Annotated in this window: 207 protein-coding genes, 2 pseudogenes and 1 riboswitch (1 of these 210 running past the window's edge); of the genes and pseudogenes, 105 read left to right on the top strand and 104 right to left on the bottom strand. The window is 67.8% G+C overall.

Going from position 1 to position 196233, the window contains the following annotated elements:
- Positions 1-1142, bottom strand: a 1142-nt coding sequence (locus AB0L70_RS23400) for a DUF222 domain-containing protein (protein ID WP_363687425.1), incomplete at its 3' end; no start/stop codon positions are given.
- A gap of 298 nt (positions 1143-1440) precedes the next feature.
- On the opposite strand from AB0L70_RS23400, the gene AB0L70_RS23395 reads away from it, so the two are divergent.
- Positions 1441-1785 carry a YciI family protein gene (locus tag AB0L70_RS23395; RefSeq protein ID WP_363687423.1) on the top strand — a complete coding sequence of 115 codons (345 nt, stop codon included), beginning with the start codon at positions 1441-1443 and terminating at the stop codon, positions 1783-1785.
- Between the two features lie 13 nt (positions 1786-1798).
- Here the strand turns inward: AB0L70_RS23395 and AB0L70_RS23390 are convergent, their stop codons facing one another.
- The gene (locus AB0L70_RS23390) at positions 1799-2659 is read right to left on the bottom strand and encodes a helix-turn-helix transcriptional regulator (protein ID WP_363687421.1); all 861 of its coding nucleotides are present in this window, start codon (positions 2657-2659) and stop codon (positions 1799-1801) included.
- 103 nt (positions 2660-2762) lie between these two features.
- On the opposite strand from AB0L70_RS23390, the gene AB0L70_RS23385 reads away from it, so the two are divergent.
- The 3 genes from AB0L70_RS23385 to AB0L70_RS23375 all read left to right on the top strand — a co-directional run bounded on the left by AB0L70_RS23385 (position 2763) and on the right by AB0L70_RS23375 (position 5113).
- Entirely contained in the window at positions 2763-3623 is an 861-nt protein-coding gene (locus AB0L70_RS23385) for an aldo/keto reductase (protein ID WP_363687419.1), read from the top strand.
- A gap of 93 nt (positions 3624-3716) precedes the next feature.
- Positions 3717-4262 carry a flavodoxin gene (locus AB0L70_RS23380; RefSeq protein ID WP_363687417.1) on the top strand — a complete coding sequence of 182 codons (546 nt, stop codon included), beginning with the start codon at positions 3717-3719 and terminating at the stop codon, positions 4260-4262.
- A 20-nt stretch (positions 4263-4282) separates the two neighbouring features.
- Positions 4283-5113, top strand: coding sequence for an oxidoreductase (locus tag AB0L70_RS23375; protein WP_363687415.1), 831 nt, complete (start codon positions 4283-4285; stop codon positions 5111-5113).
- Between the two features lie 24 nt (positions 5114-5137).
- Here AB0L70_RS23375 and AB0L70_RS23370 read toward each other — a convergent pair whose 3' ends face one another.
- The gene (locus tag AB0L70_RS23370; RefSeq protein ID WP_363687413.1) at positions 5138-6346 is read right to left on the bottom strand and encodes a TerC family protein; all 1209 of its coding nucleotides are present in this window, start codon (positions 6344-6346) and stop codon (positions 5138-5140) included.
- Positions 6347-6446: 100 nt separating this feature from the next.
- Here AB0L70_RS23370 and AB0L70_RS23365 point away from each other — a divergent pair, with 100 nt between their 5' ends.
- Positions 6447-7061, top strand: coding sequence for a TetR family transcriptional regulator (locus AB0L70_RS23365; protein WP_363687411.1), 615 nt, complete (start codon positions 6447-6449; stop codon positions 7059-7061).
- Positions 7062-7138: 77 nt separating this feature from the next.
- Positions 7139-8668, top strand: coding sequence for an FAD-dependent monooxygenase (locus AB0L70_RS23360; RefSeq protein ID WP_363687409.1), 1530 nt, complete (start codon positions 7139-7141; stop codon positions 8666-8668).
- Here the strand turns inward: AB0L70_RS23360 and AB0L70_RS23355 are convergent.
- On the bottom strand, positions 8635-9198 hold the full coding sequence (locus tag AB0L70_RS23355) for an XRE family transcriptional regulator (RefSeq protein ID WP_363687407.1): 564 nt from the start codon (positions 9196-9198) through the stop codon (positions 8635-8637). The two genes, AB0L70_RS23360 and AB0L70_RS23355, sit on opposite strands and share 34 nt — an antisense overlap.
- Positions 9199-9237: 39 nt before the next feature.
- Here AB0L70_RS23355 and AB0L70_RS23350 point away from each other — a divergent pair, with 39 nt between their 5' ends.
- Positions 9238-9759 carry an N-acetyltransferase family protein gene (locus AB0L70_RS23350; protein ID WP_363687405.1) on the top strand — a complete coding sequence of 174 codons (522 nt, stop codon included), beginning with the start codon at positions 9238-9240 and terminating at the stop codon, positions 9757-9759.
- On the opposite strand, the gene AB0L70_RS23345 is transcribed toward AB0L70_RS23350, so the two are convergent.
- Positions 9756-10310: a M15 family metallopeptidase gene (locus tag AB0L70_RS23345; RefSeq protein ID WP_363687403.1), complete on the bottom strand. Its 555-nt coding sequence runs from the start codon at positions 10308-10310 to the stop codon at positions 9756-9758. The two genes, AB0L70_RS23350 and AB0L70_RS23345, sit on opposite strands and share 4 nt — an antisense overlap.
- An 87-nt stretch (positions 10311-10397) precedes the next feature.
- Here AB0L70_RS23345 and AB0L70_RS23340 point away from each other — a divergent pair, with 87 nt between their 5' ends.
- From AB0L70_RS23340 to AB0L70_RS23330, 3 genes are read left to right on the top strand one after another with little or no spacing between them, the layout of a single operon-like run.
- Positions 10398-11060: a response regulator transcription factor gene (locus AB0L70_RS23340; protein ID WP_363687401.1), complete on the top strand. Its 663-nt coding sequence runs from the start codon at positions 10398-10400 to the stop codon at positions 11058-11060.
- The gene (locus AB0L70_RS23335) at positions 11057-12139 is read left to right on the top strand and encodes a HAMP domain-containing sensor histidine kinase (protein WP_363687399.1); all 1083 of its coding nucleotides are present in this window, start codon (positions 11057-11059) and stop codon (positions 12137-12139) included. Before AB0L70_RS23340 ends, AB0L70_RS23335 begins: the two co-directional genes overlap by 4 nt.
- A 10-nt stretch (positions 12140-12149) precedes the next feature.
- Positions 12150-12641 (top strand): GNAT family N-acetyltransferase, encoded by a 492-nt coding sequence (locus tag AB0L70_RS23330; RefSeq protein ID WP_363687397.1) that lies wholly within the window; start codon positions 12150-12152, stop codon positions 12639-12641.
- Positions 12642-12644: 3 nt separating this feature from the next.
- On the opposite strand, the gene AB0L70_RS23325 is transcribed toward AB0L70_RS23330, so the two are convergent.
- Positions 12645-13481 (bottom strand): M23 family metallopeptidase, encoded by an 837-nt coding sequence (locus AB0L70_RS23325; protein WP_363687394.1) that lies wholly within the window; start codon positions 13479-13481, stop codon positions 12645-12647.
- Positions 13482-13888: 407 nt separating this feature from the next.
- Here AB0L70_RS23325 and AB0L70_RS23320 point away from each other — a divergent pair, with 407 nt between their 5' ends.
- From AB0L70_RS23320 to dgoD, 6 genes and pseudogenes are all read left to right on the top strand, one after another.
- Entirely contained in the window at positions 13889-13963 is a 75-nt protein-coding gene (locus AB0L70_RS23320) for a putative leader peptide (RefSeq protein ID WP_363687437.1), read from the top strand.
- A 97-nt stretch (positions 13964-14060) separates the two neighbouring features.
- The gene (locus AB0L70_RS23315; protein ID WP_363687392.1) at positions 14061-14954 is read left to right on the top strand and encodes an amino acid ABC transporter permease; all 894 of its coding nucleotides are present in this window, start codon (positions 14061-14063) and stop codon (positions 14952-14954) included.
- Positions 14951-15109, top strand: a pseudogene (locus AB0L70_RS23310) (ATP-binding cassette domain-containing protein); the annotation flags it as partial. The gene AB0L70_RS23315 and the pseudogene AB0L70_RS23310, both read left to right, overlap by 4 nt.
- A complete protein-coding gene (locus AB0L70_RS23305) occupies positions 15096-15320 on the top strand; it encodes a DUF4032 domain-containing protein (protein WP_363687435.1) in 225 nt (74 codons plus the stop codon). The pseudogene AB0L70_RS23310 and the gene AB0L70_RS23305, both read left to right, overlap by 14 nt.
- A gap of 51 nt (positions 15321-15371) precedes the next feature.
- Positions 15372-15545, top strand: coding sequence for a hypothetical protein (locus AB0L70_RS23300; RefSeq protein WP_363687390.1), 174 nt, complete (start codon positions 15372-15374; stop codon positions 15543-15545).
- Positions 15542-16687, top strand: a complete 1146-nt coding sequence (gene dgoD, locus AB0L70_RS23295; protein ID WP_363687388.1) for a galactonate dehydratase — start codon at positions 15542-15544, stop codon at positions 16685-16687. Before AB0L70_RS23300 ends, dgoD begins: the two co-directional genes overlap by 4 nt.
- Positions 16688-16732: 45 nt before the next feature.
- Here the strand turns inward: dgoD and AB0L70_RS23290 are convergent, their stop codons facing one another.
- Both AB0L70_RS23290 and AB0L70_RS23285 read right to left on the bottom strand, forming a co-directional pair.
- A complete protein-coding gene (locus tag AB0L70_RS23290; protein ID WP_363687386.1) occupies positions 16733-17500 on the bottom strand; it encodes an SDR family NAD(P)-dependent oxidoreductase in 768 nt (255 codons plus the stop codon).
- On the bottom strand, positions 17497-18648 hold the full coding sequence (locus tag AB0L70_RS23285) for an acyl-CoA dehydrogenase family protein (protein WP_363687384.1): 1152 nt from the start codon (positions 18646-18648) through the stop codon (positions 17497-17499). Before AB0L70_RS23285 ends, AB0L70_RS23290 begins: the two co-directional genes overlap by 4 nt.
- Before the next feature lie 85 nt (positions 18649-18733).
- Here AB0L70_RS23285 and AB0L70_RS23280 point away from each other — a divergent pair, with 85 nt between their 5' ends.
- The 4 genes from AB0L70_RS23280 (at position 18734) to AB0L70_RS23265 (ending at position 22952) form a co-directional block, all read left to right on the top strand.
- Positions 18734-19318 carry a TetR/AcrR family transcriptional regulator gene (locus AB0L70_RS23280; RefSeq protein ID WP_363687382.1) on the top strand — a complete coding sequence of 195 codons (585 nt, stop codon included), beginning with the start codon at positions 18734-18736 and terminating at the stop codon, positions 19316-19318.
- Positions 19319-19526: 208 nt separating this feature from the next.
- Positions 19527-21005 carry an alkaline phosphatase D family protein gene (locus AB0L70_RS23275; protein ID WP_363687380.1) on the top strand — a complete coding sequence of 493 codons (1479 nt, stop codon included), beginning with the start codon at positions 19527-19529 and terminating at the stop codon, positions 21003-21005.
- 49 nt (positions 21006-21054) lie between these two features.
- Complete coding sequence (locus AB0L70_RS23270) at positions 21055-21942, top strand: S1 family peptidase (protein WP_363687378.1); 888 nt, start codon at positions 21055-21057, stop codon at positions 21940-21942.
- 125 nt (positions 21943-22067) lie between these two features.
- The gene (locus tag AB0L70_RS23265; protein WP_363687376.1) at positions 22068-22952 is read left to right on the top strand and encodes a S1 family peptidase; all 885 of its coding nucleotides are present in this window, start codon (positions 22068-22070) and stop codon (positions 22950-22952) included.
- Between the two features lie 55 nt (positions 22953-23007).
- Here the strand turns inward: AB0L70_RS23265 and rlmB are convergent, their stop codons facing one another.
- Both rlmB and cysS read right to left on the bottom strand, forming a co-directional pair.
- Entirely contained in the window at positions 23008-23967 is a 960-nt protein-coding gene (gene rlmB, locus AB0L70_RS23260; protein WP_363687375.1) for a 23S rRNA (guanosine(2251)-2'-O)-methyltransferase RlmB, read from the bottom strand.
- A 1-nt stretch (position 23968) separates the two neighbouring features.
- A complete protein-coding gene (gene cysS, locus AB0L70_RS23255; protein ID WP_363687373.1) occupies positions 23969-25402 on the bottom strand; it encodes a cysteine--tRNA ligase in 1434 nt (477 codons plus the stop codon).
- A gap of 106 nt (positions 25403-25508) precedes the next feature.
- Between cysS and AB0L70_RS23250 the strand changes: the two genes are divergently transcribed.
- From AB0L70_RS23250 to AB0L70_RS23235, 4 genes are all read left to right on the top strand, one after another.
- The gene (locus AB0L70_RS23250; RefSeq protein WP_363687371.1) at positions 25509-26675 is read left to right on the top strand and encodes a neutral zinc metallopeptidase; all 1167 of its coding nucleotides are present in this window, start codon (positions 25509-25511) and stop codon (positions 26673-26675) included.
- A 107-nt stretch (positions 26676-26782) separates the two neighbouring features.
- Positions 26783-27628, top strand: a complete 846-nt coding sequence (locus AB0L70_RS23245) for a lysozyme (RefSeq protein WP_363687369.1) — start codon at positions 26783-26785, stop codon at positions 27626-27628.
- 35 nt (positions 27629-27663) lie between these two features.
- Positions 27664-28242 (top strand): GNAT family protein, encoded by a 579-nt coding sequence (locus tag AB0L70_RS23240; protein ID WP_363687367.1) that lies wholly within the window; start codon positions 27664-27666, stop codon positions 28240-28242.
- Between the two features lie 76 nt (positions 28243-28318).
- A complete protein-coding gene (locus AB0L70_RS23235; protein ID WP_363687365.1) occupies positions 28319-29608 on the top strand; it encodes a peptidase C39 family protein in 1290 nt (429 codons plus the stop codon).
- Between the two features lie 12 nt (positions 29609-29620).
- On the opposite strand, the gene AB0L70_RS23230 is transcribed toward AB0L70_RS23235, so the two are convergent.
- Positions 29621-31303 carry a DUF2207 domain-containing protein gene (locus AB0L70_RS23230; RefSeq protein ID WP_363687363.1) on the bottom strand — a complete coding sequence of 561 codons (1683 nt, stop codon included), beginning with the start codon at positions 31301-31303 and terminating at the stop codon, positions 29621-29623.
- Between the two features lie 163 nt (positions 31304-31466).
- Here AB0L70_RS23230 and AB0L70_RS23225 point away from each other — a divergent pair, with 163 nt between their 5' ends.
- A complete protein-coding gene (locus AB0L70_RS23225) occupies positions 31467-32666 on the top strand; it encodes a neutral zinc metallopeptidase (protein WP_363687361.1) in 1200 nt (399 codons plus the stop codon).
- 1318 nt (positions 32667-33984) lie between these two features.
- Positions 33985-34986 (top strand): neutral zinc metallopeptidase, encoded by a 1002-nt coding sequence (locus tag AB0L70_RS23220; RefSeq protein WP_363687359.1) that lies wholly within the window; start codon positions 33985-33987, stop codon positions 34984-34986.
- Here AB0L70_RS23220 and AB0L70_RS23215 read toward each other — a convergent pair.
- Positions 34983-36668, bottom strand: coding sequence for a DUF2207 domain-containing protein (locus AB0L70_RS23215; RefSeq protein ID WP_363687357.1), 1686 nt, complete (start codon positions 36666-36668; stop codon positions 34983-34985). The two genes, AB0L70_RS23220 and AB0L70_RS23215, sit on opposite strands and share 4 nt — an antisense overlap.
- Before the next feature lie 64 nt (positions 36669-36732).
- Here AB0L70_RS23215 and AB0L70_RS23210 point away from each other — a divergent pair, with 64 nt between their 5' ends.
- Positions 36733-37866, top strand: a complete 1134-nt coding sequence (locus AB0L70_RS23210) for a neutral zinc metallopeptidase (protein WP_363687355.1) — start codon at positions 36733-36735, stop codon at positions 37864-37866.
- Here the strand turns inward: AB0L70_RS23210 and AB0L70_RS23205 are convergent, their stop codons facing one another.
- Positions 37867-38244, bottom strand: a complete 378-nt coding sequence (locus AB0L70_RS23205) for a hypothetical protein (RefSeq protein WP_363687353.1) — start codon at positions 38242-38244, stop codon at positions 37867-37869.
- Positions 38245-38369: 125 nt separating this feature from the next.
- Here AB0L70_RS23205 and AB0L70_RS23200 point away from each other — a divergent pair, with 125 nt between their 5' ends.
- Positions 38370-39191 (top strand): MerR family transcriptional regulator, encoded by an 822-nt coding sequence (locus AB0L70_RS23200; RefSeq protein ID WP_363687351.1) that lies wholly within the window; start codon positions 38370-38372, stop codon positions 39189-39191.
- On the opposite strand, the gene AB0L70_RS23195 is transcribed toward AB0L70_RS23200, so the two are convergent.
- Together AB0L70_RS23195 and AB0L70_RS23190 are read right to left on the bottom strand one after the other, a co-directional pair.
- On the bottom strand, positions 39184-40695 hold the full coding sequence (locus AB0L70_RS23195) for an FAD-dependent monooxygenase (RefSeq protein WP_363687349.1): 1512 nt from the start codon (positions 40693-40695) through the stop codon (positions 39184-39186). The genes AB0L70_RS23200 and AB0L70_RS23195 overlap by 8 nt on opposite strands.
- A gap of 162 nt (positions 40696-40857) precedes the next feature.
- The gene (locus tag AB0L70_RS23190; protein WP_363687347.1) at positions 40858-41523 is read right to left on the bottom strand and encodes an alpha/beta fold hydrolase; all 666 of its coding nucleotides are present in this window, start codon (positions 41521-41523) and stop codon (positions 40858-40860) included.
- A 218-nt stretch (positions 41524-41741) separates the two neighbouring features.
- Here AB0L70_RS23190 and AB0L70_RS23185 point away from each other — a divergent pair, with 218 nt between their 5' ends.
- Genes AB0L70_RS23185 through AB0L70_RS23175 form a run of 3 tightly spaced genes read left to right on the top strand, consistent with a single transcriptional unit; the run spans position 41742 to position 47645 of the window.
- Positions 41742-45674 carry a Pls/PosA family non-ribosomal peptide synthetase gene (locus tag AB0L70_RS23185; RefSeq protein WP_363687345.1) on the top strand — a complete coding sequence of 1311 codons (3933 nt, stop codon included), beginning with the start codon at positions 41742-41744 and terminating at the stop codon, positions 45672-45674.
- On the top strand, positions 45674-46972 hold the full coding sequence (locus AB0L70_RS23180; RefSeq protein WP_363687343.1) for a M1 family metallopeptidase: 1299 nt from the start codon (positions 45674-45676) through the stop codon (positions 46970-46972). Before AB0L70_RS23185 ends, AB0L70_RS23180 begins: the two co-directional genes overlap by 1 nt.
- A 4-nt stretch (positions 46973-46976) precedes the next feature.
- Positions 46977-47645 (top strand): hypothetical protein, encoded by a 669-nt coding sequence (locus AB0L70_RS23175; protein ID WP_363687341.1) that lies wholly within the window; start codon positions 46977-46979, stop codon positions 47643-47645.
- On the opposite strand, the gene AB0L70_RS23170 is transcribed toward AB0L70_RS23175, so the two are convergent.
- The gene (locus AB0L70_RS23170) at positions 47642-48508 is read right to left on the bottom strand and encodes a LysR substrate-binding domain-containing protein (protein ID WP_363687339.1); all 867 of its coding nucleotides are present in this window, start codon (positions 48506-48508) and stop codon (positions 47642-47644) included. The genes AB0L70_RS23175 and AB0L70_RS23170 overlap by 4 nt on opposite strands.
- 70 nt (positions 48509-48578) lie before the next feature.
- On the opposite strand from AB0L70_RS23170, the gene AB0L70_RS23165 reads away from it, so the two are divergent.
- Positions 48579-49544: a nitrilase family protein gene (locus tag AB0L70_RS23165; RefSeq protein ID WP_363687337.1), complete on the top strand. Its 966-nt coding sequence runs from the start codon at positions 48579-48581 to the stop codon at positions 49542-49544.
- Here AB0L70_RS23165 and ispF read toward each other — a convergent pair.
- From ispF to AB0L70_RS23150, 3 genes are read right to left on the bottom strand one after another with little or no spacing between them, the layout of a single operon-like run.
- Entirely contained in the window at positions 49534-49944 is a 411-nt protein-coding gene (gene ispF, locus AB0L70_RS23160; protein WP_363687433.1) for a 2-C-methyl-D-erythritol 2,4-cyclodiphosphate synthase, read from the bottom strand. The two genes, AB0L70_RS23165 and ispF, sit on opposite strands and share 11 nt — an antisense overlap.
- Positions 49945-50000: 56 nt before the next feature.
- Entirely contained in the window at positions 50001-50696 is a 696-nt protein-coding gene (gene ispD, locus AB0L70_RS23155) for a 2-C-methyl-D-erythritol 4-phosphate cytidylyltransferase (RefSeq protein ID WP_363687335.1), read from the bottom strand.
- A gap of 13 nt (positions 50697-50709) precedes the next feature.
- Positions 50710-51195 carry a CarD family transcriptional regulator gene (locus AB0L70_RS23150; protein WP_012918679.1) on the bottom strand — a complete coding sequence of 162 codons (486 nt, stop codon included), beginning with the start codon at positions 51193-51195 and terminating at the stop codon, positions 50710-50712.
- Positions 51196-51447: 252 nt separating this feature from the next.
- Here AB0L70_RS23150 and AB0L70_RS23145 point away from each other — a divergent pair, with 252 nt between their 5' ends.
- Positions 51448-52029 (top strand): hypothetical protein, encoded by a 582-nt coding sequence (locus AB0L70_RS23145; RefSeq protein ID WP_363687333.1) that lies wholly within the window; start codon positions 51448-51450, stop codon positions 52027-52029.
- 1 nt (position 52030) lies between these two features.
- On the opposite strand, the gene AB0L70_RS23140 is transcribed toward AB0L70_RS23145, so the two are convergent.
- The 3 genes from AB0L70_RS23140 to AB0L70_RS23130 all read right to left on the bottom strand — a co-directional run bounded on the left by AB0L70_RS23140 (position 52031) and on the right by AB0L70_RS23130 (position 55060).
- The gene (locus tag AB0L70_RS23140) at positions 52031-53047 is read right to left on the bottom strand and encodes an iron-siderophore ABC transporter substrate-binding protein (RefSeq protein WP_363687331.1); all 1017 of its coding nucleotides are present in this window, start codon (positions 53045-53047) and stop codon (positions 52031-52033) included.
- A gap of 124 nt (positions 53048-53171) precedes the next feature.
- The gene (locus tag AB0L70_RS23135) at positions 53172-53849 is read right to left on the bottom strand and encodes a response regulator transcription factor (RefSeq protein ID WP_360145511.1); all 678 of its coding nucleotides are present in this window, start codon (positions 53847-53849) and stop codon (positions 53172-53174) included.
- A complete protein-coding gene (locus AB0L70_RS23130) occupies positions 53846-55060 on the bottom strand; it encodes an ATP-binding protein (protein ID WP_363687329.1) in 1215 nt (404 codons plus the stop codon). The genes AB0L70_RS23135 and AB0L70_RS23130 overlap by 4 nt, the downstream gene beginning before the upstream one ends.
- A gap of 206 nt (positions 55061-55266) precedes the next feature.
- On the opposite strand from AB0L70_RS23130, the gene phoU reads away from it, so the two are divergent.
- Entirely contained in the window at positions 55267-55974 is a 708-nt protein-coding gene (gene phoU, locus AB0L70_RS23125; RefSeq protein WP_363687327.1) for a phosphate signaling complex protein PhoU, read from the top strand.
- Between the two features lie 419 nt (positions 55975-56393).
- Here the strand turns inward: phoU and AB0L70_RS23120 are convergent, their stop codons facing one another.
- From AB0L70_RS23120 to AB0L70_RS23100, 5 genes are all read right to left on the bottom strand, one after another.
- Positions 56394-56636, bottom strand: coding sequence for a hypothetical protein (locus AB0L70_RS23120; RefSeq protein ID WP_363687325.1), 243 nt, complete (start codon positions 56634-56636; stop codon positions 56394-56396).
- 389 nt (positions 56637-57025) lie between these two features.
- The gene (locus AB0L70_RS23115; protein ID WP_363687323.1) at positions 57026-57772 is read right to left on the bottom strand and encodes a phosphoglyceromutase; all 747 of its coding nucleotides are present in this window, start codon (positions 57770-57772) and stop codon (positions 57026-57028) included.
- 10 nt (positions 57773-57782) lie between these two features.
- Positions 57783-58271 carry a YbjN domain-containing protein gene (locus tag AB0L70_RS23110; protein WP_363687321.1) on the bottom strand — a complete coding sequence of 163 codons (489 nt, stop codon included), beginning with the start codon at positions 58269-58271 and terminating at the stop codon, positions 57783-57785.
- Complete coding sequence (gene mshA, locus AB0L70_RS23105; RefSeq protein WP_363687319.1) at positions 58268-59560, bottom strand: D-inositol-3-phosphate glycosyltransferase; 1293 nt, start codon at positions 59558-59560, stop codon at positions 58268-58270. Before mshA ends, AB0L70_RS23110 begins: the two co-directional genes overlap by 4 nt.
- Before the next feature lie 4 nt (positions 59561-59564).
- Positions 59565-60488 carry a helix-turn-helix transcriptional regulator gene (locus tag AB0L70_RS23100; RefSeq protein WP_363687316.1) on the bottom strand — a complete coding sequence of 308 codons (924 nt, stop codon included), beginning with the start codon at positions 60486-60488 and terminating at the stop codon, positions 59565-59567.
- Positions 60489-60621: 133 nt separating this feature from the next.
- Here AB0L70_RS23100 and AB0L70_RS23095 point away from each other — a divergent pair, with 133 nt between their 5' ends.
- Positions 60622-61371 (top strand): SDR family oxidoreductase, encoded by a 750-nt coding sequence (locus tag AB0L70_RS23095; protein ID WP_363687314.1) that lies wholly within the window; start codon positions 60622-60624, stop codon positions 61369-61371.
- On the opposite strand, the gene AB0L70_RS23090 is transcribed toward AB0L70_RS23095, so the two are convergent.
- Positions 61362-62297: a hypothetical protein gene (locus AB0L70_RS23090; RefSeq protein ID WP_363687312.1), complete on the bottom strand. Its 936-nt coding sequence runs from the start codon at positions 62295-62297 to the stop codon at positions 61362-61364. The genes AB0L70_RS23095 and AB0L70_RS23090 overlap by 10 nt on opposite strands.
- 97 nt (positions 62298-62394) lie before the next feature.
- On the opposite strand from AB0L70_RS23090, the gene AB0L70_RS23085 reads away from it, so the two are divergent.
- The gene (locus AB0L70_RS23085; RefSeq protein WP_363687310.1) at positions 62395-63141 is read left to right on the top strand and encodes an SDR family NAD(P)-dependent oxidoreductase; all 747 of its coding nucleotides are present in this window, start codon (positions 62395-62397) and stop codon (positions 63139-63141) included.
- Here the strand turns inward: AB0L70_RS23085 and AB0L70_RS23080 are convergent.
- Positions 63135-64094 carry a YafY family protein gene (locus AB0L70_RS23080; RefSeq protein WP_363687308.1) on the bottom strand — a complete coding sequence of 320 codons (960 nt, stop codon included), beginning with the start codon at positions 64092-64094 and terminating at the stop codon, positions 63135-63137. The two genes, AB0L70_RS23085 and AB0L70_RS23080, sit on opposite strands and share 7 nt — an antisense overlap.
- A gap of 94 nt (positions 64095-64188) precedes the next feature.
- Here AB0L70_RS23080 and AB0L70_RS23075 point away from each other — a divergent pair, with 94 nt between their 5' ends.
- Positions 64189-64590 (top strand): VOC family protein, encoded by a 402-nt coding sequence (locus AB0L70_RS23075; RefSeq protein WP_363687306.1) that lies wholly within the window; start codon positions 64189-64191, stop codon positions 64588-64590.
- On the opposite strand, the gene AB0L70_RS23070 is transcribed toward AB0L70_RS23075, so the two are convergent.
- Complete coding sequence (locus AB0L70_RS23070) at positions 64587-65867, bottom strand: erythromycin esterase family protein (protein WP_363687304.1); 1281 nt, start codon at positions 65865-65867, stop codon at positions 64587-64589. The two genes, AB0L70_RS23075 and AB0L70_RS23070, sit on opposite strands and share 4 nt — an antisense overlap.
- Positions 65868-65979: 112 nt before the next feature.
- Here AB0L70_RS23070 and AB0L70_RS23065 point away from each other — a divergent pair, with 112 nt between their 5' ends.
- Positions 65980-67131 carry an FAD-dependent monooxygenase gene (locus tag AB0L70_RS23065; RefSeq protein ID WP_363687302.1) on the top strand — a complete coding sequence of 384 codons (1152 nt, stop codon included), beginning with the start codon at positions 65980-65982 and terminating at the stop codon, positions 67129-67131.
- Here the strand turns inward: AB0L70_RS23065 and AB0L70_RS23060 are convergent.
- Positions 67099-67734 carry a helix-turn-helix domain-containing protein gene (locus tag AB0L70_RS23060; RefSeq protein WP_363687299.1) on the bottom strand — a complete coding sequence of 212 codons (636 nt, stop codon included), beginning with the start codon at positions 67732-67734 and terminating at the stop codon, positions 67099-67101. The two genes, AB0L70_RS23065 and AB0L70_RS23060, sit on opposite strands and share 33 nt — an antisense overlap.
- A 281-nt stretch (positions 67735-68015) precedes the next feature.
- Here AB0L70_RS23060 and typA point away from each other — a divergent pair, with 281 nt between their 5' ends.
- The gene (gene typA / locus AB0L70_RS23055) at positions 68016-69878 is read left to right on the top strand and encodes a translational GTPase TypA (protein ID WP_363687297.1); all 1863 of its coding nucleotides are present in this window, start codon (positions 68016-68018) and stop codon (positions 69876-69878) included.
- Between the two features lie 305 nt (positions 69879-70183).
- Positions 70184-70741, top strand: coding sequence for a L,D-transpeptidase (locus tag AB0L70_RS23050; RefSeq protein ID WP_363687295.1), 558 nt, complete (start codon positions 70184-70186; stop codon positions 70739-70741).
- On the opposite strand, the gene AB0L70_RS23045 is transcribed toward AB0L70_RS23050, so the two are convergent.
- Together AB0L70_RS23045 and AB0L70_RS23040 are read right to left on the bottom strand one after the other, a co-directional pair.
- A complete protein-coding gene (locus AB0L70_RS23045; RefSeq protein WP_363687293.1) occupies positions 70742-71245 on the bottom strand; it encodes a macro domain-containing protein in 504 nt (167 codons plus the stop codon).
- Complete coding sequence (locus tag AB0L70_RS23040; protein ID WP_363687291.1) at positions 71245-72078, bottom strand: haloalkane dehalogenase; 834 nt, start codon at positions 72076-72078, stop codon at positions 71245-71247. The genes AB0L70_RS23045 and AB0L70_RS23040 overlap by 1 nt, the downstream gene beginning before the upstream one ends.
- A gap of 138 nt (positions 72079-72216) precedes the next feature.
- On the opposite strand from AB0L70_RS23040, the gene AB0L70_RS23035 reads away from it, so the two are divergent.
- Complete coding sequence (locus tag AB0L70_RS23035; protein WP_363687289.1) at positions 72217-73017, top strand: L,D-transpeptidase family protein; 801 nt, start codon at positions 72217-72219, stop codon at positions 73015-73017.
- A 3-nt stretch (positions 73018-73020) separates the two neighbouring features.
- Here the strand turns inward: AB0L70_RS23035 and AB0L70_RS23030 are convergent, their stop codons facing one another.
- The 5 genes from AB0L70_RS23030 to AB0L70_RS23010 all read right to left on the bottom strand — a co-directional run bounded on the left by AB0L70_RS23030 (position 73021) and on the right by AB0L70_RS23010 (position 76650).
- A complete protein-coding gene (locus AB0L70_RS23030) occupies positions 73021-73371 on the bottom strand; it encodes a DUF2516 family protein (RefSeq protein ID WP_363687287.1) in 351 nt (116 codons plus the stop codon).
- Positions 73372-73473: 102 nt separating this feature from the next.
- Positions 73474-73995, bottom strand: coding sequence for a hypothetical protein (locus AB0L70_RS23025; protein ID WP_363687285.1), 522 nt, complete (start codon positions 73993-73995; stop codon positions 73474-73476).
- Between the two features lie 52 nt (positions 73996-74047).
- Positions 74048-74536: a helix-turn-helix transcriptional regulator gene (locus AB0L70_RS23020; protein ID WP_363687283.1), complete on the bottom strand. Its 489-nt coding sequence runs from the start codon at positions 74534-74536 to the stop codon at positions 74048-74050.
- Between the two features lie 88 nt (positions 74537-74624).
- Positions 74625-75581, bottom strand: coding sequence for an asparaginase (locus AB0L70_RS23015; RefSeq protein ID WP_363687281.1), 957 nt, complete (start codon positions 75579-75581; stop codon positions 74625-74627).
- Between the two features lie 46 nt (positions 75582-75627).
- Positions 75628-76650 (bottom strand): glycine cleavage T C-terminal barrel domain-containing protein, encoded by a 1023-nt coding sequence (locus tag AB0L70_RS23010; RefSeq protein ID WP_363687279.1) that lies wholly within the window; start codon positions 76648-76650, stop codon positions 75628-75630.
- A 131-nt stretch (positions 76651-76781) separates the two neighbouring features.
- Here AB0L70_RS23010 and AB0L70_RS23005 point away from each other — a divergent pair, with 131 nt between their 5' ends.
- Positions 76782-77603, top strand: coding sequence for an LLM class flavin-dependent oxidoreductase (locus AB0L70_RS23005; protein WP_363687277.1), 822 nt, complete (start codon positions 76782-76784; stop codon positions 77601-77603).
- 59 nt (positions 77604-77662) lie between these two features.
- Here the strand turns inward: AB0L70_RS23005 and AB0L70_RS23000 are convergent, their stop codons facing one another.
- Complete coding sequence (locus AB0L70_RS23000) at positions 77663-79045, bottom strand: cation:dicarboxylase symporter family transporter (RefSeq protein ID WP_363687275.1); 1383 nt, start codon at positions 79043-79045, stop codon at positions 77663-77665.
- Between the two features lie 122 nt (positions 79046-79167).
- On the opposite strand from AB0L70_RS23000, the gene AB0L70_RS22995 reads away from it, so the two are divergent.
- Positions 79168-80424, top strand: a complete 1257-nt coding sequence (locus AB0L70_RS22995) for an ATP-binding protein (protein WP_363687273.1) — start codon at positions 79168-79170, stop codon at positions 80422-80424.
- Complete coding sequence (locus AB0L70_RS22990; RefSeq protein ID WP_363687271.1) at positions 80417-81094, top strand: response regulator; 678 nt, start codon at positions 80417-80419, stop codon at positions 81092-81094. The genes AB0L70_RS22995 and AB0L70_RS22990 overlap by 8 nt, the downstream gene beginning before the upstream one ends.
- Here AB0L70_RS22990 and AB0L70_RS22985 read toward each other — a convergent pair.
- On the bottom strand, positions 81091-81585 hold the full coding sequence (locus AB0L70_RS22985; protein WP_363687269.1) for an FABP family protein: 495 nt from the start codon (positions 81583-81585) through the stop codon (positions 81091-81093). The genes AB0L70_RS22990 and AB0L70_RS22985 overlap by 4 nt on opposite strands.
- Positions 81586-81751: 166 nt before the next feature.
- Here AB0L70_RS22985 and AB0L70_RS22980 point away from each other — a divergent pair, with 166 nt between their 5' ends.
- A complete protein-coding gene (locus AB0L70_RS22980; protein WP_363687267.1) occupies positions 81752-82114 on the top strand; it encodes a DsrE family protein in 363 nt (120 codons plus the stop codon).
- Between the two features lie 17 nt (positions 82115-82131).
- Here the strand turns inward: AB0L70_RS22980 and AB0L70_RS22975 are convergent, their stop codons facing one another.
- Both AB0L70_RS22975 and AB0L70_RS22970 read right to left on the bottom strand, forming a co-directional pair.
- Positions 82132-83802, bottom strand: a complete 1671-nt coding sequence (locus tag AB0L70_RS22975; protein WP_363687265.1) for a hypothetical protein — start codon at positions 83800-83802, stop codon at positions 82132-82134.
- Positions 83802-84359, bottom strand: coding sequence for a hypothetical protein (locus AB0L70_RS22970; RefSeq protein ID WP_363687263.1), 558 nt, complete (start codon positions 84357-84359; stop codon positions 83802-83804). The genes AB0L70_RS22975 and AB0L70_RS22970 overlap by 1 nt, the downstream gene beginning before the upstream one ends.
- Before the next feature lie 163 nt (positions 84360-84522).
- On the opposite strand from AB0L70_RS22970, the gene AB0L70_RS22965 reads away from it, so the two are divergent.
- Both AB0L70_RS22965 and AB0L70_RS22960 read left to right on the top strand, forming a co-directional pair.
- Positions 84523-85701 (top strand): molybdopterin-dependent oxidoreductase, encoded by a 1179-nt coding sequence (locus AB0L70_RS22965; RefSeq protein ID WP_363687261.1) that lies wholly within the window; start codon positions 84523-84525, stop codon positions 85699-85701.
- A complete protein-coding gene (locus tag AB0L70_RS22960) occupies positions 85698-86153 on the top strand; it encodes a hypothetical protein (RefSeq protein ID WP_363687259.1) in 456 nt (151 codons plus the stop codon). Before AB0L70_RS22965 ends, AB0L70_RS22960 begins: the two co-directional genes overlap by 4 nt.
- On the opposite strand, the gene AB0L70_RS22955 is transcribed toward AB0L70_RS22960, so the two are convergent.
- On the bottom strand, positions 86090-86920 hold the full coding sequence (locus AB0L70_RS22955; RefSeq protein ID WP_363687257.1) for a 3-keto-5-aminohexanoate cleavage protein: 831 nt from the start codon (positions 86918-86920) through the stop codon (positions 86090-86092). The genes AB0L70_RS22960 and AB0L70_RS22955 overlap by 64 nt on opposite strands.
- Positions 86921-87013: 93 nt before the next feature.
- On the opposite strand from AB0L70_RS22955, the gene dtd reads away from it, so the two are divergent.
- Entirely contained in the window at positions 87014-87439 is a 426-nt protein-coding gene (gene dtd, locus AB0L70_RS22950; RefSeq protein WP_363687255.1) for a D-aminoacyl-tRNA deacylase, read from the top strand.
- Between the two features lie 211 nt (positions 87440-87650).
- On the opposite strand, the gene AB0L70_RS22945 is transcribed toward dtd, so the two are convergent.
- From AB0L70_RS22945 to AB0L70_RS22920, 6 genes are all read right to left on the bottom strand, one after another.
- Positions 87651-88877: a choice-of-anchor P family protein gene (locus tag AB0L70_RS22945; protein ID WP_363687253.1), complete on the bottom strand. Its 1227-nt coding sequence runs from the start codon at positions 88875-88877 to the stop codon at positions 87651-87653.
- 301 nt (positions 88878-89178) lie between these two features.
- Entirely contained in the window at positions 89179-89475 is a 297-nt protein-coding gene (locus tag AB0L70_RS22940) for a DUF1416 domain-containing protein (protein WP_131294190.1), read from the bottom strand.
- Positions 89476-89478: 3 nt separating this feature from the next.
- Positions 89479-90327 (bottom strand): sulfurtransferase, encoded by an 849-nt coding sequence (locus tag AB0L70_RS22935; RefSeq protein ID WP_363687250.1) that lies wholly within the window; start codon positions 90325-90327, stop codon positions 89479-89481.
- Between the two features lie 12 nt (positions 90328-90339).
- On the bottom strand, positions 90340-90798 hold the full coding sequence (locus tag AB0L70_RS22930; protein WP_363687248.1) for a DUF4395 domain-containing protein: 459 nt from the start codon (positions 90796-90798) through the stop codon (positions 90340-90342).
- Positions 90799-91070: 272 nt separating this feature from the next.
- Entirely contained in the window at positions 91071-91928 is an 858-nt protein-coding gene (locus AB0L70_RS22925) for an RDD family protein (protein WP_363687246.1), read from the bottom strand.
- 61 nt (positions 91929-91989) lie between these two features.
- On the bottom strand, positions 91990-92418 hold the full coding sequence (locus tag AB0L70_RS22920) for a thioredoxin family protein (protein WP_363687244.1): 429 nt from the start codon (positions 92416-92418) through the stop codon (positions 91990-91992).
- Positions 92419-92482: 64 nt separating this feature from the next.
- Between AB0L70_RS22920 and arfB the strand changes: the two genes are divergently transcribed.
- Genes arfB through AB0L70_RS22900 form a run of 4 tightly spaced genes read left to right on the top strand, consistent with a single transcriptional unit; the run spans position 92483 to position 94725 of the window.
- A complete protein-coding gene (gene arfB / locus AB0L70_RS22915; RefSeq protein WP_363687242.1) occupies positions 92483-92917 on the top strand; it encodes an alternative ribosome rescue aminoacyl-tRNA hydrolase ArfB in 435 nt (144 codons plus the stop codon).
- A 31-nt stretch (positions 92918-92948) separates the two neighbouring features.
- Positions 92949-93572 carry a hypothetical protein gene (locus tag AB0L70_RS22910; RefSeq protein WP_363687240.1) on the top strand — a complete coding sequence of 208 codons (624 nt, stop codon included), beginning with the start codon at positions 92949-92951 and terminating at the stop codon, positions 93570-93572.
- A complete protein-coding gene (locus tag AB0L70_RS22905) occupies positions 93569-94135 on the top strand; it encodes a hypothetical protein (protein ID WP_363687238.1) in 567 nt (188 codons plus the stop codon). Before AB0L70_RS22910 ends, AB0L70_RS22905 begins: the two co-directional genes overlap by 4 nt.
- On the top strand, positions 94132-94725 hold the full coding sequence (locus AB0L70_RS22900; protein WP_363687236.1) for a hypothetical protein: 594 nt from the start codon (positions 94132-94134) through the stop codon (positions 94723-94725). The genes AB0L70_RS22905 and AB0L70_RS22900 overlap by 4 nt, the downstream gene beginning before the upstream one ends.
- Here AB0L70_RS22900 and AB0L70_RS22895 read toward each other — a convergent pair.
- Entirely contained in the window at positions 94679-96052 is a 1374-nt protein-coding gene (locus AB0L70_RS22895) for a hypothetical protein (protein WP_363687431.1), read from the bottom strand. The two genes, AB0L70_RS22900 and AB0L70_RS22895, sit on opposite strands and share 47 nt — an antisense overlap.
- Before the next feature lie 157 nt (positions 96053-96209).
- Positions 96210-96920 (bottom strand): response regulator transcription factor, encoded by a 711-nt coding sequence (locus AB0L70_RS22890; RefSeq protein ID WP_363687234.1) that lies wholly within the window; start codon positions 96918-96920, stop codon positions 96210-96212.
- 163 nt (positions 96921-97083) lie between these two features.
- Here AB0L70_RS22890 and AB0L70_RS22885 point away from each other — a divergent pair, with 163 nt between their 5' ends.
- Entirely contained in the window at positions 97084-97323 is a 240-nt protein-coding gene (locus AB0L70_RS22885) for a MoaD/ThiS family protein (RefSeq protein WP_363687232.1), read from the top strand.
- Positions 97324-97375: 52 nt separating this feature from the next.
- Here AB0L70_RS22885 and AB0L70_RS22880 read toward each other — a convergent pair whose 3' ends face one another.
- The 3 genes from AB0L70_RS22880 to AB0L70_RS22870 form a co-directional block, all read right to left on the bottom strand.
- On the bottom strand, positions 97376-97684 hold the full coding sequence (locus AB0L70_RS22880; protein ID WP_363687230.1) for a hypothetical protein: 309 nt from the start codon (positions 97682-97684) through the stop codon (positions 97376-97378).
- 66 nt (positions 97685-97750) lie between these two features.
- Entirely contained in the window at positions 97751-98413 is a 663-nt protein-coding gene (locus AB0L70_RS22875) for a phosphotransferase (protein WP_363687228.1), read from the bottom strand.
- Positions 98414-98803: 390 nt separating this feature from the next.
- Positions 98804-100582, bottom strand: coding sequence for a bifunctional metallophosphatase/5'-nucleotidase (locus AB0L70_RS22870; RefSeq protein ID WP_363687226.1), 1779 nt, complete (start codon positions 100580-100582; stop codon positions 98804-98806).
- Between the two features lie 138 nt (positions 100583-100720).
- On the opposite strand from AB0L70_RS22870, the gene mshD reads away from it, so the two are divergent.
- The 3 genes from mshD to AB0L70_RS22855 all read left to right on the top strand — a co-directional run bounded on the left by mshD (position 100721) and on the right by AB0L70_RS22855 (position 103365).
- Positions 100721-101668 (top strand): mycothiol synthase, encoded by a 948-nt coding sequence (gene mshD / locus AB0L70_RS22865; protein ID WP_363687223.1) that lies wholly within the window; start codon positions 100721-100723, stop codon positions 101666-101668.
- A 168-nt stretch (positions 101669-101836) separates the two neighbouring features.
- Positions 101837-102448, top strand: coding sequence for a DUF6318 family protein (locus tag AB0L70_RS22860; RefSeq protein ID WP_363687221.1), 612 nt, complete (start codon positions 101837-101839; stop codon positions 102446-102448).
- A gap of 350 nt (positions 102449-102798) precedes the next feature.
- Complete coding sequence (locus tag AB0L70_RS22855) at positions 102799-103365, top strand: hypothetical protein (protein WP_363687219.1); 567 nt, start codon at positions 102799-102801, stop codon at positions 103363-103365.
- Here AB0L70_RS22855 and AB0L70_RS22850 read toward each other — a convergent pair.
- On the bottom strand, positions 103362-104417 hold the full coding sequence (locus AB0L70_RS22850; RefSeq protein ID WP_363687217.1) for an alpha/beta hydrolase: 1056 nt from the start codon (positions 104415-104417) through the stop codon (positions 103362-103364). The genes AB0L70_RS22855 and AB0L70_RS22850 overlap by 4 nt on opposite strands.
- Positions 104418-104523: 106 nt before the next feature.
- Between AB0L70_RS22850 and AB0L70_RS22845 the strand changes: the two genes are divergently transcribed.
- From AB0L70_RS22845 to pstB, 7 genes are all read left to right on the top strand, one after another.
- Positions 104524-106683 carry an RNA degradosome polyphosphate kinase gene (locus AB0L70_RS22845; RefSeq protein ID WP_363687215.1) on the top strand — a complete coding sequence of 720 codons (2160 nt, stop codon included), beginning with the start codon at positions 104524-104526 and terminating at the stop codon, positions 106681-106683.
- Between the two features lie 9 nt (positions 106684-106692).
- Entirely contained in the window at positions 106693-107571 is an 879-nt protein-coding gene (locus AB0L70_RS22840) for an NUDIX domain-containing protein (RefSeq protein ID WP_363687213.1), read from the top strand.
- A 151-nt stretch (positions 107572-107722) separates the two neighbouring features.
- A complete protein-coding gene (locus AB0L70_RS22835) occupies positions 107723-108187 on the top strand; it encodes a bifunctional nuclease family protein (protein WP_363687211.1) in 465 nt (154 codons plus the stop codon).
- A gap of 256 nt (positions 108188-108443) precedes the next feature.
- Complete coding sequence (gene pstS, locus AB0L70_RS22830) at positions 108444-109556, top strand: phosphate ABC transporter substrate-binding protein PstS (protein WP_363687209.1); 1113 nt, start codon at positions 108444-108446, stop codon at positions 109554-109556.
- 373 nt (positions 109557-109929) lie between these two features.
- A complete protein-coding gene (gene pstC / locus AB0L70_RS22825) occupies positions 109930-110979 on the top strand; it encodes a phosphate ABC transporter permease subunit PstC (protein ID WP_363687429.1) in 1050 nt (349 codons plus the stop codon).
- Positions 110976-111896 (top strand): phosphate ABC transporter permease PstA, encoded by a 921-nt coding sequence (gene pstA, locus AB0L70_RS22820; protein WP_363687207.1) that lies wholly within the window; start codon positions 110976-110978, stop codon positions 111894-111896. The genes pstC and pstA overlap by 4 nt, the downstream gene beginning before the upstream one ends.
- Positions 111897-111916: 20 nt before the next feature.
- Positions 111917-112693: a phosphate ABC transporter ATP-binding protein PstB gene (gene pstB, locus AB0L70_RS22815; protein WP_363687205.1), complete on the top strand. Its 777-nt coding sequence runs from the start codon at positions 111917-111919 to the stop codon at positions 112691-112693.
- 78 nt (positions 112694-112771) lie between these two features.
- Here the strand turns inward: pstB and AB0L70_RS22810 are convergent, their stop codons facing one another.
- Entirely contained in the window at positions 112772-113344 is a 573-nt protein-coding gene (locus AB0L70_RS22810) for a hypothetical protein (RefSeq protein WP_363687203.1), read from the bottom strand.
- A 107-nt stretch (positions 113345-113451) separates the two neighbouring features.
- On the opposite strand from AB0L70_RS22810, the gene AB0L70_RS22805 reads away from it, so the two are divergent.
- Positions 113452-114060, top strand: a complete 609-nt coding sequence (locus tag AB0L70_RS22805; RefSeq protein ID WP_363687201.1) for a DUF4190 domain-containing protein — start codon at positions 113452-113454, stop codon at positions 114058-114060.
- A gap of 39 nt (positions 114061-114099) precedes the next feature.
- Here AB0L70_RS22805 and AB0L70_RS22800 read toward each other — a convergent pair whose 3' ends face one another.
- Positions 114100-114540, bottom strand: coding sequence for a DUF2752 domain-containing protein (locus AB0L70_RS22800; protein WP_363687199.1), 441 nt, complete (start codon positions 114538-114540; stop codon positions 114100-114102).
- A gap of 105 nt (positions 114541-114645) precedes the next feature.
- On the opposite strand from AB0L70_RS22800, the gene AB0L70_RS22795 reads away from it, so the two are divergent.
- Complete coding sequence (locus AB0L70_RS22795; protein ID WP_363687197.1) at positions 114646-115392, top strand: RDD family protein; 747 nt, start codon at positions 114646-114648, stop codon at positions 115390-115392.
- A gap of 84 nt (positions 115393-115476) precedes the next feature.
- Positions 115477-116070 carry an RDD family protein gene (locus AB0L70_RS22790; RefSeq protein WP_363687195.1) on the top strand — a complete coding sequence of 198 codons (594 nt, stop codon included), beginning with the start codon at positions 115477-115479 and terminating at the stop codon, positions 116068-116070.
- A gap of 40 nt (positions 116071-116110) precedes the next feature.
- On the opposite strand, the gene AB0L70_RS22785 is transcribed toward AB0L70_RS22790, so the two are convergent.
- The 3 genes and pseudogenes from AB0L70_RS22785 to thiC form a co-directional block, all read right to left on the bottom strand.
- Positions 116111-116665 carry a hypothetical protein gene (locus AB0L70_RS22785; RefSeq protein ID WP_363687193.1) on the bottom strand — a complete coding sequence of 185 codons (555 nt, stop codon included), beginning with the start codon at positions 116663-116665 and terminating at the stop codon, positions 116111-116113.
- Positions 116662-117216, bottom strand: a complete 555-nt coding sequence (locus AB0L70_RS22780) for a transposase (protein WP_363687191.1) — start codon at positions 117214-117216, stop codon at positions 116662-116664. The genes AB0L70_RS22785 and AB0L70_RS22780 overlap by 4 nt, the downstream gene beginning before the upstream one ends.
- 272 nt (positions 117217-117488) lie before the next feature.
- A pseudogene (gene thiC, locus AB0L70_RS22775) lies at positions 117489-119002 on the bottom strand (phosphomethylpyrimidine synthase ThiC).
- Between the two features lie 12 nt (positions 119003-119014).
- Positions 119015-119134, bottom strand: a riboswitch (TPP riboswitch).
- Between the two features lie 39 nt (positions 119135-119173).
- Between thiC and AB0L70_RS22770 the strand changes: the two are divergent.
- Together AB0L70_RS22770 and AB0L70_RS22765 are read left to right on the top strand one after the other, a co-directional pair.
- Complete coding sequence (locus AB0L70_RS22770) at positions 119174-119911, top strand: lysophospholipid acyltransferase family protein (RefSeq protein ID WP_363687189.1); 738 nt, start codon at positions 119174-119176, stop codon at positions 119909-119911.
- Between the two features lie 150 nt (positions 119912-120061).
- Positions 120062-120586, top strand: coding sequence for a hypothetical protein (locus AB0L70_RS22765; RefSeq protein ID WP_363687187.1), 525 nt, complete (start codon positions 120062-120064; stop codon positions 120584-120586).
- Positions 120587-120588: 2 nt separating this feature from the next.
- Here AB0L70_RS22765 and AB0L70_RS22760 read toward each other — a convergent pair whose 3' ends face one another.
- The 9 genes from AB0L70_RS22760 to AB0L70_RS22720 form a co-directional block, all read right to left on the bottom strand.
- The gene (locus AB0L70_RS22760) at positions 120589-120822 is read right to left on the bottom strand and encodes a hypothetical protein (protein WP_363687185.1); all 234 of its coding nucleotides are present in this window, start codon (positions 120820-120822) and stop codon (positions 120589-120591) included.
- Positions 120823-120835: 13 nt separating this feature from the next.
- The gene (locus AB0L70_RS22755) at positions 120836-121969 is read right to left on the bottom strand and encodes an inorganic phosphate transporter (protein WP_363687183.1); all 1134 of its coding nucleotides are present in this window, start codon (positions 121967-121969) and stop codon (positions 120836-120838) included.
- An 87-nt stretch (positions 121970-122056) separates the two neighbouring features.
- Complete coding sequence (locus AB0L70_RS22750) at positions 122057-123055, bottom strand: inorganic phosphate transporter (RefSeq protein WP_363687181.1); 999 nt, start codon at positions 123053-123055, stop codon at positions 122057-122059.
- Positions 123056-123057: 2 nt separating this feature from the next.
- Positions 123058-123690: a DUF47 family protein gene (locus tag AB0L70_RS22745; RefSeq protein ID WP_363687179.1), complete on the bottom strand. Its 633-nt coding sequence runs from the start codon at positions 123688-123690 to the stop codon at positions 123058-123060.
- A gap of 138 nt (positions 123691-123828) precedes the next feature.
- Positions 123829-124149, bottom strand: a complete 321-nt coding sequence (locus AB0L70_RS22740) for a DUF202 domain-containing protein (RefSeq protein ID WP_363687177.1) — start codon at positions 124147-124149, stop codon at positions 123829-123831.
- 10 nt (positions 124150-124159) lie between these two features.
- Positions 124160-124495, bottom strand: coding sequence for a DUF202 domain-containing protein (locus tag AB0L70_RS22735; RefSeq protein WP_363687175.1), 336 nt, complete (start codon positions 124493-124495; stop codon positions 124160-124162).
- Positions 124492-125736, bottom strand: a complete 1245-nt coding sequence (locus AB0L70_RS22730) for a glycoside hydrolase family 3 N-terminal domain-containing protein (protein WP_363687173.1) — start codon at positions 125734-125736, stop codon at positions 124492-124494. Before AB0L70_RS22730 ends, AB0L70_RS22735 begins: the two co-directional genes overlap by 4 nt.
- Position 125737: 1 nt before the next feature.
- The gene (locus AB0L70_RS22725; RefSeq protein WP_363687171.1) at positions 125738-126223 is read right to left on the bottom strand and encodes a MarR family transcriptional regulator; all 486 of its coding nucleotides are present in this window, start codon (positions 126221-126223) and stop codon (positions 125738-125740) included.
- Positions 126151-127143, bottom strand: a complete 993-nt coding sequence (locus AB0L70_RS22720) for a DMT family transporter (RefSeq protein ID WP_363687168.1) — start codon at positions 127141-127143, stop codon at positions 126151-126153. Before AB0L70_RS22720 ends, AB0L70_RS22725 begins: the two co-directional genes overlap by 73 nt.
- Before the next feature lie 53 nt (positions 127144-127196).
- Here AB0L70_RS22720 and AB0L70_RS22715 point away from each other — a divergent pair, with 53 nt between their 5' ends.
- Positions 127197-127802: a helix-turn-helix domain-containing protein gene (locus tag AB0L70_RS22715; RefSeq protein WP_363687166.1), complete on the top strand. Its 606-nt coding sequence runs from the start codon at positions 127197-127199 to the stop codon at positions 127800-127802.
- On the opposite strand, the gene AB0L70_RS22710 is transcribed toward AB0L70_RS22715, so the two are convergent.
- Positions 127799-128461, bottom strand: a complete 663-nt coding sequence (locus AB0L70_RS22710; RefSeq protein ID WP_363687164.1) for a potassium channel family protein — start codon at positions 128459-128461, stop codon at positions 127799-127801. The genes AB0L70_RS22715 and AB0L70_RS22710 overlap by 4 nt on opposite strands.
- A complete protein-coding gene (locus AB0L70_RS22705) occupies positions 128458-129054 on the bottom strand; it encodes an acyl-CoA thioesterase (protein WP_363687162.1) in 597 nt (198 codons plus the stop codon). Before AB0L70_RS22705 ends, AB0L70_RS22710 begins: the two co-directional genes overlap by 4 nt.
- A gap of 151 nt (positions 129055-129205) precedes the next feature.
- On the opposite strand from AB0L70_RS22705, the gene AB0L70_RS22700 reads away from it, so the two are divergent.
- Positions 129206-130180, top strand: a complete 975-nt coding sequence (locus AB0L70_RS22700) for a hypothetical protein (protein ID WP_363687160.1) — start codon at positions 129206-129208, stop codon at positions 130178-130180.
- On the opposite strand, the gene AB0L70_RS22695 is transcribed toward AB0L70_RS22700, so the two are convergent.
- A complete protein-coding gene (locus AB0L70_RS22695; protein ID WP_363687158.1) occupies positions 130127-130747 on the bottom strand; it encodes a flavin reductase family protein in 621 nt (206 codons plus the stop codon). The genes AB0L70_RS22700 and AB0L70_RS22695 overlap by 54 nt on opposite strands.
- 81 nt (positions 130748-130828) lie before the next feature.
- Here AB0L70_RS22695 and AB0L70_RS22690 point away from each other — a divergent pair, with 81 nt between their 5' ends.
- Complete coding sequence (locus AB0L70_RS22690; protein ID WP_363687156.1) at positions 130829-131716, top strand: aminoglycoside phosphotransferase family protein; 888 nt, start codon at positions 130829-130831, stop codon at positions 131714-131716.
- A 94-nt stretch (positions 131717-131810) separates the two neighbouring features.
- Positions 131811-132845 carry an L-glyceraldehyde 3-phosphate reductase gene (gene mgrA / locus AB0L70_RS22685; RefSeq protein WP_363687154.1) on the top strand — a complete coding sequence of 345 codons (1035 nt, stop codon included), beginning with the start codon at positions 131811-131813 and terminating at the stop codon, positions 132843-132845.
- Here mgrA and AB0L70_RS22680 read toward each other — a convergent pair.
- The 3 genes from AB0L70_RS22680 to AB0L70_RS22670 all read right to left on the bottom strand — a co-directional run bounded on the left by AB0L70_RS22680 (position 132814) and on the right by AB0L70_RS22670 (position 136796).
- Positions 132814-133449, bottom strand: a complete 636-nt coding sequence (locus AB0L70_RS22680; RefSeq protein ID WP_363687152.1) for an isochorismatase family cysteine hydrolase — start codon at positions 133447-133449, stop codon at positions 132814-132816. The two genes, mgrA and AB0L70_RS22680, sit on opposite strands and share 32 nt — an antisense overlap.
- 261 nt (positions 133450-133710) lie before the next feature.
- The gene (locus tag AB0L70_RS22675) at positions 133711-134688 is read right to left on the bottom strand and encodes a TAXI family TRAP transporter solute-binding subunit (RefSeq protein WP_363687150.1); all 978 of its coding nucleotides are present in this window, start codon (positions 134686-134688) and stop codon (positions 133711-133713) included.
- A 32-nt stretch (positions 134689-134720) separates the two neighbouring features.
- Positions 134721-136796, bottom strand: a complete 2076-nt coding sequence (locus AB0L70_RS22670) for a TRAP transporter fused permease subunit (protein WP_363687148.1) — start codon at positions 136794-136796, stop codon at positions 134721-134723.
- 117 nt (positions 136797-136913) lie between these two features.
- On the opposite strand from AB0L70_RS22670, the gene AB0L70_RS22665 reads away from it, so the two are divergent.
- On the top strand, positions 136914-137579 hold the full coding sequence (locus AB0L70_RS22665; protein WP_012918592.1) for a response regulator transcription factor: 666 nt from the start codon (positions 136914-136916) through the stop codon (positions 137577-137579).
- Positions 137580-137582: 3 nt separating this feature from the next.
- On the top strand, positions 137583-138956 hold the full coding sequence (locus AB0L70_RS22660; protein ID WP_363687146.1) for a HAMP domain-containing sensor histidine kinase: 1374 nt from the start codon (positions 137583-137585) through the stop codon (positions 138954-138956).
- A gap of 33 nt (positions 138957-138989) precedes the next feature.
- On the opposite strand, the gene AB0L70_RS22655 is transcribed toward AB0L70_RS22660, so the two are convergent.
- Positions 138990-140048 (bottom strand): TAXI family TRAP transporter solute-binding subunit, encoded by a 1059-nt coding sequence (locus tag AB0L70_RS22655; protein WP_363687144.1) that lies wholly within the window; start codon positions 140046-140048, stop codon positions 138990-138992.
- A 179-nt stretch (positions 140049-140227) separates the two neighbouring features.
- Here AB0L70_RS22655 and AB0L70_RS22650 point away from each other — a divergent pair, with 179 nt between their 5' ends.
- Together AB0L70_RS22650 and AB0L70_RS22645 are read left to right on the top strand one after the other, a co-directional pair.
- On the top strand, positions 140228-143242 hold the full coding sequence (locus tag AB0L70_RS22650; RefSeq protein WP_363687142.1) for a glycoside hydrolase family 38 C-terminal domain-containing protein: 3015 nt from the start codon (positions 140228-140230) through the stop codon (positions 143240-143242).
- A gap of 141 nt (positions 143243-143383) precedes the next feature.
- Entirely contained in the window at positions 143384-144709 is a 1326-nt protein-coding gene (locus AB0L70_RS22645; RefSeq protein ID WP_363687140.1) for a cytochrome P450, read from the top strand.
- 58 nt (positions 144710-144767) lie between these two features.
- On the opposite strand, the gene AB0L70_RS22640 is transcribed toward AB0L70_RS22645, so the two are convergent.
- Entirely contained in the window at positions 144768-145271 is a 504-nt protein-coding gene (locus AB0L70_RS22640) for a DUF5709 domain-containing protein (RefSeq protein WP_363687138.1), read from the bottom strand.
- A 65-nt stretch (positions 145272-145336) separates the two neighbouring features.
- Here AB0L70_RS22640 and AB0L70_RS22635 point away from each other — a divergent pair, with 65 nt between their 5' ends.
- A complete protein-coding gene (locus tag AB0L70_RS22635; protein ID WP_363687136.1) occupies positions 145337-146491 on the top strand; it encodes an FUSC family protein in 1155 nt (384 codons plus the stop codon).
- A 61-nt stretch (positions 146492-146552) separates the two neighbouring features.
- Positions 146553-146678, top strand: a complete 126-nt coding sequence (locus tag AB0L70_RS22630; RefSeq protein WP_363687134.1) for a hypothetical protein — start codon at positions 146553-146555, stop codon at positions 146676-146678.
- A gap of 377 nt (positions 146679-147055) precedes the next feature.
- On the opposite strand, the gene AB0L70_RS22625 is transcribed toward AB0L70_RS22630, so the two are convergent.
- Positions 147056-147505: an OsmC family protein gene (locus AB0L70_RS22625; protein ID WP_363687132.1), complete on the bottom strand. Its 450-nt coding sequence runs from the start codon at positions 147503-147505 to the stop codon at positions 147056-147058.
- A 7-nt stretch (positions 147506-147512) separates the two neighbouring features.
- Entirely contained in the window at positions 147513-148661 is a 1149-nt protein-coding gene (locus tag AB0L70_RS22620; protein ID WP_363687130.1) for a phosphatidylinositol-specific phospholipase C1-like protein, read from the bottom strand.
- A gap of 175 nt (positions 148662-148836) precedes the next feature.
- On the opposite strand from AB0L70_RS22620, the gene AB0L70_RS22615 reads away from it, so the two are divergent.
- On the top strand, positions 148837-149454 hold the full coding sequence (locus AB0L70_RS22615) for a TetR/AcrR family transcriptional regulator (protein ID WP_363687128.1): 618 nt from the start codon (positions 148837-148839) through the stop codon (positions 149452-149454).
- A 4-nt stretch (positions 149455-149458) separates the two neighbouring features.
- Here the strand turns inward: AB0L70_RS22615 and AB0L70_RS22610 are convergent, their stop codons facing one another.
- The gene (locus AB0L70_RS22610) at positions 149459-149875 is read right to left on the bottom strand and encodes a DUF3592 domain-containing protein (RefSeq protein ID WP_363687126.1); all 417 of its coding nucleotides are present in this window, start codon (positions 149873-149875) and stop codon (positions 149459-149461) included.
- A gap of 136 nt (positions 149876-150011) precedes the next feature.
- Positions 150012-151913 (bottom strand): DUF5107 domain-containing protein, encoded by a 1902-nt coding sequence (locus AB0L70_RS22605; RefSeq protein WP_363687124.1) that lies wholly within the window; start codon positions 151911-151913, stop codon positions 150012-150014.
- Positions 151914-151950: 37 nt separating this feature from the next.
- Here AB0L70_RS22605 and AB0L70_RS22600 point away from each other — a divergent pair, with 37 nt between their 5' ends.
- A complete protein-coding gene (locus tag AB0L70_RS22600; protein ID WP_363687122.1) occupies positions 151951-153606 on the top strand; it encodes an FAD-binding dehydrogenase in 1656 nt (551 codons plus the stop codon).
- A complete protein-coding gene (locus tag AB0L70_RS22595; protein WP_363687120.1) occupies positions 153603-154688 on the top strand; it encodes an alpha/beta hydrolase in 1086 nt (361 codons plus the stop codon). Before AB0L70_RS22600 ends, AB0L70_RS22595 begins: the two co-directional genes overlap by 4 nt.
- Here AB0L70_RS22595 and AB0L70_RS22590 read toward each other — a convergent pair.
- Entirely contained in the window at positions 154672-155607 is a 936-nt protein-coding gene (locus tag AB0L70_RS22590; protein ID WP_363687118.1) for an RIO1 family regulatory kinase/ATPase, read from the bottom strand. The two genes, AB0L70_RS22595 and AB0L70_RS22590, sit on opposite strands and share 17 nt — an antisense overlap.
- Before the next feature lie 152 nt (positions 155608-155759).
- Positions 155760-156482 (bottom strand): NIPSNAP family protein, encoded by a 723-nt coding sequence (locus tag AB0L70_RS22585; RefSeq protein WP_363687116.1) that lies wholly within the window; start codon positions 156480-156482, stop codon positions 155760-155762.
- A gap of 185 nt (positions 156483-156667) precedes the next feature.
- Between AB0L70_RS22585 and AB0L70_RS22580 the strand changes: the two genes are divergently transcribed.
- The 3 genes from AB0L70_RS22580 to AB0L70_RS22570 are packed head-to-tail and all read left to right on the top strand — an operon-like array spanning position 156668 to position 159298.
- Positions 156668-157456 carry a sigma-70 family RNA polymerase sigma factor gene (locus tag AB0L70_RS22580; RefSeq protein ID WP_363687114.1) on the top strand — a complete coding sequence of 263 codons (789 nt, stop codon included), beginning with the start codon at positions 156668-156670 and terminating at the stop codon, positions 157454-157456.
- Between the two features lie 30 nt (positions 157457-157486).
- Positions 157487-158353: a hypothetical protein gene (locus AB0L70_RS22575; RefSeq protein WP_363687112.1), complete on the top strand. Its 867-nt coding sequence runs from the start codon at positions 157487-157489 to the stop codon at positions 158351-158353.
- A 36-nt stretch (positions 158354-158389) separates the two neighbouring features.
- Positions 158390-159298 carry a Ku protein gene (locus AB0L70_RS22570; protein ID WP_363687110.1) on the top strand — a complete coding sequence of 303 codons (909 nt, stop codon included), beginning with the start codon at positions 158390-158392 and terminating at the stop codon, positions 159296-159298.
- Here the strand turns inward: AB0L70_RS22570 and AB0L70_RS22565 are convergent.
- The gene (locus tag AB0L70_RS22565; protein ID WP_363687108.1) at positions 159295-159963 is read right to left on the bottom strand and encodes a hypothetical protein; all 669 of its coding nucleotides are present in this window, start codon (positions 159961-159963) and stop codon (positions 159295-159297) included. The genes AB0L70_RS22570 and AB0L70_RS22565 overlap by 4 nt on opposite strands.
- Before the next feature lie 146 nt (positions 159964-160109).
- On the opposite strand from AB0L70_RS22565, the gene AB0L70_RS22560 reads away from it, so the two are divergent.
- Entirely contained in the window at positions 160110-162212 is a 2103-nt protein-coding gene (locus AB0L70_RS22560) for a thiamine pyrophosphate-dependent enzyme (RefSeq protein ID WP_363687106.1), read from the top strand.
- On the opposite strand, the gene AB0L70_RS22555 is transcribed toward AB0L70_RS22560, so the two are convergent.
- Complete coding sequence (locus AB0L70_RS22555) at positions 162205-162687, bottom strand: DUF1992 domain-containing protein (protein ID WP_363687104.1); 483 nt, start codon at positions 162685-162687, stop codon at positions 162205-162207. The two genes, AB0L70_RS22560 and AB0L70_RS22555, sit on opposite strands and share 8 nt — an antisense overlap.
- Before the next feature lie 87 nt (positions 162688-162774).
- Between AB0L70_RS22555 and AB0L70_RS22550 the strand changes: the two genes are divergently transcribed.
- Genes AB0L70_RS22550 through AB0L70_RS22540 form a run of 3 tightly spaced genes read left to right on the top strand, consistent with a single transcriptional unit; the run spans position 162775 to position 166078 of the window.
- The gene (locus tag AB0L70_RS22550; RefSeq protein ID WP_363687102.1) at positions 162775-163365 is read left to right on the top strand and encodes a hypothetical protein; all 591 of its coding nucleotides are present in this window, start codon (positions 162775-162777) and stop codon (positions 163363-163365) included.
- Positions 163366-163376: 11 nt separating this feature from the next.
- Positions 163377-164921, top strand: a complete 1545-nt coding sequence (locus tag AB0L70_RS22545) for an aldehyde dehydrogenase family protein (protein ID WP_363687100.1) — start codon at positions 163377-163379, stop codon at positions 164919-164921.
- A complete protein-coding gene (locus AB0L70_RS22540; RefSeq protein ID WP_363687098.1) occupies positions 164921-166078 on the top strand; it encodes an FAD-binding oxidoreductase in 1158 nt (385 codons plus the stop codon). Before AB0L70_RS22545 ends, AB0L70_RS22540 begins: the two co-directional genes overlap by 1 nt.
- Here the strand turns inward: AB0L70_RS22540 and AB0L70_RS22535 are convergent.
- The 4 genes from AB0L70_RS22535 to AB0L70_RS22520 are packed head-to-tail and all read right to left on the bottom strand — an operon-like array spanning position 166075 to position 168368.
- A complete protein-coding gene (locus tag AB0L70_RS22535) occupies positions 166075-166818 on the bottom strand; it encodes an SDR family oxidoreductase (RefSeq protein WP_363687096.1) in 744 nt (247 codons plus the stop codon). The two genes, AB0L70_RS22540 and AB0L70_RS22535, sit on opposite strands and share 4 nt — an antisense overlap.
- A complete protein-coding gene (locus AB0L70_RS22530; protein WP_363687094.1) occupies positions 166815-167294 on the bottom strand; it encodes an SRPBCC family protein in 480 nt (159 codons plus the stop codon). Before AB0L70_RS22530 ends, AB0L70_RS22535 begins: the two co-directional genes overlap by 4 nt.
- Positions 167291-167638 (bottom strand): metalloregulator ArsR/SmtB family transcription factor, encoded by a 348-nt coding sequence (locus tag AB0L70_RS22525; protein ID WP_363687092.1) that lies wholly within the window; start codon positions 167636-167638, stop codon positions 167291-167293. Before AB0L70_RS22525 ends, AB0L70_RS22530 begins: the two co-directional genes overlap by 4 nt.
- 52 nt (positions 167639-167690) lie before the next feature.
- Positions 167691-168368, bottom strand: a complete 678-nt coding sequence (locus AB0L70_RS22520; protein WP_363687090.1) for a hypothetical protein — start codon at positions 168366-168368, stop codon at positions 167691-167693.
- A 192-nt stretch (positions 168369-168560) separates the two neighbouring features.
- Here AB0L70_RS22520 and AB0L70_RS22515 point away from each other — a divergent pair, with 192 nt between their 5' ends.
- Entirely contained in the window at positions 168561-169604 is a 1044-nt protein-coding gene (locus AB0L70_RS22515) for an iron-siderophore ABC transporter substrate-binding protein (protein WP_363687088.1), read from the top strand.
- Here AB0L70_RS22515 and AB0L70_RS22510 read toward each other — a convergent pair.
- On the bottom strand, positions 169601-170935 hold the full coding sequence (locus AB0L70_RS22510; protein ID WP_363687086.1) for an aromatic amino acid lyase: 1335 nt from the start codon (positions 170933-170935) through the stop codon (positions 169601-169603). The two genes, AB0L70_RS22515 and AB0L70_RS22510, sit on opposite strands and share 4 nt — an antisense overlap.
- Complete coding sequence (locus tag AB0L70_RS22505) at positions 170935-171948, bottom strand: ornithine cyclodeaminase family protein (protein ID WP_363687084.1); 1014 nt, start codon at positions 171946-171948, stop codon at positions 170935-170937. Before AB0L70_RS22505 ends, AB0L70_RS22510 begins: the two co-directional genes overlap by 1 nt.
- A 64-nt stretch (positions 171949-172012) precedes the next feature.
- On the opposite strand from AB0L70_RS22505, the gene AB0L70_RS22500 reads away from it, so the two are divergent.
- Entirely contained in the window at positions 172013-172729 is a 717-nt protein-coding gene (locus AB0L70_RS22500) for a hypothetical protein (RefSeq protein WP_363687082.1), read from the top strand.
- A 65-nt stretch (positions 172730-172794) separates the two neighbouring features.
- Entirely contained in the window at positions 172795-173739 is a 945-nt protein-coding gene (locus AB0L70_RS22495; protein ID WP_363687080.1) for a redoxin family protein, read from the top strand.
- Here the strand turns inward: AB0L70_RS22495 and AB0L70_RS22490 are convergent.
- From AB0L70_RS22490 to AB0L70_RS22480, 3 genes are read right to left on the bottom strand one after another with little or no spacing between them, the layout of a single operon-like run.
- Entirely contained in the window at positions 173736-174122 is a 387-nt protein-coding gene (locus AB0L70_RS22490) for a pilus assembly protein CpaE (protein WP_363687078.1), read from the bottom strand. The genes AB0L70_RS22495 and AB0L70_RS22490 overlap by 4 nt on opposite strands.
- A 54-nt stretch (positions 174123-174176) precedes the next feature.
- Positions 174177-174560 carry a hypothetical protein gene (locus tag AB0L70_RS22485; protein ID WP_363687076.1) on the bottom strand — a complete coding sequence of 128 codons (384 nt, stop codon included), beginning with the start codon at positions 174558-174560 and terminating at the stop codon, positions 174177-174179.
- Positions 174561-174587: 27 nt separating this feature from the next.
- Positions 174588-175277, bottom strand: coding sequence for a M15 family metallopeptidase (locus AB0L70_RS22480; RefSeq protein ID WP_363687074.1), 690 nt, complete (start codon positions 175275-175277; stop codon positions 174588-174590).
- A 176-nt stretch (positions 175278-175453) separates the two neighbouring features.
- On the opposite strand from AB0L70_RS22480, the gene AB0L70_RS22475 reads away from it, so the two are divergent.
- A complete protein-coding gene (locus AB0L70_RS22475) occupies positions 175454-176815 on the top strand; it encodes a histidine kinase (RefSeq protein WP_363687072.1) in 1362 nt (453 codons plus the stop codon).
- Positions 176794-177567 carry a response regulator transcription factor gene (locus AB0L70_RS22470; RefSeq protein WP_363687070.1) on the top strand — a complete coding sequence of 258 codons (774 nt, stop codon included), beginning with the start codon at positions 176794-176796 and terminating at the stop codon, positions 177565-177567. Before AB0L70_RS22475 ends, AB0L70_RS22470 begins: the two co-directional genes overlap by 22 nt.
- Before the next feature lie 208 nt (positions 177568-177775).
- On the opposite strand, the gene AB0L70_RS22465 is transcribed toward AB0L70_RS22470, so the two are convergent.
- A complete protein-coding gene (locus tag AB0L70_RS22465; RefSeq protein WP_363687068.1) occupies positions 177776-178120 on the bottom strand; it encodes an MmcQ/YjbR family DNA-binding protein in 345 nt (114 codons plus the stop codon).
- Positions 178121-178184: 64 nt separating this feature from the next.
- Here AB0L70_RS22465 and AB0L70_RS22460 point away from each other — a divergent pair, with 64 nt between their 5' ends.
- Genes AB0L70_RS22460 through AB0L70_RS22445 form a run of 4 tightly spaced genes read left to right on the top strand, consistent with a single transcriptional unit; the run spans position 178185 to position 182126 of the window.
- Positions 178185-179261 carry an alpha/beta hydrolase-fold protein gene (locus AB0L70_RS22460; protein WP_363687066.1) on the top strand — a complete coding sequence of 359 codons (1077 nt, stop codon included), beginning with the start codon at positions 178185-178187 and terminating at the stop codon, positions 179259-179261.
- Positions 179221-179967, top strand: a complete 747-nt coding sequence (locus tag AB0L70_RS22455; protein WP_363687064.1) for an alpha/beta hydrolase-fold protein — start codon at positions 179221-179223, stop codon at positions 179965-179967. Before AB0L70_RS22460 ends, AB0L70_RS22455 begins: the two co-directional genes overlap by 41 nt.
- Positions 179968-180015: 48 nt before the next feature.
- Complete coding sequence (locus tag AB0L70_RS22450) at positions 180016-181251, top strand: hypothetical protein (protein ID WP_363687062.1); 1236 nt, start codon at positions 180016-180018, stop codon at positions 181249-181251.
- Between the two features lie 5 nt (positions 181252-181256).
- Positions 181257-182126, top strand: coding sequence for an amidohydrolase family protein (locus AB0L70_RS22445; protein WP_363687060.1), 870 nt, complete (start codon positions 181257-181259; stop codon positions 182124-182126).
- Here AB0L70_RS22445 and AB0L70_RS22440 read toward each other — a convergent pair.
- From AB0L70_RS22440 to AB0L70_RS22430, 3 genes are all read right to left on the bottom strand, one after another.
- On the bottom strand, positions 182123-184483 hold the full coding sequence (locus AB0L70_RS22440; protein ID WP_363687058.1) for a hypothetical protein: 2361 nt from the start codon (positions 184481-184483) through the stop codon (positions 182123-182125). The genes AB0L70_RS22445 and AB0L70_RS22440 overlap by 4 nt on opposite strands.
- Before the next feature lie 26 nt (positions 184484-184509).
- Entirely contained in the window at positions 184510-185025 is a 516-nt protein-coding gene (locus AB0L70_RS22435; RefSeq protein ID WP_363687056.1) for a methyltransferase domain-containing protein, read from the bottom strand.
- 156 nt (positions 185026-185181) lie between these two features.
- On the bottom strand, positions 185182-185736 hold the full coding sequence (locus AB0L70_RS22430; protein ID WP_363687054.1) for a dihydrofolate reductase family protein: 555 nt from the start codon (positions 185734-185736) through the stop codon (positions 185182-185184).
- Positions 185737-185895: 159 nt separating this feature from the next.
- Here AB0L70_RS22430 and AB0L70_RS22425 point away from each other — a divergent pair, with 159 nt between their 5' ends.
- Positions 185896-187704, top strand: coding sequence for a sugar-binding domain-containing protein (locus AB0L70_RS22425; RefSeq protein WP_363687052.1), 1809 nt, complete (start codon positions 185896-185898; stop codon positions 187702-187704).
- Here the strand turns inward: AB0L70_RS22425 and AB0L70_RS22420 are convergent.
- Positions 187689-188807 (bottom strand): putative sulfate exporter family transporter, encoded by a 1119-nt coding sequence (locus AB0L70_RS22420; RefSeq protein WP_363687050.1) that lies wholly within the window; start codon positions 188805-188807, stop codon positions 187689-187691. The two genes, AB0L70_RS22425 and AB0L70_RS22420, sit on opposite strands and share 16 nt — an antisense overlap.
- Positions 188808-188884: 77 nt before the next feature.
- Between AB0L70_RS22420 and AB0L70_RS22415 the strand changes: the two genes are divergently transcribed.
- Positions 188885-189670, top strand: a complete 786-nt coding sequence (locus tag AB0L70_RS22415; RefSeq protein WP_363687048.1) for a GntR family transcriptional regulator — start codon at positions 188885-188887, stop codon at positions 189668-189670.
- On the opposite strand, the gene AB0L70_RS22410 is transcribed toward AB0L70_RS22415, so the two are convergent.
- Entirely contained in the window at positions 189658-190581 is a 924-nt protein-coding gene (locus AB0L70_RS22410) for a LysR family transcriptional regulator (protein ID WP_363687046.1), read from the bottom strand. The two genes, AB0L70_RS22415 and AB0L70_RS22410, sit on opposite strands and share 13 nt — an antisense overlap.
- Before the next feature lie 112 nt (positions 190582-190693).
- On the opposite strand from AB0L70_RS22410, the gene AB0L70_RS22405 reads away from it, so the two are divergent.
- From AB0L70_RS22405 to AB0L70_RS22390, 4 genes are read left to right on the top strand one after another with little or no spacing between them, the layout of a single operon-like run.
- Positions 190694-191401 (top strand): SDR family oxidoreductase, encoded by a 708-nt coding sequence (locus AB0L70_RS22405; RefSeq protein WP_363687043.1) that lies wholly within the window; start codon positions 190694-190696, stop codon positions 191399-191401.
- Positions 191401-191748 (top strand): nuclear transport factor 2 family protein, encoded by a 348-nt coding sequence (locus tag AB0L70_RS22400; protein ID WP_363687041.1) that lies wholly within the window; start codon positions 191401-191403, stop codon positions 191746-191748. The genes AB0L70_RS22405 and AB0L70_RS22400 overlap by 1 nt, the downstream gene beginning before the upstream one ends.
- A 16-nt stretch (positions 191749-191764) precedes the next feature.
- Positions 191765-192160, top strand: a complete 396-nt coding sequence (locus AB0L70_RS22395; RefSeq protein ID WP_363687039.1) for a VOC family protein — start codon at positions 191765-191767, stop codon at positions 192158-192160.
- A 24-nt stretch (positions 192161-192184) separates the two neighbouring features.
- Positions 192185-192970 carry an arylamine N-acetyltransferase gene (locus AB0L70_RS22390; protein WP_363687037.1) on the top strand — a complete coding sequence of 262 codons (786 nt, stop codon included), beginning with the start codon at positions 192185-192187 and terminating at the stop codon, positions 192968-192970.
- On the opposite strand, the gene AB0L70_RS22385 is transcribed toward AB0L70_RS22390, so the two are convergent.
- On the bottom strand, positions 192933-193565 hold the full coding sequence (locus tag AB0L70_RS22385; protein ID WP_363687035.1) for a flavin reductase family protein: 633 nt from the start codon (positions 193563-193565) through the stop codon (positions 192933-192935). The genes AB0L70_RS22390 and AB0L70_RS22385 overlap by 38 nt on opposite strands.
- A gap of 66 nt (positions 193566-193631) precedes the next feature.
- Here AB0L70_RS22385 and AB0L70_RS22380 point away from each other — a divergent pair, with 66 nt between their 5' ends.
- Both AB0L70_RS22380 and AB0L70_RS22375 read left to right on the top strand, forming a co-directional pair.
- A complete protein-coding gene (locus AB0L70_RS22380) occupies positions 193632-194333 on the top strand; it encodes a helix-turn-helix domain-containing protein (RefSeq protein ID WP_363687033.1) in 702 nt (233 codons plus the stop codon).
- Between the two features lie 81 nt (positions 194334-194414).
- Entirely contained in the window at positions 194415-194654 is a 240-nt protein-coding gene (locus AB0L70_RS22375) for a hypothetical protein (protein WP_363687031.1), read from the top strand.
- A gap of 217 nt (positions 194655-194871) precedes the next feature.
- Here AB0L70_RS22375 and AB0L70_RS22370 read toward each other — a convergent pair whose 3' ends face one another.
- The 3 genes from AB0L70_RS22370 to AB0L70_RS22360 form a co-directional block, all read right to left on the bottom strand.
- Positions 194872-195534 carry a zf-HC2 domain-containing protein gene (locus AB0L70_RS22370; RefSeq protein WP_363687029.1) on the bottom strand — a complete coding sequence of 221 codons (663 nt, stop codon included), beginning with the start codon at positions 195532-195534 and terminating at the stop codon, positions 194872-194874.
- Positions 195531-196040, bottom strand: coding sequence for a sigma-70 family RNA polymerase sigma factor (locus AB0L70_RS22365; RefSeq protein WP_363687027.1), 510 nt, complete (start codon positions 196038-196040; stop codon positions 195531-195533). Before AB0L70_RS22365 ends, AB0L70_RS22370 begins: the two co-directional genes overlap by 4 nt.
- 80 nt (positions 196041-196120) lie before the next feature.
- Positions 196121-196233 carry the 3' portion of a hypothetical protein gene (locus AB0L70_RS22360; RefSeq protein ID WP_363687025.1) on the bottom strand. 784 nt of this gene lie beyond the right edge of the window, so only the last 113 of its 897 coding nucleotides appear in the window; its start codon lies beyond the right edge, outside the window; it ends in the stop codon at positions 196121-196123.

Raw genomic sequence — 196233 nt, 5'->3', positions numbered from 1 at the left:
TTGGTGATGGTGATGGTCCAGTGGCCGGCGTGGAGGGCGGTGTGGTGGCGGCGGCAGATGAGGGCGAGGTTGTTGATGGCGGTTTGGCCGCCGTCTATCCAGGAAATCAGGTGGTGGGCGTCGCAGCTGATGGGTGGAGCACCGCAGATGACACAGCCTTTGTCCCGGGCGTTCAGGGCACGGCGCATCGCGGGGGTGACGAGTCGTTCGGCGCGGCCGACGTCGAGGGGTTCGGAGTTGGAGCCGAGGACTAGGGGGATGATTTTGGCGTCGCAGGCTAGGCGTCGGATGGTGGCGGCGGAGAGGGCGTCGCCGTGGATGACGTGGCCGATCGCGTCGGGGGTGGCGGTTTTGAGGTCGTGGAGGTCGATGGTGACGGTGATGTTGGCTTTCGCGCCTGCGCCGGGTACGGCGCCGGACTCGGTGGCTGTGGCGGCGGTGGTCAGGGTGGTGGTGAGGGCGTCGGCTTGGCGCTTTTCGCGAGACCTCGGGTCGAGTTCACCATCAGCCGTTTTGTGGGGGCGGGCGTGGGCGTGGATCAGTGAGCGGAGGAGTTCGGCGTTTTCGTTGGCGAGGAATCCGCGGAAGGTGATGCCGTGGTCGGCGTCGGTGAGGGTGAGGGATTCTCGTTCGTAGGCTTTGTGTTCGGCGGGTTCGGGGCCGTCGGTGTCGAGGAGGTCGCGGATTTCTTTGCCGACTTTGCGGAGTTCGCCGGGGCTCAGGTGCTGGGCCAGGTTCACCAGTTGTTGTTCGGCCACCACGATGTTCTCCACCGGGACCCGGTCGGGGACGGTCTCGAGGGCGAGCACGATGGCCTGGGCTTGTGCCGGTCTCAGGACCGGGGTCTCCAGCGGACCTGCCGGGTTGGGGAGAGCAGACGAGACGGTGGTGTAGCGGGGGAGGGTGCGGGCGAGTTTGACTTCGCGGTGGGCGTCTCGGCGGTCGAGGCGGTACCGCATCGCCAGCAGCTCGGCGGTGGTGGTGGCGCCGAGGTGTTGGGCGTGGCCTATTTCGTCGAGGCGGGCGATCATGCGGATCCGGTCGGCTTGGAGGCGGGCGATGGCGGCTTCGTTCGTGTCGAGAGCAGACAGGAGTTCGCTGCCGCTCATCGACCAGATCGGCCGCTCGTCCGGAATCTCCATGCCCATAACGATAGACACCGCCACCGACAGTTTTCAAAACCCAGAACCCCTTATTTCCAAGGGATCTGCTTATCCACAGCAGGCCGCCAAATGATCCACAATCATCCACGCCTGTGGACAACCTACCTTTACATGCCGGAGGCAACATCTCCCGCAAGGAGCCGGTCACGCCCCGATGGCGTCTCCGTGGCCGCGCCGATCGGCCAACCAACTCGTCGCAGACCCTCGGTCCGCTCGAGACCCAGTTCTCTGCCGACTGAGCCCCGATCAGTCACACTGACCGTAGGAGGTGACGTGCGTGAAGTATGTACTGATGTTCGTCGACACCGAGGACTATGCCAAAGAGGTCGACGCGATGTCGCCGGTCGAGCTGCAGCAGGTGTACGAGCGGGTGAATCAATGGTTCATCGACCACGCCGCGGTGATCCGCAGCAGCACGAGCAAGCTCCAGGGCGGCGCGAACGCCACGACTGTGCGGTTCGGCCGAGAAGGTCCGATCGTCACTGACGGACCGTTCATGGAGGGCAAAGAGGTCATCTCGGGATTCACCGAGATCGAGGTCGCCGATCTGGACGAAGCACTTCGGATGGTGAAGACCTGGCCCGCCTGCCCGGTGATCGAGATCCGCCCCGTCGAATCCTGACAGCAAGCTCCGCCTAGCTGTCTCGCTGGGCTTCCTGGTGGAGTTGGGTGTTCGCCCAGCTGGAGAGGAAGCGGAGGGCTTCGGCGGCCGGGCTGTCGGGCTCGGCGGTGTAGGTGATGATCACGAGCCCGTCGCCAGTCAGCTCCATCGCCTCGCCGGTGAGCTCGAGGTCTCCGACCAACGAGCTGTGGACCCGCTTGGTGGCACTCCGGTGGTACTTCACGTTGTGGCGGGCCCACCGCGTGCCGAACGCGTCGCTTCTCGTGGCCAGCTCTCCGACGAGGTCGGTGAGGGACTTGTCGTGGGGGTTGCGACCCGCTTCGGCGCGCAGCGCGGCGACCGAGTCGTCGGCGACGGTTTCCCAGTCGAGGAAGAAGTCCGGTGCGCGCTGGTCGAGGAAGAGGAACCTCGCGAGGTTCAGCGGGAGCCGGTCGAGGATCCCGCCGTACAGGGCGATGGCGAGGTCGTTGGCGGCGAGGATGTCAGTACGCGCGTTGCGCACGTACGCCGGAGTTGTCAGCGACTCGAGGATCCGCAGTACGCCGGGTCGCACCTTGGAGACCGCCGTACGGCGTGAACCGCGGACCGGGCCGGTCGACGCGCGGGCGAGGTCGAACAGATGGGCGCGCTCCGCGTCGTCGAGGCGCAACGCCCGGGCGAGTGCGTCGAGGACCTGCTCGGAGACTCCGGCGAGGTTGCCGCGCTCCAAGCGGGTGTAGTAGTCGGCGCTGACGCCGGCGAGCAGGGCGACTTCCTCGCGGCGCAGCCCGGTCACGCGGCGTTTGTCGCCGAAGGTGGGCAGACCGGCCTGCTCCGGCGTGACCTTCGCCCGCCGGCTGGTGAGGAACTCCCGTACGTCGTCCTTGGTGGCCACAACCTCCACCGTACGGGCGGCTTTGTCTCGGCTGGGAGGTTCTGCTGGTACCTGTTACAGCGGGGACTCCCACCTGTGACACTGACGGGTGTTCCCTGAAGGCATGAGCCAGACCGTCACGTTGAACAACGGCGTCAGCATGCCCATCATCGGCTTCGGTGTCTTCCAGATCCCGGCCGACGACACCCAGGCCGCGGTCGAGGCCGCCCTCGCGGCGGGCTACCGCCACCTCGACACCGCCGCTGCGTACGGCAACGAGGAGGCCGTCGGCGCCGCGATCACCGCCAGCGGCCTGCCTCGGGCGGACCTGTTCGTCACCACGAAGCTGTGGATCCAGCACGCGCCGACCGGCAGCGTGGAGAACGACACGTTGCGCGCGTTCGACACCTCGCTGCGCCGCCTCGGCCTCGACTACCTCGACCTCTATCTGATCCACCAGCCGCTCGGCGACTACTACAGCGAGTGGCGGGCCATGCAGAAGGTCAACCAGGACGGTCGGGCCCGGGCGATCGGGGTCTCCAACTTCCACCCGGACCGGCTCGTCGACCTGATCGAGCACAACGAGATCACCCCGGCGGTCAACCAGATCGAGACGCATCCCTTCCACCAGCGCGTCGCTGACCACGAGCAGATGCGCGAACGCGGCGTACAGCTCGAGTCCTGGGGTCCGTTCGCCGAAGGTCGCAACAACCTGTTCACCGACCCCGTGCTGACCGCGATCGCCGAGGCCCACGGGAAGTCGGTCGCGCAGGTAGTGCTGCGCTGGCTCGTACAGCGAGAGGTCGTCGTCATCCCCAAGTCCGTCCGCCCGGACCGGATGGCTGAGAACCTCGATGTCTTCGACTTCGCCCTTACCGAGGATCAGCTGAAGCAGATCGCCTCCCTCGACGCCGGCGCCAGCCTCTTCTTCGACCACCGCGACCCCGCCATGGTCACCGCCCTCGGCACCCGCCGGATCGACTGACGACCGATGCGTCCCCGGCTGCGCAGCGGTTGCAGCCAAGGAGCCGGTCCCGTCGCGCACGGCACAGGTACGGAAGAAGGAGGATCGCCCGCGGTGCAGTCGTCGAGAAAGCCCACTGCGGGGAAAATGCTGGTCGCCTACTACTCCCGCCCCGGCGAGAACTACGACAACGGCGGTCGTACCTGGCTGACAGTCGGCAACACCGAAGTTGTCGCCACCATGATCGCCGACCTCGTCCCGTGCGACGTCTACCGGATCGAGGCTGCCGAGCCCTACTCCGACGAGTACGACGACACCGTCGTCCGTAACGTCCGCGAGCAGAACGCCGACGCGCGCCCCGCCATCGCCGGCCCGCTCCCCGGCATCGGCCAGTACGACGTGGTGCTGCTGGGCAGCCCGATCTGGAACGTCCGGGCCCCGATGATCATGTCCACGTTCACCGAGCAGCTGGACTTCACCGGCACGACTGTCCATCCGTTCACCACGTACGCCATGAGCGGCCTCGGCACGACAGAACGCGACTACGCGCGATCCTGCGCCGGCGCCACCTTCGCCGAAGGTCTCGCCGTCCGCGGCGAAGAAGTCCAGCAAGCCCAGCCCCAAGTCACCGACTGGCTGCAGCGCATCGGGCTGCGCTGACAACCTCAGAAAGGAATTACATGACTACCTGGTTCATCACCGGCTGCTCTACCGGGCTCGGCCGTGCGTTTGCTGAGGCTGTGCTTGAGCGCGGGCACAATTTTGTTGCTACCGCGCGCGATGTCGCGAAGGTGCAGGATCTGGCTGACAAGTATCCCGACACCGCGCTGGCGCTGCCGCTCGATGTGACCAGCGATGAGCAGGTGAGTGCGGCGGTTGGGGCGGCCGAGGAGCGGTTCGGCGGGGTCGACGTACTGGTCAACAATGCCGGCTACGGGTATCGGGCTGCTGTTGAAGAGGGCGAGGACGATGCCGTCCAGCAGTTGTTCGATACTCACGTCTTCGGCACTGTGCGCACGATCAAGGCTGTCCTGCCTGGCATGCGTGCCCGCCGATCCGGCACGATCGTGAACCTGTCGTCCATCGGTGCGCGGATCTGTCCCGAAGGATCTGGGTACTACTCGGCCGTCAAGGCCGCGATCGAGGCGCTCACGCTGTCGCTGCGCAAGGAGGTCGCGCCGCTCGGCATCACCGCGATGGTCGTGGAGCCAGGTGGGTTCCGTACCGACTTCGCCGGCCGATCGTTGACCCAGGCCGCCGTACCGATCGCCGACTACGCGGACACCGCCGGGAAGCGTCGGAAAGACCACGACACCGGGCATGGGAAGCAGCCGGGTGATCCGGCCAAGGCCGCGGCAGCTCTCGTCCAGGCGGTCGAGTCCGACTCCCCGCCGTACATGCTGCTGCTCGGCAACGACACCTCCGACGGCTTCCGCGCCGCCCTCGACGCCCTCCGCACCGAGGTAGACGTCTGGGAAGACCTCAGCCGCAGCACCGACTTCGACGCCTGAAAGGTCAGCCCGCCCGAACAGGTCCTACAAGCTGGGGCGGATCACGTGGTCGGGGTGGGCGTTGGTGTGGGCTTCGGCCACTTGGCGGCAGAGGTCCATCAGTTCGGTTTCGTTGATTACCTGTTGTTTGGCCTGGGGGCCCAGGGCGGTGATGTGGTCGCGGGCGCGGAGGAGGCGCTGGAAGATGCGTTCGCGTTCGCCGGGGTCGCCGGTGTATTCGGCGTCCAGGTAGGCGTTCGCGTCGCGGCGGATGTGGGCCATCGCGGTCTGGGTGCGGCCGCGGGTGCTGAACAGGGACGCGAAGATCGTGATCAGCAGGACGACCAGGATCACCACCAGCGAGAGGCCGGTGCTGATCTCGATGACCTCGACGTGGTCGCCGCCGTTCACGAAGGGGAGGTTGTTCTCGTGCAGGGCGTGCAGGATGAGTTTGGCGCCGATGAAGGCGAGGATCGCGGCCAGCCCGAAGGACAGGTAGATCAGCCGGTCCAGCAGACCGTCGAGCAGGAAGTACAGCTGGCGTAGCCCGAGCAGGCTGAACGCGGTCGCGGTGAACACGATGAACACGTTCTGCGTCAGGCCGAAGATGGCCGGGATCGAGTCCAGCGCGAACATCAGGTCGGTGCCGCCGATCGCGAGCATGACCAGCAGCATCGGCGTCATCATCCGGCGCCCGTCGACCGTGGTGGTGAGCCGGTCGCCGTCGTACTCCTCACTGGTGCGGAACAGCCGCCGGCTCAGCCGTACGACGATGTTCTGCGCCGAGTGGGATTCCTCGGTCTCCGGTTTGAGCATGTTGCCGGCGGTCAGCAGCAGCGCGATCCCGAACAGGTAGAACACCCAGGCGAACGTGTTCAGCAGCGCCGAGCCGATGAAGATGAACGCGGCCCGGGCGATCAGCGAGACCACGATGCCGACCAGCAGCACCTTCTGCTGGTTCTCGCGTGGCACCCGGAAGCTCGTCATGATGATCAGGAACACGAACAGGTTGTCCACCGAGAGCGCCTTCTCGGTGATGTACCCGGCGAAGTACTCCGAGCCCATCGCGGCCCCGCCGAGCACGAGCGTCCCGAGCCCGAACAGGATCGCGATCCCGACGTACACCGACGACCAGACCGCGGCCTCCCGCAGCGTCGGCACGTGCGCGGAGCGGACATGGAAGAAGTAATCGAACAGCAGCAGCCCGGCGATGCCGAGCAGCGTGAGGATCCAGACCAAGGGGGACACGGCCATGGCCCAACCCAACCATGGCGACCAGCCGCGGCACGAGCACTGATGAAATTTGCCTAAAAGACATCTTTGCCTAATCGGCAAAGTTTGCTACGGTCAAGTCATGGCCGATGGGTTGCGAGAGCGGAAGAAGCAGGAGACGCGGATCGCGTTGAGCTGGGCAGCGGTCCGGCTGACGGTCGAGCACGGTCTGGCGAACGTGCGGATCGAGGACATCGCCGCCGAAGCGGGCGTCTCGCTGCGGACGTTCCGGAACTACTTCTCCAGCAAGGCCGAGGCGATCGCCGCCCGGGAGGTCGACCGCAGCCTGCGGATCGCCGAAGAGCTGCGCGCGCGGCCGGCCGACGAGCCGTTGTGGACCGCGATCCGGATGTCGGCCGAGTCGCAGTTCGCACTCGGTGTGGAGGGCCACGGCGGTGAGCAGCCGCCGGACGAGCGGTGGCTGGCCGGCATCCGGCTGATGATGACCGAGCCTTCGCTGCAGGGCGAGATGGCGCGGGCTCACGCGGCGGCGAGTGAGGAGTACGCCGCTGCGATCGCGGACCGGACCGGTACGCAAGGGCTGTACCCGCGGCTCGTCGCCGAGGTCGTCGGCGCTGCCCGGACGGCGGCGTCGGCGGAGTGGCTGCGGGCCGACCCGCCGCGGCCGATCGCCGAAATCCTGAGGGAGGTCCTCGACCTCATCAGCGCAGGACTTCCCGAACCCGGCCACAACTAGAAACCCCTCGAACAAGCACCCCGGCGCCGCCGCCGGGGCGATCAGTCACGCCTACTTCCCGGAAGGGACACCCTGTCATGGACACTGACGTCATCATCGCCGGAGCCGGCCCGAACGGCCTCATGCTCGCCGCCGAACTACGCCTGGCCGGAGTCCAGCCGATCGTGCTGGAACGCCTGCCCGCCGCCAGTGAGGAGCCGCGCGCAAACGGCCTGGTCGGCCAGGTCGTGCGCATGCTCGACCGCCGCGGCCTGTACGAACCACTCGCCGGCAGGCCCGGTCCGCCGGAGCCCGCGCCGGGCTACATGTACGGAGCCTTCCCGCTCGACCTCACCACGATCGAACAGAACCCGGTGTACATCCTGAACGTGCCGCAGCTCCGGATCGAGGGTGTGCTCCAGGAGCGGGCGCTCGAGCTCGGCGCCGAGATCCGCCGCGGTCACGAACTGATCGGGTTCACCCAGGACGCCGACTCGGTCACCGTCGAGATCTCCGGCCCGGACGGCCCCTACCACTTGACGGCCCGCTACCTCGTCGGCGCCGACGGCGGCCGCAGCGTCACCCGGAGGCTGGCCGGCATCGACTTCCCCGGCATCACCAACGACACGATGGTCTCGCGTACGGCGAACGCCCACGTGCCGGCCGAGTACATCGATCCGGCCACCGGAGCCCTGTCGGTTCCGGGGTACGGCGTGATCCCCGGCCGCATGCATCACCGGACCGAGCGCGGGCTGTTCATCTATGCCCAGTTGCCCGGCCGCCCACCGGTGGTGAGCACGGGCGAGTTCGACGTACCGCCGGACGGCCCGATGACGCTGGCGGAGTTGCAGGACAGTGTCGACCGGGTGCTCGGCGTACATCTCCCGATCGCTCCGCCGGAGGGCGACGGGCCGCACCTGCTGCGCAGACTTGTCGGCGGCAACAGCCGGCTGGCCGACCGGTTCCGGTCCGGGCGGGTGCTGCTCGTCGGCGATGCCGCCCACGTGCACTCCGCGATCGGCGGGCCCGGGCTGAATCTGGGTCTGCAGGACGCGATCAACCTGGGCTGGAAGCTGGCCGCCGAGGTGCAGGGCCGGGCGCCGGCCGGCCTGCTCGACAGCTACGAGCTGGAACGCCGTCCGGTCGGTCAGCGGGTGGTGATGCAGACGCAGGCCCAGTCGGCGCTGATTGCTCCGGGCAACGATGTGACCAAGCTGCGGGAACTGTTCGGTGAGCTCCTGACCGAACCGCGGAACGTGCGCCGGATCGCCGACCTGATCACCGGCGCTGACGTCCGGTACCACGACGGTCCGCATCCGCTGATCGGTCGCTGGGCTCCGGATCTCGTTGTCGATGGCAAGCGACTGGCCGAGCTGACGCGCACCGGTCGCCCGCTCCTGCTCGACCTGACGCCGGACGCGCCGTTCGCCGCGACCGTGATTACGGATCGGGTCGACGTCGTTGCAGGTCAGGGAGACTTCTCGATCGCCTTGCTGATAAGGCCGGACGGGTACGTCGCCTGGGCCGCAGAGCAGGACGGGATTGCGGAACGGGAGGGCTTGCGGACTGCATTGGCCGACTGGTTCGGCGTACCTCAGGACCGGCCCTTGACCAGCGCGACCAGGTAGCGGCAGGGCGTCGTACCGGGGTTGTGGAACGTGGTGGCCGACGGCGGGCCGAGCTGGAGGCAGTCGCCGGTGTGTAGGTCGTGGATGACGGGGCCTTCGTGGAAGCGGAGGTGTCCGTCGAGGATCCAGAGCTGCTGGTATTTGAAGATGTAGGCGTCGGCCGGGTACGAGACGGAGGCGCCGGCCGGCAGCTCGACCTCGACCAGCTCGAGCGGGCCGTCGGTCACCGGCGAGACGGCCCGCCGTCGGTAGCCGGTGACCGGGTCGGTCCAGACGGGCTGTTCGTCGGCACGGCGCAAGAGCTCACCGGTGTTCTCGGCGCGGGCGACCAGCTCGGACAGCGTCATGCCGAGCGCACCGGAGAGCCGGCCGAGCAGGACCGCGGTCGGCTGAGCTTCACCACGTTCGATCTTGCCGATCATCGCGCGGGATACCCCGGAACGCTCGGCGAGCGCGTTCACGGACAGGTCCTGCGCGACCCGGGCGGCCTGCACGGTGGCGGCGAGTGAGACGGAGAGCTCATCCAACATGCTTGCCACTATAGCGGCAGGTGTGACTACTATCGTGACATGCCAAAGATCAGAGACGCGTCGGAACTCGACGCTGAGGCTTGCGCGGCGATCTACGCGCCCTACGTCACCGGTACGGCGATCACCTTCGAGATCGACCCGCCGACGGTCGAGGAGATGGCGGCGCGGATCGCGACGACGCAGGAGACCCACGCCTGGCTGGTCCTCGAGGACGACGGTCGCGTGGTCGGTTATGCGTACGGCGGTCCGATGAAACCGCGAGCGGCGTACCGGTGGTCCTGTGAGGTGAGCGTCTACCTCGAACTCGGCCGGCGTCGGACCGGTGGTGGAAGAGCGCTGTACGAGGCGTTGTTCGAGCGGCTCACCGAGCGTGGCTTCCGGACCGCGGTCGCCGGGATGACGCTGCCGAACGATGCGAGCGTGGGTCTGCACAAGGCGCTGGGGTTCGAGGAGATCGGCACCTATCGTCGGATCGGGTGGAAGCTCGATGCCTGGCATGACGTGCACTGGCGTCAGCGTCCGCTCGCCGTACTCCCGGATCCGCCAGAGGAAACCCGCTAGCTCGTCGGGTCGGTCATCGGCGGACACGTGCCGCCGGGAGTGGTGACCAGCTCGAAGTGCCAGATCTCGTTGGACAGCGTCTGGCAGAGGCCGAAGCGCTTGCCCTTGCGGTTCAGCCAGTCGTCCGCGTCGGTCGGCCCGATGTCGACCGCGTGGCCGGTGACGTGGTGCGACTCGTTCGGATCGGCCACGTACTCGAGGGCCTTCTTCCGGCTGCCGTACTCGCGGATCGCCTTGGTCAGCAGCTCTTCCTGGTATTTCTTGCTCCGCCACCCGGTGGTCACCTGCATCGTGATGCCGTCATCCTTCATCGCTTGTTCGGCTTGTTGAACCGCCTTCCGCAGGGCCGGGTCGAGTTTCGCGACGCCGGGCAGGCTGGTGTCGAAGGCTGAGGTGTGGTCGGGCAGTACGCCGTCCGCCGCGCCAGGCGACCCGCTGTTGGTCGAGCTCGGGCCCGCCGCAGAGACCGTCGAGCAAGCCGTCAGTGCCAAACAGGTGACTGCGGCAACGATCGTCAGTCCGGGCCGGCGCGCACGTTCATCGGTGAGCATGCCCCCAGTCCACCTGGGTGGATGTTGCCAGAGCGTCTGCTGTTCGGCTTACGTTTTCGATACACCCGGCCTGGTTCAATGGTTGTCATGCGAGTGCTGGTCGTCGAGGACGAGGTCTATCTCGCCGAGGCGATCCAGGCAGGCCTGCGATTGGAGGCGATCGCGGCCGACCTGGCCTTCGACGGTGACGCCGCGCTGCAGGCGGTGACGACCAACGCGTACGACGTCGTCGTACTGGACCGGGACATCCCCGGCCCCAGCGGTGACGAGGTGTGCCGGGAGATCGTTGCGCAAGGCATCGGCTGCCGGGTCTTGATGCTGACTGCGGCCGGTGATCTCGACGACAAGGTGACCGGGTTCGAGCTCGGCGCCGACGACTACCTGACCAAGCCGTTCGAGCTGCGTGAACTCGTCGTTCGCCTCCGTGCGCTGGTACGCCGTCCCGCTGCCGCCATCCCGACCGTGATCGAGTACGCCGGGGTGCGGCTGGATCCGTACCGCCGGGAGGTGTACCGGTTCGGGCGATACGTGCAGCTCCAGCGGAAACAGTTCGCCGTACTGGAGGTGCTGATGGCCGCGCGGGGTGGCGTGATCAGTGCCGAGACACTGCTCGAGAAGGCGTGGGACGAGAACGTGGATCCGTTCAGCAACGCGGTCCGGATCACGATCTCGGCGCTGCGGAAACGGCTCGGCGATCCGTGGGTCATCCACACCGTGCCGGGAGTCGGGTATCGGATTGGTGAGTCATGAGTCAGCCGTTGGTCAGCCGGCGGCCGCGGCTGACGGTGCGGTTGCGGTTGACGCTGAGCTATGCGGGGCTGCTTGTCGTCGCGGGCGTCGTACTGTCCGCCATTCTCTGGCTGGTCTTCCGGATCGTGCCGAACTATCCGCTGATGGCGGCGAACCCCCGGGATCAAGGCCCGGTGCCCACGCGGGGTGAGATTCTCGACCTGATCGTGACGTTGTCGGCGTACGCGCTGGTCTTCCTGGCGATCGTCGGGCTGCTCGGCGGGTGGTTCCTGGCCGGGCGGATGTTGAAGCCGTTGCAGGAGATCACGGCGGCGGCGCAGCGGGCGGCGAGTGGTTCGCTCGATCACCGGATCGGGCTGACCGGGATCCGGGACGAGTTCACCGATCTGTCCGACACGTTCGACGCGATGCTGGAGCGGTTGCAGCGGTCGTTCGAGCAGTACCGGCGGTTCGCGTCGAACGCGTCGCACGAGCTGCGGACTCCGCATGCGGTGATGAAGACGATGCTCGACGTGGCGGCGGCCGATCCGGATCATCAGGACGTGCCCGAGCTGGTCAAACGACTGGCTGAGACGAACCAGCGGGGGATCGACATCGTCGAGGCGTTGCTCAGTCTGACTGCGTTGAACAATCGCTCGGTCGAGCTGGATGCGATGGATCTGGCGGCGGTGGTGCGGTCGGCGTTGCCGGTGTTGTCGTCGGAGGCTGCCGAGGCCGGCGTGGTGCTGACGTGTGATCTAGCCGAGACGGTTGTCGAGGGCAACGAGGTGTTGTTGCACCAGGTGGTGACGAATCTGGTGCAGAACGGGATCCGGCACGGCGGTGGGTCGGTCGGGATCACGGTTGGTGGCGGGCGGCTCGTCGTACGCAACGATGGGGTTGTGCTGGATCCGGCGCAGGTGCGGACGTTCGTGGAGCCGTTCGCGAAGAACCGGTACGGGACCGGGCACGGGTTGGGGTTGGCGCTGGTGAGCCGGATCGTCGAGACGCATCACGGACGCCTCGAGTTGGTTGCCGATCCGGCCGGTGGACTCACCGCGACTGTGACCTTGCCGGAGGCTGACCTCGTCGGCGGGTGAGGATGGTGCGGTGACCGACCCTCACCTGACTATCCGGCGTGCCGTCGAATCCGACGATGCCGCCTTGCTGGAGATCGACCAGACCTCCTGGGACGCCTCGTCCGGATTCCCGTCCTACCAGGACGTCATCCGGGACAGCTTCTTCGCGCGCAGCGGCCCGGAGGCGCACCTGGTCGCCGAGTACGACGGGGAGGTGGTCGGCTATCTCCGGTTGCAGGACAAGTACACGTTCCCCGAAGGTGCCGGCGTCCTCACGATCAACGGCCTGGCCGTCGCCCGGCACGCCCGCGGTCAGGGCATCGCCGGCGCGCTCCTCGAAGCCGCCGCCGACGAAGGCCGCCGCCGCGGCGCCCGCAAGATCAGCCTGCACGTCCACGGCACCAACACCGCAGCCCGCCGCCTCTACGAACGCCACGGCTACACCACCGAAGGCACCCACCCCAACGAATACCTAATAGAAGGCACCTACACAGACAGCCTCGACATGGCCATAACCCTCTAGCTCTTACGGGTTGAGGCCGTGGTCTTGGAGCCAGGGCTCGGGGTTGATGGGGGAGCCGCCGTCGGGGAGGACTTCGAAGTGGACGTGGGGGCCGGTGGTGTTGCCGGTCATGCCGATGGCGCCTACCTGGGTGCCGGCTTCGACGGTGTCGCCGACTGAGACGTCGAACTCGGACATGTGGCTGTACGACGTGACTGTGCCGTCGGCGTGACGGACCTTCACCTGACGACCGTAAGCACCTTCGAAGTCGGCCTGGATGACCTCACCGGCCATGACCGAACGGACCGGCGTACCCATCGGCGCCGCGAAGTCCAGGCCGGTGTGGTTGTGGGCCCAGCGGCCGCCGGCCTGGTTGAAGCGGGCGGTCAGGTGGTAGCCCGTGGTCGGCAGGACGATCTTCGGCGCGGACTTGGCCTTCTCGATCTCGGCAGCCTTCGCCGCGGCGAGCGCACGAGCCTGTACGGCGGCCTTCTTCGCGGCAGCCGCCTTCGCCGCGCTGAGGGCGAGCGCCCGGCGCTGAGTCTGCGTCGCGGTGGCGGCGAGCTTCGCGGCCCGCTGCTTGGCGACCAGATCGGCCCGCGCCTTGCGGGTCGCCGCCAGGTCCAGGTCGATCCGGGACGCGTCGCGGGAGCCGAGGTCGCGCCGATCGATCCGGGCCGCGGTCAGGGCGCTGGCCTGTGAGGGGCTCAGTCCAGTGCCGGTGCTGGGTCCGGAGGATCCGATCGCGGACGACGAGACTCCGACGGCGGTGGTGCCGGCGGCTGCGGCGAGCGCGGCGGTCAGGCCGATCAGCTGCGCCCGGCGGCCGGTGCCGCGACGAGAGGAACGATGCTTTGCCACCCGGCGCGGTGCAGCCGGTCGACGGGGTGCCGGCCGTTCTGCTTCCGGCACGTCATGGTGAGTGGGCACGAGAACCTTCCAGGGAGGGGTAGCCGTCGGTGAGGGGGTACGACGGCTCATCGACCATAACGAGAAGATCACGGGCGCCTCAAACACGGATTGCGAACAGATCAACGAATTCGCACACGCTCGGTGAAGGTTCCTTGCCCCCATGTATCCGCTCAGGCGTGAATCGGACCGCCGGGTAGTTGAATCCACCCGTGACGCGGATCACGCGCCGAATGGCCCCAACCACCCCCTGGAACCCGCTATAGGGCGTCCACATAATGAGAGCTTTGTCTACCTACTTACTAAACTTTCACAGTCATCTCATACTGGGATGACACCAGCTAGGAGAGGAGACGGACATGACGCGCAAGCCGCCGTACTACCGCCTCCACATCGATCTCCAGCGGGTCTCCAGCGCGCTCTGTCCGCGCTGAGCTGAGCTCGAGCCATCCCCTCGCACCGTTGACGGCGTCCGTACGGACGTCTGCCGCGCCGTGCCCGCGAAGCCTGCCCACCGCCAGGGAGATCACCGTGTCGACCAGTTCAGTCACGTCCGCACCGGACACCACCGGACCACCGCAGTACGCCGTACCGCCCGAAGCCGACCTGCCCGTCGTCGCCCGACGGCATCCGTGGCGCTGGGTCGGGGTCGCGATCGTCCTTGTTCTGTTGGCGATGTTCGTGCACGGGCTCGTCACGAACCCGGGCTGGGACTGGCCGACGTTCTTCCAGTTCTTCGCGACCCGGACGATCTTCTCCGCGTTGTGGGTGACCGTGCAGCTCACGGTCTACGGCACCGTGCTCGGGTTCGTCCTCGGTGCGGTGCTGGCGACGATGCGCCTGTCCAGCAGCCCGTTCCTGCAGGTCGTTGCCTGGGGCTACATCTGGGCGTTCCGCTCGATCCCGCTGATCGTGCAGCTGCTGTTCTGGTTCAACATCGCGTATCTGTACCAGGAGCTGAGCCTCGGCATCCCGTTCGGCCCGGAGTTCGTGCACTTCAGTACGAACAACCTGTTCGGCCCACTCGGTGCGGCCGTGCTCGGGCTCGCGTTGCATCAGGCCGCGTACGCCGCTGAGATCATCCGCGGCGGGATCATCTCGGTCGATGCCGGACAGCTGGAAGCCGCGGCTGCGTTGGGGATTCCGCGCGTACGGCAGTTCTTCCGGATCGTGCTCCCGCAGGCGATGCGGTCGATCCTGCCGAACGGTGCGAACGAGGTGATCAGCCTGTTCAAGGGCACCTCGATCGTCTCGGTGATGGCGATCCCGGAGCTCTTCTACCAGGTGCAGGTGATCTACGGCCGCAACAGTCGCGTCGTACCGCTGCTGATGGTCGCGACGGTCTGGTACATCGTGCTGACCACGTTGCTCTCGATCGTGCAGTACTACGTCGAGCGCCGGTTCGCCCGTGGGACGACGCGATGATCGACGTCAAGGGTGTGCACAAGAGCTTCGGGGACCTCGACGTCCTCAAGGGCATCGACCTCGAGATCGCGGCCGGTACGGTCACCGTGATCCTGGGGCCGTCCGGTTCGGGCAAGTCGACGTTGCTGCGGTCGATCAACCATCTGGAGAAGGTGGATCGCGGGCTTCCCCCGCGACCTGAAGCGCAAGCTCGAGCCCGCCGAGGTCTTCCACGAGGTGCTCGAGCACCGCTGGTTCCTGTCCGAGCAGGCCGGCCACGAGGTCGACACCATGGAAGCCGCCCGCTCGTACGTCGACAACGTCCTCAGCGCCAAACCCGACGAAAAGCTGGCCCTCCCCACCCCCGGCACCCCCGACCTCGACTAACCATGCAACATCCACCCCCACCCCAACGTGCCTAAGGGTGGGAGGTACCGGATGGACAAGCCTTGCGTCAGGCGGGAGCTGGACGCATTCGAGCAGCTGATCGTCACGAGTCTGGCGGACCACGCGACCGACGCGCCGTCAGCCGAACGGCTGCTGGCTGCTGTCCACCAACGCCTCCTCGGTCGCCCGGCCCCGGACGAGAACCCCGTATGGTTTGAAACGTGAAAATTGTGGGGTTCGAGACGTTCTTGGTGGCGCCGCGGTGGCAGTTCTTGCGGGTTGATACCGATGAGGGGATCAGCGGGTGGGGCGAGCCGATTGTTGAGGGGCGGGCGGAGGCTGTGCAGGGGGCGGTCTCGGCGTTGATGGAGTATCTGGTCGGGACGGATCCGCTCCGGATCGAGGAGCACTGGCAGGTGATGGCCAAGGGTGGCTTCTACCGGGGCGGTCCGGTGCTCTCGAGTGCGTTGGCCGGGATCGACCAAGCCCTCTGGGACATCAAGGGTCGCTACCACGAGACGCCCATCCACGAACTGCTCGGCGGACCGGTGCGTGAGCGTGCCCGCATCTACACCTGGGTCCACGGGCGCGACAACGCCGAGCTCGTCGACCAGGCGCAAACCAAGGTGGGCAAGGGATTCACGGCCCTCAAGCTCAACCTCTCCGAAGCCCTGCCGCCGATCCCGTCCGCCGCTCAACTCCGGGCGTCGGTGAGTCGTGTCGAGGCTTTACGCGACGCGCTCGGCGACGGCGTCGACATCGCACTCGATTTCCACGGCCGGTTCAGTACGGCGGCCACCCGCCAGATCCTGCCCATGCTCGAGCCGCTGCTGCCGATGTTCATCGAGGAACCGGTTCTCCCCGAGTACTCCCGGGACCTGCGCCGCATCACCGAGTCGACCAGCATCCCGATCGCGACCGGCGAGCGGCTCTTCTCCCGCTGGGACTTCCGCGACGTCATCCCGACCGGCATCGCCGTCGCCCAGCCCGACATCTCCCACGCCGGCGGCATCTCCGAGGTACGCCGCATCGCCGCCATGGCCGAGACCTACGACGTAGCCGTCGCCCCCCACTGCCCGCTCGGCCCGATCACCCTCGCCGCCAGCCTGCAGATCGACTTCGCCATCCCGAACTTCCTCATCCAGGAACAAAGCCTCGGCATCGAGTACGGCGGCGGCAACGCCCTGCTCGACTACCTCGTCGACCCAAACGTCTTCTCCTTCGTCGACGGCCACATCGAACGCCCCACCGCCCCCGGCCTGGGCATCGAAGTCAACGAGGACGTAGTCCGCGCCGCCGCCGAGAACCCGCACCGCTGGCGCTCACCGGTCTTCCGCCATGAGGACGGCTCCTTCGCGGAGTGGTGATCAGGGGGGTGGTGATCAGGGGGGTGGTGATCAGGGGGGTGGTGATCAGCGGGGTGGCATGCGGAGGGCGCCGTCGAGGCGGATGACCTCTCCGTTCAGCAGTTGGTTGTCGAGGATGTGACGGACCAGGGCGGCGTACTCGGACGGGTTGCCCAGGCGGGAGGGGTGCGGGACCTGCTGTTCCAGAACGGTGCGGGTTTCTTCGGGGAGACCGGCGAGCATGGGAGTTTCCATGGTGCCGGGCGCGATGGTCACTACCCGGATCCCCTTGTCCGCAAGGTCTCTCGCGGCGGTGAGCGTGAGGGCGACGATGCCACCCTTGCTCGACGCGTACGCCGCCTGCCCGACCTGACCGTCGTACGCCGCGATCGACGCGGTCATGACCACCACGCCGCGGTCGCCGTCCGCGCTGGGCTCCTGGGCGATCATCCGTTCGGCGGCGAGGCGGACGACGTTGAAGGTGCCGATCAGGTTGACCTCGATCACCTGCCGGAAGGTTGCCAGCGGCAACGGACCCTTGCGGCCGACCACGCGACCCGGGGTCGCGATGCCGGCGCAGGTGACGACCACGCGCAGCGTTCCGAGACCGGCGGCCGCATCCAGGGCCGCCGCAACAGCGGCCTCGTCGGTGACGTCGGCCGGGGCGAACACGACCCGGTCACCCAGTTCGTCCGCGACCGCCTTGCCCGCGGACGACGGGAGGTCGACGATGACGACACCCAGTCCGTCGGCGGCGAGCCGTCGTACTGTCGCCTCCCCGAGCCCGGATCCACCACCGGTGACCAGCGCGACGTCGGACGGGCCAAACTTCATCCCACACTCCTCAAGAGGTCGCGGCTGATCACCAGCCGCTGGATCTGGTTGGTGCCTTCGAAGATCTGGGTCACCTTGGCCTCGCGCATGTAGCGCTCGGCCGGGAAGTCGCGGGTGTAACCGTACCCACCGAGGACCTGGACCGCGTCGGTGGTGACCTTCATCGCCGCGTCCGTGCAGACCAGCTTCGCGATCGCCGCCTGCTGGGTGAACGACCGGCCGAGGTCCCGCCGCCGCGCTGCCTGCAGGTAGATCGACCGCGCGGACTCGACCGCCGCCGCCATGTCCGCCAGCAGGAACTGAACACCCTGGAAGTCCGCGATCGGATGCCCGAACTGCTCCCGGCCCTTCGCGTACGACGCGGCCACCTCGAGCGCGGCCTGGGCGAGACCGGTCGCGCACGCAGCGATCCCGAGCCGGCCGGAGTCCAGCGCGGACAGGGCGATCCGCATCCCGTCGCCCTCCGCACCGATCAGATTGTCGACGGGGATCCGGACGTTGTCGTAGTTCACCAGCGTGGTGGTCGACCCGGTCAGGCCCATCTTCCGCTCCGGCGCACCGAAGCTCAGGCCCTCCGCCGTCGCCGGGACGTGGAAGGCGGAGATCCCGCGCTTCGGGTCGTCCGACGTACGGGCGAACGTCGTGTAGAAGTCGGCGTGCGAGCCGTGACTGATCCACGCCTTGGTGCCGCGCAGGACGTACTGGTCCGCATCCCGAACCGCCCACGTACTCAGTGCGCTGATGTCGGAGCCGGCCTGCGGCTCGGACAGCGCGTACGCACCCAGCAGTTCACCGCCGACCATGTCCGGGAGCAGCCGCGACCGCTGCTCCTCGGTGCCGAAGGTGGCGACCGCGTAGCTGGTCATCGTGTGCACCGAGATGCCGACACCGACCGACATCCAGGCGGCGGCGATCTCCTCGAGCATCTGCAGGTACACCTCGTACGGCTGCTCGGCGCCGCCGTACTGCTCCGGGTAGGGCAGGCCGAGCAGGCCGGCCTTGCCGAGCGTGCGGAACGTGTCCCGCGGGAACGTCTCGCTCTCCTCGGCCTGCGCGGCGTGCGGTGCGAGCTCGTGCGCGCACAGCTCACGGACCAGCGCGAGCAGCTCGGTGGATTCTTCGGTCGGCAGCAGACGATCGACAGCCATCAGGCACCCCTCTCAACGGCTGACGAAATGATACTCGTAACGATACTGAAGCACATAACCCAGTATCGTTCTATGCTGTCTCGATATGACAACAGTCGTTCCGGGGCGACGTACCCGCAGGCAGTCCGAGCTGCTCGACCGGCTCCTGGTCCTGTTCCTCGAACAGGGCTTCAGCCGGTTCACCCTGGACGATCTGGCCGCGGAGCTGCGCTGCAGCAAGACGACCCTGTACGCACTCGCGCCGAGCAAGGAACAGCTCGCCGTCGAGGTGGTCAAGCACTACTTCAAGAATGCCACCGCCCAGGTAGAGTCGGCCGTCGCCCGGCAGACCCGGCACGACCGACGGATCGCGGCATACCTGAACGCGGTCGCGGATGCGCTCCGGCCGGCCAGCCGGACGTTCCTGGACGATGTCGCCACGTTCGCTCCGGCCCGATCGGTGTACGAGCGGAATACCCGGATCGCGGCCGAGCGGGTCCGGACACTGATCGAGGACGGCATCAACAACAAGATGTTCCGGCAGGTCGACATCGCGTTCGCGGCCGAGATGATCGCGCACACCATGCAGGCGATCCAGCGCGGCGACATCGCCCGCCGTACCGGCCTGAACGACGCCGAGGCCTACCGCGAACTCGCGTCCTTCGTCCTGCATTCACTCCGATTGGACTGAGCTTGTAGCGTTCTCCGGATGGAGCTCAGGCTGGGGCCGCTGCTGCGGTACGTCGACGAGACCCCGGGCGACCGTCTGGGTCGAGACGAGCGGCCCGGCCGAGGTCGAGATCCTCGGCCACACCGCCCGGACCTGGTCCGTTCACGGCCACCACTACGCGCTGATCCGGATCGAGGGCCTCGAGCCCGACAGCGTCACGCCGTACGACGTGCGACTGGACGGCGACCTGGTCTGGCCGATGGACAACACCTACGGCCCGAGCGTGATCCGCACGCCGCGCGCGGACGGGACGTTCCGGCTGGTCTTCGGATCGTGCCGCCGGTCCGCACCCTTCGACGAGCAGGGCTTCAAGGAGTTCGGGCCGGATGCCCTGGTCGCGCTGGCCGAGCGGATGACGGCCGGCGCGGACGAGTTCCCCGACGCACTCCTGCTCCTCGGCGACCAGGTGTACGCCGACGACCCGTCGGACGCCGTCCTCGCGAAGCTCCGGGAAGCCCACGGTGAACGGCAGGACTCCGAGGTGGCCGACGAGATCGGCAACTACGAGGAGTACACCTGGCTGTACGACGACTCCTGGACGACGCCCGCCGTCCGGTGGCTGTTCTCCACCGTCCCGTTGTGCATGCTGCTCGACGACCACGACCTGCGCGACGACTGGAACACCTCGCTCACCTGGCGGCGCTGGGTCACCGAACAACCCTGGTGGCGGGACCGGGTCGTCGGCGCCTACGCGTCGTACTGGGTCTATCAGCACCTCGGAAACCTCTCCCCCGAGCAACTTGACCAGGATGCGGTCTACCGCGCGATGCGATCGATCGAGGACGACGAGGAACGGACGGCGTACCTCGACAGCTTCGCGTGGACCGCGGACGAGGACCCGGCGTCGTGCCGGTGGAGTTTCTACCGCGACTTCGGCGACGAGTCCCGCGGTGTCCGGCTGGTCGCGGTCGACTCGCGCTGCTCGCGACGCCTCGAGCCGGACGCGCGAGCGATGGTCGACGCGCACGAGTGGGAGTGGGTACGGCGGCACACGGTCGGCGCGACGCGGTCGATCCAGCACCTGATGCTCGGGTCGACCCTGCCGTTCCTGCTGGCTCCCGGGCTGCATCATCTGGAGGGGTGGGACGAGGCGATCTCGTCCGGTGCGTGGGGACCGCGCGGTGCCCGGGTCGGCGAGAAGATCCGGCAGGGGATGGATCTCGAGCACTGGGCGTCGTTCCGGAGGTCGTTCGACGACGTGACGACGTTGCTCGCCGAGTTGGTGTCCGGCGAGGATCCGCCGGCGTCGATCCTGATGCTGTCCGGGGATGTGCACTGTAGTTATCTGGCCGAGGCGCGACTGACCGCCGTACGGCATCCGGGGACGGCGATCCGGCAGTTGACGATGTCGCCGTTCCGCAACCCGGTACCGCAGTACGTCCGGTGGGCGAACCGCCTGCTCGGCGCGCGGTGGATGACCACGCTGCTGCACAAGCTGGCGCGGTCGGCCAAGGTCCGCGACGTGGCCGCCGAGTGGCAGCTCGCGCACGGTCCGTGGTTCGAGAACGGCGCGATGACGGTGACGCTGTCGGGTGCGGACTGGACGGTCGACGTCGACCATGCCGACCTGCAGGACGGGCACCAGCTGCTCCGAAGGACCGGGACCTACGGACGCTTAGACTCTGCGGGCAATCGCTTGATGTCCTGAAGTTGCCACGGCTGGTCCGCCCGCGGCTTGTCACGGAAGGCTGTTCGATATGAAAGCTCTCACCCTCCGCCGCACCGCCGCGGCTCTGGCCGCCGCCGCGCTGACCCTGGCCGCCGCCGTACCGGCCAAGGCCGACCCGGTGAAGCCGCCCCGGCTGTCCGCCGCCGCGATCACCTCTGCCCTGAACGACAAGATCCAGACGCCGGGAACGGCCTGGATGACCAAGCCGGACGGCACCGTGCTGGTGTCGTACGACTCGACCGTGACCGGCACCAAGCTGACCCAGCTGACCACCGAGACCAAGAAGCTCGGCGCCGGCATCACACTGGAGAAGCTGCCCGGCAAGCTGACGAAGTACATCAGCGGCGGGATGGCGACGTACGGCGGAAACGTGAAGTGCTCGGTCGGCTTCAACGTTCAGCGGCGCGGGAAGTACTACTTCCTCACTGCCGGTCACTGTGGCGTCGAGGGCGCCCGGTGGTACCAGGACGCCAACCACAAGATCTTCACCGGAGCCGTGCATCACGCCAGCTACCCGTGGAACGACTACTCGCTGATCGTGTACCGCACCGACGTCGGCGCACCCCCGCCGCCCGGTGGCAGTGTGTACCTCTACAACGGCCACTCGCAGGACATCACCACCGCGATGAACCCGGGCCTCAACCAGCTCGTCTACCGCTCCGGCTCCACCAGCGGACTGCACAGCGGCCGCGTGACCGGCCTGAACGCGACCGTGAACTACGGCGACGGCCGCGTAGCCGGGCTGATCCGCACCAGCGTGTGCGCGGAGCCGGGCGACTCGGGCGGTCCGCTGTTCTACCGGCAGTGGGCCTTCGGTCTGACGTCCGGTGGGTCCGGTGACTGCAGCTCGGGCGGCATCACGTACTTCCAGCCGGTCGTCGAGGCCCTCAACGCGTACGGGGTGTCCGTCTACTAGGCGCAGGTTTCCCCTACTCTCCGAGTTCGCCTGAATACTCAGGGAGAGAGTGGGTAGGAGGTGTCTCGGTTGAAGTCAAGGACGCCCCGCCCCGAAGGCGTCCTCATCGTGAGGAGGCTGAAACCGTGACATTTTCGCCTATCCGCCGTACCGCTGCGATCCTGGCCGCCGCCGGGCTCGCTGCCGCCGGACTGCTGGCCACCCAGGCTTCGGCAGCGCCGATCGCTCCATCGACGCTGTCGGCCTCGGCCATCACCGCGACCCTGAACAAGGACGCGGCCATCCCCGGCACCGCCTGGCAGACGAACCCGGACGGCCGGATCATCGTGTCGTACGACGACACTGTCTCCGGTGCGAAGCTCTCGGCCCTGACCGGCGTCACCAAGCAGTTCGGTGACCGGGTCACGCTCGAGAAGATCTCCGGCAAGCTGACCAAGTACATCGCCGGCGGCGACGCCATCTACGGCGGGCAGTACCGCTGCTCGCTCGGCTTCAACGTCCGCAGTGGCAGCACGTACTACTTCCTGACCGCCGGTCACTGCGGCAACATCGCGTCCAGCTGGTACGCGAACTCCGCCAAGACCACGTTGCTCGGCACCGTCACCGGATCGAGCTTCCCGGGCAACGACTACGCGATCGTCAAGTACAGCACGTCGTACACGAACCACCCCGGCACGGTCGATCTCTACAACGGCTCGTCCCAGGACATCACGTCCGCGGGCAACGCCAGCGTCGGCCAGGCCGTCAAGCGCAGCGGTAGCACCACCGGTGTGCACAGCGGCTCGGTCACCGCGACCAACGCCACGGTGAACTACGCCGAGGGTCAGGTCTCTGGCCTGATCCGCACCAACGTTTGCGCCGAGGGTGGCGACTCCGGCGGTGCCCTGTTCGCGGGCAGTGTGGCTCTCGGCCTCACCTCCGGCGGCTCCGGCAACTGCTCGTCCGGCGGCACGACCTACTTCCAGCCGGTCACCGAAGCGCTCTCCCGTTACGGCGTGAGCGTCTACTAACCCCCGCAAACAACAGCGCCCCCGGATCACCTGATCCGGGGGCGCTGTCACGCGTTCAGCCGGCGCGACGCCGCGAGATCTCGTACAGCGTGACGCCGGTCGCGATGCCCGCATTGAGGGACTCGGTCGCCGTCGTCATCGGGATCGAGACGATCAGGTCGCAGTTCTCCCGGACCAGCCGGGCCAGGCCCTTGCCTTCCGAGCCGACGACCAGGACCAGCGGTTCGGTAGCCGCGTCGAGGTCAGGAAGCTCGACCGCGCCGTCCATGTCCAGGCCGATGACCATCAGGCCCGCGTCCTTGTAGGACTTGAGGGCCCGGTTGAGGTTGGTGGCCCGGGCGACCGGGATCCGCGCGGCCGCACCGGCCGACGTCTTCCACGCCGACGCGGACATGGACGCCGTACGACGCTCCGGGACGAGCACGCCGTGCGCACCGAAAGCCGCCGCGGAGCGGGTGATCGCACCGAGGTTGCGCGGATCGGTCACGCCGTCGAGCGCGACGATCAGCGGCACCTCACCGGCCGCGTAGGCCCGGTCGAGCAGGTCGTCCGGATGCGCATACTCGTACGGCGGGATCTGCACCGCGACGCCCTGGTGGGCGCCACCGGCGGTGACCCGGTCGAGCTCGGTCCGCGGCACCTCGAGCACCGAGATGCCGTGCTCGACCGCGATCAGCGTTGCCTCGCGCAGCCGGGCGTCCCGTTCGGTGCCTTCGGCAACATGGAGCGCGGCGACCGGTACGCCGGCCCGCAGCGCCTCGACCACCGGGTTGCGCCCGTACACCCACTCGGTGCCGGAGTCGTTGGACTTGCGGTCCGGACGGCTGCGCTGGCGCTCCTGGGCGCGCTCCTTCGCCTTCGCCCGCTTGTGCGCGGGGTGCTTGACCCGGTCCTCCGCCTTCGGCGTCGGGCCCCGGCCCTCCAGACCGCGGCGGACCCGGCCACCGGATCCGGCGGTCGGGTTCCCCTTCGGCTTCTTGCGGATGGCACCCTTGCGCTGGCTACTGCCTGGCACTTCAGCTTCCTTCGGTAGTAATCGGAGCGGCGATCGACCACCGCGGCCCTTGCGGGGTGTCCTCGACGACGACGCCGAGCGCCTTCAACCGGTCCCGGATCGCATCCGAGGCGGCGTAGTCCTTGCGCTCCCGGGCGGCCGCGCGCTGCTCGAGCAGTGCGTGCACCAGCCCGTCCACCACCTCGGTCAGCTCGTCACCGGCGCCCGACCGCGAGATCCACGGCTCGGCCAGCGGATCCAGCCCCAGCACGCCGAGCATCCCGCGCACGGACGCCAGCGCCTCCCGTAGCGCGGGCGAATCCCCGTCGGCGACCAGCTTGTTCCCGTCCCGCACAGTGTTGTGCAGTACGGCGAACGCCGCCGGCGTGCCCAGGTCGTCGTCCATCGCGGCGACGAAGTCGGCCGGGAACTCGGGCGACGGGTCGACCCCGCCGGTCACCTCGATAGCCCTGGTGACGAAGCCCTCGATCCGCCGGAAACTCGTCGCGGCCTCGTCCAGCGCCTCGAACGAGAACTCCACCACGGACCGGTAGTGCGACTGAACCAAGTAGTACCGTAGCTCGATCGGGCGCACCCGCTCGACCACGTTGCGCACGATCGCGCCGTTGCCCATCGACTTGGACATCTTCTCGCCGGCCGTGGTGACCAGCGCGCTGTGCATCCAGGTCCGGGCGAACTTCTGCCCGATCGCGGTCGACTGGGCCAACTCGTTCTCGTGGTGCGGGAAGCGCAGGTCCAGCCCGCCGCCGTGGATGTCGAACTCGTCACCCAGGTACTTGCCCGCCATCGCGGAGCACTCCAGGTGCCAGCCCGGGCGACCGCGGCCCCACGGCGTCGGCCAGGAGGCCGTCCGCGGGGTGTCCGCGGTGAAGCCCTTCCACAGCGCGAAGTCACGGGGATCCCGCTTGCCGCGCGGGTCCGCGTCCTCCGCGGCCTCCATGTCCTCGATCTTCTGGTGGGACAGGGCGCCGTACGCCGGCCAGGACTTCACGTCGAAGTAGACGTCGCCGGAACCGTCCGGAGCGACGTACGCATGCCCGCGCTGGATCAGGTCCTCGATCATCTCCAGCATCTCGGGGATATGACCGGTGGCGCGGGGCTCGTACGTCGGCGGACGGCAGCCGAGCACCTCGTAGGCCCAGTGCAGCTCGCGCTCGAACTCGTAGGCGTGCGCCCACCACGGCGTGCCGCGCTCGGCCGACTTGGCCAGGATCTTGTCGTCGATGTCGGTCACGTTGGCGATCACGGTGACCTGGTAGCCGGAGCGCTCCAGCCAGCTCCGGAGAACGTCGAAGACGACTTCCTTGTAGATGTGCCCGACGTGCGGGGCAGCCTGCACCGTCAGCCCACAGTGGTAGATCCCGACCTGGCCCGGATGGACCGGTACGAAATCCCTCACTGTTGCTGTCGCGGTGTCATACAAGCGAAGTGTCACCGCTCAAGAGTAACGGTGTTTAATACCTCCCCCGCCCCACCGCCCCAGTCGATGGCACTCCCTCTTGACAAGATATCCACTGCCCACCCCATCCAGGAGGACTTCGTTGTCGAACCAGGGACCGTACGGACCGCCGCCCGGCCAATATCAGGGTCAGTACCAGGGGCCGCCGCCCCAGCAGTACGGTCCGCCGCCGGGTGGTCAGCCGTACTGGGGTCCTCCGCAGGGCCCGCCGCCGGGTCCTGGGTTCGGCTGGGGATCGAACGGCTTCCCGCCGCCGCCTAAGAAAAAGAGCAAGGCCGCCTGGATCATCATCCCGATCGCCGTCGTCGGCCTGGCGCTGGCCGGAGCCGTCGTACTCAGCTCGATCCTGAAGCACAACGGCTCGGACTACGCGCAGCCGGAGCCGACCAGCACCGAGGAACCGACGTTCCTCCCCACGACGGAGGAACCGACCACCGTTCCGACCAAGCCGACCGCGCCGGCCACGAGCCGGAGCACGCAGCCCCAGCCGACGAAGACCACGCCGCCCAAGCCGTCGGACACCGACGTCGTCGCGAAGAACCGGATCTACAAGACCGGCGTGCAGAAGTCGGTGAACTGCAAGGAGTCGGGCGCCCGCGCCAACGGCGCCACCAACGCGCGCAAGTACTACAACGCCGTACTGGCGTGTCTGATCAAGGCGTGGCCGAAGCAGGTCGCGCTGGCCGGCGGGCGGTTCAGCGCACCACACCTGGTCGCCTTCAGTGGGACCGCCGTGTCACCCTGCGGCGGGAACTCTCCGAGCTCCTTCTACTGTTCGTCGAACCGGACCATCTACATGGACGTCAACAGCGACCTGAAGTGGTACAGCGTGTATCTGAGGTACCCCAACAAGACCCAGGCGATGGCCTGGTTGCGGGCGGAGATGACCGACACGGTCGCGCACGAGTTCGGCCATCACGTTCAGTACATGACCGGCATCCTGTCGGCCACGGACAATCTGGAGTACCAGTTCAGCGGTGACAAATCGCTCGAGATGAGCCGCCGGCTGGAGATCCAGGCGACCTGCCTCGGCAACGTCTTCATGGGTGCGAACAAGAGCAGTTACGGGATGACCGGTCTGCTGAAGTCGCAGCTGGACTACCTGCATTCGCACGAGGGCGACGAGTACGGGACCCGGCGGGACCACGGCAGCCGGGCGATCCTCCCGCGCTGGGCGAACGCCGGATTCGTCACTCGCAGCCCCTCCGCCTGCAACACGTACACCGCCTCGCCGAAGTACGTGCGGTAATTATTCACCATTCGATAGAGATTGAATGGTTGATTCTTACTGGCCAGGGGTAAATGCTGGACCGAGCGCTCTGTTCCGCCCCGCATCGCTCTCTCTGGAGGTTTACCGTGAAGTCCGCCCTTTTCACGGGTGCCGCCGTGACCCTTGGCCTGCTGTTGGCCTCGGTCGGCTCCGCCCAAGCCAGCACTCCCACCGCGCCCGCGTCGACCGCGGCCGCCCCGACACCCACCCCCACGGCACGTGCGCACGGCATCACCAAGGCCGGCGACGCGTACTCCGGCTGGCTGTCGAACACCACGACCAAAACTGCCGCCCCGGCAGTGATGGCCCCCGCCGCCACGGTCGAAGGCATCGACGTCTCCAGCCACCAGGGCAACGTCAACTGGGCCTCGTACTGGAGTGCCGGCAAGCGGTTCGCCTACGTGAAGGCGACCGAAGGCACGTCGTACAAGAACCCGTACTTCGCCCAGCAGTACAACGGCTCCTACAACGTCGGCATGATTCGCGGCGCGTACCACTTCGCCCTCCCGAACAACTCCAGCGGCGCCACCCAGGCGAACTACTTCGCCAGCAACGGCGGCGGCTGGTCCCGGGACGGCAAGACCTTGCCGGGCACACTCGACATCGAGTACAACCCGTACGGCGCGACCTGTTACGGACTGAGCCAGGCCGCGATGGTCAACTGGGTCCGCGACTTCCTCAACACCTACAAGTCCCGGACCGGCCGCGACGCGGTCATCTACACCAACCTGGACTGGTGGAGCACCTGCACCGGTAACAGCGGCGCGTTCAACGCCACCAACCCGCTCTGGGTGGCGCGGTACGCCTCGGCGCCCGGCACACTGCCCGGCGGCTGGCCGTTCCACACCTTCTGGCAGTACAGCTCGAGCCCGATCGACCAGGACCGGTTCAACGGTGACCAGTCCCGATTGGTTGCCCTCGCCAACGGATAGTTAATTGGGTTGCGGCGGTCGCATAGTCTCGATCGGTGAGCCCTTCACCGATCCAACCCTCCTTGCCGATCGAGACTGACCGCCTGACCCTGCGCCAGTACGTCGAATCCGACTACGACGACCTCTTGAAACTGCAGGCCAACGTCGATGTGGCGCGTTTCCTGCTGCACGACGCCCGTACGCCGGAGCAGGTGCGCGACGAATCTCTGCCCAAACGAGTCGCCGACCTCCCACCGATGGACGTCGCCAACCAGGCCTTCACGCTCGCGGTGTTGCTGCGTGAGACGGGTCAGCACCTCGGCGAGGTCACGCTGTTCGCGCAGAACACCGAGCAACGGACCGGTGAGATCGGGTACGTGTTCCACCCCGAGGCCGGTGGCCACGGGTACGCCACGGAGGCCGCGACCGAGCTGCTCCGGTTGGGTTTCGAGCAGTTCGGCATGCACCGGATCATCGCCCGGCTGGACTTCCGCAACACCGCGTCGGCGCAGCTGCTGCAGCGGCTCGGCATGCGCCAGGAAGCCCACTTCGTCAGGAACGAGTTCCTGAAGGGCGAATGGACCGACGAACTGGTCTTCGCGATGCTCGCCGACGAGTGGGTCAAACGCTCGTAACTATTTGACCTAACAAGACACGACAACGGCACGCGTTCACCGCGACAGCGGCGGAACCCGGGTCTACGGTCGAAAGATGATCACCGCCCGTTCTGTTGCCGCCCTGATTCTTGGTGTGGTTGTGCTGAGCGCCGGCACGCTGCCGACCGAAGCCGTCAAAGTTGCCCCACCGCGGCAGATCGCCTATCGCACGTGGACGTCGACCAACGACTTCCTCACCGGCACCCCGGCCGGCACCACCGTCACCGACGGAGCCCTCACCTTCGGTACACCGACCGGCACCACGTCGTACGTCGACCCGTTCGGGGACGGCACCGCCAAGAGTTACGAGCAGACCAGTTGGACCTCGCCCCATGTGAGCACCGGCTTCGGGCTGACCGAGCTCGTCGCCTCCTGGAACGCGACCACGCCACCCGGCACCTGGGTCGAGGTCTCCATGGCCGGTACGACGGACCTCGGCAGCACCACCAAGTGGTACGTGCTCGGCCGCTGGTCCGGCGGCGACAACACGGCCGCCGGGGACATCCACCGCACGTCGGTCCCGGAGCAGGGCGACGCGAACGGATCCGTTGCCGTCGACACCTTTGTCGCGGCGTCCGGTCACTGGCTGGACCGCTGGCAGCTCAAGGTCACGCTGTACCGGCTCAGCGGTACGACGCAGTCGCCGGTGGTCCGTTCGATCGGCGCGATGGCGTCCCGGCTGCCCTCCGACGCAAAGGTTGCCGTGAGCCCCCTTGGTGGAGCGGAGGGCACCGTCCTCGACGTACCGACGTACTCGCAGGAGACGCACCTCGGGCACTATCCGCAGTGGGACGGCGGCGGCGAGGCGTGGTGCTCGGCGACCTCGACCGCGATGGTGCTCGACTACTACGGCGCCGGTCCGACCCCCGCCGAGACCGCGTGGGTCGATCCGACCGACGCGGATCCGCAGGTCGACAACTCGGCGCGGTCCGTCTTCGACTACTCCTACGACGGAGCCGGGAACTGGCCGTTCAACACGGCGTACGCCGGAAGTCGCGGTGTGGACGGGTTCATCACCCGGCTGCGGTCGCTGACCGAGGCGGAGCAGTTCATCAAGGCCGGCATCCCGCTGGTTGCTTCGCTGTCGTTCAAGAAGGGCGACCTGCCCGGTGCGGGCTACGGAACCAACGGACACCTGATGGTGATCGTCGGCTTCGACCAGGCCGGCAACGTGGTCGTCAACGACCCGGCGTCACACCTGATCCCGAACAACGACCAGGTGCGGACGACGTACGACCGGGCCGCCTTCGAGAACGCCTGGGTGCCGCATTCCGGCGGACTCGTCTACGTCATTCACCCAAGCGGCCTGCAGCTCCCACCGCGGGGGCCACAGGCCAACTGGTAGAACCTTCGGACCTCAGCGGGCGAACAGTGCGCCCGTGAGGTTCGTGGTGAGGTTGCGGAGGGAATCCGGCAGGTACTGGAGGTGCCAGCCGCGCGGGCCGCGGTACCAGGTGAAGCCCTCGTCCTCCTCGTCCGGCGTGGCGTCGGTCGCGACCAGTGCGTCGATCCAGCGCTCCGAGCCGCCGAGTACGACGGCGTACGGGAGAGCGCGGGAGCACAGCTCGGCGTGCTGGTCGGTCGGCAGCTCGCTGACGTCCATCTCGAGCAGCTCACCGCGGATCGCGGCGACCTGACCGAGGACGCGGCCGGCGGCAGGCGCCTTGGCCGGCATGTAGCGGCCGACCACGATCAGGCCGATGCCGACCAAGGTGACCGCGAGGCCGAGCAGACCCCACGTGGACAGCAGTGCGAGGACGACGGTGAGGATCACGCCGATCACGGTGGTGGCGATGCCGATCGTCGCCCACAGCGAGCGGGTGCGGTCCGGGCGCTCGTTGAACCAGCCGCGCTTGACGACTCCGTCGTACAGGGCGTCCTGGACCTGGCTGAGGCTCGCCCGGACCTGACGGCCGAGCTCGGAGACCAGGACGGAGTCGGAGTCGCCGAAGATCGCGCGGATCAGGACGTTCTCGTAGCGGTGCAGCTCCTCGGACGGGGCGTTCGCGACCCGGCGCAGCTCCCAGTCCGGCCGTGCGTACTCGGACTGGTGCTCGAGCTCGATGATCGTGATGTGCCCGCGGACGGCCAGGTCGATGATCGTCGCGGTCACGTCGACCGGGTCGATCCGCTCGTCGATCAGCGTGCCCACCTCGCCGGGCCGCAGGTCGGACGGCGGGGTGAAGTCGATCCGGGTGTCGTTGCCGAGGCTGAACAGCGACGCCGGTACGACGCGACGCGGGTCGACGCGGTCCCGGCCGCGCAGCCGGTAGAGCACGAGCAGCGCGATCACGCCGAGCAGCAGGACAGCGAGCGCGGTCAGCAGCTGGGCGGTGTCGGTGGAGAACGCCCGGCTGAACGTCTTGCGGTACTCGACGATCGAGTTCGCGGCGATCTCGCCCTCGGCGAAGCCGATCGTCATCCGGACCGTGTTACCCGGCGGCAGGCCTTCCTGCTTGAACGTCGGCCCGGAGGTCTCACCGATCTGCGCCAGCGTGCACGGGGTGTTGCTGTCGATCGCGCCGGCGAAGCAGGAGACGTGCGAGACCTCAGGCGTGCTGTAGAGGATGCTCGCGTGCTCGACGGTCAGATTGATACCGGTCAGCGGCGCGAACCGGACCTCGGTGCCGTTCAGCGTCTTCGCGACCGCGCCCTTGACGGTGTAGGTGAAGTTCAGCTCGGTGCTGCCGCTGACATCCTCGACCGCCACCGAGGTGACGTCGCCGTCGGTCTTCACCTCGGTCTTCTTGTCCTGGCCGCCGGCCTTGACCTGCAGGTCCTCGATCTCCTGCACGTGGTCGACGTCGTCGGGCAGGTGGTCGCGCGTGACGACGAACCGGGTGAACGTCCCGGTCACGTTGCTCAGCTTCCAGGTCTCGGAGACCTTGAGCAGGCCGTCGCGTTCGACCCGGATCTGACTGTCGTAGTTGGTCACCACCGGGTCGGCGGCAGCACCGGCACCGGCCGCGCCGGCCGGGACAGCGGTCAGGCCGAGCAGGCCGAGGGCACACAGGGGAAGCCCGAGCAGACGTAAACGCATCGCCCAATCACATCTTAAGGAGAGGGTCAGAGAGTGTCAGAGTTCCCAGACACCCTCATAGAGGGACACCGGGCACGATAGCGGCTGGCGGGTGTCAGGCAACCATCGGGACCGGCCCGGCGGGGGGCTAAGTTGAGCCAGGGCTCCGATACCGTCACCGTTTGTGTCAGGCAACCAATGGGGTCCACCACCCGGACAGCAATGGGGTCCACCGCCAGGACCGCAGTACCCCCAGCAGCCGCCGTACCCGCAGCAGCCGCAGTACGCCCCGCCGCCGCCGTACCACCCGGGTCAGGCTCAGTTCGGCTGGGGCGCGCCACCTGGTGGACCGCGGCCGCCGAAGAAGAGCCGTGGCGGGCTGATCGCGCTGTTCGTCGTACTGGGTGTGCTGATCGTCGGTGTGATCACGCTGAAGGTGATCAGTGGGGTGCTGAAGCACAACGGTGACGACTCCTACAGCGCACCGGTGCCGACGTCGACGTACAGCCCGACGTACGAGCCGTCCGAGACTCCGTCGGCGGGGACGACCACGGAGCCGACCACGACGGCACCGACCACCACGCGTACGACGACCAGGCCGACAGCACCCCGTACGACGACTCGGCCGACCAGCCGGCCGACGAGCAACCCGGGGCCGTCCGACAGCGACCTCGTCCTGCGGAGCAAGCTCTACAAGGCCGGGGCGATGAGCTCGGTGAACTGCCGGGAGTCCAAGTCCCGGCCGGCCACCGCGGCGGGTGCGCGGGCCAACTACAAGAACCTGCTGGCCTGTCTGAACCGGGCCTGGGCTCCGCTGGTGACGAAGGCCGGCGGGCGGTTCAAGGGGCCGAACGTGGTGACGTTCAGCGGCAACTTCACCTCGCCCTGCGGGATCGGCGGGAGCGCCAACGGTCCGCCGTTCTACTGCGGCGGCACCCGGACCATCTATATGAACCTGAACGAGGACCTGGGTAACTACAACCGGTATCCCCAGGCGTATCAGAAGGTCTGGGCGCGGATGTGGATGCTGCACCAGTTCGCGCACGAGTACGGCCACCACGTCCAGGCGCTGACCGGGATCCTGCAGGCCAGCGCCAACCTCCAGTACGAGGCGCCGACGCAGGCGGCCGAGCTGGACGTGACCCGGCGCAAGGAACTGCAGGCGTCCTGCTTCTCGGACATCTTCATCGGGTCCAACCGGCGTACCTACCCGATCACCGGTGAGGCGCTGTTCCAGTGGAAGTGGCTGATCGGGCATGTGACCGACTACAACAACGACCACGGGGACGCTGTGAACCATCAGTACTGGGCGACCCGCGGGTACAACGGCCGGAACCCGAGTGTCTGCAATACGTACGCCTCCTCGGCGGCGCGGACGCAGTAGGGCAGGATACTGGTCTACTGCGAGCCGACTGGCCGAACTGGCTAGCCTGGTGGGTCCGGATCACGCAAAGTATGTCCGGAGGGTGCGGAAGGCTGCATCCAGATTGGTTGTGTGAGGAGACTTGATGTCGGACAACTGGAACCCTTCCCCGGGGAGCGATCCGGCTGACGGTGATGAGCCGGTCGGCCCGCCGGAGCCCGCGGACGAGGATGGCCAGTCGCCCAGATGGTGGACCGGTGACACCGAGGCCAAGCGCGAGTTCCAGGACCCGGCCTCCGGCGACCGCCCCGAAAACAACTGGTTCGGCGAAGGCTGGGCAAACCGCCCCCCGGTAAACCCCGACGAACCCTCCACCTGGCAAACCTCCCCAACCCAATCCCGCCCCCCGCAGTCCGGCCCACCGCAGCCAGGCCCCACCCAGCCCGGTACGCCGCAGTCCGGGACACCGCAGTCAGGTCCCGCCCAGCCCAGTACGCCGCAGTCCGGCTCGCCGCAGACTGATCCGCCCCAGTCCGGTCCGGCGAAACCCGCTCAGACCCAGTCCGATGCGGCAGAGTCCGGCTCAGCGCAACCCAGCCCAGCAGACTCCGGTCCCATGCGCTCCGGCCCGACTGGGTCCGGTCCGGTGCAGTCCGGCCCTGCCCGCCCCGGTCCGACCCGGTCCGATGCGACAGAGTCCGGCTCGGCTCAACCCGGCCCAGCAGACTCCGGCCCCACGCACTCGGGCCCGACGCGGTCCGGTCCCGCTCAGTCCGGTCCGGCTCGGTCCGGTCCCGGTCGTCATGGGCCGGCGCAGCCGCCGTCGCAGCAGCAGACTGGTCCGACGCGGCAGCCCACCCCACCGCAGCAGTCCGGTCCGGGGCAGAGGTCCGGTCCGGCGCAGCAGGGTGGTCCGCGACAGCCGAGTGGTCCGGGGCAGCAGGCCGGGCGTGGGCAGCAGGTTGGTCCGGCGCCGTGGCCTGGTGGTGCTCAGCAGGGCTGGGCGCCGACAGGACCCGGTCCGCAGGCTGGGCCTCCGCCTCAGTCAGGTCCGCCTCAGTCAGGTCCGCCTCAGTCAGGTCCGCCTCAGGGTGGGCCGCCGCGGCAGGGGCAGCCTCGGCAGGGGAATTGGGATCAATCGAGTGCTTGGCAGGCTGGGCCGGCGGGGCCGCCGCCTCAGCAGACGGGCCCGCGGTCCGAGAGCTCTTACCTCTGGGGTTCCCCGGAGCAGCAGCAACCACAGCCCAACTCCCCGTGGAGCAACGCCCTCCCCCCGCAGCAGCCCCAGCAGAATCAGCGCGGCCCGCGCCACGCCGCAGGCGGCAACCAGCTCGGCCCGATGGGCCAACCGGTCCAACAGGCCCCCACCTGGCAGTACCCACCGATCCCCATCCCCCAGCCCCCGGGCGGCGGCCGCCGCCGCAAACCCCGCAAGACCTCCCGCGGCCTACTCATCGGCCTGGTAGTCCTCGCCGTACTCGTCGTCGGCTCCGGCATCACCCTGCTCGTCCGCAACACCGGCAACGACGACCCGCAGGCAAAGGACACCCCCACCACCCAAGCCTCCGAGAGCCCCTCGGAGACACCTTCCGAGTCCCCCTCACCGACCAGGCCGCCCGGCCCGACGGTCGACGAGGTCGTGAAGGCCAGCAAGCTCTACACCATCGGCCCGGTAGCGGCCTCGAAATGCGCCGAGCCGAAGACAGCCCCGGTCAACTTCACCTCCGCACAGGCCTACTACAACGCCCTCCTGCCCTGCCTGAACCGCACCTGGTGGCTCGCGCTGAAGAGCGTCAACCTCCCGTTCCGCAACCCCAAAGCGATTGTGTACGCCGGCAAACTGGCCTCACCGTGTGGCGTCCAGCGAAGTGCACGAGCGGCCTACTGCGCGGCGAACGAGACCATCTACCTCCCGTTCGCAGTGGACAACGCCTACTACAGGTCCAACCCCGTGTACGCCCGCGCGATCATGCTGAACACGTTCGCGCACGAGTACGGCCACCACGTGCAGAAGCTGACCGGCATCCTCCCCGCCTCGATGGCCCGGGCACAGACGATGAACCCGAACCAGAAGCTGCAGGAGAGCCGGCGCCGCGAACTGCAGGCGACCTGCCTGGGCGCGGTCTACCTGGGCGCGAACGCCGCCTTCACCCCGATGCGTAACCCGCTGCTGGCGAACTGGCGGTTCCTGATCCTGCACAGCGGCGACGACTACTCCCGGCCCCGGATACACGATCACGGCAACCGGGTCAGCAACTACCAGTGGTCGCTCGCCGGGTACAACAACAAGAAGCCGGACTCCTGCAACACCTTCACCGCAACCGACGTACGAGTGAACTAGAACAGCCGGCGGGCGTTGGTGAGCGTCCCGCCGAACGCGATCACGAAGTTGCTGAGCGACTCCCCGATGTCGGACAGGTGCCAGTTCTCCGGTCCGGAGTACCAGCCGATGCCGGCGTCGGGGTCGTCGTCGTCATCGGTGGCGGCGATCTCGAGCGCCCACTTCTCGGTCAGTCCGAGCACAGCGGCGTACGGAAGGCAGCGGGACGCGAACTCGAGCCGGTGACTCTGCGGCAGGTTGGCGGACGTCTCGTCGACCAGGTACCGCTGCAGCCCGGCCACACGACCCAGTACGGCGGCTCCTCGCGCAGTGCGAGCCGGTGCGGCCTGCCCGACGAGTGCGAGCACCAGTCCGGCCGCCATCACCGCAAGACCGACCAGACCGAACTTGCTGACGATCGCAAGCACGATGGTCAGTACGACGCCAGCACCCAGCAACACCACGCCCGCAGTGGTCCAGCGGTTCCGCACGGCGTCCGGGCGGCTGTTGAACCACCCCTGCGTGACGACATCGGCGTACAGCTGCTCGCGGACCAGGTTGAGCCGCGGCCGCAGCGACGGGCCGAGGGTCGACACGACGACCGAGTCGCCGTCCGCGAACACCGCGTCCAGCAGCGCCTTCTCGTACGGCAGCAGTTCGGGACCGCCCTGGTGCAGCCGGCGCAGTTCCCAGTCCAGCTTGCCGAAGTGGGTCTCGCGCGGCAGCTCGACGATGGTCAAGTAGTTGCGGACGGCAAGGTCCAGCAGGGTGGCGGTGATGTCGACGACATCGGCCGTCTCGTCTACCACGGTGCCCACCTGGCCCGGCCGGATCCCGTCCGGCGCAGCGAACTGCGGTCCGTCCGTGCCGTCGAGCACCGGACGCTCCGGAGCGCCCTCGCCGACCTTGGCCGCGTCACGGCCGCGGAAGAACCACAAAGCCACCGCACCGAGCAGTCCGATGCCGAACACGATCACTGCGAGCCCGATCGTGCCGGAGTCCACAGTGAACGCACGTCCGAGGGACCAGCGGGTCGCGAACTTCGCGTTCGGTTGCACCGTCGCCTGATCGCTCAGCCCGGTCAGGAAGGTCAGGCGGCCGCCCGCCGGTACGCCGTTCTGCTCGATCTGCAACGCGGCCGCCTCAGCCAGCTGCGACGACGTACACGGCATGCTCGAGCCGATCCGTCCGGCGAAGCAGGTTACCCAGGTCGCGAACGGGACGCTGACGGTCAGCTCGGCCTTCGGAATCGACACCCCGAAGCCCTGCACGACCGGCCAGCTCACCTCGCGGCCTTCGGTGGAGTCGGCCACCACGTTGTCGACGGTGTAGCTGTAGACGATCTTCGACTGACCGGTCACGTTCAGCGTGAGCTTGCGTCCGTCGTCGGTGCTGTCGTTCTTGAAGCCCGCCGCGGGCTGACCGTTCACCGTGGCCGACACGTCACTCAGCCCGTAGACGCGGTCGCGCTCCTGGTCGGACCGGACCCGGGTGGCCAGCGTCCGGCTGAACGTCGTACCCCCGGCGGTCAGGTCGACCGTTTCCTTGACCTGCAGGGTCCCGTCCTTGGTCAGCGTCGCTTGCGCCGAGTACGCCGTGATCTGGTCGTCGGCCGCCTGCGCGGGCAACGTGCTCAAGGCAACGATCGGGGCGGTCAAGGACATCAGCAGGGCCGCCGGGAGGAGTCGGCGCTTCAGTGACATGGGTCGAGAGTAGTCTCGTGCCGGTTCGTGCAGCCAACTCAAGGTGACCAGGGAGGCCAGACCTGTGAGCAACCCGTACGGGTACAGCGGTCCACCCCGCGGTGGTCCTCCCGGTCCGCCGCCCGGTGTCCTGCCTCCGCCGCAGGCCGCACCCTGGCCACCACAAGCGCCACCACAGGGCCCGCCGCAGGGCCAGTACGGTCAGCCGGGCCAGTACGGTCCGCCGCCGCAGCAGTACCCGGGCCAGTGGGCGCAGCCGTACTACGGCGGCCCCGGCCAGTTCAACGGGTTCCAGCCGCCGAAGCGCCGGGGCGGTGGACTCCGGATCTTCATGCTCGCGTTCGTGCTGCTGATCTTCATCGCCGTGTCGGTGGCTGTCCTGGGCAGCCTGCTGACCCGGGGCGACGACAACACCGCGCAGCCCGGGGTGACCGGCCCGTCGATCGTGCCGACCCCGAGCAGCAACCCGCAGAAGGGTACGGCGGAAGACTTCCTGCTCAACGCCGACATCTACAAGACCGGTCCGCTGGCCGAGCAGAACTGCCCGGCAGCGACCCTCGGCGACGCCAGCCTCGCCGCGCAGAAGGTCTACTACCAGAAGCTGTTCACCTGCCTGAACGACGCGTGGCGGCCGATCTTCAAGGAGCTCGGCCAGAACAAGCCGGACCCCGGTCTGGTCGTGTTCGACAAGCCGGTCGTAACGCCGTGCGGCCGGTTCGAGCCGCTCTCCGGCCGGGTACTCGCGTTCTACTGCTACGGCAACCAGGTGATGTACACCGACGTCAAGCAGATGAACCGGGCGTTCGGGCCGACACACGACCTGGCCTACCTGCTGACGATCGCGCACGAGTACGGCCACCACGTGCAGGGTGTCAGTGGGTTGTTCTACGCCCGTGCCGTCTATCTGCAGGACCATCCGGACCAGGAGCTGGAAAGCTCACGTCGCAACGAGTTGCAGGCGTCCTGCTTCGCCGGCGTCTTCAGCAAGGCAGTGGAGAACTCCTATCCGCTCACGAGCCGGCTGGACGAGTTCAAGGAGCAGTCGTCCAACAGCTTCGGTGAATCGGCCGACACCCCGGAAGACGAACGTACGCACGGATTGGCGACCAGCCAGGGCTTCTGGATCCAGAACGGCTTCAACATCGGCGCCAACAAGGCGTGCAACACCTTCGCGGTGTCGGCCAACCTGGTGAAGTAGCTACAGCGGCTTCACCGTCAGCTGGTAGTCCTCCTGGACGAGACCGCCCTCGTCCAGGAGCAGGAAGACCCGAGCGGCCCAGGCGAGGTCGCCGTCGGTAGTGATCAGCTGGATGGTGAACGTGACGATGTCGTCATGGGTGGTCGCGTCGTTCGCATTGCCGACGGTGTACTTGCCGCTCCCGACGAACTGCTCGTACGCCTCCGTGACCCTGGCCTCGAGCTCGTCATAGCCCCGGAACTGCGCCCCGTCGACGAACTCCACCCCATCCGGCGTCCAGATCGCGGTCAGCAGCTGCCGACGCACTGCGGCGTCGGGCTCGCTCCAAACGGCCAGGTAGCGGCTGGTGATCGCCTCGAGCTCGGTTGTGCTGGTCATGGTCATCTGTCCCTTTCTCCATCGGTACTGCGTTCGGGACGACACTCGCGACTGCCGCGACGGCAGGGTCAAGCCGGATGACCGGGGCAGACTCTCCCCCTGTGGGAGACCGCAGAATGAACCGTGTGACCGCATACCTGTCCATCGGCGACTTCTCCCGGGCCACGCACATGACCGTCAAGATGCTGCGGCACTACCACCAGGTCGGTCTGCTCGAACCGGCCGATGTGAACGTCCACACCGGCTATCGCCGCTACACCGATGACCAGATCCCGACCGCCCAGGTGATCCGCCGGCTGCGCGAACTGGACATGCCACTCGAGCAGATCCAGGCGGTACTCACGGCACCCGACGTCCATGCCCGCCAGGAACGGATCGCGGCGCATCTGCGCCGGTCCGAGGAGGAGCTGGCCCGCCGGCAGCGCACTGTCGGCTCGCTGCGCGATCTGCTCGCGGCCGGATCGGCCGACCTCGATGCGGGCATCGAGCTTCGCAGTGTGCCGGCCACACCGGCGGCTGCGATCACCGAGACCGTCGACGCGGAAGACTCGGTGGCGTGGCTGCGGGGAGCACTCGGGGAGTTGCACGCGACGCTTGCCGCGCAGAGCCTCACCCCTGACGGCCCCGCGGGCGGTATCTACGCGGACGACATCTTCACCCACCACCGCGGGCAGGCAACGGTTTTCGTGCCCTGCGTCGGTCCGGTCCGGCCGATCGGCCGGGTCGCACCCGTGATCACGCCACCGGCCGAGCTCGCGATCATTACGCACACAGGACCGTCGGACGAGGCGGACCGCGCGTACGGCACACTCGCCGCGTACGTGGCTCGCCATGCGCTCGCTGTCGACGGCCCGATGCGTGAGTACTACGTGATCGGCCAGACCGACACGGCGGACACCACCCGGTGGCGCACCGAGATCGGCTGGCCGATCTTCCAGGTCAACTGAGCTGGGTAGTGCCGAACCACCGAGCGAGGGACTCTCGGAGGCCGGCGTCATCGGTCGCGGTGGCCCACGCGACCACACCGTCCGGACGGATGAGTACGGCGTCAGCCGGCCGGTCATCCGTCTTCGCGGTGTGGACGGCCACGGCGTACTCCTGAGCGATCTCGCTGAGCTCCGCCCGACCGGCTAGGTCGAGGAAGACAGGTCGCGCGGTCCGCATGAGCTCGGCGACCGACGTACTGCCCTGGTCGGTCAGCAGGTCCAGGTTCGGCGCGAAGGTGCCGGCCAGCGGGTGCTCACCGACGGTTGGGTAGCGAATGTCCGCGCCCGCGATCATCGCCCCGATGCGGCGAGCCGGCTGCTCGTCCGCGAGTACCTCCTGAAAGACCGACCGCAGGGCTTCGGCCGCCGGGTCCAGCCCGCGCCTCAGCGCCACCTGCGCCTGCGTGTGCAGAAGCGTCCGTTCACCCGCGTGCCGCCGCTCGACGTCGTACGAGTCCAGCAGTCCGTCCGGCGCCCAGCCGTCAACCGCGCCGGCCAGCTTCCACGCCAGGTTGGCCGCGTCCATCATCCCGGCGTTGATCGCAATGCCGGTCGCGGGGAACAGATGGGCCGCGTCGCCGGCCACGAGGACCCGTCCGGCCCGGTACTGCGCGGCCTGGCGGGCGTGGAAGGTGAACCGGGACAGCCGCCGCGGTTCGCCCAACGGCAGGTCCGTGCCGAGCACGCGCCGGATGCTGGCCTTGAACTCGTCCACGGTCATCGGCACGTTGTCGTCGTACTCGGTGTACTCGTCCTCGTTGGTGAACAGGGACAGCTCACCGCCGGAGAGCATCCCGAACGCGAACACACCGGTGTCCGTCCGGGTGAATCCGGCCGCGATCCGGCCGACCCCGGCGACCTCCAGGTCACCGTTGTCGAGCATCGTCACCTCATCCGGCAGGGTCGCCATCGCCAGCCGGTTCACCTCCGGGTAGGAGATGCCGGGGAACTCGATACCGGCCAGCTCACGCACCCGGCTACGCGGCCCGTCGCACCCGACGAGGTAGCGGGCAGACACCTGGTACGTCCCGTCCGGACCGCGCACCTCCGCCGTCACCGCGTCCTGGTCCTGTTCCACCGCGAGCACCTCGTGTTCACGGCGTACGTCGGCACCGAGCTCGCGGGCACGTTCGTCCAGCAACTGCTCGAGCCGGGCCTGCGGCAGCGGGATTGCGTGCAGCGGCGGGTCCGGAAGCCGGGTGAGGTCCACGTGCACACCGCCGAACGGGAAGCGCGGAGCCGGGATGGGATCCGTGCAGGCCGCGGTGACCTTCTCCAGCATGCCGCGGTAGTTCAGCAGCTCCAGGACCTGCCCACCGAGGCCGCTGGCCTTGGGCGTCTCCTGCCGCTGCGGTCGTCGTTCCAGCACGACCGGCCGGATCCCGGCCAGTCGCAGTTCGCCCGCCAGCATCAGTCCGGTCGGGCCGGCGCCCACGATGATTACGTCGGCATCCAGTGTTCGCACTGCTCAAACCCCCATGTTTTCAACGGTTTTCGGCATCCAGACCAGATTGTCCAGCACGAACCGGGGCTTGCGGCAAGTCCCCCCATGCGCTATAAGTTGAGCATGGCAAGGAGTTCGTCTCCTTGCCATTAGCTTTGCCTCAACCGGGTCGAGCGGTGCGGTTCATTCGTCGAGCAGTAGTGCGGCGACCGCCTCCGGGGCCTCGTTCATCGCGTTGTGTGCGGTGGGGAGATCATGGACCTGCCACTCGGGATCGGCCTGGAGTCGGGTGCGGAGTTCGGCGAACGGCGTCCGGTCTTCCCATCCCGAGCAGTAGACGAACTCCCGCCGTGGGACCTGGGCGGCTGCGCCGGTCAGCCGGATCGTCTGCAGGAACGCGGCGAGCGGATGCGGCCGGCGGCGGGGATCGCCACCGTCCGGCGGCCGGACACCGTAGCCCGTGTCCGCAGCGCCGGCCACGAACACTTGCCGGAAGTGCTCGTTGGTCGCCGACCAGCACGACTCCCCATCGCGCGGCACGTAGGCGTCTAAATGCACCAGCCGCGAGATCCGCCCGCCAGCCCGATCAGCAGCAGCCGCGATCACCATCCCCGCGTAGCTGTGCCCAACCAGCGTCGCCCCGGTGATGCGATGACGATCAAGCTCCCGCAGTACGTCATCCGCATGCGTGTCGAGATTGGCCGTCGCAACCGCCGCATCGTCGTCCGGCCCCAGTCCGGTCAGTGTCAGCGCATGAACGCTGTGACCGGCCTCCTCCAACAACGGAACCACCGCTTCGAACGCCCAAGCTCCCTTCCAAGCACCCGGCACCAACACGAACGTCGCCATGCGTTTCCCCTTCTGTCTCAATCCGAACGAGCCAATCCCACCGGATCTCCACATGGCGTGCCACCGCTTCACTGCCAACCAATACCCTTTCCCCGCCAACCTCGCCGGTTCGCCACAAGATCACCTCCAGATCGCCGTAGTTGTTGGGTTTTCACGACGTGTTCGTGGGTGTTGCTCGGCGTTATCCGATTTGTTACCGGGCGGCGTATTATCCGGCCGTGACGTTGCGACGCGGGGACCTGGCACCACCCGCGCGGACGCTGGTGGACGTGCTGCAGGAAACAGCGACGGCGTACGCCGATGAGCCCGCGCTCGACGACGGCCACGTCAGTCTCAGTTATCGCGAACTCCTCATCCAGACAACGAAGTTCGCCAACCGCCTGATCGAGGCCGGCATCGGCCCGGGCGATCGAGTCGGCGTCCGGATCTCCTCCGGCCACAACGACTTGTACGTCGCCATCCTCGGCACCCTCCAAGCCGGCGCGGCCTACGTCCCCGTCGATGCCGACGACCCGGAAGAACGCGCCGAACTCGTCTTCGGCGAAGCGGACGTCGCAGCCACAGTCCGCGACGACCTCGAACTCACCGTCACCCGCCCGCTCGCCACGCCCGTCCGGGACAACGACAACGCGGACGGCTACTTCGACTACCCGTACAGCGCCCGGATGGACGCCCCGGGTACGACGACCACCCGCCGAGAAACCGACGGTCCCGAACCGACCGACGACGCGTGGATCATCTTCACGTCGGGCTCGACCGGCGTACCGAAAGGTGTCGCGGTCACGCACCGATCAGCCGCCGCGTTCGTGGATGCGGAGGCGCGACTGTTCCTCCAGCAGGAGCCGATCGGCCCGGACGACCGCGTCCTCGCCGGCCTCTCCGTCGCCTTCGACGCGTCCTGTGAGGAGATGTGGCTGGCCTGGCGACACGGCGCTTGCCTCGTCCCGGCACCACGATCGCTCGTCCGTACCGGCATGGACCTCGGGCCTTGGTTAGTTGCCCAAGGCATCACCATCGTCTCGACCGTCCCGACCCTGGCCGCGCTCTGGCCGGCCGACGCCCTCGACCAGGTCAGGTTGCTGATCTTCGGCGGTGAGGCCTGCCCGCCCGAGCTGGCCGAACGGCTGGCAATCGAAGGCCGCGAGGTCTGGAACACCTACGGCCCGACCGAGGCCACAGTCGTCGCCTGCGGCGCCGAGCTCACCGGCCAAGGACCAGTCCGCATCGGCCTCCCGCTGGACGGCTGGGATCTCGCCGTCGTAGATGCCGAAGGCAACGAAGTCGGCGAGGGTGAGATCGGCGAGCTCATCATCGGCGGCGTCGGTCTCGCGCGATATCTCGACCCGGCCAAGGACGCCGAGAAGTTCGCACCGATGCCCACCCTCGGCTGGGACCGCGCGTACCGCAGCGGCGACCTCGTCCGCAACGAAGCCGAAGGCATCCTCTTCCAGGGCCGCGCCGACGAGCAGGTCAAACTCGGCGGCCGCCGGATCGAACTCGGCGAGGTCGACGCGGCACTCCAGGCGCTCCCCCAGATCTCCGGTGCCGCGGCCGCGGTCCGCAGCAGCGCCGCAGGCAATCAGTTGCTGGTCGGGTACGTCGTACCCGAAGACCCGGCCGCCTTCGACCAGGCGAAAGCGACCGCGCGACTACGGGAAGAACTGCCCGCTGCGCTCGTACCGCTCCTGGCTGTCGTCGACACCCTGCCGACCAGGACGTCCGGCAAGGTCGACCGCAATGCACTGCCCTGGCCGCTGCCCGGGATGGACACCGACGGCCCGGCGGCCGAGCTGAGTGGGACCGCCGGCTGGCTCGCCGACCGCTGGACGAAGGTCCTCGGCGCGAAGGTCACCGGCGAGGACAACGACTTCTTCCTGCACGGCGGCGGCAGCCTGGCCGCCGCTCAACTCGTCTCGTCCTTGCGGGAGCGCTACCCAGAGGTCACCGTCGGCGACATCTACGAGTACCCGCGCCTCGGTGCCCTCGCAGAGCGCCTCGACGAATCACAACCACTGCCGATGCAGCCGGTCGAGATCCGTGAGATCCGCCCGACCCCCAAGAGCACGCAACTCCTGCAGACGGCGCTCACCCTCATCCTCCAGACCGTCGTCGGCGTCCGCTGGCTGGTCTACCTGTTCACCCTCAACAACCTGCTGAACGAGCTGGCCGGACCACTCCCGTGGGCCAGGACCGTCTCGTGGTGGTGGATCCTGGCCGGCTGGCTGATCCTCATCACCCCAGCAGGCCGGATGGGTATCGCCGTCGTCGGTGCCCGCATCCTGCTCCGCGGCCTGAGACCCGGCACCTACCCCCGCGGCGGCAACGTGCACGTCCGGCTGTGGGCGGCCGAGAACCTCTCCGACGCAGCCGGCGCCGCCAACCTGGCCGGCGCACCCTGGATCGCGTACTACGCCCGAGCCCTCGGCGCCAAGGTCGGCCGCGGCGTCGACCTGCACACGCTCCCGCCGGTCACCGGCATGCTCACGATGGGCCGCGGTGCATCGATCGAGCCCGAGGTCGACCTGGCCGGGTACTGGATCGACGGCGACCAACTCCACGTCGGCCCGGTCACCGTCGGCGCCGATGCCGTCGTCGGCTCGCGCAGCACACTCCTGCCCGGCGCCGAGATCGGCCGGAGCGCCGAGATCGCGGCCGGCTCGGCCGTCTCCGGCAAGGTCCCGCCGAACGAGCGCTGGTCCGGCTCCCCGGCAACCCGCGTCGGCCGCGCCCGGCACCCCTGGCCCGACCACCGCCCGGCCCGCGCGCCCTGGTGGGTTCTCGCGTACGGCGTTCAGTCCGCGGTGATGTCGTTGATCCCGGTAGCCGCAGCCGCCGCCGCGCTCTTCGTCCTCGGCCGCGCCCTCCGCGGCACCCAGACCCTCCAGGACGCCGCCCTCAAGGCGCTGACCGCGATCCCGCTGATGACGCTCGTGGGCTTCGCGACCGTGGCGATCCTGACGTTGATCGGCGTACGACTGCTTGGCCTCGGGATCAAGCCCGGCCACTATCCGGTGCGCAGCCGGATCGGGTGGCAGGTGTGGGCGACCGAGCGGCTGCTCGATTCGGCCCGGACGCTCCTGTTCCCGCTGTACGCGAGCCTCGCGACGCCGTGGTGGCTGCGGGCGCTCGGCGCGAAGATCGGCCGGGACGTCGAGGCGTCGACGGTGCTCCTGCTGCCGAAGATGACCACGGTCGGTGAGGGCGCGTTCCTGGCCGACGACACGATGATCGCGTCGTACGAACTGGGCGGCGGCTGGCTGCACGTGGCCGGCGCGAAGGTCGGCAAGCGCGCCTTCCTCGGCAACTCCGGTATGACCGCGCCCGGCCGCAGCGTCCCGAAGAACGGCCTGGTCGCGGTGCTCTCCGCTGCGCCGAAGAAGTCCAAGGCGGGTACGTCGTGGCTCGGTTCGCCACCGGTGAAGCTCCGGCGGCAGGCGGTCGAGGGTGACCAGAGCCGCACGTTCAACCCGCCGTACACGCTGAAGGTCGCCCGGGCGCTCGTCGAGCTGTGCCGGTTCGTGCCGATGATGTGCACGGTCCTGATCGCGCTCGGTGTGCTGTTCGCGCTGCAGGCGCTCGACATCTGGCTCGGACCGCTGGCGACGCTGCTGCTGTCCGGCGCGGTGATCCTGGCCGCCGGCGCGGTCGCGGGCGGGATGGCGACGGTCGCCAAGTGGGTGATCGTCGGCCGCACCCGCGCGGTCGAGTACCCGCTGTGGAGTTCGTTTGTCTGGCGCAACGAAGTCGTGGACAGCTTCGTCGAGCTCGTCGCCGCGCCCTGGTTCGCGAACGCCGCCGCCGGTACGCCGGTACTCGCGCTCTGGCTGCGGTCACTCGGGGCCAAGATCGGCAAAGGAGTCTGGTGCGAAACGTACTGGTTGCCCGAGGCCGATCTGATCACGCTCGGCGACGGTGCCACGGTGAATCGCGGTTGTGTGCTGCAGACGCACCTTTTTCATGATCGAGTTCTCTCCATGAGCACAGTCACCTTCGGACCAGGAGCAACCCTCGGGCCCCATGGCATCGTCCTACCTGCCGCCAGCGTCGGCGCGGGAGCTACCATCGGCCCGGTGTCTCTCGTGATGCGTGGTGAAGGTGTGCCCGCCGGGACGCGCTGGGCCGGGAACCCCATCGCTCCCTGGCAGGGCTGATGGTTGACCGCTATGTGCCCACCCATGGAAACGCCGGCTACAAGGTCGAGTCGTACGACGTGGAGCTCGACTACCGGGTCAACAGCAACCGGCTGAGCGGCAAGGCAACGATCACAGCGTTCGCCACCCAGGCGCTGTCCCGGTTCAGCTTCGACCTGTCGGGGCTGCGGGTGTCGAAGGTCTCGGTGAACGGCCGCCGCCCGCAGCGCTACACCCAGCGTTCGGGCAAGCTCTACGTCACGGCGAACATCGTGGACGGCGCCGAGTTCACCGTCGAGATCCAGTACGGCGGCAACCCGAAGCCCGAGGACAGTCCGTGGGGCGAGCTCGGCTGGGAGGAACTCACCGAGGGCGTGATCGTCGCGAGCCAACCAAGTGGCGCGGCCACCTGGTTCCCGTGCAACGACCACCCCGGTGACAAGGCGCACTACCGGATCACGATCACCACTGACTCGCCGTACGAGGTGGTCGCGAACGGGCGACTCGTCTCCCGCCGGGTGAAGGCCAGTCGGACCACCTGGGTCTTCGACCAGGCCGCACCGATGGCGACGTACCTGGCGACCGTCCAGATCGGCCGGTACGACGCGGTCGACGTGGCCACCTCGCCCGTGACGATCCGTGGGGTGCTGCCGGCCGGCCAGCTCCGCGAGTTCAAGGCGGACTTCGGGCGGCAGCAGGACATGATGAAGCTGTTCAGCCGGTTGTTCGGGCCCTACCCGTTCGGCGGCTACACCGTCGTGGTGACCGACGACGACCTGGAGATTCCCCTGGAGGCACAGGGCATCTCGGTGTTCGGCAGCAACCATCTGGACGGCCGTCGTACGTCGGAACGCCTGGTCGCGCACGAACTCGCGCATCAATGGTTCGGCAACAGCCTGACGCCGTCGAACTGGCAGCACATCTGGCTGAACGAGGGTTTCGCCTGCTACGCCGAGTGGTTGTGGTCGGAGGAGTCCCGCGGGCTGACCGCCGACCAACAGGTGTCCAAGGCGCACAGCCGGCTGAAGAGCCTCCCGCAGGATCTGCTGCTGTCGGATCCCGGGCCGGAACTGATGTTCGACGACCGGCTCTACAAGCGCGGCGCGATCACCCTGCATGTGCTGCGCAAGCACTTGGGCGACGACGCGTTCTTCGACCTGCTGCGGACCTGGACCAAGAACCACCGGCACGGCTCGGTGACCACGGCCGAGTTCACCGCGCTCGCGACCACGTTCAGTCCGGACGAGGAAGCGTTGCGGCACCTGTTCGCCGCCTGGCTGGATTCCTACGAGCTACCGCCACTACCCCGGAAGCGCTGACCGGATGAAGTACCTTCCGCTCGAGTTCTTCGGTGGCGTGTCGCTGATCATCGTGATCATGATCGTCGCGGGCCGCGCGGTCCGACGCCCGGGCTCGCCGAAGGGCCCGATGTGGCAGTACATCGCGGGCGGATTCTCGCTGTTCGTCCTGGCGGGGGTGCTGTACACCTTCCCGCCGCACAGCGTCGTACTCCCCGGCCTGATCATGGTGCTCGGCGCCGGCCTCTTCACGCTGGGTATCGCGATACTGGGCGGCGGCTACTTCAGCTTCTTCGGTGCGGCGGCCAGCGGGATGGCGGCCGTCCCGTTCCTGATGACGCCGACACCACTCGCACTCGTCCACGTCGGAAAGACGATCACCTGCCACATCCGCGGCTACCGCGGGCACGAGGTGTCCGAGTTCACCGCGGACTGCCCGGACGGACACAGCTACGACTTCACCAAACATGGCTTCCACGACTTCCCCGGCGGCGAGGTACCGGTGATCATCGATCCGCACGGTGTGTTCAAGGCCGAGTTCGTCGGCGAGGAGAACGTCACGGTCGACACCGTCGGTGGGGTCCTCGGCCTGATCGGTGCCGGCGGCGTCATCGCCGCCGCGGTCGCGTCCCGTCGCCGTCAGCACGGGCAGGTCAAGCACGTCGTCAAGCCCCCGTTCAGCACCGGGGCCTAGCTCGCGCGGGCGACCTCGGCGGCGGCTTTCACGAAGCGCTCGGTGAGCGGCGACCGGGTCGCCCAGGCCGCCCCGGTCCACCACGTGGCGGCGCGACCCGGGAGCGGGATCAACCGAACCTCCGGCGGCGCGATCCGCTCGGCCGACAGAGGTACGACGGCCGGCCCGGCACCGGCCGCGGTCAGCGCCAGGACCGTCTGCAGGTCCCCGGACTCCTGAAGTACTTGCGGGTGGCAACCGAGTTCGGCGTACAGGCTGTTGATCTGGGCGGTCAGGCCGGGACCACGGGTCGGGGTGAGGCGAACCAGCGGCCGGGAGTCGATCCAGCTGACCAGGTCACGTGGGACATCCTGGCCGGCCTGGACCGCCAGGCTGAGACGGTCGCGTCGTAACCGAAGGTGTTCGATCCCGGCCGGGACGGGCAGCCGGACGAACCCGATCTGCAGGCTTCCGGCCAGCAATCGCTCGCACTGAACCACCGACGACATGTCCTCGAGCGAGATCGCGACACCCGGCCACCGGCTCCGGAACAGCGCGACCGCCTTGGGCGCGAGCTCGATCCCGGACAGCCCGAATCCGATCGCCAGCGACCCCTCGGCCCCCGCCGCGACCTGGGCCGCGCGACGGTCGAACGCCTCGGATCGGTCCAACAGTTCTTGTGCGTCCGGCAGCAGCAGTTCACCCGCTGCAGTCAGCCGGGCGCCGTGTCGGCCGCGGCTGAACAGCACCGAACCGACCCGACGCTCCAGCACCTGGATCTGCTTGGTCAGCGCCGGCTGACTGGTCGACAACTCCTCGGCCGCGGCCCCGAAATTCCGCAGTCTGGCGACCGTGACGAACGCCCGGAGCAAACGTAGATCCATAACCCCAGGATATGGAATCGGATCCAACAGCTATTGGACGTCATAGATGCTCCGGCGTTTCGATGGTGTCATGACAGCCTTCCGCGCCACCGTCGTCCAGTTCGAGCCGGTCCCCGACCAGCCCGCCACCAACCTCGCCACGGTCGAACGGCTGGCCCGGGCCGCGGTCGCCGACGGAGCCCGGCTGGTCGTGTTCCCGGAACAGTGCCTGCTCGGCTACTGGCACCTCCGCCGTCACTCCGCCGAGCGACTGCGGGAGCTGGCCGAGCCGGCCGACGGACCGCTGGTCAGCCAGGTCGTTGCCCTGGCCGCGGAACTCGACGCCGGCCTCGGGGTCGGTTTCCTGGAAGATGCTGACGGCAAGTTGTTCAACTCTTACGCTGTGTGCCTGCCGACCGGCCAGGTCCACGTTCACCGGAAGCTGCATGCCTTCGAACACGAGGCGATCGCGAGCGGATCGTCGTACACGGTGTTCGACACACCCTGGGGATTCCGGGCCGGCGTGCTGATCTGCTACGACAACAACCTGGTCGAGAACGTCCGGATCACCGCGTTGCTCGGAGCAACCGTCCTGCTCGCGCCGCACCAGACCGGCGGGACGAACTCCCGCAGCCCGCACGGGATGAAGCCGGTTCCGCAGCAGGTCTGGGATCGTCGGCGCGAGGATCCGGAAGCCGTCCGGGCCGCCTTCGACGGGCCGAGCGGACGCGGCTGGCTGATGCGATGGCTGCCGGCCCGGGCCCACGACAACGGGATGTTTGTGCTGTTCAGCAACGGTGTCGGCCGGGACGACGACGAGCTCCGCACCGGGAACGCGATGATCCTCGATCCGTACGGCCGGATCGTGGCCGAGACCCCGGTCCCGGACGAGGCCGTCGTGACGGCCGGTCTGGATCTCGACCTGGTGCCGCTGGCAACAGGTCGTCGCTGGCTCCGCGCCCGCAGGCCGGAGCTGTACGGCGTACTGACGGAACGGACCGGAGATGAGCTGGATCCGCGGGCCGCGCGGTTCTCGTCGGATCCGGTCAGTAGATAAGGGCGGTGGCGATCGCGGCGATACCTTCGCCGCGGCCGGTGAAGCCCAGACCGTCGGTGGTTGCCGCGCTCACCGAGACCTCGGCGTCGCAGGCTGCGCTCAGCACCTTCTCCGCCTCTTGCCGACGGCCCCCGATCCGGGGCCGGTTGCAAACGATCTGGACCGTCACGTTGCCGATCTCGAACCCGGCCGCCCGAACCCGCCGAGCCGCCTCGGTGATCAGCGCGACCCCGGCGGCACCGGCCCACTCGGGCTCCGACGTACCGAAGTTCGACCCCAGGTCGCCCAGCCGCGCTGCGCTCAGCAACGCGGTGCAGATCGCGTGTGCGGCCGCGTCCCCGTCCGAGTGACCGGCGAGTCCAGACGTTTCATCCGGCCAGTGCAGGCCGGCCAGCCACATCGGGCGGCCTTCCTCGAGCGGATGTACGTCGATACCGTTGCCTACTCGCGGGATCTTCACGCGAGCCGCCTCTCCGCCAGCAATGCCTCGGCCAGCAACAAGTCCTGCGGCCGCGTCACCTTGAACGCGTCGGCAGACCCCTCGACCGTCATCACGGTGATTCCGAGCCGCTCACACAACATCGCGTCATCCGTTGCCCCGAGCACCTCTACAGCATGCGCCCGCCGCAACGCCTCCGGGCTGAACCCCTGCGGTGTCTGCACGGCGACAAGCGTCGATCGGGCGGGCGTGTCGACCACTTCACCCGACGGCGCGACCCGCTTGATCGTGTCCGTCACCGGCACCACCGGTACGACGGCCTGGGCGCCAGCACGCACCGCGTCGACGACCCGCTCGATCACCTCAACCGGGACGAAGGCCCGCGCCGCGTCGTGGACCAGGATGCAGTCGATCCCGTCGACCGGGACCACCTCGAGGGCAGCCCGGACCGAATCGGGCCGCTCGGCGCCGCCCGGGACCACGAGCAGCTGGACGTCACCGACGTACGGCTCTAGTTCCTTGCCGACCGCCTCCTCGGTGCCTGGCGGAACGGCGATCACAAAGCAGACGAGGTCGGCGGCGGTCGCTGCCTTCAGTCCACGGACTGCGTGGACCAGCAGCGATTCGCCACCGACCTCTCGAAATGCCTTCGGTGTCTCTCCACCCAACCGCAAGCCCAGCCCGGCCGCGGGTATCACGACCGCGCTACTCATGCAGATGCTGCGCTCAGGAAGCGAGAACCTCGTCGAGGATGGCTTCCGCCTTGTCCTCGTTGGTGTGCTCGGCCAGGGCCAGCTCGGAGACCAGGATCTGGCGTGCCTTCGCCAGCATCCGCTTCTCACCGGCGGACAGACCACGGTCACGCTCACGGCGCCACAGGTCGCGGACGACCTCTGCCACCTTCATCACGTCACCCGAGTGCAGCTTCTCCAGGTTCGCCTTGTAGCGTCGCGACCAGTTGGTCGGCTCCTCCGTGTGCGGTGCACGCAGCACGTCGAAGACGCGCTCCAAGCCAGCCTGATCCACGACGTCACGCACGCCGACAAGATCGAGGTTGCACGCGGGGACCCGGACGACCAGGTCGTTCTGAGCGACGATCCTCAAGACCAGATAGGTCTTGTCCTCACCTTTGATCTGACGGGTCTCGATGTCCTCGATGACGGCCGCTCCGTGATTGGGGTAAACAACCGTCTCGCCGACTGTGAAAGTCATATGTCACGTGCCCCTTTCCGAGATCTATCCTACCACGCGCTGGGTGGTCCGGTCGGGGCGTTTGCGCTGGTCAGAGGCCACTTCGCGCCTTGACAAACGCTCTCACCCGTGCCTCGTACGCGCGCGAACCGTTGCCTGCGACATCACTTCGGCACCTCCCGCCGTCAGGTCCGCCCGGGGCCAGGGCTACGCTTTGGTGCGCCGGAGGCGGCTGCCTGGCGGCGTCGAACAGCTTGCACGAGAGGGATCCCAGTGCCGATCACGTTGTCCTCGCGGTCCGTCCGGCGTACCGCGCTGGCGGGTGCCGCCGCCACTCTCAGTATCGCGCTGGCGGCGTGCAGCGCGAGCTTCAGTGCCCCGACCTCGCAGCCGTACCAGGCGGCCGAGGGCACCAACGCGGACTCGGGCTCGATCCACGTCCGCAACATGCTGGTGCTGGCCGACGCCGACGGCAAGGGCGAGCTCCACACCGTCATCGTGAACGACGGCACCGAGGACGACACCCTGGTCAAGCTGGCGCAGGCCCCGGCCGGCACGGCGGACGGCACCGACGGCGGCTGGCAGCCCGGTACGGTCACGTTCAGCGAGCCCAAGCAGCCGCTGGAGCTGAAGGCCGGATCGTCGATCCTGCTGCCGCCCTCGAGCAGCAGCCAGGTGGCCAGCAGCGAGAACGACCCGAACGCCGCGCAGGTCGAGCCGATCTCGGTGACCGGTGCCAAGCCGGGGCAGATGGTCAACGTGACCATCACCTTCGGCAAGGCCGCCCCGATCAGCGCGTACGTCCCGGTGCTGACCGACGACCACTACTCGCCGACGCCCGCGTCCGGGGAGTAGGTCAGCCCTTACCTGCCTGGGCGGCCTTGGTCAGCCCGGGCAGGATCTTGTCCAGCACCCAGGGGACGCTCAGCACGCTGACCGCGCTCATCCCGGAGATGACCTGCTGGTCCTGCATCGCGTACGCGGCGCCGCCCTTGACCGCACCGAGGGACGAGTAGACCGGGTCGGCCAGGAACTTCTGGGTCCCGATGCCGTCGACGTACGCGACCAGTACGTCGGCGTCGACGTCGGACACCTTCTCCTTGCTGATGGTGAGAGCGAACTCCTTCTTGGTGTTCGTCTTCTCCAGCGCGTCCACGCCCGGCGCGTTCTTGAAGCCCATCTCGTTCAGGATCTGCACCCGCGGGTCACCCGGCATGTAGACGTAGTTGTCCGCACCGAACGAGCCGACCGTGATGGTCTTGTCCTTGAACTCGGGGTGGTCGGCGGCGACCTGCTTGATCTTGTCGCCGATCCCGGCGATCAGCTTCTCGGCGTCGGCCTTCTTGCCGAGCGCCTCACCGACGAGCAGGGTCTGGTCCTGCCAGGTGGTCTGCCACGGCGCCCCCGGGTACGCGACGGTCGGCGCGATCCCGCTCAGGGTCTTGTACGTCGCCTCGTCGAACCCCTCGTACGGGGCCAGGATGACGTCCGGCTTCAGCGCCGCGATCTTCTCGAACGGGTACTTGTCGCCGGTGTCCAGCAACGTCGTCTTCGCCGCGTCGAACTTGTCCGCGTCCCACGCGGTGACGCCGGCGGCGGTCTGGCCGTAGGTGACCTTCGGCATCCCGACCGGGGTCTCACCGAGGGCGTAGACCACGTCCTGTGCGTTCCAGCCGAGCGTGACGATCCGCTCCGGCTTCTTCGGGATGGTGGTGTCGCCGAACGTGTTCTTCAACGTGACGGGGAACCCGTCGGACGCCGTACTCGCGGCACTGTCGGCTTTGCCGGCGTCACTGCCACACGCAGCCAACGAGGTCGCGACCAGTACGGCGCTGACCGCCGTGCCGATCAGGCGGGTACGGGACCAGAACATGGTGACTCTCCTTAGACCAATTGCCTCAACTAAGGAGAGCCTAAGCTAACTCCAGCGGACCTCGCGACCCGCAGAGGTGTGAATCAGGACTCGGACCGGGCGGCGAGTGCCCGGACGGCCCTGCTCAGGACTCGAACTTGTAACCCAGGCCGCGAACCGTGACCAGATGCGCCGGGTTCGACGGGTCCTTCTCCAGCTTGGACCGCAACCGCTTGACGTGGACGTCAAGGGTCTTGGTGTCACCCACGTAGTCGGCGCCCCAGATCCGGTCGATCAGCTGCCCCCGGGTGAGCACCCGGCCGGTGTTGCGCAGCAGCATCTCGAGCAGCTCGAACTCCTTCAGCGGGAGCCGGATCTCTGTCCCGGACACGGTCACCACGTGCCGCTCCACGTCCATCCGGACCGGACCGGCCTCGAGGGTGTCGGGCAGCAGCTCGACATCCTGGCCCCGGCGCAGCACGGCGCGGATGCGGGCCAGCAGCTCCCGCGGGGAGTAGGGCTTGGTCACGTAGTCGTCCGCACCCAACTCGAGACCGACGACCTTGTCGACCTCGGTGTCCTTGGCGCTGACGATGATCACCGGCACGTTGCCCCGGCTGCGCAGTGCCCGGCAGACCTCCGTGCCGGACAGACCCGGCAGCATCAGGTCGAGCAGGACGATGTCCGCACCGGCCCGGTCGTACTCGTCCAGCGCATCCGGCCCGGTCTCCGCGACGGCGACCTCGAAGCCTTCCTTGCGCAGCACGTACGACAACGCGTCGCTGTAGCTCTCTTCGTCTTCGACGACCAGCACTCGGGTCACGAAGCTGCCTCCTTGGTTCTGTCTGACGGGGTAGGCGTCAGGTAGATGGCCGGCTCCTCCTGGCTGGTGGAGTCGGTCTGGCCCGCCGCGGGTTCGAGCCGCAGCGGAAGTCTCACGGTGAAGGTGGAACCCTGGCCCTCGACACTCCAGACCCGTACGTCGCCGCCGTGGATGGAGGCGATGTGCTTGACGATCGAGAGGCCCAGGCCGGTCCCACCGGTTTCCCGGCTGCGGGCCCGGTCGACCCGGTAGAAACGCTCGAAGATGCGTTCCAGGTCGCTGCTCGGGATGCCCACACCCTGGTCGCTGACGGTGATTTCGACCAGGTCCCCGATCGGGTGCGCGGCGACCGCGACCCGGGTCCCGTCGGGGCTGTAGTTGACCGCGTTCTCGACCAAGTTGCCGATGGCAATGGATAGCTGATCCTCACTGCCCATCACCTCCAGATCCGGCTCGGTCTTCACGACGATCTTGATGTCACGGTCCTCGGCGTCGACCCGGCAGCGATCCACCGCCGCGTCGATGACCCCGTTGATGTCGACCGGGCCTGGGTTCTCCAGCGGGTCGTCACCCTGCAGCCGGGACAGCTCGATGATCTCCTTGACCAGCCGGCTGAGCCGGGAGGCCTCGATCCGCATCCGGTCCGAGAACCGCTGTACGGCCTCGGGATCGTCGGACGCTTCCGAGACCGCGTCGGCCAGCAGGATCAGCGCACCGACCGGGGTCTTGAGCTCGTGGCTGACGTTGACGGTGAAGTCGCGCCGGATCGCTTCCAGCCGGCGTTCGCGGGTCCGGTCCTCGACCAGGACCAGCACGAGCTGGCTGCCCAGCGGCGCGACCCGGGCACTGACGTACTGCGTCGCACCCAGGCGACCGCGGACGATCTCCAGGTCCTGCTGGCGGATCTCGCCGTCGCGGCGGACCGCGCGGACCATGGTCAGGATGTCGTCGACGACCAGTCGCTCACCCCGGACGATGCCGAGCACGTGCGCCGGGGCGCTGGCCTGCAGGACCTGGTCCTCGGGACCCATCACCACCGCGGACGACCGCAGTACCGACAGAACCGTGGCAACGCCGGCCGGGACGATCGGCTCCGGAGACTCCGGGATCTTGCGTTGCGCCCGCTCCGAAAGCATCATCGCGCCGAGTGAAAGCAGGGCCAGGGCCGCGCCGATGACGCCGCCCAGCACCGCAGCCAGCGTGGGGTCCACGGCAACGATGCTACGCGGGCAACCAGCAGGGAAAGACCGAATGAGCACCGGATGACCGGGACACGACCTAACTGTTCATCGGTCGTTCACCACTCGTCGCCGTCCGGCAACCTCGACGGCATACGGTCACCGGTGGGCGGGTACGGGTATGTTCCTGCCACCTCGCCCGCCGTGGCACCGGACACCACAGATCGGAAACGAACACAATGCGTGACAGCTATCACGAGCAGCTCGACGACATTCTCGCCGAACTGGAGCGGATGACGCGGACGGTGTCCACTGCCGTGCGCCGGTCGACCGCCGCGCTGCTGGAGGCGGACATCCGCCAGGCCGAGGAAGTCATCGCGGCCGACATCCAGCTGGACGCCGCCGGCGAGGGCGTGGAAGAAAAGGTCTTCGAGCTGATGGCGCGGCAGTCGCCGGTCGCCAACGAGCTGCGGATGCTGGTCGCGGCGCTGCGGATGGTGGCCGACCTGGAGCGGATGGGCGACCTGGCCGCGCACGTGTCGAAGATCGCCCGGATGCGCTACCCGGCCCCGGCGATCCCGACCGAGCTGCACGACGTGATCCAGGAGATGGGCACCGTTGCGGGCAAGATGGTCGACGCCGCCGGTGACGTGATCAAGTCCCGCGACGTCGAGGCGGCCGGCAAGCTCGAGGCCACCGACGACCTGATGGACAAGCTGCGCACCAACCAGTTCCGCCTGATGATGGACGACGAATGGCCGCACGGCGTCGAGGTCGCCGTCGACATCGCCCTCCTCGGCCGCTACTACGAGCGCATCTCCGACCACGCCGTCTCCATGGCCCGCCGAGTCGTCTACCTCGTCACCGGCGAACTCCCCGTAGCCATCGGCGGCACCGCCGCCGGCTCGGGCGCCGGCGCCTCCACCCCCAACCCCAACGGCAACTAACCCCCAAAGGGCCCCCAGCAACCACTTGGTTGCCGGGGGCCCTTTGTTCGTCCAGGACCGGCCGCAGATCGGCACCGGGTGACGATGAGCCGCACCTAAAGAACACGCATACGGGCGCGACTGCCTGTCGCCGGCTCCGCGGGGGCCGCGGGTCGTACTTACAGACCGGAGCACTCGGCAGGAGCTCTCCGGATTCCGGGTGCGGTGGTCAGGCGCCGGGCACTTCCGCTGGCGGGAAGCGGACGTGTGACACTCACCAACTGCGGATGCGCGAGTTGGATCAGGCTCAGGTCCTGACTGCGCCAAGGCTGATCGCGCGGTTGGTGAGTGTCCCAGGCCCGCCCCGGGATCGCGTGCGGTGGTCAGATGCCGGGCAGCCTATGCGCCCTGCGCCGTTCTTTTGCGTCCGGCGGGCGTTCTTATGCGCCTGGCGGGGTGACGGGGTTGACGTCGTCCAGGTTCAGGGTGCGGAGGTGGTCGCGGAGGCCTTGTAGTTCCGGGCTTTGGGCCACCAACTCAGGGTTGTCCTCCAGGAGAGCGAGTTTGGCTTTCTGGAGGTCCCTCATGTGCTGTTCGACCGCATCCAGGTGTGCGAGCACCTCAGGGCCGTCCATGGCTGACACGTCGGTGTTGACCAGCCGGTCCGTGACGGATTCGTCCATGGCAGGAAGGTATCGGAAGAACCCCGGCCCGGTGCCCGCGCGACCCTCCCAGGCCCCTGCCGCCGAGTACATCACCCCGTGAGTGCACCCGCGCCCCGGCGAAGCCGGCAACAGACAGCCGCGCCGAAGGCGTGTCCTTTTGCGTGCGGCTCACCATCTCCGGGTCCTGCCGCCGAGTACATAAGCCTGCAAGCACAACCCGCGTCCCGGCGAAGCCGGCAGTAGACGGCCGCGCCGGAGGCGTGTCCTTTACGCGCGGCCCCCATCCCCTGGTCCTCCCGCCGAGTACGCCGGCCCGTAAACAGGATCCGCGCCCCGGCGAAGCCGGCAACAGACAGCCGCGCCGGAGGCGTGTCCTTTACGCGCGCCTCCGGCGGAGCTGGAGGGGGTTAGCGGCCCTGGTTTTTTACGGCTTCGATGGCTTCTTTGGCTGCGGTTGGGTCGAGGTATTCGCCGCCCGGGGTGACGGGGTGGAAGTCCTCGTCCAGTTCGTAGTACAGCGGGATACCCGTCGGAATGTTGAGCCCGACGATCGTCTTCTCGTCGATGTTGTCGAGGTGCTTCACGAGGGCACGCAGTGAGTTGCCGTGGGCGGTGACGAGGACGGTCTTCCCGGCGCGCAGGTCCGGGACGATCGCGTCGTACCAGTAGGGCAGCATTCGCTCGACGACGTCCTTGAGGCACTCGGTCGCGGGCAGGAGCTCGGACGGGAGGCCGGCGTACCGCGGGTCGCCGGCCTGGTCGTACTCGGAGCCGCGCTCGATCGCCGGCGGCGGGGTGTCGTAGGAGCGGCGGAACAGCATGAACTGCTCCTCGCCGAGCTCCTCCAGGGTCTGCTTCTTGTCCTTGCCCTGCAGACCGCCGTAGTGCCGCTCGTTCAGGCGCCAGGACCGGCGTACGTCGATCCACTGGCGGTCGGCCACCTCGAGCGCGATGTTCGCGGTGCGGATCGCCCGGCGCAGCACCGAGGTGTGTAGTACGTCGGGGAGCAGGTCGCGGTCACGGATCAGCTCGCCGCCCCGGTGCGCCTCCTCGACACCCTGGGCGTTCAGGTCGACATCGACCCAGCCGGTGAAGAGGTTCTTGGCGTTCCAGTCGCTGTGGCCGTGGCGGAGCAGGATCAGGCGATAGGTCATGACTGCGAGTCTATCGAGGCTCCAGCCAGCCCTTGAAGGCGTCCAGGTTCCGGGTGGATTCACCCCGGGAGACGCGCCACTCGTACTCCTTGCGGATCGAGGTCGCGAACCCCAGTTCGAGGATGGTGTTGAACGAGGAATCGGCGTACTCCAGCACCGCACCCAGCAACCGATCGACCTCAACAGGTGTGATCGCGTGCAGCGGAACCCGACCGTCCAGGTGGATGTCACCCATGTGATCGACGGCGAACGCGACGCCGTACATCTTCAGGTTCCGCTCCAGCAGCCAGCGGTAGACGGCCTCCTGGTTCTCGTCCGGGTGTCGCGCCACGAACGCGTGCACCTGCACCGCCTGCGCTCCGACCGTCAACGACACGGTCGTCTTGAGCTTCCGCTCCCCCGGCAGGTCCGCGCTGAACGCACCCGGCGTCGGCTCGGTGAACTCGATCCCGTTCTCGGTCAGCACCTGGCGGATCACGTCCGCCGCTGCAACTCTCACCCGGCCACCTCCGCGGCCAGTTCAGCCGCCATTGTCTGTGCGGCGGTTCGGTACGCCGCCAGTGTTCTGCGGGCGGTCAGCTCCCAGCCGAATCCTTGCGCGTGCTTGACCGCCGCCTGGCTCATGCTCTCGCGGGTGAGCGGATCCGTCGCGATCCGGCCCAGCGCGTCGGCGAAGTCGTCGACGCTATGTCCGCGTACGAGCAACCCGGTCTGCCCGTCGACCACCGCCGTACTCAGACCGCCCACAGCCGCCGCGACCACCGGCGTACCGCAGGCCTGCGCCTCCAACGCGACCAACCCAAAGGACTCCGAGTACGACGGAACGCACACGACCGACGCGGCCCGGTACCACTCCGCGAGCCCCGGCCGCTCCATCGGCTTCACGAATCGCGTCACGTCGTCGACCCCGAGCGCCCGCGCCAGCTCGGCATGCGCCTCGGGGTGCTCCATCCCGTTACCCGACGGCCCGCCGATGATCGCGACCACCAACCGTTCCCGCAGCCCGGGCTCCCGCTCGAGCAACCGCGCAGCCGCCCGGATCAGCAGATCCGGCGCCTTCAACGGCTGGATCCGCCCGACGAACGCCAGTACGACGGCATCCACCGGCAACCCGAGTGCCCGTCGGGTTGCGGCCTGGTCGCCCGGACTGAACACGTCCAGATCCACGCCAGGGTTGACCACACCGACCTTCGCGGGCTGAGCGCCGTACAGCGTGATCAGTTCGTCGGCCTCGTCCGAAGTGTTGGCCAGCAGCCGGTCCGCGGCCTCGACGACCTGCTCCTCGCCGATCAGCCGTGCAGGCGGTTCGGGTACGTCGTCCTCCGCGAGGCTGGCGTTCTTCACCTTGGCCATCGTGTGCATGGTGTGGACGAGCGGGACGGCCCACCGGTCGCGGGCGAGCAGTCCGACCTGGCCGGACAACCAGTAGTGCGAGTGGATCACGTCGTACCAGCCGGGCTCGTGGATCGCCTCGGCCCGCAGCACCGCGCGGGCGAACGTGCACAGCTGGGCAGGTAGTTCGTTCTTGGTCAGGCCTTCGTACGGCCCGGCCGCGACGTTGCGGACCATCACCCCGGGCATCAGCTCGACCCGGGCGGGCGTGGCTGACGCGGTCGCGCGGGTGAAGATGTCGACCTCGATCCCGAGGCCGGCGAGCTGCTTGGACAGCTCCACCACGTAGACGTTCATCCCGCCGGCGTCCCCCGTGCCCGGCTGGTCGAGCGGCGAGGTGTGCAGGCTGATCATCGCGACCCGCCGGAGTGGACGGTCGGCGGAGGGTTCGGTCACGTGGTCAGCGTAACTCCGGGTCCTCCGCCGCGAATCGGGACTTCTCCCTATCAACCGGCTCCCTATCAGCCGGCTCCCTGTCGGCCGGCTCGTCGGACGCCGCCCAGCTCGCCAGCAGCCGCAGGTTCTCCTCGGAGGTCGATCCGGGCTCCACGGTGTACGTGACCATCAGCTGATCCGGCTCGCCGGGCGGCTGCAGCGTCTCGTACCGCACGGTGATTTCCCCGACCACCTGATGGAGCTGCGTCTTCGTCCCGAACGTCTTGTCCTTCACGTCGTGCCGGGCCCAGTGCTGCCGGAACTCGGGGCTGTGGATGGACAACTCCCCGATCAGCTCGGCGAGTTCCGGGTCGTCCGGGTAGCGACCGGCGTACATCCGCAGGTAGCCCACGGTCTCCTCCGCGACCGCCTCCCAGTCCGGGTAGAAATCGCGCGTCGCCGGGTCGAGGAAGACGAGCCGCGGGATGTTCCGCTGCTTGGGCTCGAGGTTGCCGAAGTCCGCGATCAAGGCCGCGGCCAGCCGGTTCCACCCGATCACGTCCATCCGGCGGCCGAGCACGAACGCAGGAACGTCGTCCATCGAGTCCAACAGCCGCTGCAGCCCCGGCCTGATGCGTTCGACCGGGGTACGACGTTTCGCCGTACGCCGGACCGGTTTCGCCAGCCGGGCCAGATGCTCGCGCTCGTCCGCGCTCAGGCTGAGTACGCCGGCGACCGCGTCGAGGATCTCCTGCGACACGTTGTCGGCGCGGCCCTGTTCGAGGCGGATGTAGTAGTCGGCGCTGACGCCGGCCGCCTGCGCGAGCTCCTCCCGCCGGAGGCCGGGGACGCGGCGACGACCGCCGAACACCTTCAGTCCGAGGTCCTCGGGCTGCACCCGGGCCCTGCGTGACTTCAGGAATTCGGTCAGCTCCTCACGTCGGTCCATGCCTTCCAGTATCCAGATCGGCCGGATCCGGAGCCTGGTCCTGCCAGAACCAGGTTCAGCAGACGACTGGGTAGCCGCTCGCCGCCGCCACAGGATCGGTGTCATCAACCGAACATTTCCTGGGAGAAACACGATGACGAACCTTCCGCTGACCGGCCGCAACGCAGTCGTGACGGGTGCCGCGAGTGGAATCGGTGCCGCGATCGCCGAACGGCTCGCGGCCGACGGCGCCGCGGTCGCGCTGGTGTCGCGGCGACAGGACCGGCTGGACGACCTGGCAGGCAAGCTCGGTCCGCAGGCTTTCGGGGTCGCGATGGATGTGACCTCGCCGGACTCCGTCGACGCCGGGGTCGCGCAGATCCACGACCGGCTGGGACGTGCCGACCTGGTCGTGAACGCGGCCGGCGTGATGCTCGCCGCACCGATCGAGGCGGGTCGGCTGGACGACTGGACCCGGATGATCGACACGAACCTGACCGGCGTACTGCGAGTGGTCCAGGCCTTCACGCCCGACCTGATCGAGGCGGCCGGTGCGGGCCAGACCGCCGATCTCGTGAACATCTCGTCGATCGGAGCCCACGCGGTCTTCCCGGGCTACGCCGTGTACGGCGCAACCAAGGCGGCCCTCACGCACCTGTCCACGTCACTGCGGGCGGACCTTTCGCCGTACGACGTCCGCGTGACCAACCTCGAGCCGGGTCTGACCGACACCGAGCTGGCCACGCACCTCGACGCCACCGGACAGGACCTGATCGCGTCGATGAACGACCAGATCGGACCGCTGCACGCCACGGACCTCGCCGATATCGTCGGCTTCGTGGTGTCCCGGCGGCGTGAACTCAACCTCCGCCAGATCATCGCCCTGCCGACTCGTCAGGCGTGATCGTCAGGGAGGGCGAGGGTCTGGCCGGTCTCCAGGGCGGCGGTGATGCTGCGGTTCAGGACGGCCCGGAGGTCCGCGGTCTCCTTGCTCAGTTCGTCGATCAGGTCGCTGTGGCCGGCGATCTCGGTGCTGGACAGGAGCTCGACGTATCGGTCCCGATCCTCCAGGGCACTCGCCAGGATGGACTCGGCCCTGAGTACGGCGTCGGCCTCGCGGACCTGTTCGGCGTACTGCTCGAGCTTGGCGACCTTCGCCTCCATCGCGGTCGCGGACAACTCGATCGCTTGGCGTTGCGGAGCGAGCACGGCCTCGAGCTGGGCGCCGGGCAGTTGCTCGGCGAGCTCGGTCTGGCGGACGCGCAGGGCGGATTGCTGCTGGAGCACGCGGCCGAGGTCCCACAGGTTCTCGGGGAGGACGATCTCGTTCTTCACTGCGTCCAGCAGGCCCCGCTGGTTCACATCGGACTCCTGGACCGAGCGGACCGCCTGCTGGGCACGCAGCATCAACGCAGTGGCGTCGGCGTCCCAGTCCGCCGGCAGCAGGTACTCACCGTGGTGCACCCGGGCGGCCGTTCGCTCCTTGGACTCGATCGACATCCCGATCAGCATGGCGACCAGCAGCAACAGACCGAGGATCCCGGCCCCACCGCTGATCCACGGGGCCACGGCATCGGGGAACAGGCCATAAGCCAGCCAGCGCACGAACAGCCAGACGCCGTACTCCATCGCGGCGAAGAATCCGAGGCCGGCGATCGACGTACCGGTCGCATCCCGCAGGTCGATGTGCCGCTTCGGCGCCGGCGCGGAGGCCGGAACGAGGATCTTCTGATTGGCGGCGAGCAGGGTGCGGACGTCGGGCGCGAGCTCGGGCGAGAAGAGGGGCTCGGCCTTCTGCTTTTTCTTCTTCTTGGGCTTCTCGTTCGCCATCCCGCCCCCTGATCATCGCGCGGCCCGCACAAGTAACGACGTTCTACTGTGCGGACATGTTCCGCGCTCTGGCAACCGGGCTGCGAGACTGGGAACCATGACTACCGAACGTCCTCTGGCTGTGGTGACCGGTGCGAGCAGTGGGATCGGGGCCGCCTCGGCGCGGTACCTGGCCCGCGCGGGTTTCGAGGTGATCTGTGCCGCCCGCCGGCTCGACCGGATCGAGGCGCTGGCCAAGGAGATCGACGGCCGCGCGGTCCAGTGCGACGTGACGTCCGCCGACGACGTCGCTGCCCTGACAGCAGCCGTCGGTGACCGGCTCGCTGTACTGGTGAACAACGCCGGCGGCGCGTTCGGGTTCGAGCCGGTCGCCGAGGCGGACCTGGACGCCTGGCGCCGGATGTACGACGTGAACGTGATCGCCGTCGCGGCCGTCACGAAGTCGTTGCTCCCGGCCCTCATCGCCGGGACCGGAACGATCATCGTGATGGGCTCGACGGCCGGTCAGGTCGCGTACGAGGGCGGAGGCGGATACGCCGCCGCGAAGCACGCAGCCAAGGCCGTCGTCGACACTCTCCGTCTGGAGCTGTTCGACCAGCCGGTGCGGGTGTGCGAGATCGCGCCGGGGATGGTCCGCAGCGAAGGGTTCGCGCTGACCCGCTTCGATGGCGACCAGGCCAAGGCCGACGCCGTGTACGCCGGTGTCGCCGAGCCGCTCACCGCCGACGACATCGCGGACATGGTCACGTGGGTCGCGACCCGGCCGTCCCACGTCAACATCGATCGCCTCACCGTCCGCCCCCGCGCCCAAGCCGCCCAGCACAAGGTCCACCGCGTTCAGTAGCCGGACTCGGCGTACGACGTAAGCCGGGCGGCGAACGCGGTAACCAGGTCACGGAGCTCGTCCGGCCGCTCGACCACGAACGGCAGGTCGAGCGCGGCGAGCAGCGGCGGTAACCAGTCCAGCCGCTCCGCCCGGATCTCCGCGCGTACCCACCCCGAGTCCTCGGTCAGCGTCGCGACGCTGACCGGAAGCCTGGCTCGAACCCGGTCGACCGTGCCCTGGATCCGCACCGTCACCTCGTACCGGTAGTCGGCCGTGGCGAACCCGGTCAGCATCCGGTCCGCCACGCCAGACCCGACAGGTGCTTCGAACGAACCGGGCTGAGTCCTCGCGTCCGTGATCCGATCGAGCCGCAACGTCCGCTCTTCGCCGATCTCCGGGTCGATCCCGGCGAGATACCACCGGCCCGCGTGAGCGACGACCCCGTGCGGGTGCAGCGTCCGCTCGCTTCGCTTCCCATGCCGGTCTGCGTATCTCAGCCGAACCGGCCGCCGATTCCGGACCGCATCAGCGACAGCCAGCAAGATCCCGGCGTCCGGCGTCGCCACCGCAAGCGGGTCATCGGTGAACTCGAGCGATTCCAGCAACGCGTCGAGTCGCCCGGCGAGATGCGCAGGCAGGACCCGCCGGATCTTGGCCGACGCTGTCTCACTCGCCGTACGGTCCGTGGTCAACCCCAACCGCTCGCCCGCGACCAGCCCGAGCAACACGGCCAGCGCCTCTTCGTCGCCGAGCATCAACGGCGGCAGCCGATACCCGCGTCCGAGCCGATATCCGCCGTACCGGCCGCGCACCGACTCCACCGGTACGTCGAGCTCCACCAACTGATCCACATACCGGCGGATCGTCCGGCCGTCGACGCCGAGCCGGTCCGCGAGTTCGGCGATCGTCCGCGTTCCGCCCGACTGCAGCAACTCCAGCAGCGTCAGCACACGAGCGGTCGGTCGGGCCATACCGCAAATCTAGCGCCAATAGTGGACCGAAGCTGTCCAGTATTCGTCCTAGCCTGCGGGAGACAAGCCATTCCGTGTGCCAAGGAGAAGACCCATGAACTTCGTTTCGATCCGCATCATCACCGGCGACGTCGCCGGCCTGGTTGCGTTCTACGAGCGCGTCACCGGAGTGCAGGCGACCTGGGCGAACGAGGACTTCGCCGAGGTCGTCACACCGGGCGCCACCCTCGCGATCGGTAGCACCCGCACCGTCCCGTTGTTCGCCGAGGGATCGGCCCGGCCCGCGGACAACCACACCGTCATCACCGAGTTCCTGGTCGACGACGTGGACCGCGCGTACGCCGAACTGACCGGCTACATCACCACCTTCGTCAACGAGCCGACCACGATGCCGTGGGGCAACCGATCGCTGCTCTTCCGCGACCCCGACGGGAACCTGGTCAACCTGTTCACGCCGGTCACCCCAGCCGCCCGGGAGAAGTTCGCGCTCGCCTAGAGCGGGGTCGCCGGCGTCACCTCACGGGTGTGGACGAGTACGTCGAACCACTCCGCCAGGCTGTTGCCGGTCATCGCCGACGACGGGCCGGCGTCCGGGAAGCCGCGCGTCTTCGCGACCGCCTGCAACCAGCTACGGACAGCTGTGGACTGTGGGCGCTGGCGGAGATCGAGAGTGAACTGGTCGCGACCAGCCGCGGCGAGCCGGTGCTCGAACCAGTCCGCCGCCGCGGGCGGCAACGTCGTCGGACCGGCCGCCGTACCGTGGTCGAAGGTGAAGCCGACGGGGCGGTAGCGGGCGCCGTACCAGCTGTGCAGGTAGGAACCGACGCTCGGGAACACCGTGTCTGGGCCGGGTGGAGCGGTGACGCGAAGATCCGGTGCGTTGGCGACGTGAGCGCTCGCGGCCCAGTAGATGACCTTGCTCCGGGTGAAGCTCTGCCACCAGCGCACGTTCTCGGCGGCGCGAGCGTCGCGGTAGGCCGGGATCTCGTCCTCCGGCAGGCTGAACGCCTTGTAGAACGAGCGAATCTGCCGCGCGTGCTGCAAGGTGATCGCGTAGTCCCGGTCGTTCGGCCGATGCGGCAGGCTCTCGACCAACTCGAGCACCGCCTGAGCATTGGCGACGTACGGCGCTTTGTTGTCGAGCTGCCAGTACCACCCGAGATACGCACCGATGTCGTCGAGATTCGGCCGGATCGGGTCCAGGCTCCGACGCAACTCGGCGAGCCGGCTCGGCGTACGCCGTGCGACGTACTCGTCGACCGCGTCGTACGAGAGTTGGCGGGTCGCGAAGTACTCGGCGCCGGCGAACCGGACCTTGTCCTGGTGGGTGGAGTTGTAGGCGCGGAGGTACTCGAAGAGCGCGGCGTTCTCCTGCGTCCGCGCCTCCCGGCTCAACTGGCCGACCAACGCCTTCAAATCACCACGTCCGGTCAGCACGTATTCGTTCAGCTGCGTGCCCAGCGACCAGTCGTCCTCGAACGCGATCGCCCGATAACCAAGGTGCTCGACCAGGTAGCGCGTCACGCCAAGCTTCAGCCGGGTGAGGTCCGCAGTCGAATGCACGGCCTCCCCGAGCCCGACGATCTGCGCGCCACTCATCGACCACCGCAATTGTGAGAGATCACCGATCGGCTCGGCATTGCGGGCGATCCAGCGATCGACCGCGTCGTCCAGTGCGTAACTGCGCGTCCCCAAGCCGGCCACCGACGCCACCCCGAGCGCCGAGCCGGCCAGCAATGTCCTGCGAGAAACCTTCAAATCAGTGAGTTCCATGCTGCACAACCCTGGCGCCCGGGAGTGGTCGCGGGCATCCTCCGGCGGAGGGCTTCGCAGATACGCCGTCCGGCGTACGCATCCCGCGCGAAGCACTCGTATCGTCGACACCATGACCGAGCAGAAGGCGATCGTGATCGGGGCCGGCATCGCGGGACTCTCCGCGGCCGCAGCGCTGATCCGATCCGGCTGGCGCGTCCAGATCCTCGAGAGCGCACCGGAACTAGGCGAGGTCGGCGCCGGCCTCGCCGTCACCGTCAACGGCGCCCGAGCCCTCGACACCATCGGCGCCCTCGACCAGGTACGACGAGCTGGGTACGCCGTCCGCCCGGCCGGGACTCGTCGCGCCGACGGCAAATGGTTGCTCAAGGCCCCTGATGGCGGCGAGCTCAGCCAGATGATCGGCATCCACCGCCGCCGGCTCCACCAAGCCCTCGCCGAGGCAGCCGGCAACGCCGAGCTCATCACCGGCGCCCGCGTCACCGCCGTCGAACCAGGTACGCCGGGAGCCGAACCGGCCCGTGTCACCTGGGAATCCGGCGAAGCCACCGCGGACCTCGTGGTCGCCGCCGACGGCATCCGCAGCGTCACGCGCAGCATCCTCTTCCCGGACAGCAGCCTTACCTACAGCGGATACTCCAGTTGGCGCGCGGTCGTCGCGGACACCTCCACCAACGATCGGTTCGCCATGGTCTGGGGTCCGCACGCCGAATTCGGAGCCCTCCGGATCAGCCCCGACGAGGTCTACTGGTACGGGTACGTCGCTCTCCCAGCCGGGCACCGATTCTCGAACGAAGTCGACGCAGCCCGGGACTACTTCGGGAAGTGGGCACCCGACGTACGCGCACTGACCGAAGCCACCGACACCGTGATCCGGCACGACGTGTGGACCCTCGCCAAGCCCCTACCTCGTTACACGCAAGGCCGGACGGTACTTGTCGGCGACGCCGCTCACCCGATGCTCCCGACTCTCGGCCAGGGCGCCAACTCGGCGCTCGAGGACGGGATCTCAGTTGGTGCACTGATCCGGGGCGATGTCGCGGCAGGTCTCCGGGACTACGAGACGCAGCGTTATCGGCGTACGCAGCAACTCGTTGCCAAATCGGCCCAGATGGCCCGGGTCGGCGCTCATCTCGGTCGCGGACAGTGGTTGCGGAACGGGCTCCTCCGCATCACGCCACCAGCGACCGCACAGCGGTCCGGCACCCGGATCATGGACTGGACACCACCGTCATTTGGCGCGGAGACGATCCACCGGGGGTGAGCTGATCGGAAGCGGTCCGGCCGGCGCCGGCAGATCGTACGTCGCGTAGACCCTGCGGCGAACGGCTTCCAGCGGGAACGTCTCGCGGTAGATCGCGAGCTTCACCGTCACGCCCTCCAAGGTTGCCCGGAGCAACATCTCCTCGACGGCCGGATCGGCCGCACCGCGGGCGGTGAAGACGTCGCGGATCGCATCCTCGACCAGCGCCAGCCGGGCCGACTTCGCGTCCTCGACCCGGGCGAACACATCATGCGTGGTCGGCTGCATCATCAGGCTGATCGCGAGCCGCTGGATCGGAAGCGTGGTCGCCGCGGCCATCAACGCACCGTCGATGATCCCGGCCAGACGTTCATCCGGAGTTCCCTGGATGGACAGGATCGCGGCGATGCCGTCCAGCCAGCGATCCAGCAACTCCGCCGCGAGGTCTTCCTTGGTGGCGAAGTAGTACGAGACCAGGCCGCGGGAGACGCCGGCGGTCGCGGTCACATCAGAGATGGAAGCGGCCTCAAAGCCCTTGGCCGCGAAGACTTCGAGCGCCGCGGCCAGGATGCGTTCCCTGGAGCGAGCCCGCATCTCCTGGTTGGCGGTGGCCGATCTCGGCACGGTCCCTTTCCCTGGTCGAAGCCCCGAAGCGCCGGACAACCCCCCATTGGTATGCCCGGCGCTCCCGGGCTGACCCCCCGTTGTTTCAGGCCCCTCCCCAGGCGCCGTCTATAGACTGGATGTCCAGTCAATAAAAGTCAACGCGACGCCCGTTTCGTGGACACGAACGGTGACGGGTAGGATGAAGGGGCTGCGCCCTGCGTCGAGTGGCCTTCTCGAGCGACACAACACGCCGTAGCCACCGCCTGACACCCAGTCCTCTCTGCTTGGAGCGCTTCCTCATGCCTGTCCGTAACGACCTGCGCAACGTCGCGATCGTGGCCCACGTCGACCACGGGAAGACCACCCTGGTCGACGCGATGCTGTGGCAGTCCGGCGCTTTCGGCGCGCACCAGCACGTGGACGAGCGAGCGATGGACTCCGGCGACCTGGAACGTGAGAAGGGCATCACGATCCTGGCCAAGAACACCGCCGTACGGCACAAGATGGCCAACGGCGAGCAGATGACGCTGAACATCATCGACACCCCCGGCCACGCCGACTTCGGTGGTGAGGTCGAGCGCGGCCTGTCGATGGTGGACGCGATCGTGCTGCTGGTGGACGCCTCCGAGGGCCCGCTGCCGCAGACCCGGTTCGTGCTGCGCAAGGCGCTGGCGCGGCAGATGCCGGTCATCCTGGTGGTCAACAAGGTGGACCGTCCCGACGCCCGGATCTCCGAGGTCGTCGACGAGACATACGAGCTGTTCCTCGACCTGCTCGACCACGACGCCGACCAGAGCGCGCTGGACTTCCCGGTCGTGTACGCCTCGGCCCGCGCGGGCCGTGCGTCGCTGACCCAGCCGGCCGACGGCGGGATGCCCGACTCCGACGACCTCGAGCCCTTGTTCGAGACGATCCTGGCGAACGTGCCGGCCCCGGAGTACACCGAGGGCGCGCCGCTGCAGGCCCACGTCACCAACCTGGACGCCTCGCCGTTCCTCGGCCGGCTCGCTCTGGTCCGGGTGCACGAAGGCACGCTGAAGAAGGGCGCCCAGGTCGCCTGGTGCCGCCACGACGGCTCGATCCAGAAGGTCAAGATCACCGAATTGCTGGTCACCGAGGCGCTCGAGCGAGTGCCCGGCGATTCGGCCGGTCCGGGCGACATCGTCGCGATCGCGGGCATCCCGGAGATCATGATCGGCGACACCCTGACCGACCCGGACAACCCCAAGCCGCTGCCGCTGATCACCGTGGACGAGCCGGCCATCTCGATGACGATCGGCACCAACACCTCACCGCTGGCCGGACGGACCAAGGGCACCAAGGTGACCGCGCGGCTGGTCAAGGACCGGCTCGACCGCGAGCTCGTCGGCAACGTCTCGCTGAAGGTGCTGCCGACCGAGCGCCCGGACGCGTGGGAGGTGCAGGGTCGTGGTGAGCTGGCCCTGGCCATCCTGGTCGAGCAGATGCGCCGCGAGGGCTACGAGCTGACCGTCGGCAAGCCGCAGGTGGTCACCCGTGAGATCGACGGCAAGCGGCACGAGCCGGTCGAGCGACTGACCATCGATTGCCCCGAGGAGTACCTCGGCACCGTCACGCAGCTGCTCGCGGTCCGCAAGGGCCGGATGGAGCAGATGACGAACCACGGCACCGGCTGGGTCCGGATGGAGTTCCTGGTCCCGGCGCGCGGGCTGATCGGCTTCCGCACCGAGTTCCTCACCGACACCCGCGGCACCGGCATCGCGCACCACGTGTTCGAGGGGTACGAGCCGTGGTTCGGCGAGCTGCGCACGCGGCCGAGCGGTTCCCTGGTCTCGGACCGGACCGGCGCGGCCACGTCGTACGCGATGATCAACCTGCAGGAGCGCGGCACGATGTTCGTCGAGCCGACCACCGAGGTGTACGAGGGCATGATCGTCGGCGAGAACTCGCGCTCCGACGACATGGACGTCAACATCACCAAGGAAAAGAAGATGACCAACGTCCGCTCCAACGCGGACGAGTTCGAGAAGCTGGTCCCGGCCCGCAAGCTGTCGCTCGAGCAGTCGCTGGAGTTCTGCCGCGAGGACGAGTGCGTCGAGGTCACCCCGGACGCGATCCGCATGCGCAAGGTCGCGCTGACCCAGATCGAGCGCTCCAAGCTGGGCCGCAAGAACAAGAACTGAACCAACCGGAAGCGCCCGCGGAGTCCGCGGGCGCTTTCGTTCGCAGCGGTGTGACTCCTGGGGTGGGAGTGGTTGCTGGTTCGTGCGTCAAGGGCGCTCGAGAGTTTCTAGGGCACGAAGTGGAAACGGTCGCTTGCGGGGTGCGACCTGAACTACATCGGTGTGATAAATAATTCTTCGGCCGGTCGCGGGGGTAGGAGCGATCGACCCCGGGGGCAAGAAGTTCCGGATCGTTACCAACCAGACGTCAGTCGATGACGTCTGTCTTTGTGCAAGCAACTCTGTTGGGGGAAGGACAAGGAAACATGGGCATTCTGCGTAAGCTCGGCGCTACTCTGACGGCCGCCGCGTTCGTGGGCGTCGGCGCATTCTCCGCCACCACGACGGCCGATGCCGTCGTGGCACCGAAGGTTGCGCCCCAGGCCGTGGTCGTGCCGCAGAAGGCGGCCGCGGCGACGACGTCCAGCGCGGTCGTCGGCAAGTACCGGCTCGACAAGCGGTGTCTCAGCAAGGGCCGCGTGCTCTGCATCAACAAGAAGACCCGCAAGCTGGTGTACGTCGTGAACGGCAAGGCGGTCCAGGTCGCCGACGCCCGGTTCGGTGCGCGCAAGACGCCGACCCGCAACGGCGTCTTCAAGGTCTACCGCAAGGACAAGAACCACGTGTCGTCGCTGTACCACTCGGCGATGCCGTACTCGATGTTCTTCAGCGGCGGCCAGGCGGTGCACTACTCCTCGGACTTCAAGGCCCGTGGGTACAACGGCGCGTCGCACGGCTGCGTGAACATCCGCGACAAGAAGAAGATCGCCTGGATCTTCGCCCGCATCAAGGTCGGCGACAAGGTCGTCGTCTACAGCGGCTGATTATCGGGGCTGGTCCAGCACCCGGCTGAACGCCTTGTAGAGCCGAGGTTCCACGAGGCAGAAGGTCGCACGCTCGACGGAGGTCGTCGTACGGAGCAACGTCCGTACGGCGACCTCTGCTGCTGACTGGGCCGGCCACCCGTAGATCCCGGCCGACACCGCGGGGAGGGTGAGCGTCTTGACCGCGAGCTCGTCCGCGATCCGCAATGCGTTGCGATAGCAGGACTCGAGCAGGGCCGGATCCCGTTGGCCCGCAAGGTAGTTCGGCCCGACCACGTGAATCACGTAGTCCGCCGGAAGCGCACCGGCCGTGGTCCAGACCGCCGTACCTGTTGGCGTTCCGTCCGGATAGCGCTCGATCAGCTCCCTGAGGATGTCCGGGCCACCGGCCCGATGGATCGCCCCATCCACCCCGCCACCGCCACGCAAGGCGTGATGCGCCGCGTTGACGATCGCTCCGGCCGGGACCGTGGTGATATCCGCGGTGCTCAAGATGATTTCCATCAGCTGGGGATCCAGTCCACGAGTGCGGCCGCGATCCCGGCCGCCGAATCCTCCGGCAGGAAGTGCGTACCGGCCACCGTCACCTCGCGTTGATTGGGCCAGGTCCGGCAGAGCTCGCGGAGCGGGCCGGTGAGCAGCGCACCTGGTTCGGCGTTGATGAAGAGCTTCGGGACGGGCGTGGTCGCCATCCAGGCGGCGTTCGCGGTCACGATGTCGTGCACGTCTGCCGGGGTCCCGTCGATGGGGATCTCACGCGCCCAGGTCAGCATCGGCCGCCTGGACTCGCCAGGCTTGGCGAAGGGTTCTCGGTAGGCGGCCAGCTCGTCGTCCGTGAGCTTGCGTTGGATACCGGAGGGCAGGACCGTCTCGACGAAGACGTTCTCGTCGAGCACCAACCGCTCGCCCTCGGGTCCACGGAGTTTGCGGAACAGTTCCGGCGCGGGCGCGTTCGGGCTGTCCCACGTCACCGGCGCGACCAGCGTCTCCAGGTAGGCGATCCCCCGGACGGACTCCGGATGCCTGCGAGCCCAGTCGATCGCGAGTACTCCGCCCCAGTCGTGGCCGACCAGGACGACATCACTGGTTAGTTCGAGCGCTTCGAAGAACGCGTCGACGTACCGCCGATGGTCGACGAACCGGTACCGCTCTGCCTCGCCTGCGGTCGACGGCCCGGAACGGCCCATCCCCACCAGGTCCGGCGCGATACACCTCGCGATTCGCGAGACCGGCTCGAGAACGTTGCGCCAGAGGTACGACGAGGTCGGATTGCCGTGCAGGAAGACCACCGGCGTACCGGTGCCGAGCTGGCGGCAGGCGAGCGGGGTGGTGGCCACGGGAGTCAGTATCCATCACGACTTGCTCACAAAGGGTGCACTGTGCGCTGTTGGCAACCTACGCTGAGGCGCCAACCAAAAGGCCAGTGAGGACGTCCTACGGGTGTACGGACGGGGTCTATCAGAAGGGTGTGTCCGATGCGTGGGTTGATCATTCGCAACCTGGTGACTGGATTGATCGCGAGCGCTGGAATTGTGGCACTCCTGGGTTCTGGAATGACCGCGACCGCGGCTCCGAGCAGTTCGTCGGATCTGAAGACGGTGCCGTTCGAGGTGAGCGGTGAGCTGCCGATCTACCCGAAGGCCCTGTGGAAGAACGGTTCCACCGGTGTGAACGTCCGCAAGGTCGAGGCTCGCCTGGTCCAGCTCAAGCTGCTGGAGAAGCGCTACCTGGACAACGAGTTCGGCACGATGACCCGGACCGCGGTGAAGAAGTTCCAGCAGTCCAAGGGCATTCCACAGCTCGGGTACGTCGACCAGAACACTCTGACCAAGCTCGCCGCGGTCACCCACGAGCCCACCCAGACCGAGCTCTACCCGCCGGCACCGGTGGTGGACGGCAAGAAGCTCGACCCGCGGTGCGCGACCGGCGTGGCGATGTGCATCGACAAGAGCACCCGCAAGCTGCGGTACGTCGTCGACGGCGTGGTGAAGATGCAGTTCGACGTACGGTTCGGCGCGGTGAAGACCGCGACCCGTGAGGGCAGCTTCACGGTCGGCTGGAAGAGCCGGAACCACGTCTCGAAGCTGTACGACTCGGCCATGCCGTACGCGATGTTCTTCAGCGGCGGCCAGGCGGTGCACTACTCGTCCGACTTCGCGGCGCGCGGTTACAACGGCGCCTCGCACGGCTGCGTGAACGTGCGGGACCTGTCGAAGATCAAGGTGCTCTTCGATCAGGTCAAGGTCGGCGACAAGGTGATCGTCTACCGCTCGTAGCTTCTACAGCGGGCGTGGACCCCGGCGGCGACGGATCCCCCAGCCGCCGCGGCCACGGCCGGATGCGGCGCGCAGAGCGGGACGAGCGTCGACCAAGTAGACGGCCGCGGCGACGATGCCGATCAGGCCGAAGAAGCTCAACCAGCCTTGGAAGAGCTGACTCAACGTGAAGACGACCAGGATCAGCACCCAGCCGGGCTTGGTCAGCTTGTCCGCCGCGACGAACACCGCGCGGGGCCGGAAGGCCGCGTCGAGCAGTGCGACCAGCTTGAGTCCGAGCAGCGCCCACCAGATGATCTCGAGCGGACCTGCGAACCCTGGGAAGAGGGTCGGGAAGGTGGCGAGTGGGAGCATGCCTTAGAGCCTAACCGACAGCCGGGCGGCCCACCTCTGCTCAGCCGCAGATGAGGGCCGCCCAGCCACAGGATTCAACCGGAAGTCGGACTGTCGTTACCGTCAGTCGCCGACCTTGTTGGCGGCCGTGCTCGCGGCCTTGCTCGCCGTCTTCGCGGTCTTGCGGGCGCTGGTAGCGGTCGCCTTGACGTTGCGGGTCGCGGTGTCGGCGGTCTTCTTCGCGGTGGTACGGGTCGCCTTCGCCTTGCTCACCGTGGTCTTGGCCTGGGCGACCAGGTCCTCGGTGGCCTTCTGGTGGCGGATCCGCTCGACCAGGTCCTTGCCGCGGCCGGCCAGGTCCTCGTAGGTCTCCTCGGCCTGACCGAGTACGACGGTGAAACCGGCCTGCGCGGTCTTCGGCAGCTCACGGAGCTTGGCCGGGGCGGTCATCGCGTCGGCGACGATCGCGTCGAAACGCTTGGTGAGCTCGGACTGGGCCTTGGTCAGCTCGGTCTGCAGCGTCTTCTGGTCCAGCTTGGCGAACCGGGCGGTGACGTCCTCGCTGACCGCGCGGAACTTCTCCACCGCGAGGTCGCCGGCGCCGGCGATCGCGTAGAACGGGGTGACAGGCGTACGGGTAGCCATCAGGCTTCTCCTCGGGATTTTCAGCAGGAAATACTTACGTGGTGCGATTGCATTACTTGGTCGTGCGTTTGCTTGCAGGGGTTTTCTTGGCCGCGGCCGCCGTCTTCTTCGACGTAGCGGTCTTCGGGGCCGGTCTGGCAGGAGCCGGCTCCTCGGCCTCGTCAGGGGACGTGTTCTCACGGACGAAGGACGAGTAAACGTCCAGCAGCACACGCTTCTGCCGCTCGTTCAGCGCGGGGTCGAGCAGGACGGCGTCGACCACGCCCGGGGCCTTCCGGCCGTCCGAGCTGTCATCCGGATCGAGGATGCCGGCCCGTATGTACAGAGTCTCCGCGGAGATCCGCAACGCCTTCGCGAGCTGCTGCAGCACATCGGCCGACGGTTTCCGCAGGCCACGCTCGATCTGGCTCAAATACGGGTTGGACACCCCGGCCAGGTCCGACAGTTGCCGCAACGACAACTGCGCCGTACGCCGCTGCTCGGCAAGGTACTCCCCAACGGAGCCCACCGCCCCAGCCGCACGATCACTCAACCTGGCCATACCCCAATACTGCTAGCAACCCGCTTGCAATTGCAAGCAAACCCACCGTGAGCCGCCTCACCCACTTAGTTGAGGGATGAAGGGAGTGCTAGCTGAAGGTGGTGGGGTGGGGTTGTACGGCGCCTACTTCGAGGCCTCCGCCGAGGAGGGGGAAGTGGAGGTGGTTCTCGATGGTTTCGTTGGTGATGCCGAGGTTTTGCAGGACCGCGGCCATGATCACCTTGCGAGGGCGGGCGGCGCCGTCTTCTAGCTTGAGAGCGATGCCGCGGCCGTCGGCCAGGCCCACGGCGTAGACCCCTTCGGCTCCGGCCTTGCAGAACAGACCCTCGGTGGCGCGCATCAGCTCGGCCTCGTCGCGCGTACTCCCGCTGGCGTACTCGGGGTACTCACGGAACGCACCAACGACCCGCGCTTCCAGCGACCCGGGGGCCGCGGCGGCGAAGAGGCCGAAGGAGCGGGCCAGGCCGGAGAGCGTGAGCGAGAAGATCGGCGCACCACAACCGTCCACAGCGATGTGGGAGACCTTCTCGCCGGCCGAGTCCTCGATCGCGGACCGGATCTGCTTCTGCAGTGGGTGATCCGGCGTCCGGTAGTCGTCGAGCGGCCAGTCGTTCAGCGTGCTGGTGAGGATCATCGCCGCATGCTTGCCGGAGCAGTTCATCGTGATCGGCTCCGGCCCGTGCCCCGCGCGTACCCACGAATCCCGCGCCTCGTCCATCAGCGGGTACTGCGCCGGAGTCCGCAGTACCGACTCCTCCAGACCAGCGAGCGCGAGGATCTCGCGCACACCGTCGAGGTGGATCTGCTCACCCGAATGCGACGCACCCGCCAGCGCGAGCAGCTTGCCGTCGAGGGCCAGCCCGTTGCGGAGCATGCCGAGGGCCTGCATCGGCTTGTTCGACGAGCGCGGGAACATCGGCTGGTCGACGACACCCGCCGACCACGCCACGCTGCCGTCGGGGTTCGTCACCACGACCGAGCCGCGGTGGTGGCCCTCGACGAAGCCGCTGCGGACGACGTCAGCCAGGATCACAGGTTCAGTCACGCCTGAACTGTACAGGTGCAAAAAGCAGTGTTACCAATGATCCGGCTCACAGCCGCGAGCGCACGTGCAGCCCCACCTCAGGGTCGACCAGCAGCTCCTGCGTCGCAGTCACCGTGGGCTGATCCTCGGCCACGACCTCGAGGCCGGCGTCCGCATCCACGTTCCGCTTCACCAGCGCCAACGCGATCGGACCGAGCTCGTGATGCCGCGCCGCCGACCCGATGAACCCGACCTGCTTCTCCCCCAGGCGTACGGCGTACCCGTGCGCCGGCAGGTGATCCACCGAACCGTCCAGAAGCAGCCGCACCAGCCGCCGCGGCGGACGGCCGAGGTTGTGCACCCGCGCGACCGTCTCCTGCCCGCGGTAGCAACCCTTGTCCAGATGTACGCCGACGCCCAGCCAGCCCACCTCGTTCGGGATCGCCCGCTCGTCCGTGTCCAGACCGAACCGCGGCGCTCCCGCCTCGATCCGCAGCGCCTCATACGCCCAGATCCCAGCGGCGGCACCTTCCAGCCCAGCCAGCTCCGCGCGCGGCAGGAAAACCTCATGCCCACCGAGCGAATCAGCACCGCTGCGAGTCAGATGCTCGTCGGTCGAGGCAGCGCCCGGCCGCCAGACGATCGCGTACTCGTCCGTCACCTCCGCGATCTCGACCCGCGACATGAACACCATCTTCTGCAGCCACTCGACCAGCGCCGCCGCCGCGCCCGGCTCGGTGTGCAGCCAGAACGTCACGCCGTCGTCGATGCCGTACATCACGTGCTCGATGTGCCCGGTCGGTGACAGCAGCAGCGCGGTCGTGGACGTGCCCGGCTTGAGGCCCTCGAAGTACTGCGAGGTGATCGCATGCAGCCAGGTCAGCCGGTCGGGGCCGGTGATCGTGACGACGTCGCGGTGCGACAGGTCGACGAACGCCTTACCCGCGACCAGGGCCCGTTGCTCGCGCAGATCCGACCCGTAGTGGGCGGCGACGCCGGCGTCGAGTCCGACCTCATTAGACAGCTCATCGCGTCCGGCGGCCTCGACCGCACCGGGCCGGTCCAGCAAGGGGCTACGCATCCGTGACATGTCACCAGAGTACGTCGAGTGGCGTACAGCGAACGCCTCCCGGTGTGGGATGTGGACACACCCCTTCCACGGCGACGCTGGAGCCATCACAAACCAGACGCTTCTCATAGCGGAAGGAAGGGGTACAGGCGATGAGCGACAAGCGATTCCGGTTCGGCGTGGTGGGCAGCCCGGCGAGCGGCGAGGCGTGGATCAAGACTGTCCGCCAGGCGGCGGACCTCGGGTACTCGACCGTACTGATGCCCGACGGGCTCCAGTTGCCGTCGCCGTTCCCCTCACTGGCGATGGCCGCCGCGGTCGCGGACATCCGGGTCGGCACGTTCGTGGCGGCGGCTCCGCTGCGGACCCCGCGGGCGACGGCGTGGGAGGCGCACACGCTGACTTTGCTGACTGATGGCCGGTTCGAGTTCGGTCTCGGCACTGGGCGGCCCGCGGTGGAGGAGCAGGTGAACGAGATCGGGCTGCACTTCGGGACTGCCAAGGAACGGCGTGACCAGGTGCGTGAGACGTTGGATCACCTGGTGAAGCTCGACGGAGAGCGTCGTACGCCGATCATGTTGGCGGCGGGTGGACCGCGGGCGCTGGCACTGGCTGCGGCCCGGGCCGACATCGTGTCGCTGGCCAAGGACGCGATGACGCCGCGCGCCGAGATCGCTCAGCTGGTCAAGGACCTGCGCGAGCTGGCTGGATCGCGGGCGGACGACATCGAGTTGGCGATGAACCTGTTCGCGGCTGGGACGCGCGAACTGCCGCCGTTCACCCAGCGCGCGGCCGGAGTGACGCCCGAGGAGCTCGAGGCGAGCGACTCCCTGATGCTGCTCCGCGGCACCACGCAGGAGATGGCCGACGAACTCCAACGCCGCCGCGACGACTTCGGCGTCTCCTACATCAGCGTCAACGCCCTCTTCCTCGAAGACCTCGCACCGGTCGTGGAGATGCTGAACGGGAAATAACACGGCACTGCCCGCCGGCTGTGGCTCGGCGGGCAGTGCTTGGAGGGCGGGAAGGTGGCTCAGTGGTCGGACGGGCGGCTCTCGACTGCCTGTGGCACGCCTGCTTCTGGTACGTCGCCGGCGTGGGTGTCGCCCGCGGCGAAGGCGGCCTCGTCAAAGGGATCCTCACCGGCGAAGACCTGATCGGCCTGTTCCTTGTTGAACTCGCCGACCCAGTGACCGACCAGGACGGTGGCAACCGCGTTACCGGCGAAGTTCGTCAGCGCCCGGGCCTCGGACATGAACCGGTCGATGCCGACGATCAGGCCGACGCCGTCGACCAGGTCCGGTCGGTGCGACTGGAGACCACCGGCCAGCGTGGCCAGGCCCGCGCCGGTGACCCCGGCGGCGCCCTTCGAGGCCACGATCATGAACAGCAGCAGGGAGATCTGCTGACCGATCGAGAACGGCTGATCCATCGCCTCGGCGATGAACAGTGACGCCATGGTCAGGTAGATAGCCGTCCCGTCCAGATTGAACGAGTAGCCGGTCGGGACGGTGATACCGACCACGGACTTGCCGACGCCGAGGTGTTCCATCTTCCCGATCAGCCGGGGCAGGGCGGTCTCCGACGACGAGCTGGACACGATCAGCAGGAACTCCCGGCCGAGATAGCGCAGCAGCTGGAAGATCGACATCCCGGTGACCACGCGAAGAATGGTGCCGAGGACAACTATCACGAAGATCAGGCAGGTGATGTAGAAGGCGAGCATGATCTTGCCGAGGCTGACCAGCGCGTCCCAGCCGGTCGCTCCGACCACGGTGGCGATCGCACCGAACGCACCGACCGGCGCCACCCACATCACCATCGACAGGATCTTGAAGACCAGCCGCTGGATGTGACCGATGCCGACCAGGACCGGCTGACCCTTCGAACCCATCGCCTGCAAGGCGAACCCGACCAGCAGCGCGACCAGGACGGTCTGCAACACCTCACCCTCGGTCAGCGAGGACAGCAGCGACTTCGGGATGATGCCGAGGATGAAGTCCGTCGTACTCTCGTGCGCACCCTCGGCCTGCTTCTGGCCGGCGTCGCGGAGCTTGTCGGTCAGGTTCAGGCCCGCGCCGGGCTGGACCAGGTTGCCGACCACCAGGCCGATCGCGAGGGCGACCGTCGACATCACCAGGAAGTAGACGAGCGCCAGACCGCCGACCTTGCCGACACTGGCGGCTTGGCGGACCGAGCCGATGCCGAGCACCAGGGTGCAGAAGATGATCGGGCTGATCAGCATCTTGATCAGGTTCACGAACCCGGTACCGAGCGGTTTCAGCTCGACCGCGAAGTCCGGGAACAGGAACCCGACACCGATGCCGAGCAGTACGGCGACGATGACGGCGATGTAGAGGAAGTGGGTCCGGTCGTTGCGGACCGGGGTCGGTCGGGGTTCGGTTGTGCTCGACATGGTGGGACTCCCTGTCAGCCGGGCGGGCGGCTCCGTTCGGGGGTGGGCCTTGGGTAACTGTGACGTGACGCACAGGAGAAGTGCGCATTTCGTTCATATCGTTCTCGGTGCAGACTGTGCGCATGACGCACCGGCCATGGGAGCTGCGCCGCCAGGTCCTCTGGCTGCAGACGATCACGGTCTCGGTGCTGATCCTGATGGTCTGTACCACTCTGGTCAGCCGGTCCCGGGCCCAGGCCGAGCGGGACGCCGCTGCCACCGGACTTCCGGTGCCTGGGTGGTGGGAGCTGATCCGGCTCGACCTCCGCTCGATGCTCGGCATCGCCAGCCTGATGCTCGGCGTCGCGATCGCCGGTAACGCGCTCGTCTCCTGGCGGGTCCGGCAGGCCACCCGCGGGATGGGTACCCAGTCGTTGGCCCGGATGCTCGACTTCTACGAAGGTGTCCTGCACGCCGCGCGGGAAGGCCTGATCCTGTTGGACGCGGACGGCCGCGTGCAGCTCGCGAACGACGAGGCACTGCAGTTGCTCGGTCTGCGTGAGGTGGTCCCCGGGACACCGATCGACGAGCTGCACCTCGGGTCGACGCTTGCGGAGTTGTTGCAGGCAGGGAGAACGGCGTACGACGAACTGCATCTCGGCGCGCAGGGGGTTGTGGTCGTGAACCAGCAGCCGGCGCGGTCCGGGTGGATCGTGACGCTGCGGGACCACACCCAGCTGCAGCGGTTGCTTGGCGAACTGGACGCCGTACGTAGTCTGGCCGAGTCGCTGCAGGCGCAGAACCATGAGGCGTCCAATCGCCTGCACACGGTTGTGAGTCTGATCGAGATCGGTCGGCCGGAGCGGGCGCGGGAGTTCGCGGTGTCGGAGTTGCAGTTCGCGCAGGCGATGACCGATCGAGTGGTCGGGACGGTCGGGGATCCAGTACTCGCATCGTTGCTGTTGGCAAAGCTTTCGCAGGCGCAGGAGCGGGGCGTCGTGCTGACACTGGAGCTTGGCCAGGAGGCCTTGAATACAAGGCTTTCGGCGCAGGACGTCGTGACGGTTGTCGGCAACCTGCTCGACAATGCGATCGAGGCGGCGCGGGGCGGATCGGCACCCCGGCGGGTTGAGCTGCGGGCTGCTACTACGCCGGATGCGATTGATCTGATCGTGACGAACACGGGTGCTGAGCTGGGAGCGGCTGAGTTGGCGCACATGTTCGACCGCGGCTGGAGTACGAAGGCTGAGCCGGGGCATGGACTTGGGCTCGTGCTCGTGCGGAGCACGGTTGAGCGGTGGCAAGGGACGTTGATGGTCGATCCGGATTCCGAGCTGGACGACGTACCGGCGTTGACCGTCCGGGTCCGGCTGCCGCGAGCGGTGAGCGCCAGTGCCTGATCTGCGCGTGCTCGTCGTCGAGGACGACCCAGTCGCCGCGGAGGCGCATCGCACGTACGTCGAACGTTTGCCAGGCTTCACGTGTCTCGGTGTGGCGGGTACGGCGGCTCGCGCGTTGCAGGTGCTCGCCCGCGGGGAGGTGGACGTCGTACTGCTGGATATGCATCTGCCGGATGGGCACGGGCTTGATGTGGTGCGACGGATGCGGGCCTTGGGCAACCAGACTGATGTGGTCGCGGTGACGTCGGCCCGGGAGGTCGCGGCGGTGCAGGCAGCGGCGCGGATTGGGGTTGTCCAGTATGTCCTGAAACCCTTCGCGTTCGAGACGTTGCGGGACCGATTGACGGCGTACGCACGGCAACGGCGGGCAGCCTCGTTGGGTGAGGTCGTTGCGGATCAGGACGAGGTCGATCGATTGTTGCATCCGGCAACCGTCTCGTCGGTGCCCAAGGGATTGGCCGGATCCGTCCTCGACCGCGTCGTACAACTCCTCGGCGACCGCGAGGGCTGGACGGCCGAAGAGGTCGCTACGTCGTTGGGCACATCGCGGATCACAGCGCGCCGTTACCTGGAACATCTGGCCGACCAAGGCCAAGCCCTACGCACCCAGCGCTACGACGGCCGCAGCGGCCGCCCGAAAGTCGAGTACTCCTGGGTTGCGGAGAGTTAGGCCCGCACGAGCGTTGCCCACAGGTGGGGCTGGAGCGGCTGGCCCTCGGCGGCCATGTCGTAGGCCCAGAGGAGCTCGCCGTTGACGAGGCCGTAGAGGCGGTGGCCGGCGGTGACTTCCTTGGCGCTGACGGTGCGGGCGACCACGTCGGTCTGGAGCTCGATCTTCGCGCCGTCGATCTCGCCGTACCAGATCTCGGCGAAGCCGGTCGGGTGGGCGAGGATGACCTCGACCTTGTTGTCGGGCCGCGGGCGCCAGAAGCCGGTCTCGACCGCGAGCGGGCGCTCCTTCGTGCCGTCCTCGCCGACCACGAAGGTCTGGCTGACGTAGTGCAGGTACGGCTTGCCGTTGTGGCTGAAGTCGATCTGCTGACCGAACTCGAACTTCTCGATCGTCGGGTAGTCCCCGTGACCGCGGCCCTCCCAACGACCGAGCAGCCACGCGAGCGGCATCAGGTCGGGGTGCAGGTCCTGCGGGATCTCGAACGCCATCTCGATCACTCAGCTCGCACTGCGGCCGCGGTACAGCCGGTAGACGACGAACGCCGAGAACCAGCCCATGAACACACAGACCAGGACCAGCAGCGTGGTGAAGATGACGTGCAGCACGCTCGTCAGTCTAGAGGACGGTCGCAGGGGTTTCGGCTACCGTGGCGTGATGTCCCGCACGCTGGTGATCAAACTGACCGCAGGCGCCGACGAACCCGAGCGCGCCAACCAGGCTTTCACCGTCGCCGCCACCGCGGTCGCCGCGGGTGCTTCGGTCTCCCTCTGGCTGACCGGTGAGGCAGTGTGGTTCGCCGTACCCGGTCGGGCCGAGGCCTTCGAACTGCCGCATGCGGCGCCGCTTGCAGACCTCGTGGGCGCGATCCTGGAGGGTGGTCAGCTGACGGTCTGCACGCAGTGCGCCAAGCGCCGCGACCTGGCCGAGGCCGACATCCTGCCTGGCACCCGCATCGCGGGCGCGCCTGCGTTCACCGAGGAGATCCTGGCCGACAACGCCCAGGCGATCGTGTACTGACCGCCTGGGCGCCCCGGCTACTTCTCCCGGCTCATCCCGGGGCCGCCGCTTTCCTGGCCACCCCTGCCACCCGGCGTCTGCTGCTGTTGCTGGCGTTGCAGGTGGGTGCGCGACCCGTCCTGTGCGGCGCCGCCGCTGCCCACTCCTGCGGGCTCCGGCGCCCGGACCGAGTTCATCGGTTCAACTCCGGCGCCGACTTGGTGCTGCAGGTGCTCCGCGGCCTCGGGCGAGATCTCCTTGGGCTGCCCGCTGGTCCGGTTCTGACCTTGCTGGCCGTTGGCCTGCGCGCTCCTCGCCTCGGCAATCGCCGAATCCTCCGCCGGCGGACCCACCGTCACGGCCTGCAGTTGACCATCCCGACTCCCGGCCGCCTCAGCAGCCGGCTCCTCGCGCGGCGCTTCCGGGCCGTCCGGCTGAATCACGCCGTCGGTCATCGTCGCGCCCTGCTCGAACTCCTGCCCCTGCAAGTCCGCCCCAACAGCCGGCAGGTCCTGCCCCTGCGCGTCAGCTTCAGCAGCCGGCGAGTCCAGATCCGCGGAATCCGCCTCCGGCGAGTCCAGATCCTGGGAGTCCGCCTCCGCCGGGTCCTGACCCAACGCATCGGCCTCAGCCGCCGCCGACTCCTGCTGAAGGTCTCCACCGGGTCCATCCACCTCAGCCGCCGGTGAATCCTGCTGGAGGTCTGCACCGGGTGCATCCGCCTCAGCGGCCGGTGAATCCAGCGCCGGATCACGCGGAGCCTCCGCGCCAACAGGCTCGATGACGCCGTTCTCGTTCATGGCGGACTCTTGCTGGAAGTCCTGCTCAGGCTCGGCGGCACCCGCTTCGGCGACCGGCGACTCCTGCTGGACGTCCCCACCAAGCGCATCGGCTTCGGCGGCCGGCGAATCCAGCGCCGGATCACGCGGAGCCTCAGCGCCAACAGGCTCGATGACGCCGTTCTCGTTCATTGCGGACTCCTGCTGGAAGTCCTCACCCCGCGCGTCCACCTCAGCAGCCGCCGGATCCTGACCCAGCGCATCCGCCTCAGCAGCCGTCTCCTGGTCGCGAAGGGCGTCAGCCTGCTGGTCTTCGGCGATCTCGTCGGCTACCTCATCGGCGACAATTGCGGTCCCGGCTGCGGCCGCCACCTCCGGACCGACGCCTTGCCCCTGCTGCTCGGCGCGCTGGGCATCCTCGCGCTCCTTCTGCTTGCGATTCGCCTCCGCCTGGAGCTCGGCCTCAGCCTGCCGTTCGCGAGCCTCGACCGCGTCGTCCTGGCCGTCGTTGTCCAGATCGTGCGCGTCTGCGTTCTCGGCGGCGACCCGATCACGTTCCTCGATCGAGTCGTCGCGGTTGTTGTGATTGACATCGTTGGGGTCCACGCCGAGCTCGTCCCGGAGGCGGGCGTTCTCCGCCTGCCGGTCCGCGACTTCCTGACGCAGCTGTTCGATCCGCTGCTGAGCGGCGCGCTCGATCTGGGCGGACCGCTCACGTGGATCCGGCTCCGCCTCCCGCATCCGTCGGTCGAGCTCCGGGTCTGCCTGCTGGATGTTGTTGAACTCCTCGAGCATCCGGCGGACGAGCTGCGCGTTACTGACCGCCGCATTGCCGTTCCTCGCGCCACGCTGCATCAGACGTCGCGACACGTTGATCAGCCAACGTGCTTTGCTGAACAGCTCTTCCAGCAACTCGTCTTCGAGTGCCATCAAGCCACCTCGCTCGCATAGACGGAATACCCGAAGCCGGCCTGTTCGATCTCCGGCCCGGGTTGAGTCGCATACAGGTGATACTCGGCGCCCGGCCGTAGCCAGACAGCCAGGTGACGCCGGCGCCCGCGCCATTCCAGCGGAACCCGCGGATCCGAGCCCGGACCGACGAAGACCGGCGCACCCCAGAACTTCCGGGCCAGCTGCAACTGCTCCGGCCAGTGCTCGTCCAGGCCCTCTTCAGCCTGGGCCACCTCGGACGGCGCGATCTCGTACGCCGACCACCCACTGCGCGGGCTCTCCGGCAGCACGGCGTCCGGCAGCACCAGCATCACGGTCTCGCGCGGGGTGACGAGGCCCCAGGTATAGCGGCTGGGATCGATGTTGCCGGGCGCCCACGGCTGCCATCCGGTCACGGTCGTGACCCGGGACACCAGCGCCCGGATCGCTTCCAGCCCGGTCGCCGGCGGTCCCCAGATCGAGGTCCAGTCGGAGACGTCGGCCAGGTCCGCCATCGCGCGCTCGTCATCGTCGGACGACCGCTCCTGCGTTTTCACCCGGCACGCTCCTCTCCTCAGTCCGCCCAGCCTAATCCCCCACCGGTTCCACCACCGCTGGAATGACGCGCGCCTGTGGATAACGGATCCCTCCGGTACGCCGTTCGCGAGCAGTAACCGGTGAACGGCGTACCAACGGCGCCAGCTGGGTTGTAGTGGAAACATGCTGCGTTCGATTGCACAGCGGGTCCCGCCGCCGCCGACCGAGAAGTCGTTCCGGTCGCCGCTGCACCATCCGCGGGTCGCGACGGTGATCGGACGCTGGCTCGCTCTCGCAGTGGTGATCTGCTTCCTGACCGGCCTGTTCAGCCACCTCCAGCAGGCCACCCCGGGCTGGCTGGTCATCCCGAGCCGGCCGGCTTCGCTGTACCGCGTGACTCAGGGGCTGCACGTGCTCAGCGGCACGATCGCCGTACCGTTGCTGCTGGCAAAATTGTGGACGGTCTATCCCAAGCTGTTCGCCAAGCCACCGTGGCCGCCGAGCCGGGAGGCGCTCGCCACCATCCTCGAGCGGCTCTCGATCCTCGTGCTCGTCTCGGCGATGGCGCTCGAGCTGTTCACCGGGTTCCTCAACACCGTGCAGTGGTATCCGTGGCCGTTCCCGTTCAAGCAGACCCACTACGCGCTGGCCTGGATCATCATCGGCGCACTGTGCGTCCACCTCGCGGTCAAACTCCCGCTGATCCTGGCCCACTGGCGACGTACGCCGTCCGACCGCTCGCAGGCCGCCGGCTCATTGCCGCCGGCAATCACTGGACTCACCCGGCGCGGCCTGTTCAGGACGGTGGCCGGCGCCGCGACCCTGGTCGGGATCACGTCGGTCGGCCAGTCGGTGCCCGCACTCGGCCCGGTCGCCGTCCTCGCGCCGCGGAAGCCGAACGTCGGCCCGCAAGGCCTGCCGATCAACCGTACGGCGAAAGACGCCGGCGTCACCGGGATAGACGCGGACTGGCGCTTCACGATCAAGGGCCCACAGCAACTGTCGTACTCACTGGACGAGCTGCGGCAACTTCCGCAGAGCCGCTCCGAACTGCCGATCGCCTGCGTCGAGGGGTGGAGTCAGGGCGCTCGGTGGGAAGGCGTCCGGATCCGCGACCTGCTGCGGCTCTGTGGTGCGACGAAGGACTCCAGCGTGCGGGTCGTCTCGATGGAGAAGGGTGGTTTCTACGCCACGAGTGAGCTTCCGCCGGAGTTCGCCCATGATCCGCTCACGCTGCTGGCTCTGCGGCTGAACGGCGACGAACTGGCCCTCGACCACGGCTTCCCGGCCCGCATCATCGCGCCCAACCGGCCCGGCGTACTGCAGACCAAATGGGTCCATCGGCTGGAGGTCATCTCGTGAAGGCACGGATTGCCCTCGGCGCGGTCGGCGTAGGCCTCGGACTCTGGGGATTGTGGCTGCTGGTCGACGCCCTGGAGGTGCCGGCGTTGATCCGGTTGCCGATCTGGCTCGGTGGTGCGGTGCTGGCGGACGACTTCTTCCTCGTCCCGCTGACGGTCAGCATCGGGTGGCTGGTCACGCGCTGGTCGATCGGTCCCGACCGGCACCGGACGGTCGGCGCCGTACGGACGACCTTGTTGTACGTCGGTCTCACCACGCTGATCGCGATCCCGCTGCTCCTGCGGCAGGGCAAGGGGGTCAACCCGACCGTCCTGCCGCGGGACTACCTCCACGACTGGTTATTGCTTGAGGCAACGATCGTCGTGGTCGGTGCGGTGGTGTTCTTCGTTCAGCGGTCGCGTTTCACGTTCAGGAGGTCGCGGGCCTCGTCCGGGGACATCGGCGGGCGCTGAACCAGCGTCGCGAGGGTGGCGGCGCGCTCGACCAGTTCGGCGTTGTGGGTGACCGGGTGACCCTTCGCGAGGGTGAGCGTGTCCTCCATCCCGACGCGCAGATTTCCGCCCTTGGAGAGTGCGGCCAGCGCGACCGGGAGCGCCGTACGCCCGATGCCTGTTGCGGACCACGAGGTCACGGCGTCGGGCAGGGCGTTGACGGCTGCGACGAGGGCGTCCGCCGTACCGGGCATGCCGCCGGGGACGCCCATGACCAGGTCACAGTGGACGCGTCCGCCGTACGGGAGGCCGAACTTGTCGAGCAGGCGGTGCAGCGCCGCCACGTGGCCGAGGTCGAACAGCTCGAACTCCGGCACGATCTCGCGCTCCTGCGTGAGCTGGTAGAGCTGAGTGACGAACGGCCACGGGTTCATGAAGACGTCGTCGCCGAAGTTGACCGTGCCCATCGTGAGTGAGCAGGAGTCGGGGGCGGCGTCGAGGACGCGGAGGCGGTGGTCGTACGGGTCGGTCACGGCGCCGCCGGTGGACAGCTGCACGATCAGCGCGGTGTTGGACCGGATCGCGGCGACCGTGTCGGTCAGGCGACCGAGGTCGAGCGTCGGCTGGTGCTCGCCGTCGCGGATGTGGATGTGGATCATCGCGGCCCCCGCGGCCTCGCAGCGCTTCGCGGTCTCGACCAGCTCCTCGAGCGTGGTCGGCAGCGCCGGACAGTCCGCCTTCGCGGTCTCGGCACCGGTGGGGGCAACAGTGATCAGAGTCGACGCCATGGACGAATCCTGCCAGATCATGGTCCCGGACGAGATATTTGCCGGTCGCCGGGTCCGATCACCGGACGATCTCCGGCGCGGCAGGATGTCACCATGAGAGCCGTCGTACAGCGAGTCAGCCAGGCATCGGTCACCGTCGAGGGCGAGGTGGTCGGTGCGATCGACGGTCCCGGCCTGCTCGTCCTCCTCGGCGTGACCCACGACGACACCCCCGAGAAGGCCGCCGCCCTCGCCGCGAAGATCTGGACCCTGCGCATCCTCCACGACGAACGCTCCGCCGCCGACGAACAGGCCCCGATCCTCGCGATCAGCCAGTTCACCCTGTACGCCGACACCCGCAAAGGCCGCCGCCCCTCCTGGAACGCCGCCGCCCCCGCCCCCATCTCCGAACCCCTCTACAACTCTTTCTGCACCGCCCTGGAATCCCAAGGCGCCAAGGTCGCCCGAGGCATCTTCGGCGCCCACATGAACGTCACCCTCACCAACGACGGCCCAGTCACCCTGATCCTCGACGCCTGACCGGGGGTGCGGACCTCCCGCACTCACCAAGCCGGCTCAGCAGGCCCGCCACCCGCCTGGACTGCGCCCTGGACGGCAGCCGCCGGGCACTTACTGAGTGCGGCACGTCCACCCCCAACAAGAACCAGCCCCCGGATCCGCTTGGGATCCGGGGGCTGGGGTGTTTCAGATCTGGGTCGGTGAGGTTCGACTCAGAGGGGTGTTGCTGGTGTCAGCTGACGACGCCGGCGGCCGAGTGGCCGACGATGACCTTGGTGTTCAGGCTGTAGACGTCGATCACGAGCGCGTTCACCGAGATGTAGCGCTTCTGCCGCAGGACCTGGTTGAAGGTCAGACGGGCGATGCCCGGGATCTCGAGCGTCTTGTTCTCGCCGACCGCGACCGGGTAGGTCTTGTTGCCGACCTTGATCGAGGCGATGCTCGAGGACGAGCTCACGCCGCCCTTGCCGTCCTTGGTCTTCCACGCGGAAGCGGAGGACTCGATGGCGCCGATGGACAGGTTGCCCACCTTCACGCCCGCGACGTGCGAGGTGAAGTTGATGTAGGACTTGTTCGCGCCGATGGCGCCGTTCTTGGTGGTGTAGACACCGCCGACGTACGCGACCTTCGGGATGTTCACCTCGCCGACCGCAACCCGGACCGTCTTGCCCTCAGTACCCTGGCAGGTGGTCTGAAGCGACGTCGGGCCGGAGACGACCAGCTTGTCGGCGTTGGCCTTGGTGCCGTACGCGTCACCGATCACCAGCGCGGTGGCCGGCTTGGAGATCTCCGCGCGGGTCTTCAGCACCGCGACGTCGACGCCCTCGGGAATGTAGGCGTTCTTCACGTTGGCGTGAATCACGACCGCCTGCGCGTACGAGTAGATGCCGGAGCTGGTCTTCACGCCACCGACACGGTTCAGCACGATGTAGCCGAGGCCCGGAACGGCGACCTTGGTGTTCCACTTCGGCTTGATCAGCGACGGCACCGAGATGGCGCCGATCTTGACGCCGGCGAACGTGGTGTTGCCGGTGTAGGACAGCTTGCCCTTGTAGTACTTCGCCGTGGTGGTGGTCTTCACACCGGTCAGCGTGAGCAGGTTGCCGACCTTGATGTCGACGGCGGACGCGTTGCTGGTGACGCCGGTGCCGCTCTTGTTGTTGAACGCATGCGTGTCGGTCCGCACGGTGCGGGCGATCGCCTGGTTGTTCACGTTCGCGGTTGCGACGTCGTTCTTGTCGGCCTTGGTCGAGTCCGTGGTGCAGCCGAACTTGCTCATGACCTGCGGGCCGCTGTTCGCCAGGCCCGTCTCAACGTCGGTTCCGTACGAGTAACCGCTGTAGCCGAAGACCGGCGAGGCGGACGCAGAACCCGAAGTCAGCGCGATCGTAGAAGCCACGCCGACAACCGCCGCAACTCCGACGGCAGCGAGCTTCTTGTATCCGATGCGGGGTCGCATTGACCCCTCCTCCCTGAGTGATGACGTGACCCGCGTCGCGGGTCAGGACACAGACACAACTCAGGCGGTTGCGGTAGGTAACGAGAAGAATGCACTCCGAGACAGAACCGTTACATTGTTGCTCGATCCCCGGGATTCCGGCGTACACCCGTAACTCGGATGCGATGACCCGAAAACCCTGCCCGGTCAGCGATTCCGGGCATGCCAAAGGGCCCGGACGCGCAAGGTCCGGGCCCCTGGGGTCTTGCTTCAGGGTGGGCCGCCCCGGGTAGGGACGACACCATCAGTAACGAACGACGAGTCAGACGGTGACGGCCACTTCGGCAACTTCGCCGTACTGGGCAACGACCTGACGGTCGACCGGGTCGGCCTTCGGCGCCAGCGTGCGCAGCGTCCAGCTGCCCGGCGCCGCGAAGAACCGGAAGTGCCCGGTCGCCGACGTCGGCACCTCGGCGGTGAACTCACCGGTCGAGTCCAGCAGCCGCACGTACGCGCCGCCGACCGGCTCCTCGCCGCGCAGCACCTGGCCCTGGATCACGGCTTCCTTGTCGACGTCGACACCCTTGAGGTCGAGGCCGCCCTGCTTGGCTCCGCACATGGTTCAGGCCTTCCCGGGCTCGTCGCCGAGGGCAACGGGTACGCCGACCAGCGAACCCCACTCGGTCCACGATCCGTCGTAGTTCTTCACGTTCGCCTGGCCGAGGATCTCGTGCAGCACGAACCAGCTGTGCGCCGAGCGCTCGCCGATCCGGCAGTACGCGATGGTGTCCTTGCCGAAGTCCACGCCGGCGTCGGCGTACAGCGTCTTCAGTTCGTCGTCGGCGCGGAAGGTGCCGTCGTCGTTGGCCGCCTTGCTCCACGGGATGCTGACGGCGGTCGGGATGTGACCCGCACGCTGCGCCTGCTCCTGCGGGAGGTGGGCCGGGGCGAGCAGCCGGCCGGCGTACTCGTCGGGGCTGCGTACGTCGACCAGGTTCTTCACGCCGATGGCCTCGTTGACCTCGTCGCGGAAGGCGCGGATCTCCAGGTTCGGCTCCTTCGCCTGGTACTCGGTCGCCTCGCGCTTGACCACCTCGTCGGTGAGCTCGCGGCTGTCCAGCTCCCAGCGCTTGCGGCCGCCGTCGAGCAGGCGGACGTCACCGTGGCCGTAGAGCTTGAAGTACCAGTACGCGTACGCCGCGAACCAGTTGTTGTTGCCGCCGTACAGCACGACCGTGTCGTCGTTCTTCACGCCACGCTCGGACAGCAGCGCACTGAACTGCTCCTGGTTGACGAAGTCGCGCCGGACCGCGTCCTGCAGGTCGTCCTTCCAGTCCAGCTTGATCGCACCGGCGATGTGGCCGGCGTCGTACGCCGAGACGTCTTCGTCGACCTCGATCAGGACGACACCGGCGTCGTTCTTGTGCTCCTCGACCCAGTCGGCCGAGACGAGCGCGGATTCCCTGCTCATGTGTGCTGCCTCTCAGTTGGTAGCTGCGTGGGTGTCACGCGATGGCGTACGGATGCGGTGGATCAGCAGATAGGCCTCGCAACCGAGGCAGAGCCCGACGGCCGCGTTCACGAATGCCGCGACCAGGGCGAATCCGGTGGCGACCACGCCCAGGACGGTCGCGTCGGCCAGGTACCCGATCAGGCCGATGACTGCGAAGACCAGGCCGACCAGCTGCGCGAACCGCGGTGGGGCCGCGTCCTCGAGCTCCTTGGGCGGACCCAGCCGGGGCCGGATCAGCCGCTTGAACAACTGCCCGTACGGCGATGCCTGGACGCCGAACGCGACCGAGATCGCGAACACCACGGCTTGCACCGCGAGCGGCCAGGGATTGTTCAGTACGAGCGTCAACGCCAGGACGACCGTGGTAACCGCGGCGGCGAATCGAAGTCCGCGCGGATCGACCTTCTTCGCCGTCTGTTGTTCGGACATGACGACTCCCGGAGGAGAGGAGTTCGAGCCGGACCCGCCCGGGTCTGCGGGGAGACGACGTACGCGAAACCGTGCTCAGCGACCGGTTTCGCAGCGCTCGGGACGCCGCCTGGTCAGCGGCGTCGACACAGCGACGAGCGCATCCGGCAGTTGTCCACTGCCCTGCGCTTGGTCAGCCACGTCGTGTAAGCCACGCATCGAGAGTACGGAAACCCGGCCCCGCTGCCAGCCGTGGTCCCATTTACTGAGACAACTGATCAGATTGCGGACAGTTAGGAGACCCGGACCACGTTCGTGCCGGCCACCTTGTCGTGCAGGGCCTGCTTCTTGTCGTCCCAGAGCGGCCAGAGGTAGTTGATCAGAGCAAGGAAGCCGAAGAGCGTCCCGACCAGTGGGATCGACCCCAGCAGGCCGAGCGCGATCTCGAAGCCGTACCGCTTGGCCACCGCCGACCCGGGCGGGTTGCCCGGCACGTCCCGCAGCCGGACCTTGATCCCGAGCGCCATCTTCCCCAGGGTCGCGCCCTTCTTGGTCAGGAAGAGGTACTCGTACACGAACGACACCAGCATCCCGAGCAGGATGGCCGGGATCATCCACTTGTAGGCCTCGGACGGCAGCTCGAACGTGCTCGGCGGCTGCTCACCGGCACTCGCGCGGTCCATCGTGTCCCGCATGTAGTCCCAGATCACCTGGAAGTACTGGTAGTAGAAGTAGCCGGTGAGCGGCAGGCCGATGATGCCCACGATGATCGAGTCGAGCACGCGGGCCCAGACCCGGCGCCACCAGCCCGACAGCGGCTGGCCGTCCGGGGTGGTGTGCACCTTCTGGCCGGGATAGCCGTACCCCTGCGGGGGGTACCCCTGCTGCCCGTGCGGCGGGTAGCCCTGCTGGCTTGGCTGCTGCTGGTAGGGAGCCTGCTGCTGCGGCTGGCCGGTGTATTGGCCGTACTGCGTCGGTCCGGCCCGGCCACCGCCGTACACCTGACCGTGCTGCGCGGTCTGGCCGAACTGGCCCTGGTGCGGCGGTGGGCCCTGCTGGGGGCGGCGCTGATCCGTCCAGGTGCTCCCGTCCCAGTAGCGCTGCTGGGTCCGGTCCTGGGGGTCGTCGTACCAACCAGCTGGAAAGCTCACTGGGAGAGTCTCGCTTACGCACCGGTGCATTCGCCATCCGGTGGCACGTACCGGACGCGTGTCAGTTGGGCTGGCGCTCGATCGCAGTGGCGAGAGCGGCGATCACATCGGGCTTGCGCGGCGCACCGCTGGCCCGCTTCACGATCGCACCGGTGCTGTCGAGCACCAGCGTCGTCGGCGTCCGCAGAATGTCGAGGCGCCGGACCAGCTCCAGATGCGACTCCGCATCGAGCTCCACATGCCGTACGCCGTCAACCATGCCCTCGACCTCGGCCAGCGTCCGCCGAGTGGCACGGCAGGGGGCGCAGAACGCCGACGAGAACTGCAGCAAGGTGGCCCGCTCTCCGAGCTCCGCACCGACCTCGGCCGCCGACACCCGCTCCACGTTCTCGACCTTCCCCCGGAATCGCCCGTCGACCCACGCTTTGAGCGCACTGAGCACCACACCGGCGACTACCGCGCCGATCAGGACCCAGATGCCCAAGCTCACAGTTATCCACAGTACGACCGGGAGTTGACTATTCAACTGCGTGTTTCAGTCCTCGGACGGGAGAATGGGTCCCGTGGAGAGCGGATTGACGGTCCGGACGGGCGTAGTGGTCCCCGAGGCGGAGCTGACCTGGCGGTTCTCGCGGTCCAGCGGGCCGGGCGGGCAGTCCGTCAACACCACGGACAGCCGGGTCGAGCTGAGTTTCGATGTCGCGGGTACGACGGCGTTGAGCGACGTACTGAAGTCCCGGGCGCTCGATCGGCTGCAGTCCAGGCTCGTCGACGGCGTCGTGACGATCGCGGCCTCGGAGTACAAGTCGCAGTGGCGCAATCGGGAGGCGGCCCGGGAGCGGCTGGCCGTACTGCTGCGGGAGGCGATCGCCCCGCCACCCAGGCCGCGCCGGCCGACCAAGCCGAGCAAGGCCTCGGTCCGACGCCGGCTCGACAGCAAGAAGCGCAGGGGCCAGACGAAGCGGCTCCGCGGTCGCCCGGACGACTGAGACGGCCCTCTGGCTGGTTACGCTGACCGGCGTGCAGGAAACGGGGAGTGGGGAGGCTCCGGAGGAACTTCCGGAGTTGCAGCACATCACCGTCCGGGGACGATCCGTTCGCACGTGGGTCATCAGCGCCGCGGCGGTGCTGCTGGCGATCTCGGCCGCGTTCGGCGGGTTGAAGAAGGCTGACGGCGGGACGGCACACGTCGACGCGGGGACGGCGATCGACGCCGGACAGTTCGAGGTCACGGTCCAGCGAGTGATCACGGTGAAGGACCTCAAGCCTTTGTTCACCCCGGATGCCGGCGGCGCGCTGATCGCGGTCGTGACGAAGCTGAAGGTGACCGATGACACCGGTACGACGCCACCGGCGGACCTGATCCGGTTGATCGGCGTACCGGGGATCAAGGACGACGACGCTCCCCTGGGCACCACGAACCTGCGCGACCAGACGATGAGCCCGGTGCTGACACCGGACGCGGGCGAGGACGTCGCGTACGTGTGGAAGTTGCCGAAGGCCACTGACCTGCCGACCGAGGTCAAGCTGACCGTGCAGGGCTACGAGCACCAGGACGAGTCGCTGCTGGACCACCACGAGAAGTGGCTGCCGGACAAGCTCGTCGCCGAGAGCACGGTCAAGGTCAAGGACAACACGAAGTGACCAGGCGCAAGCTGCTGAACATCGCGCTGACACTGGCCGTCCTGGTCGCGATCGTGGGGCTCTACCGGCTCACCCCGACCCAGAAGGACATCCAGGAACCCGTTGCGGTGAAGGGGATTGTCGGTCGCGCGGTGCAGACACCGCGGTTCGATCTGACCATCGAGGGCGTTCGGGTCGGCAAGAAGCTGCGGATTCCGGAGTCGACGCCGGATCGGGACAGCCTGACGGACTTCGTCGTACTCGACGCTGTGGTGAGCGCGACGCGGGAGCCGATCCATCTGGCGAGTGTCCAGATCCGGGCCGCGGACGGCACGACGTACCTGGGTGCCAACCGCAACGGTCTCGACCAGATCGACCTGACCGGGATCCAGCTCTCGCCCGGTATCCCTGTGCACGGGTCCTTCGTGGTCGAGATGCCGGCGGACAAGTTGCCGGGGGCAATCGTGCAGGTGATGGAGAAGGCGGTCCTTAACGATCTCGAACCGCAGGCCACCGTTCCGCTCGGATCTGGTCGTCCTGACGTCCAGGACGTAGTGGCCCTGACTCCGGCGAGTGACTCATGACCGGCGCTCGGCGGGCTCGGCGGGGATGGTTCGGGAAGAACGCGGCGGCGTTCGCGGTCCTGGTCATCGCGATCCCGTTGGCCGGGTGGTGGACGACGCGCAGCGACTACAAGTCCTGGTACGACGCTGAGCCGCGTGATCCGGTGGTCGTGGCCGCGGGCGAGACGTCGTACGCGGGAGCCACTTGGTATGCGGCGAGCGTCGAGGTGAACCCGACCGGGCCGGCTGACCCACTGCCCAAGGGGACCACGCGGATCCGGGTGTACTTCCGGCTGCAGGTCGACAAGCTGTCTGCGCTCGAGGCCCTGGGCGGGTGCGCGATCCACCTCCGCGCACCGAATGGGCGTACGTGGAACGAGACCGTGGTGGCCGACGACTACCAGGACCGGCCGACCGGCTGCACCGGCGGGTACGACGACAAGCTCTCGTCGTGGCGGGGCGCTACGGCGCAGTACTTCCTGAAGCCGGTCGCCGGGAAGCCGTTCGAGACCGTCGCAATCTTCGTCGTACCGTCGTCGGTCGCATCGACCGTGCAGCCGACGATCACGTGGGCGACGAAGCTCCCTGCGTATCTGGCATTCCCGAGGTAGCGGCGCTCAGGTCGGTGATGCCCTGGTCGCCGGCCGGCTGCTCGTGCAGCGCGCGGGTCGTCGGGGTGAGGTACCCGGCCAGGCCGCCGACCATCCGGTCGTACGCGGCGGCGAGCAGGCTCACCTGGAGCATGATCTTGAGGCCGTCGGTGAGCAGGTCCAGCGGCTCGTCGACGACCAGCCAGAACTGCAGCGAGTGCGGGCCGAGGACCCACAGCTTGAGCGCGATCCACACCCCGCTGGCGGCGAACGTGACGACCGCCCAGGCCAGGAAATAGCCGAGCATCGGCCGCAGCCCGGACCGGACCACCAGTCGGAACGCGTCCACCACCGGCGTCCAGCGGTCCTTCCAGTCCGAGACCACCGAGTTCCCGGCCGCGCGGACGATCCGGGGCGTCTGCTCCCAGCGGCGGGTGATCCGGTCGAACCGCCAGCGTGGCTTCTCGAGTTTCTGGACGGCGCGGCCGTAGATGACCGCGGTCATCGTGATCCACATCAGCGGCAGGACGGCGGCACTCCAGAGATCACCGATGCCGGCGGCAACGAATCCGGTGACTGTGTCCCAGATCTCCCGGACCTGGTTCACGCCGAGCACGTGGTCGAGCACCCAGACGTAGCCGTCGTTCAGCCACAGCCACACCTGCCGTTCCTTCAGCCAGGTCTTCGGCGACGGGACGAACGAGGTCGCCTGGTACGCGACCACGAAGATCCACAGGGCTTCCAGGTAGGTGACGAAGAGCTTGCGGACCGGGCCTTCTTTGTCCTTCTTCCACTTCTTGAAGGCGAGCCGGAGCAGGTACGCCGTGACGCCGAGGCCGATGAACAACCAGGTGGAGAGTGACTGCAGTCCCCCGGACTGTTGCGGCACCGTGCCGCCGGTCAGGATCGTCGCCGCGGTGTCGTTCACCTTGTGGACGGCTAGTTGGTACTCGTAGTCGAGGGCCTCGTTCTGGAGGAACTTGTAGGCGGCGTAGAACGCCAGGAACGGCAGCAGCGCGGCGGCGAGCGCGTCCAGCGGGCGGTGTTCCTTACCGGGCTCCATGCCGCCCGGGGCGAGCATGCCTTCGGTGACTGCGCGCCGGTGGAACGGGAGCTCGCCTCTGAGGACCAGGAACATCGTCACGTACATAGCCAGCGAAACCACCACGAGCAGCGCCAGTACGGCGATCCCGGCCGCCTCAGCCTTGGCCCCCGCCTGCACCGCTACCCACTGCAGCCCCCGATGCGCCAACTGCGCAACCAAGAACACCGCCAACAACCGCGGCCAGGCCCGCCCGAACAATCCCCCCGCACGCCCCACCGTAGTGAGCAACGTCCCCGATTCCATCCCCACCCCGCGAATCTACCCCGCCCCCGGTCCGTCCCCACCCAAACCAACCCCTACCCCCACCCACCTCCCACCCCGCAACCACAGCTCGTCTTTGTAGGCGGTGCACGCGAAACAACCGCTGGGCCGGGGGCTCAGCGGTTGTTGTTCGGGTGAATCAGGCTTTTGCTTCTGCGGGTTCTCGGGTTGGGGTTGGGGGGATGACGAAGCGGTAGCCGACGTTGCGGACTGTGCCGATCAGGGACTCGTGCTCGGGACCGAGCTTCGCGCGCAATCGTCGTACGTGCACATCGACCGTCCGGGTCCCACCGAAGTAGTCGTACCCCCACACCTCCTGCAGCAACTGCTCCCGGGTGAACACCCGCCCCGGATGCTGCGCGAGGAACTTGAACAGCTCGAACTCCTTGTAGGTCAGATCGAGCGCCCGCCCATTGAGCTTCGCCGTGTACGACGCCTCATCGATCACGACATCACCACTGCGGATCAGCGAGGAGTCGGGCTCCTCGTTCCGCACCGCGGCAAGCCGGCCGATGACCAACCGCAGCCGCGCCTCGATCTCCGCCGGCCCAGCCGTGTCGAGCAGTACGTCGTCCGCACCCCAGTCGGCGTTCACCGCGGTCAGACCACCCTCGGTGACGACCAGGATCAGCGGTACGTCGATCCCCGTCGTACGGATCAGGCGGGACACGCCACGCACCGCGACCAGGTCACGACGGGCGTCCAGGAGGACAGCGTCCGCATCAGGAGCGTCGACCAGAGCAGCGACCTCGGCGGGCAGGATCCGGATCTGGTGCGGCAGCAGGGCGAGCGACGGCAGCACCTCGGTGGAGGCCTGCAGCGCATTCGTCAGCAGAAGCAACGTGCTCACGCTGTCTCCTTATGCTGATCATCGGACCCCTGGTCAGCGATCCGGTCCTTGTGCACGTCAGGCCCCGACGGCGTCATTGCCGGGGGCCCGAGAGACACTGGATAGCAACAGCAAGCTGACATAATAGCGGAAGACTTAACCGATTAGTGAGGCCTCCGACCACATGCCGGAAGTGACGATCAGGTACTTCGCCGCCGCGCGCTCGGCCGCCGGACAGTCCAGCGCGACCGCCGAAGCGACCTCGATCCGCGAGCTGGTGGGCGTCGTCTCGGCCGACCGGCCGGAGCTGGCCCGGGTCCTCTCGATCTGCACATTCCTGCTGAACGGCGAGCGCGCGGACCCCGCGACAGTGCTCCACTCCGGCGCCCAGGTCGACGCCCTACCCCCGTTCGCCGGCGGCTGATCTCCCGCTAATACAGCGGCTGATCTCCGCTTACGCGTCGGCTGATCTCCCATTAGAGGAAGAACTTCAGCAGCACGAAGGCGAGCGCCGCGGCCGTGGTCAGCGCGGCCGGCCCGGACCCGAACCCGCGCCGGAACGCCGTGACGAACACCGCCACCGTCAGCGGCACCAGCATCACCAGCAGCGTGACTCCGGCCGCGTGGACACCGACATGGGCCTGCGCCGTCAGGACCAGCCCGACGATGAAAGCAAACGTCAGCCCGAGCCAGGTGCTGAGCTGGAGAGGTCCGTCATCACTGCGATGCCCGCGATGCGACCTACGAGCCGCTCGGCGATGCGAAGTCGGAGCAACGTGCGCCATCGGTCACCTTCCGTGAAAGACCGAACACGCAAGGTACCACCTTGTTCCCGGAACACGAAAGCCCACTCAGCCAAGCAATGCGACGACCGCCGGGCTGTTGAACAACGGCCCGACGAGCAGCACGCCGGAGTCCCGCTCGTACGGGTCCTCGTCATGCGCATTGCCGATCAAAAGCGAGTGAATACACCGGTACAGCGCCAACTGTTCGGCGTCGTACCCGAGCCGACTGACCATCGCTTCGTCGAACGCCGCCTCGACCTCTCGGACCCGAGGTGACCAGAGCTCGTTCAGGCTGCCCGCCGCGGCAGCGTCGAACGCCGGATCACCAGGCATGGTGAGCATCCCGAAGTCGAGCAGTGTGACCGGTCGAAGCTCTTCGTCGACCAGGATGTTGCCCGCGGTCACGTCACCGTGCACCAGCCGATCGTCGGGCTCCTTGATCGCCGACAACAGGACCAGAAGCTTGGCGATCTTCGCGTCGAAGTCGTCAACCACGCGGCGGAGCCCATCACCGAACCGCTCGACCCTGCGATTCACCAGGCCCGTCAGGGCATAGGTCCACGACACCCCGGCGGGTCTGAACGGCCGCTCCTCGTCCAGAACAGTCATCTGCCGCAGCACCGCCGGCACCTTGACCTGCGCCAGCTCACCGAGGACCTCGACGACGCAGTCGCGCGTACGACCCCACTCCTGCGATCCAAAGGCCGGAGCCGCCGAGTACAGCGGCATCCCGGCAGGTCGGCCTCGACAGTCACCCAGAACTGCCCCGGCCGCCGGAGCTCGAGGATCAACGGAGTGCGATACGGCAACTGGCCATCGATCGCGGCGAACAGTTCACCGAGGCGTCGGAGGTTCTCCTCGCCCGCATGGAACCAGACCTTCGCGATCTTCTCGCCACCTACCCGGAACACGGCGCCCTGCATCCCGAGACCGATCCGCTCGGCATCCGGATAACCCAGCAGCCGGAGGTGTTCGTGCACGACGTCGTCCAACAGCGGCACGGTTCGGAGTCCCATCGACGAGCGGGCAGTCCGGCAACCCTAGACAGTCACGATCGATGGAGCATCACGGTTTCCTGGGGAGCCGGTACGCCGCCGGATGACGGCGTACCGGCTTTGCTCAGGAACCGATGGAGATGCGGTCCGTTGGGACTGGGCTGTAGGGGTCGTGAGCGGTCAGGTACTTGGCGAAAGCGTCGATGTCGAGCCCGCCGAAGAACTTGTTCGTCGCCGTGGTGAAGGCCGGGAAGCCGTCACCACCATCGGAGAGGAAGTTGTTCGTGACGATGCGGTATGACGTCGCGTCCACCAGCGGCTGCCCGCCGATCTTGATCGACCCCGCCACCACCTTCGAACCCGCCGCGGCGGCCGGGTTCCAGGTGTAGGTGATGCCGGCGACCTGGAGCACCTTGTACTTCGCGGCTTCCGGACCGTTCACCCCGGAGAACTGCTGCTCCAGCAGGGCCTTGATCTGCGTCCCGGTCATGTCCATCGAGACCAGGAAGTTGTTGAACGGCTGCACGGTGAACGCCTGCCCGAAGGTGACCTCACCGTTGTTCGACGCGAGGTCGGCCCGGATACCGCCCGGGTTCATGAACGCTGCGACCGGTGTCTTCCCGTCCGTCACGGCAGACGGATCAGCCAGCTGCGCGTCCGCGATCAGGTTGCCCAGCGGCGACTCGAGGGAGTCGTCGTTGGTGCGCACGATCGACGGTGTGGTGATGTGACCGATCACCTTGTTCTCGATCGGGGCCACCAACTGCTTGTACTTGGCGACCAGTTCGCTGGTCTTGCGGTCCTGCGGCACGTCCTGGGTGATGATCTGGTTGTTCGCGATCGTGTTCACCCGGTCGACGTCGTTGGTCGCGTTGTTGATGCTCAACCGAACCTCGGTGACCAGCCGGCCGAACGACGACGCGCTGGTGACGAGCCGCGGCTGCTTGGCGCTGTCCAGCAGGGAGCAGTTGTACGCCTGGTGGGTGTGGCCGGAGATGATCGCGTCGATGTCCGGGGACAGGCCCGCGTTGATGTCGACGACCGGACCGGAGATGCCCGGGCAGCTGTTGTACGCCTTCGGGTCGGCCGGGAAGCCGCCTTCGTGCAGCAGCACGACGATCGAGTTCACGCCCTTCTTCTTCAGGACCGGGACCAGCGCGTTGGCCGTCTCGACCTCGTCCTTGAAGGTCAACCCTTCGACCCCGGACTTGGTCACGATGTTCGGCGTGTTCTCCAGCGTCATGCCGATGAACCCGACCTTGCGGCCGTCGTCGAAGGTCTTGATCGTGTACGGCGCGAACAGCGTCTTCTGCGTGTTCTCGAAGAACACGTTCGCGGAGAGGTACTTGAACTTGGCGCCCTTGAACGGGTGCTTCGCGTCCGGGCAGGAGTTCTGGTTGTTCTGCCCGTCGCCGTCCGGCAGGCAGCCACCGGTCTGCATGCGGAGCAGCTCGTGCCACCCTTCGTCGAACTCGTGGTTGCCCACGGAGGCGGCCTCCAGGCCCATGCCGCTCAGCGCCTCGATCGTCGGCTCGTCGTGGAACGCGGCCGACAGCAGCGGCGAGGCACCGATCAGGTCACCCGCGGCGACCGTGACGGAGTCCTGCCCCTTGGCCGCGGCGGCCGCACGCATGTCCTTCAGGTGGGTCGCGAGGTACGCCGCGCCGCCCGCCGGGATGCCGTTGATGTTGCCGCCCGAACCCGTCGCCGGCTCCAGGTTTCCGTGGAAGTCGTTGATGGCGAGCAACTGGATCTGTGTGTGCGTCGGCTTGGGCTTCGCCGGCGCTGCCTGGGTCACGGTTCCCCCCGTGGCCATGGCGAGCACGGCGGCCGTCCCGGCTGCGACCAGGCCGAGGGCCCGCCGTCCCCCCAACCGCGTCTTCTCTCGTCCTGTCAGGGCCATGTCTACTCCGTCGTCGTGGCGGTCACCGCGGGTAGCGGTCCCGCGAAAAGATCCGCGGTGCCGCGAAAATTACCCGACCCGGCGCGACCTGCAGAAGGACCTGAGCATGAACTGACCCCGACCTTTTACGGTATTCATGTGACTCTCGAAGCCGTACCCTCACCGTTGCCCTCGGCCACCGCCGCCGCCGTCACGGAACTCGCCCGCACCGCAGCACACAGCGACGGCGTGAATCCCCTCTCCGAGCGAACCCTGCTCCACCTCGACGGCGAACACCCCGGCTACGTCCACGTCCTCGCGTACGACGGCGAACCGGGCACGATCGAGCCCTCCGGCCTCCAGAGCGCCCGAAACCTGATCGGGTACGGCGCTCTCGCGCCAGACGGCTCGGCCGAGTTGGTGGTCGCACCGTCGGCCAGACGGCAAGGCACGGGTACGGCGCTCCTCCGCATGCTGCTGGATCACGGTGAGAGCCGGACGCGGGTGTGGGCCCACGGACGGCTACCTGGCTCCGACGAACTGGCTCAGCGACTGGGGCTTGAGGTCACACGGGAGCTTTACTTCCTCCGGCGTACCAGGGCTGCACTTCCGGAGGCGGTGTGGCCCGAGGGGATCGACGTACGGGCGTTTGTGCCTGGGCAGGACGATGCGGCCTGGCTGGAGGTCAACGGGCAGGCGTTTGCTGACCACCCTGAGCAGGGCAACTGGACGGCGGCTGATCTGGCGGAACGGTTGCAGCAGGAGTGGTTCGACCCGAATGGGTTCTTCCTGGCTGTGGATTCGAGCAGCGGAGCAGTGGCCGGGTTCCACTGGACGAAGGTCGAGGACGGTGTCGGGGAGGTCTATGTGGTGGGTGTGTCACCCAAGTACCAGGGCAGCGGATTGGGCAAGGCGCTGACCCTGCAGGGCCTCCATCACCTCCAGGACGAGCGCGACCTGGACACAGTCGTCCTTTATGTGGACGGCACCAACACGGCAGCCCGCCACCTGTACACGACCCTCGGCTTCACCACGGCGGCTCTGGACGTCCAGTACGCACCTGTGAATGACATCACAACGAAATCGTCCGCTCACCCCGCGTCATAATCCCGCTCCCCACCCGTCCCATCATCAACCAGGAGCCGACCGAGCAATCAAACCCCCCAGCCGGCCGGCTCCTGGCCCCAACCACTTATCCACAGCCCGCACATCTGCCCTCCCCGCCCGCTCCCTCCCCCAACTACGATCTGTGTCGACTACGGAGAGGTGACACAGGTGACTAACCGCAACAGGCCAGCCGCCGCCCTACTGACCTGCCTAACCATCACCACAGCCCTAACCGCCTGCACCTCACCCAGCCCCGAGGCCGGCCACCCCAACACCGCACCTCCACCGGCTTCGTCGAGCGCACCTACCAATGCGCCCGCCACCAGCACGCCTACATCGAATTCGATCCCATCGGCACCACCCACCCGGCCTGTCGAAGCAACGGGAGTGACCCTCGCAGCAGCGGAGAAGTTCGTTGCGTACTACGTCTCTCTGCAGAACTACGCCTACGCGACAGGCGACGCGCAGAACTTCATGGCCGAAAGCGACAAGGGCTGTATCGGCTGCAAGGCGATCAGCGACTTTGTGAAGTTCTCCAACGGATCAAACGGTGGCCTCAGTGGCGACTATCTGGACAAGCTGACCTCTGTCAGCCAGATCGCCCTCGGAAATGGCGGCAAGGCCTCCGGTTCAGCCGAGCTTCAAACCGGGACGTACGTGGAAATACCGACGCCCTCCGCCAAGCCTGTTACCCGGCCGAAGGCCTCCGCGGTTATGAACTTCACCTTGTCGACGCAAGACAACAACTGGGTCATGTACGAGTTGGAAATCAACGAATGACCCGCAATGGCTGGCTGATCCCACCGCTTGCAGCCACGATGCTCGCTGGTGCAACTGTCGTTGGGACCAGCTACGCGGTCGGTGTGGCTGTCGTGACCCGCACAGCACCTGCCGCGGTTGCCACAGCACCGCCTGTGGTCGGCGGCAGGTCAGGAAAGCATGGGGTGACTCTGACGGCAGCTCAGCGTCGGCTCCAGAAAGCACGTGAGCACACGGATCCGCCGCCGGAACGCGGATCGAGTTACGGGAAGACCAATCGCCGACCGCGTACAGGTAAGACGGTCGCGGACCCGCAGACCGACGCGCGGCGGCCCTTCCGCCTCCACGCGGCTGGTTGTAAGCCGACGGAGATGGAAGGCAAGGTACTCGGGCCCAATACCTGCGAGCCGGATCCACCAGACATTCCCGAGAAGACCCAACTGACGCGGCGGACGTTGCCTCCGCGGGTGGTTCTGCCTCGACCGCAGGACGTGACGTGGGAGCAGGTCTTGGCGGAGACGAAGAGTGTGGTTTTTCCGGGATTGCGCGTGAAAGTGCAGCCTGATGGGCGGACGTTGGTCAACTACGAGACCATCGCCTACACGGACGACAGCAAGATTTCGACGACCACCGTTACGTTGCTGGGGTTTCCGGTGGTGGTCGAGGCTACGCCGATCAGTTACAGCTGGAGGTTCGGGGACGGGACTCCAGCAGTGACTACCAGCACGCCAGGTCGGCCGTACCCCGCAAAGGACATCACCCACAAGTACATGAAGCGCGGTGCCGTCAAGCTCACCGTGACTACCAACTATGCAGCTCGGTTCAACGTCGCCAATACCGGCTGGCAGTACGTGAACGGGACTGTCCCGATTACAGGTCCGGCTACTGCGTTGTTGGTTCGGGAGGCTGTGGCGGTGTTGGTGGATCCGCCTCGCTAATGGAGCACCGAGTGTAGGTGGTTGGTTAGGTGGGTTTGGGCTTCTTTTACGGCGCCGGGGAGGGTTAGTAGGTTGGCGTGGCCGTGGGGGAGGGTGGGGTGGTGGGCGTGGGTCAGGGGGTTGCCGGCGGCGCGTAGGGCCTCGGCGTATTCGTGGCCTTCGTCTCGGAGGGGGTCGAAGCCGGCGGTGGACAGGTACGTCGGCGGGAGGCCGGTCAGGTCGTCCGCGCGGAGTGGGGAGACGATCGGGTCGGGGCGGAGTTCGGGGTCGGGGGTGTAGTGGTCCCGGTACCAGATGATGTCGGCCTCGGTGATGATGAAGCCCTCGGAGAACAGGTCCCGGCTGGGCCGGCGAGCGACCAGGTCGAGGCCCGGGTAGAGCAGGACCTGCAGAGCAGGTAGCGGAAGACCCCGGCGTACGCACTGCTGAGCGACGACCGCGGCCAGGTTCCCACCGGCGCTGTCGCCGCCGACCGCGACGAGCGCGGGGTCGACCCCAAGGTCCTCAGCATGCTCGACCGCCCAACTGAAGGCAGCGATCGCATCCTCGGCCGCAGTGGGCGCGGGTGCCTCGGGAGCGAGACGGTAGTCGACCGACAGCACCCGAATGCCCGCATCCGCGGCCAGAGCCCGGCAGAGGCAGTCGTGGGTATCGAGATCCCCCACAACCCATCCACCGCCGTGGAAGAAGACCAGCAGACCACGCCCGGCATCCCGCGGGACGTACAGCCGGGCTCCCAGCTGACCATCAGCGCCGCGCACGGTGAGTTCGGTCACGCGCTGTAGCTCGGTCGGCGACCCAGCGACCAGCCGGCACAACGTCCGCAGGTGCGCCCGAGCCGTCTCCACGTCGGACTTTATTGCGCTCGGCAACAACCCTTCCGCCCGGAGCAGCAGTTGCACCTCGGGGTCGAGCGTGTTGCCGTCGATCGTGATCGGCGTACCGGCCAACCGGCGCCGGACGGCAACGGGCAAGGCGTACAGCGGGGTCAGGGCGTTCGCCTGTACGGCGGTCACCGCGCCTCGGAGCACCGAGTCCAGTCGTGGGTTCACAAGGAGTGACGCTAGCAACAGGGCGGACAGATACCACTGCCGAGGCAACGGATACGTCACATTCGTCAACGCGCGGACGGCTACCTCCCGTTCACCAAAGGATGGGATGCTGGACAACGTGGCTGGAGACTTGCTGGCGTCCCACAACCGGGAGTACGACGTCGAACCGCCGTACGACATCGCGGCGGCCGGCGACCTTCCGGCGGACCGATTCTCGGACCGCGAGCTGAGCTGGCTCGCGTTCAACCAGCGTGTCCTCGAACTGGCCGAGAACGACCGGATCCCGCTGTTGGAGCGGGCCAAATTCCTCGCCATCTTCGCCAGCAACCTGGACGAGTTCTACATGGTCCGGGTCGCCGGCCTGAAGCGACGGATCGCGGCCGGCGTCGCCGTCCGGGCGGCCAGCGGCCTGCTCCCCCGCGAGGTGCTCGACCGCAGCCTGGCCCGCAGCCGCGAGTTGATGGACCGGCAGGCGGAGACCTGGCGGAAGGTGGTCCAGCCGGCCCTCACCGAGCAGGGCATCGACATCCTGCGCTGGGACGAGCTCGAGCACTCCGAGCGCGAAGAGATGACGCGGTTCTTCCGCGAGCGGGTCTTCCCGGTGCTGACCCCGCTTGCCGTCGACCCGTCCCACCCGTTCCCCTATATCTCCGGCCTGAGCCTCAACCTGGCCGTCGTGGTCCGCAACCCCGACACCGGCGGCGAGCACTTCGCCCGGGTCAAGGTGCCGCCGCTGCTGCCCCGGTTCGTCAAGGTGGCCGACGGCCGCTTCGTCCCGCTCGAGGACGTCATCGCCACCCATCTCGGCCAGCTCTTCCCCGGCATGGAGGTGACCCAGCACCACACCTTCCGAGTCACCCGTAACGAGGACCTCGAGGTCGAAGAGGACGACGCCGAGAACCTGCTGGCCGCGCTCGAGAAGGAGCTGCTGCGCCGCCGGTTCGGTCCACCGGTCCGGCTCGAGGTCGAGGAGTCGATCGACCCGCAGGTGAAGGCCCTGCTGCTGTCCGAGCTGGGCGTCACCGAGTCCGAGGTGTTCGAGCTGCCCGGCCCGCTGGACCTCCGTGGCCTGTTCACGATCGCCAGCCTGGACCGCGCCGAGCTGAAGTACCCGGCGTTCGTGCCGTCGACGCACCCGCACCTGTCCGAGGTCGAGACGGCCAATCCCGCGGACATGTTCTATGCGCTCAAGCAGCGCGACGTCCTGGTCCACCACCCGTACGACTCGTTCTCGACGAGCGTGCAGCGGTTCATCGACCAGGCCGCGGCCGATCCGCACGTGCTGGCGATCAAGCAGACGCTGTACCGGACGTCCGGTGACTCACCGATCGTGGACGCGCTGATCGACGCCGCCGAGGCCGGCAAGCAGGTGCTGGTCCTGGTCGAGATCCAGGCCCGCTTCGACGAGCAGGCCAACATCAAGTGGGCCCGCCAACTCGAGCACGCCGGTTGCCACGTCGTATACGGCGTGATCGGCCTCAAGACGCACAGCAAGTTGTCGATGGTCGTCCGTGACGAACCCGACGGCCTTCGCCGCTACGCACACATCGGCACCGGCAACTACCACCCCAAGACCGCCCGCCTGTACGAGGACCTCGGCCTGCTCACCAGCGACAAGGTGGTCACCGAGGACGTCGCCCTGCTGTTCAACCACCTTTCCGGATTCGGCCGCAGCGCCGGCTACCGGCGGATCCTGGTCGCACCCCAGTCCGTACGGCGAGGTCTTGTCGAGCGGATCGACCGTGAGGTCGAGCACCACCTCGCCGGCCGCCCGGCCCGGGTCCAGATCAAGGTGAACAGCCTGGTCGACGAGGCCCTGTGTGACGCGCTCTACCGGGCCTCACAGGCCGGCGTACCCGTGGACCTGTGGATCCGTGGCATCTGCACCCTCCGCCCGGGTGTCCCGGGCCTGTCCGAGAACATCCGGGTCCGCAGCATCCTGGGCCGGTTCCTCGAGCACAGCCGGGTGTTCTGGTTCGAGAACGGCGGTGAGCCGGAGGTGTGGATCGGTTCGGCCGACCTGATGCACCGGAACCTGGACCGCCGGGTCGAGGTGCTGGTGCAGTTGAAGGAGCCGGATCACGTCACTGAGCTGAGCGATCTGTTCGCCCAGGCCATGGACGACGGCACGGGCTCGTGGTGGCTGCAGGCCGACGACACCTGGCAGCCGATGCTGACCGGACCGGACGGAGAGCCGCTGCGCGACCTGCAGGAAAGACTCATCGCAACGCTGGGTCGACGTAGGACAGCGGACCCCATTACGTAGGGTGATTCCATGAGCAACCCGGCGACCGTCATCGCCGCGGGTGGTGTCGTGTGGCGCGAGCGCCGCGGGACACGGCAGGTGCTGTTGGTGCACCGGCCCCGGTACGACGACTGGTCCCTGCCCAAAGGCAAGCTGACCGCGCACGAGCACATCCTGCTCGCCGCGCGCCGCGAGATCGAGGAAGAGACCGGGCAGCACGTCCTCCTCGGCCCGCCGCTCGGTGTGCAGCGCTATCCGGTCCGCCGGAACGGCAGCACCGCGCAGAAGCTCGTGCACTACTGGTCCGCGACGCCGACCGACGACAGCGGCTTCGAACCTAACGACGAGGTCGACGAGATCGCCTGGTTGTCAGTGGACAAGGCGCGCTCGAGGCTGAGCTATCCACGCGATGTAGACATCCTGGACGCCTTGGAGCCGGCTGTCTCGGTCAGCTCGACGCTCGTGCTGGTGCGGCACGCTGAGGCGATCAAGCGGAAGGACTGGGACGGCAAGGACACGGTCCGCCCGCTCAACAACGCAGGTACGGCGGTCTCCGAGCGACTGACCGGCGTACTGGCTGCACTTGGCGCGAACCGGCTGATCAGCAGCGACGCAGAGCGGTGCGTGGCAACAATCACGCCGTACGCCTCCTCCATCAACCGGCACATCCACCTCTGGCCGGAGATCTCCGAGCGTGGGTATGACGCGGATCCGGACGGCCTGCGTGGTCTGTCCGAGCGGGCCTGGGCACCGGGCAGGGTGACAGTGGTGTGCTCGCACCGGCCGGTGCTGCCCGCGCTGGCGCGAGAGCTGGGGCTCAAGGTGGGCAAGTTCTCGACCGGTTCGTTCCTGGTCGCGCATCGACTGGGTGACGGCCGTCTCGTCCACGAGCGTTTCGGCGCCTCTTAGGACGCGTAACAAGCACGGGTCGGTGACGATCCAGGCACAGCCAGTGGGGTGTCCGGGTGACACTGGAGGTGGCGGGTATGTTCCTACCCGAGGAACCCGGCGTCCCACCGGGCGCGGGTCTGAGGAGAGGTTCGGGCGCACCATGACGATGATGCGAGAACTGACACTGATCGGGATCCGGATGGAATCGCCCAACCGGGCCCCGGTGATGATGCTGCGCGAGACCGAGGGCTACCGCTACCTGCCGATCTCGATCGGCTCGGTCGAGGCGACCGCGATCGCGTACGAGGAGCAGGGCCTACGGCCGTCGCGACCGCTCACCCATGACCTGATGCGCGATCTGATCCAGGCCTTCGACGTCCATATCGAGGCCGTCGAGATCGTCGAACTGCGCGACGCCGTCTTCTACGCCGAACTCGTGCTCGCCAACGGTGTCCGGGTCTCGGCCCGCCCGAGCGACTCGGTCGCCCTGGCAGTCCGCCTCGGTACGCCGATCCGCTGCACCGAACAGGTCCTCCTCGAGGCCGGCATCGCCACCCCTGAAGAAGAACAGGCCGAGCTGGAACGCTTCCGCAAGTTCCTCGACGGAGTAGCCCCCGAAGACTTCTCCAGCTGACGTCACGGCGCCTGGTGTTCACCTCAACTATGCGCTGAGCGTCACCGGAATGTGAGTGAATACACAGTTGTGAACACCGAGAGTCACGCCTCTTAACTGAGTTCACCTGTTGGCCGCCTGGCGGCACGCCAGTCGTCGCACACGCTATTGGAACCGTTCACCGGTCGTTCACCGGCGACGGACCGGTCGGTCACCTGCTCTCCCTACCGTCTGTGGAAGTTCAGAAGTCTGATTCCCGCAGAAGGGCAACACTCTCGTGTCCGTCAATCGCCTGCTCCGCGTCGGCTCTGTCGCCGTGGCATCCCTCGGCGTCCTCGCTCTGAGCGCCTGTGGCAGTGACCCGGAGCCGTCCGGTTCATCGAGCCCCGGCACCTCGGAGTCGTCCGCCGGTGCCGAGTGCCCGCAGGGCACCCTGAACGCCGAGGGTTCCTCGGCGCAGAAGAACGCCATCGACGAAGTCATCAGCAAGTACAACGAGAAGTGCGCCGACGTCACGGTGAACTACAACCCGACCGGATCCGGTGCGGGTATCAAGCAGTTCAACGCGGCCCAGGTCGACTTCGCCGGCTCCGACTCGGCGCTGAAGCCCGACGAGATGACCGCGGCCACGAAGCGCTGCGCGAACAACGCGGCGATCGACCTGCCGATGGTGATCGGCCCGATCGCGATCGCCTACAACGTCGACGGCGTGGACAAGCTGGTCCTCGACGGCCCGACCGCGGCGAAGATCTTCCAGGGCACCATCAAGACCTGGAACGACCCGGCGATCGCCAAGCTGAACTCCGGCGTGAGCCTGCCGTCGGCCCCGATCTCGGTGTTCTTCCGCTCCGACGAGTCCGGCACCACGGAGAACTTCGCCAAGTACCTGAAGGCCTCCGGCGGTGGCGCGTGGACCGGTGAGCCGGCCAAGAAGTGGACCGGCACCGGCGCCGGCAAGGAGAAGTCCGCGGGTGTCGCCGAGGGCGTGAAGAGCAGCAAGAACTCGATCACCTACGTCGAGTGGTCCTACGCGGTCGACAACAAGCTCGGCATCGCGCAGATCGACAACGGCTCGGGCACCCCGATCGACCTATCCGCGGAGTCCGCGGGCAAGGCGCTCGCCGCCGCGCAGCCGGCCGGTAGCGGTAGCGACCTGGCGCTGAAGCTGGACTACGCGACCAAGGCTGCGGGTGCGTACCCGATCATCCTGGTCACCTACGAGGTCGCCTGCACCAAGGGCCTCCCGGCCGAGAAGACCGCGCTGGTGAAGTCGTTCCTGAGCTACATGGCGAGCAAGGACGGCCAGGCGTCGCTGACCGACCTGAACTACGCGCCGCTCCCGGAGGAGATCCGGACCAAGGTCGACGCGGCGATCCAGACGATCAGCTGATCCAGACGTCCAGCTGACGACGAAGCGGTACTGATGCGAGCCCCGGCCGGTCCCCCGAGTCATCGGAGGACGGCCGGGGCTTCGCCTCGTCAGACCCAGACGTGACACCACGACCCAGGCGCTTGGAGCACCATCGATGAGTAGTCCAGACGGCACGGAACCGCCCGACCGGCCGGACGGCACTGCCGCCGACCCGGCCGAGGACCGGACGGCGGATCCGGCCGCCACGGAAGGCAGCAACGCAACACCCCGGATCGAAGACCTCGTCGACGAGTCCTCCGAGCCCGCGGTGCGGTTCGGGGACCTGACCGAGGAGCACGCCCAGCACAGCCCCACCGAAACCATGACCGAGTCCGGCGTCACGACCGAGCTCATCGCCGAGACGGCGTCGCAGGCCGAAGAGGCCGATGGGAAGAAGCTCGACCTCGGCCCGGTCGGTCACCTCGGCGACCGGCTGTTCGGCGGCCTGGCCCGTGGGTCCGGCGGCCTGGTGGTCCTGATCGTCGCGTTCGTCGGCATCTTCCTGCTGGCGCTGGCGATTCCCTCGCTGGCCGACGACAAGAGCAGCTTCCTCTTCTCCCGGATCTGGGAGCCCGGCGGCGACAACCCCCGGTTCGGTATCGCGGCGCTCTTCTACACCACTGTGATCAGCTCGATCATCGCGATGGTGATCGCGGTCCCGATCGCCATCGGGGTCGCGCTGTTCGTCACGTACTACTCGCCGCGTCGACTGGCCCAGCCGGTCGCGTACGCCGTCGACCTGCTGGCTGCCGTCCCGTCGATCATCTACGGCCTCTGGGGCATCCTGTTCTTCGCGCCGATCCTGCGCCCGGTGATCAACGGCCTGTCCACCGCACTCGGCTGGATCCCGTTGTTCGAGAAGCCGCCGGGCGACAACGTCGGCGTGGTCTTCACCGCCTCGGTGGTGCTGGCGATCATGATCCTGCCGGTCGTCACCGCGATCAGCCGCGAGATCTTCGCGCAGACGCCGGTCACGCACCGCGAGGGCGCACTGGCGCTCGGCGCGACCCGCTGGGAGATGATCCGGCTGGCGGTCCTGCCGTACGGGCGTTCCGGGGTGGTGAGCGCGTCGATGCTCGGCCTCGGTCGTGCCCTCGGTGAGACCGTCGCAGTCCTGATCATCCTGTCGGTGCCGAACGGCAACGACCCGTGGAACTCCTCGATCTTCGCCGGTGGCGAGACGTTCGCGTCGAAGATCGCCAACAACGCCGCCGAGTTCGACTCGCCGGAGAAGACCGGCGCCTACATCGCGGCCGGCCTGGTGCTGTTCGTGGTCACGTTCCTGGTCAACTCCGCGGCCCGGATCATCGTCGACCGCAGCGCCCCGGGCGGCCGGAATCCGCGCCGGAAGCGCACTGCGAGCACGTCCGCCGCGGCACCTGAAGGGGGAGCGACGTCATGACCACCATCGCCGCCAACAAACCGGCGTACGACGGTCAGGCTCTGGATCTGACCGGGAAGTCCGGCAGCCGGGCCTTCAAGAACACGCTGGCCACCGTGCTGATCGTGCTGGCGTTCCTGATCGCGATGATCCCGCTGCTGTGGATCCTGATCACCGTCATCGGCAAGGGTTACCACCTGCTGCTGAGTGCGGACTGGTGGAGCCAGTCGCAGCGCGGTATCACCGTCCGCCGTGCGGGTGGTGGCGCGTACCACGCGATCATGGGCACGCTGATCATGTCCTTGATCACCACCGTGATCGCGGTGCCGATCGCCATCCTCGGTGCGGTCTACCTGGTCGAGTACGGCAAGGGCACCCGGGCCGCCCGGGTGGTCAGCTTCATGATCGACATCCTCACCGGTGTCCCCTCGATCGTCGCCGCTCTGTTCATCTACGCGGTCTGGATCACGATCCTCGGGCTGAACCGGGTCGGCTTCGCCGTCTCGCTGGCGCTCGTGCTGCTGATGCTTCCCGTCGTACTGCGGTCGACGGAGGAGATGCTGAAACTGGTGCCCGACGAGTTACGGGAAGCGTCGTACGCGCTCGGGGTGCCGAAGTGGAAGACGATCCTGAAGGTGGTCGTGCCGACCGCGTTCGGCGGCATCATCACCGGCGTGATGCTCGGCCTGGCCCGGGTGATGGGTGAGACCGCTCCGCTGCTGATCCTGGTCGGCTACTCGAAGAACATCAACCTGAACCCGTTCTCCGGATTCCAGGGCGCGTTGCCGACGATGATCAACCAGGACCGGACCGAGCTGGCGCTGCCCAACGCCGCCGACCGGGTCTGGGCGGCGGCACTGACGCTGATCCTGCTGGTCCTTGTCCTCAATGTGCTGGCCAGGCTGATCGCCCGGTTCAGCACGATCAAGTCGAAATAGTCGAGAGGTTCTGAGTCGATATGGCTAAGCGCATCGAGGTCAGCGGCCTCAACGTCTACTACGGCGATTTCAAGGCGGTCGAGGATGTGTCGATGACGATCGAGCCCCGCTCGGTCACCGCGTTCATCGGCCCGTCCGGCTGCGGCAAGTCCACCTACCTGCGCACCCTGAACCGGATGCACGAGGTGATCCCCGGCGCCCGGGTCGAGGGCAAGGTGCTGCTGGACCAGCAGGACCTGTACGCGTCCGGGATCGACCCGGTCGCGGTCCGCCGGGTGGTCGGCATGGTGTTCCAGCGGCCGAACCCGTTCCCGACCATGTCGATCTTCGACAACGTCGCGTCCGGGCTGAAGCTGAACGGCGTGAAGGACAAGAAGAAGCTCACCGAGGTGGTCGAGCAGTCCCTGCACGGCGCGAACCTGTGGAACGAGGTCAAGGACCGCCTCGACCGGCCGGGCGCGGGTCTGTCCGGTGGTCAGCAGCAGCGGCTCTGCATCGCCCGCGCGATCGCGGTCGAGCCCGAGGTGATCCTGATGGACGAGCCGTGCTCGGCCCTCGACCCGATCTCGACGCTGGCGATCGAGGACCTGATCGAGAAGCTGAAGGACAAGTTCACCGTCGTCATCGTCACGCACAACATGCAGCAGGCGGCCCGCGTCTCGGACCAGACCGCCTTCTTCAACCTGGCCGCGACCGGCAAGCCCGGCCGGCTGATCGAGATGGCGCCGACCAAGCAGATCTTCTCGAACCCGGGCGAGAAGGCGACCGAGGACTACATCACCGGCCGCTTCGGCTGATCCGCCGTACGCCGATACGCACCGGCCGCCGTGACCCGACAGGGGCGCGGCGGCCGGTGCGTAGGTGCCGGAAGCCGTTCAGACGCAGAGGGTACGGGCGAAGTTGACCCGGGCAAGTGTGTCGGCGACGTCGCGCGGTGAGCTCACCCCGACGTGGGTGTTGTGGGTGCGGTTGCCGTTCTGCACGGTGATCTGGACGAAGCCGGTCGTCTTGCGCTCCTTGCAGAGCAGGAACAGCAGACCGAGCAGGCAGGCCAGCGCGAAGATAATGGCCAGCACGATCGCCCAGCCGGGGATCTTCTCCTCGGTCCGCGACATGTCCATCGCCGACCAGTTCGTCCCGTGGGTCGGCAGCACGCCGGCCGGGGTGACGATCCGGTGCTGCTCGACCGAGATGTCCCCGACGGTGACCAGGACCGGTCCGGTCGGCAATGCCTGCATGGGCAGGGATTGCGGCTGGTGGGCCGGTCCGCCGACCGGCGGCTGGTACGGCCCGGGCGGCGGCGCGTACTGCCCCGGAGCGGCGTACCCGGGTGGGGGGACATAGGGCCCGGGCTGAGGCACGGGAGCCGCCTCGTACGTCGGAGTCGCCGGCGGCTCGTACTGCGCCGGGAGGTGCTGGGTCGGCTCAGGCTGAGGGGTTTCGGTCACGGGCGTCAGCCTAGAGTGTTCCGGGGACCCGGCGCGGACGCGTGACCTGCAACTTGTGGAAAAGATAGCCTGCCGGGGATTCTCGACGTTCTCAGAAGGGAACCGTGGTGAGTACTCCGACGCCCCCAGGCGACGACCAGAGCGACCAGGACCGGCCGCAGGACACCCCGGGGCAGCAGCCGCCCAGCCAGTACGGGCAGCCGAGCCAGCCCAACCCGTACGACCAGCCGAGCCAGCCCGACTACGGGCAGCAGCAGCCTGGTCAATACGGTCAGGGCGGATATCCCGGTCAGCAGCCGGGCCAGCCGGGCCAGCCGGGCCAGTACGGGCAACAGCCCGGCTATGGGCAGCAGCAGCCGGGGCAGTACGGGCAACAGCCGGGTTACGGGCAGCAGCCCGGCTACGGTTCCTACGGCCAGCAGCCTGGCCAGTACGGGCAGCAGCCCGGTGCCTACGGGCAGTACGGCGGCGGCCAGGCCGGCTACGGGTACGGCGCCGTCCCGCAGAGCAATACCCCACAGGTGCTGTCGATCATCGGCATCGTCTGCTGGGTCTGCTGCAGCCCGGCCTCGATCGTGCTCGGCCTGATTGCCCAGGGCAAGTTCCGCGAGCAGGGCCGGCCGGACACGTTGGCGAAGGTGGCCTGGATCGGCGGCATCGTTGCCCTGGGCCTCGGCCTGCTCGGCTACCTCACCGGGGCGATCGGCAACTACTGACCTCGAGCTGAGTCGTCGCCGGGCACGCCCCGCGGCGACTCAGTTCAGGTTGCGGGCGACGCCGTACACGATCAGTAAGGCGATCACGCCCTTGATCAGCCAGTCGTAGGCACGCGGGCTGATCCGCAGCCGGGGCAGCCGGATCCATCGCAGCGATTCGAGCGCCCAGGCAAGCATTTGGTAGCCGACGGCAACACCGACGAGCGGGCCGAGGACCAGGATCACCGGGTTGTAGTGCCAGGCCGCGTCCAGATCGCCGCGCAGCAACGCGGCCGCCATCCGGGTCGATCCACAGAGTGGACAGTTCAGCCCGGTGGTCGCGTGCAGGATGCACGGTATGCCGATCTGCCCACCGGACAGCTGGTAGACGGCCGCCAGCCCGAATCCACCCACCCCCACCGCGGCCAGACCCAGCACCGCCCGGTCCAGCGGCTGGACCGGTCCGGTCGGCCGGAGTACGACGCTCAGCGAAAGGCTCACCGCACCACGGTAACTCTCATCACGTGGGATCCGTTGCCGGGTCTGAGCCGTCGGACCACTAGCCTGCAACTCACTCCTCAATGCAATTCACTAGAAGGGATCGTCGTGAGCACTCCGACGCCACCGCCGGGTTACGGCCCGCAAGACCCCCAACAGCCGGGTCAGTACGGCCAGCCTGGCCAGTACGGACAGCCCGGCCAGCCGGGGCAGCAGCCGGGTTACGGCCAACAGCCCGGCTATGGCGGCCAGCAGCAACAGCCTGGTTACGGTCAACAGCCGGGTTATGGCCAGCAGCCCGGTCAGCCGGGGCAGTACGGCCAGCAGCCGGGCCAGTACGGGCAGCAGCCCGGTTACGGCCAGCAGCCCGGTCAGTACGGGCAGCCGGGCTACGGGCAGCAGTACGGCCAGCCTGGCTACGGCCAGCCGGGTGGGTACGGCGCTGTCCCGGGCAACCTGGCAGCCTGGCCGAACCGCGTCGGCGCCACGCTCATCGACGGCGTGATCGTCGGTGTGCCGTTCGGAATCGGGTCCGGACTGTCCAGCGGCGGCGACAACTCGGTCCTTGGCATCCTGTCGCTGCTCTTCATCCTGGCCGGTATCGGTCTCTCGATCTGGAACATCGTGATCCGCCAGGGCAGCACCGGCCAGAGCGTCGGCAAGCAGGTCCTCGGCCTGAAGCTGGTCGGCGCGGACACCGGTCAGCCGGTCGGCGCGGGCAAGGCGTTCGTGCGCCAGCTCACCCACATCCTCGACAGCGCAGCCTGCTACGTGGGCTATCTGTGGCCGCTGTGGGACGAGAAGCGCCAGACCTTCGCGGACAAGATCAACAACACCTACGTCATCAAGCTCTGACGACTCCCTGCGATCTCCGGACGCCGTGGCCTGAACAGGCCGCGGCGTTCCGCATATCCGGGTAGTTCCGCGATACTCGTCCAGGTGACCACGCCTCCCTACGACAACCAGCCGCCGTACCCGCCTGGTCAGCCGGGGCAGTACCAGCCGCAGCTGCCACCAGGGCAGCCCGGTCAGTACCACCCGCAGGGCTACAACCCCTATGGGCAAGTCGGTCCCGGGTCAGGTGGCTACGGCTTCGGATACGCGCCACCGGGACAGCTGGCCGGCTGGCCGATCCGCGTCGGCGCCTCGATCCTCGACTCGCTGATCGTCTCGATCCCGATGATCGTCGGTGTGATCGTGTCGCTCGTCGTCAACGGTGACCGCGAAGAACTAGGCACCGCCGGCGGGATCGCGATGGGCGCCGGGTTCTTGGTCGGCTTCCTGGTCTGGATCTGGAACCGGTTGATCCAGCAGGGCCGCACCGGCCAGTCCTTCGGCAAGAAACTCACCGGCCTGCGGATCGTGCACGCGGAGACCGGTCAGTTGATCGGAGTCGGCTCGAACCTGGGCCGGGAGATCCTGGCTCAGATCTTCAACCAGCTCTGCATCCTCAACGTGCTCTGGCCGCTGTGGGACGACAAACAACAGACCTGGCACGACAAGGTCGTGAACGACATAGTCATCAAGCTCTAGTCGGGAGAGAAAGAAAGAAGGGGGGAGGAGGGGGAGGTGCTCAGTGCGACAGCATGAAGGCCGCACAAGTCACTGACCACAGCACGCTGGTGAAAGTACCGATGATGAACCGTTCAGCTACGGCCTGAGGCGTGACCGAGGCCGGCTGGTCCGGACTGCGCAACTCGGGGTACCGAGCCAAACCCTTGATCGCCAGCACAACTGCAATGCCCTCAGGCCAGCCCGCCACCAGCGCGGCGAAGATGGCCGCACGCTCGAGCGATCCGATCAGCGCACCACCACGCAGCACCTCACCGGCCTTCTGCGTCGACTGGGCCCGGGTGTTCCCCCGGTCCACCAGAGCCAGTACGGACGTCGTCAGCGGCCCTCCACCGGTCAGCGCGAGCCCTCCGGACAGCAACAGCAGAACGTTCCACCACCGCTCCGGCCAGCCCTCCACGCCGTCGCCTGACAGCAGGAGCAGCCCGACCGCGACCAGACAGGCCAGCATGAACCCGCTGAGCACGATCTCGAGAGTGGAGCCGGCCCTCGGCACCCACGCCAGTACGGCGAGGATCAGTCCGGCCGCGGTCAACGACAGGATGAGTGCCGTCACGCAGCGACCCCGGCGAGCAACTCGGTCGCCAGCACCCGTCCCCGCTGCTCCTCGGCGAACCCAGCGGCCTGGGCCCGTTGCGTCACGGCCGACTGGCTGATCCCCAGCTTCACGCCGATCTCCCGTCTGGTGAGTCCTTCGGCCAGCAGATCGGCCACGGCCCAACCACGGTCGCTACGACGCCGCAGTACGGACGCCATCAGCCAGAGCACGGTCTCCACCTGCTCGACCCGCTGGATGTCGGCACCGACCACGTTGACGTGGTGAGGGCTCGACTTGGCCCGGTTGACCGCCTCCCGTGCGAACACGAACGCGTCGCCGCTGCCCGCCCTGGTGCTGCGTGGCAGGGGTTGCGTGACCTCACCGATGCCGAGCCCGACGTACCAGGTGTCGAGGCGGAGCAACTCGACGATCACGTCGATCGTGGCGCGCGCCTCGGAGAGCACGCCCTGCACCTCGTCGCCGGCCGTCCGCTCGAACTTCCGAAGTAGGCCGGTCCGCCGCGGCCGGCGGTTCAGGAAGTTCAGTACCTCGGGTACGAGATCGGTCATGCTGCGACTGCCACGTTGATCTACCGTGAGAACGAAGACCATCGCCCTGCACCTCCTTCCGAACGTGTTAAGGCTACAGTCTTATTCACGTAGAGTGAAGGAAAAAACCTGAATCGGTTCACCCGATCACTCGCGGTGATCGCCCCGAAAGTCTCCGATCCCCCCATTCTCCGCTGGATTCCGGCTCTCCGGCAGCTCGACGCGAGTGCGCCCTTCACACGGAGTCAACACCTGAGGCCCGGAGTACGGCGTACTCCGGGCCTCGGCGCACCTCAGTCGACCAGCGGGAGGAAGCGTTCCCTGATGTCGGCGGTGATCCGCATCGAGCAGAACTTCGGGCCGCACATCGAGCAGAAGTGGGCCGTCTTGGCCGGCTCGGCCGGCAGCGTCTCGTCGTGGAAGGCCCGCGCGGTGTCGGGTCCAGCGAGAGGTTGAACTGATCCTCCCAGCGGAACTCGAACCTTGCCTTGGACAACGTGTCGTCCCAGGCCTGTGCACCCGGATGCCCCTTGGCCAGATCGGCCGCGTGGGCAGCGATCTTGTACGTGATCACGCCGGTCTTCACGTCGTCGCGATCAGGGAGCCCGAGGTGTTCCTTCGGCGTGACGTAGCAGAGCATCGCCGTACCCAGCCAGCCGATCTGGGCCGCACCGATCGCCGACGTGATGTGGTCGTAGGCCGGCGCCACATCGGTTGCCAACGGCCCCAATGTGTAGAACGGCGCTTCACCACAGAGCTCTTCCTCGAGCCGGACGTTCTCGGCGATCTTGTGCATAGGCACGTGTCCGGGCCCTTCGATCATCACCTGTACGTCGTGCTCCCAGGCGATCCGCGTCAGCTCCCCGAGCGTCCGCAGCTCCGCGAACTGGGCCTCATCGTTGGCGTCCGCGATACATCCCGGCCGCAACCCGTCCCCCAGCGAGAACGTCACGTCGTACGACCGGAGGATCTCGCACAGCTCGGCGAAATGCGTGTAGAGGAAGGACTCCTGATGATGCGCCAGGCACCACGCGGCCATGATCGAACCACCCCGGGACACGATCCCGGTGATCCGTCGCGCGGTCAGCGGCACATACCGCAGCAGCACGCCGGCGTGCACGGTCATGTAGTCGACACCCTGCTCGCACTGCTCGATCACCGTGTCGCGGTAGATCTCCCACGTCAGCGCGGTCGGATCACCGTTCACCTTCTCGAGCGCCTGGTACAGCGGCACGGTCCCGATCGGCACCGGCGAGTTCCGCAGGATCCATTCGCGGGTCGCGTGGATGTTCTTGCCGGTGGACAGGTCCATCACCGTATCCGCGCCCCATCTGGTCGCCCAGACGAGTTTCTCGACCTCCTCCTCGATCGAGCTGGTGACGGCCGAGTTGCCGATGTTCGCGTTCACCTTCACCAGGAACTTCTTCCCGATGATCATCGGTTCGCTCTCCGGGTGCTGCCGGTTCGCCGGGATCACGGCCCGGCCCCGGGCCACCTCGGCCCGGACGAACTCGGGATCGACGCCCTCCCGGGTGGCGACGTACCTCATCTCCTCGGTGATGGTCCCGGCTCGCGCATGCGCCAGCTGGGTACGTGGCCCGCGCCCGGCGATCCAGTCCCGCCGCAGTGCGGGGAGACCGGCCTGTACGTCGATCTGCGCCGACGCATCCGTGTACGGGCCGGAGGTGTCGTACAGGTCGAAGTGTTCGCCGTTGGTGAGGTGGACACGGCGGACCGGGACGCCCAGTTCGCCGCGATGGATCTTCTCGGAGCCGGAGATCGGCCCGGTGGTGACAGTCGGGCGAATGCCGTTGCCGGTGGTTGTCACAGTTGCGCTCCCTACGCCGGAATTACCCGGACAGGTTCGGCGGTCGGCGGCGCCGGATGATCCCAGCCGCCCTCTCAGCCCACTTCGGTGCGAGCTCCCGCGATTTCCAGTTGTGACGGTCACCATAGACCAAGCCTGTAGCGTCGAGGAATGCGAGACCTCGTGTACCCGCCCGTGATCGGCTTCGCGAAGACGGCGTTCAAGGTGCTGGACGTGAACTTCCAGCTGACCGGGACGGAGAACGTGCCGCGGACCGGTGGCGCGGTCATCGCCTTGAACCACATCAGCTACGTCGACTTCGTGCTCGGCGGTTTCGGTGCGCTGCCGAGCAAGCGACTGGTGCGATTCATGGCGAAAGAGGTCCTGTTCCGCAACCGGTACGCCGGTCCCTTGATGCGGGGCATGCACCACATCCCGGTGGACCGCAGTGCCGGCGCCGCGTCGTACCAGCAGGCGATCAGCTACCTGGCCGCCGGCGAGGTGGTCGGCGTGTTCCCGGAGGCGACGATCAGCCGGTCGTTCGAGCTGAAGGAGTTCAAGTCCGGCACGGTCCGGATGGCCGCGGAGGCCGCCGTACCGATCATTCCGATGATCCTGTGGGGCACGCAGCGGGTGCTGACCAAGGACCATCCCCGCGACTTCTCCCGGCACCGCACGATCGCGATCAGCGTCGGTACGCCGATCACCGTGACGGCCGGCGACGACGCCACCGAGGCGACCGCACAGCTGCGATCGACGATGGCCGGCATGCTCGACCGGACCATCCGCGCATACCCGGAGCAACCGGCTGGTGCCTGGTGGTTGCCGGCGTCGTACGGCGGTTCCGCGCCGACGCCGGCCGAGGCCGAACGGCTCGACCAGGAAGAGCTCGCACGCCGCGCAAAGTAAAGGCCAATAGAGCGGACAGCGCCTTGACCCTCGGCCGGGAACGAGGGTACGAAGGGCGTCGTTGATGCAAGAACAGGAACCTGGGGGGTCCCTGTGCGGTGGCCGGGCAGTGGTTCGCGCGGTCGCCTACTCAGGCGGGCGGGGAAGGTTTTGTTCGAATCACCGGAAGAGCTCCATCTGTTCGAGCCGGGGACGTTGGCGGTGGCGCCACACGTGGCGGAGCACATCCCGGACGCAGGCACCTACTTCGTCGAATGGGCGATCAGGGGCCTGTCCATGGACCGGGCTCGCGAGATCGAGTCCGCGGTGAACGGGCGCCGCTGCCAGAACGGCTGGTTCCCGTTGGAGAGCCTGGACAACATCGGCAGCCGTGGCTTCTGGCGTGGCCCGTTGACCTACCTGGCCCGGATGACGGCCGACGACACGGCGATCCTGCAGCGCTGGTCCACCGACGGCCTCGGCGGCGAGAACCAGAGCCGGATCGAGGCGACCGTCGACCACCTGCTGCACCAGCAGGGCCACGCGGCCGCCGCCACGTGGGCGGTGGCCGTGCGGCCGAGGACCTACCTGGACTCGGCGGTCCTCGGCGGCAAGCTCGCCTCCGCCTGGGAGTACAACCTCGGCTCGATCCGCGCCAAGGACGTCGCCAAGTCCGTACGCCGCTGGAACCGCTAGCGTCAGTGGAACTGCGGGATGATCAGGTACAGCCCGTAGAGCACCGCGGCCAGGCAGGCCGCGAAGCACAGCGCGGCCACACCGGTGTCGACCATCGACGGCGGCTTCTTGTCGTCGATCGCCGCCGTCCGGCGCGACATCGCGGTGACGCCGAACGCGAACAGGACCGCCAGCCCGACCCCGAAGATCAGGCTGACCACTGCCACCTCACCGAGTGAACCCCAGTCGATGTGCATCGCCGTACTCCTCTCAGGCGGCCGCGGCCGTGGTGGCGGCCGGGGTGCTCGGGTACTCGTTGACGTTGTCCGACGTCACCGGACGACGCCGGGACGCGAGGTAGATGGCGCCACCGGCCGCGACCGCGAGGATCGCGATGATGACGACGCCGAGGTTGCCGGAGTCGGCCACCCGGCCGGACAGGGCGCCGACGAGCGCGGCGGCCGGCAGCGTGAACAGCCAGGCCAGCGCCATCCGGCCGGCCACGGTCCAGCGCACCTCGGCCAGCCGCTTGCCGAGGCCGGCACCGAGGATGCTGCCGGAGCAGACCTGGGTGGTGGACAGCGGGAAGCCCAGGTGCGACGAGGCCAGCAGCACCGCGGTCGAGCTGGTCTCCGCGGAGAAGCCCTGTGGCGACTCGATCTCGGTCAGGCCCTTGCCCATCGTCCGGATGATCCGCCAGCCGCCCAGGTAGGTGCCCAGCGCGATCGCCAGGCCGGCCGCGAAGATCACCCACAGCGGCGGCTTCGAGCCCTGCGCGAGGCTGCCCGACGTGATCAGCACCAGCGTGATGACGCCCATCGTCTTCTGCGCGTCACCGGTGCCGTGCGCGAGCGAGACCAGCGAGGCGGAGGCGATCTGACCGACCCGGAACCCGTCCTCGACCGGCTTCTTCTTCGCCCGCGCGGTGATCTTGTAGGCCAGGTAGGTGCCCAGCAGTGCCACGATGCCGGCCACGATCGGCGCGGCGACGGCCGGGATGATCACCTTCTGTACGACGGTGCCGAAGTGCACCGCACTACTGCCTGCGGCGATCCAGGTGGCGCCGATCAGGCCGCCGAACAGCGCGTGCGACGAAGAGCTCGGCAGGCCGACGTACCAGGTCAGCAGGTTCCACAGGATCGCGCCGACCAGACCACCGAAGATGACTGGCACAGTGACCTTGGCGTCGTCGACGAGCCCGCTGGAGATCGTCTTGGCCACCTCGGTGGAGACGAACGCGCCGACCAGGTTCAGGACCGCGGAGATCGCCACCGCGACCTTGGGTTTCAGTGCGCCGGTGGCGATCGAGGTCGCCATCGCATTGGCTGTGTCGTGGAAACCGTTGGTGAAGTCGAACACCAAAGCGGTGATGATCACCACGACGACGAGGAACGACAGATCCATCCCGATCACTTCCCTAGGCGGACGATCAGCAGCGTCGATCGACCGTAGGCCCGGTGGATGAATTCGAAATGAATGGAACCGGGGAATTTACTCCAAGATCAGATGGGCCAGTCCGTAACACAACGCCGCCACCAGGCCGGCCGCCGGAATCGTCAGGACCCAGGCGGTCACGATGCCCTTCGCGACGCCCCAGCGGACCGCTGACAGCCGCTTCGTGGCGCCCGCGCCCATCACCGCCGAGGTGATCGTGTGGGTGGTGGAGACCGGCGCGTGCAGGCCGATTGCCATCACGTACAGGACCGCCGCGGCGATCGCCTCGGAGGCGAATCCGCGGGCCGGGTCGAGGTGGATGATCCGGCGGCCGAGCGTACGCATGATCCGCCAGCCGCCGGAGTAGGTGCCGAGCGAGATCGCGGTCGCGGCGGAGATCTTCACCCAGATCGGGATGCCGTCGCTCGCGTTCGCGTGTCCGGTGGTGAGCAGGGCGAGGAAGATCACGCCCATCGTCTTCTGCGCGTCCTGCAGGCCGTGCCCGAGCGCCATCGCGGCCGCCGACAGCGACTGGGCCATCCGGAAGCCGCGGGTGACCTTGCCGGGATTGCTGCGCCGGAACAGCCAGAGGATCGCGGTCATCAGCACGAACGCGCCGACGAAGCCGATCGCCGGCGACAGCACCATCGGGATGACGACCTTGTCCACGATGCCGGACCACAGCACGACACTCGTCGACGCGAGGCCGGCGCCCACCAGCCCGCCGATCAGCGCGTGTGACGAGGAGCTGGGCAGGCCGAAGTACCAGGTGATCAGGTTCCAGGTGATCGCGCCGATCAGGGCCGCGATCACGACCACCAGACCGTGTTTCCCGGTCGGCGCGGTGATGATGCCCTTGCCGACGGTCTCGGCCACCTCGGTGCCGGCCAGCGCGCCGAGGAAGTTGCACACCGCGGCCATCGCCAGCGCCACCCGCGGCGTGAGCGCCCGGGTGGAGATCGAGGTCGCGATCGCGTTGGCGGCGTCGTGGAAGCCGTTGGTGTAGTCGAAGGCCAGCGCGATGACGACGACGGCGATGACGAGCGCGAGCTCCACGCTCAGCTCTCCTTGACGGCGATCTGCTCGACGGTGTTGGCGACGTGCTCGAAGGCGTCGACCGCCTCCTCCAGCAGGTCGACCACGGTCTTGAACTTCATCACCGTCAGCGCGTCGAACTCGCCACTGAACAGCTTCGCGATGATCCGGCGGTGGACCGCGTCCCCGGTGTTCTCCAGCCGGTTGATCTCGATCCAGTACTCCGCCAGGTCCTTCATCGTGCGCAATTTCGGCATGTTCTCCGCCGTCAGCTGCGCGGCCCGCTGCAGCACCTCGATCTGCTCGGCGACCTCCGCCGGCAGCTGATCGAGGTTGAACAGGTGGACGGTGTCGACCGCCTCCTCCATGAAATCCATCACGTCGTCGAGATCGGAGGCCAGCCGGTAGATGTCCTCGCGGTCGAACGGGGTGACGAAGGTCGAGTTGACCCGGCGGATGATCGAGTGCGTGGTCTCGTCGGCCGCGTGCTCGGCATCCTTCATCTGGGCGGCGATCTGGTGACTCGAGGAGAGTCCGGTCCCCGCCGTACTGCCGAGAAGCTCGGCCAGGATCCGGGCTCCGTCCACGAGGTGGTTGGCGGACTCGGTGAAAAGGTCGTAGAACGTCGGGTCGTTCGGACGCAGACGTAACGGCACTTCAAGCTCCGGATGAACGAGGGACAAACCGTGAACATGCTAGAGGGGACAAGCGGTTGACGTGGCATCCGCCTGGTCAACGTATCGCGTCGCGATGAACTCCCCCGCCCAGCGCCAACGATGCGTAACCAGTCGGTTTCACCGGGTGATCACGGCGTACAGGTCGAAGAGGCCGACGATCAAGACCAGCCCGGCCGCGACCCTGAGCACGGACTCGTGGCCGAGCGCGTGCACTTTCGAGCCGTTCGTACGGCGGTAGACGGCGCTCACCGCGGCCCAGCAGGCCAGCGACAGCACCAGAACGACGATGCCGAGGCCGGTCCGGACATCGGACGAGCCGTGGCCGGAGGCAAGCAGGAGGATGCCGTTGGCAATCAGGCCCAGCGCCGTACGGCGCCACGCCAGCAGGGTCCGCTCGGGCTGGAGACCGGGATCGGGCGGGTTCGTCGGGGCGTTCACCGGGGTGTGTTCATCGCCACAGCGAGAAGAGCAGGCCGATCAGGCCCACCGTGGCGATTGTTGCCCCGAGCATCAAGGGCAGCCTGGTCACCGGGAGTGGGCCGCCCTGGCGCATCGCGGCCAGGTTCTGCTGCCAGCGGCGGAAGGCACCGGCCGTGATGACGATTCCGGCGGTGACCAGGACCACGCCGATGATCCTGGCCGGCCAGCGGTCCGGACCGAGGTCGAGGAACTGCACCGCGGACAGACCGCCCGCGTAACAGGCCAGCGCGGTCCGCAGGTAGGCCAGATAGGTCCTCTCGTTTGCCAGGGTGAAGCGGTAGTCGGGTTCTTGCTCCTCGATCATCCGCAGCTCACCAGGCCGTGTTCCTGCTTCAGGGTCAGCACCCGCTTCACGCTACTGGCCAGCTTGGCGGCGAACGCCTTGTCCTGCTGGGCTTTGGTCACGAGTGCGGTCACCATGGTGCTGGTCAGCGCCGCTGTGGCGTTGATGACGATGTCGCCACCCGCCGCGACGAAACGCGTCGCCCGCTGCCCCGCCGGCACCGATGCGACCTCGGCGGCCGCGCCGACATCATCGGTGATCACGACGCCGTTCCAGCCGAGATCACCCCGCACCATGCCCTGGATGACGGTCGGCGAGAACACAGCGCGGTTCTTGGCGTCGATCTTGGTGTACGTGACGGTGGAGATCATCACCATCGCGGTGCCCGCCTTGATCCCGTCGGCGTACGGCTGCAGGTCCGCATCACGCCGTACGGTCACGGTGTCGACCACGCCGGAGGAGAAGTCGGTGTTGCCCCGCACCCGGCCCAGGCCGGGGAAGTGCTTCACCGAGGTCATCACACCGGCCTGCTTCATCCCCTGGACGAACGCCTGCACCGGTGGGCCGACCTCTCCGGGCGTGTTGCCGTACTCACGGTCCAGACTGCCGATCGGCGCGTTCTGCGACTTCAGAGAGCTCGGTACGACGTCAGCCACCGGCGCGAGATCGACGTTGACCCCAGCCTGCTTGAGCTGCTGGCCCCAGACCTTGGCGCGGGCGGTGAGCTTGTCAGCCGACCAGGTGCCTTGCGTGGTTGCCGCGGGGATGCGGTCGAAGCCGGAGCCCTTCAGGCGCTGGATCTGCCCGCCCTCCTGATCTGCGGCGACCAGTGGGCGGACGCCCTTGACCGTGGCCGCAGTGCTCGCGGCGGCCGTCGCCGTACGCGTGTGAGCGAGGCTGCCGCCGGTGCCGAGCAGGAGGATGCTGCCAGGCTTCTGCTGCTGCACGATGGGCCGTTGCGCCGAGGTCATGCCGTTGGCGCTGATGCCGGTCATGATCAGCTGGGCCGCCTGCTCGCGCAGCGTGAGGGTCTGGAGCTTCTGATCGACGCAGCTCGGCGGGTTCGGCGTCGCGGTCGGTGTAGGTGTTGGCGTTGGGGTCTGACTCGGCGTGTCGGTGGGCGTCGCGGGCTGCTCGGACGTCGACACGGGGACCGAGGAGGACGGCACCGTACTGGGGCCTGCGGTCGGTGGGGACTGGTCGTCGCTGCAGCCGGCGACCAGGAGTGCGGTCAGCGCGACCACTGCGACCCGACGACTCATGTCAGCGACGCTCCCAGGCGGCGTTGTCGACCGTGTCGCCGGAGTGCCGGGCCAGGGTCGCGCAGACGTCGTACAGGTGCTCGACCTGCTCCTCGGTGAGGGCGTCGAAGATCGACTTGCGGACCTCCTCGACATGACCGGGCGCCGTCTCGACGAGCTTCTGCCGACCCAGATCGGTCAGGATCGCCACCTGACCACGCCGGTCGGACTCGATGCCCTCGCGCCTGACCCAGCCGTTCTGCTCGAGCCGGTTCACCGCGTGCGACAGCCGGCTGCGTGAGCCAAGGGTCGCGACCGCGAGCTCACTCATCCGCAGCCGGCCGCCCGATGCCTCGGACAGCCGGACCAGGATTTCGTAGTAGGTGTGCGGGATTCCCGCGTCGCGTTGCAGCTGTTGTTCGATCCGGCTGTTGACTACGCGCTGCGCCGCGATCCACGCGCGCCAGGCCTGTGCTTCGCTCTGCTCCAGCCACCGGGGTTCCGCCATCCCCGCAGCGTAGCCAGATCAGACCCGTTGCGCTCGTTGGACCTGATCAGCAGTACGGCGATCGCACACACCAGCATCCCGATCACGGCCAGTACGCCGATGGTCTCGCCGAACAGGAGGAACGCGAAGACCATGGTGGTCGGCGGGACGAGATAGAGCAGCGCACTGATGCGGGTCGCGCCGGAGAGCTTCAGGTTGACCAGGTACAGACCCCAGCCACCGCCCGTTGCCAGCAGCACCAACCAGAAGACAGCGCCGTAGAAGCCCGGCTGCCGCGGCACGGTGAGCTGGTGCGTAGAAGCCGCCAGTGCTGTGAACAGAACAGCTGACACGAGGCTTTGCACGGCCAAGGCGTCGAGGGAGTTGGTGCTGGGTTTCCGGCGCCGGTCCAGGCACGTGCCGGCAACCAGGCCGAGCAGACCGCCTAGAGGCACCAGGAAGAGCAATGCGGAGCCATGACCGGCGTGGAGATCGTCGGCAACAACCAGGCCCACTCCGGCAACGCCCAAGACCAGTCCGATCCACTGTCGTGCGCTCACGCGTTCATCGAGCAGCGGGCCGGCCACTGTGGCGATCAGAACTGGTTGGAGCGACCCGATGAGGGCAGTGACGCCGGCCGTGATGCCACGGTCGATGCCGGTGAAGATGAGACCCAGGTAGACGAACTGGGTGAGGATCGCCATCCACACCTGCGTCAGCAGGTCCCTGCGCGAGATCCGCGGCCGCCTGATCAGCAGGACCGCGACCGCGAGCGCACCGGCGACCAGGAAGCGCCAGGCGAGCAGGTCGAACGCCGACGTGTACTGCGTGCCCCACCGAGCGCCGATGAACCCGCAGCTCCAGAAGACCACGAATCCGGCTCCGGCCCCGACCACGCGCAGGCCGGGAGGGCGTCGTACCGGCAGCGTCAGTGTGGTCATGAAAGACAAGTAACCACACCGGTCGGTATACTGTCAGTGTGCTTGATCAGCAGATGAGATTGCTGGTGGACCGCGACGTCTCCGCGGCCGCCCCGCTGACGCCTGCCGGTGAGCGCATCCTGACGGCGGCCTCCACGCTGTTCTACGAGCGCGGGATCCGGGTTGTCGGGGTGGATGCCATCGCTGCCGCGGCCGAGGTGACGAAGAAGACGCTGTACGACCGGTTCGGTTCGAAGGACCGGCTGATCGCGGCGTATCTGGATCGGCGCAACCGGGTCTGGCACGCGTTCCTCGACGAGCAGCTCGCCGAGCGGCAGCCGAGGACGCCGGAAGAGGTGATCCTGGCGCTGTTCGCCGCGCTGACGGACTGGCTCGCCGGCTCGCGGAACGGGTGTGGCTTCATCAACGCGAGCGTGGAGCTCGCGGCCCCGGACCATCCGGCGATGCCGGTGATCGTGGGCCAGAAGCAGTGGATTCGGTCCGAGTTCGAGGCTCAGGCGACGCTGGCCGGGTTGGCTGATCCTGGGGAGCTCGCTGATCGGTTGCTGTTGCTCCACGAGGGCGCACTGGTGAGCTTTCGCGTCGCCGCCATGGACCGCGCACCTGAGGTGGCGGCGCGGGCCGCCGCGGACCTGCTGGCTGGTTGGCCGCGGGCTTAGTTGCTGGTCCGGCGGGTGATGGTCAAGCCGACCAGGCGAGACACGACCATGGCGACGTACCCGAGTCCGGCCAACTGCTCCAGCATCACCACTGACCGGCCCCATGAGGTGATCGGGACGATGTCGCTCAGGCCGGTGCTGGAGAGCGTGGTGAAGCTGAGGAAGAGCAGTTCCATCCAGGTGCGATCGTTGCTCGGGTCAACGGCTGCGGTGAAGCTGCCGGGGACCAGCGCCTGCACGAAGACGTACAGGTAGGCGAAACCCCAAGCCACCAAGGTGAAAGTCGCACCGGTCGCGAAGAGTTCGTCAGCACTGACGTCGTGGTCGGAGAGCATGTAGCGGAGCAGGCTGTACGCCGCGTAGAAATAGAACGCGGCGTGGAGGAAGCCGGAGATCGCGACGATCGGCTCGGTCGGGTTGAACGCGTCGACCAGGGACAGCACCACTGCCGGGATGCCGAGGCCGATGCTGACCCAGGTGAGGCCCGGGGTGGATCGAACCGAGAAGACGGCGAGCACCAGGACGAAGATGCCGAGGATCTCGAACGCGACGCGGCCGCCACGGGAGCCTTCCATCGCCGGATAGATCAGCACGCCCAGCAACTGCACCACGAGCAGGATCGCGGAGGGGTGCCGCCGCGCACTCCCGAACACGTTCACCGGGTCTCCTCGCCGGCTGCATGAGCCGCGCCTTCTCGGGTCGCGCCTTCGCGCGCGGCTTCTTCGCGGGCGGCCTCTTCGCGGGCGGCTTCTTCGCGGGAGGCGATGATGGCGGCGCGGCGGGCCAGGCGGTGACTCCTGCGGATCTCAGCCTCGCGCAACCGCCGCCGCTCCTCGTCCGTCTCCGGCACCACCTGCGGCACCGCCCGCGGCGCGCCGTCCGAATCCACCGCGACGAACACCAGGTACGCCGATGCCACGTGCACCTGCGGTCCGACCGCATCCCACCGATCAGCGGTGATGCGTACGCCGACCTCCATCGAACTGCGCCCGGTCCAGTTCACCTGTCCACTGAAATGCACGACGTCGCCGACGCGCACGGGGACCAGGAAGGTCATCTCGTCCATCGACGCCGTGACCGCCGGCCCACCCGAGTGCCGCGCCGCGACCACGCCGGCGACCGAGTCGACCAGCGTCATGATCACGCCACCGTGGACCGTGCCCAGCAGGTTGGTCTCGTTCTGCGCGGTGATGTGCGACAGCGACAGCTGAGTCTCGGAGGTCGGCCGCGACGACGGGCTGCTGCTGGACATGCTGGCTCCTTCGGGCTCACCTGGTGGGGTTTGCGCAGACTATCGGGCTGCGGGCGGGACACCGGGCAGCGCGTAGTTGTCCACAGGTTCGAAATCGCGGGCTGCGACGGGTGCCGATCCTCGTACTTTCTCTGCCGAGGAGGTGGTCCCGATGACCATCGACAGCCACACCGACCATGCCCACGGCAACCACTCCGACCGGCCCGACCCGGTCCTGACGCCACTGTCCCGCCCCCAAGCCACCCTGCTGGTGCAGCTCGGCCTGGACACCGCCACACGCCTCGGACTCGACCTCACCTACGAGGGCGGCGCGGCCCTCGTCCCCGTCGGATCGTCCGCCACCGGGCCGGTGCTAGGCCTGAGCAACCTCGCCCGCATCCTCGCCCGGTACGACGAGACCCAGTGGCCAACGCTGATCGACACACACTTCACCCAACTCCTGGCCCAACTCCGCCACGGCCCGCCGACTCCGCCCGCCCATCCCGAGCACGACCTGATCCAACGGCTCGTGCCCCGTGACGCGCTGCCCGCCGACTGGACCGCGGACCGTCCCGACTTCGTGCCCGGCGTACTGTCCGTCTCCTCCGCCGTCGAGGACGACGTCGTCACTATGTACCTCGAGCCGTCCGACCTGGGCCTCACCTGGTCGGCCGCCGAGAGCATCGGCCTGACCAACCTTCGCGGCCTCACCGATCAGGTCGAGTGGGTCGAGCACGACGACATCCGCATCGCCTTCGTCACGGGGACCGCGTTCGCCGCCTCCCGTGCCCTTGTCCTGGACACGGTTCTCCGCGAGACCCTCCAGCTCGAAACCCCACCGCTGCATGGGGTCCTGGCCGCTTTCCCGGTTCGTGACGTCCTGATGATCCACGTCATCCGGGACCTCTCGGTCATCCCTGCGCTAGGCCTGCTCCTGAACCTCGCCGCCCGCTCCTACTCCCACGACCCCGGTCCGCTCTCCCCCGACGTCCACCTGGTCACCCCCGACTTCACCTGGCACCCAGCCACCACGACCTCGCCCGACCACGGCCCGCTCCGCCTGTCCCCCTACCTCGAATCCCTGACCAAACACCTAGCCACGCGAGAAGTGGCCCGGCCAGTCGGCGGCTCGGATTCGGGTGATTGAGCGGACTTCGCCGAGAGTGGACCACTCGTCCTTGCCCAGCCGGGCCAAGGGGCGAAGGAGGTTGATGTCGGGGTGGTGGTCCCCATCCAGGACCGCGGCGTCGACGGCCAGGTGGCGGACCTGGCCGATCACGAGGGTGCAGTCGCCCAGCTCGAGGGTGGTGTGGAGGGTGCACTCGATCGCGACCGGTGACTCCGCGACCCGAGGGACGGCGACCGTGCGCGACGGTTCGGTGTGGACACCGATCGCCTCGAACTCGGAGACCTCCGGCGGGAAGTTCGTGCCCGACGCGTTCACCTGTTCGAACAGCGGTTCGGCGGCGAAGTTGACCACGAACTCACCGGTCGCCTCGACGTTGTTCAGGCTGTCCTTCCGTCCGACCGAGGTGAACTGCACCATCGGCGGCTGGACACAGGACACCGTGAAGAACGAGTGCGGCGCGAGGTTCAGGACCCCGTCGGCCGACTGACTCGACACCCACGCGATCGGCCGCGGCACCACCACGGAGTTCAGCAGGGCGTAGAACTCCCGCCGGCCCACTGCTTCCGGATCCACATCGACACGCACGCTCGCAGTACATCAAATCCGGTGGACGGGTACTCACCCCACCACAAGGATCGAACCAACCCACCCCTAGGGAGGCACCCGTTGGACGACGTCCGCAGAGCTGACCAGTTGCTGGAGCAGGTAGTTGGAGTGGCCGCCCGGCTTGGGGTGCGGCCCGAGGAAGTGGTGGAGGTGACGGGCGGCGTCGCCAACCGGGGGTTCGGGCTGGGCGACCGGATGTTCGTGCGGGTTGCACGGGCAGGGTTCGAGGCCGATCTCCGGAAGGAGATCGCGGTGATCCCCGTCGCGCGGGCCGCGGGCGTGCTGACACCGGGCATCGTCGAGTACGACGAGAGCCGCGAGGTGATCGATGCGCCGTACGTCGTGATGGGCCGGGTGCACGGGATCGAGCCAACGGATGTGCCGGCCGAGCTGGCGGAGCAGCTGGCGCGGTTGCACGACGGTGCCGGACTCGCCGTACCCGGCCTTCCACAGGATGACTGGCGGGATCCATGGCCGGTGATCGACGACCTGGCCGAGCGCGGGTTTCTCGACCTCGGTACGGCGAAGTGGTTGGCCGACTGGTTCTCCCGCCTCGCCGAGAGGTTCGACCGTGACCAGCCGACGGTGCTGATTCACGGAGATGTTGCCGCGCACAACCTTCTCGTCACACCCGACGGTGAACTGACCGGGCTCATCGACTGGGGTGACGCCGCGTACGCGCCGCGTGCCGTGGACTTCGCCAAGCTCCCGCTCGAGCACGTTGCGGCGATCCTGCCCGACTACGTCCGCCACAGCACGGCCGGCTTGCGACTCGACGAGCTCGCTGCGGGTGCCGTCTGGCTCCACCTCGACTGGGCGCTCGGCAAACTCCCGGCGGCGCCTTGGCCCGGGCAACGGCACTGGACCGCTCCGCCGGCCAGTCGGATCCTCGGTCTGCTCCGGTTCTTCGCTGGTAACCCACCCGAGCCGTGGTCGGGTCTGACCTGATCAAGAAGGTGGGCTTCTGGCAATCAGTGCTCGGATTTGTTCAAGAAAACAAGGGGGTTTGCACATGTTGTGACATGGGGCAGGATGGGGTTCCGTGACTGACTATGTGGCGGCTGAGAGCCGGTATGACGACCAGATGGCTTATCGGCGGACCGGGCGCAGCGGACTGCAGCTGCCCGCGATCTCGCTGGGGCTGTGGCACAACTTCGGCGACGACAAGCCGTTCGCCACTCAGCGCGACATCCTGCGGCGGGCGTTCGACCTCGGCGTCACGCACTTCGACCTGGCGAACAACTACGGCCCGCCGTACGGTGCCGCCGAGACAAACTTCGGGACGCACTTCGCGCGCGACTTCAAGCCGTACCGCGACGAGCTGATCCTGTCGAGCAAGGCCGGGTACGACATGTGGCCGGGCCCGTACGGTCAGGGCGGAGGCTCCCGCAAGTACCTGCTCGCCTCGCTGGACCAGTCGCTGAGCCGGATGGGTCTCGACTACGTCGACATCTTCTACTCGCACCGGTTCGACCCGGACACGCCGCTCGAGGAGACGATGGGCGCGCTCGACACCGCGGTCCGCTCGGGTAAGGCGCTGTACGCGGGGATCTCGTCGTACTCGGCGGATCGGACCCGGGAGGCGGCGCGGATCCTCGAGGAGATGGGGACGCCACTGCTGATTCACCAGCCGTCGTACTCGATGCTGAACCGCTGGATCGAGGAGGACCTGCTCGACGCGGTCGGTGAGCTCGGCGTCGGCGTGATCGCGTTCTCGCCGCTGGCCCAGGGCGTGCTCACGAACCGGTACCTGAACGGCGTACCCGAGGACTCCCGTGCGGCGCAGGGCAAGTCGCTGAACCCGGACTCGCTGACCGAGGACACCCTCAAGCACGTCCGCGCGCTGAACGAGATTGCCAAGGAGCGCGGCCAGTCCGTCGCCCAGCTCGCCCTCGCCTGGACCCTGCGCGACGAGCGCGTCACCAGCGCCCTGATCGGCGCCTCCAGCGTCGCCCAGCTCGAGGACAACCTCGCCACGGTCAAGAACCTGAAGTTCTCCGCCGACGAACTCGAAGCCATCGACGCCGACGCCGTAGAGGCCGGCATCAACCTCTGGAAGAAGAGCTCCGACTCCTGACCCGCCAGCGGGCCAGGATCTCCGCTGAGGGGACCAACCGGTCCGGCCGGTTGAACCGGAGGTAGTCGCGTACCGCCCGATTGTCGGTCTCGTCACCGAAGTCCTGACCGGACACGAGATCGGGCGGTACGACGTAGTGATAACCGCGCTCCGAAGCCCCGAGGATCGCGTACAGCACGCAACACACCAGCTCGACCCCACAAATGACGAGCCCGTCGATGTCCTCGGCCGTCAGGAACTCTTCGAACGCGGCACTCTGCCAGCTGTCGAAGCGATCTTTCACGATCACCTCGGAGCCGGCCACCGGCGGGATGAACAACTCCGCACCCCAGGACCCGGCGGCACACAATCCGTCCGCACGTTCCCACCGCCGCTGACGCTCGGTCAGACGCTCCAGATCGAGCACCTGCTGCGTGTACACGACCCGAGCACCCAGCGAGGCCGCCTCCTGAGCAAAGGCGTTGGCCCGGAGCGCTGCGGCGGCGTTGTTCGTATTCGTCACGGGCCCATCGCCGGAGACTTCAGGACTGCAGAAGTCGTTCTGGAAGTCGATCAGCACGACGGCGACGCGGTTCAACGGAAGCGCGAAGAACGATTCAGGCATCACCGCAAAATACCCCGCCGGGCCGGCCGAAGCTCGCGATTTAGCCGGGCCCGTGTAGGCGACTAAAAGGTGACCGGGCCCGGAATCCCTTGGATGCCTCCGTGGGTCCGGGCCCGGTCTGCCGACTCCCACTGCGCCTGGTTGTGGGAGCCGACGGGTCCCGCCTCCACTGCGCCTGGTGTGCGGAGGTGGGCCCTGCGTCCTCCCCCGCTGCGCCTGGTGTGCGGGGGAGGACGGTCTATGGGTTGGTGCGAAAAGCGCTTATTTCAAGCCGTCGATCGCTTTCTTCGCGCCGGGATGCAGCGGTACCGGGTCGGTCTTGTCGGCGTTGTCGAGCGTGATGCCCTTGGCCGCCGCGTTCACCGCGACCAGTGCGTCCATGTTGTCGTAGATCGCCTTGGTGAGCTGCTCGGCCAACTCGTCCTTCATGTCCTTGCGGACCAGCAGCACGTTCGGCACGATGATCGTCGCGACGTCGGCGGGCTGCTTGTACGTCGCCGCCGGAATCGGGGCCTGGGTGTAGATCGCGCCGTACTTCTCCTGCATCTTCGGCAGTAGATCCGTGATGGGCAAGAGTTTCACGTTCTTTCCCATGCTCGTGGTCAGGTCGGTGATCCCACCGGTGGGCAGTCCACCGGACCAGACCAGAGCGTCGATCGTGCCGGCCTTCATCCCGTCCACCGACTCCGGCAGGCCGAGCCGCTGCGCGGTGACGTCCTTGGCCGGGTCGAGGCCCGCGGCCTCCAGCAGCCGGCGCGCGATCACCTCGGTGCCCGAGTTCGGCGAGCCGGTGGAGACCTTCTTGCCCTTCAGGTCCGCGATGGAGTTGATCCCGGCCGAGGCCCGGACCGCGACCTGTGTGTAGTTGTTGTAGAGCCGGGTCAACGCGACCACGTCCTGTTTCGCCTGGAAACTGTTCTCGCCCTTGACCGCATCGGACGCTGTGTCACCGAGCGAGAACGCAATGTCGTAGTTCCCCGCCACCAGACCTTGCACGTTCTGCACAGACGCCCCCGTCTCGCTCGCGGTCGCCCTGTACCCGGAAACCTTCTGCGAAATCACCTGGGCCAGCGCACCACCTAGCTGGTAGTAGACGCCGGTGGTGTTGCCGGTGGCAATGGTCAGCCGCCCACCCGATGCCGAACCGGAACCTGAGGGCTCACGCTGGCCACCGCAGGCGACCAGCGAGACCGCAGCTGCGAGCGCCACCGCGGCGGTGGGGAGGCGACGGAGTCTCATGAACTCACGGATCCTTTCTGAATGTGGACAGCTCATCGCGTCCGTCTGAATTTGGACAGCTCATCGCGTCCGTCTGAATTTGGACAGCTCATCGCGTCCGGGGCCAGGGAAGGGGTCTGGCGTTGCCGCCGGACCAGATTGATGACAACGGCAACAAGTAGCAAACAGATTCCGGCCGCGATGGTTACGGGCGCCAGGTAGAGCAGCAGGAGCGAGGCCGGTACGCAGACCAGCCGCTCCAGCCACCCGGCCGCGACGACGATCCACCCACCGGTCACGACGGCCAGCGCGGCGACCGCGAGCATCGACACCAGCAACGTCCACACCATGCCGATCAGCGATCCCTGCCCGAGCAGATGCGCGCCGTTGTCGGTGAGCACGAACGCGAACGGCACCAGGAACGCAGGCAGCGTGTACTTCCATGCCTGCCACATCGTCGGCATCACCTTGCCACCGGTGATCGCAGCCGTCGCGACCGCCGCCAGCGCGGTCGGCGGCGACACCTCGGACAGCACCGCGTAGTAGAAGATGAACATGTACGCCTCGGGCTGCGTCACCCCGAGCTGGACGAGCGCCGGCGCGATGATCACCGCGGCGATGATGAACGAAGCCGTCACCGGCACCGCAAGCCCAAGGATCAGTACGGCGAACGCCGACAACACCACCGTGAGGATCAGCACCACGGTGTGGTTGTCGGTCAGGCCCCGCGCCGCGTCGACGATGATCTCGGCCAGGTTCAGCCCGAGACCGGTCTGCGTGGTGACCGCGACGATCACGCCTGCGGTCGCACACGTGGCCGCCACCGGCAGCACCGAACGGGTGCCTTGGGCAAGCGCTTTGAACAACCGCCCGGCCGTCAGCCGGTGCTCGCGATCCAGGAACGACAACCCGAACTGGATCACCACCGCGTAGACCACGGCCTTGAACGGCGGTACGTCGACCGCCATGAAGCCGATGATCACGAACAGCGAGAGGAAGTGGTACCCGAACCGCAGCAGCAACCGCCACGCGGATTGGTCAGAGGTCTCGGCCGACGTGGTCCCGTGCCGGCGGGCATCGATCTCGATCGCGAGCAGAATGCCCAGGTAGTACAGGATCGTCGGGATCACGGCGTACCCGAGGACGGTCAGGTACGAGACCTGGAGGAACTCGGCGATGATGAAGGCGGCCGCGCCGAGGGTCGGTGGCGAGAGGATCGCACCGATGCCGGACGCGGCGAGCATTCCACCTGCCGGTTCGGGCGGGTAGCCGGCCCGGCGCAGGATCGGCCAGGACACGGTGCCGAGCGATACGGCGGTCGCCGTACCCGAACCGGAGACGCTGCCGAGGAGGAAGCCGGCCAGCGTGACGGTGCGGCCGGGCGCCGTACGGCTGCGTTTGAAGGCGGCGAAGGACAGGTCGATGAAGAACTTGCCGGCGCCGGAGTAGTCGAGGACCGCGCCGTAGATGGTGAACAGCACGATGTAACTGGCCGCGACACTCAACGGCGTCCCGTAGAACCCGGCCGTTCCCATGGTGAACTGCGCGATGATCGCGTCGAAGTTGAAGCCCTGGTGCGCCAGCGACCAGGTGTAGGGCAGGTAGCCGCCGTAGTACGCGTACGCGATGAACAACAGGCTGAACAGCGGCAATACCCAACCCGTCGTACGACGGCATGCCTCGAGCAGCAGGACCAGCAACAGGGCACCCGCGAGGATGTCCAGCGTGGTCGGCGCCTGTCGCCGTTCCAGATAACCGTCGAAGTCGAAGAGCGGATAAACGCAGACCGCCAGCGCCACTACGGCGAGGATCCAGTCCGTGATCCCCGGGTCGTCCGTCGCCCGGGCCTTGAAGGGATTCAGGAACGGCGGGACCTTCCAGCCGCGGTAACACAACAGCGTGATCGGCAGGACGGCTGCGAGAAAGATCACCAAGTAGAACTGCGTGCCTTGTGGTAGTGGAAAGAAAACCTGTGCCAGTACGCCGACGCTGATCACCGCGCACCAGACCGAGATCACCAGGTCCAGGGCAGGCCGAAGCCGCCGAGCGGGCCGTTCCTGCTCGTACTCGGCCAGTTCTTCCTCGGAGGGCGTGCTCGCGCCAGCCCCCGTTCCAACACCGACAGTCATCGACCGGTTCCCTCCTGTGTCCGAAGGCTAATGTTGCCGAACACTGGGTGGAGTCACGTGATTACGTCTTTACCAAGATCTGACACACATGAGCGTCTCCTGGCCTACGATCACCGCATGAGTGGCGCCGTCCGGATTCTGTTGGTCGAAGATGATCTCGATATCGCCAATGCCCTGATACCCGCGTTGCGGCGGTACGGCCTGATGGTGACCCATGTCCGGACGGCGGCGGACGCCCTTGCGGCGGACCCCGGCGACCTGGTCCTGCTGGACCTCGGGCTACCGGACGGGGACGGCATCAACGTGTGCCGGCAGATCCGCACGGTGTCCGACGTACCGGTGATCGCGGTGACCGCACGGGGCGAAGCGGCCGACCGGGTCCGTGGGTTGCGCAGCGGTGCCGACGACTACGTAGTGAAACCGTTCGCTATTTCCGAGCTACTGGCCCGTATCGATGCTGTACTTCGTCGTACCGGCCTCTTGCAGCCCCGCCCCCGGGTGACTGTCGGCGACCTGACCGTGGACATCGAGGCGCGGACCGTGCAGGTGGCGGACAAGCCCATCAGTTTGACCCGCAAGGAGTTCGACGTGCTCGCTGTGCTGGCCGCACACCACGGCCGGGTGGTTCCCCGCGAACAGGTGGCGCTGTACGCCTGGCAGTCCGTCTTCGAGGCTTCCTCACGCACGATGGACGTGCACGTGGCCAGCCTGCGTGCCAAGCTCGGCCGCCCCGAGCTGGTTCAGACCATCCGCGGTGTTGGCTACCGCCTCGGTTCGGACTGACCGTTGCGCCGTCGACTGCTGCAGTCCCTCGTCCCCATGGTGGTCGCCCTGGCCATCGTGGCCGTCGTACCGCTGGCCAACTTCATCGCCACCGGCGCTTCGCGCACCCTGTTCCTGTCCCGCAGCAACGACGCGGACTGGTTCGCCGCGATGGCGGAGTCCCCGCTGCAGACCGGTGACATCGCCAACCTGCGTGAAATGGCCGTCCGCTACCAGGAGCTCTACAACACGCCGGTCTTCGTGGTCGACGTCGACTCCCGGGTCGTGGCGACGTCGGTGTCCGGCGTGAACGTGAAGGAAGCGGACATCGATCGCGCCCTGCACAGCACGCTGGCCGGCCGCCTTCCGGACGAGCCGCCGGCGCTGTGGCCGTGGCGTTCCGGCGAGATGATCGTGTCCCGCCCGGTCGTCAACAACGGCAGCGTGCTGGGAGCCGCCGTACTGCGGGTCCCGACCGAGAACGGCCGCGACGAGGTGCAGAACAAGCTGCTGCTGCTCCTGGGCGGCCTGCTGATCAGCATCGGCGCGATCATCATCGGTATCGTCCGGCCGATCACCCGCTGGGTGCTGCGGCCGCTGAAGGACCTGGACAACGCGACCCACCAGATCACCCGCGGCGCGCTCGACACCCGGGTATCGACGGACGGACGTGCTCCTGAGCTGCGCCGCCTCGGTGACAGCTTCAACTCGATGGCGCTGAGCCTGCACCAGGCCCGGCAGCGTGAGCGGGAGTTCGTCGCGGACGCGTCGCACCAGCTGCGTACGCCGCTGACCTCGGCCCGGATCCACATCGAGGGCCTGTCCCGGCTGTCCCCGACCGCGCGGTTCGCGCTGAGCGACATCGACCGGCTCGGCCGGATCGTCCAGCGGCTGTCCCGGCTGGCCGGTTCCGACCGCCCGGGTGCCGATGCCGACGGTAACGAAGCGCCGCTGGACCTGGCCCAGGCGGTGAAGGAGCGGCTGGTCGGCTGGAAGGCCGTGTACTCCGCCGACGACCTGGAACTGATCATCGGCGAGATGGTCCCGGGCGGGGTCGCCCCGGAGCTCGAGGTGGACGACATCCTCGACGTACTGCTCGACAACGCCTCCAAGTACGGCGCTCCGCCGGTCGAGGTCTCGGTCACCCGCGACGGCACCGAGGTGGTGATGTCGGTGCGCGACCACGGGCTCGGGCTCGGATCACGCGACCTGAAGAAGGTCGGCGAGCGGTTCTGGCGCAGCGCGCACCACCGGGAGATGCCGGGCACGGGCCTGGGGCTGGCGATCGTCCGCTCCGAGGCGGCCCGCGTCGGCGGCCGCGTCGTCGCCCGCCCACCGATCGGCGGCGGCCTGGTGATCGAGGTCCGCGTCCCCCTGATCGACGACTACGACGCCTGACAGAACGTTTGACCGGCGGTTCCGCGGGACAGCTCAGATGTGAGCCTCGCGGAACCACTTCTCGGCGGCGGGGTGGAGTGGGATCGGCATTGTCGCGATCGCCGAGCGCGGATCGAGCGCACCGGCCTCCGGGTGATAGTTGGTCGGGTCGCTGGGGTCGCCGACGAGGTCGTTCTGCCGGCGGAACAGCGTGTTGATCGTCCACCAGGCCCACGAGTCGGACAGCGTCGGCCGGCACAGCAGGTAGTTCGGGATCGCCAGCGTCGGCACCGAACTGGCCAGCCCGTACTGCGACGGCGGGATCGCCGACACCACGTAGCCACCGAACTTCTTCACCGCGATCTCCTGGGCCACCTTGCCGATGTTGACCAGCCGGAATCCGATCGACGTCTGCAAATTCTTGATCGGGAGAGTCGGCACTCCGCCGCTCCAGATGAACGCGTCGATCGCGAGCTTGGTGTCCTTGTTGTTGGCCTTGTCCTGGAGCCCCTCGACCGACTGCGCCAGGCTGAGGTACCTCGGCACCACCTCGACCCCGGCCGTCTGGAGGATCAGCTCCGAGATGACCCTGGTGCCGGAGTTCTTCGGGCCGACGCCGACGACGAGCGGCTTACCGCCCTTCTTCGGCTTCATGTCCTCGAGCTCCGACACGCCCGAAGACATCGGTACGACGACATGCACATAGTTGTCGTACAGCCGGGCCAGCGCGGACGTCTTCCGCCGGCCGGACTCGAATTCGCCGGTGCCCTCATAGGCGGCCAGCGCGGAGTCCGACGTACTGAATCCCATATCGGCCTTGCCCTGCGCCACCAGCTGGATGTTCTGCACGGAGCCGTTCGTCATCAGCGGCTTGAGCTCCATGCCGGTGACCTCGCTGACCATGGAGCTCAGCGCGGCCCCGAACAGGGCGTAGACGCCGCCCGCGTTGCCGGTCGCGAAGGTGGCCGGACCACTCGGCGCCGGCTCGTCACCGCGGCCGCGGGAGCAGCCGGGCAGGACCAAGGCAGACGTGGCGGCGGCACCGAGGCCGAGCACGCTGCGTCTGGTCAGCCCGGTCGGCCGGGCAGGGGTCAGCAGGCGGGGGCGATCCATGCAGGACAACCTAGACAACAACGGGGCCTCCGGGGTAGCCGCGCCCCTGGCCGCAACCGAACCGCTATCCGGAAGATCGCGATCAAACTGCGTCTGGACGCATCAGGGGTAGGTGTGACAGCGTTGTCATCCATGCGGCCGCGTGGCCGCGTGAGGATCCTTCCCCGGAGGCTGATTTCGTGCACGACGACCGTCAACTCATCGAGGAGCGGCTGGAGCGCGCCTTGCGGGAGCGGATCCGCCCCGCGATCTACGGCGCGGCGGTCCCACTGGACATCGAGGTGTGGCACGCCCCTGGTGAGCCGGTGTCCCCCGCCGAAGCGCTCGCCCAGACCTACGAGCCGGCCGCCATCGGCCTGCCGTGGGGTCCCGCCTGGGGCACCGCGTGGTTCAGGTTCAGCGGCCAGGTGCCGGCCAAGTGGGCCGGTAGCGAGATCGAGGCCGTCATCGACCTCGGCTTCAGCGGCGGCCCCGGGTTCTCCGCGGAGGGCCTGGTGCACACGACGTCCGGCGTACCGCTGAAGGGTCTGCACCCGCGCCAGACCTACGCGCCGCTGTCGATCCTCGGCCCTGACGGTACGGCGGCCTCCGCCGGCGACTCGATCGAGTTCTACGTCGAGGGCGCGGCCAACCCGGAGATCCCGCTCGACAACGCCTACGCGAAGACCGACATCGGTGCCAAGCTCGGCGAGACGCCGATCTACACGCTGACCCGCGCCGACCTGGCCGTGTTCAACGCCGAGGTCTGGGACCTGATCCTGGACCTGGAGGCGCTGAACGGTCTGCAGCAGCAGCTGTCCCTGCAGGAGCCGCGCCGCAAGGAGATCCTCCGGGCGCTGAGCCGCGCGCTGGACGCCCTCGACTACGAGAACGTGGCCGGCACCGCCGCGGACGCCCGCGCGCAGCTGACCGACGTACTGAGCCGGCCTGCGCACGCGAGCGCGCACCAGCTGTCCGCCGTCGGCCACGCGCACATCGACTCGGCCTGGCTCTGGCCGCTGCGGGAGACCCGGCGCAAGGTGGCCCGGACGGTCTCGAACGTCGCCACGCTGGCGCAGGAGTACCCGGAGCTCGTCTTCGCGTTCTCGCAGGCCCAGCAGCACGCCTGGGTGAAGGACAACTACCCCGAGGTCTGGGAGCGGCTGAAGAAGGCCGTTGCCGAGGGCCACATCGTTCCTGTGGGTGGAATGTGGGTCGAGTCCGACACCAACCTGCCCGGCAGCGAGGCGCTGGCCCGGCAGTTCGTGCACGGCAAGAAGTTCTTCCTGGACGAGTACGGGATCGACACCCAGGAGGTCTGGCTGCCGGACTCGTTCGGTTACACCGCGGCCCTGCCGCAGCTGGTGAAGCTGTCGGGCTCGAAGTGGTTCCTGACCCAGAAGATCTCCTGGAACAAGGAGAACAAGTTCCCGCACCACACCTTCTGGTGGGAGGGCCTGGACGGGACCCGGGTGTTCACCCACTTCCCGCCGATCGACACCTACAACTCCGACCTGTCCGGTCGCGAGCTTGCACACGCGCAGCGGAACTTCCAGGAGAACGGCGCCGCGACCCGCTCGCTGGTTCCGTTCGGGTACGGCGACGGCGGTGGCGGCCCCACCCGTGAGTTCGTCGCGACTGCCCGCCGGGTGGCGAACCTGGAGTCCTCGCCGCGGGTCTCGATCGAGTCCCCGACCGAGTTCTTCGCCGCCGCCGAGGAGGAGTACGCCGGGCACGCGCCGGTCTGGTCCGGTGAGCTCTACCTGGAGATCCACCGGGCGACGTACACCTCGCAGGCCAAGACCAAGCAGGGCAACCGGCGCAGCGAGCACTTGCTCCGCGAGGCCGAGCTGTGGTCCACCGCGGCCGTGGTCGCCGGCAAGCTGGACGCGTACCCGTACGAGGACCTGGACCGGATCTGGAAGGCCGTGCTGCTGAACCAGTTCCACGACATCCTGCCGGGCTCCTCGATCTCGTGGGTGCACCGCGAGGCCGAGGCGACGTACGGGCGGTTGGCCGACGAGCTGAACGGCATCATCGCGAAGGCCCAGCAGGCGCTGGCCGGCTCCGGCGACGCGCAGATCGTCTTCAACGCGGCCCCGCACTCCCGCAGCGGCGTCGCCGGCCTGGGCGCCGGGATCGCCGCCGGCGAGGGCCAGGCCGTGTCGGTCGAGAACGGTGTCCTCGACAACGGGGTCATCCGGGTCACGATCGACGAGCGCGGTCTGATCACTTCGCTGTACGACGTCGAGGCCGAGCGCGAGGTGATCGCGCCAGGTGCCGTGGGCAACCTTCTGCAGTTGCACGTCGACACCCCGAACCACTGGGACGCCTGGGACGTCGACTCGTTCTACAAGAACAACGTCCGGGACGTGACCGAGGTCGACAGCGTCGACTTCAGCACCGTCGAGGGCGTCGCGACCGTGGTCGTGAAGCGGTCGTTCAACCGGTCGACCGTGACCCAGACCCTGCGGCTGCGCCCGGGCGCGAAGCGGGTCGACATCGAGACCGAGATGGACTGGCACGAGGCCGAGAAGTTCCTCAAGGCGGCGTACCCGGTGGACGTGCACGCCGACCGGTCGGCGTCGGAGACCCAGTTCGGGCACATCTTCCGGCCGACCCACCAGAACACCTCGTGGGACGCGGCGAAGTTCGAGATCGCGGCGCACCGCTGGGTGCACGTCGGTGAACCGGGGTACGGCGTTGCCGTCGTCAACGACTCGACGTACGGCCACGACATCAACCGGACCGCGCGGGAAGACGGCGGTACGACGACCACGATCCGGACCTCGCTGATCCGGGCGCCGCGGTTCCCGGACCCGAAGACCGACCAGGGTGTGCACACGGTGAACCACGCGCTGGTGGTCGGCGCCGGGATCCCGGAGGCGATCGAGGAGGGCTACCGGATCAACCTGCCCGAGCGGATCGTCACCGGTGCGGACGGCGTCGAGCCGCTCGTTGCCCTCGACAACGACAACGTGATCGTCGAGGCGATCAAGCTGGCCGACGACCAGTCCGGCGATGTCGTGATCCGCCTGTACGAGTCCTCCGGCGGTCGCTCGCGGGCCACCCTCACCCCGACGTTCGCCGCAACGTCGGTCACCGAGGTCGACCTGCTCGAACGCCACCTGGCCGACCGGGACCTGACCGGCAACGGGGTCGCCCTGGACCTCCGCCCCTTCCAGATCCTCACCCTCCGCCTCAAGCGCTCCTGACATGAGGCGCCTCCCCCATCCCGAGGGATGGGGGAGGCTCTTTCTGCTTCTCCCCGCGCCCGGTGTCGCGTGGCGGCGCCGGGTGCGGGCGTTTGTCTCTTTCGATGCCCGGTGTTCACCCGCCTGACGTAGCGTGAACGTATGGCTTCGACACCTCTGCTCGGTGCCCGGACGCTCGACCGGCAGACCGCCCGCACCCTGCCGCCGGGTCCACGATGGCCCACGCTGCTCCAGTCCAAGCTGTTCGCGAGCCATCGCAAGACGTTCTTCCCGGCGATGCGGGAGAAGTACGGCGACGTCTTTACGATCCGCCTGGTCCCGTCCAGCCGGGTCTGCGTCGTACTCAGCCGGCCGGAACACATCCGCGAGGTGTTCGGCAGCCCGCCGTCGGTGATGCACGCGGGCGAGGGCAACACGGTGCTCGAGCCGATCATGGGCTCACACTCGCTGCTGCTCCTGGACGACGAGGACCACGTCCGGATGCGCCGCCAGCTGATGCCGGCCTTCTCCGGTCAGGCCTTGCGTGGGTACGCCGGAATGGTGCACGAGCTCGCCCGCGCGGAGGTCGCGACCTGGACACCCGGCAAGCCGTTCAAGGTGCACGAGCGGATGCGGAACCTGACCCTGGAGATCATCCTGCAGGTCGTCTTCGGCGTCACCGACACCGACCGGCTGAACACGCTGCGGCCGTTGATGGACAAGATCGTCTCGGTCTCGCCGGTGATCATGCTGGGTGGGTTCTACCCGCCGCTGCTCCGGCTCCCGCCGTGGCGGACGTATCTGACCACGCAGCGCAAGGTCGACGAGATCCTGTACGACGAGATCGCCAAGCGGCGCGGGAATCTCGACGGGCGTACCGACGTACTCTCCCGACTGCTTGCCGCGGGCAACTGGACGGACGAGGAGCTGCGGGACCAGCTGGTCACGCTGCTGCTCGCGGGTCACGAGACGACCGCGACGGCGCTGGCGTGGGCGTTCCACGAACTGGCCCGGAATCCGGAGGATCTGGAGTTCGGTCAGCGGGCCGTGGATGCAGGGGCCGACGACGAGCTGGAGGCGATCGTCAAGGAGGCGCTGCGGCTGCACCCGGTCGTGTACCAGGTCGGCCGGCGGCTGACCGAGACCGCGGACGTGGCCGGCTACCGGTTGCCGCGCGGTACGACGATCATGGCGGCGGTCGGGCTGGTCCATCGCGACGGTGAGCACTTCCCGCTGCCGAGGGAGTTCCGGCCGCAGCGCTTCCTGTCCGACGATCCACCCGCTCCCGGGACGTGGATGCCGTTCGGGGGTGGGGCGAGGCGGTGCATCGGAGCCGGCTTCTCCCTGATGGAAGCCACCGAGATCCTCCGCGCCGCCCTGGCCACCTACAACTTCAGCGCGCCCAACCCGAAACCGGAACCAGCCCAGGCCAAGAACGTCACTCTGGTCCCCCGCAAAGGCGCAGAGGTAACCGTCACCCCGAGGTAGTCCGGCGTACTGGGGAGGATGTTGCGCCCGATTCGGGCTGAAATCCTCCCCGCACCGCTCAGTTCTCGGGGTCGGTGACGTCGCCGAGGTCTACGTTCTCGTAGGACTCGCGGTCGTCCTCGTCGTCGTCTTCCAGTTCGAAGTCGTCCTCGTCGTCTACTACGTGCACGGCAGCCTCCTCCGCGGACGCGGCGGCGCCGTCGAAACCGACGTCTTCGGCCACGAGCTCCTGGTCGTCGTCGCTGTGGGCGCCCTCGTCAGGCGCGACCAGGCGACCGGAGCGAACGACCCCGACCTCGGGACCACCGACGTCCTCGCCGTCCTCGGCGTACGGGTCGACGTCCGGCTCCTCCTGGGCGATCCGCTGGTCCAGCGACTCCCCCTCCAGCGCCTCGTCGGCCGTCGTACCGAATCCTTCGCCCGCGGACCACTTCTCCGGCGGCGAGTACCCCTCGTCGAGCAGATCGTCGACACCCCGGTCGTTCAGGGTGTCCTCTTTCTGCAGCTGGTCCTCGTCGTCGACGCTGTAGCTGCCGTAGTCCTCACGGTTGTTCTCGGTCATGCCCATACCCTGACCTCCGGGCGCGGCCGAAGCAAGCCGGAGCGCTCGTGCCCCAGAATGGCCAGGTGGATCCGGTCAGGTTGACGTTGGACCAGCTGCGGGAGCTGCGCGACGACATCGCGCCGCAGGCCGCCCGCCGTTCGCGCGCCTCGATCCGCCGTCGGGTCGACCGCTGGCGCAGCCGGATCTTCTTCATCGCCCAGTGCGCGCTGGCCGCCGGCGCCGCCTGGGCCCTGGCCCGGTACGTCGTCGGCCACAAGCAACCGTTCTTCGCCCCGGTCGCGGCGATGGTCTGCCTCGGGTTCAGCTTCGGCCAGCGGTTACGCCGCGTCGCCGAGGTGATGGTCGGGGTAGCGGTCGGCGTCGGCGTCGGCGATCTGTTCGTCAGCGTCTTCGGCACCGGCATCCCGCAGATCGTGTTCGTGATCGCCCTCGCGATGAGCATCGCCGTACTGCTCGGCGCCGGAACACTGATGAGCACCCAGGCAGGCGTGCAGGCCGCGATCGTCACGACCTTGCTGCCGAACCCGGGCGCCGGCTTCAGCCGCTGGCTCGACGCGGCCCTCGGCGGTGTGGTCGCGCTCGCCGCCGCCACGATCGCCCCCGCCGCCGCCATCCGGCGCCCCCGGCAGCAGGCCACCGGAGTCCTCAACGAGCTCTCCGAGATCCTCAACGAGACCGCTGACGGCCTCCGCGCCCGTGACGAGGAGGCGGTCACCGACGCGCTCCGCCGGGCCCGCGCGAGCGAGTCCCGCCTCGACGACCTCCGCAGTGCGGCCGACGAGGGGGTCGCCGTCGTCCGGCTGTCACCGTTCCGCCGACGGCACCGCGGCCGGGTGCAGGAGATCGCAGACCTCGTCGTACCGCTGGACCGCGCGATCCGGAACATCCGCGTCCTGGTACGCCGGTGTGCCGTCTCGGTCTGGCGGGACGAACAGATGCCCGCCGAGTACCCGATGCTGCTCGAACGCCTCGCGGACGGCACCCGCCTGATCGCCGAATCCCTGTTCGAGCCTGCCGCGGACGTCGCTGCCCACCGCGTCCTGGGCGAGCTCGGACGTCGTACGGCGGATATGCCATTACCGACCGGGCTCTCCGCCGTGGTGGTGCTCGGGCAGATGCGATCCACCGTGGTCGACCTGCTCGAACTGACCGGGACGTCGTACGACGAAGCCCGGAAACTGGTCCCGCTCCGCCTCGATGGGCTGGATGAGAAGTAGGTCACATCAAAAGTCGGTCCGAATCTCCGTCATACCCCGCGACCCCGTGCGTCTCACAGGCATGACGATCCACCGACTGATGACCTCGATGGCCACCGAGCAGGTCCGCGAACTCGAGGACCTGCTGGCGGTCGACCCGACCACCCAGACCCCAGACGACCGGAGCGACGCCGCCGCCAAGCACTAACTGGCGCGAACCGGACGAACGGATCCAGGCAGCGCCCCGGACGGTCTAGCCCACCGAGCCAGACCGCACGGAGATCGCACACAACGCAGAGGCGCCCAGTGCGAAGCGCCGCCGGATCCGTCCGGATGCATCACCACAGAGGTGCATCCCAAAACCACCCGCCGACTGTCCTGACGCCGCTTGCGCGAGGCTCAGGCCAGTCCGGCGGGTGGTTTTTGTTCAGGGAAGGAAAGAAAAGAAAGATGTGGGACCGCGGGCGGGTTCTCGGGTGGGACCGCGCGGGCGGGTTCTCGGGTGGGACCGCGCGGGCGGGTTCTCGGGTGGGACCGCGCGGGCGGGCTCTCGTGTGGAGAGCGGGGGGTTGTCCTCGGGGGAGGTCAGTCGATGCCTGCGACGGTTATTTTTGTGGTTACTGAGTTGGCTATGAAGCATTCTTGGTGGGACAGGTGGTGGAGGCGGGCCAGGGTTTCGGTGTCGGGCTCGGGGGTGCCCCAGACGATCTTGGGGTTGAGGGTCACCTCGGTGATGGCGAGGCGGCCCGCCTCGTTCGGCGCCATCACGCCGACCGCGTGGTCGTCGTACGCGTCGACGACGAGGCGTTTCCGGGCCGCGATCGACAAGAAGGTGAGCATGTGGCAGGACGACAACGCCGCCACGAACGCCTCCTCCGGATCGACCGGGCCCGGATTGCCCAAGTACTTCGGGTTCGCCGAGCCGGGCACACTGATGCCACCGTCGAAGCGCCACTCGTGGTCGCGGTTGTAGGTGTCGTAGGTGAACTCGTACTCACCGCGGCTCCAACTGACGTCGACCACGTGCTCCGACATGTTCAGCTCATCCTTCCGAGACAGCCGCCTTGGCGGATGCCGTGACGGGGTTCAAGCGTACGGGAGTGTGCCCCGGCAGCTTGGCGACGAAGTCGCTGTCGTAGCGGGCCGCCATCCCGGCCACCGGGAAGTCGGTGGTGACCCACTGCGCACCACTGGCCAGCGCGATCCCGAGCCGGCTGTAGTCCTTGTCGCGGATCGTCGCCATCGGCTCGTCCGACCGGGTCCGGACCAGGTAGCCCTTCGACACCAGCCGCTGGATCTCGGCCTGGCCGGTGCCCCGTGGGTCGTTGACCTCAGTGACCGCGGCGTCGGCCGCACCTTCCGGACCGCGGGTGAAGACCGCGCGACCTTCCAGGTTCGGCTTGCCCGCGGTGTAGAGGTCGCGGATCTCACCGGGACCACCGTTGTCGAAGTAGAACATCACCTGACCGCGGGCCGAGCTCAGCTTCGGCCAGCCCTTCGTCAGCACCGACTGCTCGAGCGTCAGCCCCGGCTTGCGTACGTCGTCCGGCGAGAGCAGCTCGCCCTCCGAGAAGACCGAGCGGATCTCGGTGTCGACGCTGTCCAGGTTGCCCGCGTCCCACGGCGGAGCCTTGACCCCACCGGCTGCGACCACGGCCGGGTCGGACTGCTTGAGTTCGAGGTTGATCGCGATCGGCACGTGGTTCGGGTGCTGGTCCGACCAGGTCTTCACCTGCTGCAAGCAGATCTTGAACGTCGCGCAGTTGGTGTTGTAGTCGAAGTCCGGCACGTGCATGACCTTGATCCCCGGCTGCGCCATCGCCGGGTCGGTCAGCGGACCTTGACCGGTCAGCTTCCGGATCAGCGGGAACGTGTACAGCCCACCCTGCGGGTCCGGGAACAGGTCGAGCTCGAGCGAGCGGACGTTCTGGTCCTCGAGCTGCTGCGAGATCGGGGCGTGCGAGTACCAGAGGTCGACCGAGCCGGGGTTCTGCTGCTGCTGAACCTTCTGCTCGTTCGGGCTCAGCTCCCGGTGGTACGAGTTGTGCGAACCGACCACCTGCATCTGGTTCAGCCGCAGGCTGTCTCCGGCGGCGTGCGGTTCGTGCCGGGTGATCGCCGTACCGGCGACCCCGGATGCGGCGACCGCGGCGGACGCCAGACCGGCGACCACAGTTCTGCTGAGGCGCATGCGAAGTGTTCCCTCCCTCTGACCCGGTGGTCAGATCTGCCCGCAATCTGTCATAAGCGGGTGCCGGGTTTCAGACCCTTCGACGGTGGTTGAAAGGTTCCTCCGGCACCGATTGACGGCAATCTGTCACAGGAAGGTGGCAACGTTGTCCCCCTGAGGATGGACAATGAGAAACATGGTGACATCGGGCGCGTATCCGCTCCGCCGGACGCCGACCCAGGACCGCGCCAGCCGTCAGGTCGAGCGCATCCTCGACGCGGCCTGCGCCGAGGTGGTCGAGCGTGGGTACGACGCGGCGTCGACGAGCGGGATCGCGAAGCGGGCCGAGATCGCGGTCGGGAGCGTGTACCGCTACTTCCCGGACAAGCGCAGCCTGATCCAGGCGATCGAACGGCGCAACCAGGCCCGCTACACCGAGGCGGTCAGCGAGCGGCTGGCGACGGCGGCGACCTGGCGGGACGCGGTCGACGTGACGCTGGATACCTTCCGCGAGATGCACCGCACCGATCCGGGGTTTCGCGCGGTCGCGCTGAGCGGGCTGGGCGATCCGGAGCTGGAGACCAAGCCGGGCGAGTTCGACGATCAGCACGCGGGCGAGTTCGCCGAGCTGCTGAGCGTCCGCTTCGGCGCGGAGAACACCCACGACTTCCGGCTGGCGGTGACCTTGAGCATCGCGATGGGCGAAGCACTGGCTCATCTGGCCGACCGCCTGCCGGCGGACGAGGCGACGTACGTCCTGGATCAGGGTCGCCCGGTCCTCTACAACCTGCTGGCGCCACACCTGCCGTCGTAACGGCCTAGGGCTGTGGGACCGGGTCGGCCGGCTCTGATGATCGCGGACCCAGCTGCGGCCAGTGGCTGACCCGGCCGGCGATGCGGGCCCGGCGGGGCGTCCGGACGTCGTAGCTCACGATCACGCGGTCGTTCTTCGCGTAAGGAACCCGGCTGCCGACGGGGTACTTGCGGGTGACCTCGTACGGTCCCTCGCCCCGGCGGGTGCAGTACTCGACGGTGACCTCGGTGTATTCGGCCGGGATCCCGCCGTTCAGCTGACCGCGGACCGGGCCACGTACCCGGATCACCTGTCCCGCGGTCTTCTCCTCCGTACCCGATGGGGTTTCGTTCCGCCGGAGACCGGCGATGACGTCCGCCCCGATGCATGCCGCAATCAGCAGCACCAGGCCGAACCCACCGAGCACAACGATCGTCAACATGGCACTCACCCCCGACGCGCCGCCCGCAAGCAGCACGGTCGTCGTTGTCGAACTGCCTTGCGCGGCCCTTGCCGCACGACGGTGAGACGCCACCAGCGACCAGTCGGTTCCAGGTCAGGACAAAGAGCTTGCCGAGTCAGCTTCCGCCCATACCGAACTGATACTCCGGCGGGACCGGACGCCCGGTCCCGAGGAGACGTTCGGTCTCCAGCCAGTAGTCGGTGAGCGGGTTGGCACCCTCGCGAACGGTGGCCAGCTGGATGCCCGCGACCAGCAACTCGTGGGCCTTCGCCGGGTCGCCGGTCGCCAACGCGTGCCGGACTCGCAGCAACCCGATCCGGGGATCCTCCGGAGCCACGGCAAGCATTCGCTCGGCACAGGCGAGGTCGCTGTCCAGTGCCGCAGCCACAGCCTCCGCAACCAGCGGAACGAGGTCCGGCCGCAACTCAACCGCCCGCTCGTAGTGCGACAGCTCTCCGGTCACCAGACCGAGATTGCGCAATGCCCACGCGTTCTCCCCGGACCGTCGCCAGGCCTCGACCGCGCCCTCCACATCACCGTGGTAGTGCCGTGCAACGCCCCGGTGATACCAGACCAGCCAGTTGTCCTCGGCCTTCTCCAACAACTCCCGCCACCCGACCAACGTCCCATCCGGTACGTCGTCAACCGCCGGCGATTGCCCGTCCAGCAAGGGCAACCAGGCTCGTTCCCGGGAGGTCATCGTGTCGTCGGCGAACGGCGTACCTGCTGAGACCTTCCAGCCGGTCCGCGCTAGTTCCAGCGCACCCCAGCCCGATCCGGTCGCGAGCCGCTCGAGCGGCTCCGCGTCCACGACGGACAGCCACGCGCTCTCCCTGGCCGGTAAGTCGTCGAGCACCGAACGCAACGCCGCGGCACCCGCTGCACGCGCGTGACTCCAGTCCTCCGAGTGCGCAGCCGTCGGCTCGACGGACACTCGACCGTAGGCCTCCAGCCAGTGCCATGATGTTGCCGCAGGCAACCTAAGGTGCTCCAGCTGGGTCCGGGCTAGCCCGGACTGGATCTCGGCATAACCGCCACCGGACAGGCCCGGCGCCAACCACTCCTGCCAGCGCCGGCCGCCCGCACCCTCGCCCCAGACGAACAGCTTGCGTCCACGCAGTCGCTCCGACGACGCCTGCGCCAATCCGTTGCCGGAGGCATCGACCGAGGCGATCCACGGTCGCTCGTCCGCCCGCGGCTCGAAGAAGAAGTCGACCGCCCGTGGGTGCCGCATCGGGTAGGTCAGGTCGATCCCATCGAAGTCCGGGACGTCGATCAGGTCGAGCCATCGACCGGTCGCGTCGGGCCGGTCCGCGCCGGCGTACCCGAATCGCCAGGCTTGGTCGGCCGGCACCAGCACCCGGGTCTCCGGCGACTGCTCGACCGCGATGTTCGACCACCAGTACGCCGGAACCTCGGTGTCGGACGGGTTCTGCAACCGGACCCCGACGTACAGGAACTCGGAGTCGGCCGGGAGCCAGAAGTCGAGTTGGGTGACGAGGTTGCGGGTGCGTTCGAGTTCCCAGAGCCGGAGGACCGGCGTACCGTCCGGGCCTTCGATGCGGGCCGCGTGCATCGGGGCGCAGGTGCCGGTCCAGTGGCCGGTGCTGCCGACGTTCCACTCGACGCCGCCGGCGAACCAGGCGTTGCGCAGCGCGAGGTTGGCCGGCTGGAAGACGGGGTTGCGGTAGAGCAGTTCCTGGCCACTGGCCTTGTGGACGAGCGAGTAGAGCCGGCCGCCGAGGCTGGGCAGGACGGTCGCGCGCACATGGTCGTTCTCCAGGACGAGCGCGGGGAACGTGGTGTCCACGAGGGTGCGGTCGTACCCGTCCTGGTTCAGGCACGGGAGCGTGCTGCGCAGACGCCCGTACTCGATGTTCTCCCGCAGGTCGGCGGGCAGCTCGCTGAGGTTCTCAACCGTCTTGAGCTCTTGGTGGCTGAGCAATGGCGCGAGCGGGTTCTCCTCACCCAGCGAGGCGGCGGGCAGGACCAGATCATGCGCGGAAAGAATCGTCACAGCCGCCATCCTTTCAATTGCGCTATACATGGACACCATGGACGCCGATGTGATCGTGGTCGGGGCGGGGCTGGCCGGGCTGGCAGCGACTGCCGAGTTGGCCGATGCGGGCCGGAAGGTGCTGCTGCTGGACCAGGAACCCGAGGCGTCGCTCGGCGGGCAGGCGTTCTGGTCGTTCGGCGGGCTGATGTTCGTCGACTCCCCCGAGCAGCGCCGGATGGGGATCAAGGACTCGCGCGACCTGGCCATGCAGGACTGGCTCGGCTCGGCCGGGTTCGACCGGCTGGACGACGAGGACAAGTGGGCCCGGCAATGGGCCGAGGCGTACGTCGATTTCGCGGCCGGCGAGAAGCGTCCGTGGCTGCATGCCCAGGGCGTCCGGTTCTTCCCCGTGGTCGGCTGGGCCGAACGCGGTGGCTACAACGCCGACGGACATGGCAACTCTGTCCCGCGCTTCCACATCACCTGGGGCACCGGGCCGGGCCTGGTCGCGCCGTTCGAGCGGCGAGTACGCGAGGCAGTCGTCAAAGGCCTGGTGGAGTTCAGGTTCCGGCACCGCGTGGACGAGCTGACAGTCACCGGCGGCGTGGTCGACGGCGTCGCAGGCAAGGTGCTCGAGCCGAGTGGCGTCGACCGCGGGGTCTCGAGCTCCCGGGTCGAGGTCGAGGACTTCAGCCTGACCGCGCAGGCCGTGATCGTCACGTCCGGCGGCATCGGCGGCAACCACGATCTCGTCCGGGCGCAATGGCCGAAGCGGATGGGGGAACCGCCGAAGCGGATGATCTCCGGCGTACCCGCGCACGTCGACGGGCGGATGCTCGCGATCACCGAGCAGGCCGGCGGCCGGTACGTGAACCGCGACCGGATGTGGCACTACACCGAGGGCATCCAGAACTGGGACCCGATCTGGCCGATGCACGGGATCCGGATCCTGCCCGGCCCGTCGTCGCTCTGGTTCGATGCCACCGGCAAGCGACTCCCGGTGCCGCTGTTCCCGGGCTTCGACACCCTCGGCACGCTCGAGCACATCATGACGACCGGCTACGACTACACCTGGTTCGTGCTCACCCAGAAGATCATCGAGAAGGAGTTCGCCCTCTCCGGCTCGGAGCAGAACCCGGACCTGACCGGCAAGGACATCAAGGGTGTGCTCGGCCGGGCCCGTGGTGGAGCGACCGCACCGGTGCAGGCGTTCATGGACAAGGGCGAGGACTTCATCGTCCGCGGCAACCTGCCCGACCTGGTCCGCGCGATGAACGACCTGACCGGCGAGAACCTGATCGACCTGACCGACCTGGAACGCCAGATCGTCGCCCGCGACCGCGAGCTGACCAACACGTTCACCAAGGATCTCCAAGTCACCGCGTTGCGCGGCGCCCGGAACTATCGCGGCGACAAACTGATCCGGGTCGCGTCACCACACCGGATCCTCGATCCCAAGGCCGGCCCGCTGATCGCCGTACGCCTGAACATCCTCACCCGGAAGTCGCTCGGCGGCCTTCAGACCGACCTGGACTCCCGCGTGCTGCGCACCGACGGTACGCCGCTCCCCGGTGTGTACGCGGCCGGCGAGGTGGCCGGGTTCGGCGGCGGCGGCGTCCACGGCTACCGGTCCCTCGAAGGCACCTTCGCCGGTGGCTGTCTCTTCACCGGCCGTACGGCGGGACGCGCAGCAGCTCAAGCAGTCTCATGACAGTCCCCGGGGCCGAACACCAGGAACTCGCCGAGCTCGACGATCTGACCACAACCGGGACAGAAGCCTCCGGCCACACCAATCCGGCCGACTACATCGGCACCACGCACGCCGACCTGCCGGTGCAACCGCCGGTGCCGGGTGTCCAGATCGACGGCTACTTCCCGTCCGAGTCGCGGACGAACACCAACCATGGCTGGAACCACGACGCCCAGTTCGCGATCCGGCTGCCGGCGCGCTGGAACGGCGGACTCGTCGTCTCCGGCGCGCCTGGCGTGCGGGCGCAGTACGCGAACGACAAGGCGATCTCGGACTACGTGCTCGCCCTGGGTTATGCGTACGCCGTCACCGACAAGGGCAACACCGGCGCCGAGTTCTACGCCGGCAGCCGTCACCCCGGTGACGCGATGGTGGAGTGGAACCTCCGCATGACCGAGCTGGCCCGGGCCGCTCGCGAGACCGTCACCCAGCACTACGGCCGCCCACCCGACGAGGTGGTTGCAGCGGGTGTCTCGAACGGTGGCTACCTGGTCCGTTGGCAACTCGAGAACCATCCCGAGCTCTACACCCGCGGCGTCGACCTGGAAGGCACGCTCTGGACCGCGGACGGGCCCAACCCGTTCGACTCGTTGCCGCTGGCAATCAGGGGCTATGAGCAACAATCTCCGGAGCTGATCGGCGCGGCCGGGTTCGATCCGCGGTCGGACTTCCTCTGGGAGTACCACTACACCGTCTACTGGACGCTGACCCAGCGGATCTACGCCCTCGAGTTCGACCCGTCGTACTCAGGCAGCGAAGCCGACTACGACTACTCGCAACGGCCGGAAGCGCACGAGGCGGTCCGGCGCATTGCGTTGACCGGGAAGATCGGCAGACCGCTGGTCACGATCCACGGCACCTACGACTGCCTGCTCCCGATCACCCATTCGGACGCGTACGCCGAGCTGGCGCGTCCGACCGGGTTGCACACGTACCAGCGGGTCGAGGCAGGCACTCATCTCGACGGACTCGTCGATGTCTACCCCGACCAGCTGGTACCACTCGTCCCCTTGATGCAGGCGGCGATCAGAACACCATCGTGAGGAGGTCCGCGAACAGTTCTTGTTCGTCGATCTCCAGGCCCCGGTTGGTGAACCAGGTCGCCATGTTGTGGCAGTCGCGCAGCAGGAACTCCATACCCTTCGGGTTGCCGACGATGTCGATCACCTGGGGCAGGTCGATCATCACGATCCGGTCCCCTTGGGCGAGGACGTTGTACGGCGACAGGTCGCCGTGCGCCAGCCCCGCCCGGGCCAACTCGCGCATCCCGTGGCGGACCTGCTCGAAGTACTGACCGAGCAGCTCCTTCGACGGGCGGACCTGGGCGAGCCGTGGCGCGGCGCCGCCCTCACCGTCGTCGATGAACTCCATCAGCAACTCGGTGCCGTCGATCTGGACCGGGTACGGCACCGGGACGCCGGCCTTCCACAGATTGCACAGCGCACCCCATTCCGCACCCGCCCACTGACCGGCGGCGACGTTGCGACCGTGCGACGTCTTCTTCGCCAGTGCACGGGTGTCGCGACTGTTGCGGGTACGGCGTCCTTCGACGTACGCCGTACTGCGGTGGAAGGACCGGTGTTCCTCGGTGCGGTACCGCTTCGCGGCGAGCAGCGAGGACCGAGCGGGGTTGTCGCCGATGGCTTCAACGGCCCGCTCGACCAGGAAGACGTCGGCTTCCTTGCCGGTTTTGAGGACGCCGAGCTCGGTATCGATCGCGGCCTGTTCCGTCACAACCCAGTCGGGCCGTGGTTCCGGGCCGCGAGAGCCGCGCTCGACGTCCAGCCAGGTGGACCAGCGCTGATCCGCTCCCAGTTGCTCGTCGACTTCGGTGAAGCGGAAGACGAAGGCATCAGCCGGATCAGGTTGGGACTCGTCGCGGGTCAGATCGGCCCAGCGGGAGTCGAGATCGGTGAACTGGTCAGAAAAGTTTGATTCGGTACGAAAGACGTCGGAAGACATCGGGTGGTGTGCTCCTGAACTCTGAGGTGAGACTGACGCGGACATGCCGCAGCACAGTGATGGCCATCCGTCAGCCCTCCTTAGGTCCAGGTAGCGCCCGTCGCTACTCGGCTGGTCCAGGATGCACGCCCGTCCCGGGCCGCGCAATCTATTTAACGGAGCTGGGACCGCGCACTCGGCCGGAGCCGCAGTTCCTGGGCCGGTGCGGCCGAGCGGCAGACCAGTTCCGGCAGCACCTGCCGCTGCCACACCGCCGATGCCGCGAGCCGCCGGCGGTGCTCGTCGTACGCCGCGTCGTCGGCGAACCGGGCCAGCCAGACGAGCACGACCTCGTCCCGCAGCGGCAGGGCCGGAAAGTTGTTCTCGGCAACCAAAGTCTCGAGGACCGCGATCGGCTTCGCCCCGGTCGCGGTCAACGCCGGTACGACGTGATCCTCGAAGTATTCGACGAATCCGTCGTCGGGCGAACCGCGGTGATAGACCGCACCGGCGACCAGCGAGGCCGGGACCTGCGCACCGACCGGAGGACGAAAGGTGTCGCGCCCCGGATAGCCGTCGCCAAGCCACAACGGCTTGAGTAGCAGGGCGTTGTCGGAGTCGACCATCGTCTGGTTCGCGGCCGCCGCGTGCTCGCGCCAGACCGGCCCGTAGTAGAAGTCGTTCAACGCGGCCGCCCGCGCGGGCATGTCCTCGAACCCACGGATCCAGACGAAGCGATCCGGATCGTCGAGGTCGCGGAACTGGCCGACGATATGCATGCCGGCCGCTTCCTGTCCTTCGACGAAGTGCTGGTCGAAGATGTCGATCAAAGTGTCCCGTTGTCCGGGGTGCAGGGTGTACTGACGCAAGTCCACCACGGCGCAGCAGTCGTCCATGCGACCAAGCCAAGCAACGAAACCTGACAGATGCTGTCAGTCTTGCGATCTCGTCACACAGCGTACTCGGTCGAATACCTTTTATCTCCCGGGACTTGAAAGCGGCGGCCGATTTTGATCTGGTGGAGGTAGTGGTTCAACCGTGATGCCACCGACCTGCACGACGACACGACGAGGTTCCTCCCGTGACGATCGCAGCTGTCAGCGCTGACGAATCCAAACAGCGCGTAGCCGACACCACCCATGAACTCCTGCTCGAAGCCGACGCCGTACCGGATCCGCGCCACCAGCAACTGCTCGACCAGGTGGTGATTCTGAACGCTCCGCTGGCCCGCTCGATCGCGTCGCGGTACCGCAGCAAGGGCGTGGACGCCGACGATCTCGAACAGGTCGCCTACCTGGGTCTGGTCAAGGCCGCCAACGGCTACCGGGTGGACGCATCCACAGCCTTCCTCTCGTACGCCGTACCGACGATCAGAGGCGAGCTGAAACGCTACTTCCGGGACTGCGCCTGGACCGTCCGGCCACCGCGCCGGGTCCAGGAGATCCAGGGCAGCATCGCGGCCGCCGAGCCTGAGCTGATCCAGCGTCTCGGTCACGTTCCCAGTGACGAGGAGACCGCCAAGGCGCTCGGCACGGAGGCGTCCGAGGTCGCCGAAGCCGGCGCGGTCCGGGGTTGCTTCACCGCGCTGTCGCTCGACGCGCCCGGCACGGTGGAGGGCGGCACCAGTCTGCTGGACACGGTCGCCGACGCCGAAGACGGCTACGACCTGGTCGAAGACGTACACACGCTGACACCGGCAGTAGCCAATCTCGGCGATCGGGACAAGCGCATCCTCGAGCTGCGGTTCCGGAACGGGTTGACCCAGGAAGAGATCGGCAACGAACTCGGCGTCAGCCAGATGCAGGTCTCCCGTCTGCTCCGCGGCATCCTCGACAACCTGCGCACCCAGCTGGCGGAGAAGACCGCCTGACCACGCGCATTTTCCGGTAGCGTCGGCTCTGTGGACTTCGAGGAGGCGGCGGATGCGCTCTATGCGGCACCTGCTGCCGACTTCATTGCTACTCGCAACGAGCTCGCCAAACAGCTGAAGGCGGACGGCGATCAGGTCGGATCGACCCGCCTGAAGGCGATGCGCAAGCCGACCGTGGCCGCCTGGGTCACGAACCTGTTGTCGCGGAACCTGCCCGACGAGCTGGACGATCTGCTTGCACTGGGAGACGAGTTCCGTGAGGCAACGGCCGATCTCGACGGCGAGCGGCTGCGGGACCTGACGCCGAAACGCCATCAGGTCCTGGACAAGCTGGCCAAGGAGGCCACGCGCCTGGCCGGGGACGAGGGCCAGAAGGTCAGCGCTGATGTCGGTCAGAAGCTGCGCGAGACGCTCGATGCGGCGCTGATCGATCCGGCCGCGGGTGACGCCGTACGCGAAGGGCGGTTGAGCAGCGCGCTGCGGCACGTCGGCTTCGGCGTCGTCGACGAGAACGGCGAACCGTCCAACGTCACGCCGCTCACCGACGAACGCCGCCAGGCCGCGAAGAACCGGCGCAAGGCCCAGCAGGCGGAAGAGGACAAGGAGTCGGCCTCCACGCGGAAGCAGCGGGAAGCCGAGGAGCGCGAGGAAGAGGAACGCGAGGCCGCCAAGAAGTCGAAGGCCAAGCAGGCGTTCGAGGACGCGGTCACGGCGGCTCAAGCGGCCGAGGCAAAGGTCGAGGAGCTCGACACCCAACTGGACAACGCCCGCGAAGCCCTGGCCGACGCCCAGGAGCTGGTACGCAGCGTAGGTGCCAAGCTGGACGAAGCCCGCCGGGTGGCCCGCGACGCCCAGAAGGAGAGCCGCGAGGCCCGGAAGCGATACAACCGGCTCTGATCTGGGTACCGGGCCTCCGAGCGAGAGGAGCCGGCGATGGCGCGGTCGATCTGGAGCGGTTACATCACCTTCGGCCTGGTCTCGGTACCGGTCGGGCTGTACAGCGCGACCCAGGAGCACGAACTGGACTTCCACCAGTTCCAGCAGGGCACGTCCGACCGGATCCGCTACAAGCGGGTGAACGAGCGGACCGGCCGGGAAGTCCCGTACGAGAAGATCGTCAAGGGCCACGACGTCGGTGGCGGCGAGTACGTGATCGTCGAGCAGCAGGAGCTCGACGACATCGCGCCGGGCAAGTCCCGTTCGCTGGAGATCTCCACCTTCGTCGACCTGGACGAGATCGACCCGATCCACTTCCAGAAGAGCTACTACCTGGGTCCGAAGGATTCCGAGAACGCGTCGTCGTACGCGCTGCTGCGGGATGCGTTGGCGAAGACGAACCGGGCCGGGATCGCCAAGTTCGTGATGCGGGGCAAGGAGTATCTGGCCACGATCCGGGCCGATGGCAAGGTTCTCGTGCTGGAGACGATGTTCTTCGCCGACGAGATCCGGGATCCGGTCGAGGAGCTCGGCAACCTGCCGAAGAAGTCGACGGCGGGTAAGCAGCTGTCGATGGCGACCGACCTGATCGAGGCGATGAGCGGCGAGTGGAAGCCCTCGTCGTACCAGGACTCCTACACCGAGCGGGTGCAGGAGCTGGTCAGGACCAAGCACAAGGGCAAGGAGGTCGTCTTCACCGAGGACGAGCCGGAAGCCACCACCCCGACCGACCTGGTCGCCGCCCTCCGGGCGAGTGTCGAATCGGCCCGCAAGTCCCGCACGACCAAGAAGACGGCGAAGAAGACCCCAGCGAAGAAGACAACCGCCAAGAAGACCGCAGCCAAGAAGACGACGGCGAAGAAGACGACCGCCAAGAAGAGCACGGCCCGGAAGAAGGCTGCCTAGTTGTCGCTCGGATTGGTCAGCAGGTAGGAGCTGGGGTTGGCCGGCGCGCCGGCCTCGAGCCAGCGGTTGAAGCCGTCGGGGTTGCGGCGCTCGAACTCGTCGAGGCAGATCCGGCGTACTTCGGCGACCGCCTGGCGGTCCCGTGCTCCGGCGCCGTGGGCGAGTTGGGTCGCGGTCTCGGACCAGACTCCGCAGAGCTCCTCGATGCTGAGCGGACACTGCAGGGACGCGATCAGCGTCTCGTCCTCCACGAGCTGCGCCTCGGTCAGCCGCTTCAGCTTCCGCTGCTGCCGCGACGGCTTCGGCCGCCGCTCCGGTACGACGAGATCGATCAGCACGAACAGGGTCGCCACGATCATCGCCGTCGCCAGCCCGAGCGCACCCCAGGCCAGCAACCGGACCATCCCGGGCAGGCACAGCACGGCAGCCGCCGCGGTCGCCGCGACCGTCGCCGACGACTTGTACGGCGCCTCGTCCGCCACATGCCGGATGACCGCGGCGAGCGGCCAGACCAGCGCGAACACCACGGCGAGCAGGATCGACGCGGCGAGTGGACCGAGCAGCAAGACGCCCGCCAGCACCCCGGTGGTCCCCACCCCGAGACCGGCTGCAAGCGCTATCCGCCGGACCGCCGGCGAGAACCGCAACTCACCTACTGTCGCCACGACAACCTCAGGAGCACCCCCACACACACCGCGCCTATAACCCGAGAACGAATACCCCGTCCACACGGTTCCCAATCCGGACGGGCTCCCCAGAGTCGGCGCCGCGCGAATACGATTCTTCAGATGAGGACCTTGGAGAGCCGGCGGTGACCAGCGTCGACGAGCAGTTCCCCGGCCGGGTCCGGGGGCTCAAACCCACGCCCTCCGACTACTCCGCCGACGTGCTCAGGACGCTGTACGACGCTCAGCTCGGGAGCCGGCACGCGGATCTCGCCGCCCGCTGGATGCAGTCGCAGGGCAGCGGGTTCTACACGATCGGTTCGGCCGGTCACGAGGGCAACGCGGCCGTCGCCGCGGCTGTCCAGCCCACCGACCCGGCCCTGCTGCACTACCGGTCCGGCGCGTTCTACCTGACCCGCGCCGAGCAGTGCGGCTCGAAGGAAGGGCTGCGCGACATCCTGCTCGGCGTCGCGGCCGCGACCACTGAGCCGATCGCCGGCGGCCGGCACAAGGTGTTCGGGCGGCACGACCTGGCGATCATCCCGCAGACCTCGACGATCGCTTCCCACCTGCCCCGGGCGATGGGCGTCGCGTTCTCGATCTCCCGGGCGGCGAAGCTCGGCGTACCCTCGCCGTGGCCGGCCGACGCCATCGCCGTGGCCAGCTTCGGCGACGCGTCCGCGAACCACTCGACCGCGACCGGCGCGATCAACGCCGCCCTGCATGCGTCGTACCAGGGTCTGCCGATGCCGTTGCTGCTCGTCTGCGAGGACAACGGGATCGGGATCAGCGTGCGGACGCCGGACGGTTGGATCCGGCAGGCGTACGGTCAGCGGCCCGGCCTGCGGTACTTCGATGCCGACGGCACCGACCTCGCGGCCGCGTTGTCGATGGCGACCGAGGCGGCCACGTTCGTACGACGCAACCGGCGGCCGGCCTTCCTCCGGCTCCGGACCGTCCGCCTGCTCGGCCACGCCGGTTCGGACGTGGAAGCGGCGTACCGGACTCCCGGCGAACTGGCCGCGGACGAAGAACTCGACCCACTGCTGGGTACGGCGCGACTCCTCCTCGGAGCCGGTCTCAGCGCGGACGACGTCATCGAGCTGTACGAGGACAAGCGGTCCGAGGCCCTGCGGATCGCAGCCGAGGTCGCGGGCCTGCCCCAGCTGTCGTCGGCCGAAGCCGTCGCCGCCCCACTCCGCTTCCCTGACCCCACGACGGTCTCCGCGTCACTGCCCCAGCGCACCGCAACCACGGAACCATTGACCTTGAGCCAGTCGATCAACCACGCGTTGAGCGACGTACTCGCGTCCTACCCGGAGGCGATGCTCTTCGGCGAGGACGTGAGCCGCAAGGGCGGGGTGTACGGCGTGACCCGCGGGCTGCAGAAGGCGTTCGGGGCGGCCCGAGTGTTCGACACGCTGCTCGACGAGCAGTCCATCCTCGGGCTCGCGCTCGGTGCGGGGGTGTCCGGGCTGCTGCCGATCCCGGAGATCCAGTACCTGGCCTACCTGCACAACGCCGAGGACCAGCTCCGCGGCGAGGCGGCGTCGCTGAAGTTTTTCTCGCAGGAGCAGTACGCGAATCCGATGGTGCTGCGGATCGCCGGCTACGGCTACCAGAAGGGTTTCGGCGGTCATTTCCACAACGACGACGCGATCGGCGTACTGCGGGACATCCCCGGCATCGTGATCGCGTCACCGTCCCGGCCGGACGACGCGGCCGCGATGTTGCACACGTGCGCGGCGGCGGCGCGGTCATCCGGCACAGTCAGCGTGTTCATCGAGCCGATCGCGCTCTACCACCGGCGGGATTTGTACGACGAGGGCGACGAGAAGTGGTTGGCGCCGTACCCGGATGAACCGGTGGAGATCGGACGCGGCCGGACGTACGGCGATGGGACCGGGCTGACCATCGTGACGTTCGGGAACGGCGTACCGATGAGCCTGCGGGTGGCGGCACGGGTTCCCGGGGTCCGGGTGCTCGACCTGCGCTGGCTGGCACCGCTGCCGGTCGAGGATTTGTTGCGTGAGGCAACCACCACCGGGCGGGTACTCGTCGTCGACGAGACCCGGCGCTCCGGTGGTGTCTCCGAAGGGATCCTGGCCATCCTGATCGACCACGGCTACACCGGCCGGCTGGCCCGGGTGACGAGCCACGACTCCTACGTGCCGCTGGGCGCGGCTGCGCAACACGTGCTGCTCAGCGAGCAGACCATCGAGACCGCGGCCCGCGAACTGCTCAACTGAACAGGCGCTGCCAGAACGACTTCTTCCGCACCGGCGGCTCGGCCTCGGCGACGGGCTGCGGCTTGGCGGCCGCCTCCGCGCGCTCGTCCTGCCACTGCGCCAGGATCGCTTCCTCGTTGATCATGCCGACCGGGACGACCGGGCCGGTGGTGTCGCGAATGCTGATCCGGATCCGCTGGTTCAGATCGGCGAGGTAGTCCCGCACCTCCGACTCGCGCCGCATCCCCCGGACCTTGTCCTGGACCTGCTGCTTCTCCTTGCGCAACTGGACCGCGGGCGGCAGCAGCGCCTCGGTCTCGACGTCCTCGCGGCGGATGAAATCCTTCACCCACCAGTCGGGATCGTGCTGATCGGCCAGTTTGAGTGGTTTACCCGCACCGGGCAGATTGTCGAACTCGCCCGCGTTGTTGGCCCGCTGGAGCTGCGCCTCGACCCATTCCTGGGTGCTCATGCCGGGCGGCCGTCGCTTGGTCATGTCCACACCTCATCTGTCCTCATCGACAGTTGTGCCAGAACTGCACCTTACCGGCTTGTGAATGCAATCACAAGACATACTGGAGAGGTGCTGACCGACCAAGAGATCGCGGCGATGACGCCGGCCGAGCGCCGGGACCTGATCCTGCGGCTGGCGCCACGGCCCGGGATGCCGACCCGGCGGACGCTGGACCGGTTCCGCAAATGGCGGACCGTACTGATGGTGATCTGCGTGGCCGCGCTGATCCCGTGGACCGTCTACCTGGCGATCACGCTGCCGAGCCACTACGTCGCGCGGAACTGGGTGGCGACCTGGGTCGGGTTCGACATCCTGTTGCTCGCGATGCTCACGCTGACCGCGCTGGCGGGGTGGAAGCGCAAGCAGTTCGTGTTCCCGACCGCGTTCGCGTCCGGGGTGCTGCTGATCTGTGACGCCTGGTTCGACGTGATGACGAGTCAGCGCGGGGCCGACCTCACCCAGGCCCTGCTCAGCGCCTTCGTGGTCGAACTCCCGCTCGCGTTCGCGCTGATCGCCGGCCCGCTCCGCCTGCTCCGGTACGTCGCCATCCGGCACGGCATGATCCACCCGCGGTCGCACCTGTGGCGCATGCCCATCCCGATCCCGGATCTCTACCCCGACCAGAAGGTGCCGCTTAGGGTGGATCCCCACGACGAGTAAGGGGATGCCGCATGGCCGTTGAGGTGCTGTCCGTTGTCGGTGGCGAGCGAGTGGCGGACGCGGTACGGCGTACTCCGTCGACCAACCCGGCTCGGCTGAGCGACGTGGTGGGGACAGTCGGCAGCGCGGGGCCCGAGGTGTTCGTGCGTGCGGCCGAGGCGGCTCGGGCCGCACAAGGTGCGTGGGCGGCGACACCGGCGCCGCAGCGTGGGCAGGTGATCGCGAACGTCGGCCGGCTGATGACCGCCAACAAGGAACGTCTCGCGGCACTGGTCACGCGGGAGATCGGGAAGCCGATCGCGGAGGCGCGCGGCGAGGTGCAGGAGATCATCGACACCTGCGACTTCTTCATCGGCGAGGGCCGCCGGCTGTACGGGCAGACCGTTCCGTCCGAGATGCCGGACAAGCAACTGTTCACGTTCCGCCGGCCGGTCGGCACGGTCGCGGTGATCACGGCCGGCAACTTCCCGGTCGCCGTACCGTCCTGGTACATCGTTCCGGCGCTGCTGTGTGGCAACACGGTCGTCTGGAAGCCGGCCGAGTACTCGGCGGTCGTCTCCGACGCGTTCTACGAGATCTTCGCGCATTCCGGCGTACCCGCCGGGGTCTTCAACGTCGTGTACGCCGATGGGCCGGACACGTTCACGGGTCTCGAGCAGGCATTGCAGGCGGGGCTGATCAGCAAGGTCGGCTTCACCGGGTCGAGCGCGGTCGGCACCCGGATCGGCGAGCTCTGCGGTCGCCACCTGCAGAACCCGTGTCTCGAGCTCGGCGGCAAGAACCCGATGGTCATCACCGAGGACGCCGACCTCGACCTGGCCGTCGAGGGTGCCCTCTTCTCCGGCTTCGGCACGGCAGGCCAGCGGTGTACGTCGCTCGGAACGGTGATCGTGCACGAGTCGGTGCACGACGAGTTCGTCGCCCGGTTCAGCGAGGCCGTCGCGGCAGCGGCGATGGGCGATCCGACCCAGGACGTGCTGTTCGGTCCGTTGCTCGACGAGAAGTTCGCGGCCGGTTTCGAGAAGACGCTTGGCTGGATCACCGACCATCATCACGTGCTCGGGGCGACCGGCCGGGTCAGCGGCGACAACCCGCGGTCCGGGTTCGTCGGCGATCCGGCGGCCGGGTTGTTCTACCACCCGGTGATCGTGACCGGGGTCCGGGCGGACGACGAGCTGTTCCTGAACGAGACGTTCGGGCCGGTCGTCGGGGTCACGTCGTACTCGACCCTCGATGAGGCCATTGCCTTGGGCAACAAGCCGGGGTACGGACTGTCCAGTTCGATCTACACGACGGACCCGAACAAGGCGTTCCGGTTCGCGCAGGGGATCTCGGCCGGGATGGTGAGTGTGAACAACTCGACCTCCGGCGCCGAGGCGCATCTGCCGTTCGGCGGCAACGGCAAGTCCGGCAACGGGTCCCGGCAGAGCGGGGTCTGGGTGCTGGACCAGTTCACCCGCTGGCAGTCCCTGAACTGGGACTACTCGGGCAAGCTGCAGAAGGCGCAGATGGATACGGAGACGGTCGAGGCCGACTTCTCCTTCCAGCTGCCCTGATGGCCGCAGCACTGCCGGAGGCCGCCGACGTGGTGATCGTCGGCGGCGGGGTGATGGGCACGAGCATCGCCTTCCACCTCGCCGAGGCCGGGGTGGAACGGATCCTCCTGCTGGAGAAGAACGAACTCGGCTCCGGCTCGACCTCCAAGGCAGCCGGCGGCGTACGGGCGAACTTCTCCGACGAGCTGAACATCGCCCTGGGCGCGCGCAGTCTGGAAGCCTTCGCCCGCTTCGGCGAACGGCCCGGCCAGGAGATCGACCTGCATCGCGTCGGCTACCTCTTCCTGCTCGAGACAGCCGACCAGCTCGACCTGTTCCGTGAGAGCGCCCGTCTGCAGAACGCGGCCGGCCAACCGACCCGGATGATCGACGTCGACGAAGCCGTCCGCCTCGCCCCGATCGTCGCGCCGGACGGACTGGCCGGCGCCTGCTTCTCCCCTGCGGACGGGCACTGTACGCCGGAGTCCGTCGTACTCGGGTATGCGACCGCGGCCCGCCGGCTCGGCGCCACGCTGGTCACCGGCTGCGAGGTCCTCGGTCTTGATGCTGTCGGCAACCACATCACTACGGTGCGGACCAGCCAGGGCGATGTCCGAGCCGGCACGGTGATCTGCGCTGCGGGCGCATGGGCCGCGGAGGTCGGCCAGTGGGTCGGGATCGACCTGCCGGTCACGCCGCTACGGCGCCAGATCGTCGTCACCGAAGCGATCCCCGGGCTGCCGCCCAGCATGCCGATGACGATCGACTTCAGCAGCACGTTCTACTTCCACCGCGAAGGACCCGGCCTGCTCGTCGGCATGTCGGACCCGGAGGAGCAGCCCGGCTTCCAACTGAATCGAACCGACACCTGGCTGCCCCGGCTGACGGCGGAAATGGAGCGCAGGACACCTTCGCTTCTCGATGTCGGGCTCACCGGCGGCTGGGCCGGTCTGTACGAGGTGACGCCCGACCACAACGCGCTGATCGGCGAGGCCGACGGCATCTCCAGATTCCTCTACGCCACCGGCTTCTCCGGCCACGGTTTCCTCCAGGGCCCGGCCGTCGGTGAGATCATCCGTGACCTCTACCTCGGCCGGACACCCTTCGTGGACATCAGTCCCCTGCACGCCGGCCGCTTCCGGTACGACGGCCCGCGGGCCGAGTGGAACGTCGTCTAGTTGACGACCGCGCCGACGCTGAGGTTGAGCGCCGTACCGGTCAGCGCGCGGGCCTGGTCCGAGGCGGCGAACACCGCGACCGCACCGACGTCGGACAGCGTCGCCGCGCGGTTGAGCATCGTGCGGCGGGCAGTGTCCTTGGCGATCGCCTCCGCCGCCTGCTCAGGGAAGTCGGCCGGGACTGCCTCCGGGATACCGCCGGTCTGCAGGGTGAGGACGCGGATGCCGTGCTGCCCGAGCTCCAGGGCGAAGGTGCGCCGCAGTGCCTCGACGGCGCCGAAGCCGATCTGGAAACCACCGAGGTTCGCGGCCGGATCGCCGTACCCGCCGAAGGTGAGGATCACGCCGGAGCCCTGCTTGATCATGAGCCGGGCGGCGGCTCGGGAGGTCAGGTAGAAGCTGCGGACCATGGTGGAGACCGGCAACTCGAAGTCCGCGAGGTTCATGTCGATCAGCGGCGTACCGAAGGTCTGTTGGTGGCCGATCAGGTTGAACGAGATGTCGATCGCGCCGACCGCCTCGGCGTGCTGATCCACCGACGCCTCGTCGAGTGCGTCGACGACGGCCGTCTCCGCGGTTCCGCCGGCGTCGCGGATCTCGGCCGCGAGCCGGTCGAGTTTCGCCGGCGTGCGGCCGGCGAGATGGACGGTCGCACCGTCCGCCGCGAAGGCCTTGGCAACTGCGGTGCCGATCGGTCCGGCTGCGCCGTACACGATCGCGTTCTTTCCGGTGAGCATCATGAGTGGCCCTCCTTGACCAGTTCGGTGATGAGGTCGTCCAGTTGTTGCATCGAGGCGCGGATGCCATGTTCCATCCCGCCGTCGACGTACTGGTCGCGGTCCTCGACCGCGAAGAACACGGTGTTCTGCGTCAATGTGGTGACGCCGTCGGTCTCGTCGAAGGTGATCAGGTTCAGATAGACCGTGCCCGGCTGCTGGTCGAACTCGTACGTCTGCACGATCCGCTCCGGCGTCGGCGTCCCGTGGTACAGCCCGTGGAACACGTAGCCCTTGCCGTCGCCGTCGTAGTGCGTCCAGCGCCAGCGGCCGCCGTGCTGCGGGTCGAGCTGGTTCACGATCAGCTCGAGACCGGCCGGTCCCAGCCAGCGCGCCACCAGGTCGGGCTCGGTGTACGCGCGGAACAGCAGCTCCCGCGGCGCGTTGAACTCGCGGACGATGACGACCTGCGGTACGCCGGGCTCCGCGATGACCTTCATGACTTGTCCTTCAGGTCGTCGAGCACGTCATCGAGACGATCGAAGCTCTCCGTCCAGTACGCGCGGTAGTCCATCAGCCAGCCGACCGCCTCGCGCAGCGGCGCGGCCTCGAGATGGCTCAACCGCGCGGTCGCCTGCCGGGTCCGGGTGATCAGGCCGGCGTGCTCGAGCACCTTCAGGTGCTTGGACACGGCCGGCTGCGAGACGCTGAACGGCGCGGCCAGCGCGGCCACGGTCGCGTCTCCCCGCCGCAGCTCGGTCAGGATCGCGCGCCGGGTCGGATCCGCCAGCGCGGCGAACACTCCGTTCAACGCGTCTTCATAACCACTTAGTTTTGAAACCATGTGGTTAACATAGCGCGCAGAGCTCTCCCGCTGTCAACCCCTGAGCGAGGAGTCAGCCGCCGTTGCGGGGGTCGTCGGCGGGGTTGTTGTCCCAGTTGTCCGGGTCGCACCACTCCGGGTCCCAGCCGCGCTGCAGGCAGTACTGCCGGAGGATCTCCTCCTGGGTCGGCGGCGTCTGGGTTGCGGTAGGACGTGGCCGCGGAGTCTTGGTCGTGGTGGTCGTCTTGGTGGGCGTCGGGTCGGGACGCTCCTCGGTCCGGCTGTCGGTCGTCCGGCTCTTCGTCGGCTTCTTGGTCGGCCGCTGCGTGGGATGTCCGGTCGGTGTCGGAACCACCGTCGGCTTCGGCGCCGTCGTCGTCGCCACCGGCGGCGGCGTGCTCACCCGCGGCGGAGTGACGGTCGGCGTCGCGGACGGGACCGAGCGACTGTCGTCGACGACATGCACAGCTTGATCACCGGAGTCGCCACTGAACAGGCCGAGTGCGGTCGCTGCCCAGATGTTGACCCCGAGGAACACCACGACCGCGCCGGCACCGACGTACATGGCCTTGCGGGACGGACCGGCGTACCGGCCGATCGGGCCACGGACCGGGTTGCCCTTGCCGTCGACCCAGAACTTCCAGTCCTCGGGCGCGGGCGGCCAGGACGGATCCGGGCGCCAGGTTTTCGGGGGAACCCAACTGCGGCGGGGCGGCGACGGCCAGGTCGGAGGGACCACGAACCGCTTCAACGAACTCCTCCATCTCCGCATCGCCCAGGACAGGCTAGTCGATCAACGACACAGACCGCACGCAAGCTACTTGCGACCGTTCGATCACCGCGTGTCGCGCTGGATTTTTCGATCAACCCATGGCATCTCCCAGCGGTTAGTGAGGTTAGGCTTACCTATCTCAGACCGTTCGCTCTCGAGAAAGTTTCCGCCATGGCCTTGTCCCGTATCCGGTCCGTCGCGGCGGTCGCGCTCGCCGCGCTCTCACTCGGCGCCGGCCTTGCCGCCTGCGGTGGTCAGGACGACACCCAGAACTCCGCCGCCAGCAGCAGCGCCGGTTATCCGGTGACCATCGAGCACCTTTTCGGCTCGACCACGATCAAGGCGAAGCCGGAGCGCGTGGTGACGCTCGGCGGTGGTGACATGGAGGCGGCGATCTCGCTCGGCGTCATCCCGGTCGCCGGGGCCGACTGGTTCGGGAACACCCAGACCCGCGGATGGGTGAAGTCCGAGCTCGGCGACCGGAAGGCGCCGCGGCTGATCTCGGCGTCCGAGCCGAAGTTCGAGGAGATCGCCGCGCTCAAGCCGGACCTGATCCTCTACGTCAACTCCAAGAACGACAAGAAGGAGTTCGAGACCCTGAACGCGATCGCACCGACGATCGCGGCCCCGGTCGGGACGAAGAACGTGTACGGCGCAGCCTGGCAGGACCAGGTCCGTGAGATCGCCAGGGCGACCGGGACCGTGACCGAGGGCGACAAGGTCGTGCAGCAGACCGAGGCACTGGTCAGCGACGCCGCGAAGGCGAACCCGGAGTTCGCCGGCAAGACCATCACCGCTGGGGTCTACTCGGTCGACAGCCTGAACGCCTGGCTGCCGTCCGACCCGCGGATGCGGCTGCTCACCTCGCTCGGCTTCAAGACCAACCCACAGGTCGACGCGATGGACGACGGCGACTTCTTCGTGCAGATCTCGCCGGAGCTGACCGGCAAGCTGAACGCCGACGTGATCTACCTGGCCGCGCTGGACAACGCCGGCAAGCTCGACCCGAAGGTCGCCGCGGACAAGCTGTTCAACGCGCTCCCGGCGGTCAAGGCCGGCCACGTGGCGTACTGGGGTGGCGTGCCGGTGATCAACACCCCGACCCCGAGCGGCGAGTTCTCCAGCGCGTTCTCGATCGGCGGCCCGCTCGGGATCAAGTACGTGATCCCGCGCCTGGTCCCACAGCTGAAGGACGCTGTCGGCGGGAAGAGCTAGAGCACCTCGTCGAGCAGCCTGGTCAGGTCCAGACCGAACGGACGGTCGGCGTCGATCGGAGGTACGACGGCGTCGACCGCCTGGATCAGGTCCGCCAGCCCGGACGGGATCGGGCGCTTGGACAGGGCGAACGCCTGGCGGACGGCCAGGAGTTCGCAGGCCGTCGTCTGCCGGGTGAGCCGGATCGCCTCGCCGAGTACGCCGACGGCTTCCCAGGAGAAGGTCTGGACGTCCTCCTGTCCGTTCGACGTCTCCGCCGTACTGATTGCTGTGGGCAACGTCAGGCGGCGGAGCTGGTGGACGGTGGCGACGGCTCGCTTGTGGACCGCGACCAGACCGGCCTGCGGGCCGGGTTCGTGGGCGAGCTGAGCGGGCAGGCCGGTGACGGCCGGATCGAGCAGGCGGTGGAGCCGTGCGGTCGACACCTCGGCAGCATGCGCGAGCGCGACCGTCAGCTGATCACAGTGCGCGGCCAGATCGAGCCCGTGGAAGCCCGCTGTCCCGATGAACTCACCATCCAGGTACGCCGGTGAGTCCGTCACGCCGTCGAACGCCCTGACGACCGCCTCTTGCAACGCGCCCAGACTTCGGCGGACATGGGCAATCACGTGCCCTGCAACGCGAAACGACACTGGCGCCTGGAGTGATCGCGGTTCGTCCTCCGGGCCCGCCAGCTCACGGATCCGCATCAGCTCCGCCGCTAGTAGCTCATCTGCCCGGCCCACCGCGGCGTTGTACGGCGCGCGGTTCGCACCGATCACCGCGATGGCACCCGCCCCGACCGCGGTCAGCTGGTCGGCGAGACGACGTACGCGGGTGAGCTGGAGAGCCGCTCGTCCAGTAGCGCCTGGAATTCCTGCCAGTAAGGCGATTCCTTCCTTGGGGCCAACCTCGAGCGAGGCGAAGGCATGTGCGAGCGGGATGATCTCCCCGGCCGACCCCGCCCCTTCGGCAGGGATGTCGGGGACGCACCCACTGTTGATCAGGGCAACTAATTGGTCGATCAACTCGACCGAGACGCCGGCATCGCCGGTGAGGAATGTCCGGAGCCGGCCGATCAGTACGGCACGCGCCTCGGCGGCCGGGAGCCAGGGCGGACCGCCGACGGCTCGACCCAGTAGCAGGTTCTGCTGGTGGACGCGTTGCTCGTCCTCGGACAGGCGGACCTTGCTCATGTTGCCCATCCCGGTGTTCACGCCGTAGACGGCATCGCCTTGGGCTAGTGTCTGCAAGACGTTCACGCGGATCGCGGCCACGCGGTCCAGCAGTGGTTGGGCGATGACGATCGCCTCGGTGGACGACGGGTCCAGGTCCGACGGCTCGTTGATCATCAGTGGAACCGCAGCATCGTGCCGACCTCGGCCGCCTCGGCCTTGCGCAGGATCAGGTGGGCAATCGCCACATCCAGGAGTGACAGCCCGCGGTGCCAGAAAAGGTTGCGCTCGGCATCGTTCTCGCGGCCGGGCTTGTGACCTGCGACGATCTCGCCGATTTCGGCGTACAAGGTCGTGGGTGACAGCCGCCCGGTGTCGACATGTCGCCGCAGTGATCCGAACCGGCCGGACTGGGCTTCGCGCCAGTCGTCCACGACCACCTTGTCCATCACGTCGAGGAGGTCGAGCTCGACCGCGGAGACCGTACCGTATGGAACGGCGAAGGCTCCGGGCTTGATCGCCGCGGTCCGGAGCAGCGGCTCGGGCTCGGTCAGGCGAGTCGCCTCCACCAGTACGTCGGCACCGTCGAACGCCTCCTCCGCCGTCGCGCAGACCCGGACCGGCGTGGACAGTTCGGCCGACAGTTCCGCCGCGAACTTCTCCCGGGACTCCGGGCGCTTCGAGGTCACCCGGATCTCGTCCAGGTCGAAGAGATCGTCGAGCATCGTGACGTTCCACCAGGCCGTACCGCGGGCGCCTGCGTGGGCAAGGATCTTGCTGTCCCGCCGAGCCAGGTGCCGAGCGCCGACCGTGGTCATCGCGCCGGTCCGGGCCGCGGTGATCATGGTCGCGTCCAGGACCGCGAGTGGTACGCCGGTGGTGGGATCGAAGAGGGTTGCCATGGCCAGCTCGCTCGGCAGGCCCTTCTGGTAGTTCGGGACGAAGTCGCCGACCACCTTGACCCCGCTGATCCCGTGCTCGCCCAGACCGTCGAGGTGACCGCGAAGGACGTTGAAGTGGCCGATGCCGCCGTTGTCGGGCGTCAGGTGCACACGCGGTTCGAAGCTGGTCCGGCCCTCGCCGTGTTCGCGGACCGCCTCCTCGACCGCGTCCACGATCTCCAGCCGGGTCAGGCCCAGGGTGTCGATCTCCGGTCCACTCAGAAACCGCAACCAGATCCCGTCAGCCACTCGGCCTCCTTCGGTCGTCGTCATTCGATACTAAAGTTCCGCCACGCTGCGCTACGTTCGGGCCATGGAGTCGACCACGCGCACCCCGGACCGGACGGTGATCGGGCACTCGGCCGCCGACAAGGTCGTGCTGTTCGGCGGCCTGCCGCTGGTCGGGTTGGTGATCGGCTTCTTCCTGCCCCGGATCGCGGACTGGGCGGTCAAGCAGCAATGGGTGCCGTTCCGGGGACCGCTGAAGCTGATCGCGGGCTGGGACGGCTGGTGGGTCGTGCTGATCTGCGTCGTACTCGGGGTCCTGGGCGGCGTACTGCTGGCGGCGATGGCGCTCGAGGACACGCTGAAGGTGACGATCACCAATCGATCGGTCGAGTTCCTCAAGCACCAGAAGACGGTGACGGTGCCGCGGGAGAAGGTGAGCGTCGCGTTCCTCGACGGCAAGGAGATCGTGCTGCAGGACGCGTCCTCCCGCGAACTCGCCCGGGAGAAGCACGACCAGCTGAAGTCAGAGGCGAAGCAGATCCCGGCTGCCTTCCGCGCCCACGGGTATCCGTGGTCCGATGCCGGCGACCCACACGCCGACCGCTTCCGCCGCTGGGTCGCCGACGAACCCGAGCTGCCACCGGCGGTCAACGCCGTCCTCAAGGTCCGCTCGAAGGCCTTCGATCAAGGCGACAAAGGCAAAGCCGACCTCCGCGAACTTCGCGACGAGGTCACCAAACTCGGCTACACCGTGAAAGACAAGGAAAAGAAGCAATACTGGCGGCCCACAACCCGGCAGTAGCTGATGCCATCGCCACTCTCCGGGCGTACGATCCCACCCTGCGTACCTGAGAGTCGGCGTTGCTGATGACCGCATGGGGATCGACCGCACGTTTCGAGCCGGACGTCGAGTGGCTGAACTCAGCCCCGCTCGGTCCCGAGGAGCTGCGGGGACACGTCGTACTGGTGAACTTCTGGACGTTGACCTGTATCAACTGGTTGCGCCAGGTGCCCTACGTCCGCGCTTGGTCAGAGGGGTATCGGGACGACGGGCTCATCGTGATCGGCGTACACACGCCTGAGTTCGCGTTCGAGCAGGATGTGGCCGGGATCCGGCAGGCGGCCAAGGAGCGCCGGATCGACTATCCGATCGTGGTCGACAGCGAGTACGCCGTCTGGCAGGCCTTCGACAACCACTACTGGCCCGCGCTCTACTTCATCGACGAGTCCGGCGAGATCCGGGACAGTCACTTCGGCGAGGGGCGGTACGACCGGTCTGAGCAGCTGATCCAGGAACTCCTCGGCATCGATCGCCCACCGGTGCCGGTCGCCGCTGTCGGTGTCGAGGCCGCTGCGGACTGGACGCAGCTCCGGACCGCCGAGACGTACGTCGGTGACGGCCGCAGCGCCGGCTTCGCCTCACCGGGCGGGGTCAGCTTCGGGCGACGGGTGTACGAGCTCCCGGACCGCCTGCATCTGAACAACTGGGCCCTGGCCGGCGACTGGGCGATCGAGTCGGAGCGGGCGGTCCTCGGGACCGCAGGTGGCCGGATCGCCTTCCGCTTCCAGGCCCGCGACGCCCACCTGGTGCTCGCCAACGGAGCCGGTACGCCGATTCCGTTCCGGGTGCTCGTGGACGGGCAGCCGCCGGGAGAGTCGCACGGCGTCGACGTGTCCGCGGACGGGAACGGCGTACTCGAGGACGGGCGCCTGTACCAGCTCGTGCGAGTGCGCGACGAGGTTCGGGAACGGACGCTGGAGGTCACGTTCCTCGAACCCGGGGCAGAGGCCTACGTGTTCACGTTCGGCTAAGCGCCGAGGAGGTGGATGACTGCCTTGGCATAAGCCACTTCGGCGTCTTCGGAGGAGTGGGTGGAGTCGGTGAGGTTGACGCGATAGCCGCCTGGGACGGCTTCGAGGGACGTGAAGTGGTCGCCGAGGAGCGCGCGGAGCTGCTCCTCGCGCGGGAGCCAGATGACCTCGCGCTGCTCGATGCTGTCCAGGGCCCACTCGGTGGTGCCGTTGAAGCCGATCACCTTGCTGCCCTGGTAGTCGTGCACCTCGACGGTCATGTCGCTCACCACGAACACGTCATCGTCCATGTCTCGGTCCGGTACGACGAAACGATCCCCTGCCGCGGGTGCCCACAGCACCCCGGCCTTGCGCAGTCGCCCGGCCTGCTCGATCGTAATCACCCTTCCATCCTCCCCACGGCACGCAAACCGCGCAGGTTCGCGCGAGCCGCGGGGTCAGCGGTGGAGGGCGGTCCGCAGCTCCTCGGCACGGTGTGCGATCCGGTCGCGGCACTCCGTGGTCAGCGGCAGATCGAGCAGAGCGGTCGCCTGCAGGTGGCTGAGCGAGAACTCCGCGCGCAACCGGCGTACGGCGATATCGCGGTCGGCAGACGTCCGCAGTACCTCGGCCACCTCGGTGCGGCGCTCGAAGGCGGTCAGGACACCGTCGTAGATCTCCAACTGGGTGTAGGCGGACCGATCCGGCTCCGGCACGGTCGCGTCAGCTCCCTTCACAGGTCCCGCCTCGGAGGCCCGGATCACCTGGCGCCAGAGGGCCGGGACAGTGAGCCGGGCGCGCGGGTAGCGCCGGGGCAGCGGCTGGGCGTAGGTCATAGTCATGGTCGGCTCCTGTTCGGATCTGTCGGATCAGTCGGCCTTGGCGACCGCATGTGGTTCACGCGGCGGGCACTTGGTGCCGGGCGCGGTGAGCGCCTCGAAGTGCCAGGGTTCGTTGTCGTAGCGACGGCAGACGCCGTACTTCCAGCCGTTCTTGTTCAGCCAGGTCATGGCGGCCGTCGGACCGATGTCCACGGCCTTGCCCAGCACATGTGCGGAGTACTTCGGCGGCAGCACCCAGCGGGTGGCCAGCTTGTACGAGCCGTACTTCTTGATCGCCTCGTTCAGCAGCCGTTGCTGCTTGGCCGAGCTCCGGCGGGCGGACGTGATCTTGATCGTGACGCCGTCGGCCCTGGCCCCGGTCATCGCCTTCTTCAAGCGGGTCCGCAGCTTCGACGACAAGCCGTCGATGCTCTCCTCGCTGGTGGCCTTGGGCGTCGTGGTGGTCTTCGGCGACTTGGTCGGCGTCGTCTTGGGTGTGGTCGGCGGGGTGGACGGAGTGCGCCTCGGGGTGCGGGTCGGCGTCGTGGTCGCCTTGGTCGTCGCCGGCGGCTGGGCGAGCGCCGGAGCGCTCACACTCGACACCACCGGCTCCTTGTCCGCGGCCAGACCGAGCATCTCCCCCAGCTGCGCGTGCCACAGCAGTAGTGAACCGGCAACCAGCCCCACCCCGACAACACCGATCACGGACAGCAACCGCGTCCGCACCTTGACACTCATGGGGTACAGCCTCTCGGATCGATCACTACGCCGCATCGGTCCCAGGGACTGTCCTTCGGTGTCACATGTCGCCCCTGAGTACCAGTTCGGACGCCGAGCCTCCTCCAAAAGTTGGAGAGACCGCCCCTCCGGGCAGATGAAGCCTCGGAGAACATCGCCTGACTACGCTGGGCGACGTGAAGGGTGTCTGGCGCCGGTTGTCACAGTCGCAGCAGGATCTGCTGCTCGCTGTGCTCATCGGCGTGGTCTGGTTCATCGTGCTGAACCTGATCAACGGCACCGGCCTGCGCCCGCAGAACCCGGCCGTCTCGGTGGTCACCGGCGGCTTCCTGGTCGCCACGGTCGCGTTCGGACGCCGGATTCCCCGCACGATGCTGGTGATCGTCTCGGTGCTCTACCCGTTCCTGTACGCCGCGGTCGGCACCGGACTGGCCGCCCAGCTCGGCGTGACGATCTTCGGCCAGCCCGAGATCAGCGATGCGGCCCTCCAGTCCGAGATCCACCTGGTCCCGCTGCTCGTGGTCGGCTACCTGGCGGCCTCGAGCGGCGTACGGCGCTTCATCTGCCTGTTCTTCACGATGGGCAGCTTGGCCGGGCTGATGATCGGACTGCCGACCGTGGTCGCGATCGTCCTCGGCCATGCGAACCGCGCGATCCTGTACGGCGACCGATACCAGAAGCTGCCCCGGGACCTTCCCAGCCTGTACTCCTACATCGACGTCTCGCTGTTCGTCTTCGCCGAGGCGCTGATCTGCGGGATGGTCCTGCTCGGCGCCGACGCCCGCCGGCGGCGCAAGTCGGTCGCCCTGCTGGAGCAGCGCAACGCCGAGCTGGTCCGGCTCCGGGCGGTCGAGGCCGAGCGGGCCGCGGTCGCCGAGCGGACCCGGATCGCCCGCGACCTGCACGACGTGATCTCGCACCACGTCAGCGCGGTGGTGATCCGGGCCCAGGCGGCCGACCGGGTGGCCGACCAGCGACCCGAGGTACTGCGGGAGGCGATCCGCTGGATCATTGCCAGCGGCAAGGAAGCGCTGACCGCGATGCGGGAGACGGTCCGGGTGCTCAACACCGCCTCGCCCGTGGCGATCGGAGCCTCGCCGGACTCGGGCGGCGGGACCGCACCGGTGCCGGATCTGTCCGATGTCGCGCGGATGGGTGAGCGACTGAAGGCGGTGGGGATCGACGTGGCGATGAGTCTGCCGCCACGACAGCGGCAGCTGACCACGGCCACCGATCTGACCGCCGTACGGATCATCCAGGAGGCGCTGACCAACGTGATGGTGCACGCGAAGGCGACCGCGGCTCGGGTCACCTGGCAGAGTGGACCGCAGGGCGAACTCCTCACGATCGACGACAACGGCAGCGGCGGACCGCCGCCGGTGAACGTGCTGGAGACCGCCCGGCGCAACGAAAGCGGCCGCGGCAACGGGCTGATCGGGATGCGGGAACGGGCCACAGCGGTCGGCGGCACCCTCGCCGTCGCGGCCGGCCCCTTGGGTGGATGGAGAGTGCAGGCATGGTTGCCTCCGCAGAACTGAGCTCGGAGACCGGTGCGGGCCAGATCCGGATCCTGGTCGCCGACGACCAGGGCGTGATCCGGATGGGCCTGGCGATGATCCTCGACCACGAGCCCGACCTGACCACGGTCGCCCAGGCCGGGGACGGCGAGGAGGCGCTCCGGCTGATCGACCAGTTCGACCCGGACGTGGTCCTGATGGACATCCGGATGCCGGTGATGGACGGGCTGGTCGCGACCGAGCGGATCACCGCCGCGAACAAGGCGGCAGGCCGTTCGCGTCCCGCCGTACTGGTGCTGACGACGTTCGACGACGAGGCGTATGTACTGAGTGCGGTCCGGGCCGGGGCGTCCGGGTTCCTGCTCAAGGACACGGACCCGGACCTGCTGGTTTCCGCCGTACGCGCGGTGTATCGGGGCGACTCGCTGGTCGACCCGGCGTCGACCCGGGTCCTGCTGGAGCGGTGCATGGAGCTCGAGCGCCAGGTCGGCGGCAGTACGACGGAAGCCGCGCCGGCGCAGCCGGATCCGCGCTGGGCCGGGGCGCTCGCGCAGTTGAGTGAGCGGGAGCGGGAGATCCTGGTGTGGATGGCGCGCGGCCTTTCGAACCGCGACCTCGCCACCAAGTTGTTCGTCAGCGAGACCACGGTGAAGACCCACGTGAGCAGCGTCCTGTCCAAGCTGGGACTGTCGAGCCGCGTCCAGGCGGTGGTCGTCGCCTACGAGGCGGGAGTGGTGCGACCGGGTGAAGCCGATGTTCGGTGGGACGCCTAGCCCAGGTACAACCAGAGACCCACTGCCACGGCGGCGACGAGCGCGGCGGCGGTCAGGACTTGGCTGAGGAACGACGCCTTCCGGCGGCTGGGCAGGAAATCTCCGGTCATACCTTCAAGGATGCTTGCCGAAACGCCGCCACCCATCGGCCGACAGGATGGTTCCCGGGTACTACCTGAGGAGGAGAAGGTTGCCCTGGGCCCCCGACTTACGATTCGCCGAAGTACTCCCGCTGGACCTTCTTCGGTACGACCATCGCCCAGGCGTCCAGGATCAGCTCGCGGAGTTCGTCGTACTCGAGAGCGGCCAGCCGGACCTGGATCCAGCGGAAGCGCTCGTCTCGCGGGAGCGGCGGGAAGAACTTGTCCGGCTCCGCCGCCAGTGCGGCCGCACGCTCCTCCTTCGGGAACGCGATCCCGATCGTCTGCTCGTCCCGCGACAGCGCGAGATACACCATCTGCCCGACCCGGTACTTGATCTGGTCGCGCACCACCACCTCGTAGCTGCGCGGCAGGTCCGCCGTGACAGCCCGGATATCCGTGAGATCGACCACCCTCCAACGATAGACGTCCATCACTGACAGCACCTGTCAGTTTTCCCGCGGGTACCGTGGTGCGATGCCTGCTGTCGTGAGTGCGGTCGAAGGGGCCGAGGTGGTGTTCCGCCTCGGTGACGCTGCGCATGCGTTCACCGGCGTTCGGTTGTGGCAGGAGCTGGGTCTCGCGGCCGAGCTGCTCGAGTTCAAGCCGGTCGACTACGGCTGGGAGCTGCGGCTGCCACGACCGTCCGTGCACCGGATGGAGTACCTCTTCGACATCGCCGACCTCGGGATGCGGCCCGACCCGACCAACCCGCGCGTCGTCGGCGGTGCGTTCGGCGAGCACTCCTGGCTGCCGCTGCCCGGGTACGTCGAACCCGCCTGGACCACCGTCGCGCCGATCGCGTCGACGCTGATCCCGCTCACGGTCGAGTCCACGGTCGGACCGGTCGACGTCCAGGTCTGGGCACCCGAAGGGATCGCACCGGGGTTCGAACTGCCGCTGCTGCTCTCCCACGACGGTCCAGAGTTCGCCGCGTACGCCGGTCTGACCCACTACGCCGGCGCGATGATCGCCTCGGGTGCCCTGACCCCGTTCCGGCTCGCGCTGGTCCGGCCGACCTCCCGGAACCTCTGGTACGCCGCGAACCCGCAGTACGCGGAGGCCCTCACGCAGTACGTGCTCCCCGCGGTGCAGACGGCGTACAAGAGCCGGCGGCCGGTGATGATGGGCGCGAGCCTGGGCGCGCTCGCGGCCCTGTACGCCGAGTGGCACCATCCGGGCACGTTCGACGGGCTGTTCCTGCAGTCGGGGTCGTTCTTCACGCCGGACACCGATCCGCAGGAGTCCCGGTTCGAGTACTACGCCCAGGTCACCGGCTTCGTCCGCCAGGTGCTGACGGCAACCACAGCGCCGAGTACGCCGCTCGTGGGCATGACCGCTGGGACGACCGAGGAGAACGTGCACAACAACCGGGTGATGGCAGCGCACCTGGCCGAGCTCGGAATCGGCGTACGGTTCGACGAAACGCCGGACATGCACAACTTCACAGCTTGGCGTGATGTGCTGGATCCTGATCTCACGGATCTACTGCGACAGACCTGGGGTGGGGCTGATGGAGCGGGAGCAGGTCGAGTTGGAGGCACCGGGGCTTGATCGTCCCGGGACCGTGATCCGCTACGGGCATTTCGGCCGCCCGCTGCTGGTCTTCCCGAGTGAACAGGGCCGGGCCTGGGACTACGAGAACAACGGCATGGTCGACGCCGTCGCGGACCTGATCGAGGCCGGCCGGGTCAAGCTGTACTGCGTCGACTCGTTCGACCACGTCAGCTGGTCGGACCGCAGCATCCAGCTCGAGGACCGGGCCCGCCGGCACGGGTTGTACGAGACCTGGATCCTCGACCACGTGGTCCCGACCATCGGCGCGGACTCCCCCGGAGTCAGCGACATCATCACCACCGGGTGCAGCCTGGGCGCCTTCCACGCGCTGAACTTCGCGTTCAAGCGGGCCGATCTCTTCCCGATCGCGATCTGTCAGTCGGGCAACTACGACGCGGCCAGCTGGCACGCGTGGGGCGAGCGCGGCGACGCGACGTACTTCAACAACCCGGCCGACTACCTGCCCAACCTGTCCGGCGATCACCTGGAGTGGTTGCGCGAACACCTCTTCATCCTGCTCACGGTCGGCCAGGGCGACTGGGAGACCAACCCCACCGGCTCGTTACCCTCCGCCCGCGCGACCGCCGCCGTACTGGAGTCCAAGGGCATCCCGCATGAGTTCGACCTCTGGGGGTACGACGTAGCCCACGACTGGCCCTGGTGGCGGCAACAACTCGCCCACCACCTGCCCCGCTTCTGTTGAGGAGTCCTCCCATCCTTCCTTCCGTTCTTCCGACCTGTAGGAGCTGTTGTGGCTGATCGTTCGCGGCATTTGATCGGGTTGTTGCTCGGGGCCGAGGAGGACTGGCCGCAGGCGTTCGAGGCGTTGCTGCAGCGGGTCGGGCCGGTGGCGATCGACGGGCACGAGCACGAGTTCGGGTCCCGGCGGCTGACGATCGAGCCGTTCGACCTGAACGATCCGGTCCGGGTCGGCCTGGTGATCGACCGGCTCGCCTACTGGTACTACCACCCGCGCGAGTGGCTGAAGAAGGCCGCGCTGATGAACGGCACGTACCTGCTGAACTCGCCGTTCACGTTCCAGTCGATGGAGAAGCATTCGGCGTACTGCGCGATGCTCCGGCTCGGCCTGAAGATCCCCCGGACCGTCCTGGTGCCGTACAAGAACCCGGTCGACAACGTGCGCTGGGCCTACACGTCGTCGAAGTACAACAAGTCCTTCGACCTGGACGCGATCGCGGCCGACCTCGGCTACCCGATGTACATGAAGCCGTTCGACGGCGGCGGCTGGCGGGGGGTGTCCCGGATCAACAACCAGGACGACCTGCACAAGGCGTACGACGAGTCCGGCGAGATGCTGATGCACCTGCAGGCGACGATCGAGTACGACAAGTTCGCCCGGGCGCTGTCGATCGGCGCCGAGACGATGGTGATGGACTTCCGACCCGACGAGCCGATGCACAACCGGTACGCCGTCTCGCACGACTTCCTCAGCCCCTCCGCCGGGCACCAGGCGGTGGCGATCAGCCGGATCGTGAACGCGTTCTTTGGCTGGGAGTTCAACTCTTGCGAGATGCTCGTCGCCGGCGACTCGGTCCACCCGATCGACTACGCCAACGCCTGCCCTGACGTCGCGGTGACCTCGCTGCACTACTACTTCCCGTGGGCGATGAGCGCACTGGTCAAGTGGTCGGTGTTCTCGCTCGCCACCGGCCGACGCAGCAAGGTCGACCTGCACACCGAGCGCTACTTCGCGATCGCCGACGACGAGTCCCTCGACTACGACGCCAAGATCGACGCCTATCTCGCCCTCGCGGACGAGCACTTCGAAACCGCGAAGTACCACGAGTGGTGCGCCGAACACCTCGGCGACTTCGACGCCCGTCTGCGCGAATGGGTCGGCGGCGCCGACTTCGAGCGCCTCCTCCGCGAGACCGTCGTCGCGACGTACCCGGTGCACGAGCAGGACAAGTTCATGGCCCATTTCAAGGGCCTGACCGACCTGTGGCTGGCCGATCAGGCAGGCTAGGAGGCGTGCGCGATTCTGATGTGCCGTCCTGGTGGCGGCGGCTGGGGCTCGACGGGCTGGTGGATGTGCATGTGCATTTCCTGCCGGACCGGGTGATGAACGCGGTCTGGGCCTATTTCGACCAGGCTGTGGAGCACTACGGCACGGCCTGGCCGATCGCCTACCGGACCTCGGTCGAGGAGCGGCTGAAAACCCTTGATTCGTTGGGGATTCGGGCGTTTCCGGCGTTGGTCTACCCACACAAGCCCGGGATGGCCGAGGGCCTCAACACGTGGGCGCGAGACTTTGCTGCATCCACGCCAGGCTGTGTGTCCAGCGGGACGTTCTTCCCCGAGCCTGGCGCTGCCGATTATGTCCGCGAGGCGTTGGAGCTCGGCACCCGGATCTTCAAGGTCCACTTGCAGGTGGGTGACTACGACCCGCGCACCGATTTGCTGGACGACGTCTGGGGACAGTTGGCGGAGGCCGGCGTACCGGTGGTGGTCCATTGCGGTTCCGGCCCGATCCCCGGCAGCCACACCGGGCCCGGTCCCTTCGGTGAGGTGCTTCGCAAGCACCCTCGGCTGACTGCGGTGATCGCTCATCTGGGGATGCCGGAGTACGCCGAGCATCTGGCGCTCACGTCGTACGAGAATGTCCACCTGGACACGACGATGGCGCTGACGCCGTTCACCGAGTCGTTGATGCCGTTCCCGCGAGAGCTGATCCCGCGGTTGGCTGATCTCCAGGACCGCATCGTCCTAGGCTCGGACTTCCCGAACATCCCCTATGAGTACGCCGTACAGCTGTCTGCGTTGGAGTCGTTGGACCTCGGCGACTCGTGGCTCCGCGCCGTTTGCTGGGAGAACGGCGCTCGGTTGCTCGGGACTGTCTAGCGGGAGGTGCCGCGGTCCGGGCGATTACGGTCAGGTCGGCGGGCTGCCGGGGACTCCGGCTGCTGAGGTTGAGCCGGGAGCTGGATCGCGTCGCTGTTGACCGAGGTCGGAGGCTCGGCACCTGCGCCGGCGGCGTAGGCGTCCATCCCGTCGGGTTCGCGGTGGTGGACTCCGGCGATCGCGTGCTGCGTCGCGGCCAACGGCCAGTCGGCCTCGGCGATCGGAGCGTCATCCCCGTAGATCGCGTGGTACCGCGGCTCCGTGGAGCGCAGTTCCCGACCAAGGCGGGCCTGGTGGTTGGCCATCCACCAGTCCATCGCCGCCCAGTCCCGCCCGCGTCCCTTCCTCGCCCCGTCGATGATCTCGATCGGCTGCCCCGGCCGGGAATCGACGGTCGACCAGGTGATCGGCTTCCCGTCCTTGATCACCGCGACCGTCGTCCGGTGCGGATCGTCGTCCTCCTCGCCGAGGGCCGGCGGCCGGCCCGACTGCTCGGGGTCGAGCACGCTGGGGACCGTCTTGAAGAGATGCGCCAGCCGAGTACGCGCGTCCGGATCGGCATGCGCGAGTACGGCGAGCTGAGCTCCGGACTCCCGGAACTCCTTCAGGCCGCGCGCGAACCCGTCGGCACGCTCCGGCCCGAGCCCGGGACGGAGGTCATCTGCCGTGACGACGATCTTCCGGGCGGCGTCGCGGGTCAGCTCGACGTTCGTCAGCCATTCCGCGTCGAGCGCCGGAGCGGTGTTGATCGTCGCTCCCGCCTGCTGGTAGGTCTTCGCGATTTCGCTCGCGGTGAAGGTGCCGACCGATCGGCCGTACCCCGCCCGGTACGGGCCGTCGACGATCGCTGCCGTTACTGCGTCCTCGGCGCCGGAGCGGCCTCCGGCCACGCCGAGCTCGATCCGCCGGTCCGCGACTCGGTAGCCGGCCGCGGCCAGCGGTTCACCGTCGGGCGTGATCGCTACTGCGATCGTCGTACCGGCCGGGTGCTCCTTGCTCGCACCGACCTTGGGGTTGAAGGCCTGCCACATCGCGGCCAGCCCGGGATCGGTCTCGTCCCCCTGGAGCTCCTCGGCCATCAGGCCTGCGACCTGATCCCGGAGTACGGCGTACTGGGGGTTGTCGGGAGTGAGCCTGAGTACGTCGCCGCCGGTGTCCCGGAAGCGCGCGACGGCTTCGGCTACATCGTTGGCGGCCTTGCCTGGCGTACCCGCGTCCTCCCAGCCGGAGCTGGGCAGCTCGTCGAGCCGGTCGCCGAGGACGACCCGCGCGTGGGCCATGATGCTCTGCCCCATCTGCACATTGCTGTGGTACGCCTGCGGGCCTTGGTACCAGAAGCCGACGCCGAGCCGCTCCGATTCGCGGATGCCGAGCAGCCGAACGACAGAGTGGGCCGCTTCTGACCCGCCGTCGAGGTGGCGCATCATGATGCGTCCGTCGCTGGCCCGGCCGAGCCTGGCTGCCAACTGCAGAACGCCGCCAGCGTCGTTGACCAGGACCGTACGAGCGCCCTCTACCTGCTGGCCGTCATCGGGTCCCGGGCTGCTGTCCGCGTCATCGGGCAGCATGCTGACCGTGAGGCCGCTGTCGAGGTGCCGCCGGATGGACATCACCCACTCGCGGTTCATCGAGGTGCCGTCCAGATACAGCTTGAGGTCTTCGAACGGCTCCTGCCGCGGCACCCGGCTCGTCGTGGTCGCAGCCAGGTCCTCGACCTCAAGCGCTGTCCACGCCGACTGCTGGTCGACCTCGCGCCAGGTGCTCGTCGGCATCAGGTCCGACACAGCGAGCCCTTCACGGGCGGCGAGGACATTTACGGCGTACCAGGCCGCCGCGCCGAGCTGTTGCGCCGTCGGGATGCCGTCGGTCCGCTGACCACCCAGCCCCGGACGGATCGTCAGCGCGTCACCGAGTCGCGGGCCCGCGCCGGACGTCGGCACAGCGTGCGCTTCGGTTGGAGGCGTGCCGATCCCGACGTGGGTCGAGCCGGCGCCGACGATCGTGAGCAGGTCGTCCGAACGGTTGAACGAGGCAACGGTGAACATCCGGCTGTCGCCCAGCGTCGCGACCACGGCATGTGGGACGTCCCCGCGGAACGCCTCCATCGCCGCCTTCTGCGCCTGCCAGACCGGGCTGCGCTCCTTCTGCCCCGGCGCGATCTTGTTCAGCACCTCAAAGGTGCGATCGGTGTCTCTGAACTGGATCTCGGCCCAGTCGGCGTACTGACGCCACTCCTTCGACGGACGCACCAGGATGCGCACGACGGCATCCGGGTGCTGCGAAAACGCCGCCACCTCAGCCGCCAGCCGGACCGCCTCATCCAGCCGTCCCCGCCCCGGCGCCACACCGTCAATCATCCGCATATCCTCCCCCGAACCATGGGTCACCTGGTTCGCCGCGGGCGGGTGAGGACGTAGGCGGTGGGACTGGCTCCGTTGTATCTGAGCATCCGCTGCCGGACGACCTTGAGAGCCTTCTGCTGCTCGATCGCCTTTGTCAGCAGGCGTTTGTCCTCGGTCAGGAGGACAGCTCGACCCGCGCTGGTGAGGACCCTGTCAATCTCATGGAGGACGGCCGGGTAGAGCGTGCGGTTGCCGTGATGGCTGCCTACTTGCTTGCCGAACGGGAGATTCGTGATGATCCGGTCGACACTGTTCTCCGGGAGTGGGAGAGCTTCTGCCTTGGCTCTCACGAGCTCGGTGACGTCGTTACGTCGTGCAACCGCGATCGCCTGCGGGTCATGATCGAGGCCGATGACACGGGAGCTCGGCTCGCGACGTCGTACGACTCGGAGGATCGTCCCCGCCCCACAGAACGGATCGACCACACAATCCTTGGCCCCGACCTTTGCCAGCCGGACGAGCACCTCGGCAACGAGCGAGTTCGTTGACCACGGCAACCGTTCGAGCGGTGCACCCGAAACCCGACCGGCGACCCGAGCACGCCGTACTCCCTTGAGTGCTCGAGCCGGTTACCGCCATGCAGCGCACGCCTTCAGGAACGCATCATCGGTACTGACACTAGGCGACCGGGCCTCCCGGGAGCCAGTGGGTTGTCAGGTCGTGTAGGTGGTGTCGAGCATGCCTGAGGGGAACTGTTGGGTGGTGCGGAGAGTGAGCGGGCGACGGTTCGGCAGGTCGGAGAACATTGAGCTGCCTTGGCCTAGGACCACGGGGTTGACCTTCAGCCAGTACTCGTCGACCAGGTCGGCAGCGATCAGCGAGCGGATGGTCTGCACACCGCCGAACACCACCAAGGCACCGCCGGCAGTCTCCTTCAGCTGCCGGACCTGCTCCAGTCCGTCGCCTGCGGCTAGCACCGAGTTCGGCCAGATGCTGACATCGAAGTCCGCGTCGGTGGACAGCACGACCTTCGTCGCCGCATTGATCCACGCCGCCATCTCACCGTCCGCCGTCGGCCAGTACGCGTTCATGTCGAGAAACGTCTGACGCCCGACGACGATCGTGTCCGCGACGTCGCGGAACCGCACCGCGAGATCGTTCTCCTCCTGCTCGTCGGGCACGATGAAGTCCAGCGAGGACAGGTCCCCGTCCGGCCCGGCCATGAACCCGTCAACGCTCACGTTGCAGGAAACGATCAGCGGTCTCATCCGGCCTCCTCTTGGTGTCGTCCTCCGGACCATGCCAACCAAGCCTTTCATTTCGGCTTCAGATCCGGCGGCAGCCGAACGCGGACAGGCCGTTGCTGAGGCTATTCCAACGTTGTAGTGTCGGATCGACCGCCTCATTCGAGTGATTCTGGAGTGCTCATGTCGCAGCCTCGTGCCGAGTATCCGCGCCCGCAGTTCGTCCGGGCGGAGTGGGTGAATCTGAACGGCGAGTGGCAGTTCGAGATCGATCGGTCCGACTCCGGGCTCGAGCGCGGGGTGAAGGACCGGGAGCTCGGGCAGCGGATCGTCGTACCGTTCGCGCCGGAGACGGAATTGTCCGGGATCGAGGACGTCGACTTCATGGAAGCCGTCTGGTACCGGACCACCGTGACGATCCCCGCGGAGTGGACCGGGAAGGACGCCGTACTCCACTTCCAGGCGGTCGACCACGACGCGACCGTGTGGGTGAACGGGGTCGAGGTGGTTCGGCACCGCGGCGGGTTCACACCGTTCAGCGCCAACCTGAGCAAGGTCGCGCAGCCGGGCGAGGAGGCCACGATCGTGGTCCGCGCCCGCGACACCCACAGGGGCCCGCAGGCGCGCGGCAAGCAGTCCCAGCTGTACTTCAACCACAGCTGCCTCTACACCCGGACCACCGGCATCTGGCAGACCGTCTGGCTCGAGGCTGTGCCGACCGTGCACCTCGGCCGCCCCCGGATCACCCCGGACGTGGCAGGCTCCAGCTTCCACCTCGAGGTGCCGGTCTCGGCGAACAAGCCCGGCTGGAAGATTCGCGCGACACTGAAGGATGCCGACGGCGAGGTCGCGCAGGCGGAGGTCCGTGCCGACCTCGACTTCGCGCCGCGGCTCACGCTGCAGGTCCCGGCCGACCGCGTCCGTCTCTGGGACACCACCGACCCGCACCTGTACGACGTGAGCCTCGAGCTGATCGATGCCGACGGCAACATCGCCGACACCGCGGACAGCTACGCCGGACTGCGGTCGGTGTCGATCAACGGCAAGGCGATCCTGATCAACGGCAAGCATGTGTTCCAGCGACTGGTGCTCGACCAGGGCTACTGGCCGGAGAGCCTGATGACGGCGCCCTCCGACGAGGCACTGGTCCGCGACATCGAGCTGAGCATCGCGGCCGGGTTCAACGGCGCGCGGCTGCACCAGAAGGTGTTCGAGGAGCGCTTCCTGTACCACGCGGACCGGCTCGGATACCTGGTGTGGGGCGAGTTCGGTGACTGGGGTTCCGGCGTCGGTGACACCGGCAACGACAATCAGCAGCCGACGGCGTCGTACGTCGGTCAGTGGCTCGAGGCGGTCGAGCGCGACTACAGCCACCCCTCGATCGTCGGGTGGTGCCCGCTGAACGAGACGCACCAGCTCCTGCACGACCGGATCACCCAGCTGGACGACGTCACCCGGGCGATGTTCCTGGCGACGAAGGCCGCCGACACCACCCGCCCGGTGCTCGACGCGTCCGGATACTCGCACCGCGTGCCGGAGACGGACGTCTGGGACTCGCACAACTACGAGCAGGACCCGGCCGAGTTCGCGCAGCAGATGGCCGATCTCGTGAACGACAAGCCGTACGGCAACACCGGCGGCCGCGAGGGCAAGCCGATCTCGCTGGCGTACGACGGCCAGCCGTACTTCTGCAGCGAGTTCGGCGGCATCTGGTGGAACGCCGAGAAGGCGGCCGCCGGCAAGACCGGGAACTCCGCGGACTCCTGGGGTTACGGCCAGCGAGTCGCCAACGAGGAGGACTTCTACAGCCGCTTCGCCGGCCTGGTCGACGCATTGCTCGACAACGAGCTGATGTTCGGCTACTGCTACACGCAGCTGACCGACGTCTTCCAGGAAGAGAACGGGATCTACAACTTCGACCGCAGCAACAAGCTCGACGTACCGCGGATCCAGAAGATCCAGGTCCGCCAGGCGGCTTACGAGAAGGACTGAATTCCAAGACTGCCGACCGCGACCAGGGCCCAGAGAATCGCTCCGAGCAGGAGCGGCCTGGGCCCTGCTTCGCGTAGCTCCTTCGGCCGCAGCGACAGGCCGATCGCGGCGAGCGCCGCGGTGATCAGAGTGCTGCCGATGAAGGTGAGGGTCGGCAGCCAGGATTCGGGGACGACGCCTGCGGACCGGAGGCCCGCGGCGGCGATGAAACCGATCAGAAACAGCGGAACGAGTTTCCGCCACGGCAATGGCCCGCGGATCGAGGCGGTAGCGCCCTCGTACGAACCCTCGGAAGCAGCATCGAGCGCCCGAGCCGCGCGGTTCTCGCGCCGGATCTTCAGCGCAACCAGCGTCAGTACGATCGGGATCAGCGTGAGGGAGCGGGTCAGCTTCACCACGATGGCCTGGTCGCCGGCACTCTGGCTGTACGCGTACCCGGCCGCGACCACGGACGACGTGTCGTTGATCGCCGTGCCGGCCCAGAGGCCGAACGCTTCCGGGCTCAGGCCGAGGAGATGACCGAGGGGCGGGAACGCGAGTACGGCGACGACGTTGAAGGTGAAGATCGTCGCGAGGGCGTAGGCGACGGATGAGCGTTTGGCGCCGATTGCCGCCGTTGCCGCGGCGATGGCTGATGCGCCACAGATCGCCGTACCGACGCCGATCAGAGTCTGCGTGTCACCGCGTACGCCAAGGATCCGGCCGAACAGCCACGCACCACCCAGGGCGATGGCGAGGGTGCCGAGCATCACGGGCAGGGACGAGGCGCCGACGTGGGCGACCTGCTGGAGGGACAGGCCGGTTCCGAGTACGACGATCGACAGCTGGAGCAGGTTCTTCGACGCGAACTCGTACCCGGGCCTGAGGCCGTCTGCCCGTAGAGCCGAGATGAGCAGACCGGCAACGACACCGAGCACTATGGCGAACACCGGGCCGCCGACCACCGGGACCAGTCGGCCGAGCGGAACCGCGATGGCGGTGAGGACAAGCACGACACCCAGGCCGGGCAGCCGCCGTACGACGGAACCGAGACGACGATGGGAGGACGGGTGTGAAACGGGAGCCGTTGGGTGCGCAGGTGGCCTAACCTCGACCTGCACCATGGCTCCGGCTCCCTTCGCTTAAATGTACGCACATTTAAGCTAAGAGATGACCGGACATTTGGCAACCCGGGAGACTTATGACCGTGCGCAGGCTCGACCGCTCCGGCGGGCAGTCGTTGTGGAAGCAGCTGCAGGAGGACCTGGTCCGGCGGCTGCGCTCCGGCGAGTTCGACGACGCCTTCCCGGGTGAGCTCGCGCTGGTCGACGAGTACGCGGTCAGCCGGCACACCGTCCGCCAAGCCCTCGGCCAGCTCCGTACGGACGGCCTGATCGTGGCCGAACGCGGTCGCCAGCCCAGGGTCGCGACCACGCCCGAGATCCGGCAGCCGATGGGCGCGCTGTACAGCCTGTTCTCGTCCGTCGAGGAGTCCGGGCTCCCCCAGCACAGCGTCGTACGGGCGCTCGACATCAGAGCCGACGGTGTCATCGCCGCCCGACTGAACCTGGAGGGGTCGAGTCCACTGCTCTACCTCGAACGACTCCGGTACGCCGGGGACGAGCCGCTGGCGCTGGACAGGGTCTGGCTGCCCGCCGCGCTCGCCGATGCGCTCCTCGACGCCGACTTCACCCACACCAGCCTCTACAACGAGCTGTCCGTCCGCACTGGCCTCAACCTCGATCACGGCCGCGAGGACATCCGCGCAATCAACCCAACCGCAGCCGAGCGCGCGCTACTGCACTGCCCGCCCGAGGCGGCCGCCTTCTCGATCATTCGCCAAGGCACCGCGCAGAACCGTCCGGTCGAGTGGCGCCACACGGTGGTCCGCGGCGACCGGTTCGCCCTGTCCGCCGAGTTCTCCGCCAACATCGGCTACCGCCTCACCCCCGCCCCGCGGACCACCGCCCTGGCTCAGGGCTGGTAGACGAAACCAGGCCGGAACGGGTCGTCGCTCGGCAACCAGCACCCGGTCAGATCGACCTCGACATCGCGGGTCAACTCCTCCACCGCGGCAAGCACCGCGGGGCGCGTCTCGTGCTGACGAGACACCAGCGCCCACGTCCACACCGGCACCGGATCGGCGACAGCCCGACGGACGAAACCGGGCGGCAGCGGGGTCGCATCGCGCTTGGGTGAACTGACCACCGGGCGCCGCAACCGCCGGACATGATCGAAGAACGCCGGTCCGGTGATGCCGTGGTCGTCAATCCGGACCAGTTCGGCGCCGGTCGCGCGAGCGAACTCGACCGCATAGATGTTCCACGAGGCCCAGGTCTCGGTGTCGGCGTCGACCAGTACGACGGTGTCGGACGCGCGGACGACGGACTCGTCCCGACCGGGCGAGACGGCGTACAAGCGATCCGCTCCGAGCAGACGGCCGACGAGCGCCTGCTCGCCCAGGTCCGTCGCGCGCACCCAGCAGATCGCGAGGTCGATGCTGCCGTCGGAGACTCGGCCGGCCTGGGTGTGCGACGGCATCACCCACGCGTCGACGCGCAACTGCGCGACCGCGGAGGTCCGCTCGATCAGATCGGGCGGGTACCAGCTGACGTAGCCGAGCCGTACCGGTTCGCTCGCCGCAAAGCCGGCCGCCGTACGGCGTAATGCGTCCGCCTGCTCGAGCAACGCCCGCGTCTGCGGAAGCAACGTCTCCCCGAACGGTGTCAACGCGACCGTACGGCGATCCCGCTCGAACAACCGCACGCCGAGATCTCGTTCGAGCGACTTGATCTGCTGCGACAGCGACGGGCCGGCGATATGCAGCCGGGCCGCGGCCCGGCCGAAGTTCAGCTCCTCGGCGACCGCCACGAAGTACCGCAACTGCCGCAGCTCCACGGAGTCGATCGTAGTAGGCCGAGCCTCCCAGCTGAGAGCGAACCGGTCGTGGAAAACACCGCATGGTTCGACAATTATCGAAGTACAGCAAGCCCCTTCGAGATGGAGAACCATGAACTCCCAGAAAGTTGCCGTCATCACCGGTGCGTCCCAGGGCATCGGCGCCGGTCTCGTCACGGCGTACCGCAAGCTCGGGTACGCCGTGGTCGCGAACTCACGAACGATCGCACCGGCAGATGATCCGCTCGTGCTTACCGTCCCCGGAGACATCGCCCAGCCGGGCACCGGGATCCGCGTGATCGAGGCGGGGCTGCAGGCGTTCGGCCGGATCGACACCCTGGTCAACAACGCCGGCATCTTCGTCGCCAAGCCGTTCACCGAGTACAGCGACGAGGAGTACGACCTGATCGAGGGCGTGAATCTCCGCGGCTTCTTCGAGATCACCCGCCGGGCCGTCACCGCGATGCTCGAACAGAACGGCGGTCACATCGTCAGCATCACCACGACGCTGGCCGAGCACGCCGACAGCAAGGTCCCGTCCGCACTGGCATCGCTGACCAAGGGCGGCCTCAACTCGGTCACCAAGTCGCTCGCCACCGAGTACGCCGGTCGCGGCATCCGGGTCAACGCGGTCGCTCCGGGCGTCGTCCGTACGCCGATGCACCCCGAGGAGACGCACGAGTTCCTCGCCGCGCTGCACCCGGTGGGTCGGCTGGGCGAGATCGAAGACGTCGTCGACGCGGTCACCTACTTGGAGAACGCCACCTTCGTCACCGGCGAGATCCTCACCGTCGACGGCGGCCAGCAGGCAGGTCGCTGATGAACCCCCTGCAAACCGTCCTCGACCAGTGGAAGGCCGGCATCGCCGACCACGATCCCAAGCGGGTGGCGTCGTACTTCACCGACGACGCGATCTTCCAGGGTCTCCATCCGTACGGCGTCGGCCCGGACGCAGTGGCCGAGTACTACGACTCACAGCCGGTCGGCCTGACTGCGTCGTACCGGATCCTCGAGCAGCGGCAACTCACGGACGACCTGATCCTCGGCTACCTCGCCGTCGACTTCAGCTTCCCCGACCGGCCGGCCTTGCCCGTCTGTCTCAGCGTGATCCTGCGGAAGACCGGTGCGGATTGGCTCATCTCGCACTATCAGGTTTCCAAGCTGTAACTGGATACTGACCGGCATGACGGTCAAGGAACTGCGGTTGGTTGTGACGGCGGACGACTACGACGAGGCGGTCGCGTTCTACCGGGACGTGGTCGGGCTGCCGGAGCGGGAGTCGTACTCGTCGGCGGACGGGCGGGTGACGATCCTCGAGGTCGAGCGGGCCACGCTGGAGATCGCGGACCCGGCACAGGCCGACTTCATCGATCGCGTCGAGGTCGGCCGCCGGGTCGCCGGTAAGTACCGGGTCGCGTTCGAGGTGGACGACTCGGCCGCGATGACGCGGACGCTGGCCGACGCCGGCGCCACCGTGATCGCCGAGCCGACCCGGACGCCGTGGGACTCGCTGAACGCCCGCTTGGAGGGTCCGGGCGGGATCCAGCTCACCTTGTTCACCGAACTTGATCTCAAGTGAACTTGAAGTGCTGAGGTAGCAACCATGTGGCAGATCGAGAACCTGGACCTGGACGCCTACCTCGACCGGATCGGTCACCCACGGGTGACGCCGTCGGCGGAGACCCTGCGCAGTCTGCACCGGGCACACGTGCTGGCGATCCCGTTCGAGAACATCGACGTGATCCTCGGCACGCACCCCGGCATCGAGCTGGACGCGATCCAGGCCAAACTCGTCCGCCGGCAACGCGGCGGCTACTGCTACGAGCACGCTCTCCTGTTCGGCGCCGCACTCGAGCGACTCGGCTTCGAGGTCGTACGACGGGTCGCCCGCGTCCAGCCGCACAAGGCCGGACCGCGTACGCACGCCCTCCTCAAGGTCGGTGTGGACAGTCAGGAGTTCCTGGCCGACGTCGGTTTCGGCGCCGGCCAGCTCTACCCGACTCCCCTCAAGGACGGCGTGGTCATCGACCAAGGCGGCTGGGACCACCGGCTCACCCTCGAGGGCGACGTGTGGACGTTGTCGAAGCAGACCGCGGACGGTTGGGTCCCACAGCACGCGTCCAACGACGAGCCGGTCCGCCCGATCGACTACGAGGTCTACCACCACTACGTCTCGACGCACCCGAACTCGCCGTTCACCGGCCGACCGGTGGTGATGCGCGTCGCCGATGGCGTCGTACGCCGGTTGGTCGGCGACAAGCTCACCATCGACCACGCGGACGGTCGTACGACGGAACGCGTCGTACCGGCCGTGGATCTGCCCGAGGTGCTGGCGAGCCTGGATGTCGTACTCAGCGACGAAGAGGTCGATCGTCTGCGCCTCGTCTAGGCGTCTCGGTCCGGAACGACTCACCGAGTTCACCACCCAGCCCGAAGTAGTGCCGGAAGTTGTAGATCAACGGCGACCACGCGCCGGGATCGACGTACGACGTCCCTGGTACGACGATCCGTTCGTCGGCATGGATCTGCAACACCCGCGCCTGGATGATCAGGAAGTTGCCACCGGCATCGACCTCGACCTTGTCCGCGGTCGCCTCGAACTGCAACGGGCATTCGGCCACCCGCGGCGGATCGACCCGCTCGGACGGGACCGGCGTCAACCCGGCTGCCTTGAACTTCTCCCGCTCGAACCGGAACCGGGCCCGCTTCGACTCCGGCACCGGACTACGACCGGTCAGGCCGGCGATCCGCTCGACTGCCTCCCACTGCGCGGGGGACGGATAGTTGATCACCACGTCGGGCCGGTGTTCGAGGTTGTGCGCGGTCTGACCGGGTCGCCCGACACCGAGGACGACCACGTCACCGAGGGCCCAGGCGGACGACATCGGCGCGAGGTTGACCGTGCCGTCGTCGTTCACCGTGGACAACAGTGCGACCGGCGTACCGACGTACAGGATGGACGGTTCGATCGTTACGTGCGTCATGTCTTCGACGCTAGGACCCGGTCGTTTCGGCGCTGACCTAACTGTCGGCGCGGCATGATGGGATCCATGAGCATGCAGGCCGAAGGACAGGAACTGGCGGCTTGGGCACGGATGCTCGCGGACGGCACGCGAGCAACCGTGTGCTTGGCGTTACTCGACGGACGCGCGTGGACGGCGACCGAGCTGGCCCGGTTGGCGCACGTGTCCCGGCCGACGATCAGTGAGCATCTCAACCTGCTCGTCGACGGAGGACTGCTGACCGAGGTGCGGCAGGGGCGGCATCGGTACGTGCAGCTCGCCGGCCCGGAGACGGCCGAGTTGATCGAGGGACTCGCGGCGCTCGCACCCCGTCGTACCGAGGTTGCGAACAGTTTGGCCGCGGTGAGCAAGCGGGACGCGTTCGCTCGGGCACGGACCTGTTACGACCACCTGGCCGGCAAACTCGGCGTGGCACTCGCGGATGCGATGACAGAGCGTGGCCTGCTCGACTGGTCGGACGGGATCGCGCTGACCCCGGAAGGCCTTGCGTGGTTGGACGATCTCGGCGTCACGGTCGAGTCGCGCAACGGGCGTCCCGCCGTACGGTCCTGTCTGGACGTGACCGAACGCCGGCCACACCTCGCCGGCGCGGTCGGCGCGGCCTTGTGTGGACATGCGTTGCGGCAGGGATGGGTCACTCACATCCCTGGCGGGCGTGCACTGAAGGTGACGGGATCGGTGCGGGAGTTCGGGTTACCTGTTGGCGTGGTGCGAGAACTTCAGCCCTGATTGGTGCCCAGAGTCTGAGAAGGCCATGAGGGAACACGCTTCCAAGAGGCGCTCAGCGCCGAAAGCACTTAACCTTCGGCCATGACTGAGTTCGAGCCCGGCACCGATCTGGTGTCCCGCCTCCCTCTGCCCAGCCATGTGGTCGTCCTGGTGGACGGCACATGGCGTCGCGGCTGGCTGATCGGCCGCGAGCACGAGGAGACGGGATGGACCGGTCTGGTGCAGTACGAGGGCGCCGACGGGGCGGAACGGACGGAACGCCTGCCGGCGAACCGGATCGCTTCGCCCGAGTCGGACGGCCCGAGCGAACGAGCGTCGTAGCTGCAGTTGAGGAGGGATAACGACGCGAGGGCCCCCGGGGTAGTCAACCCGGGGGCCCTCGTGCGTAACGCGTCGGGCGCCTCATGACGAACGAGAATCCCGGCCCAGGCCCTTCGGGCGGTTGACCTGGGACGGGATCCTCAGTGGCGTTACACAGGGTGTATCGCTGATCACCGCCTGAGTGTTACAGGATTCCTCAAACTTTTAGAGCTGCCTTTTAGAACTGCACGGCCAGGAGGACGCGGCCGGTCTCCGAGCTGCGGATGTCGAGGGCCTTGATCTCGTTGCGCTGCAGCTTTGTCGTCGCGGCCGGCTTCACTGTTGTCCCCGGTGAAGAGGTCCAGCTCGCGATCAGTTGCGACTTACCGGTCGTGTCGGTGACGTACAGCTCGTAACCACGCGCCCGCTCGCTGGGCGTTGCCAAATCGTCGTACCTGCAGCTGATCTCGATCGTCGTACCCCAGCGTTCCGGGACGAGTCGTGCGTCCGCGGACAGCTTGCTGGATACGGTCTGTGCCAGTACGACGTAGTCGCCCTGTGGCTCCTCGTGGGTGAGCGGGATCGCAACCACCGCACCGATCGCGGCCGCCACCAGGCCGACCGCGGCCATCACTGCACCGACCCGTACCCGCCGTTTGCGCTGGTCGCGCTGCACGTTGCGGACCAAGCCGGGCAACAGATTCGGCGGTGTGGCGGTAATGGTCGCGAGCGCCCGGTCGTCGGGCAGCGCGGCCAACGTGCCGGGCACACCGGCCAGCGACGCCACCTCCGCCGAGCACTCGTCACACGTGCGCAGATGCTCTTCGTACGTACGCCGATCCTTCGCCGACAACGCTCCGAGCAGGTACGCCGCGTCCCAGTCCTGATACGGGTCACTCACTGACTCGTCACCCCCTTCTCCTGCAGCGCGAGCTTCAACGCCCGCAACCCGTAGTGCAGCCGCGACTTCACGGTGCCTGACGGGATGTCCAACTCCTCGGCGATATCGGTGACGGTGCGACGTCCGTAGTACGCACGAACGATCACCTGCCGATGTTCCTCCGACAACTGCGCCAGCGACTCCGCGACCAACCACGCGTCCAGTACGGCGTTCGCGTGGTCGGCGCTCGGATTCTCCGGCAGGTCACCGCTGGCGACCTCACGGTTGACCCGCGAACTGCGCCGGTCGTCGATGACGAGATTGCGCGCCACCGTGAACAGCCAGGCCCGGGCCCCCGCTTCGTCCTCGGTCAGGATCTGCGGCCGGCGCCACGCCCTGAGCAGAGTCTCCTGGACGACGTCCTCGGCCAGGCGGTCGTCACCGGTCAGCCGGACGACGAACCGCCACAATGCCGGGGCATGGACGTCGTGGAGCTCACGCAACAGGGCCGCCCGGTCATCGGCCATCGGCGCTCCTGCTCGGTCATGGTCACTCTGCGGCTACTGCCTTGCTCGCCCCATTCTGCACAGATAGCAAAGCGCCCGCCTCATCTTCCGCATCCTTTGCAGGGTTTGCGGGTCCGGAGGTAGTAGCCGTAGGCGGCGAGGCCCAGACCGATGCCCCAGACGAGGTACGCGGGGACCGCGACCCAGAAGAACG

It is taken from the genome of Kribbella sp. NPDC051952 (assembly GCF_040680855.1).
GTDB lineage: Bacteria > Actinomycetota > Actinomycetes > Propionibacteriales > Kribbellaceae > Kribbella.
This window is presented reverse-complemented; position numbering and strand designations above follow the sequence as displayed.

Bases quoted from the DNA above. Each gene is read 5' to 3' on its own strand.
- AB0L70_RS23385 (WP_363687419.1), top strand. From the start codon at position 2,763: ATGAGCCAGACCGTCACGTTGAACAACGGCGTCAGCATGCCCATCATC.
- AB0L70_RS23375 (WP_363687415.1), top strand. From the start codon at position 4,283: ATGACTACCTGGTTCATCACCGGCTGCTCTACCGGGCTCGGCCGTGCG.
- AB0L70_RS23370 (WP_363687413.1), bottom strand. From the start codon at position 6,346: ATGGCCGTGTCCCCCTTGGTCTGGATCCTCACGCTGCTCGGCATCGCC.
- AB0L70_RS23365 (WP_363687411.1), top strand. From the start codon at position 6,447: ATGGCCGATGGGTTGCGAGAGCGGAAGAAGCAGGAGACGCGGATCGCG.
- AB0L70_RS23360 (WP_363687409.1), top strand. From the start codon at position 7,139: ATGGACACTGACGTCATCATCGCCGGAGCCGGCCCGAACGGCCTCATG.
- AB0L70_RS23355 (WP_363687407.1), bottom strand. From the start codon at position 9,198: ATGTTGGATGAGCTCTCCGTCTCACTCGCCGCCACCGTGCAGGCCGCC.
- AB0L70_RS23350 (WP_363687405.1), top strand. From the start codon at position 9,238: ATGCCAAAGATCAGAGACGCGTCGGAACTCGACGCTGAGGCTTGCGCG.
- AB0L70_RS23345 (WP_363687403.1), bottom strand. From the start codon at position 10,310: ATGCTCACCGATGAACGTGCGCGCCGGCCCGGACTGACGATCGTTGCC.
- AB0L70_RS23340 (WP_363687401.1), top strand. From the start codon at position 10,398: ATGCGAGTGCTGGTCGTCGAGGACGAGGTCTATCTCGCCGAGGCGATC.
- AB0L70_RS23335 (WP_363687399.1), top strand. From the start codon at position 11,057: ATGAGTCAGCCGTTGGTCAGCCGGCGGCCGCGGCTGACGGTGCGGTTG.
- AB0L70_RS23300 (WP_363687390.1), top strand. From the start codon at position 15,372: ATGGACAAGCCTTGCGTCAGGCGGGAGCTGGACGCATTCGAGCAGCTG.
- AB0L70_RS23290 (WP_363687386.1), bottom strand. From the start codon at position 17,500: ATGAAGTTTGGCCCGTCCGACGTCGCGCTGGTCACCGGTGGTGGATCC.
- AB0L70_RS23285 (WP_363687384.1), bottom strand. From the start codon at position 18,648: ATGGCTGTCGATCGTCTGCTGCCGACCGAAGAATCCACCGAGCTGCTC.
- AB0L70_RS23280 (WP_363687382.1), top strand. From the start codon at position 18,734: ATGACAACAGTCGTTCCGGGGCGACGTACCCGCAGGCAGTCCGAGCTG.
- AB0L70_RS23270 (WP_363687378.1), top strand. From the start codon at position 21,055: ATGAAAGCTCTCACCCTCCGCCGCACCGCCGCGGCTCTGGCCGCCGCC.
- AB0L70_RS23235 (WP_363687365.1), top strand. From the start codon at position 28,319: ATGATCACCGCCCGTTCTGTTGCCGCCCTGATTCTTGGTGTGGTTGTG.
- AB0L70_RS23230 (WP_363687363.1), bottom strand. From the start codon at position 31,303: ATGCGTTTACGTCTGCTCGGGCTTCCCCTGTGTGCCCTCGGCCTGCTC.
- AB0L70_RS23220 (WP_363687359.1), top strand. From the start codon at position 33,985: ATGGGCCAACCGGTCCAACAGGCCCCCACCTGGCAGTACCCACCGATC.
- AB0L70_RS23215 (WP_363687357.1), bottom strand. From the start codon at position 36,668: ATGTCACTGAAGCGCCGACTCCTCCCGGCGGCCCTGCTGATGTCCTTG.
- AB0L70_RS23205 (WP_363687353.1), bottom strand. From the start codon at position 38,244: ATGACCAGCACAACCGAGCTCGAGGCGATCACCAGCCGCTACCTGGCC.
- AB0L70_RS23190 (WP_363687347.1), bottom strand. From the start codon at position 41,523: ATGGCGACGTTCGTGTTGGTGCCGGGTGCTTGGAAGGGAGCTTGGGCG.
- AB0L70_RS23180 (WP_363687343.1), top strand. From the start codon at position 45,674: ATGGTTGACCGCTATGTGCCCACCCATGGAAACGCCGGCTACAAGGTC.
- AB0L70_RS23175 (WP_363687341.1), top strand. From the start codon at position 46,977: ATGAAGTACCTTCCGCTCGAGTTCTTCGGTGGCGTGTCGCTGATCATC.
- AB0L70_RS23170 (WP_363687339.1), bottom strand. From the start codon at position 48,508: ATGGATCTACGTTTGCTCCGGGCGTTCGTCACGGTCGCCAGACTGCGG.
- AB0L70_RS23165 (WP_363687337.1), top strand. From the start codon at position 48,579: ATGACAGCCTTCCGCGCCACCGTCGTCCAGTTCGAGCCGGTCCCCGAC.
- ispF (WP_363687433.1), bottom strand. From the start codon at position 49,944: ATGTGGCTGGCCGGCCTGCACTGGCCGGATGAAACGTCTGGACTCGCC.
- ispD (WP_363687335.1), bottom strand. From the start codon at position 50,696: ATGAGTAGCGCGGTCGTGATACCCGCGGCCGGGCTGGGCTTGCGGTTG.
- AB0L70_RS23150 (WP_012918679.1), bottom strand. From the start codon at position 51,195: ATGACTTTCACAGTCGGCGAGACGGTTGTTTACCCCAATCACGGAGCG.
- AB0L70_RS23140 (WP_363687331.1), bottom strand. From the start codon at position 53,047: ATGTTCTGGTCCCGTACCCGCCTGATCGGCACGGCGGTCAGCGCCGTA.
- phoU (WP_363687327.1), top strand. From the start codon at position 55,267: ATGCGTGACAGCTATCACGAGCAGCTCGACGACATTCTCGCCGAACTG.
- AB0L70_RS23120 (WP_363687325.1), bottom strand. From the start codon at position 56,636: ATGGACGAATCCGTCACGGACCGGCTGGTCAACACCGACGTGTCAGCC.
- AB0L70_RS23115 (WP_363687323.1), bottom strand. From the start codon at position 57,772: ATGACCTATCGCCTGATCCTGCTCCGCCACGGCCACAGCGACTGGAAC.
- AB0L70_RS23100 (WP_363687316.1), bottom strand. From the start codon at position 60,488: ATGGACCGACGTGAGGAGCTGACCGAATTCCTGAAGTCACGCAGGGCC.
- AB0L70_RS23095 (WP_363687314.1), top strand. From the start codon at position 60,622: ATGACGAACCTTCCGCTGACCGGCCGCAACGCAGTCGTGACGGGTGCC.
- AB0L70_RS23090 (WP_363687312.1), bottom strand. From the start codon at position 62,297: ATGGCGAACGAGAAGCCCAAGAAGAAGAAAAAGCAGAAGGCCGAGCCC.
- AB0L70_RS23085 (WP_363687310.1), top strand. From the start codon at position 62,395: ATGACTACCGAACGTCCTCTGGCTGTGGTGACCGGTGCGAGCAGTGGG.
- AB0L70_RS23080 (WP_363687308.1), bottom strand. From the start codon at position 64,094: ATGGCCCGACCGACCGCTCGTGTGCTGACGCTGCTGGAGTTGCTGCAG.
- AB0L70_RS23075 (WP_363687306.1), top strand. From the start codon at position 64,189: ATGAACTTCGTTTCGATCCGCATCATCACCGGCGACGTCGCCGGCCTG.
- AB0L70_RS23070 (WP_363687304.1), bottom strand. From the start codon at position 65,867: ATGGAACTCACTGATTTGAAGGTTTCTCGCAGGACATTGCTGGCCGGC.
- AB0L70_RS23065 (WP_363687302.1), top strand. From the start codon at position 65,980: ATGACCGAGCAGAAGGCGATCGTGATCGGGGCCGGCATCGCGGGACTC.
- typA (WP_363687297.1), top strand. From the start codon at position 68,016: ATGCCTGTCCGTAACGACCTGCGCAACGTCGCGATCGTGGCCCACGTC.
- AB0L70_RS23050 (WP_363687295.1), top strand. From the start codon at position 70,184: ATGGGCATTCTGCGTAAGCTCGGCGCTACTCTGACGGCCGCCGCGTTC.
- AB0L70_RS23045 (WP_363687293.1), bottom strand. From the start codon at position 71,245: ATGGAAATCATCTTGAGCACCGCGGATATCACCACGGTCCCGGCCGGA.
- AB0L70_RS23035 (WP_363687289.1), top strand. From the start codon at position 72,217: ATGCGTGGGTTGATCATTCGCAACCTGGTGACTGGATTGATCGCGAGC.
- AB0L70_RS23030 (WP_363687287.1), bottom strand. From the start codon at position 73,371: ATGCTCCCACTCGCCACCTTCCCGACCCTCTTCCCAGGGTTCGCAGGT.
- AB0L70_RS23025 (WP_363687285.1), bottom strand. From the start codon at position 73,995: ATGGCTACCCGTACGCCTGTCACCCCGTTCTACGCGATCGCCGGCGCC.
- AB0L70_RS23020 (WP_363687283.1), bottom strand. From the start codon at position 74,536: ATGGCCAGGTTGAGTGATCGTGCGGCTGGGGCGGTGGGCTCCGTTGGG.
- AB0L70_RS23010 (WP_363687279.1), bottom strand. From the start codon at position 76,650: ATGTCACGGATGCGTAGCCCCTTGCTGGACCGGCCCGGTGCGGTCGAG.
- AB0L70_RS23005 (WP_363687277.1), top strand. From the start codon at position 76,782: ATGAGCGACAAGCGATTCCGGTTCGGCGTGGTGGGCAGCCCGGCGAGC.
- AB0L70_RS23000 (WP_363687275.1), bottom strand. From the start codon at position 79,045: ATGTCGAGCACAACCGAACCCCGACCGACCCCGGTCCGCAACGACCGG.
- AB0L70_RS22995 (WP_363687273.1), top strand. From the start codon at position 79,168: ATGACGCACCGGCCATGGGAGCTGCGCCGCCAGGTCCTCTGGCTGCAG.
- AB0L70_RS22985 (WP_363687269.1), bottom strand. From the start codon at position 81,585: ATGGCGTTCGAGATCCCGCAGGACCTGCACCCCGACCTGATGCCGCTC.
- AB0L70_RS22980 (WP_363687267.1), top strand. From the start codon at position 81,752: ATGTCCCGCACGCTGGTGATCAAACTGACCGCAGGCGCCGACGAACCC.
- AB0L70_RS22975 (WP_363687265.1), bottom strand. From the start codon at position 83,802: ATGGCACTCGAAGACGAGTTGCTGGAAGAGCTGTTCAGCAAAGCACGT.
- AB0L70_RS22965 (WP_363687261.1), top strand. From the start codon at position 84,523: ATGCTGCGTTCGATTGCACAGCGGGTCCCGCCGCCGCCGACCGAGAAG.
- AB0L70_RS22955 (WP_363687257.1), bottom strand. From the start codon at position 86,920: ATGGCGTCGACTCTGATCACTGTTGCCCCCACCGGTGCCGAGACCGCG.
- dtd (WP_363687255.1), top strand. From the start codon at position 87,014: ATGAGAGCCGTCGTACAGCGAGTCAGCCAGGCATCGGTCACCGTCGAG.
- AB0L70_RS22945 (WP_363687253.1), bottom strand. From the start codon at position 88,877: ATGCGACCCCGCATCGGATACAAGAAGCTCGCTGCCGTCGGAGTTGCG.
- AB0L70_RS22940 (WP_131294190.1), bottom strand. From the start codon at position 89,475: ATGTGCGGAGCCAAGCAGGGCGGCCTCGACCTCAAGGGTGTCGACGTC.
- AB0L70_RS22935 (WP_363687250.1), bottom strand. From the start codon at position 90,327: ATGAGCAGGGAATCCGCGCTCGTCTCGGCCGACTGGGTCGAGGAGCAC.
- AB0L70_RS22930 (WP_363687248.1), bottom strand. From the start codon at position 90,798: ATGTCCGAACAACAGACGGCGAAGAAGGTCGATCCGCGCGGACTTCGA.
- arfB (WP_363687242.1), top strand. From the start codon at position 92,483: ATGGGTCCCGTGGAGAGCGGATTGACGGTCCGGACGGGCGTAGTGGTC.
- AB0L70_RS22900 (WP_363687236.1), top strand. From the start codon at position 94,132: ATGACCGGCGCTCGGCGGGCTCGGCGGGGATGGTTCGGGAAGAACGCG.
- AB0L70_RS22895 (WP_363687431.1), bottom strand. From the start codon at position 96,052: ATGGAATCGGGGACGTTGCTCACTACGGTGGGGCGTGCGGGGGGATTG.
- AB0L70_RS22885 (WP_363687232.1), top strand. From the start codon at position 97,084: ATGCCGGAAGTGACGATCAGGTACTTCGCCGCCGCGCGCTCGGCCGCC.
- AB0L70_RS22880 (WP_363687230.1), bottom strand. From the start codon at position 97,684: ATGGCGCACGTTGCTCCGACTTCGCATCGCCGAGCGGCTCGTAGGTCG.
- AB0L70_RS22875 (WP_363687228.1), bottom strand. From the start codon at position 98,413: ATGCCGCTGTACTCGGCGGCTCCGGCCTTTGGATCGCAGGAGTGGGGT.
- AB0L70_RS22870 (WP_363687226.1), bottom strand. From the start codon at position 100,582: ATGGCCCTGACAGGACGAGAGAAGACGCGGTTGGGGGGACGGCGGGCC.
- AB0L70_RS22855 (WP_363687219.1), top strand. From the start codon at position 102,799: ATGGAAGGCAAGGTACTCGGGCCCAATACCTGCGAGCCGGATCCACCA.
- AB0L70_RS22845 (WP_363687215.1), top strand. From the start codon at position 104,524: ATGCTGGACAACGTGGCTGGAGACTTGCTGGCGTCCCACAACCGGGAG.
- AB0L70_RS22840 (WP_363687213.1), top strand. From the start codon at position 106,693: ATGAGCAACCCGGCGACCGTCATCGCCGCGGGTGGTGTCGTGTGGCGC.
- AB0L70_RS22835 (WP_363687211.1), top strand. From the start codon at position 107,723: ATGCGAGAACTGACACTGATCGGGATCCGGATGGAATCGCCCAACCGG.
- pstA (WP_363687207.1), top strand. From the start codon at position 110,976: ATGACCACCATCGCCGCCAACAAACCGGCGTACGACGGTCAGGCTCTG.
- pstB (WP_363687205.1), top strand. From the start codon at position 111,917: ATGGCTAAGCGCATCGAGGTCAGCGGCCTCAACGTCTACTACGGCGAT.
- AB0L70_RS22780 (WP_363687191.1), bottom strand. From the start codon at position 117,216: ATGACCGATCTCGTACCCGAGGTACTGAACTTCCTGAACCGCCGGCCG.
- AB0L70_RS22770 (WP_363687189.1), top strand. From the start codon at position 119,174: ATGCGAGACCTCGTGTACCCGCCCGTGATCGGCTTCGCGAAGACGGCG.
- AB0L70_RS22760 (WP_363687185.1), bottom strand. From the start codon at position 120,822: ATGCACATCGACTGGGGTTCACTCGGTGAGGTGGCAGTGGTCAGCCTG.
- AB0L70_RS22755 (WP_363687183.1), bottom strand. From the start codon at position 121,969: ATGGATCTGTCGTTCCTCGTCGTCGTGGTGATCATCACCGCTTTGGTG.
- AB0L70_RS22735 (WP_363687175.1), bottom strand. From the start codon at position 124,495: ATGATCGAGGAGCAAGAACCCGACTACCGCTTCACCCTGGCAAACGAG.
- AB0L70_RS22730 (WP_363687173.1), bottom strand. From the start codon at position 125,736: ATGAGTCGTCGGGTCGCAGTGGTCGCGCTGACCGCACTCCTGGTCGCC.
- AB0L70_RS22725 (WP_363687171.1), bottom strand. From the start codon at position 126,223: ATGGCGGAACCCCGGTGGCTGGAGCAGAGCGAAGCACAGGCCTGGCGC.
- AB0L70_RS22720 (WP_363687168.1), bottom strand. From the start codon at position 127,143: ATGACCACACTGACGCTGCCGGTACGACGCCCTCCCGGCCTGCGCGTG.
- AB0L70_RS22715 (WP_363687166.1), top strand. From the start codon at position 127,197: ATGAGATTGCTGGTGGACCGCGACGTCTCCGCGGCCGCCCCGCTGACG.
- AB0L70_RS22705 (WP_363687162.1), bottom strand. From the start codon at position 129,054: ATGTCCAGCAGCAGCCCGTCGTCGCGGCCGACCTCCGAGACTCAGCTG.
- AB0L70_RS22700 (WP_363687160.1), top strand. From the start codon at position 129,206: ATGACCATCGACAGCCACACCGACCATGCCCACGGCAACCACTCCGAC.
- AB0L70_RS22680 (WP_363687152.1), bottom strand. From the start codon at position 133,449: ATGCCTGAATCGTTCTTCGCGCTTCCGTTGAACCGCGTCGCCGTCGTG.
- AB0L70_RS22675 (WP_363687150.1), bottom strand. From the start codon at position 134,688: ATGAGACTCCGTCGCCTCCCCACCGCCGCGGTGGCGCTCGCAGCTGCG.
- AB0L70_RS22670 (WP_363687148.1), bottom strand. From the start codon at position 136,796: ATGACTGTCGGTGTTGGAACGGGGGCTGGCGCGAGCACGCCCTCCGAG.
- AB0L70_RS22665 (WP_012918592.1), top strand. From the start codon at position 136,914: ATGAGTGGCGCCGTCCGGATTCTGTTGGTCGAAGATGATCTCGATATC.
- AB0L70_RS22655 (WP_363687144.1), bottom strand. From the start codon at position 140,048: ATGGATCGCCCCCGCCTGCTGACCCCTGCCCGGCCGACCGGGCTGACC.
- AB0L70_RS22645 (WP_363687140.1), top strand. From the start codon at position 143,384: ATGGCTTCGACACCTCTGCTCGGTGCCCGGACGCTCGACCGGCAGACC.
- AB0L70_RS22640 (WP_363687138.1), bottom strand. From the start codon at position 145,271: ATGACCGAGAACAACCGTGAGGACTACGGCAGCTACAGCGTCGACGAC.
- AB0L70_RS22630 (WP_363687134.1), top strand. From the start codon at position 146,553: ATGACGATCCACCGACTGATGACCTCGATGGCCACCGAGCAGGTCCGC.
- AB0L70_RS22625 (WP_363687132.1), bottom strand. From the start codon at position 147,505: ATGTCGGAGCACGTGGTCGACGTCAGTTGGAGCCGCGGTGAGTACGAG.
- AB0L70_RS22620 (WP_363687130.1), bottom strand. From the start codon at position 148,661: ATGCGCCTCAGCAGAACTGTGGTCGCCGGTCTGGCGTCCGCCGCGGTC.
- AB0L70_RS22615 (WP_363687128.1), top strand. From the start codon at position 148,837: ATGGTGACATCGGGCGCGTATCCGCTCCGCCGGACGCCGACCCAGGAC.
- AB0L70_RS22610 (WP_363687126.1), bottom strand. From the start codon at position 149,875: ATGTTGACGATCGTTGTGCTCGGTGGGTTCGGCCTGGTGCTGCTGATT.
- AB0L70_RS22600 (WP_363687122.1), top strand. From the start codon at position 151,951: ATGGACGCCGATGTGATCGTGGTCGGGGCGGGGCTGGCCGGGCTGGCA.
- AB0L70_RS22595 (WP_363687120.1), top strand. From the start codon at position 153,603: ATGACAGTCCCCGGGGCCGAACACCAGGAACTCGCCGAGCTCGACGAT.
- AB0L70_RS22590 (WP_363687118.1), bottom strand. From the start codon at position 155,607: ATGTCTTCCGACGTCTTTCGTACCGAATCAAACTTTTCTGACCAGTTC.
- AB0L70_RS22585 (WP_363687116.1), bottom strand. From the start codon at position 156,482: ATGGACGACTGCTGCGCCGTGGTGGACTTGCGTCAGTACACCCTGCAC.
- AB0L70_RS22570 (WP_363687110.1), top strand. From the start codon at position 158,390: ATGGCGCGGTCGATCTGGAGCGGTTACATCACCTTCGGCCTGGTCTCG.
- AB0L70_RS22555 (WP_363687104.1), bottom strand. From the start codon at position 162,687: ATGACCAAGCGACGGCCGCCCGGCATGAGCACCCAGGAATGGGTCGAG.
- AB0L70_RS22545 (WP_363687100.1), top strand. From the start codon at position 163,377: ATGGCCGTTGAGGTGCTGTCCGTTGTCGGTGGCGAGCGAGTGGCGGAC.
- AB0L70_RS22540 (WP_363687098.1), top strand. From the start codon at position 164,921: ATGGCCGCAGCACTGCCGGAGGCCGCCGACGTGGTGATCGTCGGCGGC.
- AB0L70_RS22535 (WP_363687096.1), bottom strand. From the start codon at position 166,818: ATGATGCTCACCGGAAAGAACGCGATCGTGTACGGCGCAGCCGGACCG.
- AB0L70_RS22530 (WP_363687094.1), bottom strand. From the start codon at position 167,294: ATGAAGGTCATCGCGGAGCCCGGCGTACCGCAGGTCGTCATCGTCCGC.
- AB0L70_RS22525 (WP_363687092.1), bottom strand. From the start codon at position 167,638: ATGGTTTCAAAACTAAGTGGTTATGAAGACGCGTTGAACGGAGTGTTC.
- AB0L70_RS22515 (WP_363687088.1), top strand. From the start codon at position 168,561: ATGGCCTTGTCCCGTATCCGGTCCGTCGCGGCGGTCGCGCTCGCCGCG.
- AB0L70_RS22510 (WP_363687086.1), bottom strand. From the start codon at position 170,935: ATGATCAACGAGCCGTCGGACCTGGACCCGTCGTCCACCGAGGCGATC.
- AB0L70_RS22500 (WP_363687082.1), top strand. From the start codon at position 172,013: ATGGAGTCGACCACGCGCACCCCGGACCGGACGGTGATCGGGCACTCG.
- AB0L70_RS22495 (WP_363687080.1), top strand. From the start codon at position 172,795: ATGACCGCATGGGGATCGACCGCACGTTTCGAGCCGGACGTCGAGTGG.
- AB0L70_RS22485 (WP_363687076.1), bottom strand. From the start codon at position 174,560: ATGACTATGACCTACGCCCAGCCGCTGCCCCGGCGCTACCCGCGCGCC.
- AB0L70_RS22480 (WP_363687074.1), bottom strand. From the start codon at position 175,277: ATGAGTGTCAAGGTGCGGACGCGGTTGCTGTCCGTGATCGGTGTTGTC.
- AB0L70_RS22470 (WP_363687070.1), top strand. From the start codon at position 176,794: ATGGTTGCCTCCGCAGAACTGAGCTCGGAGACCGGTGCGGGCCAGATC.
- AB0L70_RS22460 (WP_363687066.1), top strand. From the start codon at position 178,185: ATGCCTGCTGTCGTGAGTGCGGTCGAAGGGGCCGAGGTGGTGTTCCGC.
- AB0L70_RS22455 (WP_363687064.1), top strand. From the start codon at position 179,221: ATGGAGCGGGAGCAGGTCGAGTTGGAGGCACCGGGGCTTGATCGTCCC.
- AB0L70_RS22440 (WP_363687058.1), bottom strand. From the start codon at position 184,483: ATGATTGACGGTGTGGCGCCGGGGCGGGGACGGCTGGATGAGGCGGTC.
- AB0L70_RS22430 (WP_363687054.1), bottom strand. From the start codon at position 185,736: ATGAGACCGCTGATCGTTTCCTGCAACGTGAGCGTTGACGGGTTCATG.
- AB0L70_RS22425 (WP_363687052.1), top strand. From the start codon at position 185,896: ATGTCGCAGCCTCGTGCCGAGTATCCGCGCCCGCAGTTCGTCCGGGCG.
- AB0L70_RS22420 (WP_363687050.1), bottom strand. From the start codon at position 188,807: ATGGTGCAGGTCGAGGTTAGGCCACCTGCGCACCCAACGGCTCCCGTT.
- AB0L70_RS22415 (WP_363687048.1), top strand. From the start codon at position 188,885: ATGACCGTGCGCAGGCTCGACCGCTCCGGCGGGCAGTCGTTGTGGAAG.
- AB0L70_RS22405 (WP_363687043.1), top strand. From the start codon at position 190,694: ATGAACTCCCAGAAAGTTGCCGTCATCACCGGTGCGTCCCAGGGCATC.
- AB0L70_RS22400 (WP_363687041.1), top strand. From the start codon at position 191,401: ATGAACCCCCTGCAAACCGTCCTCGACCAGTGGAAGGCCGGCATCGCC.
- AB0L70_RS22395 (WP_363687039.1), top strand. From the start codon at position 191,765: ATGACGGTCAAGGAACTGCGGTTGGTTGTGACGGCGGACGACTACGAC.
- AB0L70_RS22390 (WP_363687037.1), top strand. From the start codon at position 192,185: ATGTGGCAGATCGAGAACCTGGACCTGGACGCCTACCTCGACCGGATC.
- AB0L70_RS22385 (WP_363687035.1), bottom strand. From the start codon at position 193,565: ATGACGCACGTAACGATCGAACCGTCCATCCTGTACGTCGGTACGCCG.
- AB0L70_RS22380 (WP_363687033.1), top strand. From the start codon at position 193,632: ATGAGCATGCAGGCCGAAGGACAGGAACTGGCGGCTTGGGCACGGATG.
- AB0L70_RS22375 (WP_363687031.1), top strand. From the start codon at position 194,415: ATGACTGAGTTCGAGCCCGGCACCGATCTGGTGTCCCGCCTCCCTCTG.
- AB0L70_RS22365 (WP_363687027.1), bottom strand. From the start codon at position 196,040: ATGGCCGATGACCGGGCGGCCCTGTTGCGTGAGCTCCACGACGTCCAT.